Source organism: Streptomyces eurocidicus (assembly GCF_002891295.1).
In the GTDB taxonomy this organism is placed as follows: domain Bacteria; phylum Actinomycetota; class Actinomycetes; order Streptomycetales; family Streptomycetaceae; genus Streptomyces; species Streptomyces eurocidicus.
The window spans coordinates 794293-1024978 of the sequence record NZ_LGUI01000003.1; the positions used below are offsets into that span (position 1 = coordinate 794293).

The following is a 230686-nucleotide window of genomic DNA, read 5'->3' on the forward strand; positions in this document are numbered from 1 at the left end:
GGGGTGGCCGCCCTGGCGGCCAGGCCCGCCCGCCGGGCCAACCTCGACGCCCTTTCCCGGGCGCCTCGGCAGGCCCCGGTGGTCGTCCTGGACAACCCCCGCAACCTCGGCAACGTGGGCGCCGTGATCCGGCTCGCCGCCGGCTTCGGCGCCACGGGTGTGGTCACCACCGGCGACCTCGACCCCTGGCACCCGAACGCCGTACGGGCGGGCGCCGGCCTGCACTACGCCACGGCCGTCGAGCACCTGCCGCTGCCCGAACTTCCGCCCGGCCCGCTGTATGTGCTGGATCCGGAGGGCGACGACATCCGGTCCGTCACCCTCCCCGACGACGCCCTGATCGCCTTCGGCTCCGAGCGGCACGGGATCTCCCCCGAGCTGCGGGAGAGGGCGACCCGGCTGGTCGCCCTTCCCATGCGGCCCCAGGTGTCGAGCTACAACCTCGCCACGAGCGTCGCCATGGCGCTCTTCCACTGGGGCGGACCGGCCCCGGTCTAGCTACGCCTGGCGGCGCACCTCGACGGTGCGGAACCGGGTGGCCACGAACGCTCCGTCGCACAGCGCGGCATTGGCCGAGGGGTTGCCGCCCGAGCCGTGGAAGTCGGAGAAGGCGGCCGTCTGGTTCACATACACCCCACCGGTGAGGTTCAGGGAGAGCTGGGCGCACTCCTCCAGGCACGCCTCCTCGATCAACCGCTCGACCTCCGGCGACGTGGTGTACGCGCCGACGGTCATGGCGCCCTGCTCCCGCACCGTGCGGCGCAGCAGCTCCACGGCGTCGGCCGCCGAGTCGACGGCGACGGCGAAGGACACCGGCCCGAAGCACTCGGAGAGATAGGCCGCCTCGGAGTCGGGCTTGGCGCCGTCCAGCTTCACGATCACCGGCGTACGGACCGTGGCGCCGGGGAAGTCGGGGTTGGCGACCGTCCGGGAGGCCAGGGCGACCTCGCCGAGCTGGGCGGCGGCGTCGATCCGCTCCTTGACCTGGGGGTTGACGATGGCGCCCAGCAGGGCGTTGGCCCGGGCGTCGTCACCCAGCAGGCCCTCGACCGCGGCGGCCAGATCGGCCACCACCTCGTCGAAGGTCCTGGGGCCGGCGTCGGTGGCGATGCCCCCGCGCGGGATGAGGAAGTTCTGCGGGGTGGTGCACATCTGGCCGCTGTAGAGCGACAGGGAGAAGGCGAGGTTGCTCAGCAGGCCCTTGTAGTCGTCGGTCGATTCGATGACGACCGTGTTGACACCGGCCTTCTCGGTGAAGACCTGCGCCTGACGGGCATGGGCCTCCAGCCAGTCGCCGAAGGCGGTGGAGCCGGTGTAGTCGACGATGCGGATCTCCGGGCGCACGGCCAGCGACTTGGCGATGCCCTCGCCGTCCCGCTCGGCGGCCAGGGCCACCAGGTCGGGGGAGAATCCCGCCTCGCGCAGCACCTCGCGGGCGATCCGCACCGTGAGCGCGAGCGGCAGCACGGCGCGGGGGTGCGGCTTGACCAGGACGGCGTTGCCGGTGGCCAGGGAGGCGAACAGACCGGGGAAGCCGTTCCAGGTGGGGAAGGTGTTGCAGCCGATGAGGAGAGAGACGCCGCGCGGCACGGGCGTGAACTCCTTGCGGAGCTCCAGGGGATCCCGCTTGCCCTGCGGCTTGGACCACTCGGCCGCGGCCGGGGTGCGCACCTGCTCGGCGTAGGCGTAGGTGACGGCCTCGAGGCCGCGGTCCTGGGCGTGCGGACCACCGGCCTGGAAGGCCATCATGAACGCCTGGCCGCTGGTGTGCATGACGGCATGGGCGAACTCGTGCGTGCGGGCGTTGATCCGGGTCAGGATCTCCAGACAGACCGCGGCCCGCGCCTCCGGGCCCGCCTCGCGCCACTGCGGCATGGCCGCGCGCAGGGCCGGCAGCAGGACGTCGGCGTCGGCGTGCGGATACTCGATGCCCAGCTCCGGGCCGTAGGGCGAGACTTCGGAGCTCGCCCAGCCGTCCGCGCCGGGCTGGTCCAGCTCGAAGCGCCGGCCGCGCAGCGCCTCGAAGGCGGCCTGCCCCTCGGCCGCGCTCAGGCTCCCGGGCACGGCGCCCTCCGCCCCGTACGCCTTCGGGTGCTCGGGGAAGGGGGACCAGTAGGCGCGCGAACGGATCGCGTCCAGTGCCTGGTCGAGGGTAGGGCGGTGCTTCTCGATCAACTGGGCGGTGGTGAGTCCGGCGGTCACGGCTGACCAACTCCTTGTCGAGCTGGGCTCGGATGAGGCGGCAGGCTTCGGGAACAGGGGTCGGGCGACAGGCTTCGGAGGCCACGAGCACCCCCCGGTAGATACAGTAACCGAACGATCGGTCGGGACAAGGGGGCCCGGCGAACCTGTGGACAACTCATCGGGGAGGATCACCGGCATGACCGCAATCGAGCTGGGACGTACCGTCGCCGTCGTCGGCACCGGCACCATGGGCCAGGGGATCGCCCAGGTCGCCCTCGTGGCCGGACACCCCGTACGCCTGTACGACGCGGCGGAGGGCCGCGCCGCCGAGGCCGCGCGGGCCATCGGCGCACGCCTCGACCGCCTCGTGGAGAAGGGCAGGCTCGACGCCGCCGGCCGCGACGCGGCCCGCGCCCGCCTGCACCCGGCCACCAGTACGGCCGAACTCGCTGACTCCGCACTCGTCATCGAGGCGATTCTGGAGCAACTCGACGCCAAGCAGAAGCTGTTCGCCGAGCTGGAATCAGTCGTTCCGGACGACTGCCTGCTCGCCACCAACACATCCTCCCTGTCGGTCACCGCTGTCGCGGGAGCCCTGCGCCTGCCCGGCCGTTTCGTCGGCCTGCACTTCTTCAACCCCGCGCCGCTGCTGCCGCTCGTGGAGGTCGTCCAGGGCCACGCGACCGACCCGGCCGCCGCCGATCGCGCCCAGGCCACCGTGGCCGCCTGGGGCAAGACGCCGGTGCGGTCCGCGGACACCCCCGGGTTCATCGTCAACCGCGTCGCCCGGCCCTTCTACGCCGAGGCGTTCCGGCTCCTGGAGGAGCGCGTCGCCGACCCGGCCACTCTCGACGCCGTACTGCGCGAGTGCGGCGGCTTCGCCATGGGCCCGTTCGAACTGACCGACCTCATCGGCCAGGATGTGAACGAAGCCGTCACCCGTTCGGTCTACGACTCCTTCTTCCAGGACCCGAAGTTCAGGCCCTCGCTCGCCCAGCGGCGCCTGGTGGAGGCCGGTTTGCTCGGCCGCAAGTCGGGCCGCGGCTGGTACGACCACGCCGACGGCGCCGAGCGCCCCGCCCCGCACACCGCGGAGCCCGCGCCCGCGCCCGCGTCGGTGGTCGTCCACGGGACGCCGGCCGGCCCGGCCGCGGTCCTGCGCGAGATGATCGAGGAAGCGGGCGTCAAGGTCACCCACGACCGCGCGCCGGGGGCGTCCGGGTGGTCCGTCCGGCTGCCCGGCGGCGCCCGCCTCGTGCTGACCGGCGGCCACGTCGCCACGGGCGACACGGACGAACCGCTCATCCGCTTCGACCTCGCCCTCGACTACCGGGCGGCGACCCGCATCGCCCTCGCGCCCTCGCACCGCGCCACCCCCGAGCAGGTGCGGGAGGCGGTCGGCCTCTTCCAGGCGCTCGGCAAGAAGGTCAGCGTCGTCGACGACGTGCCCGGCCTGATCGTCGCGCGCACCGTGGCCATGATCGTCGACTTCGCGGTCGACGCCGCCGCCCGCGGGGTCGCGAGCCCCGAGGACGTCGACACCGCCATGCGGCTGGGCGTGAACTACCCGGGCGGCCCGTTCGAGTGGACCGAGCGGCTCGGCGCACACTGGCTGTGGGGCCTCCTGGACTCCATGCACCACCAGAGCCCCGGCGGGCGCTACGCGCCGTCCTGGGCGCTCAGGCGCCGTGCGGACATCGAACGACAGGTGCTCTAATCATGACCATGGCCAAGCGCGACACCTACACGCCCGAATCGCTGCTCGCGGTCGCCGTCCAGGTGTTCAACGAGCGGGGCTACGACGGCACGTCCATGGAGCACCTCTCCCGGGCGGCCGGCATCTCCAAGTCCTCCATCTACCACCATGTGAAGGGCAAGGAGGAGCTGCTGCGGCTCGCGATAAGCCGCGCGCTGGACGAGCTCTTCGCCGTCCTGGACGAGCCCCGCGCCGTCGAGGGACGGTCCGTCGACCGGCTGGAGCACGTCACCCGGCGCACCGTGGAGGTGCTGATGGCCGAGCTGCCCTATGTGACGCTGCTGCTGCGCGTCCGGGGCAACACGGATACCGAGCGCTGGGCCATGGAGCGCCGCCGCGAGTTCGACCACCGGGTCGCCGAACTGCTCAAGCAGGCGGCGGCCGACGGCGACCTCCGGGAGGACGTCGATGTGCGGCTGGCGACCCGGCTGCTCTTCGGCATGATCAATTCCGTGGTCGAGTGGTACCGGCCGGGCCGCGGCGGCTCCACGAGCGACGAGGTGGCCGACGCGGTGGTCCGTACGGCCTTCGCGGGGCTGCGTACGTACCGCTAGCCGCCGCTCCGGAAGGCGCCCGCCCGCATGCCGCGCCACGAGGCCCCTGGGACACCCGTCCCGGGGGCCTCAGCGGTCCCCGGGCCCGACCGGCGCCCCTGGGGCCGTGCCGCCCGGGCCGCCCTCCTGGAGGTCGGTCTCCTCGAAGACCAGCAGCGTGCGGGTGCTGAGCACCTCCTCCATGGCCTGGATACGCGTCAGCACCAGCTCGCGCAGGGCGCGGTTGTCCTTGGCGTGCACCAGCAGCAGCACGTCGAAGTCCCCGCTCACCAGGGCGATGTGCGCGGCGCCCGGCAGCGCGCGGAGCTTCTCGCGGACCGATCGCCAGGAGTTCTGCACGATCTTCAACGTGATGTACGCCGAGGCCGTCTGGCCCGCCCGCTCCTGGTCGATGCGGGTGCTGAAGCCCCGGATCACCCCGTCGTCGATCAAGCGGTTGATCCGCGCGTAGGCGTTGGCGCGCGAGACGTGCACCCGCTCGGCCACGGACCGTATCGACGCACGGCCGTCGGACCGGAGCATGCGCAGGATCGCGCGGTCGATCTCGTCCAGCGGCCGCGCGGGCGGCCTGTCGCCCGCGAAGGCCATCTGTTCGTCCGGCATGCCGCCCCGCCTCCCCCTCATGGACGCCCTGTCCATATCTCAGGCTGTGGAGAACCGTTTGTCCACAGGCTTGGGCCGCCTGTAGCCAAAAAGTGCTGACGACCGAACAATCGGTAGGGAGGGAGCGCGGCCGCCAAGTGCCGCGTGCCCGGTCAAGCCCGTCCCAAAAGGAGGTGCTCGTCATGACGGTTCTGGAGCAGCCCGGCTCGTACCGGCCCACCCCGCCCCCTGCCTGGCAGCCCCGCACGGATCCCGCGCCGCTGCTGCCCGACGCGGAGCCGTACCGCCTGCTGGGCACCGACGAGGCCGCCGGGCTCGACCCCGAGCTCCTGCGGCGGATGTACGGGCAGCTCGTCCGCGGCCGCCGGTACAACACCCAGGCCACGGCCCTCACCCGGCAGGGCCGCCTCGCCGTCTACCCCTCCTCCACCGGCCAGGAGGCGTGCGAGGTCGCCGCCGCCCTCGTACTTGAGGACCGCGACTGGCTCTTCCCCAGCTATCGCGACACGCTCGCGGCCGTCGCCCGGGGCCTGGACCCCGTGCAGGCCCTGACCCTGCTGCGGGGCGACTGGCACACGGGCTACGACCCCCACGAGCACCGCGTCGCGCCCCTGTGCACCCCGCTGGCCACCCAACTCCCGCACGCCGTGGGCCTGGCGCACGCCGCCCGGCTCAAGGGCGACGACGTGGTGGCGCTCGCCATGGTCGGCGACGGCGGCACCAGCGAGGGCGACTTCCACGAGGCGCTCAACTTCGCCGCCGTCTGGCAGGCGCCGGTCGTCTTCCTCGTGCAGAACAACGGCTTCGCCATCTCCGTACCGCTCGCCAAGCAGACCGCGGCCCCGTCCCTCGCCCACAAGGCCGTCGGCTACGGCATGCCGGGCCGGCTGGTCGACGGCAATGACGTGGCCGCCGTCCACCGGGTGCTCGGCGAAGCCGTGCGGCGGGCCCGCGCCGGCTCCGGCCCCACCCTCGTCGAGGCCGTCACCTACCGCATCGACGCCCATACGAACGCCGACGACGCCACCCGCTACCGCACCGACACCGAGGTCGAGGCGTGGCGCGCGCACGACCCTGTCGACCTCCTGGAGCGGGAGCTGACCGGGCGGAAGCTGCTGGACGAGGACGGCATACGGCGCGAGCGTGAGGCCGCCGAGGCGATGGCCGCCGACCTCCGCGAGCGGATGAACCAGGACCCCGCGCTCGACCCCATGGACCTCTTCGCCCATGTCCACGCCGAGCGGACCGACCAACTGCGCGAGCAGGCCGCCATGTTGCGCGCCGAGCTCGACGCCGCCGGGGACACCACCCCGGGCTCTCAGGAAGGGGTGGGGCGATGACCACCGCGGCTGTCACGACCGGCCGGAAGCCCGCCACGATGGCCCAGGCCCTGGGCCGGGCGCTGCGCGACGCCATGGCCGACGACCCGTCCGTCCACGTCCTCGGCGAGGACGTCGGCGCCCTGGGCGGCGTCTTCCGGGTCACGGACGGCCTGGCCAAGGAGTTCGGCGAGGACCGCTGCACGGACACGCCGCTGGCCGAGGCGGGCATCCTCGGCGCGGCCGTCGGCATGGCCATGTACGGGCTGCGACCCGTGGTCGAGATGCAGTTCGACGCCTTCGCCTACCCCGCCTTCGAGCAACTCGTCAGCCATGTCGCCCGGATGCGGAACCGCACCCGGGGCGCGATGCCCATGCCGATCACCGTGCGGGTGCCTTACGGCGGTGGGATCGGCGGCGTCGAACACCACAGCGACTCCTCCGAGATCTACTACATGGCCACCCCCGGCCTCCATGTGGTCGCCCCCGCGACCGTCGCCGACGCCTACGGGCTGCTGCGGGCCGCGATCGCCTCCGACGACCCGGTGGTCTTCCTGGAGCCCAAGCGGCTCTACTGGTCCAAGGCCGACTGGGACCCGGACCGGCCCGAGGAGGTGCCGGGCATCGGCCGGGCGGCCGTCCGCCGCCGGGGCACCTCCGCCACGCTGATCTCCTACGGCCCGTCCGTGCCGGTCTGCCTGGAGGCCGCGGAGGCCGCCCGGGCCGAAGGCTGGGACCTGGAAGTGGTCGACCTGCGTTCGCTGGTGCCGTTCGACGAGGAGACGGTCTGCGCGTCCGTAAGGCGCACCGGCCGGGCCGTCGTCGTCCATGAGGCCACCGGATTCGGCGGCCCCGGCGGGGAGATCGCGGCCCGGATCACGGAGCGCTGCTTCCACCACCTGGAGGCACCCGTGCTGCGCGTCACCGGCTTCGACATCCCCTATCCGCCGCCGATGCTGGAGCGGTACCACCTGCCCGGCGTCGACCGGGTACTGGACGCCGTCGCCCGCTTGCAGTGGGAGTCGGAGTGGACGGACCCGGCGGCGGGCCCCGGTGGTTCCACCGGTCCCAAGGGCCTCACGGGCCCGAACGGTTTCCAGGGCTTCGACGGCTTCGAGGGCGGGGTGCGCTGATGGCCGTGGTGCGCGAATTCACGCTGCCGGACCTCGGGGAAGGGCTCACCGAGGCGGAGATCGTCCGCTGGCTCGTCCAGGTCGGTGACGTCGTCGCCGTCGACCAGCCGGTGGTCGAGGTCGAGACGGCCAAGGCGATGGTCGAGGTCCCGTGCCCCTACGGGGGCGTGGTGACGGCCCGGTTCGGCGAGGAGGGCACGGAGCTCCCGGTGGGCGCGCCGCTGCTGACGGTGGCGGTCGGCGAGCCGGCGACCGGTTCCGACGGCGACAGCGGCCCGGAGGACACCGGGCGAGACTCCGGAACCCTCGCTCCCCCCGGGGGCGAGGGTTCCGGGAACGTCCTGGTCGGCTACGGCACGCAGGCCCCGGCCGCGCGGCGCCCCCGGGTGCGGGCACCCGGGGGGAGGGCCGCACGGACGCAGGGCGGCCCGGTCGCCACCGGTGAGGCGGGCAAGGCAAGTGAGGCGGGAGAGGCGGTGGGGGCCGGCAGGTCCGCCGGTGCCGTCGGTTCCGTAAGGGCCGCCGCGCCCGTCGAGGCGGGTACCCGGGCGGTGATATCGCCTCTCGTCCGGCGGCTGGCCAGGGAGCGCGGGCTCGACCTCGCGCACGTGTGCGGCAGTGGACCGGACGGGTTGATCACCCGGGCGGACGTCGAGCGCGCCACGGCCTCCCCGGCCCCGGTTCCCGGGCGGGCGGCGGTCGCGTCCGGCACGCCGTCGGCCGCCGGGCGGCCGGAGGACGGTGCCGAGCGGATTCCCCTGCGCGGGATGCGCGGCGCCGTCGCCGAGAAGCTCGGCAGGAGCCGCCGCGAGATCCCGGACGCGACCTGCTGGGTGGACGCCGACGCCACGGAGCTGCTGGCCGCCCGACGGGCGATGAACGCCGCCGGGGACCCCAAGATCTCGCTGCTCGCCGTACTGGCCCGGATCACGACGGCGGCCCTGGCCCGCTACCCCGAGCTCAACGCCACGGTGGACACCGAGGCCCGTGAGATCGTGCGGCTGCCCGGGGTGCACCTGGGGTTCGCCGCGCAGACCGACCGGGGCCTGGTCGTCCCCGTCGTCCGGAACGCCCACACGCTCAACGCCGTCCGGCTGTCCGAGGAGATCGCCCGGCTGACCGAGGCCGCGCGGGCGGGCGCCCTCACCCCGGCCGAGCTGACCGGCGGCACGTTCACCCTGAACAACTACGGGGTGTTCGGGGTCGACGGCTCCACGCCGATCATCAACCACCCGGAGGCGGCGATGCTCGGGGTCGGGCGCATAGTCCCGAAGCCATGGGTGTGGGAGGGGGAGTTGGCGGTACGGCAGGTCGTGCAGCTGTCCTTCACCTTCGACCACCGCGTCTGCGACGGCGGCACGGCGGGAGGCTTCCTGCGGTACGTGGCCGACTGCGTCGAGCGGCCCGCGGTGTTGTTGCGGTCCGTGTGACGGGCGGCTGCCGAGCGGCCGTGCAGGGTGGCGGTGACGGCGCCCCGGCAGGGCCGGTCGCCGCGGTCGGCGCGCCGTCGTCCGGAGGCTTCCGGGCGGCCGGTGCGCCGGGCGGTGGCGCGGCCATACTCGTCGGGTGACTGACTATGACGCCGTAGTGCTCGCCGGAGGCGCCGCCCGCAGGCTGGGCGGCGCCGACAAGCCCGGTCTGAGCGTGGGCGGCCGCACGCTGCTCGACCGGGTCCTCGGCGCGTGCGCGGACGCCGGTGACACCGTCGTGGTGGGCCCGCGCCGCCCCACCGCCCGGCCCGTGCGCTGGGCGCGCGAGCAGCCCCCCGGCGGCGGACCGCTCGCCGCGCTCGCCGCCGGCCTCAAGGGGACGGAGGCCGCCCTGACGCTCGTACTCTCCGCCGACCTGCCGTTCCTGCGGGCCGACACCGTACGAGCCCTTCTCGCGGCCCTCGCCGACGCCGGGGAGGGGACGGACGGGGTGCTGCTCGCCGACCCCGACGGACGGGACCAGCCGCTGGTCGCCGCCTACCGCGGCGAGGCCCTCCGCCGGGAACTCGCCCTGCTCGCCGCCGAGCACGGCTCCCTCGCCGGACTGCCGCTCCGCCTGCTCACGGCCGAGCTGGCGCTCGGCCGGCTCCCGCACCCCACGGCGTCGTTCGACTGCGACACCTGGGAGGACGTCGCCACGGCCCGCGCGCGCATCAGGGACGATGGGGGCGTGCTGGAAGAATGGATCAACGCCGCCAAGGCCGAACTCGGCATCGAGCTCGACGTCGACACCGCCGCCCTCCTCGACCTCGCACGGGACGCCGCGCACGGCGTGGCCCGGCCCGCCGCGCCCCTGACGACGTTCCTCGTCGGCTACGCCGCCGCGCTGCGGGGCGGCGGGGAGGAGGCCGTCGCGGCGGCGACCCGCGAGGCGGTCGCGCTCGCCCGGCGCTGGGCCGACGAGGCCGCGGACGGCGGCAAGGCCGCCGCCGAGGGCCCCCACGCGCCCGAAGAGTCGGAATGACCTCCAGGGAGGACGGCTCCGCGCTCGACCGCGCGGCGGACGAGGCACTGGCCCTCATCGCGGACGACCGCCGGGCGAGGAGCCGCTCGCGCGGCCAGGCGCACATGGCCGCCGACGGCGGGCGCCCGGCGGCCGGGGGCCGTCCCGTCGAGGACGGGGCTCCGGCCGATCGCCCACTGGGGGAGGGGCTCTTCGTCCCGTGGGCGGAGGACCACGGTCCGCGGGGAGCCTCCGGCCCCGGCGGGCCCGCGCCGGGAGAGGACGACTCCGCGCCGCGCGCCGACCGCTCGCATCACGCGCGGGGGAGCGGCGGGTGCCGGAACGGCGAGTACGGGCACGCCGATCGCCCGGCCGGGGGAGCCTCGGCGGGGGACACCTTGGCCGTCATCGACGCGTTGACGCTGCTCGCCGAGGATCGCTCGGCGCGCGGGCGGCGGGGCGGCGGCGACGTGCCGCGCCCGTCGTACGAGGGCGGCCGGTCCCGTCGCGAAGGCCCGTTCGGCGACTTCCCTTTCGACCTTGAGCCGGAGTCGGCTCTTGAGGCGGAGCCGGCCTTTGGGCCGGGGGCGACCCTTGAGGCGGAGCCGGCCTCTGGGGCAGGGTCGGTCATTGAGACGGAGTTGGCCTCTGGGCCGGAGTCGGCCCTTGAACCGGAGCCGGCCCCTGAGGCGAAACCGGCTCCTGAGCCGACGCCGGAGCCCACCCCCGGGTCGGTCATCGACGCCGGGCCCGTCTCTGACGCCGGGCCTGTCTCTGACGCCGGGCCTGTCTCTGACCCCGGGCCCGTCTCCACCCCCGATCCCGTCTCCACCCCCAAGCCCGCCTCTGAATCCGCGCCTGTTCCCGTCCCGAGGTCCGTCCCCGTCCCCGGACCCGGACCCGGACCCGGACCCGTCCCCGGAGCCGAACCCGTCCCCACCCCCACCGCCGACTCCATCCCCTCCCCCCGCGAGTACGAGTTCCTCTTCGCGGCCGACGACGTACGTGAGTCCGCCCCCATGACGACCGCTCCCTGGCCCGACGCCCGTGCCCTCGCCGCTCGTGCCGCCGAGCCCCTGCCGCCCGTCGAGCAGGAGCTCGGCGAGGCGCTCGGGCAGGTGCTCGCCTCGTCGCTCGTCGCGCTCACCGACCTGCCGTCCTTCGACACCTCCGCCATGGACGGCTGGGCGGTCGCCGGGCCGGGCCCGTGGCGGCTGCCCGCCGGCCGGGAGGGCCTCGGCGTCCTCGCCGGCTCCGACCACGGCGGGGCCGCGCCCCTGCGCGACGGACACGCCGTAAGGATCGCGACCGGCGCGCCCGTCCCGCCCGGCACCACCGCCGTGCTCCGCAGCGAGCACGGCGAGGTGACCGGCCGGGACGAGCCGCACCCCGAGCTCCACGCCACCCGTCGTCTCTCCCACGGCCAGGACATCCGCCCCCGTGGCCAGGAGTGCCGCCACGGCGACCAACTCCTGCCCCGGGGCACCGTCGTGACCCCCGCCGTGCTCGGCCTGGCCGCCGCCGCGGGCTACGACAGGCTCCACGTCACCCGCCGCCCCCGCGCCGAAGTGCTCGTCCTCGGCGACGAACTGCTCCGCGAGGGCCTCCCCCAGGGCGGCCGGATCCGGGACGCCCTCGGCCCCATGCTCGGCCCCTGGCTCACGGCCCTCGGCGCCGAGGTGACCTCGATCCGCCGCCTCGGCGACGACGCGAACGCCCTGCACGCGGCCCTCGCCGACTCCACCGCCGACGTCGTGCTCACCACCGGCGGTACGGCCGCCGGCCCCGTCGACCACGTCCACACCACCCTCCGGAGGCTCGGCGCCGAGCTCCTGGTCGACGGTGTCGCGGTCCGGCCCGGCCACCCGATGCTGCTCGCCCGGCTCGCACCCGGCCGGCACCTCGTCGGCCTCCCCGGCAACCCCCTGGCCGCCGTCGCCGGACTGCTGACGCTCGCCGAGCCCCTGCTCCGTACGCTCTCCGCGCGCCCCTCGCCCCCGCCCTACCGGGCCGTCCTCACCGATGCCGTCAAGGGCCACCCGGACGACACCCGGCTCGTCCCCGTCGTCAGCCGGCACAGCGACAGCGCGGAGCCGCTCAGTTTCCACGGGCCCGCGATGCTGCGGGGCCTCGCCGCCGCCGACGCGCTCGCGGTCATTCCGCCGGGTGGTGCGGTACGGGGTTCCCGGGCCGGGGTTCTCGAACTGCCGTGGGCGGTGGGTGGGGTGTGACGCGCCTCCGGGCCGGCAGGGCGGTGGCCGCACCGCCTGCCCTCACCCCTCCGCCGCCGGCGGCGCCGCCTGCTTGATCGTGATGACCCGGTCCGCGAGGTGCAGCGTCGCCGCCTCCGGGTCGGTGAAGTGCAGCAGCCGGTGGCCCCGTACGACCGCGACGACGAGGTCCGCGCAGTCGCGCGGTGAGTTGCCCGCCTCCCGCTTGGTGACGGGCCGCTCCACGACGTCCAGGCCGTTGCCGTACGTCAGCAGGTCCTCCAGCACCGTGCCGACGTTCGGGCTCATCATCGACATGCCGAGCAGCCGGCCCGCCGAGCTCGAACTCGTCACGACGGTGTTCGCGCCGCTCTGCCGCAGCAGCGGCACGTTCTCGTCCTCCCGCACGGCCACGACGATCGTGGCCGACTTGTTGAGCTGCCGCGCGGTCAGCGTGACCAGGGCGGCCGTGTCGTCCCGCTCCGTGCAGATCACCACCTGGGAGGCCCGCTGGAGCTCGGCGCGGAGCAGCGTCTCGGAGCGCGTGGCGTCGCCCAGGACGCCCACCAGGCCGTCGCTGGAGGCCGCGTCCACGACCTTCTTCTGCGGGTCCACCACGACGATCTTGTCCTTGGGCTTGCCCTGCCCGACCAGCGTCTCGATGGCGTGCCGGCCCTTGGTGCCGTAGCCGACGACGACGGTGTGCTCTCGCATGCGGGACCTCCAGCGGTGGATGCGCACCTGCTGGCGCGTCCGTTCGGTCAGCACTTCCAGGGTGGTGCCGACCAGAATGATCAGGAACAACACGCGCAATGGCGTGATCAAGAAGATATTCGTCAGCCGCGCCCCGTCGCTCACGGGCGTGATGTCGCCGTAGCCGGTCGTCGACAGGGTGACGGTCGCGTAGTACGCGGAGTCGAGGAAGTCGACGGCGCTGTCGGAGTTGTCGTGGTACCCCTCGCGGTCGACGTAGACGAGCAGGGTCGTCAGGCCGAGCACGGCCAGCGCCATGACGAGCCGGCGCAGCACCTGCCGCAGCGGCGCCGCGACGTTCTGGACCGGCATGACGATGGAGCGCCCCGCCTCCGCGTCCTCTTCGGCCTCTCTCCTGGTGCGCCGCCACAGCGACCGGAGGAGGGAGATTCTGGTCATCTTGCCCGTAGCCATGCGCTCCATGTTCCGTGATGTGCCGAGGGGCCCGGGAGTAGCCTCGCGGGCATGCATGCGATCACCATCAACGAACCCGGCGGACCGGAGGCCCTGGTCTGGGCCGAGGTGCCCGATCCCGTGCCCGGCGAGGGCGAGGTACTGGTCGAGGTCGTCGCCGGTGCCGTCAACCGCGCGGACGTGATGCAGCGTCAGGGCTTCTACGATCCGCCGCCCGGCGCGTCCTCCTACCCCGGACTGGAGTGCTCCGGCCGGATCGTCGCCCTGGGGCCCGGCGTGGCCGGCTGGGCCGTCGGCGACGAGGTGTGCGCGCTGCTGGCGGGCGGCGGCTACGCGGAGAAGGTCTGTGTGCCGGCCGGTCAGCTGCTGCCCGTCCCGGACGGCATGGACCTGGTCACGGCCGCCGCGCTGCCCGAGGTCACCGCCACCGTCTGGTCGAACGTCTTCATGGTCGCCCACCTGCGCCCCGGCGAGACCCTGCTCGTGCACGGCGGCGGCAGCGGCATCGGCACCATGGCCGTCCAGCTGGCCAAGGCGGTCGGCGCGCGCGTCGCGGTCACCGCGGGCAGCCAGGAGAAGCTGGAGCGCTGCCGCGAGCTCGGCGCGGACATCCTCATCGACTACCGGCGGCAGGACTTCGTCGAGGAGCTCGGCAAGGTGACGGGCGGTGTCGGCGCGGACGTCATCCTCGACATCCTCGGCGCGAAGTACCTCGCCCGGAACGTGTCCGCCCTCGCCGTCAACGGCCGGCTGGTCGTCATCGGCCTCCAGGGCGGCCGTAAGGCCGAACTGGACCTCGGCACGCTGCTCACCAAGCGGGCCGCCGTCCTGGCCACCTCGCTGCGGGCCCGGCCGCTCCAGGAGAAGGCGGCGATCGTCGCCGCCGTGCGCGAGCACGTCTGGCCGCTGATCGCCGGCGGGCGGGTACGGGCGGTGGTCGACCGCACGCTGCCGATGCGGGACGCGGCGGAGGCCCACCGGATCCTGGAGGAGAGCTCCCACGTCGGGAAGATCCTGCTCACGACGTGAGCGGGTACGGAAGCGGGTACGCGCGCGGGTACGGGAGCGAGTATGCGCGCGGGTAAGCGGGAGCGAGCGCGCGCGAGGGCGCGGGAACGAGTACGCGCGCGGGTAACGGGAGCGAGCGCGCGCGAGGGCACGGGGACGAGTACGCGCACGGGCACGGGAACGAGCGCGCGCGAAGGTAAGCGGAGACGAGTACACGCGCAGGCACGCGTAAGGGCGGCATGACCCCCCGCCCGCCGCGGGGCGCCCCCGTTCACCCGGTCGGCCGCGCGCGCGTGCCGTGCCGCACCGCGCGGGCGAGGCTGGGGTGCGTGGACCGTGGACCGCGTGCGATATCCCCGGCCCGGCGGGCGCTGTCCCTCGCCGGGCCGGCCCTGGCGGCGGCGGCCGTACTGGCCGCCCCCGCCTTCCACCAGGCGCAACGACCGGACGACCCGCTCGCCGCCCGTGCCTCGTCCGTCCCCTCGCCGGACCGGTCCCAGGAGCCGCCGGGCGACGACGACCGGCTCGCCGGGAGCCACGCGGGGGAGGGCCGCAGCCACCCCGGCCGGGCGGCGGAGAGCGGGTCCGGGAGCCCGTCGGCCCCCGGCCCCGGACCGGACCGGCCGTCCTCGCCGGGAGCCCCTCCCCCCGACGACCCGGAGGCCGGCCGGGCGCCCGGCCAGGCCCACCCGCCCACGGACCCGGGCGGCAACACGCCCGGCGGCGGCAGCGGCCCCGGAGGCACGGGCGGTACGGGCGGCCCCGGCGGCACCGACGGGGAGGCCACCGCCGCCCGCCACCGTGACGACGAGGCCCTGGACGACGGCGACCGCGTCATGCGGGTCCTGCCGCTGGGCACCGGAATGACCCTCACCGGCCTGGGACTCGGCTACTTCGCCCTCCGGCTACGGCGTGCGAGGTGAAAAGGGGGCGTGCGGTAAGGCGCGTTGCACGGTGGATCAGGCGTGTGCGGGGGCATCACCAGGGGGAAATCACCTGTGCGAGAGAATGGCGGCATGGATATGCCGAGGAATGAACGGTCGCAGGAGAGCCCGCACGTCCTGGTCGTAGGCCCGGACGGCATGGCTCTCGGCAGCACCAACCCCGGCAACGGGGAAGGTGACGACGAGTCGCGCGAGGTCCCCGTGACGGAGATGGTCGAACAGCCCGCGAAGGTCATGCGCATCGGCAGCATGATCAAGCAGCTGCTGGAGGAAGTCCGCGCCGCACCCCTGGACGAGGCGAGCCGGGTCCGGCTCAAGGAGATCCACCACAGCTCCGTGCGGGAGCTGGAGGACGGTCTCGCGCCCGAGCTCGTCGAGGAGCTGGAGCGCCTCTCCCTGCCCTTCACCGACGAGACGATCCCCACCGAAGCGGAACTGCGCATCGCGCAGGCGCAGTTGGTCGGCTGGCTGGAAGGGCTCTTCCACGGCATCCAGACGACGCTGTTCGCCCAGCAGATGGCCGCGCGGGCGCAGTTGGAGCAGATGCGCAGGGCCCTCCCGCCCGGCGTCCTGGGCGAGGACGACGGCGAGGGCCACCAGCACGGCGGGGCCCGCTCCGGCCCCTATCTGTAAGGGCGCGCCCGTTCCGTAAGGGCGCACCCGTAAGGCCGCGCACATATGTGTGCCCGGTACGTCCAGCGGACGTACCGGGCACACATATGACCGTCCTTACGGCTGACGCGACTCTTAAGAAGCGACTCCTAAGAGGCCGGGTCACCCGTCGACACCGTCAGCACGAACATGTCGCTCGGCGACTTCGGGTCGAACGCGTCGCCCCCCTTGGGCGTCTGGCTGAGCACGGTGCCCTTGCCCCAGGTGTTCTCGTTCTGCTGGTCGATGCGGTACTTCCAGCCGGCGGCCTGGAGGCACGCCTTGACCGAGTCGACGTAGAAGTAGCTGAAGTCGGGCGCCGACTTCTTCGACTTGTCGTTGTAGTACTCGTACGCCTTCGTGCACTTCTCCTTGTCGATGGCCTTCGACCGGTCGCCCTCGCGGTGCTTGCTCTGGGTGCCGCCTGTGCCACCGCCCGAGCCGCCCGTCGTGGCCCCGCCGGAGCCGTTGGCCGGGGCGCCCGTCACGGGCGCCTGCGAGCTCGTGGTGTCGTTCTTCGCCTCGTCGCCCTTCTTGCCGCCGCCGTTGAGCGCGATCGCGGCGATCACGCCGATGACCGCGAGGACGGCGACGACGCCCGAGCCGATGATGACCGGCTTGTTGCTCCTGCCGCCGCCCTGCGGCGCCGGGGCGGGCGACGGGTTGATCGAGTACGGCGGGGGCGTGCCCGGACCGCTCGGCCCGCCGTTCTGGAACGGCTGGCCGGGCGTCGGGTAGCCCGGGGCGCCCTGCGGCGGGGTGGACGGCCCGTAGGAGGCGTACGGGCCCGGAGCCGGCTGGTACGGCGTCCGGACGGCCTGCGGGCCCGGCCCGGGGGTCTGCGCGTCGACGGGCGGGAAGACGGCCGAGCCGACGCCCGCACCGCTGCGCGGCGGCGGGCCGCCCGCCACGATGACCGGCGCGGCCCCGGACTGCGCGGTGCCCGAGACCCGCGCGCACTCGTCCCGCATGGACTCGGCGCTCGGGAAGCGCTCGTTCGGGTTCTTCTTCAGCGCGCGGGCGACCAGGGCGTCCACAGCCGGCGGGATCGAACGATTGATCGAGGAGGGAGCGACCGGCTCCTCCTGGACATGGGCGTACGCGATCGCCAGCGGGGAGTCCGCGTCGAACGGCAGCCGCCCGGTCAGCAGCTCGAAGAGCATGATGCCGACCGAGTACAGGTCGGAGCGGGCGTCGACGCCACGCCCGAGCGCCTGCTCCGGCGAGAGGTACTGGGGGGTGCCGACGACCATGCCGGTCTGCGTCATCGAGGTGACGCCGGACTGCATGGCGCGGGCGATGCCGAAGTCCATGACCTTGACCACGCCACGCTTGGTCATCATCACGTTGCCGGGCTTGATGTCGCGGTGGACCAGCCCCATCTCATGGCTGACCTCCAGCGCGGCCAGCACATCGGCGGTGATCTTCAGCGCCTTCTCGGTCGGCATCGCGCCGAACTGCCGCACGTCGGCGTCGAGGACCGAGCGCAGCGGCCGGCCCTCGACGTACTCCATGACGATGTACGGCATGGTCGACCCGTCCAGGTCGTCCTCGCCGGTGTCGAAGACCGAGACGATGTTCGTGTGTGTGAGCTTGGCGACGGCCTGGGCCTCGCGCCGGAAGCGCTCGCGGAAGGACGCCTCGCGGCCCAGCTCCGTGTGCAGTGTCTTGATCGCGACCTGGCGGTCCAGAACGCTGTCGTACGCCAGGTGGACCGAGGCCATCCCGCCTTCGCCCAGCAGGTCGCGCAGCTGGTAGCGGCCGCCGCCGACAGACCGGCCCGTGTAGCGGCCCTGAGCGCCGTCCTGGCTCATCGTTCTACTTCCCCCTTGCGGCGAACTGCCGGCGTACGGTTCCGGCAGGTGCCGGCTGTGCCGATGGATCTCGGCCAAGTCTGCCCGAGGCGGCGGGCACGTCAAGCCGCGTGCCCGTTCCGTGACGGGATGCGCGACAACACGTCACGAGATTTGCCTTGCTCAGGGGCGTACGGGTTTGATAGCGCGTCCATCCCGGACCGGCGCGCGCCGTGGAGCCTGTAGCGTGCCTTAGCGGAAGACCGTTTTCCCCGCGCCGCGCCTCCCACGCGCAGCGGACAGACACGACGGCGAGGACTGATGGCACAGACGCAGAGCGCCCAGGGTCCGACAGACCCTGACGCCAACGGGGGCGGCATGCCCGATGTGCCTGAAATGTGGGGCAATGGCGGCCTGGTCGGAGACGGCCGCTACCGCCTCACCCACCGCCTCGGCCGCGGTGGCATGGCAGAGGTGTTCGCGGCCGAGGACGTGCGCCTCGGCCGTACGGTCGCGGTGAAGCTGCTCCGGGCCGACCTCGCGGAGGACCCGGTCTCGAAGGCGCGCTTCACCCGCGAGGCACAGTCGGTGGCCGGCCTGAACCACCACGCGGTGGTGGCGGTCTACGACTCCGGCGAGGACACCGTCGGCCGCAACGTCGTGCCGTACATCGTCATGGAGTTGGTTGAAGGTCGCACTATCCGTGACCTGTTGCTGGGTGCCGAGCCCCCGCCGCCCGACCAGGCACTGATCATCGTCTCGGGCGTATTGGAAGCGCTGGCCTACAGCCACCAGCACGGCATCGTGCACCGCGACATCAAGCCCGCCAACGTGATCATCACGAACAACGGCGCGGTCAAGGTCATGGACTTCGGCATCGCCCGCGCCCTGCACGGCGCGGCGTCCACCATGACCCAGACCGGCATGGTCATGGGCACGCCGCAGTACCTCTCGCCCGAGCAGGCGCTCGGCAAGACGGTCGACGCGCGCTCGGACCTCTACGCCACCGGCTGCCTGCTCTACGAACTGCTGGCGCTGCGCCCCCCGTTCACCGGCGAGACCCCGCTGTCGGTGGTCTACCAGCACGTCCAGGACACTCCCGTCCCGCCGTCGCAGGTCCTCGGCAGCCTGCCGCCGGAGCTCGACGGTCTGGTGATGCGTTCCCTCGCCAAGGACCCGGACGACCGGTTCCAGAGCGCCGAGGAGATGCGCGGGCTGGTCCAGTACGCGCTGCAGATGCTGCACGACGCCGGCGCCCACTCGGGCTCCTGGGACACCGGCCCGGTCGCGCACGCCACCGCCGCCACCCAGGCCCTGGGCATGGGCGGCATGGGCGGCATGGCCGGGACGACCGCCATGCCGCACCCGGTGCACGGCGACACCTCGCAGCAGCCGATCATCCCGCCGCGCGGCGGTGACGACGGCGGCTTCGACGGCTACGGCGGGCGGGGCCGCGGCGGCGGTGGCGGTGGCAAGGGCAAGATGGTGCTCGTCGCCGTCATCGCCCTGATCGCGGTCGTGGCGGGCGTGGCCTTCGCGGTGAAGACGATGAACAAGCCCGACGACAAGAGGACGACGGACAGGCCCAAGACGTCCGTCAGCTCCTCCTCGTCCCCCAACCCGTCCTCCAGCCCGGAGACCTCCGGCAAGCCCAGCCGTCCCGCCACCCAGCCCGGCGGCGGCACCACGGGCGAGCAGGAGTCCGACAGTTCCACCTCCGGCGGCGGCCAGGAGCCGGACGGCGACACGGGGTCGCACCACTCGTCCAAGCCGTCCAACAAGCCCTCGCCCGATCCGTCGACCCCGGTGACGCCGACGGGCGAGCCCTCGACGAAGCCGTCGGGCGACGACAAGCCCCCGACCGGCGGCACCAGCGCCGGTCAGGACGGCGGCAGCGCCAACGCGGGCACCTCGGCCGGCCAGGTCGGCGGCCCCGGCGCCACGATCAACGGCCAGGGCACCGGCACCACGCCGGGCGGCTGACGCACGCGGACACGAACGGCCTGGGGCCCGGCACCGAGAGGTGCCGGGCCCCAGGCCGTTCGTGCGCCGGTCGTTCCCGGCCTCAGTCCGTGAACGCCTCGCGCACCGCGCCGTACGAGCGCGTCCACCACACCGACAGCGCCGCCGACGCGGGGAAGCCGGGGTCGGCGCGGTGGTCGCCGAGCTGGTAGCGCCAGCGCAGCATCCAGAAGTCGTTGAGCCGCTCCCACCACACGCGGTGCACCGCGGCCGCCAGTTCGGCGGTGTCCGCCCCGCAGGCCCGGCGGTAGGCGCGCGCGTACGGCCGTATCTTCGCGAGGTCCAGGGTGCCGTCGGGGCGCAGGAAGAAGATCACCGCGGCCCGTACGGCCTCCTCGGCGCGGGGCTGCACGCCCAGCCGGTCCCAGTCGACGATCGCGGCCGGTTCGCCGCCCCGGTAGAGCAGGTTGAGCGGGTGGAAGTCGCCGTGCACCCAGCCCCGGGCGGGCGCGGCGGCCGGGCGGCGGTGCGCGTGCCGCTCCAGCAGGGCGCGGCGTTCGACGAGCCGGTGCTCGGCCAGCTCGTCGAAGGAGTCGCGGGGCCGGCGCCGGACGAGCTCCAGAAGCTCCTCGATGAGGGCGTACGTGTCCTGGGGGTCCGCGGCGGCGTCCTGGGCCTGCCAGGGGTCTCCCGGGCCTTCAGGGGGCTTCTCAGGGCCTTCCGGGGGCCTCTGGGCGTCAGGGCGGCCCGCCGGGGCCGCGGCGGCCGGGTGCTCCTCGCGGCAGACCTTCTCCAGGCACATGTGGACATGGCCCAGCAGCGCCCCGAGCCGCCGGGACTGCGCGCGGGTCAGCGCGCCGCCGTCGCGGTGGCGGCCCTCGACCCAGGGGTGCAGGGCGTAGCAGCGGCCGTCGACGACGGTGACGGTGGCGCCCCGGGCGTCCGCGACGGGCGGGGCGACGGGCAGGCCGAGGGCGGCCAGCCGCAGGGTGACGGCGTGCTGGCGGGCGATGGCGGCGTGGTCGCCGTCGAGGTGGTGCTTGAGGAAGAAGCGGCCCCGGGTGGTGGTGAGGCGGTAACCGCGGTTGAGGAGGCCCTCGGTCAGCGGTACGCACCCGAGCGGCTCGCCGGCCTGGCCGTAGAGCCGCAGGACGTTGTGCAGGGTGGTGCCGTCGAGCGGCTCCGTCTCCGGGTGCCCGGAGGGGCCGTCGGCGCCGGTGGTCACCCCGGCGCTCGCGCGGAGGCCGTCAGGTCTCGGGCGGCCGGGCCCGGGGCGGCCGGCGTCCCTCCGGACTCCGCCGACGGGAGGGACGGCGGGGGGCTGGACAAGTGAGCGCGGCACGCTCCAAATGTTAGATCACGCGGAATGCGCGACCTGTCGTGCCGGGACGCCTTCGAGGTGGTGCAAGGTGATGAACTGCGGTTCGATGCACAGGTATTCGGGATCGAAGGGGGCGGCGTCCGCCGTGCGCGGGGGCCGGCCGAAGCGGTCGAGTTCGGCGGGGCCGGGTGTGAAGAGCCGTGCGGTGCCGACGAATTGCACGGTCCAGACGTCCTCGTCGCCCTCGGGGCGGCCGCTGAGGTTGTCCGCGCCGTACGCGACCACGTTGCCGTCGCACGCCTGGGCGTAACCGAAGCCGCCGTGCAGGCGCAGCAGTACCTGCCGGCCGGACACGATGTGCCGGGCGACGGTGACGAAGGGCAGTGCGCGCATGCTCACCGAGACCCTGCCGTAAGGGGTGCGGTCGAGCAGTTCGAGCGCGCGGTACTGGTCGTGGTCCTGGTGACCGGTGGAGAGCCCGGTGGGCGCGGAGAGCATGGTCACCACTGTGCACGCCGGTCGTCAGGGCCTATAGGGGCACCCGCCCCTATGCGGCGGGCCATTGGTCCCGAATCCTGCTTTTCCACTCGATACAGTGAATTGTGGCAGTGGAATGGGTGGTGCGGCCGGACGCGGGGCGCCTACGGGAGGAGCTCGCCGTCCCGCCCCGCCTCAGCGCTTCTCGGCCTGGAGGCGGGCGACATAGGCCGCCGCCTGGGAACGCCGCTCCATGCCGAGCTTGGACAGCAGGCTGGAGACGTAGTTCTTGATGGTCTTCTCGGCGAGGTGCAGCCGCTCGCCGATGGCCCGGTTGGTCATGCCCTCGCCGATCAGGTCCAGGATCCGGCGCTCCTGGTCGGTCAGGTTGGCGAGCCGGTCGTCGCCCTTCGGGTCCTTGCCGTCGCGCAGCCGCTCCAGCACCCGGGCGGTCGCCACCGGGTCCAGCAGGGACTTCCCGGCCGCGACGTCCCGGACGGCCGAGAGGAGCTCATTGCCACGGATCGCTTTCAGAACGTAACCGGACGCGCCCGCCACGATCGCGTCGAAGAGCGCCTCGTCATCGGCGAAGGAGGTGAGCATCAAGCATTTGATGTTCTCGTCCTGGGATCGAATTTCCCTACATACTTCGACGCCGCTGCCATCCGGAAGCCGGACATCCAGAACCGCGACGTCGGGACGGGTCGCCGGAATGCGAACCAGCGCGTCGGCCGCCGTACCAGCCTCTCCGACGACCTCGATGTCCTCCTCCACGGAGAGCATCTCGTGCACGCCGCGCCGGACGACCTCGTGGTCGTCGAGCAGAAATACCGTGATTTTTCGCTGTTCGGGCACAGTGCCAGTCTCACACACCAACTCTTCCCCTGCTCTTGTTCTCCGGGATAACGTGCGGTCGTTCCGGCAGCCCGCAGGGGCTGTGCTCACAAGGACGTGACCAGGAGCGTTGCCCAGCTTTCTCGATTTACTTGGAAATCCAAGCAAAATTGCAGGTCAGGCGGGGTTTCGCAGGAATGCGGCCTTCTGGGTAACGTGCTTATTGCAGGCCATTGGCCGGGGCGCCTGTCACGCCCGGTTTCCGGCCTCGGCACACCCACCCCGTGTGCCGTCGGGGATCGAGCGAGCCTTCTCCTGCCTCACGGCGGGGGAACCCCCTCTGGCCGCCGGCGACCCCGGGGGCCGGACAGACGGAGGAGCACACGTGACTGTGGACAGCACTGCCGCGCGCAAGCCGCGCCGTGGCAGCAGCAAGCGCGCCGGGGCCAAGACCCGCGCCGCCGCGCCGGGCGAGCCCGAGCTCGTACAGCTGCTGACACCGGAGGGCGAGCGGGTCGAGCACCCCGACTACTCCATCGACCTGACCGCCGACGAACTGCGTGGCCTGTACCGCGACATGGTGCTGACCCGCCGCTTCGACGCGGAGGCGACCACTCTTCAGCGCCAGGGCGAACTGGGCCTGTGGGCCTCGCTGCTCGGCCAGGAGGCCGCGCAGATCGGCTCCGGCCGGGCGACCCGCGCCGACGACTACGTCTTCCCGACCTACCGCGAGCACGGCGTGGCCTGGTGCCGCGGGGTCGACCCCACCAACCTGCTGGGCATGTTCCGCGGCGTCAACCACGGCGGCTGGGACCCCAACGAGAACAACTTCCACCTCTACACGATCGTCATCGGCTCGCAGGCGCTGCACGCCACCGGCTACGCCATGGGCGTGGCCAAGGACGGCGCCGACTCCGCCGTGATCGCCTACTTCGGCGACGGCGCGTCCAGCCAGGGCGACGTGGCCGAGGCGTTCACGTTCTCGGCGGTCTACAACGCCCCGGTCGTGTTCTTCTGCCAGAACAACCAGTGGGCGATCTCCGAGCCCACCGAGCGCCAGACCCGCGTCCCGCTCTACCAGCGCGCGCAGGGCTACGGCTTCCCGGGCGTCCGCGTCGACGGCAACGACGTCCTCGCCGTCCTCGCCGTCACCAAGGCCGCCCTGGAGCGCGCCCGCACCGGCCAGGGCCCGATGCTCATCGAGGCGTTCACGTACCGCATGGGCGCCCACACCACCTCCGACGACCCGACGAAGTACCGCCGGGACGAGGAGCGCGAGCGGTGGGAGGCCAAGGACCCGATCCTGCGGCTGCGCACCTACCTGGACCGCGAGGGCCTCGCCGACGAGGAGTTCTTCGCCGCCCTGGAGACCGAGGCCGACGCGCTCGCCAAGCGGGTGCGCGACGCCGTCCGGACCATGCCGGACCCCGACAACATGGCGATCTTCGAGAACATCTACGCCGACGGCCACGCCCTCGTGGACGAAGAGCGCGCCCAGTTCGCCGCGTACCAGGCGTCCTTCGCAGAGGAGAGCAACTGAGATGGCTGCCGAGAAGCTCTCCGTCGTCAAGGCGATCAACGCCTCGCTGCGGACCGCCCTGGAGAACGACCCCAAGGTCCTGGTGATGGGGGAGGACGTCGGCAAGCTCGGCGGCGTCTTCCGCGTCACCGAAGGCCTCCAGAAGGACTTCGGCGAGGACCGGGTGATCGACACCCCGCTCGCCGAGTCCGGCATCGTCGGCACCGCGATCGGGCTGGCCCTGCGCGGCTACCGCCCGGTCGTGGAGATCCAGTTCGACGGTTTCGTCTTTCCCGCGTACGACCAGATCGTCACCCAGCTCGCCAAGATGCACGCCCGTGCGCTCGGCAAGATCAAGCTGCCGGTCGTCATCCGCATTCCTTACGGTGGCGCGATCGGCGCCGTCGAGCACCACAGCGAGTCGCCCGAGGCGCTGTTCGCGCACGTCGCGGGCCTGAAGGTGGTCTCCCCGTCGAACGCCTCGGACGCCTACTGGATGCTCCAGCAGGCCATCCAGAGCGACGACCCGGTGATCTACTTCGAGCCGAAGCGCCGCTACCACGACAAGTCCGAGCTCGACCGCTCGGCGATCCCCGCGCCCCTGCACGCCGCCCGCACGGTGCGCCGGGGCACGGACCTCACCCTCGTCGCCTACGGGCCGATGGTGAAGACCTGTCTGGAGGCCGCGGCGGCGGCCGAGGAGGAGGGCAAGTCCCTGGAGGTCCTGGACCTCCGCTCGATGTCGCCCGTCGACTTCGACGCGATCCAGGCGTCCGTGGAGCGCACCGGCCGGCTCGTCGTCGTCCACGAGGCCCCGGTGTTCCTGGGCACGGGCGCGGAGATCGCCGCCCGGATCACCGAGCGCTGCTTCTACCACCTGGAGGCACCGGTGCTGCGGGTCGGCGGCTATCACGCGCCGTACCCGCCGTCCCGGCTGGAGGACGAGTACCTTCCGGGTCTGGACCGGGTGCTCGACGCCGTCGACCGCGCGCTGGCGTACTAGGGGTACGAGGAGAGTCGTGACAATGACTGCAAGCACCGCCAACGACCAGCGCTTCCGCGAGTTCAAGATGCCCGACGTGGGCGAGGGACTCACCGAGGCCGAGATCCTCAAGTGGTACGTGGCCGTCGGGGACACGGTCTCCGACGGGCAGGTGGTCTGCGAGGTCGAGACCGCCAAGGCCGCCGTGGAGCTGCCCATCCCGTTCGACGGCGTGGTGCACGAGCTGCGCTTCGGCGAGGGCACGACCGTGGACGTGGGCACGGCGATCATCTCCGTGGACACGAACCCGGGCGCGGGCCCGGCCGGCGCCGCCCCGGCGGCCGCCCCGAGGCCGCCCCGGCCGCCGAGCCCGAGCCGGAGACCACCGGCCGCCAGGCCGTGCTGGTGGGCTACGGGGCCGCCCCGTCGTCGACCAAGCGCCGGGCGCGCAAGTCCCCGCAGGGGGCGCCCTCCTCGGTGGCGGCGGCCGTACAGGCCGAGCTGAACGGGCACACCGCGCCGGAGCCGGTGCTGCCGGCGCAGCCGGTGGTCGGCGGCCTCGCCGTGGCCGCCGTCTCCCACGCGTCGGGCGGCAGGCCGCTGGCCAAGCCGCCGGTCCGCAAGCTCGCCAAGGACCTGGGCGTCGACCTCGCCACGGTCGTCCCGACGGGCGCGGACGGCGTGGTGACCCGCGAGGACGTCCACGCGGCCGTCGCCGCTCCGGTCGCACCCTCCCAGGCGCCCACCACCTCCGGCGCCGTGGCGGAGGCGGCGCCGGGCGTGGAGCCGGCGCCCGCCGCGAGCGCGCTCGCGGCGCGGGAGACCCGGATCCCGGTCAAGGGCGTCCGTAAGGCGACCGCGCAGGCGATGGTCGCCAGCGCCTTCACCGCGCCGCACGTCACGGAGTTCGTCACCGTCGACGTCACCCGCACGATGAAGCTCGTCCAGAAGCTCAAGGCGGACCCGGACATGGCCGGGCTCCGGGTCAACCCGCTGCTGCTGGTCGCGAAGGCGCTGCTCGTCGCGATCAAGCGGAACCCGGACGTCAACGCCGCCTGGGACGAGGAGAACCAGGAGATCGTCCGCAAGGGCTACGTCAACCTGGGCATCGCGGCGGCGACCCCGCGCGGGCTGATCGTCCCGAACATCAAGGACGCGGGCGTCAAGACGCTGCCCGAGCTGTCGGCGGCCCTCGGCGAGCTGATCGCCACGGCCCGGGACGGGAGGACCAGCCCGGCGGACATGTCCGGCGGCACGGTCACGATCACCAATGTCGGTGTGTTCGGCATCGACACCGGTACGCCCATCCTCAACCCCGGCGAGTCCGCGATCCTGGCCTTCGGCGCGGTCAAGCTCCAGCCGTGGGTCCACAAGGGCAAGGTCAAGCCCCGGCAGGTGACCACCCTGGCGCTGTCGTTCGACCACCGCCTGGTCGACGGCGAGCTGGGCTCGAAGGTGCTGGCCGACGTGGCGGCGGTGCTGGAGAACCCGCAGCGGCTGATCACCTGGGGCTGACGGCCCGGCGGGCATTTACTAACTGGCCGACCGGTCAGTAAATGCCCGCCGGTCACCGGAGAGGTTGAAAAAGAAAAGACGAAGGGCCCGGACGCATCCCTCCTCACCCCCCTCCAGTGAGGAGAGAATCAGCGTCCGGGCCCTTCGTCCTGAAACGGAGCGGCCTCGGGATTCCACCTCTGGCAGGAGGTGGAATGGCCCGTGCTGGGCAATTTACTTAAGATTGACCAACACTTGCAGTGTCGGAATGGGAGGGCCGCGTTGGACGGCGACGACCGCGTGGACGGCGAATCCATAAGCCGCCTCCTGCGGGCGTGGCGCGCCCGCGTCGACGCCCGTACCGTGCCCGAGCTGCGCGGCACCGTCCCCCGCCCCGGCAGGCGGCTTTCGCAGGCCCAGGTGGCCCGGCTGACCGGGGTGAGCGAGGGCTGGTACCGCACCCTGGAGGCGGGCCGCCGCCAGGACTTCTCCGAAAGCTTTCTGCTGCGCGTCGCCCAGGCGCTCCGGCTGAGCGAGGCGGAAACCCTCACCCTCTTCCTCGCGGTCTGCGGCCGCCGCCCGCCCGGCGAACCCTCCCGGGAGCACAAGGACTTGCCGCACGGCGTAAAGGCCCTGCTGGAACAGCAGGTCTCCTATCCCGCATATCTCTCCGACGTGGCGTGGAATGTCGTCGCCGCCAATTCCCTCATGGGCGAATGGTTCCCCTGGGTCCGCCGCCCGGGCGCCAATCTCATGCGCTGGGCCCTCCTCGACCCCGAGGCCCGCGAGCAGATGCTCGACTGGGAGGACAGCTGCGCCCGCATCTACCTCGCCATGCTCCGCGTGGCGGCCAACGGCGACCCCGGCGACACCGAACTGCGCGCCCTCGTCCGCGACATCCTCGACGCCGACGCCGACTGCCGCCGCATCTGGGCCGAGGAGCACGACGTCGTCGAGCACCGCGACGGCCACGTCTTCCGGCTGTGCCTGCCGTACCACGGCAACGTCGAGACGCGGGTGACGACGCACGTCCTGCTGCCCATACAGCGCCCGGACCTGAGATTCGTCTTCATCACCCCCCTGGAGGGCTGGTCGGGCCGGCCGTAGCCGGATCCGTAGCCGGAGCTCCGGCCGGAGCCGTAGCCGGATCAGGCCGCCCCGCCCGGTCCCGGATGGTGGACGCCCTCTCCTCACGCATACGTGTTGTATCTAAGCTGTGCGCATGTCATCCGCTCCCCCCGCCGCGCCCGGTCTCCAGACCAAACAGCCCCCCGCCGCCGAACGCGTCTACGCGCACGTCAAGGAAGCCGTACTCCACCGTCATTACGAGGGCGGCACGCTGCTCACCGAGGGAGACCTGGCGGAGGCGGTCGGGGTGTCCCGGACGCCGGTGCGGGAGGCGCTCCTGAAGCTGGAGGCGGAGGGGCTGCTGAAGCTCTATCCGAAGAAGGGCGCGCTCGTCCTCGCGGTGTCCGCGCAGGAGATCGCCGACGTCGTCGAGACCCGGCTGCTGGTGGAGAAGTACGCCGCCACCAAGGCCGTGCCCGCCTCCGAGCGGCTGATCGCCCGGCTGGAGGAGCTCCTCGACGACATGCGCCGGCAGGCCGCCGCGGGCGACCTCGCCGCCGTGTCCGTGAGCGACCGGGCCTTCCACGCCGAGATCGTCCGCAGCATCGGCAACCAGATCCTCTCCCGCCTCTACGACCAGCTCCGCGACCGGCAGCTGCGGATGGGCGTGGCCGTCATGCACGCCCACCCCGACCGCATCGCCAAGAGCCACACCGAGCACGCCGAGATCCTGGAGGCCCTGCGCTCCGGCGACGCGGCCGCGGCCGTCGAGATCATCGACCAGCACGTCAGCTGGGTGCGCAACCTCGCCCAGGGCGAGACCCGATGAGCGCCCACGGAACGGCCGCCCTCCCCGGCGACCCGCCCGGCGGCCGCCGGGCCATGGCCGTCTGGGGCATCGGCGTCGCCGTCTACTTCGTCGCCATCATCTTCCGCACCAGCCTCGGAGTCGCCGGCCTCGACGCCGCCGAGCGCTTCCATATCAACGCCTCCGCGCTGTCCACCTTCTCCATACTCCAGCTGCTCGTCTACGCGGGCATGCAGATACCCGTCGGCCTGATGATCGACCGGCTGGGCACCAAGAAGGTCCTCGCGCTCGGCGTCGTCCTCTTCACCGCCGGGCAGTTCGCCTTCGGCCTCTCGCACTCCTACGGCACGGCCCTCGCCAGCCGCGCCCTCCTCGGCTGCGGCGACGCGATGACCTTCATCAGCGTCCTGCGGCTCGGCTCCCGCTGGTTCCCCGCCCGCCGCGGCCCGATGATCGCCCAGGTCGCGGCCCTCTTCGGGATGGCGGGCAACCTCGTCTCCACCGTCTTCCTCGCCCGGGTCCTGCACGGCGCGGGCTGGACCCGGACCTTCGCCGGCAGCGCCGGCGCCGGAGTCGTCGTCCTCGTCCTGATGCTCGTCTTCCTCAAGGACCACCCCGAGGGCCACGCGCCCGCCCCCGTCGCCCACTCCGGCCGCGGCTTCGTCCGCCGCCAGATCGCCCGCGCCTGGCGGGAGCCCGGCACCCGGCTCGGCATGTGGGTGCACTTCACCACCCAGTTCCCCATGCAGGTCTTCCTGCTGCTGTGGGGCATGCCCTTCCTCGTCGAGGCGCAGGGGCTGTCCCGGGACACCGCCGGACTGCTGCTCACCGTCGCCGTGCTCGCCAACATGGCCATCGGCCTCGTCTACGGGCAGGTCATCGGCCGCCACCACGCCGCCCGGCTGCCCCTCGCCCTCGGCACCGTCGCCGCCACCGCGCTGATGTGGGCCGTCACCGTCTTCTGGCCCGGACACGCGCCGATGTGGGTGCTCGTCCTCCTCTGCGTCGTCCTCGGCACCTGCGGCCCGGCCTCGATGATCGGCTTCGACTTCGCCCGCCCGGCGAACCCGCCCGAGCGCCAGGGCACCGCCTCCGGCATCGTCAACATGGGCGGCTTCGTCGCCGGCATCGTCACGCTGTTCGCCGTGGGCCTGCTGCTCGACGCCACGGGCGACGACTACCGGATCGCCTTCGCCTCGGTGTTCGTCATGGAGGCGCTGGGGCTGTCGCAGATCCTCCGGCTGCGCACCCGCGCGCAGCGCCGCGAGGAGGAGCGGATCGTCGCTTCGAGAGTGGAGACGGTGCACGTGCCGGTGTGACGGTCCCCGGGGGCGCCTAAGCGCTCCGCTGGAAGTCCGGCGAGTCATCCGCGGGTGCGTCGTGGCTGGTCGCGCCCACGCGGCGGAGCCGCACCATGTCACAGCCCCGCGCCCTTCGGGCGCTGCCGAACCGCACCGGACTTCGCCGAACCGGCTCAGGACGTCACGGAGAACTCGCGGAGGATCGCCTCCGCGAGCCCCGGCTCACCCTCCCGCCTGACCCGGTCCCCGGCGCGCTCCGCCCGCACCCGCCCGCAGGCCAGCCGTGCGTACGTCTCCCAGTCCAGCGCCAGCGTCACCGTCGGCCCCAGCGACACATGGCTGTCGATCCGGGCCTGCCCCCGCTCGCCGACCCGCACGGTCCGCAGGAACTCCAGCGGGCCGTGCACGTCGAAGACCACCGCCGAACCCGGCGGTGCCCCGGCGTCCCGCGCCACGACCTTCGGCAGCGCGTCCAGCAGGAAGTCACGGCTGATCACCGCGGCCGGCGAGTCCAGGTTCCCCGGCGCGCCCAGCGCGCGCCGCAGGTCCTGCTCGTGCGTCCATACGTCGAACACCCGGTAGCGCAACGTCCGTTCCAGTGTGGTCTCCGTGCTGGTGCCCAGCGGCCAGCGGATCAGCGTCTGCGGGCTGCGCGTCTCGTTCCGCAGCTGCCGGCACCGCCTGATGATCATCAGATCCAGTTCCGACCACATCTCCAGCGCCGTGTGACAGCGCCGCACATCGACCTGCACTTCCATATAGCGCGTGAACTCGTCGGTCACGTGGTAGAGATCGCGCGGCAGCGAGTGGATCGGCCGTGGCTCGCCCAGCATCTCGCTCTCCACGCCGATGATGTGCGAGACCACATCGCGCACCGACCAGCCGGGGCACTCGGTGGCCCGGTTCCAGTCGCTCTCGGCGAGTGGTCTCACCAACTCGAGGATCGCTTCGGCGGAGTGGGTCCAGGCGTCGATGGCGGGCTGCAGACTGGGGTGGACGGTCACGGGATCCCTCGGGCGTTGCGTGCGTGCGCGGATGGGCTGCTCGTATGTCACTTGTCGCTGCGGGGCATGAGCTGTCTGGGTGCTCAGCAGTTAAGTTACGCTGCGGCAGGGCAGCCATGCAGTCGTTTCGGACGCGGAAAGTGGTGGTACTGTGCGCGTTTCCTTGATCCAGCTGGCGGTCGACCCGGCCGAGCCGGTCGCCGCCCGCCGGGCCCGCGCCGCCCGCCTCGTCCGCGAACAGCGCGGGAGCGATCTGGTCGTCCTGCCCGAGCTGTGGCACATCGGCGCCTTCGCCTACGAGTCCTTCACCCGTGACGCCGAGACCGTCGAGGGGCCCACGGCCCGCGCCATGGCCGAGGCCGCGCGGGACGCCGGCGTCTGGCTGCACGCGGGCTCGATCGCCGAGCGCCCGGAGCCCGGCGGCCCGGTCTTCAACACCTCGCTCGTCCTCTCCCCGGCCGGTGAACTCGTCCGCACCTACCGCAAGATCCACCGCTTCGGCTTCGACCGGGGCGAGGCCGTCCTGATGTCCGCCGGCACCGAGATCGTCACCGTCGACCTGCCGGCGACCACGCTGGGCCTGGCCACCTGCTACGACCTCCGCTTCCCGGAGCTCTTCCGCGCCCTCGTCGACGAGGGCGCGACGACCCTGGTCGTCCCGGCCGGCTGGCCCGAGCGCCGCCGCGAGCACTGGAGCCTGCTCGCCCGCGCCCGCGCCGTCGAGAACCAGTCCTACGTCCTCGCGTGCGGCACCGCCGGCACCCACGCGGGCGTGCGGCAGGCCGGGCACAGCGTCGTCGTCGACCCCTGGGGCACGGTCCTCGCCGAGGCCGGCCCGGACGAGGAGGTCCTCACGGCGGAGCTCGACCCGGCCGAGGTGGCCAAGGTGCGCGAGGAGTTCCCGGCCCTGAAGGACCGAGTGCTGGGCCGATAGGTCCACGTTCTCGGCTTCTGGATTTCCTGAACCAATGTGCGCACTCCTCGCTAGCGTGGGGGCGTGCACCAACACGCCACCGCCGACCTGTACTTGCGCCTGTCCCTCAACAGGGAAGGCAAGACCGCGCTCGATCGCCAGGAAGCCGACTGCCGGGCGTGGGCGGAGCGCAACGGACTGGCCGTCCGCAAGGTCCACATCGACCGCGGGCGTTCCGGCTACAAGAACGTCAGCCGCAAGGGGTTCGACGCGGCGATCACAGCCGTCACGGCCGGAGTCGTGGGCGTTCTGGTCGTCTGGAAGCTCGACCGTCTGTCCCGCAAGGGCGTCGGCGAGGTCGGCAGAGCCCTGGACGACATAGGCCAGGTCGGCGGACGGCTGGTCTCCGTCATGGACGGCCTCGACACGAAGAACGACAGTGCCCGGGTCACCATCGCGATGCTGGCGGAACTCGCGCGCGACGAGTCGCGCAATCTCGGGATGCGCGTAGGCAGCGCAAAGCGATACCTGCGGCAGCGGGGGCAGTGGATCGGTGGACAGCCGCCCTACGGGCTCCTGACGGACCCGGAGACGAAGAAGCTCGTCCACGATCCCGAGACCGCCGTCTACGCCCGCCTGATCGCCGACGAAGCACTGTCCGGGAAGGCGCTCGTCCACATCGCCCGGCTGCTGAACGAGCACGGGGTGGAGTCGGCCCGTGGAGGCGAATGGAACTCGTCGAGCGTCATGCAACTCCTTCGCTCACCGGCCTTCGCCGGTCTCATGCCGCAGACCGAGTACGAGGAGCGGCCGGACGGGACACGCAAGTACATGAACCGGGTCTCTCCCTACCGGGACCCGGCGACCCTCGAAACCGTGAGCGTCGGCGAGGGGATCATCACAGGAGGGGAGCGCGAGCTCATCCTCCGCCAGCTCGAAGCGCGCACATTCCCTCTGGCGGGGAAGCGGCACGGGCACAAGCAGGGGAAGTCCCTGCTCACCGGGATAGCGCGTTGTGGGCTCTGCGGGGCCAGGATGAGCAAGGCCGGCACGTCTTACCAGTGCTCCAGCCACCGGATGGGGCGAGGATGCTCCGGAGTCTCGGCTCGGGTGGAGAGCATCGACGACTACGTGACCCGGGCGTTCCTCTCCCGCCTGCCATCCCTGGAGCCCCAGGACCCGCTGCTCGCCGTGATCGCCGGTCGCCGGGCGCGGAGGGAGGACCCGGAGGTTTTCGCGAAGCGGGACGCGATCGAGGCGGAGATCGCGGACGAGGGGGCTCGTCTGTCGGACCTGGAGGAGGCCGGGTACGTCCGTGGCGAGTTCACCGGCGCAGATGCGATCGACCGGTACAACCGGCTCGCCGGACGACTTCGTAGCCGGATCGAGGGGCTACGCGCGGACCTCCTGCGGATGCCGACCCCTTCCGCGGACATCTCTCCGCTCCTGGACGCGGGCCTGCTGCGCGAAGCTTGGGCAGCCGACGACGCGGCCGGAAGGCGTGATCGCCTCGGCCTCGCGATCGATCGGGTGGAAGTCCGGCGAGGGCGGGTAGGCGTGCGGTTCGACGGCGACGAGCGCTGCCGGATCGTCTGGGCGGATCCCATGGCCGGGCGTGCCGACGGCGTCGTACGGCCGTGATGTGATGTTCATGGGTCAATGGCAAGCTTGAAACATGAACGATGCCGCCCCGGAGCCCACTCCCGCGCCCCGCCGTGCCCGTGTCCGTGCCCCCGAGCTGATCGGCAAGGGGGGCTGGATCAACACCGGTGGCAAGGATCTGAAGCTCGCCGACTTCCGAGGTCGCGTATTGATCTTGGATTTTTGGACGTTCTGCTGTGTGAACTGTCTGCATGTCCTGGACGAGCTGCGGGAGCTGGAGGAGAAGCACCGCGACACCGTTGTGATCATCGGTGTGCACTCCCCGAAGTTCGTCCACGAGGCCGAGCACCAGGCCGTCGTCGACGCCGTCGAGCGCTACGGCGTCCACCACCCGGTGCTCGACGACCCCGAGCTCGCGACCTGGAAGCAGTACGCCGTACGCGCCTGGCCCACGCTCGTCGTCATCGACCCCGAGGGCTATGTCGTCGCCCAGCACGCCGGCGAGGGCCACGCCCACGCCCTGGCCGCGCTGGTCGCGGAGCTGGAGGCCGCGCACGAGGCCAAGGGCACCCTCCGGCGCGGCGACGGCCCCTATGTGGCCCCCGAGCCCGAGGCCACCGACCTGCGCTTCCCCGGCAAGGCGCTGGCCCTGCCCGGCGGCGGTTTCCTCGTCTCCGACTCCACCCGCCACCAGCTCGTGGAGCTCGCCGCCGACGGCGAGACCGTCGTCCGCCGGATCGGCAGCGGTGAGCGCGGCCTCGGCCCCGACGCCTTCAGCGAGCCCCAGGGCCTCGCGGCGCTCCCCGACGGCACGGTCGCCGTCGCCGACACCGTCAACCACGCCCTGCGCGCCTACGACCCGGCCACCGGCGCCGTCACCACCCTCGCCGGCACCGGCCGCCAGTGGATGCAGGGCCGTCCCACCGAGGGGCCCGCCCTCGACGTCGACCTCTCCTCCCCCTGGGACGTGGCCTGGTTCGCCGGCCGCCTCTGGATCGCCATGGCCGGTGTCCACCAGCTGTGGACGTACGACCCGGAGACCGGCACCGTCGAGGTCGCGGCCGGCACCACCAACGAGGGCCTGGTCGACGGCCCGGCCGCCGAGGCATGGTTCGCCCAGCCGTCCGGACTGGCCGCGACCGAGGACCGGCTGTGGGTCGCCGACTCCGAGACCAGCGCGCTGCGCTACGTCGAGCGCGCCCCGGACGAGGACGGGGGCGGCTTCGTCGTCCGGACCGCCGTCGGCACCGGCCTCTTCGACTTCGGGCACCGGGACGGCGCCGCGGACCAGGCGCTCTTCCAGCACCCGCTCGGCGTCACCGCCCTCCCCGACGGCTCGGTGGCCGTCTCCGACACCTACAACCACGCCCTGCGCCGCTACGACCCGGCCACCGGCGAGGTGACCACCCTCGCGACCGACCTGCGGGAGCCCTCGGACGCCGTGCTGGACGGCGACGACATCGTCGTCGTCGAGTCCGCCCGGCACCGGCTCACCCGGCTGCGCCTGCCGGAGGAGGCCGTCCGCGTCGAGTCCGTCGCCCACCGCACGCAGCGCGCCGCGACCGACATCGCGCCCGGCCGGCTCCGCCTCGACGTCGTCTTCCAGGCCCCGGCGGGCCAGAAGCTCGACACCCGCTACGGGCCGTCGACGCGCCTCCTGGTCAGCTCCACCCCGCCGGAGCTCCTCGTGGAGGGCGCGGGGCCGGGCACGGACCTCGGGCGGGACCTGGTCCTCGCGGACGGGGTGACGTCGGGCGTGCTGCACGTGTCGGCGATGGCGGCGTCCTGCGACGACGACCCGGCGAACGAGTACCCCGCGTGCCATATGCACCAGCAGGACTGGGGGGTGCCGGTCCGGGTGACCGAGGGCGGCGCCGAGCGGCTGCCGCTGGTCCTGGCGGGGCTGGACGCGTAGCCGGGGCGGCGGGTGCGGCGGCGTGCGGGTGCCGCTGCGCGGGGCCTTTTCCCCTACCCGCCCCTTCCCGAATGTCCTCAAGCTCCCCCGGCTACCGCTGGGAGGTGCCCCCGGACGGGCTGAAAATCAGCCCGTCCGGCGCTTGAGCCCCGGGTCGGCCGGTCAGCGGGCCCGCGTCACCACTTGAGCGCGGGCGCCTGAGCGTCCTGCCAGTACGTGACGCGCGCGGAGTCGTCGACGGCGAGCGTCCCGCCGGGCAGGGCGACCGGGATCTGCCCGCCGACGCTGCCGCCGCCGTCGGCGCCCTGGAAGGAGACGGCGAGCTTCCGGGCCTTGCGGACGTTGCCGCCCGAGCCGTCGGCCGAGGAGGCCAGCACGCCCGCGTAGGCCGACGCGCCCGGCGCCAGTGTGACGACGGCCTGCGGCCTGCTCTCCTCGACGACGCCGGCCGTGGCCTGGTCCGCGTCGAAGCGGAGGAAGGGGAAGCCGTGTGCGACGCAGGGGGCTTTGGAGGTGTTGGTGGCCACCACGAGCAGGTGGTTCACCGGCGACGGGACGGACTTGGCCACCACCTTGACGGTGTCGGAGGTGCAGGCGGCCTTCCCGTCCTTGCCCGTCTTCGCCGCCTCGTTCTGCCCGTACTGCCCCTCCGCGCCGTTCTTCCCGGCTCCTCCGGCCTTGCCGTCCTGGGCGCCGTCCTGGTCCGTGACGGCGGAGTCCTCGGCCGCGGAGGAGTCGGCCTTCCCGCTGGTCCTGGCGCCCGAACCGTCGCCGCCGGCACAGCCGGTCAGGGTCAGGGCCGCCGCGGCGGTGAGCGCTGCTGCGGCGAGTCGCAGGCTGCGGGTACGAGTCATGCTGGTTCCCCCGATGGGACGTCACTGGCGGTACCGGGCGGTACCCGTGGCACGGGCAGTGCGGAATACGGCAGGGATCATTCCGCACCTTGCCGCCGTACGGCTAACGTTCCGGTGACGTTAGTCCTTCGGTTCGGTCCGAGGGGGCCGGCCCGCCCGAACAGGCCCGAACAGGCCGGAACGGGCCCGGGCCGGAACAGGCCAGGGCGGGACCGGGTCAGCCCTCCAGGAACGCCGTGAGCGCCGCCGCCAGCAGGAACGGGTCGTCCGCGCCGCACAGCTCCCGGGCGGAGTGCATGGAGAGGCAGGCGAGGCCGATGTCGATGGTGGCGATGCCGTGGCGCGCGGCGGTGATGGGCCCGATGGTGGTGCCGCAGGGCATCGCGTTGTGGGAGACGAAGTGCTGCCACGGCACGCCCGCGCGCTCGCACGCGGCGGCGAAGACCGCGCGCCCGCTGCCGTCCGTCGCGTACCGCTGATTGACGTTGACCTTCAGGATGGGACCGCCGTTGGGCAGCGGGTGGTGCCCCGGCTCGTGGTGCTCCGCGTAGTTGGGGTGCACCGCGTGACCCATGTCGGAGGAGAGGCAGATCGTGCCGGCGAGGGCGCGGGCCTTGTCCTCGTACGTACCGCCCCGGGCGAAGACGGACCGCTCCAGCACATTGCCCAGGAGCGGGCCCTCCGCACCGGTGTCCGACTGGCTGCCGTTCTCCTCGTGGTCGAACGCGGCCAGCACCGGGATGTACGGGAGCTCGCCGGCGGTCGCGGCCGTCAGCGCGGCCGTACCGGCGTGCACGGACAGCAGGTTGTCCAGGCGCGGCGCGGCGAGGAGCTCGCGGTCGCGGCCGAGGTAGGCGGGCGCCTCGACGCTGTGCACCATCAGGTCCCAGCCCGTGACGTCGTCGGCGGCCACGCCGGCCTCCTCCGCGACGAAGCGGATCAGGTCGCCCTCGCGCGGCTGCCCCAGGCCCCAGATGGGGGTCATGTGCCGCTGCTTGTCGAGCTTCAGGCCCTCGTTGACGCCCCGGTCGAGGTGGATGGCCAGCTGCGGCACGCGCAGCAGCGGGCGGTCGACGTTCACCAGGTGGTCGCTGCCGTCCCGCAGGGTGAGGCGGCCGGACAGGCCCAGGTCGCGGTCGAGCCAGGTGTTGAGCAGCGTGCCGCCGTAGAGCTCCACGGCGACCTGGCGCCAGCCGTGCGCGCCGGTGTCGGGCAGCGGCTTGACGCGCAGGTTCGGCGAGTCGGTGTGTGCGCCGATGATGCGGAACGGGGTGGCGGCGGTGGCGCCCTCGGGGACGTACCAGGCGATGATCGCGCCGCCGCGGGTCAGGTACTTGCCGCCCGCCGACGCGTCCCACGCGTCGGTCTCGGCGATCCGGCGGAAGCCCGCCTTCTCCAGCCGGGCGGCCGTGTTGGCCACCGCGTGGTACGGCGAGGGGCTGGCGGCGAGGAAGGACATCAGGTCGTCGGTGTGGCCGCGGTCGAAGCGGTGCGCAGGGCTCATGGCCTCAGGATAAGGACAGGGGTCCTGCTCTTCCGGGTGGAAGAGCAGGACCCCTGCCTGGTGCGGTGCTTTTGGAACACCGGGGGAACGCCGGTGGAACGCCGACGGAAACGCCGACTGGAACGCCGGCTAGAACACCGACTCGTCAAGCTCCATCAGGGAGTTGTCGACGGCCTCGGCGAGACCGCGCTCGACGGAGACGGCCGGCAGGATGTTCGCGGCGAAGAACTTCGCGGCGGCGATCTTGCCCTCGTAGAAGGACTTGTCCTTGGCGGAGGTGCCGGCGGCGAGCTTCTCGGCGGCGACGGCCGCGCCGCGCAGCAGCAGGTAGCCGACGACGACGTCGCCGGAGACCATCAGCAGGCGGGTGGTGTTCAGGCCGACCTTGTAGATGTTCTTGACGTCCTCGCCGGTGGCGGTGAGGTCCGCGATCATCTTGCCGACGATCGCCTCCAGGTCCACGGCGGCCTTGGCGAGCGAGCCGCGCGCGGCGGCCAGGTCCTCGCCGCCGGCCTCGGACGCGAGGAACTTCTTGATCTCCTCGGCCAGGGTGTTCAGGGACGCGCCCTGGTCGCGGACGATCTTCCGGAAGAAGAAGTCCTGGCCCTGGATCGCGGTCGTGCCCTCGTAGAGGGTGTCGATCTTCGCGTCACGGATGTACTGCTCGATCGGGTACTCCTGGAGGTACCCGGAGCCGCCGAAGGTCTGCAGCGACTGGGCGAGCTGCGCGTAGGAGGTCTCGGAGCCGTAGCCCTTGACGATCGGCAGCAGCAGGTCGTTGAGGCCGTGCAGCGCCTTGGTGTCCTCGCCCGCGTGCTCCTTGACCAGGATGTCGTCCTGGACGGCGGCGGTGTGCAGGACGAGGGCGCGCATGCCTTCCGCGTACGCCTTCTGCGTCATCAGCGAGCGGCGGACGTCGGGGTGGTGGGTGATGGTGACCTTGGGCGCGGTCTTGTCCATGAAGTTCGCCAGGTCCGGGCCCTGCACGCGCTCCTTGGCGTACTCCAGCGCGTTGAGGTAGCCGGTGGAGAGGGTGGCGATGGCCTTCGTGCCGACCATCATCCGCGCGAACTCGATGATCATGAACATCTGGCGGATGCCGTCGTGCTTCTCGCCGATGAGCCAGCCCTTGGCGGGGTGCTTGTCGCCGAAGGTCATCTCGCAGGTGTTGGACGCCTTGAGGCCCATCTTGTGCTCGACGTTGGTGGCGTAGGCGCCGTTGCGGTCGCCCAGCTCGCCGGTCTCGAAGTCGAACTCGAACTTCGGGACGAGGAAGAGCGACAGGCCCTTGGTGCCCGGGCCGTGGCCCTCGGGGCGGGCGAGGACGTAGTGGAGGATGTTCTCCGCCATGTCGTGCTCACCGGAGGTGATGAAGCGCTTCACGCCCTCGATGTGCCAGGAGCCGTCCTCCTGCTTGACGGCCTTGGCGCGGCCGGCGCCGACGTCCGAACCGGCGTCCGGCTCGGTCAGGACCATGGTGGAGCCCCACTGCTTCTCCACCGCGATCTTGGCGATGTGCTTCTGCTGCTCGGTGCCCTCGGCGTGGAGCACACCCGCGAACGCCGGACCGGAGGAGTACATCCAGACGGCCGGGTTGGCGCCCAGGATCGTCTCGGCGAAGCCCCAGAGGAGGGAGCGCGGGGCGGTCGTGCCGCCGATCTCCTCCGGGATGCCGAGGCGCCACCACTCGGCGTCCATGTACGCCTGGTAGCTCTTCTTGAAGGTGTCCGGGATCGGGGCGGTGTTGGTCTCCGGGTCGAAGACCGGCGGGTTGCGGTCGGTGTCCGCGTAGGACTCCGCGAGCTCGTTCTCCGAGAGGCGGGTGATCTCCGACAGGATGTCCTTGGCGGTGTCGACGTCCATCTCCGCGAACGGGCCGGAGCCGTACAGCTTGTCGCGGCCGAGCACCTCGAAGAGGTTGAACTCGATGTCGCGGAGATTCGACTTGTAGTGGCCCATGACAACGGCTCCGTAAGGCTGGGAGGTAGACCTCAAAATACGTACCGGGCAGTAATTTCCATGATGCTACCCGCCGGTAATAAGACGCAACCCCTGATCGCCCAACTGTGACTGAGTACGCTTTGGCTCATGTACGGCTACGACCAGAACGCGGGCGCTCAGGGTTACGCGCCGCCGCAGCAGCCCGGTGGCTACGGCGAGCAGCCGCTCTATCCGGAGCCGTCTCCGCCGTCGCTCGCCGACGCGGTACGGGCCTTCACGACGGGCTCGATGTCCGCCGAGGACTTCCAGGTGATCCTCTCGACCTCGAAGGTCTACTGCCCGCGCGGCGACAACCCCGGCTTCCTCGCGCTGCACAACACCCAGCACCCGGTGATCCCGATGTTCACGTCGCTCAAGGAGCTGCGGCGGTACGCGGGCAAGGAGTCCAAGTACTTCGTCATCACCGGCGCCGAGGTCATCGACCTCCTGCCGACGGGCTACGGCTTCGTCCTGGACATGGAGGGCGACCACCGCATGGTCTTCGACGCCAAGGCCGTCGAGCAGATGGTCGACTTCGCCATGCGGCGGATGTACGGCTGACGGCCCCCGCCGGGCGGGCGCGGCCGTCGTCAGCCGCGGGTGCCCGCCGCCCGGGCGTAGAGCCCGGCGATGTGCTCGCCGAAGTACGCGCTGTACGAGTTCCGCTCGTCGCCGCCCTCGTCGTGGCCGCCCAGCACGCCGGTGAGCGTGCCCAGGCCCGTCGCCGGGTCGACGTCCGTGAGGAACGGGCCGCCGCTCGTGCCGTTGGGCAGGCCCTGGCAGGGGAAGCGGAGCTGGGTCCGGCCGAAGCGCTCGGTGCTGTTCTGGCAGGCGAGCGGGCGCTCGTCGCCCACGGCGTAGCCGATCACCCGGGTGGGCCGGTCCGGCGCGGGTGAGAAGCGGATCCGCTCCGCGCCCGTGACCCGCTCCACGGGGGTGTCGTCGCCGACCCGGCGCACCCGCAGGAACGCCACGTCGTGGTCCGGGTTCCGGTTCTCCGCCCATTCCGGAGAGATGTCCACGGAAGTGGGCACCCACACTCCGTAGGGCGCCTCGCCGTCCCGGTAGCCCGGTACGAAGGCCAGGTCCGTGCGGAAGCCGCCCTGGTGGACGCAGTGCGCGGCGGTGACCACCAGATCGCCCCGGGGGCTGTGCACGACGCTCGCGGTGCAGCCGTGGCCGGGCTCGCCCTGCCCGGTGTAGAACAGCGGGCCCACGGCCGGGGACGGGTCGGCGGCGGCCGCCTCCAGCGGGTCCGAGGGCGGCAGCGGCTCGGTGCGCGCCGCGCGGTCCACGGTCGGCGCGGCCGCCCGGGCGGTGCCCTCGCGCACCACCGTCCGCATCGCCTCGGCGGCCTCCTCGCCCCGCTCCCGGGGTGCCTCGTAGTGGCCCTTGGGGGTGCCGTCCGCGACGGGCGTGTCCGTCGCCGCGCCCCGGTCGGCCGCCACGAAGGCGACGGCGGCCAGCGCCAGGAGCACCGCGACGAGGGCGGCGAGGGCTATCGGGCCCGCCGAGGGGCGGCTGCCGGCTGTCACGCGCATTGATCCAGTGTCCATGGTCGGCCGCGGGCCCGGCGCGGCGGGAAGGTCGCCGGGGGCGGGGCGGGGGAGCCGCGGGAATGCGGTGGGCCTTGCAGGTTGTTCACTCTTCAACTAACTTGAGCGTATAACGAACCCAGGAGGTTGTCATGCCGGCCGTGACCGTCGAGAACCCGCTGACCCTGCCGCGCGTCACCGCTCCGGCGGACGGCAGGCAGCGCCCCGTGCTGCACGTGGGCACCGCCCCGTCGGGCTTCGAGGGCGAGGGATTCCCCGTCCGCAGGGCGTTCGCGGGGATCAACTACAAGTACCTCGACCCGTTCATCATGATGGATCAGATGGGTGAGGTGGAGTACGCCCCGGGCGAGCCCAAGGGCACCCCGTGGCACCCGCACCGGGGCTTCGAGACCGTCACGTACATCATCGACGGGATCATGAACCACCGGGACTCGCACGGCGGTGGCGGCACCATCACCGACGGCGACACCCAGTGGATGACCGCCGGCTCCGGCCTCCTGCACATCGAGGCCCCGCCGGAGGAGCTGGTCATGACCGGCGGCCTCTTCCACGGCCTCCAGCTGTGGGTGAACCTGCCCAAGCGGGACAAGATGATGGCCCCGCGCTACCAGGACATCGGCAGCGGCCAGGTCAGGCTGCTGACCTCCGGCGACGGCGGCGCGCTGCTGCGGCTGATCGCGGGTGACCTGGACGGGCACGAGGGCCCGGGGATCACCCACACGCCCATCACCATGCTGCACATCTCCCTGAACCCGGGTGCCGAGCTGACGCTCCCCTGGCGGCCGGAGTTCAACGCCCTGGCCTACGGGCTCGCCGGGCGCGGCTTCGCGGGCACCGAGAAGCGGCCCTTCCGGATGGGGCAGACGGTGGTCTTCGGCAACGGCGACTCGCTCACCCTCCGGGCCGACGGGACGCAGGAGTCGCGGAGCCCGAACTTCGAGGTCGTGCTCCTCGGCGGGCAGCCGATCCGGGAGCCGATGACGCACTACGGCCCGTTCGTGATGAACACCCAGGCCGAGCTCGCGCAGGCGTTCGAGGACTTCCAGGCCGGGCGGCTCGGGACGATCCCGGCGGACCCGGCCTGATCCACGGCGGTACGGCGCCCTCGGGCGCCGGGCGGACCTAGCCGGTCCGTTCGGCGGCCGGGGGCGTCCCGTCGTCCAGGGGCACCTGCGGGCTGCCGTCCGATTCGTACAGCTCGAACCAGATGTTCTTGCCCTCGCCCCGTGGGTCCACCCCCCACGCCCCGGCCAGCAGCTCCATCAGCACCAGGCCCCGGCCCGACGAGGCCATCTCGCCCGGGTGCCGCCGGTGCGGCAGCTCGTCGCTCGCGTCGGCCACGTCGACGCGCACCCGGCGCTCGCCGGGCGCGCCGGATATCTCCGCGACCAGCAGCGCGTCGCCGTCCGTGTGCACCAGGACGTTGGTGACCATCTCGGAGACCATCAGGACCGCCGAGTCGGCCTGGTCCTCGTCCGGCCAGTCGTACATCAGATGGCGTATCTGCTGCCGGGCCTCGGCGATCCGCTCGGGCTCGGCCTGGGCGATGGTCAGGGCCGTGCGGCGGACCGGGCGGGCCGGGGCCTCCGGGGCGCCCACCGCCGCCTGCTCGGCCGCCTGGCGGCCGAGCAGCAGGAGGGCGATGTCGTCCTCGCGGCGGTCGACGAGCGGGCCGGTGGTGTAGTGCGAGGGCGGGCCGTGGACGGCCTGGACGAGGGCGTCGGCCAGCTTCTCCAGGTTTCCGGCGTCGACCTCCAGGGGGAAGCCCTCGACGACCTCCCGGAGCCGGGTCCAGCCGGTCTCCAGGTCGTGGCCGCCGGTCTCGATCAGGCCGTCCGTGCAGACCAGCATCGTCTCGCCGGGCTCCAGGACCAGCCGGGTGGTCGGGTAGTCCGTGTCCGGGTCGATGCCCAGGGGCAGGCCGCCGGCGGTCGCCCGGACCAGCAGGGTGCCGTCGCTCAGCCGGATCGCCGGGTCGGGGTGGCCCGCGCGGGCGATCACCAGGACCCCGCTGGACGGGCAGACCTCGATGTACAGACAGGTCGCGAAGCGCGGGTCCAGGTCCTCCGGCCCGGTGCCGTTGACGCCGTCCAGGAAGCGGGAGGCCCGGGAGAGGACCGCGTCCGGGTGGTGGCCCTCGGAGGCGTACGCGCGCAGGGCGATCCGCAGCTGGCCCATCAGCCCGGCCGCCCGTACGTCGTGGCCCTGCACGTCCCCGATGACCAGGGCGATCTTCCCGGAGGGCAGCGGGATCATGTCGTACCAGTCGCCGCCGACCTGGAGGCCGCCACCGGTCGGCACATAGCGCGCGGCCACCGACATCCCGCTGATGTCCGGCTGCACCGTGGGCATCATCGAGCGCTGGAGCCCCACGGAGAGCTCGCGCTCCGACTCATGCGCGCTCGCCCGGCTCAGCGCCTGGGCGAGCATCCGGGCGACGGTGGTCAGCACCGAGCGCTCGTCGGGCGTGAAGGCGACGGGCAGGCTGAAGCCCGCCATCCAGGCGCCGATGGTCTGTCCCGCGTTGATCAGCGGCAGGAAGGCCCAGGAGCGCCGGCCGAAGCGCTCGACCAGCGGCCACAGCAGGGGGAAGCGGCGCTCGTACTCCTCGGGCGAGGGGATGTAGACCGCGCGGCCGGTGCGGATGACCTCGGCGGCCGGGTAGGCGGTCTCCAGCGGCACGTCCAGGAAGGGCTCCATGTCGCCGGGGCCGTAGCCGTGGTGCCCGATGAGGATCACCCGGTTGGCCTCGGTGCCGAAGACGGCCAGCGCGGAGGGCTCGAAGCCCGGCATCGAGAGGCCGGCGGCGACCCGGAGCACCTCGGAGGTCGAGTGGGCCTCCGCGAGCGCCCGGCCCGCGTCCAGCAGAAACGCTTCTCTGTTCCGGCGCCAGTCACCCGTGACGGGGGTCCGGACGGCGGAGGTGCCCGGCTGTGCGGAGGGCACCTCCTCGACGGTGCCCACCAGCAGATAGCCGGCGCCGCCCCGGACCGGCCGGGAGCGGCTGCGCACGGTCCGCAGCACCCGGCCCTCGTCGTCGACGACCCGCAGCCGGGCCTCGGCCAGGGTGCCCTCGGTCACGGCCAGATTGATGATGCCCATGATCTCGACCCAGTCCACGGCGTGGAACCGGGCGCGGGCGGCCGACTCGGTCAGCTCCACGCGCTCCGCCGGAAGGCCCAGGAGCCGTGCGGCCTCGGCGTCGAAGACGGCGATGCGCGAGGCGTTGTCCCACTGCCACAGTCCCGTAGCTACGGCGGCAAGTACGTCCTCGGTGCGCATTGCCCCACTTTATGCGGGTATGCCGGGTAGATACCACCGATGCCGTCCGTGGCAGTAGGTAGGCTTGCACACGCGCCGCTGCGACGCTAACCCGGCGCGCCTCCAGCGCGAGACGCCTCGATCAGCGAGTTCGGCCCACGACCTCGAACACCCCTCGACCACGACTTGGATGAACGATGCATCGGTACCGGTCCCACACCTGCGGCGAGCTCCGTGCGGCTGACGTCGACACCGACGTGCGACTGAGTGGCTGGCTGCACAATCGGCGCGACCTGGGCGGCATCCTCTTCATCGATCTCCGCGACCACCACGGCCTGGTCCAGCTGGTCGCCCGCCCCGGCACCCCCGCCAACGAGGCCCTGAGCCACCTCACCAAGGAGACCGTCGTCCGCGTGGACGGCAAGGTCATGAGCCGCGGCGCGGACAACGTCAACCCCGACCTCTCCACCGGTGAGATCGAGGTCGAGGTCACCGAGGTGGAGGTGCTGGGCACCGCCGAGCAGATCCCCTTCACCATCAACGCCGACGACGGCGTCAACGAGGAGCGGCGCCTGGAGTACCGCTTCCTCGACCTGCGCCGTGAGCGCATGCACCGCAACATCATGCTGCGCTCCGCCGTCATCGCGTCGATGCGGCAGAAGATGACGGCCCTGGGCTTCAACGAGATGGCCACCCCGATCCTGTCCGCCACCTCCCCCGAGGGCGCGCGCGACTTCCTGGTGCCGTCCCGGCTGCACGCCGGCAAGTTCTACGCCCTGCCGCAGGCCCCGCAGCAGTTCAAGCAGCTGCTGATGATCGCGGGCTTCGACCGCTACTTCCAGATCGCGCCCTGCTTCCGCGACGAGGACGCCCGCGCGGACCGCTCGCCGGGCGAGTTCTACCAGCTCGACGTCGAGATGTCCTTCGTCGAGCAGGAGGACGTCTTCCAGGTCATCGAGAAGGTCATGACCGACCTCTTCGAGGAGTTCGGCAACGGCCGCCACGTCACCTCGCCGTTCCCGCGGATCCCGTTCCGCGAGGCCATGCTGAAGTACGGCTCCGACAAGCCGGACCTGCGCGCCAAGCTGGAGCTCGTCGACGTCTCCGACGTCTTCGCCGGCTCGGAGTTCAAGGCGTTCGCGGGCAAGCACGTCCGCGCGCTGGCCGTCCCGGCCACCGGTGACCAGCCGCGCAAGTTCTTCGACGGCCTCGGCGACTACGCCGTCGAGCAGGGCGCGAAGGGCCTGGCCTGGGTCCGCGTGGGCGAGGAGCTGGCGCTGACCGGCCCGATCGCCAAGTTCCTCACCGAGGAGAACGTCAAGGCCCTCGCCGAGCGCCTCGGCCTGGAGCCCGGCCACGCGATCTTCTTCGGCGCGGGCGAGTTCGACGAGGTCTCCAAGATCATGGGCGCCGTGCGCGTCGAGGCCGCCAAGCGCGCCGGCCAGTTCGAGGAGAACGTCTTCCGCTTCTGCTGGATCGTCGACTTCCCGATGTTCGAGAAGAACGAGGACACCGGCCAGGTCGAGTTCTCGCACAACCCGTTCTCCATGCCGCAGGGCGGCCTGGAGGCGCTGAACACGATGGACCCGCTGGACATCCTCGCCTGGCAGTACGACATCGTCTGCAACGGCACCGAGCTGTCCTCCGGCGCCATCCGTAACCACGAGCCCGAGGTGATGTACCGCGCCTTCGAGATCGCCGGTTACAGCAACGAGGAGGTCGAGAAGGAGTTCGGCGGCATGCTGCGCGCCTTCAAGTTCGGCGCCCCGCCGCACGGCGGCATCGCCCCGGGCGTCGACCGCATCGTGATGCTGCTGGCCGACGAGCCGAACATCCGCGAGACCATCGCCTTCCCGCTCAACGGCAACGCCCAGGACCTGCTGATGGGCGCCCCGAGCGAGGTCGACGAGGCCCGCCTGAAGGAGCTCCACCTGTCGCTGCGCAAGGCGCCGCAGGTCAAGCCCGTCCAGTAAGGCCGGCGCGCCTCTGGCGCACGTACGCGCGAGGGCCCGGAACCGCCGATGTGGTTCCGGGCCCTCGCGCGTACGCGGCCCTGCCCGCGGTCCCTCGCCGGTGCGGCGCCCTCCGCGGCCGTCACATCAGCGCCGTCACCAGCGGCAGCCGGGGGCAGCAGCCCGCCGCGGCGTGCACGGCGCGCGCCAGCCGCCCCTGGGTGAGCCGGCGGTTCCAGAGCACGGAACGCACCCCGTACTCCGCCACGGCCATCAGCTCCGTCTCGCCCAGCTCGTCCGCGACCAGCACCACCGGTGCCCCGCCGTCCCGGGCCCGCCGGCGCAGCTCGGCCGCGGCGGCGGTGTCGTCCACCCCCATCAGCACGACCTCGACGTCCCCCGGCCCGCGCACCACACGCAGCTCGGGCAGCTCCCGGAGCCTGCGTACGAAGCGGGCCCGGCTGAGCTCGTCGGTGGCGTGGACGCTCACCGTGATGCGTTTTACGAACACTGCGCTTCCTCGTCTTCCCCGTTTTCCCCCGTGATTCGACGTGCTCCAGCCTGCCGGGACGGCTTCAACGAACGATTGCCGATCGATCAACGCGCATAAACGAGGGCCCGGAACCGAAAGGTCCCGGGCCCTCGCTCATACCGGGCCGCAGCCCGGCGGGTGTGTCACGCCGCCTCGTCGCCGCCGCCGAAGCGCTCGCGGTAGGACTCCAGGTCCTCCTCGGTGATCTTCGCGAAGAGCACCGGGGGGACCGAGAAGGCCGTGCCCGCGGGGACGGACGACAGCGACCGCGCCTCGTCCGCCGTCACCCAGGTCGCGGTGTCGTCGGCGAGCGCGAACGCCTTGCGCATGGCCGCGGCCGAGGAGGGGATGAACGGCTCCGAGACCACCGAGTAGAGGTGGATGAGGTTCATCGCCGTGCGCAGCGTCAGGGCCGCGGCCTCCGGGTCGGTCTTGATCTCCAGCCAGGGGGCCTTGGCCTCCAGGTAGGAGTTGCCCGCGCTCCACAGGGCGCGCAGTGCCTGCGCCGCCTTGCGGAACTGCATGGCCTCCATGTGCTCCTCGTACTCCCGGAGCAGCTGGGCGATCTCCCGGCCCAGGGCGGCCTCGGCCTCGCCCGCCTCGGCGCCGGCCGGGACCTCCTCGCCGAAGCGCTTCTTCGAGAAGGACAGGACGCGGTTGACGAAGTTGCCCAGGACGTCGGCGAGGTCCTTGTTCACGGTGGCCGAGAACAGCTCCCAGGTGAACGACGTGTCGTCCGACTCGGGGGCGTTGGCCATCATGAAGTAGCGCCAGTAGTCGGCGGGCAGCAGCTCCAGGGCGTCGTGGGTGAAGACGCCGCGCTTCTGGGACGTGGAGAACTTGCCGCCGTAGTAGTTCAGCCAGTTGAACGCCTTGACGTAGTCGACCTTCTTCCACGGCTCGCGGGTGCCGAGCTGGGTGGCCGGGAACATCACCGTGTGGAACGGGACGTTGTCCTTGCCCATGAACTGGGTGTAGCGGACGTCCGTCGCCTCGTACCACCAGGACTTCCAGTCGCGGTTCGCCGGGTCCTGGTCCGCCCACTCCTTCGTCGCGCCGATGTACTCGATCGGGGCGTCGAACCAGACGTAGAAGACCTTGCCCTCGGCGGCCAGCTCCGGCCAGGTGTCGGCCGGGACCGGGACGCCCCAGTCCAGGTCACGGGTGATCGCGCGGTCGTTGAGGCCCTCGGTCAGCCACTTGCGGGCGATCGAGGAGGCCAGGATCGGCCAGTCCTTGCCGTGCTCGTCGATCCACGCCTCGACCTCGCCCTGCAGCTTGGACTGCAGGAGGAAGAGGTGCTTGGTCTCGCGGACCTCCAGCTCGCTGCTGCCGCTGATCGCCGAGCGGGCGTCGATCAGGTCCGTGGGGTCGAGGACGCGGGTGCAGTTCTCGCACTGGTCGCCACGGGCCTTGTCGTAGCCGCAGTGCGGGCAGGTGCCGACGATATAGCGGTCGGGCAGGAAGCGGCCGTCGGCCAGGGAGTAGACCTGGCGGATCGAGCGCTCCTCGATGAACCCGTTCTCCTGCAGGCGGCGCGCGAAGTGCTGGGTGATCTCCCGGTTCTCCGGGGAGGAGCTGCGGCCGAAGTAGTCGAAGGACAGCCCGAAGCCGTCGTAGATCGCCTTCTGGGCGTCGTGCTGCTTGGCGCAGAACTCGGCCACGGGCAGGCCGAGCTCCTTGGCGCCCAGCTCGGCCGGGGTGCCGTGCTCGTCGGTGGCACAGATGTAGAGCGTCTCGCGGCCGGTCTGGCGGAGGTACCTGGCGTACACATCGGCCGGGAGCATGGACCCCACCATGTTGCCCAGGTGCTTGATCCCGTTGATGTACGGAAGGGCGCTGGTGATGAGGTGTCGAGCCATTTCCGGCTGCTCCCTGGTCGCGGTGTGCAGAAGTCCTTAGCGTATCCGAGCGCCGGCCCTGCGCCGCGCTGTATTAACGGGCGGCGGGGGCGCCGGCACCCGGTGGTCCGCGGCCGGGCGGGGCGCGGGTCATGTACGGCTCGCGGTGGGCGGCGGTTCGGCCATCCACGCGCGCCAGGGCCTGGTGATCACCTCCCGGTAGGTGTGGTGCGAGGGGTTCCGGCCCGCGTGCCGGAAGGTCCAGCCCTGTGCGTGCGTCAGGTCCTCCACGACGCCCGAACTCTCCTCGCAGACCGCGCACTGCATGGCGTACGTGATCGGCTCCGCGTCCGGCTCCCGGTCCGGCTGGAGGGTCCAGGTGCCGAACAGGAACACCGCGCGCGCGGTCAAAGCCCCCACCTGCTCTCGGCGTTCAGCCGGGCCACGCGGGCGCGCAGGGTCTCGGCCTCGGACGCGGGGCGGGCGTACTCGGGAGGGCAGTCCCACTCGACGCCGCCCTGGGGAGGGCGGAGCTGAAGCCGGCCGGCGTGCCGGTCCATGACCTGTCCGAGCCGGTCGGTGCGGGTGTCGACGGCGTAGCTGACCGGGCCGGCCGGGGGGACCGGGCCGAGCGGGCCCGCCCGGCCGGCCGGGCCGGGCCGGGGAGAGGGGGTGGGGAGCGCGGGGGGGTTTTCTTTGCTCACCTTCTTAAGATGCCCACTGAGACGGGGCCTGATCGGTGACCGTGCGGGTACGCAGGGTGACGTTGTTCAGTGGGTGGTCGCGGGATGCCGCAGGGACCGGTGTGCCCACCCGAGGAGTGCCAGTACGCCCAGGGTGATCGCGGTGTTGGTCGCGAATTTGGCCGCCGCCGAGGGGTGGCCGAGCGGCTCGACCGCGAAGGACAACAGCGCGTTCACCATCAGGGCGGCGCCGCCCGCGGCCAGTACGTGCTTTCGGCCCCAGCCCGCGCGTTTGGACCAGCGCGGGAGCAGCGCGCCGAGCGCGGTGAGCAGTGCGGCGTCGGCGGCGGCGCCCGGCCAGGTCGGCGGCACGTTCTGATGGACGGCCAGGGCCACGGCGGCGCAGCACGCGACGGCCCAGGGGGCGGGCGCGCGGGTGCCGGCGGTGCCCGGGGCGGCGGCCGGACGGCGGCGGGGCAGGGCGAAGGCGGTCGCGCAGAGGGCGAGCACGGCGGCGGCGGTGCCGGCGATCTGCGCCGGGGCGGCGTTGAAGTGCTCGGTCCGCAGGTGGTCCTGGTGGATGAGGGCGGCGGCCGCCAGGTACAGCAGGGGCAGGACGATCAGGCCGGTGCGGCCGAGCCAGGGGCGGTCGGCCAGCCGGGGCGTACACGCCTCGATGACGGCGATGGGCGCGCAGAAGCTCCAGACCATGTGGCCCACGAGGAAGTTGAGTGCCATGGAGACGCCGATGCCGAGGCCCGGGACGAAGGTGGGCCGCAGGGTCTCCTGCCAGTCCGGTACGTCGCGGTAGTCGTCGTTGAACAGCGACTGGTCGATGAGCCCGGCCTGGACCAGCCCGAAGGCGAGGCCGAGCAGCAGCATCGACGGCCAGCCGCGCCCGGTGCGGCGGACGGCCTCCCGGATCAGCACGGCGACCGTGCCGTAGAGCGGCCCCAGGATCAGCAGCCCCGCCAGGAGCTCCTTCGGGCGGCCGATGGTGTCGCCGTAGCCGATCAGGTACTCGGCCGCGACCGGGGACAGGAACATCAGGCCGAGGACCGGTATCCAGCGGCGGCGGGCCCGTGCGGGCGTCGGAGGCGTCTGCATCGCATTATTAGAGCACGCACTCTAGAGTGCGTGCTCTAATATTTCGCCATGCGTACCGTCGACCCCGAACAGCACGCCCGGAAGCGGGCCCTGATCCTCCGAGCCGCGGCACAGGAGTTCGCCCTCCACGGCGTGGACGGCACCTCCACCGCGAGCGTCTGCCGGCGCGCGGGGATCGGCTCGGGCACCCTCTTCCACTACTTCCCCACCAAGCGCGCCCTGTTCCACGCGCTGTTCGCCGACGACCTGCCGCGGGCCGCCGCGGCCCGGGAGCGGGCGCTGGCCGCCGGGCGGCCCGGCGACGGCCTCGGCCTGCTGGTGGACCACCTGCTCGCCGACCTCGCGGACCCGCTCGTCCCGGGGCTGCTGGCGGCGGCCGTCTTCGAGGCCAACCGGGACGAGGAGTTCGCCGTGCTGGTCGCGACGGACGAGGCCCTGACCCGTGCCGCGCTGACCACGCTGCTGGAGCGGATGGCGGCCGACGGGCACCGGCTGGAGTTCGCGCCCGAGCGCGTCGCCGGATGGATCCTGCGGCTGTCCGACGCCTGCTATCTGGCCGCCGGGGAGGAGGGCTTCGACCCCGTGTCGCAGACCGCCGAGCTGCACCGGATCGTCGACGGGCTGGTGGGCCGGGCGACGGGCTGAGCCGGGTCAATCCTCCATGGTCGGAAACGGCCTGATCCGGTCCCGTTCTGGCCGAGTCGGCACGGTCGACCCATGGCGGGGCGGCTCCTAGGGTGAAACGGCCCCGCCGGAACAGCCGGTGTTCCGCCGGCCGCTTCCAGGAGGGTCCATGAGCGTCGACACCCGGTCCGCGTACCTGCTCAGGAACGAGCGGACCGGGCTGTATCTGACGGTGAGGGACGCCGGCGAGGGCGCTCCGGCGGACATCGTCCAGGAGGCGCTCCAGGACTGGCCGCTGCGGGCGGGGCAGGCGTGGCGGCTGGAGCCCGGCGAGGGCGGCGAGGACACCTACGGGATCAGGAACCAGCGCAGCGGGCGGTGTCTGCGGGCCCGCCGGCGCGTCGGCGAGCCCGGGGCGGCCGTGGTCCGGGCGCGCCCGGAGGAGAGCGGTCCGGCGTACCGGAGCTGGCTGCTCGCCAATATGGACCTGCACCGGTTCTCGCATGTCCACGGCGGGCTGTGGCCGGGCGCCGGGGGTGCGGGCGAGGCCCCGGCCGGGGGCGTCGTGATCGACCAGTGCCGTGAGCGCGCGGGCGGGGACGGGGCGGCCCAGCGGTGGCACTTCGAGCCGGCCGGGCCGCGTGTCGCGCGCAAGACCTTCGACGCGCTGGCCGGGCTGGTCGTGCGACCGGGCCCGAGCCGCCTGGTCACCGCCGCGACCCGGGGCCGGGGGAGGGCCCCGGAGGCCGGTGCCGGGGTGTTCGGCGCCGCGTCGAAGTGGGCGGCGGTGCCGGACCGGACGCCGTATATGCGCTTCGACGGCTTCCGGGGCGACGAGGTCGTCCGCTTCTCGCAGCGGAACCGGATCGAGGACGGGCCACGGAAGATCGCCGAGCGGTTCCCGCACCTGCCGGAGGAGTTCCACGGCGGCTTCGACTTCGTCACCACCACGCCGTGCGGCTCGGCCCACCCGTATCTGGGCGTCAAGGACGGTCTCGCGGTCGAGTTCTCCGAGCGGGGCTCCCGGGACCTGCCGCCCGGCCGTCTCCTCCCCGGCGGGGGACCGGTGACCGGCCGGCCGCTGAAGGCGGTGGCCGCGGCGCCGGACGGCTCGCGCTATCTGGTGTTCGGGGAGTGCGGCACGGCGGTCGTCGGCCTCTCCGGCGGGCGGTACGGGCGCGAGGTCCGGGAGGCGGCCCTGGGGCATGTGCCCGAGGACTTCCGGGCGCCGGACACGATCGCCTCCGCCGCCGTGGGCGACGAGATGCACTACTTCGCCACGAAGGGCGACCGGTACCTCGTCTTCACCTTCCGCGAGGTGATCCAGGGGCCCGCGAAGATCCTCGGTGCCTACCCCTTCCTGCTGGACCTCTGGGCGTAGTGCCCGCCGGGCCGCGTGCGAAACGCCGTCCGTGAGCGCCTCCGCCGAAGCGCTCCGATGTGTACCCAGGTGGCGGGAGGTGCCCTCCCGCCACTCCCGCCACCCGGGTTCCCCTCCCCCTCCGTGGTCTCGCGCCCCGGTGCCCGGAAGTCACTCCAGAATCCGAAGCGTGATCCTACGGCTACCTAGCGTAGTCATGTGAGCGGGTCTCCGTCACGGTCCGGAAGGGGCGCGCTGAGGTGTTCCCGGGCGCGGATGGCGTGCGGGCGGGCACCGGCGCCCCGCCCTCCGCGGAGCCCGCCCGCACATAAGGAGACATTTGCGAAACATCTCCTCCTGTACACCCTCATCCTGGAAGGGGGCGCACCGAAGGAGAGGCACGACGACATGCGGATACTGGTCGCCGAGGACGAGGAGACGCTGGCCGAGATCGTGGCCACCGGGCTGCGCCGGGCCGGCTTCGCCGTGGACACCGTCTACAGCGGGGACGCCGCGATCGCCTACCTCTCCCTCCACGACTACGACGTCGTCGTCCTCGACCGCGACCTGCCCCGGGTGCACGGCGACGACGTCGCCCGGCACCTCGTCGGCACCGGCTCCCGCACCCGGATCCTGATGCTCACCGCCGCCGGCAGCATGGAGGACCGGGTGGCGGGCCTCGACCTCGGGGCGGACGACTATCTGCCCAAGCCCTTCGAGTTCCCCGAACTGGTCTCGCGGGTACGGGCGCTCCGGCGGCGCAGCGCACGGCCCGCGCCGCCGCTCCTGGAGCGGGACGGCCTCCGGCTGGACACCGTGCGGCGGACGGCGGAGCGGGACGGCCGGGTGCTGGAGCTCTCGCCCAAGGAGTTCTCGCTGCTCCAGATCCTGCTGGAGGCCGAGGGCGCGGTCGTCAGCGCCGAGGAGCTCCTGGAGCGGGCCTGGGACGCGCACGCCGACCCCTTCACGGGCGCGGTGCGCGTCGCCATGAGCAAGCTGCGCGGCAAGCTCGGCGACCCACCGCTGATCCGTACCGTGCAGGGCGTCGGGTACGCCCTGTGAGCCCGGCGCGGCTGCTCGCCCCCACCGCCCGCACCCGGATCGCCGTCGCCTTCGGCGCCGTCTTCGTCGTCCTGGGCGGGCTGCTGCTGCTCACCGTCAACCTCCTCTCGCGGGCCGGTACGCGCGAACGGGCGGGGACCATCGCACGGCTGGCGGTGCCGGTGCGGGGGGCGGAGTCCGGGACCTCGCTGCCGTCGGAGGCCCGGGACGCGACCGTCTCCACGGTCTACCGCGTCTCCGGCGACGTCAGCGCGGCCGCCTCCAGCGAGCTGATCCTCTGGTCCGGGGTGGCCCTGCTGCTCACCGCCCTGCTCGCGGTGGGCGTCGGCTGGTGGATCGCGGGCCGGGCGCTGCGCCCGGTGCACGCGGCCTTCGACAGCCAGCGCCGGTTCGTCTCCAACGCCTCGCACGAGCTGCGGACCCCGCTGGCCACCCAGCGGGCGGCCATCCAGGTGGGCCTGGACGGCGACCCCTCACCGGCCGAGCTGGCCCGGACGAAGGAGGTCCTGCTCGCCGCGAACCGCCGCTCCGAGCGGCTCATCGACGGACTGCTGGTGCTGGCCCGCAGCGAGCGCGGGCTGGAGCGGCGCGAACCGTGCGACCTGGCCGAGGTGGTCGAGGAGGAGGTCGCGGCCGTCGCGGGCCGGGCCGGGCGGCTGGAGGTCCGGATCGGTGTCGAGGCCGGACCGGCGCCGCTGTCCGGCAACCGCGTGCTGCTCGCCCAGCTGACCGGCAACCTGCTGCGCAACGCCGTCGAGTACAACCACCGGGGCGGCACCGTCGAGGTCAGGGTCGAACCGGGCCGGCTCTCCGTGCGCAACACGGGTCCGCTCGTCGCGGCGACGGACGTGGCGGGCCTCTTCGAACCGTTCCGGCGGGGGCGCGGGCGGGAGCGGACGGGTGGGGCGGGGGCGGGGCTGGGGCTGTCGATCGTACGGTCGATCGCGCGGGCTCATGGGGGGGTGGTGCGGGCTGTTCCGGCGGTGGGGGGTGGGTTGCGGGTGACGGTGGAGCTGCCGGCTCCGTGAGCGGGGGTGGGTGCGCCTGCGGCGGGCTTTTCCCTACCCGCCCCTTCCCGCTGTATCCGATATGCGGCTCCGCCGCGTGCGGGGCTTCGCCCCAGGCCCCCTTTCCGCGCTGACGCGCGGTGTCCTCAAGCTCCCCCAGCTACCGCTGGGAGGTGCCCCCGGACGGGCTGATTTGCAGCCCGTCCGGCCCCGCCTCGCATCAGTCCCGCACGATCCCCGCCGCCCGGGCCTCCGCCAGCCAGTCCGGGAACTCCACCATCAGTTCCTTGTACAGACCCGCGTCCCCCAGCCCCCGCGGATCCCGCCCCGCGTGGAAGAAGCCCGCGTTGTCCACGACCCTCTTCTCCGGCACCGGAAGGTCGTCCAGCTTCCGCAGGAAGTCGAAGCCCTTGCCCTCCGGGTCGCCGAAGCCGACGAACTGCCAGAAGATCGGCAGCTCCGCCGCCCGGCACAGCGCGCGCTCCGCGGCGGCCTTGCTGTACGGGCCGCCGTCGGTCTGGAAGATCACGAACGCGGGGTCGGTGGCACCCGACTCGCGGTAGTGCTCGATCACCTTCTCCATCGCCCAGTGGTAGTTGGTGCGGCCCATGTGCCCCATGCCGGCGTGCAGTTCCTCGATGCGGCCCGCGTACTCGGTGAGGCTCAGCTCGGCGACGCCGTCGACGTCCGTGGAGAAGAAGACGACGGGCACGACGCCGTCGTCGTCGAGGTTGGCGGACAGCCCCAGGGCCTGCTCGGCGAGGTGCTGCACGCTGCCGTTCCGGTAGTACTCGCGCATCGAACCCGAGCGGTCGAGGACCAGGTAGACCGCCGCCCGCTGTCCGGTGAGGCCCTGCTTCTCCAGCGAGACCCCGGCTTCCTTGTAGAGGCTGACCAGCCCGGGGGCGGTCTTCGTCAGCTTCTCCAGGCTCACCGCGGGGGCCTGCTCGCGCGGCGGCATCGCGGGCGACGGCTCCGGGACGGGGCCGGGCTCGGGGCGGGGCCGCGCGGGGCGCGGGGTGGGCTCGGGCTCCGGCAGCGGCTCGGGGCTCGGTGCGGGCACCGGGTCCGGCTCCGGTACGGGCTTGGGGGCCGGCATCGGGGTGGGCGAGGGCTCCGGCTGCGGGAGCGGGTCCGGCACCGGGCCCGGGGTGGGGCCGAGCGGGCCGGGGTCGGGGATGGTGTCCGCGGCGGGCTGCTGGGGCTGCGCGGGCACCGGGGCCCGGAAGAACCCGGCGGGCTCACCGGCGGGCTCGTCGGCGGGCTCCGGCACGGGCCCCTCGGCGGAGGCCCGCGGCCGGGCGATGGCCGGCTGACCGGCGGCCTCCCCGTCCCGTACGCCCGCGGGCGCCGGCTCCGTGGCCGGCGCGGGTACGGCCGCCACGCCGCCCGCGGGCTCCTTCCCGGCACCGGCACCGGCCGGCTCCCCGCCGTCGGCGCCGGCCGGACCCGCGTTCTGCTGGGGCAGGCCGGGTTCGTCGCGCCCGGCAGCCGCTGTCCTGGACCGGCCGAACGCGTTCCGCAGCAGACTCCGAATGCCCATGGGGAGAAGTCCTTCACATGTCTCGGGAGCTATGAAATGTCCGTAGTGCGGGGAAAAGTCCCGTGTCCGGACGGCTAGGTAAGGCTAGCTGTCGCACCCGCCCCAGCGTGCTCAGGACCCTCATAAGCCTTCCTCCGCAAACACCGTTGGGGGAAAGTACCCGCCTCCACTCGTACCCGTGTGCCCCTGCGAAGGGATTTCTCCCTCTTCCCGCGCGCGATTTCGTGGTGCGCCCCCCTCTTCCCGCCTCCCTCGTCCCGGCCGCCTTCCGCCTTCCGCCACCCGCCCTCTCACTCGCCGTCAGGGATCCAGTTGCCGTGGAAGCCCAGCGGCACCCGCACCGGCAGGTGCACCTTCGCGACCGGCCCGGCCGCGAAGTCCTGGGCGGCCAGCACCAGCAGGTCCGACGCCGCGCGCTCGGGGTCGTAGGCGTAGGCCAGCACCCAGCCGTCGTCCTCGGCCGCCTCCGGGGCGGCGGGGACGAACGCGCCCTCGCCGACGTCGCCCGCCGGGTGGACCAGGAAGGTCTCGCTCGTGCCGCGCTCCAGGTCGTGCTTGACCAGCCCCGCCCCCAGCCGGTCCACGCCGGCGCCGCCCGGCGCGGGATCCTCCAGCATCGTGTAGCCGAAGCGGTTCCGGCCGGTCAGCGCGCGTGGATCCGCGCGCGGGAACTCCACCGGGCGGTCGTCGACCGGCTGCCGCCGCACCGAGCCCGCCGCCGGGTCGACCGTCCAGCGCTCCAGCCGGGAGGGGGTGGCCGGGGTCTTCGCGCGGGTGTCGAAGAGGCGCTCGTAGGCGACGAGATGGATGGTGATCACGCCGTTCCGCTCATGGGCGTTCATGGGGTGGAAGACGAAGCACGGATCGACCTCCAGCCAGCGCACGTCCCCCGCGCCCCCGTCGCGCGGGAGCACGCCCAGGCGCGCGGGGCGCGCGTCGTCCCAGTGCACGCGGAACTCGCCGCCGGGCGTGGGCGCGGCGTAGACGACCGGCAGGTCGTACAGCAGGACGTGCCGCTCGGTCAGCGAGAAGTCGTGCATGAGCGGGTGTCCCTCGACGGGGACGTCCACCCGGTGCCGCACCCGGCCGTCCGTGCCCGCGACCAGGTACTGCACATACGGCCGGGCCACGCAGTACGCGACGGTGTGCAGCTCGCCGCTCGCCGGGTCGATCACGGTGTGCGCGGCCAGCCCGCCGGGCAGCGTGCCGTGGAAGTCGAACGGCCCGATCGTGTGCAGCTCGTCGTCCAGTTCGTACGGCAGCGAGCCGCCCTCGACCAGTGCGAGGAGGTGCCCGGCGAACCGCTGGACGTGGGTGTTGGGCGCGAAGTCCAGGCCCAGGTGGCGCGGCCCGTGCAGCAGCTTCTCGCCGAGCCGCCCGGCCACCGAGTCGGAGCGGATCCAGCGGTTGCGGTACCACTCGGCGTGGCCGTCGCGCAGCCGCACGCCGTGCACCATGCCCTCGCCGCCGAACCAGCCGTACGTGGCCGGATCCGGGTCGCCCAGGGGGTTGGGGCCGTTGCGCAGATAGCGGCCGCGCAGCGACTCGGGCAGCCGTCCGGTCACCGGCAGGTCGATCGCGGTGATCTCCTCGCGCACGGGCGCGTAGAGACCGCTGAGATACCGGTTGGCGGCCGGCCGGGCCGTGCCGACGTCCTCGGTCATGTGCGCTCCCCTCCCGCCGCCCCACCGCCGCCCCGGCCGCGGGGCCGCTTCCCTTCCCCCACCATCCAGCGGAAGAACCTGTTCGGCCAGAGGGCGGAGGGAGGCGAAGGAGGCTTGCGGGAGGCGCCCCGGCGGGCCCGTCGGCCCGGCCGTCATCTGCGCAGCGGCCGGGTGAACACCTCCGGCGCCGGACCGCCCGGGACGGCGGGCCGCAGCGTGCCGGCCGCCGACCAGCCCCAGGCGCGGCGGGCCGCGCGGACCGCCTGGCTCCGGGCGTCCATCGGCGCGAGGACCACCGCCGCCAGCGCCGCGCCGCTGCCCGACAGCAGCCGGTCGTGCAGCCGCCTGCCGAGGCCCTGGCGGCGGTGCCGGGGCAGCACCATCAGCTCGGCGAGGACGAAGACCCGGCCCGCGGCCGTCAGCTCCTCCAGCTGCTCGGGGACGGGTCCGGAGAAGTCGCGCCACAGGCCGCCGTCCCGTGCCGCCGGGTATCCGTACGCGCAGCCCACCGGCCCCCCGCCGTCGGCGAGCATCAGGTCGAAGCCGGGCCGCGCGGAGGCTCCGGCGAGCTGTTCCAGGAAGGGAGCGCGGCCGCCGAGGGTCTCGGCCGGCGGCCGTCCGTACGCCGCTCCGTGCAGGTCCGCGAGCTGTTCGCGGTACTGCTCGGCCTGCCATCGGCTCAACCTGCGCAAGAAGACTTCGCCCATGCAGCCCTTTCTGCCCAGCGTGGCTCGCACCCACCCCCGGACGGGGCCGGTAACCGGCCATGCCGGGGTTCGTTGTCGCTTTCGGCGCCCCGGGTACCCGGTTTCGCGCCCGCCAACGGAGGTGGGCGCCCAGGCCAAGGGCAGGACAAGAACCGGGTAAGAAATGGGTCGAGAGCAACCCTGTCCACCCATTACGGCCTCTTCATCGGTGAACATGACCGGACCGAACACGAGTACCCATCACAAGGGCGGGGAGTTGAGAGCCGTATGGGCCTGACCAGCAGGTCGCTTCTGTACACGGTGGTCTTCGTCGCCGTGCTCTGCGTGGGGCTCACCGTCTGGCTGTGGCCCCGGCTCTCCGGGCGCGGCGTGCTGCCGGTGCTGGGCCGGCTCGGCGCGATCCTCACCACCCAGCTGACGATCATGTCGGCGGTACTGCTCGCGGTGAACTCCGCCCAGAGCTTCTACGGCACCTGGGGTCAGCTGATCGGCCGGTACGACCGCTCGCCCGGCCAGGTCACCACCGCGACCGACCTCGCGGGCACCGGGGCCCGGGTGGACACCGGCAAGGGCGGGCTGGTGCAGCCCGGCGCGCCGGAGGGGCTGGAGAAGGCCGGGCTGCCCAAGGGCCCGCCGGAGCAGGTCGGCAAGATGGAGTCGATCAAGATCATCGGCCGTCGGTCGCAGGCGGCCGCCCCGGCGTTCGTCTATCTGCCCCCGCAGTACTTCCAGAAGCAGTACGAGCGCCAGCGCTTCCCCGTGATCGTGGCCATCACCGGCTACCCGGGCGGCACCGAGAGCCTCGCCCAGCACCTCCAGGTGCCGAAGACCGCGAGCAAGCTGATCTCCGAGAACAAGATGCAGCCGACCGTCGTCGTGATGCTCTCGCCGAACATCGCGATGCCCCGCGACACCGAGTGCGTGGACGTCCCCGGCGGCCCGCAGTCCGAGACCTTCCTGACCAAGGACCTGCCCGACGCGCTCCGCAGCGGCTACCGGGTCGGCCACAAGGCGAGCGCCTGGGGCGCCCTCGGCTACTCCTCGGGCGGCACCTGTTCGCTGCTGCTCGCCATGCGTCAGCCCGACGTCTACCCGGCGGCCGCGGCGCTCTCCGGCGACTACAAGGTCGGCACCGACCTCACCACGGGCGACCTCTTCGGCAAGGGGGCGGACGAGCGGAAGCGGCGCCAGGAGCACGACCTGATCTGGCGGCTGCGGAACATGCCCGCGCCCCGCGCCACGGTGCTGGTCACCAGCAGCCTGCACGGCGAGAAGAACCTCAAGGAGACGAAGCGCTTCCTGGACGCGGTGCGGCCGCCGATGAAGGCGGACAAGATGATCCTCCCCGAGGGCAGCCACAACTTCGCCACCTGGCGGCGCGAGATCTCCCCGGCCATGGAGTGGATGGGCAAGCAGCTGGTCTTCCCGCAGGACGTCAACGGCTGACCCCCGGGCGGCACGGCGGGGCCGGGGCGGTGATCCACCCCCCCGGCCCCGCCGTGTCCGTACGGGCGGTCCCGGCCGTCAGCCCTTGCCGGAGCCGACGGCCTCGGTGGCCGCCGCCCCGGGCGCGTCGGCGGCCGAGTCCAGCGTCTCCAGGGCCACGGTGAGCAGCGCCTGCCGCTTCTGCTCCTCCGTCCCGCCCACCTCGTCCAGGGTGAACGCCCCGAAGTGGACGGTCAGCAGCGCGCTGGCGACCCGGACGTGGGTGTCGAACGGGACGCCGCCCGCGTGCATCAGGCGGGCGATGGACTCCACCCGCTCGCGCAGCGTCTGGCCGACGGCGAGGTCCCGCAGGGTCGCCTGGTTCTCCTGGAGGATGTGGTAGATCGGGATGGCCGACTTCAGGGCCGCGCTGTAGCGGGCCAGCAGCTCGCGCCGGGTGGCCGGGCCGGGTGGCTGTTCCTTGGCCCAGGCGATGAGTTCGTCGACCGGGCGGCCCAGCTCCGCGGAGATCGCGCTGAGGATGTCTTCCTTCGTCTTGAAGTGGTAGTACAGCGCCGCCTTGGTGACGCCGAGCTCCTCGGCGATCTCCCGTAGCGACGTCTTCTCGTAACCACGCGAGACGAAGAGGTCCAGGGCCGTTTTCTGGATGCGCTCACGGGTGTCGCTCCTGCGCGCCTGGGGGGTGCTGCTGCCCATGGGTCTCTCCTGCTGTCGTTGTGAACCTTCCGTCCCCCGCCGGGACTTGTGCCCGCCGCGCGATCGGTCCGGTCCCGCCGGCCTCCCTCGGACCGCCGCCGCGCGTGAGGTGGGGAGTGGAGATCATGCCGCAGGAAGCGGGCGCGGCGGAGGGCGCACGGGGGACCGCGACACCACCGGCACGTAATACGTACATTTTCGTGATCGCCACCGGCTCCGGTTCGAACACGGGTCGGGGCACCGCCCGTGACCTGCCCGGCGACCCCGGGCCGGGGTCCGTGCCGGCCCGTGCCCGAGCCGGTGCCGACCCCGCCGAGTGGCCCGTCCGGCCCGGTCCGGGGGAACTCATGGAAAAGCGCCGGTCATAAGAGATCCCGTCATATCAATTTCTCCGGGTGGTGGATCCAATGGCTCAAATGAGTGAAAGCCCGGAACCTCTGCATAAGACAGGAGTTATTCAGAACGCTTTCCCAGTGGGGGCGCTACACGATCGAAAGGCATAGACGTGCTCAAGAAGGTAATCGCCACGGCCGCCCTGACGGCATCCGCGGTCGGCACCCTCGCCGGTCCCGCCCTGGCGATCGGCAACGACGATGACGTCGCCAACGGCAACGCCGCCAAGACCGGTTACGGCAACACCAAGACCGGTGGCAAGGAAAGCCCGCAGATGAGCCTTATCCAGGGCACGCTGAACAAGCCGTGCCTGGGTATCGGCAAGCTCGAGATCCAGTCCGTCCTGGCGCTGCTCAACATCGGCCTCCAGGACATCCCGATCCTGTCCTCCCAGCAGCAGCAGCAGTGCACCGACAACTCCACGATCAAGGACGGCGACGACCCGCTGTCGCACCTCCTCGACGAGATCCCGATCATTTCGGGCAACGGCTCCGGCAACCACTCGAACGGTGGCCACGGTGGTCACGGCGGGCACGAGGGCTTCGGCGGGCACGGCGGCTTCGGGGACCACGGCTTCGGTGGTCATGGCTTCGGCGACCACGGCATGAAGTAGCCACAGGTCCGGAATTCCCTCGGCCGCGGGTGTGCGGGCCCCGCGGCCGGGGGGTTTCCCGCGTCCCGGTGCGTGGGCGTACTTATTCTGATCAGGTCGCACCGGTGGGCCGATGGAGTGAATGCCGATAACCTCCATGGATTTCCCGAGTTAGCCAGAGCGCTCCCGTATATCGACCAGAGCGAAGGAATAGCGTGATCAAGAAAGTACTGGCCACAACGGCGCTCGTGGCTTCCGCGGCCGGCGTCTCGACCGCCCCGGCGATGGCGGTGGGCAACAGCGACGACGTGGCGAACGCGAACGGCGCGCACCAGGAGTACGGCAACACCTACACGGGCGGCTACATGAGCCCCCAGATGGGTCTGATCAACGGCTCCCTCAACAAGCCGTGCATCGGCATCGGAAAGCTCGGCGCGCAATCGCTCCTCGCCCTGCTCAACGTCGGCCTCCAGGACATCCCGATCCTGTCCTCCCAGCAGCAGCAGACCTGCACCGAGAACTCCACGATCCACGACGGCGACGACCCGCTGTCGCACATCCTGGACGAGGTGCCCCTCATCTCGGGCAACGGTTCGTTCAACCGTGAGCACGGGCGCGGCCACCACGGGCACCACGGCCACGACGGCTACCGCGGTGACCACGACGACTACGACGACCACGAGGGTCACTACGGTCACCACGACGGCCACCACGACGGCCACTGACACCGGGCCGTACGCGCCGAAGCCGCCCCCGGTACCTTCCGGGGGCGGTTCCTCGGCGTTCCCGTGCGCGGCGGGTCAGCGCACGCCGGCGTGCAGCCAGTCGACCTTGTCGTAGAGGTCCTCGGCCGTGAGCGAGGACAGCATCTCGTTGCGGGCGCGGGCGGCGTCGCCGGTCGGGTGGTACAGCCGCCTGCCCATCTCACGGGCCACCAGCTGGGTGCGGCAGGTGCGTTCGCGGCGCCCGGCGTTGTACTTCTCCAGCCGCCGTCCGAAGGCCGGCTCGTCCCCGGCGGCGCCCGCGAGGACCTCGCCGAGCAGCACCGCGTCCTCCAGGGCCATGCACGCGCCCTGCGCCGCGTACTGGAGCATCGGGTGCGCCGCGTCGCCGAGCAGGGCCACCCGGCCGTCCGTCCAGCCGGCGATCGGGTCGCGGTCGCACAGCACCCACGCCCGCCAGTTCTCGCCGAGGGCCAGCAGCCGGCGGGCCGCGTCGCCGAGGTCGGGGAACTCGGCGGTCACCCGGGCCGCGTCGACCAGCACCCCCGTCATCGCCTCCGTGGCCGCGTCGTCCCTGGTGGCGGCCAGGTTCAGGGACTTGCCGCGCGCGATGGGGTAGTGCACGAAGTGCCACTTGGGCCCGGCCCAGAGGGTGACGCTGTTCCAGCGCAGCTCCTCCGGCACCCGCTCCATCGGGATGACCGAGCGGTAGATGGTGTGGCCGGAGACCCGCGGGGCGCCGTCGCCGACGAGCTGCCGGCGCACGGCCGAGCGGATGCCGTCGGCGCCGATCAGGGCGTGCCCGTGGAACTCCCGCCCGGTGCAGGTCACCGCCGTCACCCCGGCGCCGTCCTGCGCGTACCGCACCACGTAGTTGCCGCCGAGCAGGACGACGGACGGGTGGGCGCGGCAGGCGTCGAGCAGCGCCTGGTAGAGGTCGCCGCGGTGGACGACCGCGTACGGGTTCCCGAAGCGCTCACGGTAGGCGCCGGTCAGCGGCATGGCGGCGACGCGCTCGCCGGTGAGGCCGTCCATGAACCGCAACTCGTCGATGAGCACCGCGCGTTCGCGGACCGCCGGGCCGACGCCCAGCCGGTCGAGGGCGAGGAAGGCGTTGGGCCCCAGCTGGATGCCCGCCCCGACCTCCTCGAAGACCTCGCTGCGCTCCAGGACGGTCACCGTATGGCCCTGCCGGGCGATGGAGACCGCCGCGGCGAGGCCGCCGATGCCGCCTCCGGCGATGAGGATGTTGACCACGTCTCTCGCTGTCCTCTCTCGGTACGCGCCGGTCCGCCGCCCGCGAGGGGCCGGGGCCGGACCCCGGGCGGACCGGGGCCCGGCGGACGGGCCGGGGAAAGGGAAGGAAAGGGGGGAAGGAAGAGGGGAAGGGCGGAGGAGGGGAAGGGCAGAGGGGAAAAAGGGGCCGGGGGAAAGGCCGGGCGGGGAATTCAGACGGCGGTCTTGCGGTCCAGTACGAGATCGTGGCCGACCACGTACGACGCTTCGTCCGACGCCAGCCACAGCACCGTCTCCGCGATCTCCTCGACCTTCGCCCCGCGCCCCAGCGGGCAAGGGCTGATCGCGTTGATACGGACGCCCTTGTCGATGTACTCGCGCGCCGCGGTCTGAGTGAGCGTGCTGACCGCCGCCTTGGAGGCGGCATACGCGCCCAGGCCCGGCAGCATGCCCTGTGAACCGATATTGCTGGCGGTATTCACGATCACCCCGCCGCCGTTCTTCTCCATGTGCGCGATCTCGTGCTTCATCGACAGCCAGACACCGGTCAGATTCGCCGCCAGGGTCTCTCCCCAGACGTTCTCGCCGATCTCCGCGACCGGCTGCTCGGGGCCGAGTTCGGTGACGTTGTTGAAGGCGATGTCCAGCTGTCCGTGCCGGGCCACCACGGCCTCGACCACGGCCTTCGCGTCGCCCCTTTCGGCGTCCGAGACATCTGCTGTACCGCAACTGGCCTTTCCGCCCAGCGCTTTGATCTCCTCGACCGTCTCGTGCAGCATCTCGGGGTGCCGTCCGGCGACCACGACCTCGGCCCCCTCACGTGCGAAGGCGAAGGCGGCGGCGCGGCCGATGCCCTCGCCGCCACCCGTGACCAGGACGACCTTGCCAGCGAATCGTTTGGACATCGTGTCTCTCCTGTTTCTGCTCTCACCATTCCCGGGGAAGGCATTCGCGGTCCGCCGAGGCGTTCTCACGCGATCCATCCTCGAACGGGGACCACTGCCCCGCGCCGGTCGTCCGGCGCAGTACGTCAGGTGTCCGCGCCGACCTGACACGCCCCCGGTCACCTGACGAACTCGCCCGGGGCGCCTTGAAGTTGACGTCCGCGAAATCGAAGAATTCTCGCGCCAGCACCGATGAGGAGTTCGACCGGCGCTCGATCAGGAGAACGAATGATTACGCTTTCGTGGACCCGTCAGGTCAACACCGCAGGAGAGGCCGGAAAGCCGGCCACCACCCGGGGCCAGCTGTGGCGGGCGCTGCTCCACAAGGCGGAGCACCCGGTCGGCTACGTCCCGGCCATCACCTCGTGCCGGATCCTGGAGCGCTACGGCGACGGCTTCCTGCGCGAGGCCACGCGCGGCGACCGCACGCTCGTCCAGCGTGTGACCCCCGACGAGACCTCGGGGCGGATCACCTTCCGGCACACGGACGCGTCCGATCTGCACACCATCACCAACCAGATCGGTGAGGACGCCCACGGCAACCTCACCCTGACGCTCAGCATCACCCTCACCGACGCGCCGTCGGAGGCCGTGCTCGGCCAGAACTCCTATCTGCGGGAACTCGACACCGACTTCGCCGTGACGCTCGACGCGATGACCGCCGTGCTGCGGCGCAACGCGGTCAGCGCGTCGGACGCGCTGCGGCACTGAAGCCCTGAGGTGAGAACGGAATGCGCGACTACCCACGTGACGCCGGGTACCCCCGGCGTCGCTTTCTCGCCGGTACCGCCGCCGCCGGAGCGACGGCGGCGGTACTCGGCACGGTGGGCACCCTCCCCGGTGCCCCGCCGGCCACGGCCACCGGCGCGGCGGAGGGCGTCGGCGAGGCAGTGGTACCGGCGTTCGGCCCCGTCACCGTCAAGCCCTCGGACCGGCGCTATCCCGACCTCGTCTGGGGTGCCAACCGGCGCTGGGTGGGCACCCCGGACAGCGTGCGCCTGGTGACCACCGCCGACCATGTGGTGGCGGCCGTCCAGGAGGCCGTCGACGGCGGCGGGCAGCTCGCCGTGCGCAGCGGCGGCCACTGCTACGAGGACTTCGTGACCGGCGACGGCGTCCGGCTCGTCGTCGACATGTCCTGCATGGACGAGGTGGGCTACGACCCCGGCCGGCGGGCCTTCTTCATCGAGCCCGGTGCCCGCCTCGGCGACGCCTACCGCGCGCTCTACAAGGGCTGGGGCGTGACGATACCCGGCGGCACCTGCCCCACCGTGGGGGCGGGCGGCCATATCGTGGGCGGCGGCTACGGCGCGCTGGCCCGGCTGCACGGACTGGTGGTCGACCACCTGTACGGCGTCGAGGCCGTGGTGGTCGACCGCGACGGGAAGGCCCGTAAGGTCGTCGCCACCCGCGAGGAGACCGACCCCAACCGCGACCTGCTGTGGGCGCACACGGGGGCGGGCGGCGGCACCCTCGCGGTCGTCACCAAGTACTTGATGCGCTCGCGGGGCGCGGCCGGCGCGGACCCCGCGAAGCTGCTTCCCCAGCCGCCCTCCGAGCTGCACGTCTCCACGGTCACCTGGTCGTGGGAGCGGATGCCCGAGGCGGCCTTCACCACGATCCTCCGCAACTTCGGCCTGTGGTGCGAGCGGAACAGCGCGCCCGGCTCGCCCTACGCGAGCCTGTTCAGCCAGCTCAAGCCCACCCACAGGTCGGCCGGCTCGTTCTCCATGACCACCCAGATCGACGCCGCCGCCCCGAACTCGGCGAAGCTCCTCGACGACTTCCTCGCCGCCGTCAACAAGGGCTCCGGCGTCGACTACCGCGTCGACGACCGGCGCACGATGTCCTGGCTGCACGCCACCACCTACTGGCCGGGCTTCACGGCCCCCGACTCCACCACCCGCTTCAAGGCCAAGTCCGCCTACATGCGCAAGGGTTTTCCCGACGCCCAGCTCAAGGCGTTCTACAAGCACCTGTCCCGCACGGACTTCCATGGCCCCATGTCCGTCGTGATGATCAGCACCTACGGCGGGCAGGTCAACACCGTGGCGCCCGCCGACACCGTCGTGCCGCAGCGCGACTCCGTCCTGAAGCTGCACTACATCACCTTCTGGCAGAACGCCGCCGACGACGCCCGGCACCTGTCCTGGATCCGGGAGTTCTACCAGGACGTCTACGCCGCGACCGGCGGCGTGCCCAAGCCGGGCGACGTCACCGACGGCTGCTTCGTCAACTACGCGGACGTCGACCTGAATTCGCCGCAGTGGAACGGCTCCGGAGTCCCCTGGCACGAGCTGTACTTCAAGGGGAACTACCGCAGGCTCCAGACGGTCAAGGCGCGGTGGGACCCGAGGAACGTCTTCCGGCACGGCCAGTCGATACCGCTCCCGTCCTGACGCCCGGGCCGGTGCGGCGGGGCGCGTGAACCGGCGCCCCGCCGTACGGCCGGAGGCGTCGTCCGAACAGCGCGACCCGCCGCCTGAGCGCGGTGACTTGAGCGGCGCGGCCTGATCACCGTCGTCCGATCGCCGGTACCTGATCACCAACACCCGATCACCATCACCTGAGACCGGAAAAGAGAGGCCCCCATGTCCTCCGGTACCGCACCGGCCCCGGGCGCCGCACGCGCCGGACGCGGCTTCGCCCTGCTGGGCGCCGTGCAGGTCGTGCTGATCCTGGCCATCACCATGCTGTCGCCGGCGCTGCCGGCCATCCAGCGCGACCTCGGCCTGTCCGGCGCCCAGCTGACGCTCGTCAGCGCCGCGTACGGGCTGTCCTTCAGCGGCCTGCTGATGCTCGGCGGCCGGCTCGCGGACCTCCTGGGCCGCCGCCGCTCGCTGATCGCCGGGGCCGCCGTCTTCGGGCTCGCCTCGGCCGCCGCCGGGCTGGCGCCCGGCTTCGCCGCGCTGCTCGGCGGCCGCTTCCTCCAGGGCGTCGGCGCGGCCCTCGCCGCCCCGGCGGCGATGTCCCTGGTCCGCTCGCTCTACCCGGAGGAGGGCCGGCACGCGCGGGCGCTCGCCGTGTGGGGCGGACTGGCCGGCTTCGGCGCGACGTCGGGCATGCTGCTGTCCGGCACGGTCTCGACGTGGGTGTCGTGGCGCTGGTCCTTCGTGGTGCCGGTCGCCGTGTCGCTCGTCGCCGTGCTCGCCGCCCGCCGGCTGCTGCCCACCGGGCCCGCCCCGGCGCGGGTACGGCTGGACGTTCCCGGCGCCGTCCTGGTGACCGCGGGCCTGACCGTCATGAGCTACGGGCTGGTCGAGGCGGGCGAACGGTCCTGGGGCGCCACGGTGGTGTGGCTGCCGGTGCTGGCCGGGCTGGTGCTGCTCGCGGCGTTCGTCGCCGTCGAGCTGCGGGTGTCCGACCCGCTGGTGCCGATGGGCTTCCTGCTGCGGCGGCGCCGGGCCACCGCGCTGTGGGCGACGTTCATCGGCGCGGCCGGGATGTCCACGATCTTCTTCCTGCTGTCCCTCTACTTCCAGGAGGTCCGGGGCGTCTCGCCCCTGCTGACCTCGGCGGCGTTCCTGCCCTTCAGCGCCGCTCAGCTGGCCACCGGGCTGTTCGCCGGGCGGCTCATCGCCCGCTTCGGCGGCCGGGCCGTCACCTCGGGCGGGCTGCTGCTCGCCGCGGCCGGCCTGCTGCTGATCGGGATGCTCGACTCCGGCACCCCCTACCTGGGCACGCTGCTCATCGGCCTGCTCCTCTTCCCCGTCGGCATCGCCTGTGTCTTCTCCGGCTCGACCGTCGTCGCCCTGGACGGCGTCGAGGACCACCGGGCCGGACTGGCCGGCGGCGTCGTCAACACCGCTATGGAGATCGGCCCGACGGTCGGCCTGGCCGTCCTCGTCTCCCTGGCCACCAACCGCACGACCGGCCTGCGGGACGGCGGTACGGGCCCGGCCGCGGCGACGAGCGGCGGGTACGCGTTCGCGCTGACGGTCGCGGCGGCGGCGTTCGCGGTGAGCGCGGTAGTGGCGGCCCTGGTGCTGCGCCGGGGGCGGCCGGAGCGGGCTCGTACGGAGGCTCGTACGGAGGCTCGTACGGAGGGCGCGGACCGTACGGACGGGGCGGCCGGTACGGGGCGGCCGGACCCCGGCGCGGGCACGGAACCGGCCGGGCCGCCTACCGCACCGCCCACGTCACCGCCCACCGCACCGCTCACCTCCGCGGGCACGTAGCCGGAACCCACCTGTCCTTTCCCGCACGACTCGACTCGTACTGAGGAGAAACCCGACATGACTGCTCGCTTCACCGGGAAGGTCGCCCTGGTCACGGGCGGCGGATCCAACATCGGCCGGCAGACCGCGCTGACCTTCGCCCGGGGCGGGGCCACGGTCGTCGTCGCCGGCCCCGTCCTGGCGGACCTGGAAGGGACCGTCAAGCTCATCGAGGAGGAGGGCGGCACCGCCTCGGCCGTCGTCGCCGACGTCACCCGCGCGGCCGACGTAGCGCGGATGGTGGAGACGACCGTGGAGCGCCACGGCGGCCTGCACATCGCCTTCAACAACGCGGGCATCGTCGGCCGCCCCGGCCCCAGCTCCGAGCTGGACGACGACGTCTGGGCCGCCGTCTTCGCCGTCAACACCACCGGTGTGTGGCTGTCGATGAAGCACGAGGTCGAGTACATGCGGGCGCACGGCGGCGGCGTCATCGTGAACTCCGCCTCGAACATCGGCTTCCACGGCCGCAAGCCGGGCATGGGCGCCTACGCGGCCTCCAAGGGCGCGGTGTCCATCCTCACGCGCACGGCCGCCCGGGAGTACATCGCCGAGGGCGTCCGCATCAACGCCGTGTCCCCCGGCGGCACCAACACCCCCATGTCCTTCCGGCCGGGCGAGACGGTGGAGGACCGGGACGCCCGGGTACGGGCCGCCGTGCCGATCGGGCGGGTCGGCGAGACCCGCGAGATCGCGGACGCGGTCTGCTGGCTGGCCTCGGACGAGGCGAGCTTCGTGGTGGGCCACGACCTGGTGGTGGACGGCGGGGCGACGGCCTGAGCCTGGGGGCGGGGCTTTTTCCCCTACCCGCCCCTTCCCGAATGTCCTCAATCGCCGGACGGGCTGAACTTCAGCCCGTCCGGCGCTTGAGGACACCGCGCGGAGCGCGAAAAGGGGGTCTGGGGGCGCAGCCCCCAGTTACGGGAAGGGGCGGGTAGGGGAACAGGCCCGCCGCAGGCGCCCCCCGTGGCCCCGGCCCCGTACGCCCCGGTCGCCGGGTGGGACCGACCCACCCGGCGACCGGGGCACTCGACACGCGCCGCTCAGACCCCCAGAGCCGCACCCCCGTCCACCGTCAGGTCATGCATCGTGATGTGCGACGCATGGTCGGAGAGCAGGAAGACCACGGCCTGCGCGACATTCTCCGGCCGGGCCAGCTTCCGCAGGGGGATGCCCACGCGGTACGAACTGGCGACGCCCTCGATCGACGCCTTGCGGGCGCTCTCCCCGTCCTGCCACATATTGCTGAGCATCGGCGTCTCCGTGGAACCGGGTGCCACCAGATTGCAGCGGATCCCGTGCTTGGCGACCTCCAGGCCCATGCACTTGGTGAACATCGTCGCCGCCGCCTTCGAGGCCGCGTACGCCGCCATCTCCACGCGGGCGGTGCCGGCGGCGTTCGAGGCGACGGTCACGACGGCGCCCCGGCCGCGCGGCACCATGCGGTTGACGACGGCGCGCGAGACGAAGAAGACGCCGCTGGTGTTCACCGCGAAGGTGAACGACCAGTCGGCGTCGGTCAGCTTCCGGGCCTCCGAGAGGCGGAGCACACCGGCCGCGTTGACCAGGTAGTCCACCGGCCCGAGCCGTTGCTCGACCGCGTCGACGAACGCCTCCACGTCGGGGCTGGACGTGACGTCCCCGGGGAACGCCTCCACCTGGAAGCCGTCCGCCGTGAGCTTCTCGACCGTGGCCCGCAGCCGGGCCTCGTCCTTGTCGACCGCCGCGACGGTGACGCCCCGCTCGCCCAGGGTCCGGACGACCGCTTCTCCTATTCCACCCGCCGCTCCGGTGACGAGAGCGACTTTTCCTTCCATCTCACAAACCTCCATACCCGGCGTGCACGGCCGAATAGCGACGGGACTTCAGACACGTCCACAAATCAGTTTCGGGATAGCCGGACGGCGTGTGAAGCGAGGAATTCTCACTCCGTCAGGTGGTCTGTGCCCGAAGGCCGACGGGCAGGCGCCTCCGGCGGGTCGCCGTAGCCATTCGACGGCCACAGCCTGCCGTTTCACCCCGATATGCCCCTGTTCGGGACCCCTGCGCATAGATGAAACGCCTTATCGTGCAGCGGGAAACAGCCATCTCCGGCTGAAATTCCGGGCCTTGACCGGACACGATGTGGGGGCGCCGCGCAATTTCAATTGTCCCGACCCTTGTCAGGAGACCGGATCGTGTCCAACGGTTCCCCAGGACGTTCCCCTTCCACGGCGCGCGGCGAAGCGCGGAAGATTCTTGTGATCGTGGCGGTCGTGCAGTTCGTGATCGGCGGCTGGTTCTCGTGGACGGCCTCCCGGGCCGCACCGCGCGAGCTGCCGGTGGTCGTCGCGGCGGACGTCCGCGACGTCGCCGAGCGGCTACGGGCCGAGGCCCCCGGCGCGTACCGCGTGACGGAGGTGGCCGACGCCGCGGCGGCCGACGCGGCGCTGCGCGACCGCGAGGCGTACGGCGCCTTCGTGCCCGGCGAGCGGCGGGGCACGACGGAGCTGCGGCTCGCGTCCGCCGCCTCGCCCGCCGCGGCCGACGCACTGGCCCGGCAGGCCCGGGAGCTGCCCGGGGCGGGGGTGACACGCGTCGTGGACGTCGTCCCGGCCGCCGCGGACGATCCGCACGGCGCGGGTGCCGTGATGGGCTTCCTGCCGTTGCTGATCACTGCGGTGATCGCGGGCTTGCTGCTGGTCCTCAAGGTGCGGGACATGGGCGCGCGGCTGCTCGGGGTGGTGGGCTTCGCGGTGCTCTCGGGGCTGTTGAGCTCGCTGATGCTCACTCAGGTGAGCGGTGTGCTGCCGGGGGGCTGGGTGGCGACGGCGGGCGTCGTGGCGCTGCTGGAACTGGCGATGGTCAGCGTCATCACGGGCCTCGGGTCGCTCGCGGGGCCGCCCGGGGTGGCCGTGGGGGCGGTGCTGATGTTCGTGGTGGGGAATCCGTTGTCGGGGATGGGGTCGGCGCCGGAGATGCTGCCGGGGGTTCTGGGGACGGTGGGTCAGTATCTGCCGCCGGGGGCGGGGGCGTCGTTGTTGCGGGCTTCGGCGTTCGGCGGGGCGGGGGTTTGGGGGCCGGTGTTGGTGCTGGTCGGGTGGTCGGTGGTGGGGGTGGGGGTGCTGGCGGGGCTGGGGAAAAGCCCGCGCGGCGGCACCCCAACCGCCCCCTCAGGCCCGCCCATCCCCCAACATCCCACTCATCGCGATCAAATACCCCAACTGCGCCCGACTCCCGCTCCCCAACTCCGCCGACAACCGCGCCACCCGCCCCGCCACCGTCCGCCGGCTGATCCCCAGCCGCCGCGCGATCGCCTCGTCCGTGTGGCCCGCCACCAGCAGGCGGGCCGTCGCCCGGCGCAGGTCGTCGGCCACGTCGGCCACGTCCGCCCGGGGCGCGTCCGGGAGCACCGGGGCCGCCCGTTCCCACGCGTCGTCGAAGACCTGGGCGAGGAAGGCGACCAGATCGGGGTGGCGGATCTCCAGGGCGGAGGTCCGCCCGTCGTCGCCCGCGGCGCCCGGGATGTACGCCACCGCCCGGTCGACGACCACGAGGCGGTCGATGACATGGCCCAGCGTGCGGACCTCGCCGCCCGCCGAGACCAGTTCCCCGAGGTGCCGCAGCGTCGCCGAGTGGGAGCGCGCCGCGTGCTGGAACAGCGCCCGGTGGTGGACCCCGGCCCGGAGGTGGCCGAGGTCGTCGAGGTCGTACGCCAGGCGCCGCCCGCCCGGCTGCACGGTCATCAGCTCGTCCCGGCAGGAGCGGACGGCGTGCGCGAGGGTCGAGCCGATGACCCGTTCGCCGTGGATCTCCGTGGCCCAGCCCTGGTGTTCGCGCTTCGCGACCGTGTAGATCGCGTGCACGGGCGAGAAGCTGTCCGTGAGCGCCCGTACGTCCCCGCGCTGCCGTTCCAGCCGCTCCTCGATGGGCCGGACGAGCTCGGCCAGCGCGACGTCGGGGGCGACGGGGACCAGGACGTCCGGGTCGTCCGGCGGCGTCACCAGCAGCCCCAGGCGCAGCAGGCAGTCGGGTACGTCCTCCTTGGGCGTACAGCCCTTGACCACGGCCCGCCGATAGCGCGTCAGGCCCTCGGCGCAGAGGCCGCCTGCTGTGCCGGGGTCCGCCCCATGCCCCGCGTGATCGTGCATGGCGCCATTATGCGTCTTGGAATGAAAGCTCCTAAGTGGGCGTATGGGGCCGGTTGTCAGGCGTGAGCCGTATTGCGCCTTGGAACCGCGAGACCGTCCGGCTTCGGTGTTACGGTCACCGTCGCGATTCGACACGATCGCCACGAGCGAGCGGCAAGGACGGGGGTCCGCGTGGCACGCGCACGCGAACTGGGGCGCAAGAAGGAGCGGGGCGGCGGGCCGCAGGGCGAGATATTCCTCGCCAAGTCGGCCGCCGCCCTCATAGGACTCTGCGTCAGCTGGCATGTGGCCGTCTGGGCGACCGCGGACGGACTCGCGTTCTCCGACGTGCGCGCGACCGCCACCGCCGTCGCCCTGCACCACCCGCTCGGCCGGCTCGGCGACGGCGTCGAGGCCGCCTCCACGGGCAGCACGGTCGCGGTCTGGCTCGCGATCTTCCTCGCGCCGGTGCTGGCCGCCGTCCTCGGCGTACGCGCGCGCAGGCGCCGGGCCGACGGCGCCGGCGGCGAGGGCCTGGCCTCCGCCGTCGAGGCCCGCGAGGCCCTCGGCGAGCACCGGGCGCGCCGCGCCGCCGCCCAGACCCGCGCCACGACCTTCCAGGACGCCGACGGCCGTTACGACCCCAGGGCCGCCGCCCGCGCCGAGCTGAGCGAGGTCGGCTGGCTGCTGGGCAGGCAGCTCGGCAGCGGTCAGCCGCTGGTCGCCACGCCGGAGGACTCGGTCGCGGTCATCGCCCCGTCCGGCGGCGGCAAGTCCCGGAACGTCGTCATCCCCGCCTGCCTGGACGCACCCGGTCCGCTGGTCGTCACCTCCACCCGCGCCGATGTGCTCGACGTCATTGCGGAACCGCGCTCCCGGCTCGGCCGGGTGTGGGTCTTCGACCCGCTGGACACCGTGGGCTGGCCCGAGCGCATGGTGTGGGACCCGGTCGCCGGCTGCCAGGAGGGCGAGACGGCGACCGCCCGCGCGCTGTCCTTCTCCGTCGGCATGGGCGCGGACGACAGCTCGTCCAGTAATGGGGGCTTCTTCCAGCAGACCGCGTCGTCCGCGCTCACCCGGCTGCTGCACGCGGCCGCGCTCGAAGGCAAGACCATCGAGCACGTGATGCGCTGGGCCACCAACCTGGAGAAGGCGAGCGAGCCGCGCGCCATCCTCACCGACCACCCCAACGCCGAACCCGGCTGGGACGTCCTGCTGCGTTCGGTGTCCACCGGCGCCGACGAGACGGTGGCCTCCACCCGGCAGACCCTCGCCGCCCAGATCGAGCCGCTCGCCCTGCGCAAGGTGCTGCGCTGCGTCACCCCGCAGGAAGGCGTGGCCACCTTCGACCCGGACCGCTTCGTCGCCTCCCGCGACACGCTCGTCCTCATCAGCGACTCCAACGCCTCGACCAATGTGTCGCCGCTGACGACGATGCTGCTGGGCGAGGTCGTCGACGCCGCCAAGCGGCGGGCGCCGAGGCTCCCCTCGGGCCGGCTGGACCCCTTCCTGCGGCTCGTCCTCGACGAGGTCGCGAACGTCGCCCCGCTGCCCAAGCTGCCCTCGCTGGCCTCCGACGCCCGTGGCTACGGCATCCACATCGTCTACGCGCTCCAGTCGCTGGCCCAGGCCGTCCTGCGGTGGGGGCAGCACGAGGCCGACACCCTCCTCGACAACGCCGCGGCCACCCTGGTGATGGGCGGCCTCAAGGACGTCGAGGCGCTGCGCCGCTTCTCGGAGCTGGTCGGCGAGGCCGAGCTCACCGAGCTCTCCACCTCCCGGGACACCGGCCGGCTCTTCGGGCACGGCACCTCCGAGGTCGAGCGCGAGCGCCGGATCCTGCGGCCCGAGGAGATCCGCCAACTGCCGCACGGGCAGGCCCTGCTGCTGTTCCGCGGCGCGCCCGGGGTCATCGCCGAGCTGCTGCCCTGGGACCAGCGGCGGGACGGCCGGGCGCTGCGGGCGGGCGAGCACGCGACGCGGGCCGCGCGCATCGGGCCGCCGCCCCTGGAGACGGTGTGAACGGGTACGAGGAAGGGCCTACGGGGATGACGGCGGACGGCTACGCACCGGACGGCTACGGACAAGAGGGTCACGCGCAGGACGGCGAGCTCGCGCGGATGCGCGCGGAGCTCACGGCCCTGCGCGCCTGGCGCACCGAACTGGAGGAGCTCGTCCAGCGCTTCGCCCAGGGCGTCAGGCGCGAGCAGGGCGAGACCGAGGAGATCCTCTCCGAGGTGCTGGGCCGGCTGGACGCCGTGGAGAACGCCTCGGGGCGGGGTGCCACGGCGCCGGGCGCCGGGGGCTCCGGAGCCCCCGTTCATCTGCCCTGGTCCCAGCGCGCCTCCGAGGCCGAGTGGCGGGAGCTGGCCGACTGGCTGGACTGGCTCGGCCGGCACTACGCGCCCCAGCTGCACCTGCGCATCTGGCCCTGCTGGCCCGCGCACGGCGGCGTCGTCGAGGAACTGGCCGCGCTGCACGCCGCCTGGCGGGCCGCCACCGAGGCGGACGCCGACCCGGCGCGGGCGGGCAGCGAGCTCGCGTACTGGCACCAGATGTGGCTGTGGCCGACGGTCGAGCGGATCCGTCAGTACTACATGTTCAGCGAGTGCGAGACCGACCACGCCGCCGACCGCCCGGGCCGCCCCACGGACCCGGCCGCCCTGGAGACGCGCGTCGCCGAGGCCGCGGCCGAGCGGCGCCGGCGGGAGAACGAGCGCTACGCGTTCTTCGCCGAGGTGCCGGAGGGCTTCACGGCCGAACGCCCCGACGGGCTGTGGCGCAGGGCGGGCGACGACTGGGAGTACCTCTCGCTGCTGGACTGGGAGTGGCACGCCGCGGACGCGGAGCTGCCCCCGCCGCCGGAGGAGACCCTGCGCGAGGTCCCCGCCGACCGGGCCGACGCCCTGGCCGCGGACCGGCAGGGCTGGGTGACGTACTGGGCGCGCTACGCCGACGAGAACGACTGGCGGGCGGGCGAGGGCCCCGTCACCGTCGTCCGGCGCCGCCGCAGCCCGGAGCGGCTGTACGACGAGGCGTACGGCGTACGCGACGGCTGGGCGCCCACCGCGTCCGTCTACGCGTTCCTCGACGCACGGCCGTCGAACCCGCCGCACCTCGTCGGGATCGATGTCCAGGAGGCCGAGCGACTGCTGCGGAGCCTGCGCGGAGTGACGGGAGCGACCGAGCTGTGAGCGCGAGCGAGACCACCCCGGAGCACACCGGTTCCGCCGGGTGGCGGGACGACACCGAACCGCGCCTCGCGCTGACGGCCGAGGAGAACCACGTCGTCACCGCCCGCTGGGAGGCGGCCCGCGCGGCGCAGAAGCAGCTCGACGCCCTGGTGCGGTCCCTTCTGGACGCGCTCGCCGGGTCGCACGGCGCCGTCTGGGAGGGAAAGCAGTACCGGCTGAAGGGCCTCCGGGCATTCCGCCGCGAGGCCGCCGCGGAACTCCATGAGGGTGTTCCGCTGGAAAAGGTCGTGGCGAAGGTCAACGACCTCAACCGGTACACCCTGACCTTCGATCCGGCGCACTACACGGAAGGCGTGCGGCAGACGTACGCGCTGCTGCACGCCCGGGGACAGGTCATCGTCGTCGGATCCGAGCGCAACAGCTGGGAGGACCCGGTGTACAAGGGCTTCCACGCGACCTGGCAACAGCCCGACGGCCAGGTGCGGTTCGAGATCCAGTTCCATACGCCGGAGAGTTTCCGGGCCAAGTCGGAGAATCACCTGCTTTACGATCTGTACCGCTCGCGGCACACCCGGCGTTCGCTCGCCGGGGAACGGAATGCGACGAAGGCGCACGAGCAGGCGGCACAGGCGGTGCAGAGCGGTCGTTACGGCCGCACTCCGGCAAAGGAGAGTTACTGATGAGTGACCCGTACGAGTACTTCGTGAAGGCCGCCCCGCCCTATACCGAAGAGCGTCCCTCCGGCCTTTGGCGGCGCCTGGCCGGGCGCTGGGAGTACCTCTCGCTGCTCGACTGGGAATGGCATGCCGTTTCCGCCGAGGGCGTCACCGCCCCGCCCGCCGCCGAGGTCCTGTACCCGGTGCCGGCCGAGCGCGCGGCCGCCCTGGAGGCCGACCGGCAGGGCTGGGTGCGCTACTGGGCGTACTACTTCGACGAGGCCGAATGGCGGGACGGCGAGGAGCCGACCACCGTGGTGCGCCGCCGCCGCAGCCCCGAGCGCATCTACGACGAAACGTTCATGCGGACGAACGAGTGGCAGCCCGACAGCGTGGTCTACGAGTTCTTCCACCCGCGCGGCTCGAACCCGCCGCACCTGGTCGAGATCGGCGTGGACGAGGCCGAGCGGCTGCTCCAGGAGATCCGCGGCGTGACGGGGGCGACCGAGCTGTGAGCGGGGACACGGGGGGCTGGCAGGGCGACGCGGCCAAGTCGGAGGACCACCTCAGACTGACGGCCGACGAGAACCGCCTGGTCACGCAGCGCTGGGAGGCCGCGCGCGAGGCGCGCGGCCGGCTCGACGGGATCATGGGCGACGTCCAGGAGCGCTCGGCCGCCTCGCACGGCGGCAAGCTGGAGGGGCTCGACTACTCCCTGAAGGGGCTCGACTCCTTCCGGCGGAAGGTCGCCGTCGCCGTCGGCCGAGGCAAGGACGCCGAGAAGGTCGTCGACAAGGTCGACGACCTCAACCGCTACACCCTGACCTTCGAGGCCGAGGGCTACACCGAGGGCGTCCAGCGGACGTACGCCCAGCTCCGTGAGCGCGGCTATGAGCCGGCGTCCGAGACCAACACCTGGGAAGACCCGGTCTACAAGGGCGTCAACACCTCCTGGCGGCACCCGGAGACCCGGGAGAAGTTCGAGCTCCAGTTCCACACGCCGGAGAGCTTCCAGGCGAAGTCGGACAATCACGAGCTGTACGAACTGGCCCGGTCCGGGTCGTTCGAGAAATTCAATACGAAACAGCGGCCGACGCAGAGCGAGGCATATCAGGAGGCGTCGGATCTCCTGCAGAACGAGCGGTACGCGGGTGTGCGTATCCCGCCGCGGGTGGCGGAACTGCGCGAGCGCAAGGTACGGGCCACGCTCAATCCCGCGGTCGATCCCGAAATCGTGGAGAACGTCCGGCGAATGGAGGCGGACCTCCGGGCCGAGCACGCCGCCGTGGCGGCCGGGCACACACCGGAGCGCACCCCCGGACCGGCACCGGACGCGAATCGGGAGCAGGTGCGGGCGAGCAGTCTCGGGGCGGGGCTGGGGGATTCCCTCCGGAGCGAAGGGCCGGGGCTGCGGGAGCGTTTGGCGGCGAAGGCCGCGGAGGCTCCGGGACCCCTGCGGAAGGCGCCCGAATCGACCGTTCCCGATCCACTGCCGAACCAATCCCGCGGCCGTGGTCCTTCGCTGAAGTAAGCGGCGAACCGCCCGCATTGTCGTGAATTCATAAGCGATCCCGGTTGTCGCTTCTCGATCGTGCGGGAACAGTTCCGCTACAAAACAAGGCGTTTGACGATCAGTAATGATCGAAGTACTGTCCTGGCCATTCGGCCTTGTACGGGGGAAGGGTCACCAGGGTTGAGCACGTTCAAGACGGTCATGCGGCGGATTCTCAATCTGCCGGAGCCGCGGAGCGACAAGGGCGCGACGACGCCGCTCCCCGACGCACCGCAGACCGCCCCGGCCCCCGCACCGGCCCCGCCGCCCGCCGCCTCGCCGCCCGCCGCCCTCCAGCAGTGGACGGACGCGGCCGCGCGGCTCCAGGCGCACACCCCGGAAGCGGCCCGCCCCACGGCGGAGCCCGCCCGGCGGCCGGTGCCGCCGCGGGCGGCGCGCCGGGCCGCGGCACGGCCGAGCGGCCGCCCCCGTGGCAGATCGAGGACGAGAAGAGCGGCGCCAAGTTCGCGGTCAAGGCGGGCCGCGGCGTGCTCTGGGGCGTCGTGGCGCTCGCCGCCATCACCGGCGTCCGCTCCTGGATCTGGACGCCCGAACCGGCCAAGCCCTCCACCGTCACCGTCGACAGCGCCCCCGACTACCCGGTCCAGGAGGCCCAGGCCGTGGCGGCCCGCTTCGCCCGCGCCTACCTCGCCTGGGACGAGGCCGACCCGCAGACGCGCTCCCTGGCCCTGGCCCGGGACATGCCGAAGGGCACCGACACGACGACGGGCTGGAACACCAAGGGCCGCCAGGAGGTCCTCGCGACCGAACCCGGCACGGTGTCCCTGCTCGAGGACAAGCGCGCCCGGGTCCGGGTCGACGTCCTGGTGAAGTCCGACGCCCTCACGGGGGACGCCCGGAAGGACGACGCCAAGAAGGACGACCAGAAGAAGGACGAGCCCAAGAAGGACGACAAGGCCAAGGACGACAAGGCGAAGAAGGACGACAAGGACAAGAAGGAGACCAAGTCCGTCCCCGTGTGGGTGGGCCTGGAGGTCCCCGTCGTCCAGGCCGCCGGCCGCGTCGTCGTCACCGGCCAGCCCGGCCTCGTCGGCGTGCCCACCGAGGGCCCGGCCGCGCCGCAGCCGTCCGCGAAGAGCACCGACCTGGAGTTCGCCGACAAGACCCGGGCCACGGCCGAGGAGTTCTTCACCAAGTACGCGGCCGGCGAGCCCGGCGCGGTCGCCGCGCCGGGCGTCTCCATCCCGGCCCTGCCGCAGGGCATGACCCTGGGCGGGCTGCGCACCTGGACGGTCGAGGACGGCTCCGGCACGGACCGCACCGGCACGGCCGTGGTCACCTGGCAGCTCGGCGGCGCCGAACTGGAGCAGACCTACCGGGTCAAGCTGACCCGGGTTTCCTCGGCCAAGGCCGAGCGCTGGCAGGTCGCGGAGGTCCACGGGGGGCTGACGCCCTGAGGCGTCGGACCGGCACGCCCGGACCCGTCCACCGCACCGCGGGCCCGCCCGCACGTATTCACAACTAGGGGAAACTGATGGAAATCGCCCTGAGCAGCGGCGCCGAACTCAAGTCATGGGTGTTCCTGATCGCCGGGAACATCTTTCTCATCATCCTGGCGGTCAGGGCCATCGGGCACTACGCGAAGCGCGAATGGGGCGAGCTGCTCGGCCACTTCCTCGCGGGCGTCGTCGTCGCGGGCTTCGTCTTCGCGCCCGACGAGTCCAAGGACATGCTCATAGCCGTGTGGAAAAAAGTGGCGGGGGAATGAGGGTCGGCCACACCTTCACCCGCCACTTCGACCTGGAGACCCGGCAGCACGAGCTGTTCGGCATGGACCTGGGCGAAGGCCCCTCCCGGCGGGTCCTGGTGACCGGCGCGGCGCTCTACACGGTGTGGGTGGGCGGGCTGCTGCTGATCCTCGGCGTCCCGACCCAGCTGCTCTTCACCTTCTACTTCGCGCCGCCCGCGCTGATCACCTACTACGGCGCCCAGCGCTCGCGGCGTAACGAACGGCGCTGGAACCTCACCCGCTGGGCCCTGGTGATCCGCTATCTGACCGTCGGTCACCGGCCGATCGTCAACGGCGGCCGACGCGCCGCCGACCGCACCGAGTGGCTGCCCCTGCGGGCCCGCCTGGGCGAGCGGTCGGAGACCTTCCTGGACCTCCCCGGCATGGGCGTCTTCGAGAACGCCCTCGGCGGCGAGGAGCCGAAGCCCACCGCCGGACGCCCGGCGAAGCTGGACTCCCGCCCCCGGCTCTACGGGCCCGACCACGTCTACCGCGCCCGGATGCGCACCCGGTCCGGCCGCCGGGCCGAGGCACCCCCGGCCGCCGGCGCCAAGAAAGGCACGCGATGAAGATCGCCAAGGGCATCGCCAAATTCCTCGGCGTCAGCGGGGACCGTTCCGCGCCGCCGCCGCGCTACGTCGCCCTCGCCGACGGCCTGATCATCACGGAGACGCACGCCGAGGCGTGGTTCGTCCTGGCCGGCTCCAACACCGACCTGATGTCGGAGAGCGCCCGGGACTCCGAGCACGACCAGGCGAGCAGCGCCCTGGCCCGTACCCTTGCCGGCTACGACTGCCACCTCAAGGTGCTCTGGTCGCCGCTGAACGCGGAGGAGTACCGCACCGAGGCGGAGACCCTCTTCTCGGCGGGCGACTACGCCTCCTGGGCGGCACTGCGCGTGAACCGGCTCGACGAGCTGGAGCTGCCCAGCCGGCTGCTGCTGCTCGGCGTGCGGATCTCGGAGCGCTCGGGCCAGGCCCAGGCCCGGGGCCGCCGTGGCGTGCAGGACGCCCTCGGCATCGGCTCGACCTCGGTCTCGCAGAAGGAGCTCGCCCGCCTCGACGCCCTCACCCGGCGGCTCGGCCGGCAGCTGGAGACCACCCCGTGGAAGGCTCAGCCGGCCGCCGTGGAGATGCTGGCCTGGATGATCGCCCGGGAGCAGCGGCGCGGCGCCGCGTTGCCCGCCCCGAACGGCGAGGGCATGATCACCGGGGCCCGGCTGGCCCACCTCACCCGTGGCCGGGTGCTGCCCTACCCCGACCACGTCCGCGTGCTCGACCAGCGCGGCGAGACCACCGGCTGGACCGCGGTCCTCACCATGGACGGCTTCCCCGAGGAGATGGAGTCGCCCGGCGCCGGCGAATGGCTGCGCGCGGTCGCCGAGATCACGTACGTACCCGACTACGTGGACGACGAGAACGACTCCGACATCCAGATCAAGCCGGTCAACCCCGAGCCCTCCGTCCGCTTCAAGGTCCTCCACAAGCGCGACGCGCTCAAGCAGATCGACGAGGTCCGCCGGCTGGCGAAGGAGCAGCGGCAGAGCGCCGCCAAGCACTCCGCCGGGGAGACCGCGCAGGAGATCGAGGAGACCGAGGAGACGATGACGTCCCTCTCGCGCGACATGAAGCGCGAGGACGTCACGCTCATGGAGGACCACCCGCGCCTGATCGTCAGCAGCGATGTCTCGCTGGACGACCTGCGCAGCCGCTGCGACGCCGTCATCGGCTACTACGGCGGCCTCGGCATCGAGGTCAGCGTCGCGGCCGAGGAGCAGCGCGAGCTGTGGCTGGAGTCCCAGCCGGGCGACATGCTGCGCGTCCCGGACCTGGTGCACACCCGCACGGTCGGCGCGTTCGCCGGCTCCTGGTTCTGGGGCGGCGCGGCCGTCGGCGACGACACGGGCCCGGTCATCGGCTATCTCACCGGCTCCACGCCCGGCGTGGTGCGCAACGACCTGACGGGCGGCTCGGAGCGCGGCGACGCGACGACGACCGCCTTCATCGGCCGCAGCGGCCGCGGCAAGACGACGGCGATGATGCTGTCCCTGCTGGACTCCGCCTTCCGCGGCTCCTTCGTGCTCGCCCTGGACTTCAAGGGCGACATGGGCGGTCTGGTCTCGGCGGGTCGGCGGTACGGGCTGAACGCCCATCTGATCGAGACGGGCGCCCAGTTCGCGGGCGTCGCCGACCTCTTCGCCCTGCTCAGCGGGGAGAGCGCGGAGCGCGCGCAGACGGAGGTGCCGGCCCAGCTGGGCATCGCCCTGCCGCAGCACCTGCGGATGCGCGGCGCGGAGACGCCCATCCAGAGCGCGGTCAACGAGGTCATCGCGGAGGGCGACCCGGCCACCTGGAAGGTCATCGAGCGGCTCCGGCGGTCGGCGGACGACCTCACCCGCGAGGCCGGCGACGCGCTGTACGAGCTGTCGCTGACGGGCCTCGGCGCGCCCTTCATGGGCCGGCCGCAGGGCGGTGCGCTGCTGACGCCGTCGCCGGGCATATGGGTCGTACAGGTGCCGGGCATCACCCTGCCGGCGCCGGACGACGACCGCGACGACTGGTCGGTGCACCAGCGGCTGTCGGTCGCGCTCGTCCACTCGCTGCTCGCGTACGGCATCAGCATGGCCGGCCGTAAGGACCTGCGGGGCTTGCGGAAGGTCGTCGCGGTGCCCGAGGTGCACGTCCTCACGGCCACCCGCGAGGGCAGCTCGTTCCTCCAGTACATCGCGCGCGTCGGCCGCGCCCTGCACACGGCCCTGGTCGTCGACACCCAGGACCCGGAGTCGCTGGCGAGCCTCACCGGCCTGGTGGAGCAGATGACGACCGTCTTCGGCTTCCAGCTGACGACGGCCGAGCAGCAGGACGCGATGGCGGCCCTGCTCGACCTGCCCCGGGGCCCGCACACCCGGCAGCTGATCCAGGCGATCGGCGTCGATGTGACGCAGGAGATCCGGCACGGTCACTGCATCATGCGCGACCGGCGGTTCAGCAGCGCGACCGTGCAGTTCGACGTGCCGTCGGTGGAACTGCTGGACCTGCTGAGCACGACGCCGAAGACCGCGGCCACCGCGGCGGGCGAACCGGTCTCCCCGGCCGGGGCCGAGGTCCCGGCATGAGGCTTCCCCGGTTCCGGAACCTGGCGATCCCGGTCGTCGGCGCGCTGACCACCGTGATGGTGACGGCGTCCGCCGCCGCGGCCAAGGACAAGGACGCGTTCAGCCCCGCGGGCATCGGCAACATGCTGCCCGTCCCCGAGTCCACCTACTCCGGGACGGGCACGCTCTACGAGCAGTACGGCGATCCGAACCTCTGGCGGCTGGACAGCGAGCTGGGCTGGAAGGACATCGCCGACAGCATGCTCAACGGCATCGCCGTCATCTTCATGGGCCTGACCGTCGTGCTCGGCCTGGCCGCGATCGTCGTCGTCCAGTGGTCCTTCAAGTTCACCAAGATCGACAAACTCGGCGAGTCCATAGCGGGCGCCGTCTCCGGGGCCGCGGAGACGGTGGTGGCCACCCTGCTGCCCACGGCGCTGGCCGTGGGCGTGCTGGTGGCCTGGATCAATCACCGTAAGGCCAACGGCTCGGCCTTGAACCAGATCGGCTGGGTCCTCGCGTCGGGGGTCCTGGCCGCGTCGTTGCTGACGACGCCCAAGGCATGGGTCGACGGCATCGAGTCGACCCGCACCATCGGCAGCACGGTGGCCATGGAGGCGACGAGCGGGGGCCTGGGCGAGGGCGGCAAGGAGCCGATCGACGTCGGGCAGCCGAGCTACAAGGGCAACAGCACCCAGGACTCGGTGCTGCGCAAGTCCGCCGACGCGATCTGGCGCTCGTACGTCGCCACGCCCTGGTGCATCGCCGAGTTCGGCAGCCTGGACGCCTGCAAGGAGTTCGGCCAGGACCTGCTGAAGGAGGGCTCCAGCGCCAAGAAGCGCAAGGAGTGGCTGAGCCACAACGTCGACGGCAAGCCCGAGAACGGCGGCGAGGCCACGCTGCGGTGGCGCCAGGGGCACACGCCCGAGGGCCGCATCATGGTCGCGATCCCCGCGTTCATCTGTGTGGCCCTGTTCGCCGCCCTGGCGGTCGCCCTGGCCTTCGCCTCCCTGGCCTCGCTGATCGGCGCGTTCATGCTGCTGATCGCGGGAGTCGTCTTCGCCTGTCTGTGGGTGATCCCCGGCAGGCCCCGGCAGTGGGGCGTGCGCTGGTTCGACACCCTCCTGGGCTTCACCCTCCAGTCGCTGGTCAGCACGATGGTGCTGGGCTGTGTGCTGATCATGAACACGGTGAGCGTCCGGCTGCTCGACGACTTCGGGTGGTTCGCGGCCGCCGGCCTGAGCATCACCAGCGCCCTGGTGGCCTTCAAGTTCCGCACCATCATGGAGAGCATCGTCGGCGTGACCGGCGCCGTGGGCGGCGGGGCCGGCGCGGCCGGGCTGCTCGCCGCGCGCTCCGCGGGCCGGCTCGCCGCGTTCGGCGCGCGGACCCTGGGCAAGGGCTCCGCCACCAAGGAGCGCGAGAAGCCCCGCTGGGACCCGAACCGCACCAACGGCGGCACCTCCAAGTCCGAGGAGGGCGCCGGGGCGACGCTGTCCCGGCTGCCCAAGCGCCCGCTGCCGCTGCCCACCCGGCAGGGCGGGGGAGCGGTGGGCGAGATCGCCACGGCGGCCGTCAAGGCCGAGCTGGAGGCGGGCGCCAAGCGGCCCGACATCCCGTCGACGGCCGGCCTCGGCCGGGTGCGCCCGGAAGGCCCGGCGGGCGCCCTGCCCGCCCGTCGCACCGCCGAGCTCGGCAGCCTGCGGCCGCGTCCGGCGCTGTCCGCCGGGAGCACCGGAGGCGCCCGGACCACCCGGCCCGCCGCCGGGGCCAAGGCGGCCGAGAAGTCCGTCGAGAAGTCCGCGGTCAAGGCGGTCAAGGCGGTCAAGGAGGCCGCGAAGCAGGCGGCCGAGCAGCCCGCGGGCCGCCCTTCGGCCGCCCTGCGCCCCGAGAACGGCTCCGGTGCGAACTACGCGTTCCGCCAGGGCCCGCGGCCGGGCGCGGCGGCGCCGCGCGTCATCCGGGGCGAGGTCGTCGTCAGGCACACGGGCCCGGCGGGCGGCAGCGGTCCGAAGCCCGCGCGGACCGGTCGGCAGAAACGTTCGGCCGAAGGCCGGGCGCCCGTACCCGGACGCCGGCGCAAGGGGTAATCGGTGACGAGAGAAGAACAGCCGGAGAAGCAGCCGGGCACCCCCGCCGAATGGCGGGAACTCCTCCGGAACGGCTACGAGTACCCGGAGGAGATCGAGGCGCTGAGCAAGCGCCGGGTGCGCCGCCGCGTCCGTAAGGCGTACCGGCAGGAGCAGCGCGACGAGGCGCGGCGGCAGCTCGCGGAGGAGCGCCGCCGCGAGCCGGTCACGCCCGGCGGCGCCCTCGTGGTGATCGTCGGCATCCTGGCGATCGGCGCGGCGGTCCACCACTGGTGGCCCGACCACGGCGGCGCCCCGGCGACCGTGGTCCGGGCGGGCTCCGGCGACCGTACGGAGGAGGAGCCCGGCACCCCGTCCGCGCTCCCCTCGCCCTCGGCACCGGCCTCGCCGGCGCCGGTGGCCGACCTCAGCACGCCCGAGCGGACGGCCGAGGGGTGGGCCCGCGCGTACCTCGAACGCAACCCGCCCGTCGACAAGAAGCACTCCGCCTCGGTCCGGCGCGCCGCCCCCTGGATGACGGAGGCGCTGACCGACAACCTGACGCAGTTCGAGGACAAGGCGTGGGGGCGGCTGGTGTCCAACGGCGGCGTCTCCAAGGTGAAGCGCGTGTCCGTCGCCGCCTCCGACGACGAGCGGACGCGGCTCCAGGCCGACACCCCGAGCAGGGTGTGGCGCAAGGTCAGCGTGGACGTCGACGTCGCCGGCTACACGAAGTACGGCGAGACCACGGTGTTCCAGACCGAGATCGTGCGCAGCGGCGGCTCCTGGCGCGTGAGCAAGGTCCTGGGGGTCTGAGCCGGTGGATTCACGTCAGGTCATGGCCCTGGCGGCGGGTGCCGCGCGCCGGGGTCTGGCCGTCAAGGTCGGCCTGCCCCTCATAGCGGCGCTCATGGCCTTCCTGATTCTGGTGGGCATGATGGCCGGCTTCGGCGGCGGCAGCGCCTCCGCGGCGGGCTGCGAGCAGCCCGGGCTGCCCGCGGACGACGGGCCGAACGGCGACGGCCGCCAGAGCGGCGACGCCATGGGTGGTGCGGACAAGGACCTGCGGGCGACCCAGGTCGCTCACGCCAAGATTATCGACGAGGTGGCCAAGGAGGGGAAGCTGCCCGGCCGGGCCACGCTCATCGCGCTGATGACCGGCCTCGCGGAGTCGGAGCTGCGGAACCTCAAGGGCGGCGACCGGGACTCGGTCGGCATCTTCCAGCAGCGCCCGTCGACGGGCTGGGGCACCCCGGAGCAGATCAACGACATCAAGTACGCGACCCACATGTTCTTCTTCGGCGGCGACAGCGGCGACCCGCCGGGGCTGACCGACGTCCCCTGGGAGAGCCTGTCGCTGAACGACGCCGCTCAGAAGGTGCAGCGGTCGGCCTTCCAGGACGGCTACCGCTCGAAGGAGACCCAGGCCCGCAGCATCGCCCAGGAGGCCGGGATCGACCTGGACCGGCCCGGCGAGAACCACCCCGCGCAGCCGGGCAAGAACGGCACCAACGGCGGTGGCGGCGACCGTAAGGACGACGGCAAGGACGACAAGGACCCCGACGAGCCGCGGGACTGCGAGCAGCAGGGCTCCGGGAAGCCGGGCAAGCCCGGGGAGCCCTTCCACGACGGCGGCGCGGGCTGGCCGAACGGGGTCAAGAACCCGCTCTCGACGGCCGACGCGATCCGTAAGGCGCGCGAGGAGGCCGACAGCCACCGGTCGCAGTGGTACCAGCGGTGCCTCGCCTTCACCTCGATCATGTACGGCTGGAACTCCTCCGGCACCAACTTCGCCATCGACCACTACCAGGTGGTGATGCCGAAGGAGATGCGGCACGACGGGGACCGCAATCCGCCCCCCGGCGCGCTGATGTTCTGGGACACCGGGCACCGGGCCGGGCACGTCGCCATCTACCTCGGTGACGGCAAGATCGCGTCCAACGACATCGTGACGCCGGGCGAGATCTCGGTGGTCCCGGCCACCGACATCGAGACCAAGTGGTCGGCGAAGTACCTGGGCTGGTCACCCCCCTATTACCCCAATGGCGGCTGATCCGGGTCATCATTGCCGGGGGCCCGCGGCACGCGCCGCCGTGGGTCCCGGCCGGCCGCCGGGAGACGGCGGCGGGTGCGGTGAGCAGCGGTAAGCGGCGGTAAGTGGCGGTAAGTAAGGATTGACCATGCCTGTGGTGACGGACCCCGACTCGGTTCCCCTGACACCCGTGTACACCATCGTGATCAGCGCAGCGGGTGAAGCGACCATCGAGGGGGAGCCGGTCGACCCGCTGCCCGGCCAGGACGCCAGGACGTCGGCGCTGGCGGACATCCGGGTGCGGGCGGCGCGGCGCGGTCATCCGATACGCATCAACGCCAAGGAGCCGGACGGCTCGGTGTGGCCGCTGATAGTCGACCACGACGGGGCGGTGACGCCGCTGGGAGCGCCGCACCCGGCCCCGGCGGTGGCGGAGCCGGTACGACGCGCGGAGGAGTCCGTACGGGCGGGGGAATCCGTACGCGCGGAGTCCGTACGGACGGGGGAGCCGGGCCGGGCCGAGCCGGTCGTACGGGCGGAGGAGCCCGGGTACGCGGCGGCCGCGCCGCAGGCTCCGGAGCCTGCCTTCGCGCCCGTACCCGTGCCCGTACCCGCGCCCGCCCCGGTGGCGCCTCCCACAGCCCCGCCCGTCCGTACCCCCGCCCCACCCGCCGTCCCGCGCAAGCCGCCCGTCGACTGGCGGGAGCCCGTCCCCGTCCACCACGCCCCCGCCTTCGCGCGCATCGTCGCGGCGGAGCTGCGCGGGGACCTGGCCGCCGCCGCGGTCGCGGCGAAGGAGCTGGAGGCGGCGGCCGACCGTGAGTACGGGCCGCTGCACCCGCACACCATCGGCGCGCTCGCCACGCGCGCGTGGCTCGCGCTGCTCCTCCAGGAGGACTGGGCCTCGGCCACCCGGCTCCACCTGCGCACGGCCGAGCGCCGCGACACCGCCCGCGCCCCGCTGCCCGAGACCCTCCGGACGCTGCGCAACGCCCGCGCCGCCTGGCAGCGGCTCGCCGCCACCGACAAGGCGGAGGCGGAGGACATCCGTCCGGAGTTGCTGCGCGTATCCGAACTGATCGAGGGCGAGCGTCCGCAATAATCGCGATCATGCTGCCCGACCCGCCCCCGCCCGCCCCGGAGGGCCCGCCCCCGCGGCCGCCGGTCCTCGTCCTGGAGGTCCTCGCCGCCGGTGCGCCGTACTCCCTGCTCCTCTCCGGCGGATACGCGGTGCGGGCGCACGGTCTGCTGCCGCCCGGCGGCCCGGCCCGCGACCTGGAGTTCGTCACCGGCACGGACGCGCCCATGACGGAGGTCGCGGCGGCCCTCGGCGCCGGGCTGACCGGGCGCGGGCTGCGGGTGGGCACACCCGAGGCCGGGCCGCTCGCGGCGCGGCTCGTCGTGACCGACCCGGAGAGCGGCGTGGAGCGCGCCGTCGACGTCCGTAAGGAGACGCTGTGGCGTCCGGCGGTGGACAGCGCGTACGGGCCCGTACCGGCGGTCGAGGACGTCGTCGGCCTGGAGGTGCGCGCCCTCGCGGACCTGGGGCTCGCGCGGAGCCTCGTCGACGTGCGGGCCGCTTCGGCGCGCTGGTCCCACCCGGAGCTGGAGGAGCTGGCCCGCCGGCACACGGTCGGCGCGCCCTTCGACCTCACCGACCTCCAGGCCCGGCTGGCCAGGGCGGAGTGGCTGGACGACGGCGAGTTCGCCGCGTACGGCCTGGACGAGGCCGGGATCCGGGAACTCCGGCGCTGGGCACAGGAATGGGTCGACGACATCGCCGAACGGCTCATCGAGGAAGCGCCCTTCGAGGACCCGGAGACGCTCGCCGAGGAAACGCCCGCCGCGGACGAGTGAGCACCTGCCGGACACCGCACCTCCCCGCCTCTTCCGCCCCGGTGCGTGCGGCCCGGCACTCCGTGGGCGCGTCCCGTGCCGACCGTGGCCGGAAAGGACCACCCGGCGCACGGGGCGACCTTGTGGCGCGCGCCGGTGATCTCGCAGTCTGTGGGCACCGCGTAGATCCGTACGGATAGGAGCGCACATGCCGCAGGAGTCCGCCCAGGAGCTCAAGGTCACCGCTGAGGAAGTGGGCGACTGGTACGACCAGTTCGGCGACATCTACCACCAGACCCTGGGCGAGAGCGTGCACTGCGGGCTGTGGTTCCCGCCGGACGAGCCCCACCCCACGAGCATGGACCTGGTCGACCTGTCGTCCCGGGCCCAGGACCGCTACACCGACTACCTCATCAGGACCCTGGACCCCCGGCCGGGCGACCACGTCCTCGACATCGGCTGCGGAACGGGCCGTTCGGCCCTCAAGTTGGTCCAGCAGCGCGACGCCAGGGTCACCGGCGTCGCCATCAGCAAGGAGCAGATAGCCCGCGCCAACCGCCTGGCGAACGAACACGGCCTGACCGACCGCCTCACCTTCGAGCACGCGGACGCCATGGCGCTGCCGTACGAGGACGGGACGTTCGACCGCGCCTGGGCGGTGGAGAGCATCTGTCACATGGACCGTGCCAAGGCCCTCCAGGAGGCGTGGCGCGTGCTGCGCCCCGGCGGGGACCTCATGGTCCTGGAGTCGGTCGTCACCGGCGAGCTGACCGAGGAGGACGTGGCCGTCTTCCAGGGCATGCTGGCGGCCAACCTCCCGCCGACCCTGCCGGAGTTCTTCGGCCTGGCCGGCGACGCGGGCTTCGAGACCCTGGAGCTGAAGGACCTGTCGGCCAACCTGGCGATGACCATGAACGTGATGGCCCTGGTCTGCCACGACCGCAAGGAGGAGTTCACGGAGCGGTTCGGCGCGGAATTCATGGAGGGCGTGATCCAGGGGCTGCCGAGGGCCCGTGAGGTGGTGGCGCGGAAGACCCGCTTCTTCCTGGTGCTGCTGCGGAAGCCGCTGGCCTGAGGCACCCGGGGGCCGGGCGACGGCCCCCGTCCTCACGCCAGCAGGCGGAGGATCCGCCGCAGTTGGTACGGCTCCGTGGCGACGCACAGCCGCTCGGAGCCGCCGTCCAGCGGCTCCAGCTCGGCCACCTGCCAGCGCCGCCGGTCCGTCCGCTTGCCGTCGTCGTCGACGGTCGGGTGCAGGCGCCGGAGCCCGGTGAGGCGGTACTCCTCCAGGGGAACGCGCTTCGCCAGCTTGCCCATGTGGCCGGAGGGGGCGGCGTAGAGGGAGCCGTTCTCCAGGCCGAGGATCGTCACCGGGGAGTGCCGGGCGGAGTAGCGGGTGTCGCCCGGGAGCGCGCCGGGGAACTCGACGCGGTGCCCCTCGGCGATCCTGGCCTCCTCCGAGACCGTGTCGTGCCGCTTCCAGGGCAGCAGGGCGCCGTGCTCCCCGAAGAGCCGGTCGAGGCGGGGCGAGTGGCGCGCGGGGTCCTCGCCGAGGCGGGTGGCCTGCCGGTGGCGGTAGACGGCGTTGCCGGCGGCCCGCAGGGTGAAGACGGCGCCGAGCGGCCAGAGCACGGCGGTCGTGTACATCGGCAGGCCGAGCACGTCGGTCACCGGCCAGGGCAGGAGGATCCAGCAGCCCGCGGTGACGGCGACGGGCCGCAGCACGTCGTTGCCGCTGCCGGGGGTGCAGCCGTCGCGCTTCCGCACGGCCAGCCCGAAGCCCCCGTAGAGCAGGCAGATGACGCCGCCGGCCAGTCCGGCCGGCGCGGCGGTGCCGTAGGCGAGGCCGTCGATCCTTACGGTGCCGACCCTCAGCCGTTCGTCCCCGACGGCCATGGTGACGACGTCGCCGCGCCATACGGAGACGGTGGCGTGGTCGCCGGGCCGCCATCTCTTGGCGGCGGCGTCGTCCTCGCCGCGGTAGAACACCTTGCCGTCCGGCAGGGCGAAGTCGGAGAACCGGACCCAGCTCGAATCGTTCTTCCGCGCACTGGGATGCACTTCGGCGACGGTGGCGGGATACGCCCGTACGCACTCCTCGCCGGACCGGTGCCCCGTGCCCTCGGCGCACGCCGGAGCGGCACGGAATTCCTCCGTCCGGTCGATGGCCGCGGGCAGCCGGGCGAGGAACCACGCGCCGACGCCCAGCAGCACGCACCCGGCGACCAGGAGGAACGCGGAGAACGCGCGCTGCAACCCCCCGTGGGCGTGCCACGCCGTACGACCCTTGAGCTCCGGGTACACCGCCTCACCGGGGCAGAAACTCTTCATGATCAAGAGCCTAGGCGGCACGCCCGGTTCCGGGAATGCTCATCGGGTCACATCCGGCCGGGCGGGCCCCGGAGGGGCGCGGAGGACCGCCTGGACCGCCTAGACCGCCTGGACCTCCTAGACCGACAGTGGGACGGGGTGGATCTCCTCGACCGGGTGGCCCGCCCTCTCGTGCACCTTCCTGACCGCCTCCGCCGAGGGCGCCTCGGACAGGCAGTAGACGGTCCCGGACCGGGGGTCCGCCCACGCCCGCTCGAAATGCACCTTCTCCGTGGCCTCGATCGCCAGGTCGGCGCGGTGCGCCGCCGACAACTGCTCGGCCGTGATGCCCTGCATCCCATGGTGGACGTCCATGAACTTGGCCATCGCCCGACACCTCCGGTGGATCGCCGCCGAGCCCCGCGTACGGGGCCTCACGTCCATCCTCCGCCCGCGCGTCCCCGGACGCGACCGCGTCGGCAGGAGGGAAGGGCGGAGCCGACGCCAAGAGGCCCAGGTCGGCGACCTGGGCCTCGTCACGGAGCGGGGACGGCGGGAACACCGCCGGACCCGGCCGTCACCACACCAGGGCGTCGGCGGCGTCCGCCTGCCAGTAGGTGACGGCGGCGCTGTCGTCGATCCAGGTGTTCTTCGGGAGGGCCAGCGTGTCGGGACCGCCTTCGGAGCCCTCGCCGCGGTCGAGGAAGACGTGCAGGGTACGGACGTGACGCCCGTTCTCCCCGGAGCCGTCGGCGGACGACAGCACGATGCCCGCGTAGGCGGACTCGCCCGGCTTGAGCGTCACGACCGCCTGCGGCTTGGAGTCCTCGATCGCACGGGCGCCGACGTACGTGTCGTCGTCGAAGGCCAGGAGCGGGGTCTTGAGGAGGTTGCAGGACTTGGCGCCGGTGTTGGTGACGGTCAGCAGCTGGTGGTTGATCGGGCGGCTCACGTTCCGCACGGTGAAGTCGGCGGCGGAGGTGGAGCAGAGCGCCGTGACCCGGCCGTGGTCCGCCTGCGGGGCGGCCTGGGCGGGAACGGCCGCGGTCGCCAGAACGGCGGCGCCGGACAGGGCGGCGGAGGCGATGAGACGGGCGAAGCGCATGGGGCTCTCCTGATGAGACGTCAGCGAGTGGTGGTGGCCCCGGTGTTCCCCGAGGCATGACCAGAGCCTGCGGCGCCGCCCGTCCCGGCTTCAAGCCCTGCCCGGCCTTTTGGGACACCGGAACGGTTGCACATGGTCTGACCTGCGAAAACGTCAGCCCCTGGAACGTCCCGGTGGGACGCTCCAGGGGCCGCGGAAGGTCAGATCCGAGGCGTCGGCGACCAGCGGGTGTCCCCCGGCGGCTGCTGGTACGAGGGCCTGTCCGCGGAACCGCTGGTGCGGAAGGGCCTGCCCTGGTCGTCGATCCGGAGGATCCCGCGCCGGCCGCCGCTGGACCACTGCAATTCCAGGTGCCACCGCACGTCGTGCTGCCGGGCGGCGGCCTTGACGTAGAAGACCTCGGGGTCGGTGCGGCTCACCTTGTACGGGAAGGCGCGCTGACCGGCCACCGGGGTGAGCGCCGGCGACCCGGCGTCGAGGTCGACGCCGAAGGACCGCGTCGCCACGTCGCCGCCGCAGCCGACACCCGTGGAGTACGCGTTCCAGGCGAGCGGCGCGTCCGTGCCGTCCACCCGGACGTGCAGGTCTTCGAGCACGACCGTGTCCTTGCCCGCACCCTGCAAGGTGATCTTGATGAACTGGTCGTCGGCGCTGACGGCGCCGAGCTCGGACACCCAGGCGGGCGCGTCCTGCTCGATGGGGGGTTTCGGCATCTCGCCGGGGTCCCGGTTGACCAGGAAGCGCTGGGAGCAGAGGGTCTCGTAGGCGTACGGGCGGGTGTGGGCGGTCAGGGGGGCGTCGGTGCCGTCGGCGTCGGCCTTGTCGTCACGCTTGCCGTTGCTGTTGCTGTTGCCGTTGCCGTTGCCGTTGCCGCTCCCGCTCCCGTTCTCCTCGCCCCGCTCGCCGGAGGGGGAGGGCGACGCGGCGCCGTCCGGACCCGTGGGCGCGGAGGGCTTGCCGCTCTCCTTCTTCTTCCCGTTCTCAGGGGAGGTGGACGGCGTACCGGACGGGGCCGGTCCGGGCTGTCCGGGGTATCCGGGCTGTCCGGGCTTCCCGGGCCCGACGGCCTTTCCGGAAGAGGAGGCTTCGGCGGACCGCTTGCGTCCGTCGTTGTCGCCGCCGCCTCCGGTGAGGCCGACGGCGAGCGCGGCGGAGCCCATCCCCATGACGCAGGCGGCGGCCACGGCGGCGAGGACGAACTTCCGGGGCCGGCGTTCCCGCTGCGGGCGGCCGTCCGGCGAGGCGGCCGTTCCCGCCGGGGGACTCACGGGTGCCGGGCGAGGAGAATCGGCGTTCTCCTCGGGCGGGCCTTCCGTCTTCCCTTCCGCCTTCGCTTCGGGCTTCGCTTCCGTCGGGGCTATGGATTCCTGCCGGGCGGCACCGGTCGGCGCGCTGTCGGGTGACGCCACGTCGGCGGAGTCGTGGCCGGCCGCTGCCCCGTCGACCACCGGCCCGTCGACCACCGGAGCCCCGTCGACGGGACGCGCCCCCTCGACGGCCCCCTCGGCCGCCCCCTTACGGCCGCGCGTCGCGTCCGCGACGATCCACTGCCGGTGCACCTGTATGAGCTCTTCCGGAGTGGCCTTGCACAGTCGGGCCAGCCGCTCCACCGGAGCGAACTCCGTCGGCACGGTGGACCCGTTGCAATACCGGTGCAGGGTCGACGTGCTGACGTGCAGTCGCTTGGCCAGCACCCCGTAACTCAGGCCCGAGCGCTCCTTCAGCGCACGCAGCAGATCCGCGAGACCGCTTGCCTCCACGTCACCCCTCCGTCCCATGTCCTCGTTCCAGAGAACATCCATTCCCCCAGGCCAGAGCCGGTACGAGCGTTCCGGCATCCCGAACTCGCCAGTTGTGCTGGCGCCCGGGACGAGGCGTCGCACAAGCTTTCGTCATCCAAGCACGCCGCTCCCGGATCCGGTTGAGCGGCGCTCCGCTGCCCACCCGTGAAGAAAGAGATCCGCCATGCGCGCCTCCGTCCGCCGCCCCCGTCTGCTCGCCGCTGTCTCCGTCGCGATCGCCGCACTCGCCCTGACGGCGTGCGAGAACGGTGAGGGGACCCGTGAGGAGGGTGCCGCTTCCCAGCAGTCCGTACAGCCCGCCCGGTCCGGACAGGCGGCGCAGCCCTCGCAGTCGGCGGCGGCCCGGGGTGAGCAGGCCCCGAAGCCCGGTCATACGGCCGGTTCCGCGGCCGCCGGGGAGAAGGGGGCGGGCGGCGCGGGCACCGGCCGGAGCGGCAAGGCCGGTGGCTCCGCCGCGCCGGCCTCGGACGACGACGCGAACGCCCCGGAGAACCGGGTGGCCTGTACCGCCGACAACACCGAGATCATCGCCACGCCGGTCTCCCGCCCGCTGAACCACATGCTGCTCACGATCACCAACACGGGCTCCAGGGCATGTGACCTGAAGGGCTACCCGATCGTGAAGTTCGAGGGCGCCCAGTCCGTCCCGCCGGTCATGGAGTCGACCAAGCCCCAGGCGGTCACCACGCTCCTCCCGGGGAAGAAGGGCTATGCGGGCGTGATCCTCTCCGCGGGCGACGGCAGCGGCGGCGAGGGCCGCACGGCCCAGAGCCTGGAGATCGGTTTCGAGGGCGGCGACAAGATGGCCGAGGCGGCCCTCCAGGCGAAGGGCGTCCACATCGACGACTCGCTGCGCGTCACGTACTGGGTGACCACGTCGGCGGACGCACTCTCCTGAGCTCCGGGCGCCCGCACCACCCCGGAGAGCAAACTCGCACCACCCCGGAGAACGAAAAAGCCCCGGGCCGTCGGCCTGGGGCTTCATGGAGCGGGTGACGAGAATCGAACTCGCGCTCTGAGCTTGGGAAGCTCATGTTCTACCATTAAACTACACCCGCGAGGACGCCCGTCCGGGCATCGCATCGTCGCACACTGTACCCCATCGAAGGCTCCCGGCGCACTGGTCGCGGGGGTCTTCTTGGCGTGGCTGGGATCCGTGGGGCGGGTGGGGATGCGGCCGTGGGCGGCGGGAGTTGGGGCGTACCGTGGGGTGGGGCGAGCCGCCGGGGGCTTCCGGGAGTGCCGCCTTCAAGCCCATCCCGTACATCCCCTAATGTGGCTTTTGTCTTTCACGTACATGGGGAAAGGGAGCTCGATGGAGCGCACCGTCGTTCGTTGTGCCGAAGGGCACGTGTTCAGCACCGCTTCGTTCCCGATGCAGCATCTCGGCCCCGGCCGGCTCGGTCCCGGGCGGCTGCTCCGCTGCCCGCGCTGCGCCCGGCTGCGGCACTCCGTCCCGGTGACCGGCGGCGAGAAGCGATAGCGGCCGGCAGGGCCATGAGCAGGGAGTGATGGGCGGCGCGGGCCCGGTCCGATCGGACCGGGCCCGCGTTGTCCGGCTTCTCCGCGTATCCTCGACCCGTGCTTCTCTCAGACAAGGACATCCGGACCGAGATCGACGCCGGCCGGGTGCGTATCGACCCGTTCGACGAATCCATGGTGCAGCCGTCGAGCATCGATGTGCGCCTCGACCGCTACTTCCGGGTGTTCGAGAACCACCGGTACCCGCACATCGACCCCGCGGTCGAGCAGGCGGACCTCACGCGTGAGGTGGTGCCGGAGGGCGACGAGGCTTTCATCCTGCACCCCGGTGAGTTCGTGCTCGCCTCGACGTACGAGGTCATCACGCTCCCCGACGACGTGGCCTCCCGCCTGGAGGGCAAGTCCAGCCTCGGCCGGCTCGGCCTGCTGACGCACTCCACGGCCGGCTTCATCGACCCGGGCTTCTCCGGGCACGTGACGCTGGAGCTGTCGAACATGGCCACGCTGCCGATCAAGCTGTGGCCGGGGATGAAGATCGGGCAGCTGTGCATGTTCCGGCTGACCTCACCCGTCGAGCATCCTTACGGGTCCGCGAAGCACGGTTCCCGCTACCAGGGCCAGCGCGGGCCGACGCCCTCGCGGTCCTTCCAGAACTTCCACCGCACGCAGGTCTGAGCGACCAGGGAACAAGGCGAAGAGCAACAGTGAGTGAGATCCGCGAGAACCTGACCTACCCGATCTTCGGGCAGGCCATCCGTGAGCTGGCGCAGACCATCGCGGACGACGGCTACGAGCCGGACATCATCCTCTCCATCGCGCGCGGCGGCGTCTTCGTCGCGGGCGGCCTGGCGTACGCGCTGGACTGCAAGAACATCCACCTCGTGAACGTGGAGTTCTACACCGGCGTCGGCACCACGCTGGAGATGCCGGTCATGCTCTCCCCCGTCCCGAACGCGATCGACTTCTCCAACAAGAAGGTCCTGATCGCCGACGACGTCGCCGACACGGGCAAGACGCTCAAGCTCGTCCACGACTTCTGCCTGGAGCACGTCGCCGAGGTGCGCAGCGCCGTGATCTACGAGAAGAGCCACTCGCTCGTGAAGTGCGAGTACGTGTGGAAGAAGACCGACGAGTGGATCAACTTCCCGTGGAGCGTCGAGCCGCCGGTCGTCCGCCGCGAGGGCCAGGTCCTGGACGCCTGAGCGTCCGCTGACGTACGAGAGGGCCCCGGCCGCGTTCTTCGCGGCCGGGGCCCTCTCGTGTGCGGAACGGGTCCTACAGCGTGCCCAGCTTGATGATCGAGAGCAGCGCGATCAGCTGGATGGACGAGGCGGCCAGCGCCCGCGGCCACGGCAGGTCGTGCGACTTGCTCACCATCGAGGTGAACAGCACGCCCGCCAGCAGCCAGGTGGCCCAGCCCAGCACCTGTACGAAGGGGCTGTCGCCGCCCATGAACATCGCGAACAGCAGGCGCGGCGCGTCCGTGATCGACATGATCAGCATCGACAGGCCGACCGTCGGCTGCCACAGCCCGTCGCCGCCGAGCTGCCGGGCCAGGGTGTGGGTGACGGCGCCGAGGATCAGCCCGGAGACGACCACGACGACACCGGTGATCAGCACCGACGGCAGGCTGTTGGAGAGCGAGGCGTTCAGCACGTCCTCGCGGGCCTTGTCGAAGCCGAAGACGGCGAGCAGGCCGTAGACGAACGTGACGACGAGGGCGGGCACCCAGACCGCGTGGTCGCGCATCTGCCAGAAGGTGGCCGAGGGGCGCAGCACGATCCCCGTCAGCAGCTCCTTCCACGGCAGGCGAGGGCCGGGCGGCGGCGCGGGCGCGGCGGGGTAGGGGTCCTGCCCGCCGCCGTACGGGTCCTGCCCGCCGTACGCGTCGGGGCCGTCGCCGAGGCTGAACTGCCGGGTGTGGCCGGGGTCGTCACCGGGCCCGGGGGCGTAGTACGGGTCCTGCGGGACGGGCCCGGGTCCGGGCTGCGGCTGCCGGCCGTAGGGCTGGGCGTAGCCGTGCCGGCCGTGCTGGCCCGGCTGACCCTGCTGGCCCGGCTGACCCTGCTGGCCGTAGCTCTGCTGACCCGGCTGGCCCTGCCGGCCGTAGCCCTGCTGGCCCTGGCCGTGTCCCTGCGGGGCGCCCCCGCCGAAGTACTCGGGCTCGTCGTACGCCGACGGCTGCTGCCACTGCTGCCCGCCGCCGTGGCCACCGGCGTGCCCACCGGGGCCGGCGTGCCCACCGGGGCCGGCGTGCCCACCGGGGCCGGCGTGCCCACCGGGGCCGCCGTGCCCACCGGGGCCGGGGTGCCCGCCCTGGCCGCCTTGGCCGCCGTACGGAGCCTGGTACTGCCCCGGGCGCTGTCCTTGCCGCGCGGGGTCGTGAGAGTCCCGTCCGCGTCCCATCCTGAATCCAGCCACACCTCGAACGTACCCGTTCCACGAGGTCGTGGCGCTTGGGCCCCGGGAACGGGCCCGCCTTTGCGGCCGAGCTGTGACATCCCCTAAGGGAAACGTGGGGGGTTGGGAAACCCTCACTCCACACTGGGCATCAGTGACATCACTCGTCCCCCCGTGCGGAACTACGTCGCAGGGAGGACGAACGGCGCGGAGCCTGCTGGGAGCGCGAGATCCACCGGGCGGCCCGGCGGGCCCTCAACGCAGCGTCGTCTTCACCGCCGGGCCCCCGCGAGGCCCCGTCCCGTCGATGCCGCCCACGTTGACGATCATCCGCTGGAGGACGGTGAGCGTGGCCGCGTACTCCTCGTCCGTGATCCCCTCGTGGATCTCCGACCGCAGCCGGGTGACGAGGTCCTTCGTCCGGCTCTTGGCCTCCCGGCCGGCCTCGGTGAGCCGCAGCCGGCCGTCGGCCCCGGAGACCAGCCAGCCGCGCGCGAGCAGGTGGTCGACAGCGTTGTCGGTCAGCTCGCGCCCCAGCTCGATGAAGGGCCGCAGCCGGTCCCCGACCTCCTCGCGGGTGAGGCCGTCCGGGGCCCCGGCGACGTGGTTGAGGGTCCACCACTGGGGCTGGGTGACGTCCGTACGAGCCATGGCGCTCTGGATGTGCCGGATGACCGCCTTGTTGGCGACCCAGGTCCAGTAGCCGACGGGCTGCGCGGCGAGGGCGGCTCGGTCCGTGCTGCCGGTGAGGCCGTCGAGGGCGGGGGCGGGAGTGGTGCCGGGGAGCTCACGAGGTGTCGTCGTCATGTGGACGACGCTATGACCTCAACCATTGTTGAGGTCAAGGGGTGGCGGGGCGACGGTGCCGGATCCGTCAGGGAGATGAGAGTGCGTCAGTTCCGGTAGAGGGGGAACTCCGAGCTGTCGACGGTCCACGGGCCGACGGCCACGGTGTCGCCGAACGCGTAGTCGTGCCGGGCGCGGTAGCGGGGCTGTCCGTCGGCACCGGGGCCGGGGTCGGACATCACCGCCACGGTGCCCTTCCGCGGGTCTACCAGGAGATACAGGGGGATTCCCATGGTCGGGTAGTCATGCATCTTCTGCGCATAGTCGTTGGCGTGGTTGGACGGGGAGACGATCTCGACAGTCAGGGCCAGATCCCGAGGGTGGAAGGGGCCGGGAGTGTCCATCGCGGCCACCGGGATGACGATCAGATCCGGCCGTCGCAGAACGCCGATGGAGGGGTCTTCCACGTCTCCGCCTGTGTGAGCCGCCAGAGTATCCGGAATCTGGCGGTCGAGCTGGCGGCGCAACTTCCAGGCGACGAGCTCGTGAGTCCCTGACGGGCTCATCATCATGATGATTCCGACGGGTGTGATCTCGACACCGATGATCGGGTCGGGAGCGTGTTCCATCAGGTCATCGGCGATCGCGCGCATGCGGGCGTAGTCCATGGCGTGGCTCCTGCTGGAGTGCGGACGCGTACGCGTTCATCGTGTCACGCCCGTACGACAACGGCCGGTCCCCCGAAGCCTTCGGGGGACCGGCCGACACGGCGTGCTATTACCGGCTACTTCACCGGCTCCGGCTCCGGCGCGTCCGCCTTCTCGCCGTCGCCTTCCGGCTCCACCGGGGTCTTCACCGACTCCAGCAGCAGCTGGGAGACGTCGACGACCTGGATGGACTCCTTGGCCTTGCCGTCGTTCTTCTTGCCGTTGACCGAGTCGGTCAGCATGACGAGGCAGAAGGGGCAGGCGGTGGAGACGATGTCCGGGTTGAGGGACAGCGCCTCGTCCACGCGCTCGTTGTTGATGCGCTTGCCGATGCGCTCCTCCATCCACATGCGCGCGCCGCCCGCGCCACAGCAGAAGCCGCGCTCCTTGTGGCGGTGCATCTCCTCGTTCCGCAGGCCCGGCACCTTCGCGATGATCTCGCGCGGCGGTGTGTAGACCTTGTTGTGGCGGCCCAGGTAGCACGGGTCGTGGTACGTGATCAGGCCCTCGACCGGCGTGACGGGGATCAGCCTGCCCTCGTCGATGAGGTGCTGGAGCAGCTGCGTGTGGTGGATGACCTCGTACTCGCCGCCGAGCTGCGGGTACTCGTTGGCGATGGTGTTGAAGCAGTGCGGGCAGGTCGCGACGATCTTCTTCTTCGACTTCTCGACCTTGACGGCCGCTTCGCCGTCCTCGCCGTCGCTCTCGCCGAACGCCATGTTCAGCATCTCGACGTTCTGCTGGCCGAGCTGCTGGAAGAGGAACTCGTTGCCCAGGCGGCGGGCGGAGTCGCCCGTGCAGTTCTCCTCGCCGCCCATGATCGCGAACTTCACGCCCGCGATGTGCAGCAGCTCCGCGAACGCCTTCGTGGTCTTCTTGGCGCGGTCCTCCAGGGCGCCGGCGCAGCCGACCCAGTAGAGGTAGTCGACCTCGCTGAGGTCCTCGATGTCCTTACCGACGACCGGGACCTCGAAGTCGACCTCCTTGGTCCACTGGAGGCGCTGCTTCTTCGCCAGGCCCCAGGGGTTGCCCTTCTTCTCCAGGTTCTTGAGCATCGTGCCCGCCTCGGACGGGAAGGAGCTCTCGATCATCACCTGGTAGCGGCGCATGTCGACGATGTGGTCGACGTGCTCGATGTCCACCGGGCACTGCTCGACGCACGCGCCGCAGGTCGTGCAGGACCACAGCACGTCCGGGTCGATGACGCCGTTCTCCTCCAGCGTCCCGATCAGCGGGCGCTCGGCCTCGGCCAGGGCCGCCGCCGGGACGTCCTTCAGCTGCTCCTCGGAGCCCTTCTCGTTGCCCTCGGCGTCCTTGCCGCCGCCCGCGAGCAGGTACGGCGCCTTGGCGTGCGCGTGGTCGCGCAGCGCCATGATCAGGAGCTTCGGCGACAGCGGCTTACCGGTGTTCCAGGCCGGGCACTGCGACTGGCAGCGGCCGCACTCGGTGCAGGTGGAGAAGTCGAGGATGCCCTTCCAGGAGAACTCCTCGATCTTCGAGACGCCGAAGACGTCGTCCTCGCCCGGGTCCTCGAAGTCGATCGGCTTGCCGCCGCTCGCCATCGGCTGGAGCGCGCCCAGGGCGACGCCGCCGTCGGCCTCGCGCTTGAACCAGATGTTGGGGAAGCCCAGGAAGCGGTGCCAGGCGACGCCCATGTCGGTCTTCAGCGAGACCGTGATCATCCAGATGAACGACGTCGCGATCTTGATCCCCGCGACGAGGTAGGTGATGTTCTGGACGGTGTCGAGGCTCAGGCTGTTGAAGGCCGCGACCAGCGGGTACGAGGCGAAGTAGCCGATCTCGTAGTGGTCGACGCCGTGCTGGGTGCCCTCCAGGGCGTGCAGCGTCATGATGCAGAGGCCGACGATGAGGATGACGGTCTCGACGAAGTACGCCTGGCCGACGTTCGAGCCCGTGAAGCGGGACTTCCGGCCCGCCCTGGTGGGCTTGCTCAGCTGGCGGATGACGATCAGGGTCGCGATGCCGACCGTCGTCATCAGGCCGAGGAACTCGACGAAGATCTCGTACGGCAGCCAGTCGCCGATGACCGGGATCAGCCAGTCGGCCTGGAAGAGCTGGCCGATGGCGTTGACGATCGTCAGCAGCAGCGAGAAGAAGCCCACCGCCACGAACCAGTGGGCGACACCGACGATGCCCCACTTGTTCATGCGGGTGTGGCCGAGGAATTCCTTGACGACCGTGATCGTGCGCTGCACCGGCTCGTCGGTACGGGTGCCCGCCGGTACGGGCTGCCCGATCCGCATGAGGCGGTAGAGGTGCAGGATGGCACGGCCGAACAGCGCGAATCCGACCGCGATGAGTACCAGCGACACGATGATCGCGGCGAGTTGCATGGGTGGCTCCTCGGCCTCCGGGAGTGAACTACTACTAACGGGTAACTTATCCAGTCCGTACGAGACTACTCACTCGCGCGCCCCCGATATAGCCGCATCGCCGGTGATCTGTGTCGCTCAGGTAAGCCTCAGGCGCGTGTCAGACAGAGGTCAGAAATCCGGGCCCCGCACGGCCTCCCGCGACCCCGGCCGCACCCCTCTGACCTGCTGCCTTGCGCATAAGACCCGCATAAGAGTTGAGCGGCTCCGACTCAGGTCCGTTGACAGGTGGGAATCCGTGTTGCACCCTTGAGCCTGTTCCACTCAAGTCAGCTGGAGGAATCGACATGGCACGTGCGGTCGGCATCGACCTGGGTACGACGAACTCCGTCGTCAGTGTTCTCGAGGGCGGTGAGCCCACCGTCATCACCAACGCCGAGGGCGCCAGGACCACGCCGTCCGTCGTCGCCTTCGCGAAGAACGGCGAGGTGCTGGTCGGCGAGGTCGCCAAGCGCCAGGCTGTCACCAACGTCGATCGGACGATCCGCTCCGTCAAGCGCCACATGGGCACTGACTGGAAGATCAACATCGATGGCAAGGACTTCAACCCGCAGCAGATGAGCGCCTTCATCCTGCAGAAGCTGAAGCGTGACGCCGAGGCTTACCTGGGTGAGAAGGTCGTCGACGCGGTCATCACCGTCCCGGCGTACTTCAACGACTCGGAGCGCCAGGCCACCAAGGAGGCCGGTGAGATCGCGGGTCTGAACGTCCTGCGCATCGTCAACGAGCCGACGGCGGCCGCCCTGGCCTACGGCCTGGACAAGGACGACCAGACCATCCTGGTCTTCGACCTCGGTGGCGGCACCTTCGACGTCTCGCTGCTGGAGATCGGCGACGGCGTCGTCGAGGTCAAGGCGACCAACGGCGACAACCACCTCGGTGGTGACGACTGGGACCAGCGCGTCGTCGACTACCTGGTCAAGCAGTTCCAGAACGGCCACGGCGTCGACCTGTCCAAGGACAAGATGGCCCTCCAGCGCCTCCGCGAGGCCGCTGAGAAGGCGAAGATCGAGCTGTCCTCGTCCACCGAGACCTCGATCAACCTGCCCTACATCACGGCGTCCGCCGAGGGCCCGCTGCACCTGGACGAGAAGCTCACCCGCGCCCAGTTCCAGCAGCTGACGGAGGACCTCCTCCAGCGCTGCAAGACCCCGTTCCACAACGTCATCAAGGACGCCGGCATCGCGCTGTCCGAGATCGACCACGTGGTCCTGGTCGGCGGTTCCACCCGTATGCCCGCCGTCGCCGAGCTCGTCAAGGAGCTGACCGGCGGCAAGGAGGCCAACAAGGGTGTGAACCCGGACGAGGTCGTCGCCATCGGCGCCTCGCTCCAGGCCGGTGTCCTCAAGGGTGAGGTCAAGGACGTCCTGCTGCTCGACGTCACCCCGCTGTCTCTCGGCATCGAGACCAAGGGCGGCATCATGACCAAGCTGATCGAGCGCAACACCACGATCCCGACCAAGCGCTCCGAGATCTTCACGACGGCCGAGGACAACCAGCCGTCCGTCCAGATCCAGGTCTACCAGGGCGAGCGCGAGATCGCGGCGTACAACAAGAAGCTCGGCATGTTCGAGCTGACCGGCCTGCCGCCGGCCCCGCGTGGGGTCCCGCAGATCGAGGTCTCCTTCGACATCGACGCCAACGGCATCATGCACGTGACCGCGAAGGACCTGGGCACGGGCAAGGAGCAGAAGATGACCGTCACCGGCGGCTCCTCGCTCGCCAAGGACGAGGTCGACCGCATGCGCCAGGAGGCCGAGCAGTACGCGGAGGAGGACCACCGCCGCCGCGAGGCCGCCGAGAGCCGCAACCAGGGCGAGCAGCTCGTCTACCAGACGGAGAAGTTCCTCAAGGACAACGAGGACAAGGTTCCGGCCGAGGTGAAGACCGAGGTCGAGACCGCCGTCGCCGAGCTGAAGGAGAAGCTCAAGGGCGAGGACACGGCCGAGATCCGCACCGCGACCGAGAAGGTCGCCGCGGTCAGCCAGAAGCTCGGCCAGGCGATGTACGCCGACGCGCAGGCCGCCCAGGGTGCCGCCGGCGCCGAGGGTGCCGAGGGTGCCGCGGGCGCCGGTGCCGGCCAGCCCAAGGCCGAGGACGACGTCGTCGACGCCGAGATCGTGGACGACGAGAAGCCGAAGGGCGGTGCGTCGGCGTGACGGAGGAGACCCCGGGTTTCGACGAGAAGCCTGAAGTCCCTTCCGACGCCACGCCCGAAGACGCGGCGCAGGGCGCCGGGTCCGCCGACCAGGCGGGCCCGGCCCCGGCCGGGGAAGAGCTGGTCGAGGTGGGGCTGCAGGCGCAGCTGGACCAGGCCCAGTCGGCGCTCAGCGAGCGCACGGGGGACCTCCAGCGGCTCCAGGCCGAGTACCAGAACTACCGCCGCCGGGTGGAGCGGGACCGGGCCACGGTCAAGGAGATCGCCATCGCGAACCTCCTGTCCGAGCTCCTTCCGACCCTCGACGACGTCGGCCGCGCCCGCGACCACGGTGAGCTCGTCGGCGGCTTCAAGTCCGTCGCCGAGTCGCTGGAGACGGTCGTGGCCAAGATGGGCCTCCAGCAGTTCGGCAAGGAGGGCGAGCCCTTCGACCCGCTGGTCCACGAGGCCCTGATGCACTCCTACGCGCCGGACGTCACCGAGACCACGTGCGTGCAGATTCTGCAGCCGGGGTATCGGATCGGCGAGCGGACGATCCGCCCCGCGCGGGTCGCCGTGGCCGAGCCCCAGCCGGGCGCCCAGAAGGGCGAGGGCGAGGGCGACGAGCCGGACGAGGAGAGCGGTGGCCCGGACAAGGGCTGACGCGATGAACGACCGCAGGGACCGGAAGGAGGGACACCGGGGATGAGTACCAAGGACTTCGTCGAGAAGGACTATTACAAGGTCCTCGGTGTGCCCAAGGACGCCACCGAGGCGGAGATCAAGAAGGCGTACCGGAAGCTCGCCCGCGAGTACCACCCGGACGCCAACAAGGGCGACGCCTCGGCCGAGGAGCGCTTCAAGGAGATCTCCGAGGCGAACGACGTCCTCGCCGACCCCAAGCGGCGCAAGGAGTACGACGAGGCCCGCGCCCTGTTCGGGAACGGTGCCCTCTTCAATCAGGGGGGGCGTGCCGGGCCGGGCGGCGCCGGCGGTTCCTTCAACTTCGACCTGGGCGACCTCTTCGGGGGCGCCCAGGGCGGGGGCGGCGGCGCCGGTGGCTTCGGCGGCGGCCTGGGCGACGTCTTCGGCGGCCTCTTCAACCGCGGTGCGGGCGCCCGCACCCAGCCGCGGCGCGGCCAGGACATCGAGTCCGAGGTCTCGCTCAATTTCTCCGAGGCGGTGGAGGGGGCCACGGTCCCGCTCCGGATGTCCTCCTCGGCGGCGTGCAAGGCGTGCTCCGGCACCGGTGACAAAAACGGTACGCCGCGGGTCTGCCCGACCTGCGTCGGCACCGGCCAGGTCTCGCACGGCTCCGGCGGCGGCTTCTCGCTGACGGACCCCTGCCCCGACTGCAAGGGCCGCGGGCTCATCCCCGAGAACCCCTGCGACACCTGCAAGGGCAGCGGCCGGGCCACGTCCTCCCGCACCATGCAGGTCCGTATCCCGCCGGGCGTCTCCGACGGCCAGCGGATCCGGCTGCGCGGCAAGGGCGCCCCGGGCGAGCGCGGCGGCCCCAGCGGCGATCTCTATGTCGTGGTGCACGTCGGCGGCCACCCGGTCTTCGGCCGCAAGGACGACAACCTCACCATCACCGTGCCGGTCTCCTTCGTGGAGGCGGCGCTCGGCGGCGAGGTGCGGGTCCCGACCCTCGGCGGCCCGCCGGTCACCCTCAAACTGCCCGCAGGCACGCCCAACGGCCGCACGATGCGCGCCCGGGGCAAGGGCGCGGTCCGTAAGGACGGCACCCGCGGCGATCTGCTGGTGACGGTGGAGGTGGCCGTTCCCACGGAGCTCGACGACAAGGCGCGGCAGGCCCTTGAGGCGTACCGCGAGGCGACGGCGGGCGCCGACCCGAGGGCCGAGCTGTTCCAGGCCGCGAAGGGAGCATGAGATGGACGGCCGACGACGGCGTTTCGAACCCACCCAGCCTTACCAGCTGACCGACGAGTCGCCGGTCTACGTCATCTCCGTCGCCGCCCAGCTGTCGGGCCTGCACCCGCAGACCCTCCGGCAGTACGACCGTCTCGGTCTGGTCTCCCCGGACCGGACGGCCGGGCGCGGCCGCCGTTACTCGGCGCGGGACATCGAGCTCCTGCGCCAGGTGCAGCAGCTCAGCCAGGACGAGGGCATCAACCTCGCCGGCATCAAGCGCATCATCGAGCTGGAGAACCAGGTGGCCGCCCTCAAGACGCGGATCGCCGAGCTCCAGGGCGTGGTCGAGGGCGCGGCCACCGCCATGCAGCAGGCGGAGGCCGCGGTCCACGCGTCGTACCGCCGCGACCTGGTCCCGTACCAGGACGTGCAGCAGACGAGCGCGCTGGTCGTCTGGCGGCCCAGGCGCGATCAGGACCGCTGAGCTCCGGAGTGTTCGACGGAGGGGCCGGGTGAGCTTCGTGCTCGCCCGGCCCATCCGCGTTTCCGCCCGGTGGCCCCAAGGGAGTTGACGGGCTGTCACCCGAGTGGGTGGAGTGCGGGGCGCTGACCTTGGGCAGGTCGTACCGTGGGTACCAGGGTCATGATCGTGCGGTTCACTTGCACGGAAGTGGTCCTGATCGCCGTGGGGAAGGTGACGCGGGTGCTCCTGAGCTTCCGAGTGGCGAACCACCGGTCCATCCGAGAGGAACAGCAGCTGCTCCTCTCGCCCGTCCCGGATCCGGCGGCGGGCCCTTCGGCGGACCTGTCGGCCGGTCTGCCGGCCGGTCCTTCGGCCTGCCCGGCGGCCGGGGCCCCGGCCGCCGCCCCCGCCGCCGTGACCGTCGCGGCGCTCTTCGGCGCCAACGCGGCCGGGAAGTCCAACGTCGTCGACGCCCTCCACTTCATGGCGGACCTGGTGCGCAGCTCCCACCGGGACGCCGAGCCCGGCGGCGGCCTCGTCCGCTCGCCGTTCCTGCTGGACGAGCGGAGCGCCGCCGACCCGTCCTGGTACGTGGTCGACCTCGTCCTCGACGGTGTGCGCCACACCTACGGCTTCGGCCTGGACGACGAGCGCGTCCTCGACGAATGGCTGTACCGCTACCCCGACGGCACCAGGCACACGGTCTTCCAGCGGTCCGGCGACGAGATCGACTTCGGCGAGGGCGCGCCCAAGGCCGTGCTGGAGCTCGTCCGCAGCATCACCGAGCCGAACGTCCTCTTCCTGACGGTCGCGGCCCGCTCGCGGCAGGCCGCGATCCAGCCGGTGTACGCGTGGTTCCACGCCGTGCGGTTCCGGGCGGGCGGAGCGCACGGTTCCCCCGACCCCGGCAGCCTGCGCCGCCTCCAGGACCCGGCGCGCGCCGCGTCCGTCGTCGCCCTGCTGCAGGCCGCCGACCTCGGTATCCAGGACATGGGCGTCGAGGACTTCGAGGCCGACGGCGCCGACCGGATCTCGGCCCTCACCTTCCGCGACCGGCTGCTGCGGGAGCTCAGGCGCACCGAGCTGTCCACGTTCCCCTTCACCACGACGACCGCCCGCGTATGGGTGCAACAGAGGGCGCGCGACGGCAGCGGCGCGCGCCTGGGTCTGGAGGACCAGTCGCAGGGCACCCGCATGCTCTTCGACTACGCGGGACCCGTGCTCGACGCCCTGGAACAGGGCGGCATGCTGATCGTCGACGAGGTCGACGCCAGCCTCCACCCCCGGCTGACGGCCCAGGTCATCAGGCTCTTCCAGAGCCCCACCAGCAACCCCCACGGAGCCCAGCTCCTGCTCACCACCCACGATGTGAGCCTCCTCGGCCGCAGTGCCGGCGAGGAGATCCTCGGGCGGGACCAGATCTGGTTCGTCGAGAAGGACCGCCAGGGCGAGACCGCGCTCTTCCCGCTCTCCGACTTCACCCCACGGCAAGCGGAGAACCGCGAGCGGCGGTACCTCGGCGGGAGCTATGGTGCGGTCCCGGTCCTCAGTGACGAGCGGTTCGAGGCGGCGCTGGCCGCCAGGGGGAGAACAGTGGATGGCGAGGACGCCGAAACTTAGCGGCCGTCGCGACGGCCGGCGCGGTGCCCGCTGCGGTCCGGTCTTCGAGTCCGGTGTCCTGCGGGCCCCGCCCACCCGGCCGGGCCGCGACCGGCTGCTGGTCGTCTGCGGTGCCAAGGCCACCGAGAAGCACTACCTCCAGGGCCTCGTCGAACACCTCGCCAATCCGGCGGTCACCGTCCGCATCAGGACGAAGCCCTGCTCCCCGGACCAGCTCATCACCTACGCGGCGGGTGAACGGGACCGTACGGGCGACGACTTCGACCAGATCTGGTGCGTCTTCGACGTCGACGAGTACAAGAAGATCGCGTGCGCCGTGTCCCGCGCCCGCCGGGAGGGCATCGAGGTCGCCGTCTCCAACCCCTGCTTCGAGCTGTGGCTGGTGCTCCACTTCTGCGACCACAAGGCCCATGTGGGCACGTACCGCGAGCTGTTGCCGTATCTGAAGCGGCACGTCCCGGACTATGACAAGGCTCGCCTGGACTTCCGCGACTACGAACACGGGTGGTCTTCGGCGGGGGGCCGGGCGGCGGATCTGGCGAAGCCGGGCCAGGAGCATGCGAAGAATCCGTCCACGGGGGTCTGGGCGTTGGTGGAGCGGATCGCGGGGCGGTGAGGGTGGGGACGGCGGCGGGGTGGTGCCCTGCCGGGGGCTTTCCCCTACCCGCCCCTTCCCGAATGTCCTCAATCGCCGGACGGGCTGAACTTCAGCCCGTCCGGGGGCACCCCCGGCGGACTCAGACCCCCAGATGCCCCAGAACCTTCCGCACCGCCAGGTCCACCCCCCGCCGTGCCTCGTCCCCATGATCCGCCGTCTCGAACCCGTGTCCCGCCGACGGCAGATCGATGACCTCGACTCCCGCCCCGCAGGACTCCGCCGCCACGAGGAACTCCTCCACCGTCGCCGCGATCTCCTTGCGCTCCTGGCCCACCCGGGTGAGGACGACCGGCAGCCGCCCGGCGGAACGTACGGCCGTGGCGGGCCGGAAGCGGGAATCCGCGGGGAAGCCCCAGTTCGGCATCGGGGCGAGGATCGGATAGGTCGCGGCCACGCAGCGCAGCCAGGACGGGGGCGCGGCGAGCCAGTCCGCCGAGAGCAGGCCGCCGGCCGAGAAGAACCACACCGCCACCCGGTCGCCGTCGACGCGCGGGTCGGCCCGTACGAGTTCGACGGCGGCGGCGATGTCGGCCGCCGCGGCGGGGTAGTCGGCGAGGTCGTGGAGACCGTGGTCCAGCATGACGCCGACCGCGCCGAGTCCGGCGATGTGGCGGGCGTAGCCGACGAAGCCGGGCCAGTCGCGGGGGGTCGGCCGGGCGCCGCGGGGGACGGGCCCGCCGTGGACGAGCACGACGGCCGGCCGGGGCCCGTCGGCGTCGGGGAGGTACAGGTCGACGTTCCCCACCCGCTCGTGGGCGCGCTCCGGTACGTCCAGGAGGAAGGGGCGCAGGTGCTCGGGCGTCCCGGACGCCACCAGGCGGTGGCCCCCTCCGGCGGCGGCGCTCAGCAGGACGTCGGCGAGCGCGTCCGGGGCGGAGAGCATCGGCCAGTGGCCCGTGTCGAGTTCGAAGAAGGTGATCCGGGGGTCGGCGAGGGCCTGGAAGCGGGGGTCGCCGAGGCCGAGGAGGCCCTCGACCATGGCGATGCTGGAGCCATTGCCGGTGCAGAGGACACCGGTGGTGGGGACGGTGCCGAGCGCCTCGGTGAGGCGGAGGGGCTGGGTGAGGGTGCGCGGGGGCTGGGGAACGGCGCGGCGCGTGAGCTCGGCGAGGGCCTCCGCCGGGACGCCGGCGGTGCTGCCGAGGCCGTCCCAGCCGTCGGCGGCGGGCGGCGGCACGGGCTGTCCGTCCTGCCGGGCGAGGTGGGCGTGGACGGCCGGGTCGCGCACGAGCGCGGCGGCGGGGTCGCCGTCCTGGGGCATGGCGGTGTCGAGACAGACGACGCGGGCGATCCGGTCGGGGCGGAGGGCCGCCGCGCCGAGGGCGGGGTGGACGCCGTAGCAGTGGCCGACGAGGACGATCTCGGGGTCGTCCAGGCCGTCGACGACCTCGACCACGTCCCGGACATGGGTGTCGAGACCGGTGCCGGCGGGGGCGGGGCCGTCGCCCGTGCCGGTGAGGGTGACGGGGTGGACGCCGGCGCCCGATCCGGTCAGCCGGTCGGCGACCGCCCGCCAGACCCAGCCGCCGGTGTGGAGCCCGGACACCAGGATGAACGCCGTCATGAAATGCCTCCTCGTACGCTGCGGTCGCCGGGCGGCCGGCCGTGGGGGCCGCCCGCGCTCGTCGTTACGGTAGGAACTCCTGCTGGGGGAGGTTCAAGCCATGTCGGCGGAGAACGTGTGGAGCATCGGGGAACTGGCCGAGCGGGCCGGGGCCACGGTCAAGACCGTCCGGTTCTACTCGGACGCCGGTCTGCTGCCGGAGGGCGCCCGGAGTGCGGGCGGCCATCGGCGGTACGGGCCGGAGGCGCTGGAGCGGCTGCGGCTGATCCGGTCGTTGCGGGCGCTGGACCTGCCGGTGCCGGAGGTGGGGCGGGTGCTGGACCGGGAGGACGCGCTGGAGGCCGCCCTTGAGGGGCGGCTGCGCGAGGTCGGCTCGCGGCTGGCGGAGCTGCGGTGGCGGGAGGCGGCCCTGCGGCTGGTCAGGGACTGCGACCCGGAGGAGCGGGCGGAGCGGCTGCGGCTGGTGGGGGCGGTGGCGTCGCCGCCGAGTACGGATTCGCTGGTGCGCTTCTGGCGGCTCTGGCTGCCGCCGAGGCTTCCGGCGGCGGTGCTGGCCCGGTTCCTGGAGCAGGCGGTTCCGGAGCTGCCGGAGTCGCCGACACCGGAGCAGGTGCTGGCCTTCGCCCGGCTGCACGCGATGGTGACGGCCGTGTGCGAGGGCATGGAGGACTGTCAGCCCGTCGTGCACCGCCCGGGCACGGGCTACCGGCCCGCGGTGCTGTACGACGGGCTCGGCGAGGCGTTCGCGCTGGCGGCGCCGGAACTGACGCGGGGGCGGCCGCCGCGTGCGGGGGAGGCGCTGGACTGCTTCGTCACGGCGTACGCGGGTGCGCGCGGGACGCGTGACACGGCCGGCTTCCGGCACGTGCTCAGCCGGGAGCTCGCCGCGGATCCCCGGCTCGACCGCTACTGGCGGCTCGTCGCCGAACTGACGGGCCCGGCGGCCCCGACCCCGGGCGCGGCACACGACTGGCTCCGCGCGGCGCTGGACGAGCAGCTGGGCCCGCAAGCGGCCTGAGGGGGCCGGGAGACGGGAACGGCCGCTGGGCCGGAAAAGGGCGGCCGGCCCGTCCCGGGTGGGGACGGGCCGGCCGGTGCCGGCGGGGGCCGCTCGCCTCGCGGCGTGGCCCCGCCAGGGGTTCCTACTGCTCGACCACGCCGGACTTGGCGATGGTGATCTTGGCGCGGGTGGCGCCGGAGCCGGAGCCGAGGCCCTCGATCTTGGTGACCAGGTCCTGGCCCTCGACGACCTCGCCGAAGACGACGTGCTTGCCGTCCAGCCAGCCCGTGACGACGGTGGTGATGAAGAACTGCGAGCCGTTGGTGTTCTTGCCGGCGTTCGCCATCGAGAGCAGGAACGGGCGGTCGTGCTTGAGCTTGAAGTTCTCGTCCGCGAACTTCTCGCCGTAGATGCTCTTGCCACCGGTGCCGTTGCCGGCGGTGAAGTCGCCGCCCTGGAGCATGAAGTCCGGGATGACGCGGTGGAAGCTGGAGCCCTCGTAGCCGAAGCCGTGCTGGCCGGTGGCGAGCTCGCGGAAGTTCTTGGCCGTGTCGGGCACGACGTCGTCGAAGAGCTTGAAGGTGATGCGGCCGGCGGCCTGGCCGTCGATCGTGATGTCGAAGAAGACGTTGCTGTTACTCATGGGGCCCATCCTGACATTAGGGAGGGCGTGGTGCGTGCGGGGTGGGGGTCGGGTGTCGCGGGACGCTCCCCGGCCCGCTCTTCCCATGGCCGCCGCGGCTACGTCAGCCGGAGCCGGACCTCCAGCTCGTGCTCGCCCGGCACCGTCCCCCGGTCCTCCACGGAGAACGCCGCCGCCAGCTCCTGCCGCACCTTCCGCACGGGGTCGGCCGCGCCGAAGAGGTCGACGGAGACGCCGCCGGACAGCGGGACGGCCGTCGCCGTCGACGGGACGTGCCCGGTGCGGGTGTCGACGACCATGCACCAGACCATGGGGTGCTCCTCCCCGGCGGCCGCGGCCCGGACCTCGCTGCGGGCCTCCTCCGTCACATCCGGAAAGGCCGACTCCAGGGCGCGGAACACCGCGCCCGCGTCCTGGTGACCGCAGTCGGTCACATGGATGCTGACGTGGTCCGCACTCTCGGCACCGCTCATGACGTGGCTGCTCCCTCTGCCGTCGGGGACCGTCTGTCACCTCCGACGGTACGAGCCGGGGGCCGCCCCGGCACCAGTACGGGGGCCAACCGGGCCTCAGGTCACCAGGTCGAGCCCGGCCTCCAGGAGCATGCCCGGCGCCGAGCGCGCGCCCGTGCCGAACGCGGCGGCGAGGGCGTAGCCGAGGGCGGCGTCCACGGGCATGACCTTGGCGCGCCTCCGCCAGCGGGCGGGCTCCACGATCCCGCTGTGCCGAGCCGTGAGCCCGCCGAGCCGTGAGCCGTTCCGGGACAGCCGGCTATCCGCGTCGGACGACGGCACGAGGCGGTACCTGCCGTCGGCGGCCCGCACCGTGACCGCGTAGGACCGGCGGGTGATCCGGCCCCTGCCGAGGGCCAGCGGGACCTCGGCGCCGTCGACGGTCAGGGTGAGGGCGGCGGCGTCGCGGCTGCCGATGGGGACGTGCTCATGGGTGCGGCGGCCGGGGGCGCGGCGGAGCGTGACGTGCGGGATCGCGGGTCCCGAGACGTCCAGGAGCCCGCCGCCGGAGTCGAGCGAGACGGTGATCCGGCCGAAGACGGGGTCGTGGGCCAGGGAGGTGACGGGATCCACGGGGAGGTCGCTGCCCCAGCCGAGCGTCATGGAACGAGGCCCAGGGCCTTCGCCACGATGATCTCGACCAGTACGCGGTCGGGGTTGGGGGCGGGCATCCGGCCGTACCGCTCGGCGTAGCGGTTCACGGCGTCCGCGATGGCGTCCGCCTCGGTCCGCACGACGGCCACGCCCTCCAGGGTGGCCCACTTCCGCTCACCGACCTGGCAGACCGCGACCCGCGCGCCCTCCGGCCCTGCGGCCAGGATGTTGGCGACCTTACGGCTGGTCTTGTTGGTGATGACGCGGGCGATCCCGGTCTCGTGGTCGAACGTGACCCCGACGGGCACGAGGTGCGGGCTGCCGTCGGGACGGGTGGTGGTGAGCGTGCAGATGTGCCGCTCGCGCCAGAAGTCGACGTAGGCGGGGGAGAGTGCGCGCAGGTCGTGGGCCATGTGGGGAAGCGTAGCCGGGGTGGCTCAGAGGAAGTCGGCCGTCTCCAGATCGAAGGCGAAGGGCTCGGGGAGGGGCAGCGCCTTGCCGTAGGGGGTGGTGTGGATCTCTGTGTAATCCTGGCCCGAGGGCTCGCTGAAGAGCGTGACCGCCTCCTCCTCCCGATCCACGAGGAGGTAGAGCGGGATACCCGCGCGGGCGTAGCAGTGGCGCTTGGCGACGCGGTCACGGTTGGCCTTGCCACTGGTCACCTCGGCCACCAGGGCGACGCCCTCGCAGGGCATCCAGGAGGGTGCGCCGCGGAAGAGACGTAGCTCGCGCGGGGCGAAGGTGGCGTCCGGAACGCTGTAGCTCTTGGGGCAGAGACCGCCTTGGGGGAGCTTGAGGCCCTTGTTCCCGGAGCCGTCCATATCCGTCTTCGAATGGCGCAGCACCTGGCGGAAAACCGTGCTCAGGTAGTCCTCATGTTCTCCGTCGGGCGCCGGTGACACGAAAATCTCCCCCTCGATGAGCTCGGCCCGGCATCCCTCGGGGGGTTCCAGGGCGAGGAAGTACTCCAGGAGGGTCTCGTCCTGCGAAGGCGAAGACGAGGTCTTCGGCTCACATGTCATGACGGCCATGCTGCCCCCCTTGTGGTCGGAGAGCCAGCTTGGCCCCCGCCCGCCGCGGCGGGCGGGGGAACAGGAGGCGTTCACTCGTAGGAGTGTGCGGCGAACGGGAGCGCGGCCCCTTGGGGGCGCGTATCCCTTCGGCATCGGATTATGAAGATGCGCCCGGGCCGTCTGGCCATCCGAAGGTTGAGTGGAATAGGCTCAACTTATCGCACGTTGCTCACAGCAGGACACGCGCGTTGGACAGGACGCCGACACAGAGGAGGAGCGCACCGTGGTGGATGCCGAGCTGACGAACAAGAGCCGGGAGGCGCTGAGCGGGGCCGGTGAGCGGGCCGTGTCGGCGGGGCACGCCGACATGACGCCCGCGCATCTGCTGCTCGCCCTCCTCGGCGGCCAGGACAACGAGAACGTGATGGACCTGCTGGCCGCCGTGGAGGCCGATGCCGCCGTGCTGCGGTCGGGGGCCGAGCGGCTGCTCGCGGGGCTGCCCAGCGTGCAGGGCTCGACCGTCGCGCCGCCGCAGCCCAGCCGTGAGCTGCTGGCCGTCATCGCCGACGCCTCCCAGCGCGCCCGTGAGCTGGGCGACACCTACATTTCCACCGAGCACCTGCTCATCGGGCTCGCCGCCAAGGGCGGCCGGACCGGTGAGCTGCTGGATCAGCAGGGCGCGTCCGCCAAGAGGCTGCTCGACGCTTTCGAGACCGCGAGGGGCGGACAGCGAGTGACGACTCCGGATCCGGAGGGTACGTACAAGGCACTGGAGAAGTTCGGTACGGACTTCACTGCGGCCGCCCGCGAGGGCAAGCTCGACCCGGTCATCGGGCGGGACGCGGAGATCCGGCGCGTGGTGCAGGTCCTCTCGCGCCGCACCAAGAACAACCCGGTGCTCATCGGCGAGCCCGGCGTCGGCAAGACGGCCGTCGTCGAGGGCCTCGCGCAGCGGATAGTGAAGGGCGACGTCCCCGAGTCGCTGCGCAACAAGCGGCTCGTCTCGCTGGACCTCGGCGCGATGGTCGCGGGCGCGAAGTACCGCGGCGAGTTCGAGGAGCGGCTGAAGACCGTCCTGGCCGAGATCAAGGCCAGCGACGGCCAGATCATCACCTTCATCGACGAGCTGCACACGGTCGTCGGCGCCGGGGCGGGCGGTGACTCCGCCATGGACGCGGGCAACATGCTCAAGCCCATGCTGGCCCGCGGCGAGCTGCGGATGGTCGGCGCCACCACGCTGGACGAGTACCGCGAGCGGATCGAGAAGGACCCCGCGCTGGAGCGCCGCTTCCAGCAGGTGCTGGTCGCCGAGCCCTCCGTCGAGGACTCCATCGCGATCCTGCGCGGCCTCAAGGGGCGCTACGAGGCGCACCACAAGGTGCAGATCGCGGACTCCGCGCTGGTCGCCGCGGCCACCCTCTCCGACCGGTACATCACCTCCCGCTTCCTGCCCGACAAGGCCATCGACCTCGTGGACGAGGCCGCGTCCCGGCTGCGGATGGAGATCGACTCCAGCCCGGTGGAGATCGACGAGCTCCAGCGCGCCGTCGACCGCCTGAAGATGGAGGAGCTGGCGCTCTCCAAGGAGGTGGACGAGGCCAGCAAGCAGCGCCTGGAGAAGCTCCGCCGCGACCTCGCCGACAAGGAGGAGGAGCTGCGCGGCCTGACCGCCCGCTGGGAGAAGGAGAAGCAGTCCCTCAACCGGGTGGGCGAGCTCAAGGAGCGCCTGGACGAGCTGCGCGGCCAGGCCGAGCGCGCCCAGCGCGACGGCGACTTCGACACCGCCTCCAAGCTGCTCTACGGGGAGATCCCCGGCCTGGAGCGGGAGCTGGAGGAGGCCGCCAGGGCCGAGGCCGCGCAGGAGGCCGTGGCCGCCAAGGACCTCATGGTCAAGGAGGAGGTCGGCCCGGACGACATCGCCGACGTCGTCGCCGCCTGGACCGGCATCCCCGCCGGCCGCCTGCTGGAGGGCGAGACCCAGAAGCTGCTGCGCATGGAGGACGAGCTCGGCAAGCGGCTGATCGGCCAGGAGGAGGCCGTCCGCGCCGTCTCCGACGCCGTGCGCCGCTCCCGCGCGGGCATCGCCGACCCCGACCGGCCGACGGGGTCGTTCCTCTTCCTCGGCCCGACCGGCGTCGGCAAGACCGAGCTGGCCAAGGCCCTCGCGGACTTCCTCTTCGACGACGAGCGGGCCATGGTCCGCATCGACATGAGCGAGTACAGCGAGAAGCACTCCGTCGCCCGCCTGGTCGGCGCCCCGCCCGGCTACGTCGGCTATGAGGAGGGCGGCCAGCTCACCGAGGCCGTGCGCCGCCGCCCGTACACCGTCGTCCTGCTGGACGAGGTGGAGAAGGCCCACCACGAGGTCTTCGACATCCTGCTCCAGGTCCTCGACGACGGCCGGCTCACCGACGGCCAGGGCCGCACCGTCGACTTCCGCAACACCATCCTCATCCTCACCTCCAACCTCGGCTCCACCTATCTCGTGGACCCGCTGCTCAAGGAGGACGAGAAGAGGGCGAAGGTGCTGGAGACGGTCCGGGCCTCCTTCCGGCCCGAGTTCCTCAACCGCCTCGACGACGTGGTCGTCTTCCACCCGCTCGGCACCGGGCAGCTCCAGCGGATCGCCCGGATCCAGCTCGACCACCTCCAGCGCCGCCTGGCCGACCGCCGCCTCACCCTCGACGTCTCGGAGGCCGCGCTGGAGTGGCTGGCCACCCTCGGCCACGACCCGGAGACCGAGGGCGGCACCGCACCCGACCTCACCTACGGCGCCCGGCCGCTGCGCCGGCTCGTCCAGACCGCGATCGGCGACCGGCTGGCCCGGGCGATCCTGGCGGGCGAGGTCCGCGACGGCGACACGGTCCGCGTGGACCGGGCGCCGGAGCGGGGCGAGGGGCTGACGGTGACGCCCGTGACGGCCGGATAGCGGGCCGCTCCGCGACCGGACGCCAGGGGTGGGACGGGCCGGGGAAGGGCCCGTCCCGCCCCTGATGTCCGCGTGCTCCCGTTGCCGGAAGTTGATCTGGTTACGCCAGGGGTTGCGGGGCAGGGGCGGGTGTGGGGGAGGATGGCGGCAACCGTACGAAGGGAAATTCACGGTGAGCATCGACCCGTCCTCGATTCCGAACTTCGGGGGCCAGCCCGAACCGCAGGAGACGGGCCCGGCCGGCCCCGTCATCCCCGACCAGGACCTGGTCAAGCAGCTCCTTGAGCAGATGGAGCTGAAGTACGTCGTGGACGACGAGGGAGACCTCGCCGCACCGTGGGAGCAGTTCCGTACGTACTTCATGTTCCGCGGTGAGGAGGAGCAGCAGGTCTTCTCCGTGCGCACGTTCTACGACCGCCCGCACGGCATCGACGAGAAGCTGCGCCTCCTGGAGGTCATCGACGACTGGAACCGCCGCACCCTGTGGCCGAAGGTCTACACCCACACCAACGACGACGGCACCGTCCGCCTGATCGGCGAGGCGCAGATGCTGATCGGCGTCGGGGTCTCCCTGGAGCACTTCGTCTCCAGCACGGTCAGCTGGGTGCGCGCCTCGATCGAGTTCGACAAGTGGCTGATCGAGCAGCTCGGCCTGGAGGCCGACGCCGAGTCCGGCGACGACGAGAAGCCGGGCGACGACCAGGCGTAAGGCCGCACCGCGGGGCCGCTCCGCCGGGAGACCGGGGGCCGGTCTCACATCGGCATGCGGGCGACCGTCAGCAGGTACGTCCCGTAGAAGAACGAGAGCCCGGCCAGCGCGCCGACCGTCACGACGACGGTGCGCGGCCGGGCTCTGGCCATGGCCACGGCGGCCGGGAGCAGCAGCGGGAAGGCCGGCAGCAGGAAGCGCGGTTTGGACGCGAAGTAGCTGGAGCCGCCGACGGCGATCACGACGAGCACCAGCGCGTAGACGAACAGGACCGCGGGCGGCCGGTCGAGCAGCAGCAGGACGAGGCAGACCACGGCGACGGCGATGACGGCCATGGTCATGTAGTACGCCATGGAGTCCCGGCCGGTGATCAGGTGCCGGATGAAGCCCAGGGCGTTCACGCCGAAGTCGAAGCGCGAGCCCCACAGCCGCTGCACCTCGAAGTAGCCGAGGGGCCCGCCGCCGGAGCGGTACCCGGCCCAGACGACGTAGCCGGCCCAGCCCACCGGGGCGAGTGCCGCGCTCGCCCACACCCGCCAGTCGGTGCGCGAGCGCCGGTCCTGGCACAGGGTGAGGGCGGCCGCGCAGATCACCGCGGCGGCCACCGCGACCGCGTTGGGGCGGGAGAGCCCGGCGAGCAGCGCGAGCGCCCCGGCCCACACCGGGCGGCCGGTGACCACGGCGTAGAGCGCCCAGACGGCGAGGGCCGTCATCAGCGGTTCGGTGTACGCCATCGATTCCACGATCGCGTGCGGCAGCAGCCCCCACAACACCACGAGCAGCGTGCCCACCCGGCGGCAGTGCAGCAGCTCGCCGACCGCGTAGATGCCCCAGGCCGCCGCTCCGGCCGAGAGCCAGGCGACGAGCAGCCCGGCGGAGACGACGGTGAGCGGCAGGACGACCGTGACGGCGTGGACCAGTCCGGGGAAGAGCGGGAAGAACGCCAGGTCGTTGAAGACCACTCCACGGGTGGTGAGCGAGGGCAGGATCAGCCCGTAGCCGTGCCGGGCGATGCCCGCGTACCAGATGCCGTCCCAGGAGTGGCCGAGCAGCGTGCGCGGGTGGCGGCCGATCCACCACGCCCAGCCGGCCATCATCGCCATGCCGGTCAGCCGGGCGCCCGCGTAGAGCGCGAGCGCCGGCGCGGCCCGGCGCAGCGCGTCGCGCACCCGGTCGAGGCGGCGCTCATGGGCACCGCCCGCCGTGGGGCGCGGTTCCGGTGCCTCGCGGACGGGCACGGCGGTGTCGGCTGACACGGGGGCACCTCCGGTGCGGGCCCGGCCCGGCGCCGCGGGGCGGCGGGCCGGTCGTGGCCCGGGTACGGGCGGGGGCAGGGGCGGGTACGGACCGGGCGCCGGTCCCGGCACCCCGTGCGCGCGGATGACGGCGCCGATCTCGGCATACCGACCATGCGGCGCGCATCTCGCGCGCGCGACCCGGAACGCCCGTGCGCGGTGCGCTTTCCACCCGCTCGGCGGGCATCGCGGAGTGTCGGCGCCACCCGGCGCCCGGGGTGTGCTGCGCGCGTGGGTGTCCTGGTCCGCGCCCCCGGGGCCCGCCTATCGTGAGGCGATCCATGGGCTGAAACGAACATAGGCCGGACGGACATCGACTTACCGACTTGATTCACGAACGTGGAAAGCGGGATCGCATGAATTCGGAATGGAGCCCGGCGGCACGGGTACGGGGCATGGGCGCGTCGGTCTTCACGGAGATGACGGAGCTCGCCCGGGAGACCGGCGCCGTCAACCTCGGCCAGGGCGTGCCGGAGCTGGCCGCGCCGGAGAGCCTGCTGAAGGACGTCGCGGCGGCGGTCCTCGGGGGCGCCAACCAGTACCCGCCCGCCGTGGGCTTCCCGGCGCTGCGCGAGGCGGTCGCGGCCCACCAGGCCCGGCGGTACGGGCTGGAGTACGACCCGCGGGACGAGGTGCTGGTGACCACGGGCGCCACGGAGGCGATCGCGGCGGCGCTGCTGGCGCTGTGCGACCCCGGTGACGAAGTGCTCGCCTTCGACCCCTGCTACGACGCCTATCCGGCGGTCGCCAGGTTCGCGGGCGCCACCCTGGTGCCCGTGCCGCTGGCCCTGGACGGCGACGCGTTCGCCCTGGACGTGGCGGCGCTGCGGGCCGCGATCACCCCGCGCACCCGGGTGCTGGTGCTCAACACCCCGCACAACCCGACGGGGAAGGTCTTCACCGCGGCGGAGCTGGCGGCCGTCGCCGAGGTGTGCCGGGAGCACGGGCTGACGGTGGTGACGGACGAGGTGTACGAACACCTCGTCTACGACGGCCGGCACCGGTCGATCGCCGCGCTGCCGGGGATGCGGGAGCGGACGCTCACCCTCTCGTCCGCGGGCAAGACGTTCAACGTCACGGGCTGGAAGGTCGGCTGGGTGTGCGGCCCGGCAGAGCTGGTCGCGGCGGTCGGCGCGGCGAAGCAGTTCCTGACGTACGCCTCCGGCACGCCCTATCAGGAGGCGCTCGCGCGGATGCTGGGGGGAGTGGAGGCGTGGGCGGAGGAGCTCAGGAGCACCCTGCGGCGCAACCGCGACATCCTGAGCGAGGGGCTCACGCGTGCGGGGCTGCGCCCCTTCCGCGCGGAGGCGGGCTATTTCGTCCAGGCCGACGTCCGCGCGTGGGGTTACCCGGACGGCGTGCGATTCTGCCGTGAACTCCCGCTGCGCGCCGGGGTGGTGGCCATTCCCACGTCCGCCTTCTATCTGCGCCCCGACGCGCCCTCCTCTCTCGTGCGTTTCTCGTTCTGCAAGCGTGAAGAATCCGTGCGCACGGCGGTGGAGAAGCTGATTCAGGCTATTTGATCAGGAGATTTGCAGCTGGCCCATGCTTGATCGCATATGCGTCCGGCGGGTTGTGGACCGCCCGCCGGTCACATTGATTCTGAACAGTTGAACTGTTCGGCCCTCGCGTGGATGGAAAGCACGATGAGATGGGTAAAAACGCTGTGGGCGCCGGTCAATTCATGATTCCCTCTCATTCAGAGACACGTTTCAGAGACGACTCCTCTCGGAATCCTCGGAATCACTGTCCTCGGATCCCACGGAACCCCCCTCTGTGGGCATGAGCCGGCGCACTCGAAGACCCTGGTCCTCCTCGGCGGGCCGGCCCACCCTCCCCTGCGTGCTTGCGGAGCCGACCCATGCTCACCACCCTCAAGACCACCTACACCGATACCCGTGCCGCCGATCTCGCCTGGTGTCTGGGGAAGGACCCCCTCCCAGCGCTGGCCGTCCTCGATCTGCGGCTCGCCGACTCCCTCGTCCAGCTGCGCCTGCTCGGCGCCTCCCACCAGGTCCTCCTCGAAGAGGGCGACGGCGTCTGCTCGGAGACCGTGGCCTGTCTGCCCGGCAGCGCCACCCCGCTGCCGCTGGGCGTGGCCAAACGCGTCGGGGCCTGGGAGTACGAGTTCGCCGCACGGATAGAAACGCTCTCGCGCGGCTCCTTCGCGGGCCGGGCGCAGGAGTTGCTCGCCCTTGTCGCCGAACACCCGTACGGCCTGGCGGGAACCTTCCCGGGCAGCCCGCACGCCTTCACCGCGCTGCTCGCCCAGCGCTGCGAGGGCCAGGTCAGCTGGCGCACCTGGCACGCCTATCCGCAGGAGGGGCGCCTGGTCGCCACCCGCACGCGGGTGGGCGCACGCGCGGCTGCTCCCCTCTAGGGCTCGCTCCGTGCTCCCGGACGGTCATGGAACACCTGTAATAAACCCTTGTGGGTGACAAAAGGTTGTCGGATCGTGACGTAGCGTTCCCGGCATGATCTACCGCCCGGTACCGGCGCGGCTGCCCGTACCGGCCGGGCTCGGCCGCCTCGTGGTCCTGACCACCGTCTTCGTCTGCGCCGCCTGCGGGTTGGTGTACGAGCTGGAGCTGGTCGCCCTGGCCTCGTACCTCATCGGCGACTCCGTCACCCAGGCGTCCGTCGTGCTCTCGGTGATGGTCTTCGCGATGGGCATCGGCTCGCTGCTCGCCAAGCGCTTACGGAGCCGCGCCGCCCTGGGGTTCGCCGCGGTCGAGGCCGCGCTCGCGCTGGTCGGCGGCCTCTCGGCGATGGCGCTCTACGCCTGCTTCGCCTGGTTCGGCCAGGCGCGCCTGGCCCTGGTGGGCTTCTCGCTGGCCATCGGGGTGCTGATCGGCGCCGAGGTGCCCCTGCTGATGACGCTCATCCAGCGCATCCGGCGGCAGGACGCGGGCGGCGCCGTCGCCGACCTCTTCGCCGCGGACTACGTCGGCGCCCTCGTCGGCGGGCTCGCCTTCCCGTTCCTCCTGCTGCCCGTGCTGGGGCAGTTGACGGGCGCGCTGCTCACCGGCGGGGTCAACGCCGTCGCGGGCGGCGCCCTGGTGCTCTGGCTCTTCCGCGGCGATCTGAGCGTCCGGGCCCGCTGGGCGCTCCTCGTGGCCAACGGCCTGGTGCTGGCCGTCCTGGCCGTCGGCTCGGCCCTCACCGTCCCCTTCGAACGGGCCGCGCGCCACGCCGTCTACGGCGGGGACGTGCGGGTGGCCGTGCAGTCGGGCGTGCAGGAGGTCGTGCTCACGGGCGGCGGCCGCACCGGCCGTCCCCTCTCCCTCTTCCTGGACGGCAGGCTGAAGGTCTGCGGGGAGGACGAATTCCGTTACCACGAGGCCCTGGTGCACCCCGCGATGTCCGGCCCGCACCGCCGGGTGCTGGTCCTCGGCGGCGGCGACGGCCTCGCCGTCCGCGAACTCCTGCGCTACGGCGACGTAGAGCGGGTCACGGTCGTCGAAGTCGACCCCGCCGTCCTGCGGTTGGCGCGCACCGACCCCGACCTCGTCGCGCTCAACCGCGCCGCCTACCGCGATCCCCGCGTGCGCGTCGTGACCGCCGACGCCTTCGAGTGGCTGCGCGCCCTGCCCGCCGGCGCGCCCCCGTACGACGTGGTGGTCTCCGACCTCCCCGACCCCGGCATCACACCCAGCACCAAGCTGTACTCCCAGGAGTTCTACGGCCTGGTGGAGCGCCGGCTGGCCCCCGGCGGTCGGCTCGCCATCCACGCCGGCACGGTCGACGTCCGCCCGCAGGTCTTCTGGACGGTCGACGCCACGGTCCGCTCCCTGGGCCTGACCAGCCGGCCGTACCGGGTGAGCGGCAGGGGCTTCAGCACGGGCCCGGACCGCACGTCCCGGCGGTCCGGGGCGCACGGCGGTGGCGCGGGCTGGAGCTTTCTGCTGGTGTCCCGCGAGTCGCTGTGGCTGCGGCTGCCGCCGGTGCGGCCGTACCTCCAGTCGCTGTCGCCGAGGGGGCTGACCGAGGCGTGGCGGGCGGCCGAGCGGGGCCGGGAGCCGGGCATGCTGCCGTCGACGCTGATGCACCCGCGGTACGCGGACTGAGCGGGTGGGCGGAGCAGGTGGGTGGAGCAGGTGGGCGGGGCGGGCCGGGTCGCGCGGGCGGCTCACCCGGGCCGGGCGGGCCGGGGCACGGGAGCCGGTTCACCCGGGCCCGGGCGCGTCCTTAGGGCCCGGCCCGTCGCCCTGCCGCAGGGCCGTGCGGAAGGCGCCCGGGGAGCGGCCCTCGCGGTGGTGGAAGAACTTGGAGAAGTTCGCCGGGTCGTCGAAGCCCACCCGGCCGGCGATCCGGGCCGCCGGCAGATCGCTGTGCGCGAGCAGCCGCTTGGCCTCCAGCATCACCCGCCGGTCGATGAACTCCTTGGCGCCGACCCCGGCCGCGCACAGCGTGGCGCGCGCGAGGGTGCGGGTGGAGTAGCCGAGGGCACGGGCGTAGTCGGCGACCCGGTGCCGCGTGGCGAAGTCGCGCTCGACGGCCGCCCGGAAGCGTACGAAGGTGTCGCCCGGGGCGGGGACGCTGCTGCCGGCGTGGGCCGAGAGGTGGGCCAGCCGCAGCACCAGTGCGGACAGCAGGTGCCGCAGGACCTCGGTGTGCACATCGGCGGGCAGCCCGCCGCCGGTGCGGAAGTCCGACTCCAGATGGCCCACCGCGCAGAAGACCGCCTCGCGGTCCGGGCCGACCGGCTGCCACAGCACGGGCCGGAAGGGGTCGTCCGCGACCGCCGCCACGGCCGTGCCGGACGGCAGGAAGCCGGGCTGCACGAGGACGACGACGCCCTCCGGCTCCGACCCCGGCCGCCCCTCGCCGAACTGCTGCACCTGCCCGGGGCGGACCCACAGCACCGAGCCCGCCTCCAGCCAGTGGCCGGTGAAGTCCACGGTGTGCCCCGCGGCGCCCGACCGGACGGCGATGATCTGGTGGAAGTCCAGCCGCTGCGGTCTGGCCAGCAGCCCCTCCGGGGCGCGGCGGCGCAGCTCGGCGAGCGTCATCACCTCGACCCCCGCGGGGGTGCCGGGCGGTGCCTTGTAGGCGAGCTCGACGATCTCTTCATGTCGCTCGTGTCGCTTTTTCACCATGAGAAGACCCGAGCTTACCTGGCTGGGGCCAGAAACCGCGCTTAGCTTGGTCATAACGCACAACAAAGAGTGAACGCGCAACAAAGAGTGTGCGGGGCCCGCGAGGGCCCACCCCCCCCCAGTCGGACGGAACCCAGGGAAAGACATGGCACAGCACCGGCTCACCTACGCATTCGACGCCTACTGCGGCTGGTGCTACGGCTTCGGACCCGCGATCCGGGAGTTCGCCGCCGCGAACGCCGACCGCATCGAGCTCACCGTCCTCAGCGGCGGGCTCTTCACCGGCCCGCGGGCACAGCCCGTCGGCGCGTACCCCTTCATCCCACAGGCGGACGCCCGGATCGGCGAGCTGACCGGCGCGGTCTTCGGCGAGGGCTACGCGAAGGCGTTCGCCGACGGCACGGCCGTGCTCGACTCGGCCGACGCCGCGACGGCCCTCGTCGCCCTGCGGGCGCAGGCACCCGAGCGGACACTGGAGTTCGCGGGCGCGCTGCAGCGTGCCTGGTACGTCGACGGGCGCCCGCTCTCCGACCCGGCCACGCTCTACGCGGTCGCCGGAGCGGCGGGCGGTGTGGACGCCGACGCGGTGGTCGCCGCCTACGCCGACCCCGCCACCCGCCGGACGGCGGAGGCGGAGTTCCGCGAGGCCCGCCGGCTCGGCGTCGACAGCTTCCCCACCTTGCTGCTGCACACGCCCGGCGGGGTCCGGCGGCTCGGCGGGCCGATGTCCGACGCGCGGACGCTGACCCGCGCCCTCGACCAGCACTGACCTTCCCTCACCCCCAGCCTTTCCCCCCCCACACCCCCTTCTCTCCCTAAGGAGCCCCCCATGGCGAAGATCGCTCTCTTCGGTGCCAACGGCACGATCGGCAGCCGCGTGCTGCGCGAGGCGCTGGACCGCGGCCACCAGGTCACGGCCGTCGTCCGCGACCCCGCCAAGGTCACCGAGACCCACCCCGATCTGACCGTCACCAAGGGCGACGTCCTCGACCCGGCGTCGGTGACCGCGGCCGCCCAGGGCCAGGACGTCGTCATCAGCGCCGTCGGCGGCGGCGACGGCCCCGGTCACCTCGCGACCATCGAGCCGGCCGCGAAGTCCCTGGTCGCCGGTGTGCGCGCGGTCGGCGCCGACGCCCCCCGGCTGATCGCGGTCGGTGGCGCGGGCTCGCTCCGCACCCCCGACGGCAAGCAGGTCTGGGACGCCGAGGGCCTCCCCGAGTTCCTCCTCCAGATCATGCACGCGCACGGTGACGCGCTGGACTTCTACCGCACCGTCACCGATGTCCGCTGGACCAACGTCAGCCCCGCCGGGCTGATCGAGCCGGGCGAGCGCACGGGCGCGTACCGCACCGGTCTGGAGGACCTGGTGACCGACGAGAACGGCAAGAGCTGCATCTCCACCGAGGACTACGCCGTGGCCCTGATCGACGAGGTCGAGAAGGCGCAGCACGTCGGCGAGCGCTTCACCGTCGCGTACTGATCCCCGTACGCCCCGGGAGCGGCGCCGGTGGCACCCTCCCGGGGCCGCTCCTCCCGGTACCGACACGCTCGGGTTCCATACGCCCACCCGACCCCGACCGGCCGAAGGCCGGCGGAAAGTTCGACCGGAGAGGCAAGGGTCCGGGGCCTGATGGGTAGGCTCGTTTGTCATGGAGCATGAGGTGTTCGTTCCGTTTCCCGTCGACTCCGTCCGGCGGGTTCTCGCCGACCCCGCGCGCGTCGTGCGCTGCGTCCCCGGCCTCCAACAGGACGTCGCGGACGCCTCCGGCGCGCTCGTGGCCGGGCGGCTACGGCTGCGCATAGGCGGCTCGACCATCACCTACCGCGGTTCGCTGCACCTGACCGAGCGCGACGGCGGGTACGACCTGTCGGGCGAGGGCACCGAGGTGCGCGGCTCCGGCACGGTGACGCTCACGCTCCGGGGTCTGCTGGAGCACGTCGAGGGCGGCACCCGGCTGGTCTGCGCGGCCACGGTCGGCAGCGGCGGCCGGCTCGCCGAGTTCGACGGGAAGACCGCGGAGGCCACGGCCCGCCGGCTGCTGGACCGCTTCGCCGCCGCGCTGGCGGAGGAGTTGCGCGAGGACGCCGAGGAGGAGGCGGGCGACGGCCCGCGCCTGGAGGGCGGCAGCGTCTTCGACACGGAGGTCCCGGCGCCGTCCCTCGACCCGTCGGCCGATGACGACCTCGACGCCGACGACGACCTCGACGACGAGGACGACGACACGGCCGACGGTGCCGAGGACGACGACGAGGACGACGAGACGCCCGCCGCGGAGGCGGCCCACGCCCGCCGCACGATGATCGGCCGTAGCGCCGAGGAGGTCGACCACGCCCCGCCGAGGGGCCGTTACGCCCCGGTGCCGGCCCCCGAGGCGGCCTCCGCCACGGCGGCGGCCCTGCGCTGGGCGGCGCCCGCCGCGGCGGTGGCCCTGGCCTCCGCGGTCGTGGTGGGCCGCGTGCTGCGCCGCAGGCGTTAGCGGTTCGGGGTCCGGGCCGCCCGGGTCCGCCTCAGCCCGTAATGTCGGACCCGTGACCAACGACGTACGCACAGACGACAGCACCGTGCAGCTGACCGCAGGCGGTGCCGAGCTGACGCTCGATCCGCGCAACGGCTGCCGGATCACAAGTCTCCGGATCGACGGTACGGAACTCCTCCGGCAGGGTGCCAAATACGGCGCCTTCCCCATGGTCCCCTGGTGCGGGCGGATCGAGCTCGGACAGTTCCGCAACGGCGGCGAGCGTCATCAGATGCCCGTCAACTCCGGCCCGCACGCGATCCACGGCACCGGCAGGGACACCGCCTGGCACACCGCCCGGGTGGCGGAGTCCTCGGCCGCCTTCTTCTACGACCTGGCCGCCCCCTGGCCGTACCCCGGCCGCGTCACCCAGCTGGCGGAGCTGACGCCGGACTCCCTCACGCTCACCATGGGCGTCGAGACCTATGCCGACTCCTTCCCGGCGCAGGCCGGCTGGCACCCCTGGTTCCTGCGCAACCTCGGCACCGGCAAGGACGTCGAGCTCGGCTTCGAGGCCGGGTGGCAGGAGGAGCGCGGCGACGACCACCTGCCGACGGGCCGCCGCATCGACCCCCGCCCCGGCCCCTGGGACGACTGCTTCGGGATGCCCGACGGCGTGGACGTCACGCTCACCTGGCCCGGTGCCCTGGAGCTGAAGGTCGCCGGCCGCAGCGAGTGGGTCGTGATCTACGACGAGCAGGCCGAGGCCGTCTGCGTCGAGCCGCAGTCCGGGCCGCCGAACGGGCTCAACACCCTGCCGCGCCTGGTGACGCCCATCGATCCGCTGGAGATCTCCACGACGTGGACCTGGCGGAGCCTGGCCTAAGCTCATGCCCATGAGCGATGCGCGTGACGCCCTGCTGCAGCAGATCAAGGACAAGGCCGTGGTGCACGGCAAGGTGACCCTCTCCTCCGGCAAGGAGGCCGACTACTACATCGACCTGCGCCGGATCACCCTGGACGCCGAGGCGGCGCCGCTGGTCGGCCAGGTGATGCTGGACGCCACCGCCGACCTGGAGTACGACGCGGTGGGCGGGCTCACCCTGGGCGCCGACCCGGTCGCCACCTCGATGCTGCACGCCGCCGCCGCGCGCGGCCGCAAGCTGGACGCCTTCGTCGTGCGCAAGGCGCAGAAGGCGCACGGCATGCAGCGCCGTATCGAGGGCCCGGACGTCAAGGGCCGCCGCGTCCTGGTGGTCGAGGACACCTCGACCACCGGTGGCTCCCCGCTGACGGCCGTCGAGGCCGCCCGCGAGGCCGGTGCCGAGGTCGTGGCCGTGGCGACGATCGTCGACCGCGGTGCCGCCTCCGCCATCGAAGAGGCCGGTCTGCGCTATGTGACGGGCTACTCCCTCGGTGACCTCGACCTGGGCTGACCTGCGGTTTCAGTAAAAGCGACGCCGGAGGGCGCGTGGTTTCACGTGAAACCACGCGCCCTCCGGCGTATCCGGCGGTAGCACCATGTGGAGCAATTCGGGGAGTCTGGGAAGATGGGGGCGACGATGAACGTCGCCCCCTAGGTCAGGGCCCCCTCGCCCACCCGCACATCACAAGGAGCGGACAGATGCCCATCGCAACCCCCGAGGTCTACAACGAGATGCTCGACCGGGCGAAGGCAGGCAAGTTCGCCTACCCGGCCATCAATGTGACCTCGACGCAGACTCTGCACGCCGCGCTGCGCGGCTTCGCCGAGGCGGAGAGCGACGGCATCATCCAGATCTCCACCGGTGGCGCGGAGTTCCTCGGTGGCCAGTACAGCAAGGACATGGTCTCCGGCGCCGTCGCGCTGGCCGAGTTCGCGCACATCGTCGCCAAGAAGTACCCGGTGAACATCGCGCTGCACACCGACCACTGCCCGAAGGACAAGCTCGACAGCTACGTCCGTCCGCTGCTGGCCATCTCGCAGGAGCGCGTCGCCGCCGGTCAGAACCCGCTCTTCCAGTCCCACATGTGGGACGGCTCCGCCGAGAAGCTCGACGAGAACCTCGCCATCGCGAAGGAGCTCCTCGCCGAGGCCGTGAAGGCGAAGATCATCCTTGAGGTCGAGATCACCCCGACCGGTGGCGAGGAGGACGGCGTCACCCACGAGATCAACGACAGCCTCTACACCACCGTCGCCGACGTGGAGCGCACCGCCGAGGCCCTGGGCCTGGGCGAGAAGGGCCGCTACCTGCTGGCCGCCTCCTTCGGCAACGTCCACGGCGTCTACAAGCCGGGCAACGTCGTCCTCCGCCCCGAGCTGCTCCGTGACCTCCAGGACGGCATCGCCGCCAAGCACGGCAAGGCCGACCCGTTCGACTTCGTCTTCCACGGCGGCTCCGGCTCCACGGAGGAGGAGATCCGCACCGCGCTGGAGAACGGCGTCGTGAAGATGAACCTCGACACCGACACCCAGTACGCCTTCACGCGTCCGGTCGCGGCCCACATGTTCAAGAACTACGACGGCGTCCTGAAGGTCGACGGCGAGGTCGGCGACAAGAAGACCTACGACCCGCGCACCTGGGGCAAGCTGGCCGAGGGCAGCATGGCCGCGCGCGTCACCAAGGCGTGCGCCGACCTGCGCTCCACGGGCACCAAGATGAAGTAGCCCTCCTGGACGGCCGCCCGGCGGCTGTCCATGGGCTTTGACGAGGGGCCCGGCCACGGCGGCCGGGCCCTTTCGTATAAACGCGCGGGGTGGACGCCCAGCCCCCGCGCGGGGCCGGACGCGCACCGTCTCCACGGACCTTCCGCAGGGCGTTCCGGCGCACCGTCTCCACGGACCTTCCGCAGGGCGTCCCGGCGTACCCTCTCCACGGACCCTCCGCGAGGCGTCCCGGCGCGCACCCTCTTCGCGGGCGTTCCCTCGCCTGGCCGCGCGCCGTCCGCCGGGGGATGATCGCCGCATGAGCGACTCCGCACCGGACCCCGGGCGCGGCCCCGAGCCGGCTCCGCAGCCGGGGGTGCCGCCCAGGGTGCCGCCCGGAGCGCCGCCGGGCGGGGCCGCCCCGGACCCCGGGGCGCCCGAGGTGCGCCTGGGCACCGCCGAGGGGCGCTGGGTCCTGCTGACGGCCGTGCTCGGCTCCGGCATGGCCATGCTGGACAGCACCGTCGTCAACGTCGCCCTGCCGCACATCGGCCGGGACCTCGACGCGAACCTGGCCGCCCTCCAGTGGACCGTCAACGCGTACATGCTCACCCTCGCCGGCCTGATCCTGCTGGGCGGCTCCCTGGGCGACCGGTACGGGCGGCGGCGGGTCTTCGTCATCGGCGTGGTCTGGTTCGCGCTGGCCTCGCTGCTGTGCGGGGTGGCGCCGGACGCCGGGGTGCTGATCGCGGCACGGGCCCTCCAGGGCATCGGGGGCGCGCTGCTCACGCCCGGTTCGCTCGCGCTGATCCAGGCGGTCTTCCACCCCGACGACCGGGCGGGCGCGGTCGGCGCCTGGTCCGGGCTGGGCGGTGTGGCGTCGGCCGTCGGCCCGTTCGTGGGCGGCTGGCTGGTCGACGGGCCGGGCTGGCGCTGGGTGTTCCTGATCAACCTGCCGCTGGCCGCCGTGTGCGTGGTGGTCGCCCTGCGGTACGTGCCGGAGACCCGCGATCCGGCGGCCCACGGCCGGTTCGACGCGCTCGGCGCCGCCCTGGGCGCGCTGGCGCTCGGCGCCGTGACGTACGCGCTGATCGCCGCGCCGGACAAGGGCGCCTCGCCCTGGGTGATCGTCCCGGCGGTCGCCGGTGTGCTGCTGGGCGCCGCCTTCGTGGCCGTGGAGCGGCGGCGGGCGAACCCGATGCTGCCGCCGGGGATCTTCGCCGTCCGGCAGTTCACCGCGATCAACGCCGTCACGGTCTTCGTCTACGCGGCCTTCAGCGGCTTCTTCTTCCTCGCGGTGCTCCAGCTCCAGGTCGTCGTGGGCTGGTCGGCCCTGGAGGCGGGTACGGCCCTGCTGCCGACGACCGTGCTGATGCTGCTGCTCTCCGCCCGGTCCGGGAAGGTCGCGCAGCGCGTCGGGGCCCGGCTCCCGCTGACCGTCGGACCGCTGCTGTGCGCGGTCGGGCTGCTGCTGATGACCCGGGTCGGGGCGGGGGCGGACTACTGGCGGGACGTGCTGCCCGCGCTCGTCGTGCTGGGCATGGGCATGGTGGTGCTGGTCGCGCCGCTCACCGCCACGGTCCTCGCCTCCGTCGACGTCTCCCGCGCGGGACTGGCCAGCGGCATCAACAACGCGGCGGCCCGCGCGGCCGGCCTGATCGCGGTCGCCGCGCTGCCGCTGCTGGCGGGCATGGGCCCGGACGCCTACCGGGACCCGGCGGCGTTCTCGAAGACCTTCGACCGGGCGATGCTGATGTGCGCGGGGGCGCTGGTGGTGGGCTCGGCCCTGGCGTGGGCGACGGTACGGGGACCCGACCGGGGCGCGGACGCCGGCCGGGCGGAGTGCGAGTACCACTGCGGGCTGTCGTCACCGCCGCTGGACCCGGGGGACGGGTAGCGGGCCGCTGCGCGGTGTCCTCAAGCTCCCCCGGCTACCCCCCCCAGCTACCGCTGGGGTGCCCCCAGGAGGTGCCCCCGGACGGGCTGAAATTCAGCCCGTCCGGCGTTTGAGGACACCCCGCGTCAGCGCGGAACGGGGGTCCGGGGGCCTCCCCGGTTTCGGGAAGGGGCGGGGCCGGGGAAAGGCCCCGCGCAGCGGCAACCCCGCCGCACCCTACGGCCCGCACCGGACACTGCGGCAGACTGGACCGCATGTCCATTCACGAGAACCTCCTCGGGGGACCGCCCCCGACCCACCTCCCCGACGACCCCGAGCCGCGCGAGCTCCTGGCCTCGGGCGCCGCTCCCGCCGAGGTCGCCGCGAAGTACCCCGCGTCCTCCCTCGCGTGGGCGCAGCTCGCCGACGAGGCGTTCGACGGCGGCCGGGTCGTCGAGTCCTATGCGTACGCCCGCACGGGCTACCACCGCGGCCTCGACGCTCTGCGCCGCAGCGGCTGGAAGGGCCACGGCCCGGTGCCCTTCGAGCACGAGCCGAACCGCGGCTTCCTGCGCGCGCTGCACGCCCTCGCCCGCGCCGCGCAGTCGATCGGCGAGCAGGAGGAGTACGAGCGCTGCTCGACCTTCCTGCGGGAGAGCTCCCCGACGGCCGCCAACACCCTGGGCTGAGCCACGGCCGCCGTCACGGTCGCCCGCCGTGACGGCCGCCGGGCTCTCCCCGGTGCCGGAAGGCCCGCCGGGCCCCGCCGAAGGCCGTTCACGGGCCTTGCAGCGAACGGCGTCCGGCACGGATGATCCCCGCAGTGACCCGGCGACCCCGGGAGCGACGGCAGGGGAGACACCATGACTTCCGAACCACGTTCCACCGTTCAGGACACCGCGCCCGACACCGCGCCCAACGTCCAGTTCACCGGCAGCACGCCCTACGAGGACTACGTACGGGCCTCCGTCCTCGGCGATCTCCAGGAACCGCTCTCCGACGACCCCGGCGAGATGTCCTTCCTCGTCACCACCCAGGTGATGGAGCTCTGGTTCACCCTCCTCGTGCACGAGTGGCGGACCGCCGCACGCGCGCTGCGCGAGGACGACCTGGCGACCGCGATGGCCGCGCTCAGACGCTCCACGTACGAGCTCGAATCGCTCAACGCGTCCTGGAAACCGCTCGCCCACCTGACACCCACCCAGTTCAACGGCTTCCGCTCCGCGCTCGGCGAGGCGTCCGGCTTCCAGTCGGCGACCTACCGCCGCCTGGAGTTCCTGCTCGGCGAGAAGTCCCCGGCGATGCTCGTCCCCTACCGGGGCGCGCCCGCCGTCCACGCGGAGCTGGAGAAGGCGCTGCGCGAACCGGGCCTGTACGACGAGGTGCTGCGCCACCTCGCCCGCCGCGGCCACGCGATACCCCGGGCCGTCCTCGACCGCGACGTCGCCGAGCGCTACGCCCCGGACCCCGCCGTCGAGGAGGTCTGGCAGCGCGTCTACGAGGGTGACCAGAACGCCGAGGCGTGCCGGCTGGGCGAGGCCCTGACCGAGGTCGCCGAGCTGGTCTGGCGGTGGCGCAACGACCATCTCGTCGCCACCCGCCGGGCGATGGGCGCCAAGGTGGGCACCGGGGGCTCGGCCGGCGTCGCCTGGCTGGAGAAGCGCGCCGCCAAACACGTCTTCCCCGAGCTGTGGACGGCGCGCAGCCGTGTCTGACGGACCGGCCATGCCACGCGGCCTCGCCGCCGAGGCGACGGCGCTCGACGACGGCGACGTACTCCGCGCCGTGCGGAAGGAGTTCGCCCTCGACGACGGGACCGTCTACCTCGACGGGAACTCCCTGGGGGCGCTGCCCCGCACCGTCGCCGGGCGGCTCGCCGAGGTCGTCGGGGACGAGTGGGGGCGGCTGCGCATCCGCTCGTGGACCGAATCCGGGTGGTGGGAGGCGCCCGAGCGGGTCGGCGACCGCGTGGGGCGGCTCGTCGGGGCCGCACCCGGGCAGATCGTCGTCGGCGACTCCACGAGCGTCAACGTCTTCAAGGCGGTCGTCGCCGCCGTCCGGCTGGCGGGCCCGGGCCGGGACGAGGTGCTGGTCGACGCGGCGACGTTCCCCACCGACGGCTATGTCGCCGCCTCCGCCGCCCGGATGACGGGCTGCCGGATCAGGGAGGCCGACGCCCGGGACATACCCGGGGAGGCCGGTCCGCGCACCGCCGTCGCGCTCGTCAACCACGTCGACTACCGCTCCGGCCGCCTCCACGACCTGGCCGGGACGACGGCGGCCGTGCACGCCGCCGGGGCCCGGGTGGTGTGGGACCTGTGCCACAGCGCGGGCGCCCTGCCCGTGGCGCTCGACGCGCACGGCGTGGACCTCGCGGTCGGCTGCACGTACAAGTACCTCAACGGCGGGCCCGGCGCCCCCGCCTACCTCTATGTGCGCCGCGACCTCCAGCCCCGCTTCGACTCCCCGCTCCCGGGCTGGAACTCCCACACCGACCCCTTCGCGATGGACTCCGCCTACGCGCCCGCCGACGGCGCGGCCCGCGGGCGGGTCGGCACCCCGGAGATCCTCTCCCTGCTCGCCCTGGACGCCGCCCTCGACGTCTGGGACGACGTCGCCCTTACGGCGGTACGGACGAAGAGCCTCGCCCTTACGGACTTCTTCCTGCGCTGCGTCGAGGCGTACGCCCCCGAGGGCCGCGTCGAGAGCATCACCCCCGCCGCGCACGCGGAGCGCGGCAGCCAGGTGTCCCTGCGGTGCGCCGACGGCGCGGCCGGCGTCATGGCGGAGCTGATCCGCCGGGGCGTCGTCGGCGACTTCCGCCGGCCGGACGTCCTGCGCTTCGGCTTCACCCCGCTCTACACCGGCTTCGCCGAGGCGCTGCGGGCGGCGCGGGTGCTGGGGGAGGTGCTGGCGGGATGACGGCGCCCGGGTCCGGGGCGGAGGCCGAGGAGCGGGCGCTGATGGCGCTGCCGTACGAGGCGCCGTCCGGCACGGTGGCCTACGGGGAGCACCCGAGCCAGGTCGTGGACCTCTACCGGCCGGCGGGGGCGGCCGGGCCCTGCGAGGTCCGGGTGACGCTCCTGCACGGCGGGTTCTGGCGGGAGGTGTACGACCGGCGCCACCTCGCGCCGCTGGCGGCGGCGCTCGCGGGGCCGGGCGTCGAGGTCGTCCTGGCCGAGTACCGCCGGGTGGGCGGAGGCGGCGGGCTGCCGGCCACGTTCGAGGACGTGGCGAGGGTCACCGCGCTGCCGGGCGCCCCGGCCCGGCACATCCTGGTGGGACACTCCGCGGGCGGTCACCTCGCCCTGTGGGCGGCGAGCGCCGCCCCCGGCTCGGTGACCGAGGTCGTGGCCGTGGCGCCCGTCGCGGACCTCGGACGGGCCCGCGCCCTGGGCCTGGGCGCCGGCGCCGTCACGGCGCTCCTGGGCCCCGCCGACCACCCGGAAGCCGACCCCGCCCGCCTCACCCCGCCCCGCGTACCGGTCACGCTCCTGCACGGCACGGCCGACCCGGACGTACCGCTGTCGCTGTCGGGGGCGTACGTCTCGGCGGTACGGGGGGCCGGGGGCGGGGTGGTGCTGAGGGCGCTGCGGGGGGTGGGGCACTTCGCGGCGGTGACGCCGGGGACGGGGGCGTGCGGGGAGCTCCGGCGGGTGCTGGGGGTGTGAGGTGCGGGGTGCGCCTGCGGCGGGCCTTTCCCCACCCCGCCCCTTCCCGAACCGGGGCTCCGCCCCGTACCCCGGTCCTCAAACGCCGGACGGGCTGAATTTCAGCCCGTCCGGCGCTTGAGGACATTCGGGAAGGGGCGGGCAGGGGAAAGCCCCCGGCAGGGCACCCCGCCCCCACCGCACCCGCACCCCCACCCGCGTAGTACTTGAGACGGACCCCCACAGATCCCCACCATTGAGGACGCCACCCCCACCCCCCGTTGCCTACCTTTGATGACGTGACCCAGACCTACGACAACGGCCCCCGCACCGAACTGCGCATGGCGAAGACCGCCCTCCAAGGCATCCGCGAGGACCTCTTCCACGACGCGTTCGCCTTCCGGCCGCTGCCGCCCCTGCCCGCCGACCACAAGCTGGTCCGCAGGCTGCCGGGGCGCGCCCGGCACTACGGCAGGTGGCTCCCGCACGCCGCCCTGACCGGGTTCACCCTCGTGGTCATGCTCGCGACGGTCGATCATCAGGGCGGGCTGACCGGGCTCGTGACCGCGCTGGTCGTCGGGGTGCCGATGGCGATGACGCTGTTCCGGCCGGTCGGCGCGTGGTGGCTGTCGGTCGGGAGCACCCTGTTCACCGGCGTCTTCCTCACCGGCTACGGCGTGGGCCCGGTGTCACCGGTCGGCTTCTTCTCGCACCTCTTCGTGCTGCTGGTCGTGGCGCTGCGGACCCGCCCCCGGGTGGCGGCCGAGATGCTGGCCCTGACCGGCGCCATGGGTCTCTTCCTGGCGTTCTTCCTCCGGGCCTTCCGTCCTTACGGCGGCGACTATTTCGTCTCCGACCTGTTCCAGATGCTGACGGTCTACGGCGTGGTCCTCTTCGTCGTCCTCGCCGTACGAGGGCTGCGCGAGACCAAGCAGCAGGTCGTCGCCCAGGTCGCCGTCACCGAGGTCGAGCGCTCCCGCCGGACCGTGCTGGAGGAGCGCACCACCATCGCCCGCGAGCTGCACGACGTGGTCGCGCACCACATGTCCGTCGTCGCCATCCAGGCGGAGGCCGCGCCCTACCGGGTCCAGGACACCCCGCCGGAGCTCGCCGCCGCGTTCCAGACCATCCGGGAGAACGCCGTCGCCGCCCTGACCGAGCTGCGCCGGGTGCTCGGCGTCGTCCGGTCGGAGAACCCCGACGCCTTCGCCGACCCCGAGGCCCCGCAGCCCACCCTCGCCGCCCTCGACACGCTGTTCGACAACGTCCGCTCCGCCGGGCTGTCCGTCGAGCACGTCACCACGGGCGCCGTAAGGCCGCTGCCGCAGGGTGTGGAGCTGTCGGCCTACCGCATCGTCCAGGAGGCGCTCAGCAACGTCCTGCGCCACGCCCCGGGTGCCCAGGCCCGTGTCGAGCTCGGCTACGTCCTCGGCGGCCTCGGGCTGCGGATCGTCAACGGCCCGGCCAACCGCTTGGCCAAGCCCTCGCCGGGGGCCGGGCACGGTGTGCTCGGCATGCGCGAGCGCGTCGCCATGCTCGGCGGCGGGATGACGGCCGAGGCGACGGCGGAGGGCGGGTACGAGGTCACGGCCTTCATTCCGGTCCCGGTGGACGAGGCGGCCGCCGCATGACCATCCGGGTGCTGATCGTCGACGACCAGATGATGGTCCGCGAGGGCTTCTCCGTCCTGCTCAACGCCATGCCGGACATCGAGGTCGTCGGTGAGGCCGTGGACGGCCGGCAGGCCGTCGAGCAGGTGGCGGCGCTCCGGCCCGACGTCGTCCTCATGGACATCCGGATGCCGGTGCTCAACGGCCTGGAGGCGACCCGCGAGATCGTCGCCGCCGACGCCGAGGCGAAGGTCCTGGTCCTGACCACCTTCGACCTGGACGAGTACGTCTACCAGGCCCTGCGCGCCGGGGCGAGCGGCTTCCTGCTCAAGGACGCCTCGGCCCAGCAGCTCGCCGACGGGGTGCGCGTCGTGGCCTCGGGCGAGGCCCTGCTGGCCCCCACGGTCACCAAGCGGCTGATCCTGGAGTTCTCCCGGCTGGGCGCGCCCAAGCCGCCCACACAGGAGCGCGTCGGCGACCTCACCGAGCGGGAGACGGAGGTACTGGTCCTCGTCGCCCAGGGCCGCTCCAACTCGGAGATCGCGACGCACCTGGTGGTGGCGGAGTCCACGGTCAAGACCCACGTCAGCCGGATCCTGGTGAAGCTGGGCCTGCGCGACCGCACCCAGGCGGCGGTCTTCGCGTACGAGGCGGGTCTGATCACACCGGGCGGGTAGAACAAGCCCGTCCGGCGTTTGAGGACACCGCGCGTCAGCGCGGAACGGGGCCCGGGGCGGAGCCCCGGTTACGGGAAGGGGCGGGGTGGGGGAAAGGCCCCGCGCAGCGGAACCGCCCGCCCCGCCCCCGCACCACCCTGCCGCACCCACCCCGCTCAAACCCTCGGCACCACCAACCGCCAAGCCCCCTCCACCACCGTCCACGTCCGCGTACGGAACGGCCCGGCCGCCACGTTGTCCGCCCGGTAGCGGAACCCCGGCCCCGACACCGTGACCCGGCGCGCCCGCGTCCGCAGCGGCCGTTCCCCGGCGTGGGTGTGGATCACGACCTCCGCGAAGCCGTCCACGGTGGAGACGGCGACCCTGGCGACCGGCCGGTCGAGGTCCGCGAGCAGGACGCCGTCGGCCTCCACCCGCAGCCGGGTGCACGACGGCAGTGAGTGGCCGCGCGCGGCGGGGCCGGTCAGCAGGGTCAGCGCGGAGCGGGCCGTACGGGCGGCGGGGGACCACCACGGCCGGTCCGCGCCTGTGACTCCCGTCACGTCCGCCGTCACATCCGCCGTCACGTCCGCGCCGGCGCCGAGCCCGGTGGGTTCCGGGAGCCCGGCGACCCGCGGGGCCCCGGCGGGACCGCCGGGCCCGCCCTCGCCCAGGGTGCCGCCCCGGGCGTCCGCCGCCGCCTTCCCGTCCGGTCCCCGGGCCGGCTCCGGCACGCCGGGCCCGCGCCCCGCACCCACCGCCTCCGACCCGTTCGGCCCAACCGCCTCGTTCGTTTCGAGGCCCGTTCCGACGTTCGTCTCGAAGGGGGGCGTCGTCCGGTCCAGGCCGCCCGTGCCGGGAATCCACAGACCGCCCAGCACCACGCCGTCGCCGTCGTCCACCAAGGCGTCCAGGCGCCGCTCAGTGCCGTCCAGGACGGCGCGCGCCGCCGCGACCGACCCCAGGGGCACCCCGAGCGTGCGGGCCAGCGAGACGGCCGGCAGGGCGCCGATGGGCACCAGCGACACCGGCACCTCCGGCAGCTCACGGCGGCGGTGCAGCACCTTCACGGCGTGCAGGAGGGCCCGGTCGTCCCCGATGACCACGGGGCGCCGCCGGCCGCGCCGGGCCAGGGCGCGCTCGACGTCCTCGGGGCCTTCCGGGAGGCATATCTTCGCCACCGCGCCGCCGCAGAGGACGTCCTTCGCGATCCGCACGGACTCGCCGTCCACGCGTCGGGCGACCGGGTCGATGACCACGAGCAGAGCCTGCTCTGTGGAGTCTGGAGCCGACACCTCGGTCCTTCCTCAGGTGCTGTTTTTCCCGGGGGACGGCCCCGGGCTCCCCGGCCGTGCCGAGGGGCCCTGGGTCTTTCTGTTCGTCCCCCGAGCGAAATATTCGGTAATCTCTCGGTGCAAGAGCCCCTGTCGCTGTTGCGCCAGGGGCTTCGTCTATCCGGGGCACGGGTTCGACGGCTCTAGCGGTGGTGTACGCCGTGAGCACGCGAGGTGATACCACCACGCACGTTGGACATGCCCCGCCCGGAAGGGGTGTACGCCTGTGCCCGCACTTGTGCTGCTCGGTGCTCAGTGGGGTGACGAGGGCAAGGGAAAGGCCACCGACCTCCTCGGTGGATCCGTGGACTATGTGGTGCGCTACCAAGGTGGCAACAACGCCGGCCACACGGTGGTCGTCGGCGACCAGAAATACGCGCTGCATCTCCTCCCTTCCGGAATCCTCTCGCCGGGGTGCACCCCGGTGATCGGCAACGGAGTCGTCGTCGACCCGGCGGTCCTGCTCTCCGAGCTGAGCGGACTCAACGAGCGCGGCGTCGACACGTCCAAGCTGCTGCTCAGCGGTAACGCGCACCTGATCACGCCGTACCACACCACGGTCGACAAGGTGACGGAACGCTTCCTCGGCAAGCGGAAGATCGGCACCACCGGCCGCGGCATCGGCCCGACCTACGCCGACAAGATCAACCGCGTCGGCATCCGCGTTCAGGACCTCTACGACGAGTCGATCCTGGAGCAGAAGGTCGAGGCCGCTCTCGACTTCAAGAACCAGATCCTGGCGAAGCTCTACAACCGCCGCGCCATCGAGTCCGGCAAGATCGTCGAGGAGCTGCTCACCTACGCGGAGCAGATCAAGCCGTACGTGGCCGACACGACGCTGATCCTCAACAACGCCATCGACGAGGGCAAGGTCGTCCTCTTCGAGGGCGGCCAGGGCACGCTGCTCGACGTCGACCACGGCACGTACCCCTTCGTCACCTCGTCCAACCCGACCGCGGGCGGCGCCTGCACGGGTGCCGGCGTCGGCCCGACGAAGATCAACCGGGTCATCGGCATCCTCAAGGCGTACACGACCCGCGTCGGCGCCGGTCCGTTCCCGACCGAGCTGTTCGACAAGGACGGCGAGGCGCTGCGGACCATCGGTGGCGAGCGCGGTGTGACCACCGGCCGTGACCGCCGCTGCGGCTGGTTCGACGCCGTCATCGCCCGCTACGCGACCCGCGTCAACGGCCTGACGGACTTCTTCCTCACCAAGCTCGACGTGCTCACCGGCTGGGAGCAGATCCCGGTCTGCGTCGCCTACGAGATCGACGGCAAGCGCGTCGAGGAGCTGCCCTACAGCCAGAGCGACTTCCACCACGCGAAGCCGATCTACGAGATGCTGCCGGGCTGGTCCGAGGACATCACCAAGGCCAAGACCTTCGCCGACCTGCCGAAGAACGCGCAGGCGTACGTGAAGGCGCTGGAGGAGATGTCCGGCGCGCCGATCTCCGCGATCGGCGTCGGCCCGGGTCGTACCGAGACGATCGAGATCAACTCCTTCCTCTCGTAAGGCCCGCGGTACCGCCGCCCCTGTCGGGGGCGGCGCGCACCCGACACGCCCCGGTGGCTCCGGCCACCGGGGCGTCGTGCGTTTACGACCCGGAACGCACCCTCCTCGGAAGGGCTCCGTCAGCCGGTCCTGCTGTAGACCAGCGACGCGTCCTTCGTGCCCGAGTCGGCGAAGTCGCGCCGCATCCGGCCGTCCGGGAGCAGCACCAGGTCGGAGGCGGAACCGGGCTGGCAGGCGGAGGTGGGCCGGGCCTGGGTGACGCTGGACGGCCCCAGGCTCAGGGACGTCGTGCCGCTGCCGTCGCCGGACGCGGTCGTGTGCCACTGGCAGGTGTAGGAGGTGCCGTCGTCGAGGGTGCCGTTCCCCTGGATGGTGACGTCGGTGACCGGGCCGCGCGAGATGGTGATGATCCGGTTGTTGGCCCCGGAGCCGCTGTTGAAGCTGGTCTGCCAGGTGCCGGCGAATCCCTGGGGCACGGGCCCGGCGGCCGGGGTGCTCGGCCCGCCCGTACCGGCCGGCGGGGTGGCGGAGTGCGGCGTGGACCGGCCCGGCCCGGCCGGGTCCTGCGGCGCGGAGGCGGCCGGCGAGGCGCTGTTCCGCGCCTCGTTCTTCTCGGCGCCCTGTTTGAGCAGGAAGACCGTCGCGCCGCCCGCGATCAGCCCGCCGGCCACCACCGCGGCCAGCACGACCGGCCCCCGGGAGCGGCCGCGGGGCGCGGGCACGTACGGGCCGACGACCTGGGTGCCGGTGCCGTAGGGGTTGTCGCCGTACGGGCCCGCGTGCGGGTAGCCGTAGGGCGGCGGCGTGGGCCGGGGGACGGCCTGCGGCAGCGGCTGGGGGCCGACGGCGCGGCCCGCGGTGACGGTCGGCGGGTCCTGGCGGCCGATGAGCGTCGGCTCCGGCAGCGGCTCGGCGACCGGCGGCGCCACGGGCGGTGCCGCGGGCGCCGCGCCGGCTATCGCGGTCGGCGGGTGCTCCGGCGGCAGCGGGGCGGGCCGGGCGGCGGGCTCCTCGACGTCCAGCAGCTGCACGGCCTGCCGGCCGAGGCTCGCCACCAGGCCGCCGGGCAGCCAGGGTTCGGCGGACCGCGCGTCCGCCGGCCCCCCCTTGCCGCCGGCCCCGCCCGTGCGCTCCAGGATCTCCTCCGGGGACGGGCGCTCCTCCGGGGCCTTGGCCAGGCACGCCTCGATCAGCGGCAGCAGCGGGGCGGGGACCCCGGTGAGGTCCGGCTGCTCCTCCGCGATGCGGTACATCAGCGCGTGGACGCCGCTGTCGGCCGTGCCGAAGGGCATCCGGCCGGTGGCCGCGTAGGCCAGCACCGAGCCGAGGCAGAAGACGTCGCTCGCCGGTGTCACCCGGGCGCCGCGCACCTGCTCGGGCGACATGAAGCCGGGCGAGCCGACGGCCGCGCCGGTGCGGGTGAGGCCGCCGTCGGTGACGGTCTCCAGGGCGCGGGCGATGCCGAAGTCGATGACACGCGGGCCGTCCAGGGTGATCAGGACGTTGGACGGCTTGAGGTCGCGGTGCACGACGCCCGCGGCGTGGATGGCCTGGAGGGCGCGCGCGAGGCCCGCGGCGAGGATGCGCACGGACCGCTCGGGCAGCGGCCCGAAGTCCTGGTCCACGACCTGCCGCAGGGCCGGCCCTGCGATGTAGCCGGTGGCGACCCAGGGGACGGCGGCCTCGGTGTCCGCGTCGAGCACCGGGGCGGTCCACTCGCCGCCCACCTGCCGGGCGGCGCGCACCTCCGCGCGAAAGCGCCGCCTGAACTCCTCCTGCCCGGCCAGCTCCTGGTGGACGAGTTTGACCGCCACCGTGCGGCCCCGGTCCGAGCGGGCCAGGTAGACGCGGCCCATGCCGCCCGCGCCGAGCCGCCCCAGCAGCCGGTACGCGCCCAGTACGCGCGGATCGTCGGCCTGTAGGTCCTCGAGATGGTCCATGGCGCAGGTCTCCTCCCCCGTCTCCCCCGTGTGTTCTCCGCCGGAGAATAGCGGGGCGGCAAACGGCCGGGACCCCGCACCTTGAAAGTACGGGGCCCCGGCTCGCTGTTGAACCCTTCGGGGAAGGGTCAGGCGGGAATGATGTTCTCCGCCTGGGGGCCCTTCTGGCCCTGGGTCACGTCGAAGGAGACCTTCTGGCCCTCCTGGAGCTCACGGAAGCCCTGCGTCGCGATGTTCGAGTAGTGGGCGAAGACGTCGGCGCCGCCACCGTCCTGCTCGATGAATCCGAATCCCTTTTCGGAGTTGAACCACTTCACGGTGCCGGTAGCCAAGACGATCTCCTATGAGAGCTGTGCACAATCCGCGCGGCGCGGAATAATGCAACGGCGCCCGAGGTCACAGACCGTCAGGGCGCCGAGATGAAATAGGTTCAGAACTGCAACGCGAAAATGACCGTAGCACGCGGGTCAGGGCATCCGTGGATTTCGCGACCGGGGAATTCGCGGGCGTGCCGCCGCCGAACCCGGCTGCCCGCCGGGGCCCGTTGCCCGGTTCGGCGGTCCGCCGGGCGCGGTCCGCCGCCCCCGCCCGCCCGGCACTGTGTCCGTGGGCGGGGCGAGTGCCAGACACAGTGCCTGTTCCGGTGCCCGGGGGCGCTCCCTACGCTGGCCGTGTCCGCGCTTCCTCCCGCCACGCGATCCGAGGTCACGCCGTTGAGCACGCAGCCAGACCCCCGTACCAAGGCCGCCGTCAAGGCCGCCGACCGGGCGCACGTCTTCCACTCCTGGTCCGCGCAGGGCCTCATCGACCCGCTGGCCGTCGCCGGGGCCGAGGGCTCGTACTTCTGGGACTACGACGGCAACCGCTACCTCGATTTCTCCTCCCAGCTCGTCAACACCAACATCGGTCACCAGCACCCCAAAGTGGTGGCCGCGGTGCGGGAGCAGGCGGCGAAGCTGTGCACGATCGCGCCGGGCTTCGCGGTCGACGTGCGGTCCGAGGCGGCCCGGCTGATCGCCGGGCGCACCCCGGGCGACCTCGACAAGATCTTCTTCACCAACGGCGGCGCCGAGGCGGTCGAGAACGCCGTGCGCATGGCGCGGCTGCACACCGGCCGCGCCAAGGTGCTCAGCGCCTACCGCTCGTACCACGGGGCGACGGCGGCGGCGATCAACCTCACGGGTGACCCGCGCCGTTGGCCCTCCGACACCGCCTCGGCGGGCGTCGTGCACTTCTGGGCGCCGTTCCTCTACCGCTCGCCCTTCCACGCGGAGACGGAGGAGCAGGAGTGCGCGCGCGCCCTGCGCCACCTCGAGGACACCATCGCCTTCGAGGGTCCGCAGACGATCGCCGCGATCATCCTGGAGACCGTCCCGGGCACCGCCGGGATCATGGTCCCGCCGGCCGGGTACCTCGCCGGCGTCCGGGAGATCTGCGACCGCCACGGCATCGTGTTCGTCCTGGACGAGGTCATGGCCGGTTTCGGGCGCACGGGCCGCTGGTTCGCCGCCGACCACTGGAACGTCACACCCGATCTGCTGACCTTCGCCAAGGGCGTCAACTCCGGTTATGTGCCGCTCGGGGGCGTCGCGATCTCCGCGGAGATCGCCGCCACCTTCGACGAGCGGCCGTACCCCGGCGGCCTCACCTATTCGGGTCACCCGCTCGCCTGCGCCTCCGCCGTGGCGACGATCGAGGCGATGGCCGAGGAGGGCATCGTGGAGAACGCCGCGCGGATCGGCGCGGACGTCCTCGGCCCCGGCCTGCGCGAACTGGCCGAGCGCCACCCGAGCGTCGGCGAGGTGCGCGGTCTCGGCGTCTTCTGGGCGGTCGAGCTGGTCAGGGACCGCGCCACCCGGGAGCCGCTGGTCCCGTACAACGCGTCGGGCGAGGCCAACGCCCCGATGGCAGCCTTCACCGCCGCCTGCAAGAAGTCCGGTCTGTGGCCTTTCGTCAATATGAACCGGATGCATGTCGTGCCCCCGTGCACCGTCTCCGAGGACGAGGCGCGGCAGGGTCTGGCCCTGCTGGACGAGGCGCTCACGGCGGCCGACGCGCACACCGTCTGACGCGCTCGGGGTACCGTACGTCCTTCCCGCGCGCACGCCCGTACGCTCCGCGACGGCCCTCGCCTATCTTGTTGCGAGGGCCGTTCGCATGCGGGCGCCCGGTCACGGAAGGGGAGACGGACACGATGCCCGGCAGCGAGGCGGTCAGACGGACGACGCTGCGTTCGCAGATCGCCGACGCCCTGCGCGACGAGGTGATCGCGGGACGGCTCCCGGCGGGGCGCCAGTTCACGGTCAAGGAGATCGCCGAGCAGTACGGCGTCTCCGCGACGCCGGTGCGCGAGGCGCTGCTCGACCTCTGCTCCCAGGGGCTGCTCGACGTGGAGCTGCACAAGAGCTACCGCGTGCGCGCCTTCTCCTACGCCGACTTCCGCGACATGGTCGAGGCCCGCGCCCTGATCGTCGAGGGCATCTTCCGGCTGCCCCGCAGCCTCAAGGGCGCGCCGGGCACCCGGCTCGCCGAGCACACCCTCGACGCCGTGCCGCCCGCCGCGCTGGCGTCCGTGCGGCGGCGGGCCGAGGAGGCCGCGCGGGCCGCGGTGGCGGGGGACCTGGACATCCTGATCGGCTACGACCTGCGGTTCTGGCGCGAACTGGCGGGCCTGGTGGGCAATCCGTACATATCGGATTTCCTGGATCGGGTCCGGGTGCAGAGCTGGATCTTCACCGTGCCGCTGCTGCGCCGGCTGCCGACGCTGCGCGGGCGGCTGTGGCACGGCCACGGCGAGCTGGTCGAGGCCGTGGCGACGCGCGACGCGATTGCCGCCGAACGGATCATTGCCGCATACAACGAACATTCTCTGGCATTGATCGCGAGCGTGACCGAATAGGGTCGAGCTTCATATGTTCATCGGTTGGTGTGATGAATTCCGGAAAGCGGTGACCGCACGCAACCAGTAGTTTGATTGAGAGCGTCCACTGCTTGTGACGTCACCTTCCAGCCAGTCCTCGCTCCCGTCCGCCCCGCCGCCGGAATCCGGCGATCCGGCGCCGGACGACCTGACGCGGATCGATCTGACGGTCGTCATCCCGGCCTATGACGAACAGGACCGGCTCGCGCCGACGCTGGCCGCGGTCCGGTCCCACCTCACCACCCTGCGGACCCCCACGGGCGCCCCCGTCGCCTGGGAGCTGATCGTCGTCGACGACGGCTCCACGGACGCCACCGCCGACATCGCCGGGGCCGCCGCCGAGGCCGATCCCCGCGTCCGGCTGCTGCGCACCCCCGCCAACCGGGGCAAGGGCCACGCCGTGCGCACCGGGGTGCTCGCCTCGCGCGGCGCGCGCGTCCTGGTCACCGACGCCGACCTGGCCACCCCCGTCGAGGAGCTGGACCGCCTCGGCAGGCGGCTCGACGAGGGCGCCGCCGCGGCCGTCGGCTCCCGCGCGCTGCCCGGCTCGCGGATAGCCGTCCGCCAGCACGCCCTGCGCGAGCTCCTGGGCCGGCTGGGCGCCCGGCTGATACGCGCCGCCGCGGTGCCCGGCATACGGGACACCCAGTGCGGCTTCAAGCTCTTCGACGGCGACAAGGTCCGTACGGCCTTCGGGCGCTCCCGGCTGGACGGCTGGAGCTTCGACGCCGAGATCCTGCGCTTCTTCCACCAGGAGGGCTGGGAGATCGCCGAAGTACCCGTCCGCTGGGCCCACCAGCCCGGCTCCAAGGTCCGCCCGCGCGCCTACCTGGACACCCTGGCCGACCTCGTCCGCATCCGCTGGGGCGCCGTGGAGCCCGTCCGGCTCGCGATCCCCGCGCTCTTCCTGCTCGTCGCCACCGTGCTCTACGCCGGTCTGTGGGCCTCGCCCGGCGGCCGCTACCTCGCCGACTCCGGCTCCGACCAGACGCAGTGGGAGTGGTTCCTCGCGGTCGCCGCGGACAACGTCGCCCATCTGCGCAACCCGCTCTTCACCGGACTGCAGAACGCCCCGAGCGGTGTGAACCTCATGGCCAACACCTCCATGCTCGGGCTGTCCGTCCCGCTCGCCCCCGTCACCCTCGCCCTGGGCGCCCACGTCACCTGGGCACTGGTGCTCACCGGCGGTCTGGCCGCGACCGCCTGCGCCTGGTACTGGCTGCTCGCCAAGCGCTTCGTGCGCTCCCGCTGGGCCGCCGCGCTCGGCGGCGGGTTCTGCGCCTTCGCGCCGCCGATGATCTCGCACGGCAACGCCCACCCCAACTTCCTCGTGCTCTTCATGATCCCGGTGATCATCGACCGGCTGCTGCGGCTGTGCGAGGGCCGCCGCACCCGGCGCGACGGGGTGCTCCTCGGCCTCTTCCTCGCCTACCAGGTCTTCCTCGGCGAGGAGGCGCTGCTGCTGGCCGTCACCGGCCTCGCGCTCTACGCCCTCGCCCACGCCGTCGCCGACCCCGACCTGGCGCGCGCCGTCGCCCCCCGGCTGCTGCGCGGCCTGGGCATCGCCGCGCTCGTCGCCGTGCCCCTCACGGCCGTCCCGCTCGCCTGGCAGTTCCTCGGCCCCCAGAGCTACGGCAGCGTCCTGCACGGCCAGGTCGGCAACCACCCGATGGCCTTCCTGGAGTTCGCCACCCGGTCGCTGGCGGGCGACCCGGGCGTCGCCGCGTCCCTGTCCCTCAACCGGACCGAGGAGAACGCCTTCTTCGGCTGGCCCCTCGTCGTCCTTACGGTCGCGATCGCCGTCCGCCTGCGCGCCGAACCGAGGGTCCGCGCCCTCGCCTTCACCGCCGCCGCGGCGGCCCTCCTCTCGCTCGGGCAGAACATCCCGCTGCCCGGCACGGACCGGACGCTGCCCGGCCCCTGGCGGCTCGTCGCCGAGCTGCCGGTCTTCGAGTCCGTCATCGAGTCGCGCGCGGCCATGATCTGCGCGCCCGCCGTCGGCGTCCTCCTCGCCCTCGCCTGCGACCGGCTCGCCCTGCGGCGGCTGCGCGGCGAGCGCGAGCGCTCCCACCGGCTGCTGGGCTGCGCGGCCCTCGCCGTCGCCCTCCTGCCCGTCCTCCCCACGCCGTACCGGACGGTCGAGCGGGAGCCGGTGCCCGAGTTCATCGCGGACGGCACCTGGCGCGCGCACGTGCGCCCCGGCCGCACGCTGGTGCCCGTCCCGCTGCCCAGCCCCTCCGACACCGCCGCCCTCCACTGGCAGGTCCGGGCCGGCCTCGGGTTCGCCTTCCCCGGCGGCTATTTCAACGGGCCCTGGGGGCCGGACCGCATCGGCATATACGGACCGGAGCCGCGCCCCACCTCCGACCTCCTCCAAGGCGTCCACGACACCGGCAAGGTCCCCGCCGTCGGTCCGCAGCAGCGTCGCGAGTTCCTTACGGACCTCCGGTACTGGCGCGCGGACAGCCTGGTCCTGGACCCCCGGCAGAACGCCGCGCAGCTGCGCGAGACCGTCACCCGGCTGACCGGACGGGAGCCCGAGCGCCTCGGCGGGCTGTGGGTGTGGGACGTCGCGGGTGGCTGACGCCCGCCCGGTATGACAACAGGGCCGACAGCACTACTCTGGCCCGACCATCGCACTCAACGCGACCGAGAGTGAGTTCACGTGGCCTGTGACCTCTGGCTGGTGCCCCTCGTCGATGTGCTGTGCCACAGCCCGGACAACCCCTTCGCCGAAGAGATCGCCGCGTACGACAAGGCGCTCGGCGAGGCCGGGCTGCCCCCCGTCCCCGTCTTCGGCTACATGCCGGGGCTCTCCGGGGACGTCGCCCCGGTCGCGGGCTTCGACTACGACGCCCTGCACTTCCTGCGCCGCGCCCACCTGCTCAACCTGTGCGGCCTCGCGGTCACGCCCGTGGACGAACTCGGCGGGGACTACGAGCAGTTGCTGGAGATGTTCGAGACCACGGCCCAGCAGTCGCACCTGGTCTGGCACTACGACCACGCGGGCGCGTACGTACCGGTGGACTTCGCGCACCCGCTGTCGAGCGAGGAGCTCCTCGAAGGCGGCGGACCCCTGGGCTCCAGCCAGGGGCTGCTGCGCGAACTCCACCACGTGGCACCGGTCCTGGGCATCGACCCCGGCAACCCGCCCGCGCCGCCGGCCGCGCCGGACCGCCCCACGGGCCTGGAGGAGCCCGCGGCGCCCGGCCCGTACGACGACAGCCCGTTCGCCCGGGAGCGGCACGTGTGGCTCGGGCTGCACGCCGCCGCGACGCGCAGCCTCGGCCAGGGATCGATGATCGTCTTCAGCTGAACGACGAGCGCCCGGCCGGCGGACGGTCCGGGGCCGCCCCGCCCGAGCACTCAGCGGGGCGGCTCCGGGGGGCGCTGCCGGGGCATGTTGGGCCGGGTGCCCGGCGGCAGCGGGAAGCGCGGCAGCGGGCCGCCGTCCTTGCCGTGCGGCCCCCACGACACCAGGGACTGGGTGACCAACGGCGTCGGCCCCGCCCGGAATTCGATCATCCAGTCCGCCGTCTCCGCCCGCACGAGCTCCGAGACGTCCTCGGAGAAGCGCCGCAGCACGCTCAGACAGCGCTCCGCGGCCTCGCTCGCCGTGCCCTCGGTGGGGCCCAGCACCTCGCGCACGCACTCCGACGCCCAGTCGAACTGGAGCGCCTCCAGCCGCCGCTGCACGGCCTGGGCCGTCGCCACGGCCCGCATCCATCCCGACGTCAGCCCGAAGAAGCGGTCGCAGGCGACGCACGCCACCGCCCCGAGCAGCACCAGGAACCCCCACGCCGAACCGGTGCGGACGATGCCCGTCAGCTGCAACAGCGGCAGCGCGGCGCCCGCGACGGCGCAGAGCGCGGCGCCGATGCGCAGCGCGCGCGCCCAGCGGCGTTTCCAGGCGCGGTCCGCGAGATACCAGTCGACCAGATACAGCGCGCCGTTCTCCACCCATCGGTACAGCTCATCGAGACGCTCCGCGGGCTCCCCCCAGTCACCGAGCGGGAAGGTCCGGCCGCGCAGGTCGCCACGGTGCCTCCCACTCTGCTCGCGGGGGAGCCCTTCGGGCTGCATCTCCGGCTGGCTCACCCGTGCACTCCCTCTGCCGCTGCGGATCGCGAGCCACCTTCCTACCGCCGAACGGTCGGTCTTGGGGACAAGATCCATGGTTTTCCGCCCGTAAGCGCTGAGGAATCCGGTATAGGGCCGCCCGGCACTCACCCGAAAGAGTGGGGCACGTGGGTGACGGCGGGAACGGAGCGTGACCGGGAGCGCGGGGGCGGGCCGGGCCGGGTCAGGCGCGGGGCGGCGGACGAACGGGCCCGCTCCGCCCCGCGGGACCGCAGCAGTGACGTTTCCGTGCCCGCCGCGCCGCCCCTGGGAATCGATCAGTCGACGAGGCAATAGGGTGACCGGTGTGAAGGTCCTCGTCATCGGCGGCGGCGCCCGCGAACACGCCCTGTGCCGCTCACTCTCCCTCGATCCCGACGTCACCGCGCTGCACTGCGCCCCCGGAAACGCGGGGATCGCGGAGGTCGCCGAGGTGCATCCGGTGGACGCCCTCGACGGTGCGGCCGTCGTGGCGCTCGCCGAAGCGCTGGGCGCGGAGCTCGTCGTCGTCGGCCCGGAGGCCCCGCTCGTCGCGGGCGTCGCCGACGCCGTCCGCGAGCGCGGCATCCCCGTCTTCGGGCCCTCGGCCGAGGCGGCGGTGCTGGAAGGCTCCAAGGCGTTCGCCAAGGACGTCATGGCCGCCGCGAACGTGCCCACCGCCCGCGCCTACGTGTGCACCACCCCGGAGGAGATCGACCGGGCGCTCGACGCCTTCGGCGCTCCTTACGTCGTGAAGGACGACGGGCTGGCCGCCGGCAAGGGCGTCGTCGTGACCGACGACCTCGCCGCCGCCCGTGAGCACGCGCTCGCCTGCGGCCGGGTCGTCGTCGAGGAGTTCCTCGACGGCCCCGAGGTCTCCCTCTTCGCGGTCACCGACGGTGAGACGGTCGTCCCGCTCCAGCCCGCCCAGGACTTCAAGCGCGCCCTCGACGGCGACGAGGGCCCGAACACCGGCGGCATGGGCGCGTACTCCCCGCTCCCGTGGGCCGACCCCAAGCTGGTCGAGGAGGTCCTGCAGAGCGTCCTGCAGCCCACCGTCGACGAGCTGCGCCGCCGGGGCACGCCCTTCTCCGGGCTGCTCTACGCCGGGCTCGCGATCACCTCGCGCGGCGTGCGGGTGATCGAGTTCAACGCGCGCTTCGGCGACCCCGAGACGCAGGTCGTGCTCGCCCGCCTGAAGACGCCGCTGGCCGGGCTGCTGCACGCCGCCGCGACCGGCGCCCTCGCCACGTTCCCGCCGCTGCGGTGGAGCGACGGCGCCGCCGTCACCGTCGTGGTCGCCTCGCACAACTACCCCGGTACCCCGCGCACCGGCGATGTGATCGAGGGCCTGCCGGCGGTGGACGCCCTGGACGACGCCTATGTCCTGCACGCCGGGACCGCCCACGACGCCGAGGGCCGGGTCGTCAGCGCAGGCGGCCGGGTGCTGTCCGTCACGGCGGAGGGGCCCGACCTCGCCACGGCCCGCGAGCGCGCCTACGAGGGCGTCGAGCTCGTCCGGCTGGCCGGTTCCCACCACCGCACCGACATCGCCGAGCGGGCCGCGGCCGCCGCCGCACGCCCCTGACCTCCGGACACGTCCACAGCCCGGCCCACCGGCCCGTACCGCCTCGGTACGGGCCGGTTGTCGGATCCGCTGGAAGCGTGCCGAGGGGCCCGGCCGGGCGGGGAGCCGCGGAGGCCCACTTGCCAGTCGGCTGACTGGTGGAGCAGTCTGTCCGGCGGTTTCCGGGTGGCTTTGCCCAAAGCCATTCCATCGGGTGACCGGTTGCCCAACTGGCTGACGCGCGCCCCACCCCCAACTAGGGTGCGGCGCAAGCCAGGTGCCGCGCGTCCGGCAACTGGCCCACCGGCATTGCGATGTCAGAGGCCGGTGCCACAGTGGGGGAAGGGCAACGCAGCGGGCGTTGCGCCCGCTGTCGCACTCCTCGGCGGAGCACCAACTGGCAAGGGGGTGATCGGTCCCGTGGCAGGTCCAGAGACAGGCGTGCTGGTCGCGCGTGCCCAAGCCCTCGCGGTGCTGCGCATCCGCAGCGCCGCGCTGGCCGTCGCCCTGCTGCCGGCGGCCGTCGCCGTCGTGCTGCTGGCCGGCGTCTCCATGGGCCGTATCCCGGACGGCGGCGGCTGGAGCACGGCCCGCTGGGCCGTCACCGGCGCCGCCCTGCTGGCCCTGGCGCTGGCCGCGGCGGTCACCGCCGTGGTCGTCCGGGCCCGTCCCGCGCAGAGCCCCACGGTCCCGATCCCCGAGGAGACGGCCCCCGACCTCTACCGCCTCGTCCGTGAGCTGGCCGAGCGGCTGGGCGTCCCCGCGCCCTCCGCCATGGCCCTGACGCCCGACTGCGACAGCTGGCTGGAGGACCGTACGCACCCGGCGCACGGCCCGCCGCGCCGTCCCCGGGCCGGCCTGGCCGGACTGCCCCGGCCGCAGCGCCGCAGCGGCGCCGCCCCGGTGCTGGTGATCGGCTCCCCGTTCCTGTGGTGGATGCGGGTGGCCGAGCTCCGGGCGCTGCTGGCGCCCGTCGTCGCGGGCACCGGCCCGTCCGCCAACCCCGACATAGCGGCCGCCCGCCGCTTCGTCCGGGGCCTGGACGCCGCCGTGGCCGTCGCCGCGGGGCGGCCGGCCCTCGCGTTCGTCGGGGGCGTCGCCCGGCTGCTGCTGCACTCCTGCCGGGACCACGCCGCCCGGATGGAGCGCGGGGTGGCCGCCGCCGCGTCCGAGCGCGCCCAGGGCGTCGACTACGGCCTGCGGATCGTCGCCCAGGAGCAGGTCGGCCTCGCCTACGCCGGCTGGGACCGGCTGCTGAACCGGGTCGCGCTGCCCGCCTGGCGGATGGGCCGCTGGCCCTCCCGGCTGGACGCCGGGGTCGTCTCGGCGCTCACCGAGCTGTCCCGGCGCGACCGCCTCGCCGAGGGCTTCACCTCCCGGCTGGGCGAGCGGCCCGCCTGCGATCTGCTGGAGGAGCCGGGCGCGATCGACGAGGCGGCTTCCCTGCTGGCCGCCAGGCTGTTCCACGGCGGCCCGGCCGAGTCCGGCCCCGGCTGGTCCCCCGTCGCCTGGAGTCAGTACCCCGAGGAGGTCGTGGACCGTAAATGGCGGCTGGAGGCGGCCCGTCTGCACCGCGTCCTGGACGACATCCCGGCGTCCCCGCTCGCTCCCGCCCCCGCCCTCGCGGAAGCCGTCCCCGAGGGCGTCCCGGACGGCGGCGTCCCCGCCGGGCCGCCCGGGGGAGCGGCACCCGCCGTGGTGCCCACCGCGCCCGGCGCGGCACCCACCGTGGCCCGGGTCCTGGAGCGCCTCACCGGGCCCGCGGCCCCCGGAGTGGCGGAGGAGCTGGAGGCCCGGCTCACCGCCGAGGTGGCCCGGGAGGCCGTCCGGGAGCGGCCCGAGGCGGACCGGAGCGCGTTCGGCGCCGCCGCCGACGCCTGGGTCGACGGGCTCGCTCCGCTGTTCCCGCTGCAACCCCCGCGCAGCGGCAGGGAGCTGCTCACCGACCACGTGACGGCCATGGTGTGCTGCGCCGCCGTCGACACCGCCGGCGCCGCCCCCGGCCTGGACTGGCTCGACGGCCCCGCCCTGCTGGTCGGCGGCGCCCGCCGCGCCGACCTGGCCCGTACGGTCCTCAGCCTGATCGAGGACGGCGACGGTGAGCCGCTGCGCGCCTGGCTGGGCGAGATCGGGGTCCGCCCCGAGAAGCCGGTCCGCCTGGCGTGAGGCCGGTGCGGCGCGGACCACCCGGCCCGCGCCGTCCTCGCGGCGGCCCGGCGGCGCGCCGTCACCGGGCGAGGACCGATCCGCCGACGAGCCGCCCGAAGCCGCCACCAGGCACCACCCGGACCCGGGCCACGGTGGGTGCCGCGCCGGGCACGACGAGCACCGAGCAGGACGAGCACCGAGCACGAAGAGCACGGCGAGCACCGGACCGGGCGTCAGGACGAACAGCCACGGAGACGAGTACGCGTCGGGGGCGCAGGGGAGGGAGCGCGATGGGGATGGACCAGATCCGCCGCTGGGAGTCGGGGGCGCTCGCGCACGCGGTCTCGGACCCGTTCGGCCAGGGCCCCCTGCCCTGGCTGCGCGGCACCGAGAGCTACTTCGACGGCACGGGCCGGATCATCCCCTGGTACGTGGAGCCCGCCCCGGAGCAGCTCCCGGAGCGTGCCGGAGCCCGCGTCCCGGCCCCGCGCGGCCGCCGCCCCCGCACCGCCGACGACGTCCACCGGCAGATCAAGGGCTTCGCGTCCGACAGCGCCGTGGCCCCCGGCGAGGCCATCGACTTCCGGATCACGGTCGACCCGCCGCAGCAGTTCGGCGTGGACGTCTACCGCATCGGGCACTACGCGGGCGACGGCGCCGCGAAGATGACCACCAGCCCCCGGCTGTCCGGCATCGTCCAGCCCGCCCCGCTCACCGTCGACCGCACGGTCTCCTGCCACCACTGGTGGCTCTCCTGGCGGCTCCAGATCCCCGGCTACTGGAGTCTGGGCGCCTATGTGGCCGTCCTGACCACCGCCGACGGCTACCGCAGCCACATCCCCTTCCTCGTCCGCGACACCCACCCGGCCGATCTGCTGCTCGTCCTCCCCGACATCACCTGGCAGGCGTACAACCTCTACCCCGAGGACGGCCGCACGGGCGCGAGCCTCTACCACGCCTGGGACGAGGACGGCCGGCTGCTGGGCGAGGAGGACGCGGCCACCACGGTCTCCTTCGACCGCCCCTTCGCGGGCGCCGGCCTGCCGCTGCACGTCGGCCACGCCTACGACTTCATCCGCTGGGCCGAGCGGTACGGCTACGACCTCGCCTACGCCGACACCCGTGACCTGCACGCCGGCCGCGTGGACCCGTCCCGCTACCGTGGCCTGATCTTCCCCGGCCACGACGAGTACTGGTCGCCGGCCATGCGCCGCTCCGCCGAGCTGGCCCGCGACTCCGGCACGTCGCTGGTCTTCCTGTCCGCGAACACCATGTACTGGCAGGCCGACCTGTCCCCCTCGCCGGCCGGCCCGGACCGCCTGCTGACCTGCCGAAAACATCGTGGCCCCGGCCGCTCCGCGCTGTGGCGCGACGTCACGCCCGCCGAACAGCAGCTGCTCGGCATCCAGTACGCGGGCCGGGTGCCCGAGCCCGCCCCCATGGTCGTCCGCAACGCCGGGCACTGGCTCTGGGACGCCACCGGTGCCGCCGAGGGCGACGAGCTGCCCGGCCTGGTCGCGGGCGAGGCCGACCGCTACTACCCCCGGACGGCCCTGCCCGAGCACACCCGGCGCATCCTGCTGGCCCACTCCCCGTACGAGGACGGCGAGGGCGTCAGACGCCACCAGGAGACCTCGCTCTACCGCGCCCCCAGCGGCGCCCTCGTCTTCGCCTCGGGCACCTTCGCCTGGTCGCCCGCCCTGGACCGGCCCGGCCACGCGGACGCCCGGATCCAGCGGGCCACGGCCAATCTCCTGGACCGCATCTGTAAGCGCTGCTGACCCTCGTCCGCCCCGGTCGCGGACGTACGGCAGAATCGTGGTGCTTGGACAAACCACCAGGAGGACGCGTGTCCGGATTCGTAGAGAAGCCCGAACCGGTCGAGGTGCCCGGCCTTGAGCACCTGCACACGGGCAAGGTCCGCGACCTCTACCGCGACGGGGCGGGCCGGCTGGTGATGGTCGCCTCCGACCGCATCTCGGCCTACGACTGGGTGCTGCCCACCGAGATCCCCGACAAGGGCCGGGTCCTCACCCAGCTCTCGCTGTGGTGGTTCGAGCGGCTCACCGACCTGGCCCCGAACCACGTGCTCTCCACCGAGCTGCCGCCGGGCGCCCCCGCCGACTGGGCGGGCCGCACGCTGATCTGCCGCTCCCTGGACATGGTCCCGGTCGAGTGCGTGGCCCGCGGCTATCTCACGGGCTCGGGCCTCGCGGAGTACGAGCAGACCCGCACCGTCTGCGGGCTCGCCCTCCCGGAGGGCCTGACCGACGGCTCCGAGCTGCCCTCCCCGATCTTCACCCCGGCCGCCAAGGCCGAGGTCGGCGAGCACGACGAGAACGTCTCCTACGAGGAGGTGGCCCGGCAGGTGGGCGCCGAGACGGCCGCCCAGCTCCGCCAGGCCACCCTCGCCGTCTACGGCCGGGCCCGGGACATCGCCCGCGACCGGGGCATCGTCCTCGCCGACACGAAGTTCGAGTTCGGCTTCGCGGACGGGGAGCTGGTCCTGGCCGACGAGGTGCTGACGCCGGACTCCTCCCGCTTCTGGCCCGCCGACACCTGGCAGCCGGGCCGCCCCCAGCCGTCCTTCGACAAGCAGTTCGTCCGCGACTGGCTCTCCTCCCCGGCCTCGGGCTGGGACCGCAAGGGCGAACTGCCCCCGCCGGAGCTCCCGCAGGACATCGTGGACCGGACGAGGGCGAAGTACGTGGAGGCGTACGAACGCCTGACGGGGATGGCCTGGCAGTAGCGGCACGGGCCGGACGGGGGGCGTCGCGCCACCACCCCGTCCGGGCGCACCCGCCGGGGGCGTCACACCACGTAGCGGTCGGCCGCGAACAGCCCCAGGTTGTCCCGGACCCAGTCCGACGTCCGGGCCAGCCCCTCCTCCAGGCCCACGAGCGGCCGCCACCCGGCCCACTCCCGGGCCCGGGAGTTGTCCGACAGCAGCCGCTCCACCTCGCTCCCCGAGGGCCGCAGCCGGGCCGGGTCCACGACGACCTTCGCGTCCCGCCCGGACGCCCGGATCAGCGACTCGGCGAGGTCCCCGACGGAGATCTCGCGGCCCGTGCCGAGGTTGACCGCGTGGCCGACCGCCCGGTCGCAGTCGGCGAGCGCGAGGAACCCCTCGGCCGTGTCGGTGACATAGGTGAAGTCGCGGGTCGGCGTCGTCGAGCCGAGCTTGATCTCGGACGCCCCCGAGTGCAGCTGCGCGAGGATCGTGGGGATCACGGCCCGGGCGGACTGGCGCGGACCGTAGGTGTTGAAGGGCCGCACGACCGTGACGGGCAGCTCGAAGGAGTGCGCGTAGGACAGCGCCAGCATGTCCGCGCCGATCTTCGAGGCGGAGTAGGGCGACTGCGGCTGGAGCGGGTGGTCCTCCCGGATCGGTACGGTGCGTGCCGTCCCGTACACCTCGCTGGTCGAGGTGTGCACCATCCGCCGCACGCCATGGCGACGGCAGGCCGCCGCGACGTGCTCCGTACCGGCCATATTGGTCTGCACGTACGCCTCGGGCGAGGCGTAGCTGTACGGGATGCCGATCAGCGCGGCGAGGTGGAAGACCGTGTCGCAGCCCGCGACGGCGTCCATCACCCGCCCCGCGTCCCGGACGTCGCCGGCGAGCGTCTCCACGGGGGAGTCCGGCCCGAGGTACCGGGCGAGGTGGCCGCGCTCGGCGTACGGCTTGTAGTGGACGAGCACCCGTACCCGGGCCCCGCGCTCGACGAGCAGGTCGACGAGTGTCGACCCGATGAACCCTTCGGCGCCGGTGACCAGGACGGTGCGCCCGGCCCAGCTTTGGGGAGCCGGGACCGGGGTGGTGAGCGTGCTCATGCGAGATCCTTTCGAAGGGGGGCGTGCCCGCCGTGGCGGGAACGAGAGGTCGTACGCGCCGGAGGTCCGGCCTCCGGGGCTGGGGGAGGCGGGGAAACGGGAAGGGGCCCTCCGCGGGGCCGGATCGTCCGGGCGGCGTCGCGAGGCCGCCCGTCCGTCACCCCGCGAGCCCGTGGACCGGCGCCGGGGTTCCCCGGTCCGCTCCGGCCCACCCGGCCAGCCGCAGCACCCACCGCGCCATCAGGTCCGCGGCGACCGCGTGCGTACCGGGATCCGCCGCGGTCCCCATCGCGGCCAGCCGCGCCGGGTCCGTGAGGAGCGGTTCGAGCAGTCCGGCCAGCCGGTCGCCCGTGGTCTCGCCGTCGGGGAGCAGCAGGCCCGCCCCGGCGTCCGAGAGGACCCGCGCGTTGTGGGTCTGGTGGTCGTGCGGCGCGTGCGGGTAGGGCACCAGCACCGCCGGTACGCCGACGGTCGCCAGCTCGGCCACCGTCGCCGAACCCGCCCGGCACACCACCACGTCCGCGGCCGCGTAGGCGAGGTCCATCCGGTCGAGGTAGCCGACCGCCGTGGCGGTCCCGTCGCAGCCGTCGGCGGCCAGCCGGGCCCGTACCGCCGCCAGCGCGGCCGGCCCGGTCTTGATCAGGAGGTGGACGCCGGGGGCGCCGCGCCACCGCCGGGCCAGTTCCACCGCGGCCTCGGTCAGCCGTGCCGCGCCCAGGCTGCCGCCGTTGAACAGCACCAGCCGCGCGTCCGCGGGCACCCCGAAGGACTCCCGCGCCGTGGCCCGCAGCGCGGCCCGCGCCGCCCGGTCCAGCCCGGCCACCGCGCCCACCAGCGGCATGCCCACCGTCTCGGCGCGGGCCCCGGCCCGCGCCGACAGATGCGCACGGCTGCGGTCGAAGGCGAGCGCCACATGCGGGGTCAGTGTGGTGGCGAACCGGTTCGCCCGGCCGGGCACCGCGTTGGACTCGTGGACGAGCGCGGGCCGGCCTGCCAGCCGGGCGCCGAGGACCGCGGGCGCGCTGGGATAGCCGCCCATGCCCACGACGACCTGCGCTCGCTGTTCCTCGATCACCCGCCGCGCCTGCATCCCCGACCGCAGCAGATCGGCCGGGAGCAGGAAGCGGCGCGAGCCGAGCGACGGATCGAAGGGGATCATGTCGACCGTGTGCAGCCGGTAACCGGCCGCGGGGATCAGCCGGGTCTCCAGCCCGCGCTCGGTCCCGATGAAGCTGATGACCGCGTCCGGCACGGCCCGGCGGACCGCGTCGGCGACCGCGAGCCCGGGATAGATGTGACCGCCGGTACCGCCCGCTCCGACGACCACCGAAAGGGTGTCGTGTGCTGTAGCCATGGCCGCAGCGTGGCGAGGCGGTCTAAGAGCCTTCTAAGACACGTTCTGCCAAGGTGGGCGGGGGAACCGGACGGTTCCCCACCGCGTCCGTGTGCCCCCGGACGCGGGCGCCCGCACCCGCGCGAGAGGCCATGCCCCGTATGCCCGCTGCCGAGCCGCCGACCGTCCTCGTCGTCGACGACGACCCCGAGGTGCGGGCCGCCGTCGTCGACGGCCTCTGCGTCGAGGGCTATGTGGTGCGGTCCGCCGCCGACGGCCTGGAGGCGCTGTCCGCCGTCGCCGCCGAGCCGCCCGCCGCGATCGTCCTCGACCTCGCCATGCCCGTGCTCGACGGCCTCGCCGTCTGCCGGCGGCTGCGGGGACTCGGCGACCGTACGCCCGTACTCGTCCTGACCGCCCGCGACGCCGTCTCCGACCGGGTCGCGGGCCTGGACGCGGGCGCCGACGACTACCTCGTCAAACCCTTCGCCCTGGACGAGCTCTTCGCCCGGCTCCGGGCCCTGCTGCGCCGCGCGACCCCCGCCGAACCGGCCGCCGAGAACGAGACGCTGGCCTTCGCCGACCTCACCGTCGACCCGGCCACCCGCACCGGGGCGCGCGGCGGGGTCCCCATCGAGCTCACCCGCACCGAGTTCGCCCTCCTCGACGTGCTGATGCGGCACCCGGGGCAGGTGCTGCCGCGCGAGGTGATCCAGGAGCGGGTCTGGGGCACCGACTTCGGCACGGACTCCAACTCCCTCGCCGTCTACATCGGTTACCTCCGCCGCAAACTGGAGGCGGGCGGCGCGCCCCGGCTCGTCCACACCGTGCACGGCGTCGGCTACCGGCTGGCCGAGCAGTGAGGGCCCTGCGGCGGCGCCTGCTCGGCCGCAGACCGCTGCGGGCCCGGCTGGCCCTCGTCACCTCCGCCGCCGTCGCCGTCGTCGCCCTGGGCGTCCTCGCGGCGGCATACGTCGTCATCCGCTACGAACTGGTCCGCCAGCTCGACCTCCAGCTCAAGCAGCAGGCCAGCCTGATCGCCGCCCAGCAGAGCCGGGAGAGCCCCACGACCGGGACGCTGTACGGGGAGTGCGCCTGGCTCGCCGCGCCCGCCTGCGCCCAGATCGTGCGGGCCGACCCCGCCACGCGCCCGGCCGGCCTGGTGCTGCCCGTCACCGGCGCCACCCGGCGCGTCGCCGCCGGCTCCCTCGGCGAGTACTACAGCGACATCACCCTGGGCGGCCGCGCGATGCGGATGTTCACCACCCCGGTCAAGGACGGCCGCGCCCTCCAGGTCGCGGTCCGCTCCGACACCGTCGACAAGGGCGTGCGCCAGGCCGGCCTGCTGCTGGGCGCGGTCGGCGGCGCCGGGGTCCTCCTCGCGGCGGGGCTCGGCTATTTCGCCTCCCGCACCTCCCTGCGGCCCGTCACCCGGCTCACCGCGACGGCCGAGCGGATCGCCGCCACCCGCGACCCCGCCCACCGCATCGAGCTGCCCCCGTACGAGGCGCGCCGCCAGGACGAGATCACCAGCCTCGCCACCAGCTTCAACACCATGCTGGGCGAACTGGAGGAAGCCGTCGCCGCCCAGCGCCGCCTGGTCGCCGACGCCTCCCACGAGCTGCGCACCCCGCTCACCGCGCTGCGCACCAACGCCGAGCTCCTGGCCCGCTCCGAACGGCTCACCCCCGCCCAGCGCGAACGGGCCTCCGGGGCCCTCGGCCGGCAGCTCCGCGAGGTGACGGGGCTGGTCAACGACCTCATCGAGCTCGCCCGGGACGAGGAGCCGCAGCAGCTCGTCGAGCGGGTCCGCCTCGACCTGCTGGCCGAACGCTGCGTCGGCGAGGCCCGTGGCCACTGGCCGGACACCCCCTTCGTCGCCGAGCTCGCCGAGGCCACCGTCTCCGGTGTGCCGGCCCGCCTCGCCCGCCTGCTGTCCAACCTGCTCGACAACGCCGCCAAGTTCAGCCCGCCCGGCGCCATGGTCGAGATCCGGCTGGAGCACACCGCCGACGGGCTCGACCTCACCGTCCGCGACCACGGCCCCGGGATCTCCACCGAGGACCTGCCGTACGTCTTCGACCGCTTCTACCGCTCCCGCCAGGCCCGCGCCCTGCCCGGCTCCGGCCTCGGCCTCGCCATGGGCCGCCAGATCGCCCGCGCCCACGGCGCCGAGCTGACCGCCGAACAGGCGGCGGGCGGCGGCGCCCGCTTCCGTCTCCGCTTCCCGCCGGAGTGACGGCCCGGAGCGGCACGCGGGGCGACGCTCCGAAACCGTCCCCCCGAAAACCGCCCCCTGAAAACCGCCCCCCGGAAACGCCGAAGGCCCCGATCGTCATGATCGGGGCCTTCGTTCTCTGAGCGGACGACGAGACTCGAACTCGCGACATCCACCTTGGCAAGGTGGTGCTCTACCAACTGAGCTACGTCCGCATCGCACCGCGCTCTCGTGCGGTGCGGGAACCACTATAGCCAACCCTGAGCACGTGCGATGCGCGCCGCCGCATGACGGTTCTCCACACCCAGCTTCGCGACCGCCGCCGAGAGGTAGTTCCGGACCGTCCCCGGCGTCAGCGAGGCGCGCTCCGCGATCTCCGCGACGGGCGCCCCGTCCTCGGCCAGCTCCAGCAGCTCCGCCTCCCGGGCCGTCAGCGGGGAGTCCCCGGCGCTTATCGCGTCGGCCGCCAACTCCGGGTCCACATAGCGGCTTCCCGCGTGCACCGAGCGGATGATCTCGGCCAGCCGCTGCGCCGAGACGGTCTTCGGCACGAACCCCCGCACCCCCGCCTCCAGGGCCCGCTTCAGATGCCCCGGACGCCCGTGACCAGTCACGATCATGGTCCGGCAGCCGGGCAACTCCGCCCGTAGGGTTGTGGCCACCATCACACCGTCGGCCCCCGGCATCTGAAGATCGAGCACCGCGACGTCCGGCCGGAACGTCCGGGCCATCGCCACCGCCTCCGGCCCCGACGCGGCCTCCGCGACCACCTGAAGATCATCCTCCAGCCCCAGCAGCGCCGCCAGCGCCCCCCGGATCAGATGCTCGTCGTCCGCGAGCATGACCCGCACCGGCCCGGCGGCCACCCACCCGGCCGCGGGTGAAGCCGATGACACCTCTGATGACGCCGCCGATGCCGATGACACCGATGACGCCGCCGATGCCGATGGCACCGCCGCTCCCGGTGTCGACGCCGATGCCGAAGCCGCTCCGGCCCCGGCTTCGGCTTCGGCCCCGGCTTCGGCCCCGGTCCTGGCTCCGGTGCCGGCTTCGGCCCCGGTCCTGGCTCCGGTCCCGGCTTCGGCCCCGGTCCCGGCTCCGGTCGCCACCGTCCCCGCTCCGGAGCGCGACGCTCCCTCGTACCGGTCGTCCGTCATGCCGCCCCTCCGTCTGCTCCGGTCGCCTCGTCCGGGGTGCCCGACACCCGGCCCGCCCCCACGGCCACGGGCTGCCCGTCGCCTCTCCTGTCCGACGCTCCCCGGCCAAGGGCCGGTTTCCCACGGCCGGCACCCGGCCGCCCCGGCTCCCCGTCCGCCGTCGCCGTGCCTGTCGCCACTCCCGCTCCTCCTGAGGTGGCCGCCGACGGAGCCTTCGCCGACAAGGTCCCTCCGGCCCCCGTCCCGGCCGCTGGTACCTCGGCTGACAGATTCCCGGCCTGACCTCCGGCCGACGGCACCCCGGCGAATGGAGCCCCGGCCGATGGCGCCTCCGCCGCCGAGCCCCGCGCCAGCGGGACCCTCGCCGTGAGGCGGAACACCGCGGGCGGGCGGCGCTCCGCCGTCACCGTGCCGTCCAGGACCGCGAGCCGCTCGCCCAGCCCCGCCAGCCCCGAACCGCCCGACGACGAACCGCCCGACGACGAACCGCCCGACGGCGAAGCACCCGGCAGAGAACCGTCGGGCCCCGAACCGCCCGTGGGCGCCCCCGGGACCGGCGCCCCGTCGTTCTCCATGACGAGCACCGCCACCTCTTCCACGATCCTCAGCCGCACCGCGCACCGCCCGGCGTCCGCGTGCCGCAGCACATTGGTCGTGGCCTCCCGGACCACCCAGGCCAGCGCCGACTGCACCGGCGCCGGCAACTGCCCGCGCGCCGAGTCGTCGATCCGGCACTCGATCCCCGCCGCGGAGAGCACCGACCGGGCCCCCGCCAGCTCGGTGGGCAGATCCGCCTCGCGGTAGCCGCGCACCACCTCACGGACCTCGCGCTGGGAGTCCCGGGCGATGCCCTGCACCTCGGCCATCAGCTCCAGGGCCTGGGGCGCCCCCCGCCGCCCCAGCTGCACCGCCAGCTCGCTCTTGAGCGCGATCACCGCGAGGTTGCGCCCCAGGACGTCATGGAGATCCCGGCCGAACCGCAGCCGCTCCTCCGCCACCGCCAGCCGCGCCTTCGCGTCCCGCGCCGTCTCCAGCTCCCACATCACCCGCAGCATCCAGCCCGACGCCCGCCCGACGGACGCGCACCACAGGGACATAAAGAGCACCCCCGCGACCAGGACGCCCGCCGTCGACCAGCCGCCACCGGGCAACAGGACCAGCAGCCCCAGGCCCAGCGCGACCGCGACGCACCCCATCACATACCGGCGGAGCCGGACCATCAGGGAGAGCGCACCGAAGGTCGACAGGGCGCTGTTCATCAGGAACACCCCGACCGTGGAGGAGCTCTGCGGGCTCTCCACGCTGAAGGAGACCACCATGCAGGCGAGCCCCACGAGGAACAGCACCGTCTGCCCGGCCATCCCCCACCAAGGGGCGGGCTTGTCCCACAGATAGTGGTCGAGGCAGCGCCGGAAGACCGGGATGCCCACCAGCCCCTGGAGGAGGCAGACGCCGCCCTGCGCCAGCAGCCACGGCCGGTCGAGGCCATGGACCAGCATCGGGCTCTCGGCGAGGACGGGAAGGAGACAGGGCAGCAGATACAGCGTCCACCGCGTATAGCTGTCGACCTTGGCGACCCTGCTCCGCCCGCGCCAGCCCCTCACCCGCGTCCATATCCCCATGGGCCGCACTCCCCCCCCGTCACCACACCAACCATCGTCAGGCCGGCTCATCGGCCTATCGCCGCGGCTCCCACCGGAACCACCGACGTACAGCAAACACGGCCAGAACCGTCCAGGCCACCGCGGTGGCCACGTGCCCCACCGCCTTGTAAGCGCTCAGGCCACCCAGCCAGCCGCCGCGCACCAGCTCGACCACCGGCGACAGCGGCAGCAGCCCGCAGACATCGCCCAGCACGTCCGGCATGGTCTCCAGGGGAACGATCAGCCCCGAGCCCATCAGCGAGATCAGCAGCAGGGGAGTGGTCACCAGCTGCGCGCTCTCCACCGTCTTCGCCCAGGCCGTGGTCAGCGCGGCCAGCGCGATGGACAGCACCAACCCGAACACCAACCCGATCAGCATCAGATCGATACGGGCGGGGGCCCGGAGATCCAGCCAGCAGACCCCCGCCACCAGCAGCACCACCATCTGGGCCACCGCGATCGCCACCGCCGGCAGCGCCGTGCCGCCCAATATCTCGATGTCGCTCGCCTCGCCCGTGCGGAGCCGCTTGAGGACCAGCTCCTCCCGACGGGCCACATAGGCGCTGACCAGGTTCTGATAGACGACGAAGAGCAGGATGAACCCGAAGGCGCCGGTCAGCGATGCCTCGTTGAGCGACATCCCGGAATCGCCGAAGTCCATCTCACCGATCGTGCGGCGCATCATCCACACCATGAGCACCGGCAGCAGCAGCGCCACATACAGGGCCATCTTGTTCCGCCCGAGCAGGATCAGCTCCGCCCGGCCCATCGCCAGCACACGCGTCCCAGTCGTACTCGGGGCCGCCGTCGATATCGCCATCACTCGCCCTTCCCCGCGCCCGCAGCCGCGCCCACGCTCACTCCGGAGCCGGCATCCGCACCCGGCCCGCCCCCACCGGCTATGGCCAGGAACGCCTCTTCCAGCGAGGCGGTCCGGGCGTCCAGCCCCTCCAGCTCCACGTCCTTCTCCCGCGCCCAGACCAGCAGCCCGGTGAGCGTCCGCTGCAGCGTCCGCGTCCGCAGCTCTATCCGGCCGCCGGACTCCTCATGGCCCTCCACCCCCAGCTCGGCCAGCGGCGGGAGATCCCCCACGAACCAGCCCACGGGCATCGCGAACCGGATCCGGGACGGATAGGCCCCGATCACCTCGTCGGGCGCCCCGGAGGCCACGACCTCGCCCTGACGCATGATCGCCAGCCGGTCGGCCAGAGCCTCGGCCTCTTCCAGATAGTGCGTGGTCAGGAGCACCGTGGTGCCGTCCTCACGCAGGCGGCGCACCAACTCCCAGGTGTTGTGCCGCGCCTCGGGGTCCAGGCCCGTCGTCGGCTCGTCGAGGAAGAGGACCTCGGGGCGGCCGAGCAGCGCGAGCGCCAGGTCGAGCCGTCGGCGCTCGCCGCCGGAGAGCTGCTTGATCCGCACCGACCGGCGGTCCGTGAGCCCCACCATCCCGAGCGCTTCCTCGGTGGGCCGGGCCCCCGTGGTGCAGCCGGCCCACATGCGGACGGTCTCCGCGACCGTCAGATCCGAGGGGAAGCCGCCCTCCTGGAGCATCACCCCGATCCTCGGCCGCACGGCGGCGCGCTCCACGAAAGGATCGTGGCCCAGGATCCGGACCTCGCCCCCGCTCGGCCGCTCCAGCCCCTCCAGCAGCTCGACCGTGGAGGTCTTGCCCGCGCCGTTCGTCCCCAGCAGCGCGAACACCTCGCCGCGCCCCACGGTGAAGGACACGCCCCGCACCGCTTCGAACCCCCCGTCGCCCTCCGGGCCGTAGCGTCGCCGCAGCCCGGACACGGCGATCACACTGTCTCCGATGTCCATGACTCAAGACTCCCGGCCGCGCCGCCCCGAAATCAGTGCGAGCTGTCATGACCTCGGATGACGAATGTCATCAGCCCCTGGAGCTCAGCCCCCGAAGCTCAGCCTCCGGAGCCCAGCCGCCGCACCCCACCCCGGAAACGCCGAAGGCCCCGATCGTCATGATCGGGGCCTTCGTTCTCTGAGCGGACGACGAGACTCGAACTCGCGACATCCACCTTGGCAAGGTGGTGCTCTACCAACTGAGCTACGTCCGCGTGCTTCCGACCGGCTTTCACCGGGCGGCGCGTGCATCACTCTACCTGATCCACTGAGGTGGTCGGTAACGCGATGAGAGCGGGTGACAGGGATCGCACACTGCGCCTCCCCCTTGGAAAGGGGGCGCTCTACTACTGAGCTACACCCGCATGGATCGCCTGGCCCGGTCCACGGCCGTGGACCGGTAAGCGATCAGAGCGGGTGACAGGGATCGCACACTGCGCCTCCCTCTTGGAAAGAGGGCGCTCTACTACTGAGCTACACCCGCATGATCCGTCGCTTCGGGCCACAGACGTGGACCGGAGGACGTTCAGAGCGGGTGACAGGAATCGCACACTGCGCCTCCCCCTTGGAAAGGGGGCGCTCTACTACTGAGCTACACCCGCGCTACCTGGGAGTTCGTCCGGTTTCCCGGCCTCGCCCCTCGGCGTGATCCAGACTCTAGCTGATCATCCGGGGTGCTTGGCAAGTCGGCTCCGGCAGTGGTTCCGGCAGCGGCTCCGGCGGGCTCAGTCCGCGGCGTTGAAGGCTTCGTAGACCCGCTTGGGGATGCGTCCGCGCGGGGGCACGTCCATGCCGTGGGAGCGGGCCCAGGCGCGGACCGCCGAGGGGTCGGGCGCCACGGAGGTGCGCCGGTAGACCTTCCCGGAGCGGGACTGCTTGCGGCCGGCCTCCAGGTAGGGCTCGAGGGCGATCCGCAGTTTCTTCGCATTGGCAGTGTTGAGGTCGATCTCGTACGACTTGCCGTCGAGGCCGAAGGAAACCGTCTCCGCGGCTTCCCCGCCGTCGATGTCGTCGGAGAGTGTGACCACTACGCGCTGTGCCACGAATATCGGTCCTTTCGGGGGCGCATCGCCGAGGTGAACTGCGGTGATGCCCGGGTTCCGGTTGTTCCGGTGCAATGGTTATTCATTTGTACAACAAAGGGCATTGCAAAGTGAAGCCCAGTTAATTCTGTCCGCGTGGTGCTTGGCAATCAGGACCGTACGTTTTTCCCGGGATTTTCCCTCCGTTCTTCGGCGTCGATGCGTAAACGTGACAGGACGCCCACCATATCTATGCGCGTAGATTTTTTGGGACTGTACTCTGGCGCTACCGCTTCAGCTCACGCACCACACCACCGGGAGTGCCAGTGGCACGCGTCGTAGTCGACGTCATGCTCAAGCCGGAGATCCTCGACCCGCAGGGCCAGGCGGTGCAGCGCGCACTGCCACGCCTGGGTTTCGAGGGGATCGCCGACGTCCGTCAGGGCAAGCGCTTTGAACTCGAGGTGGAGGGTCCGGTCGACGAGGCCGCCCTCGCCCGCATCCACGAGATGGCGGAAACGTTTCTCGCCAACACCGTGATCGAGGACTTCACCGTGCGAGTCGAATCGTGACCGCACGCGTAGGAGTCGTCACGTTCCCCGGCACCCTGGACGACCGCGACACCCAGCGCGCCGTCCGCATCGCCGGGCTCGATCCCGTACCGCTGTGGCACCGCGACAAGGACCTCAAGCAGGTCGACGCCGTGGTCCTGCCCGGCGGTTTCTCCTACGGCGACTATCTGCGGGCGGGCGCCATCTCCCGCTTCTCGCCGGTGATGGAGAGCGTCATCGAGCAGGCCAGGGGCGGTATGCCGGTCCTCGGCATCTGCAACGGCTTCCAGGTGCTCACCGAGACCCACCTGCTGCCCGGCGCGATGCTGCGCAACAACCACCTGCACTTCATCTGCCGCGAGCAGCGGCTGCGGGTGGAGAACGCGGCCACCGCCTGGACGTCCGACTACGAGGCGGGCCAGGAGATCTCCATCCCGCTGAAGAACATCGACGGCCGTTACGTGGCCGACGAGCGCACCCTGGACAAGCTCGAGGCCGAGGGCCGCGTCGTCTTCCGGTACCTCGACGGCAACCCGAACGGTTCGCTCCGCGACATCGCCGGCATCACCAACGCCGCCGGCAACGTCGTCGGCCTGATGCCGCACCCCGAGCACGCCGTCGAGCCGCTGATCGGCACCGGCCGGACCGACGGGCTCGGATTCTTCACCTCGATCCTGAAGAAGCTGGTCAACGCATGAGCCTCGACACGGTCAAGCACGCCAACGAAACGCCCGACATCGACCAGCCTTGGGCCGAACTCGGTCTCAAGCAGGACGAGTACGAGCGCATCCGCGCCATCCTGGGCCGCCGCCCCACCGGCGCCGAGCTCGCGATGTACTCGGTCATGTGGTCCGAGCACTGCTCGTACAAGTCGAGCAAGGTCCACCTGCGCCAGTTCGGCGAGAAGGCGCCCGAGAACGACGCCCTGCTCGTGGGCATCGGCGAGAACGCCGGCGTCGTCGACGTCGGCCAGGGCTACGCGGTCACCTTCAAGGTCGAGTCGCACAACCACCCCTCGTACATCGAGCCCTACCAGGGCGCGGCCACCGGCATCGGCGGCATCGTGCGCGACATCCTCGCCATGGGCGCCCGCCCGGTCGCGGTGATGGACCCGCTGCGCTTCGGCGCCGCCGACCACCCCGACACCAAGCGCGTCCTGCCCGGCGTCGTCGCGGGCATCGGTGGCTACGGCAACTGCCTGGGCCTGCCCAACATCGGCGGCGAGGTCGTCTTCGACTCCTGCTACCAGGGCAACCCGCTGGTCAACGCCCTGTGCATCGGTGTGATGAAGCACGAGGACATCCACCTCGCGAAGGCGTCCGGCGCCGGCAACAAGGTCATCCTCTACGGCGCCCGCACCGGCGGCGACGGCATCGGCGGCGTGTCCGTGCTCGCCTCCGAGACCTTCGACTCCACCGGCCCGGCCAAGCGCCCGGCGGTCCAGGTCGGCGACCCCTTCCAGGAGAAGCTCCTCATCGAGTGCACCCTGGAGATCTTCCGCGAGGACCTCGTCGACGGCATCCAGGACCTCGGCGGCGCCGGCCTCTCCTGCGCCACCAGCGAGCTGGCCAGCGCCGGTTCCGGCGGTATGCGCGTCGAGCTGGACACCGTGCCGCTGCGCGACTCCTCCCTCTCGCCCGAGGAGATCCTCATGAGCGAGTCGCAGGAGCGCATGTGCGCGGTGGTCGAGCCCGGCAAGGTCGACCGCTTCATGGAGATCTGCGAGAAGTGGGACGTCATCGCCACCGTGATCGGCGAGGTGACGGACGGCGAGCGGCTGGAGATCTTCTGGCACGGCGAGCAGATCGTGGACGTGCCCCCGCGCACGGTGGCGCACGAGGGTCCGGTCTACGAGCGCCCGTACGCCCGTCCCGACTGGCAGGACGCCCTCCAGGCCGACGACGCGGCCAAGCTGGCCCGCCCGGCGACCGCCGAGGAGCTGCGCGCGCAGGTCCTCAAGGTGATCGCCTCGCCGAACCAGGCGTCCAAGTCCTGGATCACCGACCAGTACGACCGGTTCGTGCAGGGCAACACGGTCCTGGCGCAGCCGGAGGACTCCGGCATGGTCCGGATCGACGAGGACACCAACCTCGGTGTCGCCGTCGCCACGGACGGCAACGGCCGTTACGCCAAGCTCGACCCGTACGCGGGCGCCCAGCTGGCGCTCGCCGAGTCGTACCGCAACGTGGCCGCCTCCGGCGCCCGCCCGCTGGCCATCTCCAACTGCCTGAACTTCGGCTCGCCCGAGGACCCGGCGGTCATGTGGCAGTTCGCCGAGGCCACCCGCGGTCTGGCGGACGGCTGCCTGGAACTGGGCACTCCGGTCACCGGCGGCAATGTCTCGCTCTACAACCAGACGGGCGAGACCGCCATCCACCCGACGCCCGTCGTCGCCGTGCTGGGCGTCATCGACGACGTCGACCGGCGTACGCCGATCGCCTTCTCCGAGCCCGGTCACCTGCTCTACCTGCTGGGTGACACCAAGGAGGAGCTGGGTGGTTCGGCCTGGTCGCAGGTGATCCACGAGCACCTGGGCGGGCTGCCGCCGGCCGTCGACCTGGGCCGCGAGAAGCTGCTCGCCGAGATCCTGATCGCCGCCTCGCGCGACGGCATGGTCGACGCGGCGCACGACCTCTCCGACGGTGGCCTGATCCAGGCCCTCGCGGAGTCGTGCCTGCGCGGTGGCAACGGCGCCCGGATCGTCGTCCCGGACGGCATGGACGCCTTCGTCCTGCTGTTCTCGGAGTCCGCGGGCCGCGCGGTCGTCGCCGTGCCGCGCAGCGAGGAGCTGCGCTTCGGCGACATGTGCGGCGCGCGCGGCCTGCCCGCGATCCGGATCGGCGTCGTGGACGGCGAAGAGATCGATGTCCAGGGGCAGTTCACGCTCCCGCTGGCCGAGCTGCGCGAGGCCCACGAGGCCACGATCCCGGCGCTGCTCGCCTGAGCCCGGCGGTCCCCGCGGCTCCCGCGTGTCGACCGGAGGCGGCCCACCCCACCCGGGGCGGGCCGCCTCCGGCGTTCCCCGGGCGCGCCGGGTGATCATCGGCACACCGGGCCGGGTACGGGCCGGAGTCCCTTGTGACGGAGAGCACTTCGTGGCGTACGGGCCGGTGGCCGCCGCGGCGGAATAGGGTCGGGCCATGGCCGCCGCACCGCGCACACCACGCGCCCGCCGCTACGACTCCGCCAAGACCCGCGCCGCCGTCCTCGCGCAGTTCCAGCACGTCCGCGAGGTGACGGCCGGACTGACCGCCGAGCAGCTGAGGCTGCCGACCCGGCTCGGTGACTGGACCGTCCGCGAGCTCGTCTCCCACATCGCCATCATCCTCGACCACGTGAGCGACACGCTGGAGAAGCCCGCGCCCCCGAAGCTGGAAGTCCCCGTCCAGGAATGGCCGTTCGCGACCCGGGCCATCGCCGGCCGGGTCGACGAGCTCGCCCATGAGCTGGCGGACCGGGGCGCCGAGCCGACGGAGATCTTCGACCGGATCGCCGAGCGGTTCGACCGGATCGTCGGGCCCGCCCCGGACGACCGGCTGCTCGCCTCCCGGGTCGGCGCGATGCGCCTGGACGACTTCCTGGTCACCCGCTGCGTCGAGCTCGTCGTCCACTCCGACGACCTGGCCGCCGCGCTGGGCGTGCACGTCCCGTTCGACCGGCAGGCCCTCGCCAACTGCACCCGCATGCTGGCCGACGCGCTCGCCCTCAAGGCGCCCGGCGGCTCGGTGGAGGTCCGCGTTCCGCCGTTCGCGGTCGTCCAGTGCGTCGAAGGGCCCAGGCACACCCGCGGCACCCCGCCCAATGTGGTCGAGACCGACCCCGTCACCTGGCTGCGGCTCGCCACCGGCCGTACGGAGTGGGCCGCCGCGCTCGACGAGGCGGCCGTCTCCGCGAGCGGGGAGCGCGCGGACCTCGCCGCGCTGCTGCCGGTCATGGGCTGACCGGGCCCGCCGGCCTCCCGGGCCGCCCTTCCGGGGGCGGCCCACGGCGGAAATGAAGGGGAAATCAGGAAAACGCCAGAGGTCCGTGGATCGGGAATCTGCGGAGAAAATCCGAAATAGTCGGAGGGTTCGCTCGGAAAGCCGCACCGGATGCGGTGGCGGCGGTCCCCGGCATTGCGAACGGAGCCGTCCCGGCGGTGTCACGGGAAGAACTGCGGACAGGTCTTGGGCAGCGATCCTGAAGGTGATTGCCTGTACCCGTCAAGTGGCTGTCCGTGGTGTGAGCAATTCCTGGTCGTCCCCGGTTCGGATGAACCTCGGACCTGCAATAGACTCGGACACGTGCCTCGTGGTGACGGACGACTCAACCACGACCTGCTCCCCGGTGAGAAGGGCCCCCAGGACGCTTGTGGCGTCTTCGGTGTCTGGGCTCCGGGTGAAGAGGTCGCCAAACTCACCTATTTCGGGCTGTATGCGCTGCAGCACCGTGGACAGGAGTCCGCGGGCATCGCGGTGAGCAACGGCTCCCAGATCCTCGTCTTCAAGGACATGGGACTGGTCTCCCAAGTCTTCGACGAAACCTCCCTGGGCTCGCTCCAGGGACATATCGCGGTCGGACACGCCCGCTACTCCACCACCGGAGCCTCGGTGTGGGAGAACGCCCAGCCGACCTTCAGGGCGACGGCCAACGGCTCGATCGCGCTGGGTCACAACGGCAACCTGGTCAACACGGCCCAGCTCGCGGAGATGGTCGCGGCCCTCCCCCGGGAGAACGGGCGTGCCACCCAGGTCGCGGCGACCAATGACACCGACCTGGTCACGGCCCTGCTCGCGGGCCAGACCGACGACGACGGCAAGCCCCTGACGATCGAGGAAGCGGCCACCAAGGTCCTCCCGGACGTCCAGGGCGCCTTCTCCCTCGTCTTCATGGACGAACACACCCTGTACGCCGCCCGGGACCCGCAGGGCATCCGCCCGCTGGTCCTCGGGCGTCTGGAGCGCGGCTGGGTGGTGGCCTCCGAGACCGCCGCCCTGGACATCTGCGGCGCCTCCTTCGTCCGTGAGGTCGAGCCCGGCGAGCTCGTCGCCATCGACGAGAACGGCCTGCGGACCTCCCGCTTCGCCGAGGCCCGGCCCAAGGGCTGTGTCTTCGAGTACGTCTACCTCGCGCGCCCCGACACCGATATCGCGGGCCGCAACGTCTACCTCTCCCGGGTGGAGATGGGCCGCCGGCTCGCCGCCGAGGCCCCGGTCGACGCCGACCTGGTGATACCGACCCCGGAGTCCGGCACCCCCGCCGCCGTGGGCTACGCGGAGGCCAGCGGCATCCCGTACGGCACCGGCCTGGTCAAGAACTCCTACGTCGGCCGCACCTTCATCCAGCCGAGCCAGACCATCCGCCAGCTGGGCATCCGCCTCAAGCTCAACCCGCTGCGCGATGTCATCCAGGGCAAGCGCCTGGTCGTCGTGGACGACTCCATCGTCCGCGGCAACACCCAGCGGGCCCTGGTGCGGATGCTGCGCGAGGCCGGCGCGGCCGAGGTGCACGTCCGGATCTCGTCCCCGCCGGTGAAGTGGCCGTGCTTCTTCGGCATCGACTTCGCCACCCGGGCCGAGCTGATCGCCAACGGCATGACGGTCGACGAGATCGGCAAGTCGCTGGGCGCGGACTCCCTGGCGTACATCTCCCTCGACGGCATGATCGAGGCGACCACGATCGCCAAGCCCGATCTGTGCCGCGCGTGCTTCGACGGTGAGTACCCCATGCCGCTCCCCGACCCCGAGCTCCTCGGCAAGCAGCTTCTGGAGACCGAGCTGGCCGGTGGCACGGACGCCGCCGACGCCCTCCGTCGCCCGTAACGCCCCGTAGTACCGAACGACACGAAAGCTCTGAAACACATGTCTGCAGAGTCTTCTGAGCATGCTCCGCACGCGGGCACTGGTGCCAGCTACGCAAGCGCGGGCGTCGACATCGAGGCGGGCGACCGCGCCGTGGACCTGATGAAGGAGTGGGTGAAGAAGGCCACCCGACCCGAGGTCGTCGGCGGGCTCGGCGGCTTCGCCGGCCTCTTCGACGCCGGCGCGCTCAAGCGTTACGAGCGGCCGCTGCTCGCCTCCGCCACGGACGGCGTCGGCACGAAGGTCGACATCGCGCGCCGTATGGGTGTCTACGACACCATCGGTCACGACCTGGTCGGCATGGTCGTCGACGACCTGGTCGTGTGCGGTGCCGAGCCGCTCTTCATGACCGACTACATCTGCGTGGGCAAGGTCTACCCGGAGCGGGTCGCGGCCATCGTCAAGGGCATCGCCGAGGGCTGTGTCCTCGCGGGCTGCGCGCTGGTCGGCGGTGAGACCGCCGAGCACCCCGGGCTGCTCGCCGCCGATGACTTCGACGTGGCCGGCGCCGGTACGGGCGTGGTCGAGGCCGACCGGGTGCTGGGCGCAGAGCGTATCCGCGAGGGTGACGCGGTCATCGCGATGGCCTCGTCCGGACTTCACTCGAACGGGTACTCACTGGTCCGCCATGTGCTCTTCGACCGGGCCGGCTGGGAGCTGGACCGCGAGGTCCCGGAGTTCGGCCGGACCCTCGGCGAGGAGCTGCTGGAGCCCACCAAGATCTACTCGCTGGACTGCCTGGCGCTCACCCGGACGGCCGATGTGCACGCCTTCTCGCACATCACCGGCGGTGGCCTGGCCAACAACCTGGCCCGGGTGATGCCGGCGGGTCTGCACGCGACGGTCGACCGCTCGACCTGGACGCCGGGACCGGTCTTCGAGCTGGTCGGCAAGCTGGGCGGGGTGGCGCGCGCGGAGCTGGAGAAGACGCTCAACATGGGCGTCGGAATGATCGCGGTCGTTCCGCGGGAGTCCGTGGACGTGGCGCTGGCGACCTTCGCGGACCGGGGCGTGGAGTCCTGGGTCGCGGGCGAGATCACCGCGCGCGGGGACCGCGCCGAGGCCGTGACGCTGACCGGTGACCACCACGCCGGCTGATCGTCTCCGGGCAGCACAGAACCCGGTCCGAGGCGGGGCCTCGGACCGGGCCGGTGAGAGTTACAGCGTCAAGCGCGGCGACGATATGTCGAGGAGTGGTCGGGCGCTTGCTCGTCCTCGTCCTCATCGTTGTAACGATCCGCGTACTGAGCGTACGGATCGTCCTCCAGCTCATCGTCCTTTTCGAGCGGCTCGCTGTTCGGCGGCTGCTTCGTCGGCGATGCGCCCAGCTCATTGGCCAGACGTGAGAGGTCGGTCCCGCCGCTGTTGTACTTCAGCTGGCGGGCGACCTTTGTCTGCTTGGCCTTGGCCCGGCCGCGCCCCATGGCTCGACCCCCTCAGTGACGGGGCTCGACGGCCCCAGAGTCTTGACACGCGTTCACGTTCATGAGTCAGAGCGGACCCTCGGGGAGGATCCGGCCTGTAGGGCTTCAACGGTACCTGCTTCCGCGGCCATACGGTACGTCGCCCGCATGACGTGCCACGCAGCACAACCCGAGGGGAGCCCCGTCCCCGCTGGTCAGCAGCGATTTTAACGTGTCTCGGGCGCCGACCCGCCGATGAGGTGGTGAGGGATCTCTCGCTTCCCGCCCCCGGTGGGCCGTCTGTAGGGAACGCTGTGCGGGTACCGAGTGTGCGACCGGGCCACCCTTACGCGTGCGGGCGCCGGCCACCGCTCGGGTGACCGGCGCCCGTCCGGTGGAACGTGCCGGGTCAGCCGGTCAGCGCACCGGTCCGCGCCTCGGCCATGCGCTGTTCGGCGAGCCGGTCCGCGGCGGCGGCCGGAGGAATGCCGTCCGCTTTCGCTCGATCAAATATGGCCAAGGTCGTGTCGTAGATCCCGGTCGCCTTGGCCTTGGCGCGATCGAAGTCGAAACCGTGCAGCTCGTCGGCGACCTGGATGACTCCGCCGGCGTTCACCACGTAGTCCGGCGCGTAGAGGATCCCGCGGTCGGCGAGGTCCTTCTCGACACCCGGATGGGCGAGCTGGTTGTTGGCCGCGCCGCAGACCACGGTGGCGGTGAGCGCGGCCACGGTCCCGTCGTCCAGCGCGCCGCCGAGGGCGCACGGGGCGTAGACGTCGAGGGGGGTGCGGACGAGCACGTCGGCGTCGGTCACGGCGGTCACCCGGGGGTGCCGGGCGATGATCCGCTCGACGGCCTCCGCGCGCACATCGGTGATCACGACCTCCGCGCCGTCCTCGATCAGGTGCTCGACGAGGTGGTGGCCGACCTTCCCGACCCCCGCGACGCCGACCCGGCGCCCGCGCAGCGTCGGCTCGCCCCACTGGGTGCGCGCGGCGGCGCGCATGCCCTGGAACACCCCGAAGGCCGTGAGGACGGAGGAGTCGCCCGCGCCGCCGTTCTCGGGGGAGCGGCCGGTGGTCCAGGGGTTCTCCCGGGCGACCACGTCCATGTCCCGCACGTACGTGCCGACGTCGCACGCGGTGACGTAGCGGCCGCCGAGGGAGGCGACGAACCGTCCGTAGGCGAGCAGAAGTTGTTCGGTCTTGATCTCGTCGGGGTTGCCGATGATCACGGCCTTACCGCCGCCGTGGTCCAGACCCGCCAGGGCGTTCTTGTACGACATGCCGCGGGAGAGGTTGAGCGCGTCCAGGACCGCGGCCTCGTCCGAGGCGTAGGGGTGGAAGCGGGTGCCGCCGAGGGCGGGGCCCAGGGCGGTGGAATGGAGGGCGATCACGGCCCTGAGGCCGCTCTCGCGGTCCTGGCAGAGCATGACCTGCTCATGGCCGCCCTGGTCGGACCGGAACAAAGTGTGCAGCACGCCGTCAACTTCATCGGTGGGACGTACGTCAGTCACTGTGGTGACTCCATATGTCGCGGAGGTCGCCCTCCGGGGGTGGTGGAGGGCCGGTTGGCACGAGGGTAAGACCTGCCGGCCCGGGGGGCCGGTCCCGTGCCGAGGATCACTCTCCCGAGGTGCCGCGCCATGGGACGATTTGGACAGTACGGGGAGGCTCGGCAACTCCCTGGAGTGTCCTCCGGTTTGAGGGAGCGAGTGTGGGATCGGCGTCATCGGTGACTGTCCCGTACGCGGCATATCTGCGGGTCTACGAACCTCTGGGCGCATTCCCGGAACCGGAACGCGGCCACTGGGAGCGGTACGCCCGGCGCGAGAACCTCCCCGGTGTGCAGGACGAGCTCCGCCGCTCGCTCGCGGACCTGCTGCCCACCCCGCCGGTGCCGGTTCCGGTGCACGAGAGCGGCGACGCCTTCGTGGCCCTCCTCGACGGCGTGCTGTGCGTCTGTCCCTGGCGGACCCGGCTGCGGGGCTGGCTCGCGCTGGAGGAGCTCGCCGAGAGCCTGCCCACGCCGGTGCTGGACGCCGCGCTGCCGCCGGTGGTCCGCCGCCAGGCCGAGGCGGACTACGAGCACTGGCTGGAGCGCAACCCCGACGCCCGGCCGTGGATCCGCACGGCGACCTGGCAGGTGCCGCTGCGCTGGTTCGTCCTCTTCGCGGACGAGGAGCGGGAGTACGGCAAGGGGGACGGCCCCCGCGGGGAGCTGGTGCTGCGCTACCGCACGCCCATGGTCGAGGCCCGCCGCCGGGTGGCGCGCGGCCTGCGCACGCTCAAGGACGCGATCGACGAGGGGCCGTTGATCGACGGGCTGGTGGACGTGGGCCGCTGGCTGGAGGAGTTCCATCCGCGCTCCCTGGTCGAGCTGGACTACGGCGGGCTGGTGCATATGGTGCCCGAGGCGGACCTCGCTGAGGACCGCTCCGCGGGTGACACGGCCGAGGGGCTGGCGGCGTTGCGCGCGGGGGACGGCGCGCGGGCGGGCGAGGCGTACGAGCGGCTGACGGAACGTTGGACCGCCGTGCGGAACCGCCAGTACGCGAACTGAAGTCCCATAACGGTGTTCGGAGAGGTTCCCGGAAGCTCCTGTGGCGCCGGTGACGGGACCTAGGTCCCGATCCGGGCCAATGAGGCAACCGTGACCTAACGCACTTACGTTAGGTCTTGCGCCCATCGCCCAGCCTCGTGGCAAAATAGGACAAGGAGTCCGGGAAGGGCTCCTTCCGTCCAACTTCGGGTGGATAGATCGGTATTGCACTCCTTGACGGGTCTGGTGACCCCTGATCCCACTGTGACTGATCGTCACGGTGGCGTGACTGTCCGCTATGGCATGGTCCATCGGGTTCCGTCGAGGTTGAACACCTGAGAGGGCAATTCCATCGGTTTGGCCGACGTGGCTGGACGGATGGTGTAGTTGTAGTGCCGAGGACAAGCCGTTCGTCCTATAACCGACTCGGCCCGCGTCCGCCATTTCGGGCAACGTGGGTCAAGGTGCAGAATTTAGAGGAAAGAACCGACTCCATGTCTGGTTCTCCCGAGGAGGCCGCTCATGACCGCTCGCACCCCTGATGCCGAGCCGCTGCTGACCCCGGCTGAGGTTGCCACGATGTTCCGCGTGGACCCGAAGACGGTCACCCGCTGGGCCAAGGCAGGCAAGCTCACGTCCATCCGCACGCTCGGAGGACACCGCCGTTACCGCGAAGCGGAGGTCCGCGCCCTGCTGGCGGGCATTCCGCAGCAGCGCAGCGAGGCCTGAACAACAGCCTGACGCACTGCCGGGCACTCTCCGGGGCCCCCAACCCGGACGGCCGCCCGAACTAAGCACCACCTGCTTCACCTGCTTCAAAGCGACCGGGGGCCTGCCCCAACAGGTTCCCTGCCCACCGACTTGGGCCAGTCGTCGATCGCGCTGGACTCCGCCGGGTCCAGCGCGATCTTTTTTATGCCCGGCCGGCCTCCGCCGGATCCCCGCCGAGCGCTCCCCCGGCGCCCCGGCGGGCCGGCGCCGGAGCCCCGCCGAACCCTTTCGGGTGGAGTGCAATTGCACATATTAAATTGACCCATTGTAGGGAGGGGGTAAGTTCCATCACTCTGGAAACTCTTTCGGTGACTCCCATCACAGCGCAACCCGCTTGTCACTCACCGTATCGGTGCGGTAATGAAGCGCGCGGCATCCGGATCGCGGGACTCCGGCCACCAGCCTGCCGGCCGACTGCCCTCGGGGCGCCCGCCGTTGGTCACCCCGTGCGGGGACTTTCGTCCCGGGCCGGCCCGTTCGCGGCGGGGGCCCCGGGGTCGTCCGCACGGGTCCCGTCGGAGGGCTTCGCCGGATGGCTCCCCGCCGCCTCCTGGGCGAGCCGCAGCAGCCGGTGGCACACCGCGCAGTGTCGGGTCAGATGGCGGTAGCCCGAGGCGGCCGAGAGGTGGGCGCGCAGGAGCGCCCTCGTCTCGTGCCGGATGCTCTCGGTCCGCTTCGGCTCGGTCGTGCGGGTGGTCGTCGTCATGGAGCGCAGCACCTCCACTGTCTGGGTACCCCTGGCACGTGTCCCAGTCAAGGTCGGATGCAAGAAGGCCCGGATCCCTCGAAAGGGATCCGGGCCTTCAAATGATGCGGTCCTGACGGGATTTGAACCCGCGGCCTCCACCTTGACAGGGTGGCGAGCACTCCAAACTGCTCCACAGGACCTTGCTGTGCTTTCCCGCTCTCGCGGTGCTGCGAAACAGACTCTACAGCAGGTCAGGGGGTGCAGTCGAACCCGATCCGGACCCGGACCGGAACGGGCCCGGACGAGCTCCGTGACTACGGGGCCAGCTGGTCGATCGCCTTCACGATCCGCTTGTCCGACACCGGGTGCGCCGTGCCGAGGGCATGGGCGAAGTAGCTGACCCGCAGCTCCTCGATCATCCAGCGGATGTCCAGGGCCTCCTGGGGCACCGGACGCCCCTTGGGGAACTGCTCCAGCAGCCAGGCGTGCTCGTCCCGCATCTCCTTGACCTTCGCCATCCGGGCCCGGTCCCGGTCCACATTGGTCGGCAGCTGCGTCAGCCGCCGGTCGACGGCCACCAGATAGCGCAGCACGTCCGGCAGCCGGCGGACGCCGTGCGCGGTGACGAACCCCGGCCCGACGAGCTCGGTCAGCTGCTCCCGGACGTCCGCCACGGACGGCACCAGCGGCAGCGACGTGGACAGCGGCGGACTCTTCAGCCGGCGCTCGCACGACTGCCAGGCGGCCAGCACCTCCTGCACCTTGCGGACGGTGTCCAGCGTCGCGTCGACGATGTCCGCCCGCACGGCGTCGAACAGCTTGCGGAAGGACTCCTCGTCCCACGCCGGACCGCCGCGCGCCGCGATCAGCTTGTCGGCCGCGGCCGAGACGCAGTCGTCGAAGAGCGCCGGGATGGACCCGTGCGGATTCGCCGACAGGGCGAGCTTCTGCTGATTGCTGAGCTTGCCCTGAGCGAACTTCGCGGGGTTGGAGGGAAGGTTGAGCAGGATGAGCCGGCGGGTGCCCCGCCACATCGCCTGCCGCTGCTCCGCCTCGGTGTCGAAGAGCCGCACAGCCACCGAGGCGCCCTCGTCCACCAGCGCCGGGTACGCCTTGACCGGCTGCCCCGCCCGCCGGGTCTCGAAGGTGCGCGGCAGCGCCCCGATGGTCCACTGGGTGAGCCCGGAGCGCTGCTCCGGACCGCGCGGCCCGCCGCCGTCGGCCGCGGCCTCCGACGCCTGCTCGAAGGCTTTGGTGATCGCGGCCTGCGTCTTCGGCTTGAGCCTGAGCCGCAGCGCCTCCAGGTCCTTGTCCTCGGCGATCTTCCGCTTCCGCTCGTCGACGATCCGGAACGTGATCTTGAGGTGCTCCGGGACCTTGGCGAAGTCGAAGTCCTCCGGCTCCATCCGGACGCCCACCATCCGCTGGAGCTCACGGGTCAGCGTGGTGGCGAGCGGCTCCTGGAGCGGCACGGCCCGGTCCAGGAACGCCTTGGCGTAGTTCGGCGCCGGGACGTAGTTCCGGCGGATCGGCTTGGGCAGCGAACGGATCAGCTCCGTCACCAGATCCTCGCGCAGCCCCGGGATCTGCCAGTCGAAGCCCTCGGCCGAGACCTGGTTGAGCACCTGGAGCGGGATATGGACGGTCACACCGTCCGCGTCCGCGCCCGGCTCGAACTGATACGTCACCCGGAACTTCAGCCGGCCCTGCCGCCAGGAATCCGGATAGTCGTCCTTGGTGACCGCCTCGGCGTTCTCGTTGATGAGCATGGAGTGCTCGAAATTGAGCAGCTCCGGCTCTTCCCGCCGTTTGTGCTTCCACCATGAGTCGAAGTGCGCACCCGACACCACATGGTCCGGCAGCCGCTGGTCGTAGAAGTCGAAGAGCGTCTCGTCGTCGACCAGGATGTCGCGGCGGCGGGCCCGGTGCTCCAGCTCCTCCACCTCGCCGAGCAGCTTGCGGTTGTCGTGGAAGAACTGGTGGTGCGTCCGCCAGTCGCCCTCGACCAGAGCATTGCGGATGAACAGCTCACGGCTGGTCTCCGGGTCGATCCGCCCGTAATTGACCTTCCGCTGGGCCACGATCGGCACGCCGTAGAGCGTCACCCGCTCGTACGCCATCACGGCCGCCTGCTTCTGCTCCCAGTGCGGCTCGCTGTAATTGCGCTTCACCAGATGCCCGGCGAGCGGCTCGATCCACTCCGGCTCGACCTTGGCGTTGACCCGCGCCCACAGCCGCGACGTCTCCACCAGCTCCGCCGACATCACCCAGCGCGGCTGCTTGCGGAACAGCGCGGAACCCGGGAACACCGCGAACTTCGCGCTGCGGGCACCGAGGTACTCGTTCTTCTCGGTGTCCTTCAGGCCGATGTGCGAGAGCAGGCCGGACAGCAGCGACTGGTGCACCCGGTCCTCCGGGGCGTCCTCCTCCGACAGATGGACGCCCATCTGCTTGGCGACCGTACGCAGCTGGGAGTAGATGTCCTGCCACTCGCGTATCCGCAGATAGTTCAGGAACTCCGACTTGCACATGCGCCGGAAGGCCGACGACGACAGCGCCTTCTGCTGCTCCCGCACATAGCGCCAGAGATTGAGGAAGGCGAGGAAATCGCTGGTCTCGTCCTTGAACCGGGCGTGGTGCTGATCGGCCTGCGCCTGCTTCTCCGAGGGCCGCTCGCGCGGGTCCTGGATGGAGAGCGCGGAGGCGATCACCATCACCTCGCGGACACAGCCGTTCCGGTCGGCCTCCAGGACCATGCGCGCCAGCCGGGGGTCCACCGGGAGCTGGGCGAGCTTGCGGCCCAGTTGGGTGAGCCGCTTTTTCGGGTCCTTCTGCTGGGGGTCGAGCGCGCCCAGCTCGACCAGCAGATCGACGCCGTCCTTGATGTTGCGGCGGTCCGGCGGGTCGATGAAGGGGAACTTCTCGATGTCGCCGAGGCCGGCCGCGGTCATCTGGAGGATGACGGACGCCAGATTCGTCCGGAGGATCTCCGCGTCGGTGAATTCCGGCCGGGCGAGGAAATCGTCCTCGGAGTACAGCCGGATGCAGATGCCGTCGCTCGTACGGCCGCAGCGGCCCTTGCGCTGATTGGCGCTGGCCTGCGAGACCGCCTCGATCGGCAGCCGCTGGACCTTGGTGCGGTGGCTGTAGCGGGAGATCCGGGCGAAGCCGGGGTCGATCACATAGCGGATGCCCGGCACGGTCAGGGACGTCTCCGCGACGTTCGTCGCGAGGACGACACGGCGGCCCGTGTGCCGCTGGAAGACGCGGTGCTGCTCGGCGTGGGACAGCCGGGCGTACAGCGGCAGGATCTCGGTGGTCTGCGCCACCGCGCCGCCGACGCGGCCGAACTTCTTCTCCAGGGCGTCCGCGGTGTCCCGGATCTCCCGCTCGCCGGAGAGGAAGACGAGTATGTCGCCGTCGCCCTCGCGCTGGAGCTCGTCCACGGCGTCGCAGATCGCGGTGATCTGATCGCGGTCGGAGTCCTCGGAATCCTCTTCCAACAGCGGCCGGTAGCGCACCTCGACCGGATACGTACGCCCGCTGACCTCGATGATCGGGGCGTCGCCGAAGTGCCGGGAGAAGCGCTCCGGGTCGATCGTCGCCGAGGTGATCACGACCTTGAGGTCGGGGCGGCGGGGGAGCAACTGGGCGAGGTAGCCCAGGATGAAGTCGATGTTGAGGCTGCGCTCGTGGGCCTCGTCGATGATGATCGTGTCGTACTGGCGCAGCTCGCGGTCGGTCTGCAGCTCGGCCAGCAGGATGCCGTCCGTCATCAGCTTGACGAGCGTGTCGCCGCCCACCTGGTCCGTGAAGCGGACCTTCCAGCCGACCGCGCCGCCCAGCGGCGTCCGCATCTCCTCGGCGACCCGCTCCGCGACCGTGCGGGCCGCGATCCGGCGCGGCTGGGTGTGGCCGATCAGGCCCCGCACGCCCCGGCCGAGCTCCAGACAGATCTTGGGGATCTGGGTGGTCTTGCCGGAGCCGGTCTCACCCGCGACGATCACGACCTGGTGGTCGCGGATCGCTTCGAGGATCTCGTCCTTCTTCTGGCTGACCGGCAGCTGTTCGGGGTAGGAGATCGGGGGCACGGCGGCGCGGCGGGCCGCGATGCGCAGCTCGGCGGAGTCGACGTCGGCCGCGATCTCGGCCAGCACGGCCGTACGGGCCTCTGGCTTGCGGATGCGGCGCGCACCGTCGAGCCGGCGGCCCAGCCGCTGCGCGTCGTGCGGCGTCAGCTCGGGCAGGCGGGCGGCGAGGCCGGCGAAGGTGGCGGAGGCAGGCTGCGTAGACATACGGGGTCCAGGATCGCACCAGCCGCCGGGAAGCGGCGAACGCATTTAGCGGGGTAAACCACTGAGCCCCCCGTCTGACGACGAGGGGCTCACGCTGTGGCTGGGGCCGGGGTCGAACCGGCGACCTTCCGCTTTTCAGGCGGACGCTCGTACCAACTGAGCTACCCAGCCACGCGATCCACGAGGAATCGCAGCGGTCCTGACGGGATTTGAACCCGCGGCCTCCACCTTGACAGGGTGGCGAGCACTCCAAACTGCTCCACAGGACCTTGCTATGTGCGAGCACTAGTCTCGCACACGGTAAAGCGTGCCCCCAACGGGATTCGAACCCGTGCTACCGCCTTGAAAGGGCGGCGTCCTGGGCCACTAGACGATGAGGGCTGATGGCCCACCTGGGCGCTTCGCAGCGCCTCGGGGACGTGAGAAGCATATGGGATGCAGGGAGAAACGCCAAAACGGTTTGCCGGCGGCCGGGCGCGGCGCGGGGTGGCGGGCCGGGCGAAGGGGTGACGGGGGACCGGGTGAGGGGGTGCCGAGGGTGTGACGAGTGGGTGCCGAGTGGGTGGCGGCGGCCCGCGACGGCGGGGCCGGGGGCCGTCGGCGGCCGTTCCGGGGTACGGCGCGGAGCGCGCCCGTGCCGGACAATGGCGAGCGTGCTGGAGATGACGCGCGAGGAGTTCGAGGAACTGGTCGCCGAGGCCCTGGACCGGATCCCGCCGGAGCTGACGCGGCTGATGGACAACGTCGCGGTGTTCGTGGAGGACGAGCCCCCGGCGGACGACCCGGAGCTGCTCGGCCTCTACGAGGGGACGCCGCTGACCGAGCGCGGCGAGTGGTACGCCGGGGTGCTGCCGGACCGGATCACGATCTACCGGGGCCCGACGCTCCGGATGTGCGAGGACCGGGAAGAGGTCGTCCACGAGACGGAGGTGACGGTCGTTCACGAGGTCGCGCACCACTTCGGCATCGACGACGAGCGGCTGCACGCGCTCGGGTACGGGTGATCGGGTACGGGTGAGCGGCCGGGGTCGGAGCCGGAGCCGGGATCGGAGCCCGGGGCGGATCCGGATCGGAGCCGGGGCCGAGGCGCGGCTGAGGGCGGACGGAGCGCGGGCGGCCGGTGGGCGGCCCGCGGCCGGGCGGCGCCGCGCGGGTTCGCGCCCGTCGGGGCGAGGCGCGGCTCAGCCGCGGCCGGGGCGCGGCCGCGGGCGAGACCGGGGTGCGGCCGGGGTGTGGCCGAGGCGCGGTCGGGGTGCGCCCGAGGCGCGGCCGGGCCGCGGTCGGCAGTCGGCCGGTGCCACGCAGCGCACCGCCCGGCACACCGCCCGGCCGAGGGCCCGCCGCGTGACCCGGTGGCGGCAGGGGCCCGGGTGAAGCCCTGTGCGGGACCGAGGGCGCGGGGCCGGAGGGGCCTTCGGGTCCCCGGTGACGGGTGAGGCGTGTGACAGGGCCCCACGCGTGTCCTGCGCGGGGCGGGGCCAGTTGGGCAGGGGGCCTGTCCCACGCGATCCGAAGGCGGTCCCCTTCATGCGCTCCACCTCAGCCCACACAGCCGTCACCCGGATCGCGGCCGTGGCCGTCGCGGCCCTGGCGCTCGGGGGGTGCATGAGTGTGAGCGACCCGGAGCGGCCCGCTCCGTCCGGCTCCGGCGCGGACAAGCGCCGCGAGGCCGCTCCGGAGCCGGACGGCGGGGTGCACATGCCGGGCGCCCGGCCGGGCCGCCCGGACGCGCGGGCCGTGAAGGGCGCGAGCGGCAGTCCGGCGGCCAAGGGCGCGTCCGCCGCGTCCTCCGCCTCGCCCTCCGGCGACCCCGAGGCTTCGCCGGAGGCGGCGAAGCCGGGTAAGCCGGGAGGCAAGCCCAAGCCGCCCGGCTCGGGTCCCGGTACCGTCCCGGTACCGGGCAAGCCGCCCGCGCCCTCCCAGGCGCCGCCGCCCCCGCCGAGCAGCCCGGCACCGCCGCCGCCCGCCACCCCGGCGCCCCCGTCCACCACCCCTCCGGCGCCCCAGCCGGGCCCTCAGGCGGGTCCTGTGGCGTAGGCCATTCGGGGGGCGGCTTGCGCTCGGGGGTGGGGAGTGCGTATGGTGGTAGATCGTTTGATCCCATTTGCCCGGCGCCTGACAGAAGCGCGCCGTGTGGCGCGTTCCTTACCTTGCCGTGGCTGACCGCATCGAGGCGGTCATTTGTGAAGCCGACACGGAGCTTGGGCGCGTGCCGAAACTCCGGAAGGTTTCGCATTTCGCATGTCTATTTCCACTGAGAACACCGTCATGCCCGAGGGCGACGAGATCGTCGTCACCGAGGCCGTCGACACCGTCGAGGTCGTCGACGCTCCCGAGGCCGCCGAGGCCGTCGCCGACGAGGCCACCGAGCCCGCCGAGCCGACGATCACCTTCGGTGACCTCGGTCTGGACGACGCGATCGTCCGCAAGCTCGCGCAGAACGGTGTCACCACCCCGTTCCCGATCCAGGCCGCGACCATCCCGGACGCCCTGGCCGGCAAGGACATCCTCGGCCGTGGCCGTACGGGCTCCGGCAAGACGCTCTCCTTCGGTCTCCCGCTGCTGTCCACGCTGGCCGGCGGCCACACCGAGAAGAAGCGCCCCCGCGGCCTGATCCTCACCCCGACCCGCGAGCTGGCGATGCAGGTCGCCGACGCCCTCCAGCCTTACGGCGACGTCCTCGGCCTGAAGATGAAGGTCGTCTGCGGCGGTACGTCCATGGGCAACCAGATCTACGCCCTGGAGCGCGGCGTCGACATCCTCGTCGCCACCCCGGGCCGTCTGCGCGACATCCTCAACCGCGGTGCCGCCCAGCTCGACAAGGTCGAGGTCGCCGTCCTCGACGAGGCCGACCAGATGGCCGACATGGGCTTCCTGCCCGAGGTCACCGAGATCCTCGACCAGGTGCCGGCCGGCGGCCAGCGCCTGCTGTTCTCCGCCACCCTGGAGAACGAGATCGACACCCTGGTCAAGCGCTACCTGGTCAACCCGATCACGCACGAGGTCGACCCCTCCGCCGGTGCCGTCACCACCATGACCCACCACGTCCTCGTCGTGAAGCCGAAGGACAAGGCGCCGGTCACCGCCGCCATCGCCGCCCGTAAGGGCCGCACCATCATCTTCGTCCGCACCCAGCTGGGCGCCGACCGCGTCGCCGAGCAGCTGCTCGACGCCGGTGTGAAGGCCGACGCCCTGCACGGCGGCATGACCCAGGGCGCCCGCAGCCGCGTCCTGGAGGACTTCAAGGCCGGCTACGTGAACTGCCTGGTCGCCACCGACGTCGCCGCCCGCGGTATCCACGTCGACGGCATCGACCTGGTCCTGAACGTCGACCCCGCCGGTGACCACAAGGACTACCTGCACCGCTCCGGCCGTACGGCCCGCGCCGGCCAGTCCGGCACGGTCGTCTCCCTGGCCCTGCCGCACCAGCGCAAGCAGATCTTCCGCCTGATGGAGGACGCGGGCGTCGACGCCTCGCGCCACATCGTCGGCGGCTCCGGCGCCTTCGACGAGGAGGTCGCCAAGATCACCGGCGCCCGTTCCCTCACCGAGGTCCAGGCCGACTCCGCCGCCAACGCCGCCAAGCAGGCCGAGCGCGACCTCCAGGAGCTCACCCGTCAGCTCGAGCGCGCCCAGCGCCGTGCGACCGAGCTCCGCGAGGAGGCCGACCGCCTGACCGCGCGCGCCGCCCGTGAGCGTGGCGAGGACCCGGAGGCCGCCGTGGCCGCCGCGGCCGAGGCCGCCGCCAACGAGGCCCAGGCCGAGGAAGCCGCCGCCGCTGCCGTGCCCGCGCAGACCGCCCCGGCCTACGAGCGCCGTGACGAGCGTGGCAACTTCGACCGCCGCGACGACCGCTCCGGTGGCTTCCGTCGTGACGACCGTCGCGACGACCGCTCCTCGGGTGGTTTCCGCCGCGATGACCGCCCGTCCGGTGGCTTCCGTCGTGACGACCGCCGCGACGACCGCCCCTCCGGTGGCTTCCGCCGCGATGACCGTCGTGACGACCGCTCCTCGGGTGGTTTCCGTCGTGACGACCGTCCGTCCGGTGGTTTCCGTCGCGACGAGCGTCGTGACGACCGTCCGGCCGGTGGCGGCTTCCGCCGCGATGACCGTCCGTCCGGTGGTTTCCGCCGTGACGAGCGTCGTGACGACCGTCCGGCCGGTGGTGGCTTCCGTCGTGACGACCGTCCGTCCGGTGGTTTCCGCCGTGACGAGCGTCGTGACGACCGTCCGGCCGGTGGCGGCTTCCGCCGCGACGACCGTCCCTCCGGTGGCTTCCGCCGTGACGACCGCCCGTCCGGTGGCTTCCGCTCCGGTGGCAGCGACCGTCCGTTCAACCGCGACCGTCGCGACGACCGCCCCGCCGGCGGCCACCGCTCCGGTGGCGGCGACCGCCCGTACGGCCGTCGTGACGACCACCGCGGCGGCACCGGCACCGGCTCCTTCGGTCGCCGTGACGACAAGCCGCGCTGGAAGCGCAACGGCTGATAACCGCAGGTGACTTGGGGCCCGTACGGCACATCGGTGTCGTACGGGCCCCGCTGCGTCGCCATCCCCGGCCGTTGTGTGGGCCATAACGACTCGGGATAACGCGGTCGCGCGGGCTATGCTGCGGGGTGCGGGCCGTTAGCTCAATTGGCAGAGCAGTGGACTTTTAATCCATTGGTTGTGGGTTCGAGTCCCACACGGCCTACCGCGGCAGGCGCCGGAATCCCGGCTGACCTGCGATGGAGCGCCCCGTCCGGGCTTACCGGGCGGGGCGTTCCGGCGTTGTGGGAGGTGCTTCGCGGACCGGTCGCCATCCCCTTGGAGATCAGTTGCGGAGACATCTCTTCCGTATGCACCGTTCGGTGGCTTCCCCCGGCTTCCTTACGCCGATGTCGTACCAAAGGGCTATCGCACGGCACGTACACCGCTTGTCGCGCGTGTCGTGTCCCACGCCTCGCCGTCCCCGCACCCTGTGTCCACGCGGAGTTTCCGCGCGTCGGCTTTCGAGGGGGCCCAGCGGGCCGGCTGCGGGAGTCCGCGCCGGCCTGACGGGGGAGTGCCCGGGGCGGCGAAGAGGTCGCCGTGCGGAGCTGGTGGGAGGCCGGGTGGCGGGCCTACGCCGGGTGCGGAGCCGCCGTGTGACGCTCCCTCCGGTCGCCCCGGCCGCGAATTCCCCGGCGCCCGGCGGGACATGCGCTGCGGGCCCGCCCCGGTGGGGGAGCCGGGGAGAAGGCCGCTGAACCACCGCTTCCGCTGACTCGGGCCCTCATCCGACGAGTTCGCCGGAATCCCGCCCCTCTGCCGTGTTCGCGCCGCTACGGTAAGTGCGCGGGGTGGGTGTGGCGAAGGTCGGGAGGTCGAGGGCCGTGGAGAACTCGCGAGCGGGTGAGGGTGAGAGCGGGAGCGGGCGCACGGAGCGCGAGCGGTGTCAGGGGCGCACCGAGCCCGTGGCGCGCCCGGCGCACGGCCGGCCCGCCGGGGAGCGCGGCGACGGCACCACCCCGGCCGAGCACGTGAGCGAGCTGCTGGACCGCGCGCAGAACGGCTTCGAGATCGCCGAACCGGTGCTCACCCGGCTGCGGACCGCCCTGATGCACCAGGCCGAACTCCGCTCGTACCGCCAGCGCAACGACGAGGCCCGCCCCCTGCGCTGCAACACCTACCGGCATGTCTTCCTGCTCGCCGACGGCAGCAGCCTGCAGCTGTACGAGCTGGAGCACGACACCGGCCCCGAGGAAGACTTCCTCTACGAGCTCTACGCCCTGGAGGACGCCCTCGACCGGGCCGAGCGCAGGGTGCACGAGCGGATCGGCGGCGGCATCGGCCCCGGCGGCGAGGCCGAGGAGCTGCCCGCCTGGCTGGCCGAGGAACTGCTGCTCGCCATGGGCCCGACCCGGCCCCGCCGGGAGTACGCCTGCGAGGCGTCGCCCGACCACGCCCGCCGCCTGCTGCGCCGCGCGGAGAACGAGGACGGGCCGGGCGAGGTGGTGCGGGAGCTGCTCCAGGGGGCGCTCGGCCACCACATCGCGCTGATCACCAAGCCCAGGCGCCGGGGCGCGGGCCGGGACGCGACCTGGTGCCGCTTCTACGAGCACGCGTTCCTGCTGGAGGGCGGGGGCGAGGTCAGCCTCTGGGAGCTGGAGCACAACATGAACACGGACGGCAGGCTCGTCTGCGAGGTCTATCTCGACGAGGCGGAGGCCGAGGTGGCGGCGGACCGGCACGCCCGCGCCCAGGGCGTGGAGCTGTAGTAGGCCGGGAGCGGGAGCGGGAGCGGGAGCGGGAGGGGGCCGGGAAGGGCCCGGACCGGCCCTGTCCGGGCTTGTCCGCCCCTGTCCCGGCCCGCCCGGCCCCGTCCCGACGCCTGGGCTTGGTGATCGTCGACGGAAGGGGGGTTACGGGGGGCCACCGGCGTGTGTTATGGTCGTTCGAGTTGCAGTTGTGGTACCCATGAACTCGTGTGCGCCTGACGGTTATGTAGCCGAAGGCGCATTTTTGTTTTTAGCCGGTCTATTCCGGTGTGGGGCCCATCCCATTCACAAGGAGATAGACATGGCTACTGGCACCGTGAAGTGGTTCAACTCGGAAAAGGGCTTCGGCTTCATCGAGCAGGACGGCGGCGGCCCGGACGTCTTCGCCCACTACTCGAACATCGCCTCCTCCGGCTTCCGTGAGCTCCTCGAGGGCCAGAAGGTTTCCTTCGACGTCACGCAGGGCCAGAAGGGCCTGCAGGCCGAGAACATCGTCCCCGCCTGACGATGATCGCCCGCCCGGCAGTCGGCTGACCGGCCTCACGGCCGTTCCGGCCCAGGTCGTACGACCCTGCCGGGCAACGCATCACGCTTGACGCAATGGGGCCCGCACCACTGGGTGCGGGCCCCATTGTCGCCCCCGCACCAGCGCGCCCAGGCTTTTCCGCCGCCCGTCCCGTCCCGGCCGGGTCTCGCGATGCGAAGTCCTCATCTCGGGCGTGCCACCCCATTGAGGGAAGGTCCCCGTATGACTCGCTCCGCCCGCCCCGCCCGCTCCTCCGACGGCGGCGGCTCCCCGCGCTCGCGCTCGGGCCAGCCGTCCCGTGGCGGCCAGTCCGGCCGCGGTGGTCAGTCCGCACGCCGCCGCCCGGCCGCCGCCCCGCTCCAGGGCGAATTCGAGACCCCGGTCTCCACCACCCCCGCGCTGCCGCCCGTGGCCGCCTTCGCCGACCTGGACATGCCGAACGGCCTGCTCGCCACGCTGACCCGCGAGGGCGTCACCGAGCCGTTCCCTATCCAGGCCGCGACGCTGCCGAACTCGCTCAGTGGCCGTGACGTCCTCGGCCGCGGCCGTACGGGCTCCGGCAAGACCCTCGCCTTCGGCCTGGCGCTGCTGGCCCGTACGGCCGGCCGCCGCGCCGAGTCCGGGCGTCCGCTCGCCCTGGTGCTCGTCCCCACCCGTGAGCTGGCGCAGCAGGTCACCGACTCGCTCAGCGTCTACGCGACCGCCGTCAACCTGCGGATCGCCACGGTCGTCGGCGGTATGTCCATCGGCCGCCAGGCCCAGACGCTGGCGCGCGGCGCCGAGGTGCTGGTCGCCACCCCCGGCCGGCTCGCGGATCTGATCCAGCGCGGCGACTGCAAGCTCGGCGACGTGGCGATCACGGTCCTGGACGAGGCCGACCAGATGGCCGACATGGGCTTCCTGCCGCAGGTCACCAAGCTGCTCGACCAGGTCGACCCGGACGGTCAGCGGATGCTGTTCTCCGCGACCCTGGACCGCAACGTCGACCGGCTCGTCCGCCGCTTCCTGTCCGACCCGGTGACCCACTCCGTCGACGCGTCCGTGGGCGCGGTCTCCACGATGGACCACCACCTGTTCCACCTCACGGACCAGGACAAGAAGGACGCCGTCACGCGCATCGCCGCCCGCGAGGGCCGCGTGATCATGTTCGTGGACACCAAGCGCGGCGCCGACCGGCTGGTGAAGAAGCTGCTCTCCGAGGGCGTACGGGCGGCGGCGCTGCACGGCGGCAAGAGCCAGCCGCAGCGCAACCGCACCCTGGAGCTGTTCCGCACCGACCAGGTCACCGCCCTGGTCGCGACGAACGTGGCCGCGCGCGGCATCCACATCGACGGTCTCGACCTGGTCGTGAACATCGACCCGCCGACGGACCACAAGGACTACCTGCACCGCGGCGGCCGCACGGCGCGCGCGGGCGAGTCCGGCACGGTCGTCACGCTGGTGCTGCCCGAGCAGCGCCGCGAGATGAGCCGCATGATGGTCACGGCGAAGATCACCCCGAACGTCATCAACACCCACCCGCGCGACCCGGAGCTCGCCCGTATCACCGGTGCCCGTGAGCCCAGTGGTGTCGCGGTGGTCATCGCGCCGCCGGTCCCGGCCCAGCCGCAGGGCTCCGGCAAGTCGTCGTCCCGTTCGCGTTCGCGCGGCTCGGGCGCGGCGGGCGGTTCCGCCGCCGGTTCCGCTTCGCGCGGCAGCCGGGGCGGTCGCGGCCGTACGCGTACGGAGTCGGGCGCTTCCGGTGCCACCGGCGGGTCCGGTGGCGGCGGCTTCCGCGGCCTCGCGGCCGGTGGCAACGGCAACGGCTCCCGCCGGTCCGCCGACAGCCGCCCCGGCAACGCGGCCGGCCGCCCCGCCGCAGCGGCGGCGGCGCGGGCGGCGGCGCCGCCGTCCTGCGTAGCGCGCAGCGCGCGGGCGCCCCTTCCCTGGGCTGACGCCCGGGCCCCCTTTCCGCGCTGACGCGCGGTGTCCTCAAACGCCGGACGGGCCGATTTTCAGCCCGTCCGGCGTTTGAGGACCGGGGTCCGGGGCGGAGCCCCGGGTTCGGGAAGGGGCGGGTAGGGGAAAAGCCCCGCACGTACCCCCGCCGTACCCACCGAGGCCCGCCCGATCCCCGCCGCGCCGCAGGCCCCCCGCTTGGCCCACCACCGTTCGCCCCCACGCCCCCCACCCGGAAGGGTAGGCCGCGTGACGTGCGGGACGTCCGGTCAGGAGAGAGCGCGGTGGGGAACCGATACGGGCACCGGAACCCCATGGCCAGGCGGGTCGCCCGCAGGCTTCCGGCGGCCCTGATCGCCGCCGGCGTCTTCTTCGACCTGGCCACCCCCTCCCACTACACCAGCGCCCCGCTGCTCTCCGCCGCGCCTCTCGTCGCGGCCCCCCTCTCCTCCTGGCGTGCGACCGCCGGCGCCGCCGCCGCGGCCACGGCGGCCGCGATCGCGCTCGCCTTCTACGATCGCGCGGACGACTTCGGCGCGTCCCTGAGCGAGGTCCTCGCCATCGCGGTGGTCTCCCTGCTCGCTCTCGGCATCAACCGCCTCGCCCGCCGCAGCTCCCAGCAGCTGGCCTCGGCCCGGGGCATCGCCGAGACCGCCCAGCGCGCCGTACTGCCGGCGCCTCCCGCCCGTATCGACAGCCTCCGCATCGCGGCGCGGTACGTAGCGGCGCAGGCGGACGCCCGCATCGGCGGCGACCTCTACGCGGTCCAGGACACCCCGCACGGGGTGCGCGTCATCGTCGGCGACGTACGGGGCAAAGGGCTGGAAGCGGTGGAGGCCGTCGCCGTGGTGATCGGCGCGTTCCGGGAGGCGGCCGAGCAGGAGCGCACGCTGGAGGGGCTCGCGGAACGCCTGGAGCGCGCGTTGCAGAGAGAAGGCTCCCGGCGCGCGAACCTGGATCAGTTCGAGGGCTTCACCACGGCCGTGCTGGGGGAGATGCCGCCAGGTGAGCCCGTCCTGCGCCTGGTGAACCGGGGCCACCCGGCGCCCCTGCTGCTCTACACGGACGGCCGCGTCGGAGAGGCGGAGCCCGCCGTTCCCGCCCTGCCCCTCGGGATGGGCGACCTGGGGGTGTGGCCGGACCGGGTGGAGGAGTGGGAGTTCCCCACGGGAGCGATGCTGCTGCTGTTTACGGACGGGGTCACGGAGGCCCGGGATGCGAACGGTGTCTTCTACGACCCGAGGACGCGGCTGTCGGGCCGCCCCTTCAGGAGCCCGGAGTCGCTCCTCGACGTCCTCGTCATGGACGTCACCCACCACTCGGGCGGGCACACGGAGGACGACATGGCGCTGCTCGCCATTCGGCGCGGGGACGGCCGATATCACCGTGCGGTGACCGGGGCGGCGGCCGGCGCGGCCGCGGTGCAAAAGGCGGCCGGCACCGTACGTAGTGGATCTTGATCCGTTTGTGCGAACGGATACCTGCTCAGGTAAGCGCCCGGGTGTGCGAACTGACGAATGATCATCTGTCGACGCATCGTAAAGTCTGGCCAAGGAGTCGGCGGATTCACGCTTTCGGCTTGGATTCCGGCTGGCAAGTCTATTAACGTTCGATAACGCAGCGCGGTCCTCACAACCGCCGTAAGAGGCGGCGCCGTGCGCCTTCGCCGAATCCCTCGGGCACAGCTCCACCTGCTCCACCAGCGGTATCTGGGAACCGGGGAACCACCAACCCTGGGGTGAATCGGGCCGTACCCCGGCCCGTAGGAGACCTTCCTGCTCCGAACCCGTCAGCTAACCCGGTAGGCGAGAAGGAAGGAAAGGAGAACGCCCCCGTGGCGTCCAACGAGCCTGCCCTCGGCGACAGTCCGCTGCCGCACGTCCCCTCTCCGTCCGGGTACGGGATGCCGTACCCGACGGATTACGCCGCCGGGCACACCCTCGGTCGCATACCCGAATACGTGCCCGAGTACGTGCCTGATTACGACACCGGGTACGAGGTCGAGTCCGCGTCGTACTCGCCCGGTGCGTACGCGCCCGGTTACGAAGCCGCCCATGTGCCCGAGTACGCGGCCGAGTACGGGTCCGAGCCGTTGCCCGGCCCCGTTCCAGGACTCGTTCCCGGATATATGCCTGCGTACGTCGAGCGGGACGCGTACGCCGAGCCGGACGAGGGCCACGCGGCCCCCGGCACCCCGCGCGCCGCGCCCGTACCCGGCGCTCCCGCCTCCACTTCCGCTTCCGGTTCCGCTTCCGCCCGGGGCCGGCACCGGGTGGCCAAGCAGCGCGGCGGCACGATGGCCCGCAGCGGCGCGGTGCTCGGCGTCGGCGTGATGGCGGCCGTCGGCGCGGGCGGCATGGCGAGCGCCCAGGACCGTCCGCCGGCCCCGATCTCCGTACCGGACCTGACGCGGATACCCGTCGTCGGGGCGTTCATGGACATGGGCGACGACGGCGGCGAGGACGTGAAGACCGCTGCCGCCGCCGCTGCCGGAAGAGCCGCTTCCGAGGCGGTCGCCGCCGCGCCCGGCGCCGATCAGCCGCTGACCCGGGCGGGCCTGTCCGCCGAGGACGCGGCCCGTGGCGCGGCGACGGCGGGCGAGGCGCTGCGCGCCCGCATCCTCCAGCAGGCGGAGTACCAGCAGAACGCCGCCGAGGACGAGGCGCGCGCCACCAAGGCGCGGGAGGCCGTGGAGGCGCAGCGGGAGGCCGCCCGGGAGCGGGCGGCGGAGGTGAAGGCCGCGGAGACGGCGGCGCGGGAGGCGGCCGAGGCTTCGGCGGCGGCGGAGGCCGAGGCCAAGGAGTCGGCGGCGAAGCAGGAGCGTTCGCCGTCCTCGTCCGGGTCTTCGTCTTCGTCGTCGTCCAAGGGGTCCTCCGGCAAGGCGTCCTCCGGATCGGGAACGGGCGCGCGCTCGGGCTCGTACAGCCTGCCCGTCGGCTCGTACACCCTGACCGCGGGCTTCGGCCAGGCCGGCGGCATGTGGTCCGCGAACCACACCGGTGAGGACTTCGCGGCTCCGACGGGCACGCCCGTCAAGGCGGTGGGCGGCGGCACGATCACCCAGGCCGGCTGGGCGGGCGCGTACGGCTACCGCATCGTGCTGCGCCTGGACGACGGTACGGAGCTGTGGTTCTGCCACCTGTCGTCGATGGTCGTGACGTCGGGGAAGGTCGCCGCCGGGGACGTCATCGGCCGGGTCGGTGCGACGGGCAACGTCACCGGTCCGCATCTGCATCTGGAGGTCAGGCCGGGTGGCGGCGGCCCGGTGGCCCCGTTGTCGTGGCTGCGCGCGAGGGGGCTCCAGCCCTGAGGCGGGCCCGGCGGGGGCCGGGCCGCATACGGCTCCGCCGGGCTGCATACGGCCCCCGCCGCGCTGCATACCCGGCGCGCGAGTGGATACCCGGCGTGCGTGACGGCTCACGCGACGCCCGACGCGACCTCCGACGCGACGATCACCACCTCGGTGCCCGCCCGGCTCGACCGGCTGCCGTGGTCGAGGTGGCACTGGACGGTGGTGATCGGCCTCGGCACGGTCTGGATCCTCGACGGCCTGGAGGTCACGGTCGTCGGCAACATCGCCGGCCGGCTGTCGGAGTCCGGCAGCGGTCTGCCCGTGACATCCGGGCAGGTCACGGGCCTGGCGGCGGCGCTCTACGTGGCGGGGGCCTGCACGGGGGCGCTGTACTTCGGCCGGCTGACCGACCGGTTCGGCCGTAAGAAGCTCTTCATCGTGACGCTCGGGGTCTACCTGGCCGCGACCGCGCTCACCGCGCTGTCCTTCTCCTCCTGGTGGTTCTTCACGTTTCGCTTCCTGACCGGCTTCGGCATCGGCGGGGAGTACGCGGCCATCAACTCCGCCATCGACGAGCTGATACCCGCCGCCTTCCGGGGCCGCGTCGACCTGATCATCAACGGCAGCTTCTGGCTGGGCGCGGTCGGCGGCTCCCTGCTGTCCCTCGTCATGCTGGACACCGGCATCTTCCCGATGGACGTGGGCTGGCGGCTCACCTTCGCCCTGGGCGTCGTCCTGGGGCTCGTCATCCTGCTCGTGCGCCGCCATGTGCCGGAGAGCCCGCGCTGGCTCTTCATCCACGGCCGGGGCAAGGAGGCCGAGGACCTCGTCGCGTCGATCGAGCGGCGGGTGGAAGCGGAGAAGGGGCACGGGCTGCCGCCGCCCGAGGGTGAGATCACCATTCACCAGCGAGGGCCCGTCACCTTCGCGGAAATAGCCCGTACGGTCTTCTCCGACTACCGGCGGCGGGCGATTCTGGGCCTGTCGCTCTTCATCGGGCAGGCGTTTCTCTACAACGCCATCACCTTCGGCTTCGGTGCGATCCTCACGACGTTCTTCGGCGTCTCCACCTCGCGCACCGGCTACTTCTTCGCGGTCATCGCGGCGGGGAACTTCATCGGCCCGCTGGTGCTCGGAAAGCTCTTCGACACGGTCGGCCGGCGCGTGATGATCTCGTCGACCTATCTGCTCCCCGGCGTCCTGCTCTTCGGCACGGCCTGGCTCTTCGGGGCCGGCCGGCTGACCGCCACGACCCTCACCGCCTGCTGGGCGGTCGTCCTCTTCTTCGCCTCCGCGGGCGCGAGCAGCGCCTATCTCACCGTTTCCGAGATCTTCCCGATGGAGACGAGGGCCATGGCGATCGCGTTCTTCTACGCGCTGGGCACGGCGGCCGGCGGCATCAGCGGCCCGCTGCTCTTCTCCGACCTGACCAGCAGCGGCGTCGTCGGTGACACGGTCCTGGCCTTCCAGATCGGCGCGTCGCTGATGTGCCTGGCGGGCCTGGTCGCGGCGTTCCTCGCGGTACGGGCGGAGGGGCGCTCGCTGGAATCGATCGCGGCGCCCCTGTCGACGAAGCACCCGGGCCCCGTACCGGCGACCGCGGAATAACCACACCCCACAAGGGAGTTAAACCGGAACATGGCTCACAACCACGCTCACAACCACCAGAAGATCGGCAACCTTTCCGTCCATCCGCTGGCCCTCGGCGGCAATGTGTTCGGCTGGACGGCGGACGAGACCGAGTCTTTCGCGGTCCTCGACGCGTACGCGGCGGCGGGCGGCAATTTCATCGACACCGCCGACGCCTATTCCGCGTGGGTCCCGGGAAACAGCGGCGGCGAGTCCGAGACGGTGATCGGCAAATGGTTCGCCTCCCGTGGCAACCGCGCCGACATCGTCCTGGCCACCAAGGTCGGCGCGGGCTATCCCGACCGGCGGGGGCTGTCGTCGACCGCGATCAAGACGGGTGTGGAGGATTCCCTCCGCCGGCTGGGCACGGATTACATCGACCTCTACTACACGCATTACGACGACCTGTCGGTGCCGGTCGAGGAGTTCCTCTCGACGCTGGACGCGCTGGTGAAGGAGGGCAAGGTCCGCGAGATCGCCGCCTCCAACATCACCCCGGAGCGCCTGGCGGAGGCCCTGGAGTTCTCCGACGCCGAGGGCCTGGCGAAGTACGCCGCGATCCAGCCGCACTACAACCTGGTCTCGCGCGAGACGTACGAGGGCGAACTGGCGGCCGTGGCGGCGAGGCACGGCCTGGCGGCGGTCCCGTACTACGCCCTGGCGTCCGGCTTCCTCACGGGCAAGTACCGCCCCGGCACCACCGTCGACAGCCCCCGGGCGGAAGGCGCCGGCAAGTACTTGTCGTCCGAGCGCGGCCCGCGCGTCCTCGCGGCCCTCGACGAGGTGGCCGCGGCGCACGGGGCCGAGGTCGCCACGGTCGCCCTGGCCTGGCTCGCGGCCCAGCCGACGGTCGCCTCGCCACTGGCGAGCGCCCGCACGGTGGAGCAGCTGCCGGCGCTGCTGGCGGTGGCGGACCTGAAGCTCGCGGAGGCGGAGCTGGCGCGGCTGACGGAGGCGTCGGCGTAAGGGAGGGCGGGGTGGGCGCTCAAGACGGCGCCCACCCAGTACATACGTCTCAGCCCCGGCTCTCCACGACCCAGGAGGCCAGCGCGACCCCACCGGCCACGGCGAACACGGAAGGCCAGGCTCCGACCTTCTTGGCCAGCGGGTGCGACCCGCCGAACGCGGCGACGTAGAGCCCGGTCAGCGCGGCGGCCTTGGGCGCGCCGACCGTGCCGTTCCACTGCCGGGCGGCCACGGCCCCCGCGGCGGCCAGGGCCACCCCGCCGAGCGGCCGCTTCTTGGTCCACCGGGCGATGCCGTACCCACCGACGAGCCCACCAGCGGCAACAACAGACGTCGGAATCCGAACCATCCCGCAACCTCCGCATCAAAGACGAACGATCTGCCCCAAGCTAACTTCATGGGCTACGCGCCACGGAGAGCGGGGGAGCCGGCCGTTACCCGAGCCGGCCGCTACCCGAGCCGGCCGCTACCTGAGCCGGCTGTCACCCCAGCCGACCGCTACCCGAGCCGGCCGAGGTTGCCCTCGACGCGGCTCAGCAGCTCGGCGAGGCCGGCCCGTTCCGAGTCGTCGAGCCCGCGCAGGGTGAGCTCCTCCAGCTCCCGCCACGCCTGGACGACCTGCTCCTGAAGCGCCTGCGCGGCGGCGGTGGCCTCGACGAGGACCGCGCGCCGATCGGTGTCACTGCGCCGCCGCCGGACGAAGCCGGCCTGCTCCAGCCGCTGGACCATCCGCGTCACGGTGGACGCGTCCAGACCGAGCCGCTCGATCAACTGAGCCTGCGGCTGCGGCCCGTGATCCCACAGCTGCATCATCAGCAACTCCTGCCCGGGGTGGAGGCCCAGGCTGCGGAGCAACTGCCCGGCGGCGGCGCGGTGGACGCGGGCGACGCGGGCGAGGGCGTGGCTGACGGTGTCGTGGGTGGCGGACATGGAGGTGATTGTACAAGCAAGGATATGGATCGTCGTCGCGGCTGATCCCAACTACTGCTTGCGAAACCCTCCATGGAGGCATTTAATTGGCCGCGCAAGCAATTGGTGATCAAGGAGGATGTCATGCGAACCATCACCGCGACCGTGCCGGTCAACGAGCCCGGGCGGACGGACCAGGTGCGTCTGGACCGCGACGAGGTGTGGGAGGGGCTCCTGGACAAGGCGCGGAACGCGGTGCCGTACGTGGCCGGGATGCAGGAGTGCACCGTCCTGGAGCACGGGCCCGACGGCCTGGTGCGCGAAGTGGTCATCGCCGGCGAGCGGGTACGGGAGGAGGTGGCCTTCCACCCGAAGCGCCGGGTCACCTTCTCCCGCCGGGACGACCGCGCGACGTGGCTGATCCACAACGACATAGGCGAGGACGAGAGGGGCCTCACCCTCACCTTCAGCGCCACGATGGAAATCCCGGAGGGCGAGGAGGGCGACGGACAGGCGGAACGCGTACGGGAGGGCTACGTCGCGGCACTACGGTCGACGTTGGCCCGCACCCGGGAGAACGTTGCCGCTGGGCGCGCGCTTTCCACGCGCTGAGGCCACCGGCAAGCGGCCGTCTCGTCACCCGGGTGCTCGGGCGGACACCACGAGGGTTCCGATGTCACCTTCCTGGGGCGCAGGAAGAATGTCGGCGTCGATGTCGGTGAAGCCGTGGCGTTTGAGCGTGTCGGCCCAGACCGCCGGGGGGTACTGCCAGCGCAGTACGGTCAGCTCGCCTTCCCGGCCTTCGAGCCACTTGCCGCGCATCGGCTGGGGTCCGTACGAATCGGTGACCGGCTCGGCCTGGGAGAACGCGAATGTACCGCCAGGGTTGAGGCGCTGGGCGATGAGTGGGAACAGGTCCTCGGGCTCGGTGAACCAGACGACGCCCCATACCGAGTAGATCGCGTCGAAGGCCGTTGTGGCCGAAGCGAGGAAGTCACGTGCTTCCGCGTGGACGAAGGACAGCCCGGGGGTGTTCTCCCACAAGGTGCGGGCGCGGGCGATCTGGACGGGGGCGTGCTCGGCTGCCTAACGGTTGGTCCGGGCAAGCACGCGCAATTGCGAGACGCGAGTGTGGACAGCGTCCCATTCTGAGTCGGACAGTTCCAGGCTCTGCGCGTCGCCGCGACAGCCGCGGCACAGGCCACCGGGGAGCGCTTCGGGACGGCCAGGGGCGCCGCAGCCGGTGCATTCCATCACCCGGTGAGGCGACGGTGCGTAGGCGGTCTCCGGACGCTCGGGAGGCAGCCTGTCGATGAGCCTCTTGCGGGTGAAAGCGCCCGGGCAGTGGATGACGTCGGGGAGGCCGGCTGTGAGGATCCGCGCGAACTCCAGCGGCGTGATCCCCCGCGCGAACCACTCGACGGCGAGTTCCTCAAGGGCGGCGCACTCGGCGGCGGAGAGCGTCAGCCGAGGATCGGAGCAGCCAAGGCTGGCCAGGGCGATGTACGCGGGCGAGCGCTCGTTCCGCGCTCTTTCCCGGGACGTCTCCTGGGCCGGGGGCGCGGCCGGCGAAGGCGCGGACCGCCGGGAGTTGCGCGCCAGGAAGGTCTCCCACCAGGCATCGTCACGTGCGGTGCGGGAGAAGTATGAGCGGGACACCCACTGCGTACAGCCTTCGACGGGCTCCCTGAAACGCCGCAGGTGACCGGCCGCGGACAGGGCCTTGAGGGCGGAGGCGACGGCCTGCTGACCGTAGGCCGGAAGCTCCTTGGCGAGGGTCTTGATGTCGACGGCGGCGCCGTCGGGAAGCCGGTCGAGGTGAGCGGCGATGGACGCCTCGCGGGCGGGGAGGTGGGCGAAGTCGCCGCGGGCGCGCGGGGCTTGGTCGGGGGCGGAACGCTTCCCGTACCCGGAGGCGGCCATGGGCGGAGAGGTAGGGTTGGCGGAAGCCAATGAGATCACTGTTCCTGATCTTGGAGGTCAGACCCCGGCATGGTGTTGGTAGCACCGGCCGGGGTCGTTTGTTGCGCCGCACGCTACACGCTGACCACGGCGCGTGCTTGCGGAGTTGCGCAAAGTCATGTGGGCGTGCTTACGCGCGAGGCTGGGTGGGAGGGGGGGAGAAGCCCTCCACCCATTCCTTGCATGGATCGCTCGAATCCCGACCCCCGAGTCTCAGGTGCTCAAATCCCCTGGTGGCATGGCCCGACGATGCCGATACCGCTACCGAACCCCGAGCTTCGGGCGCCCGGGCGTCAGGCGATCGCGCCGCGTCGTACGCCTTCCACGAACTCCGCCCACGCCGTGCACGAGAAGGTGAGAACGGGGCGGCCCGCGCCCTTGGAGTCGCGAACGGCGGTCATGCGGTCCGTGGTACGTGCCATCTCGACGCACTCGGTTCCGGCGCCGCCGCTGTACGAGGACTTCACCCACTGAAGGGTGCGCACCCCGAGGCGTATATCGCCGTCCATCAGAGCTCCTTGCAGGCCCGTTCGATGGCTGCCGCAGACGAATCGACGTCCAGCGCCCGCTTGCACAAATATTCGAAGGCCAGCTTATAGCGCTCCAGTTCCTGCGTCTTCTCCATGAACAGGCCACCGTCGAGGATGTCGAGGTACACGACATCGAGCAAGGGTTCCGGGCCGCCGAGGATGAGGAAGCTGGTTGCGGCGGACGCGTGGGCGCCTGCGGAGAACGGGAGGATCTGCAGTGTGATGTGTGGTGAATCTGTGCAGTCCAGAAGGTGTCGAAGCTGCGTGCGCATGGTGTCGCGGTTTCCTGTGACCCGCCGGACCACGGCCTCGTCGAGTACTACATGCAGGCGAGGCGGCTCGTCCCGCCACAACAGCGCCTGTCGCTTCGTGCGAATGTCGACCCAGTGGGCGACTTCCTGCTCTGTGTAGCTCACTTCCGAAGCCCTATGAATTGCTTCGGTGTACGCACGAGTCTGGAGCAGGCCGGGCACGTACATGCTGGCGTAGTGATCCTCCCGTACCACTTCGTCCTCGAGGGTCAGCATGAGGTTCATGGACTCGGGGACGGGATCTGCCAGGGAACGCCACCACCCTTGAATCCTGGCGCTCTTGGCCAACTCGACAAGGGCCTGACGCTCGGCGTCGGGCGCCCCGTACTCACGGCACAGAGCGTCGACAGCGGGCCACTTGACCGGCCCTTCCTTGGTCTCGTACCTGCTCAACGTGGCCTTTGAGATACCCACGAGCGCGCCTGCCTCTTCCAGCGTGATGCCTTTGCGCTCACGCAGCCGGCGTAGGTGGGCGCCCAGCTGACGCCTGCGGGTGGTTGGTCCAACTGCCATGCTCGCGGCCCTCCGTGTGAATCATGCCGAGCCTGCACGGGGCTCTATGTCGGGCGCAAGGGAGTGCGCGCCGGGGCGCGCAGGCTGTTGAGTGCTTCCTGTCTCTCGATATGAGAGTTCCATTTCAAGACACCCCATGCCACGCTCGGGTCCGACCTCCCCCACCCAACTCGCCGCAACAGAAGGTGAGATCAACATGAACAAGAACCCGGGCTCCGTGTCACGCACGAGCTGCGAGATCCCCTTCCTCGCTGTCCCTGAACGGCTCGGTCACCTCCGAAGGGCCTTGGCCTCGAACCTGAGACTCTGGGGAGTACCTGGCCTCCTGGGCCCGGTCCAGGAGTGCGTGACCGAGCTCATCACCGACGTTGTCACCCATGTGGGAGCCGAGACGCCGACGTGGGTGACGGTCTCGCTGGACGGCGCGCATCTACGGGTCGAGGTCCGAGATCCCGATCCGCGGCGATTCCCAGCGCAGGAACAGGGCCCCGACCGGTGCCAGGCTGTCCGTCGAGGTGTGACCATTCACGACTACGGCAAGACGTCCTGGTGCGAGCTCGCCACGGGCCTTCCTGCGACGGAACGCCCCGCGGCGGACCCTCGGGTAGCCGGCGCCGAGGCAGTACTCACCCTCTACGGCCGAGGCCCCGCAGCCGGCCGAACTGGCTCTCCGCTCGCCCGCGCGGCGTCAGAGGAGGCGGCGACAGAACTCATCGCCGACCTCCTCCACTGGCTCCAAGCCCACGGCACTGACCCGGACACGGCCCTGGACCGCGCCCAGATCCGCTTCGAATCGGGCTTTGTGCGGACTTGACCTGAGTGTGTCGTACGGGCGGGCGTCTCTCCGCCCGTACTGCGTTCCGTAGGTGCGGCTCGCGGCCGACACCTTCGGCGATCGTGTGAACTTCTATCCGATTAGAGAACAATTTCACGAAGTTGCTTCGGTGCCGTGCCTCATTCGGACGTTCTTGATATTAGGAAAGTAAATTTGATGGCCTGTAATTAACCGCGCTAGTGTGCGGGAAGGGAGTCAAGGGGCGGGGAGGGTGTGGCGTGCCGCAGGATTTTTCGACGTGGCTCAAGGGGATGCTGCGGCAACGAGGGATGTCCCAGAAGGAGTTGGCGGCGGCTATCGACGTGACACCGGCAGCGGTGACCGCGTGGGTGGTCGGCCGTTCCGTGCCCCGCTACGAGAAGATCGCTGCCATTGCCCAGGCGTTGGGCGTCGCCGCCGAGGATGCGGTCAGCAGGCGCCCACCCGCAGTGTCGTCGTCCGAACTCTCTTGGATCTTCCGGAAGGCACCCGCCGACGGAGGTCGCGAGGGTGGCAACGCGGCGGCCTTCGCCTTTGCGGCCAATCTGGAGGTCCTCGCGCGCGAGGCGACGCAGAACAGTCTCGACGAACGCCTGCCCGGCGGGGGGCCGGTCCTGTCGCGCTTCGTGCTGCACGAGGTCACGGGGCAGCACCTCGAAGCCTTCTTGGAAGCGCTCCGATGGAGTGAGATCGAAAAGCACCTCCGGGCCGCCGCCGACCCCGGACAGAAGGTTGGTCGGGTACTGCTCGACGGTCTCCAGGAGCTGGACCGTACGAAGCGCCTCGTGCTGCTGAGGGTGGACGACTTCAACGCCACTGGTCTGACCGGCCCGGACTACTCCGACGGCCGTTTCGCCCGGGTGGTGCGCAGAACGTTGGACAGCGGGAAGGCAGGAACCCAAGGAGGGTCCTACGGGTTGGGCAAGGCCGCGCTGTGGGCGGCGAGCCGCTTCGGCCTGGTTTTGGTGAACAGCACGCTCTCCGAGAGCCAGGACGGTCGGTACGAGCGCCGTATGGCCGGCAGGCTCGAACTGCCTTGGCACGCCTTGGGCGCGGACGAGTTCGCGGGCCCGGCATGGTTCGGGGTGAAGGATCCGGACCGGGCAGACTCGGCTCGGTCGTGGTGGGGGGACCGGGCGACGGCGCGGAGCTTGTACCTGGAACGGGAAGACACGGCGCCTGGGACGTCCTTCCTTGTGGTCGGGGCCTACGACGGTTCCGGGGACACCGAGCAGCTGGAGGAGATGCACGAGCGCCTGGTGGCGGGAGTCGCCCGCAACTTCTGGGCCTCCATGGTGGGAGGCGAGAACGCGGATCCGCTTCTGCGGGCCTCCGTGACGTCGTGGCGTAACGGGCAGATCGTCAGGGCCGAGGAGCGCATCGATCCCCATCGCCACGAACCGGCCCGGTCCAGGGCTGTCAAGGCGTACCTTGACGGCGACACGGTCTCCGAACTGACAGCACGTGAGGATGTCCTCCAGGTGACGGTGCCGCTCAAGCTGCCGCGCGCGAAGGACGCGGCGGGTGCGGGACCGAACACGTCCGGGACGCACGACGCGGTGCTGCTCATCACGCCCGCCGGCGACGACGAGCCCCGACCCGATCACATCTCGTACATGAGGGCCACGCGAATGGTGGTGAAGAGTAAAAAGGTCGGCGACCTCCCGATGGGGCACCGGAGCTTCCAGGCCGTCCTGCTCGCGGGTGCTGCCACACGGAGGGAGACCCCCGACGTGGCGTCGGCCGAGCAGCTCCTCCGGGCCTCCGAACCACCGGACCACAACGACTGGACCGGAACCGAGGACCTCACCGCGATGTACGTGCGGGGTGCGCGGCAATGCGTCGTGAACTTCAAACGGGATGCGGAGCAGTCGGTCCGTGAGGCGCTCCGGGCCGACGACGCAGAGCAGAGCGAGGAGGAGGGGCCGGAGGTTCTCCGGGAGCTGCTCCGGCTCGACCCGCCCAAGGCGTCCCGGACACAGGGCTTCCCGACGATCCACGCGGTCGAGGGACACGTCGACGAGCAGTCGGCGTGGCGCGTGACCGTGACGGTGAAGTACCCCGAGCGGGAGGAACCGTGGGTACTCGCCCCCGTGGTCAGGTTCATGGGACGTGACGGCGGCGGTATCCCCGTGCGGTGGGCCGGCAGTCTGGTTCCGGTGAAGAACTGTGAGCTGACCGAGGCCGGGAATCTAGCGTTCCGTGGTCGGAGAGGCGTCTTCAGCGGGGTGACGGACGCCGCCAGTCATCCGGTGCCGGCGGTCATGTCGCGCATCGAGGTGGATGTGCCCCGAGCGAAGGAGGCGAAGGCGTGAAGGCAATATTCCCTTACCCCGTTCTGACCGGTGAGATCACTCTGGTCGCGGACGAGGTCATGGTTGACAACACGCCTCGACCGCTGGGTCTGATCTCCGACCGGGAGCACGTGATCGCTCTGCACGAGGTGAAGGGGCGGTGGAACGAGATAAGGATCAAGGTGACCGTCACCGCGGACGCCGGTGAGCTGGCGGCCGGCCCGTGGACCGCGCCGATGTGCGTCGCCGTCGTACGCAACAGAACCACCAAGATCCGCCACACGTTCGAGCTCCGCCCCGAAGGTGCCGGGACCTGGCGAGGGGCGGTCGAACTGCGGAAGGGTGAGCAGCTGGACGCCTGCGAGATCGATGCCTGGGTCGTGGCGGAGGTCGGAGGCGAAGCCGGCCGTCTCATCGGGACCGCGAGGGACCGCTGGCGGGCGGACTTCGAGGCCGCATCGCCCACACAGCGGCGCTCCATCAAGATGATCTGGAAGGATTTCACCGAAGAGGCCAACCAGGAGTTCGCCGAGTTCCGGGACGACCCGTGGCTCCTGGACGCACAGGCCGACGAGCCCGTTCTCTACCTGAATTCCGGCGTGGAAGGACTGCGCGGAGTCCTGGAGCACGCGACCACCACCGAGCAGAAGATCACCCGTGAGGTGATGGCCGCGCAGATAGCCTCCGAGTCGTGGGCCGCCATGTTCAACGCCGCCCTCTATGCGAGCGGGACGGAGGACGGGCAGGTGCAATGGCCCGGCGGGTGGCACGAGGACGTCCTGAGACGCATGCTGCCGGATCTCTTCACTGACCGGGCCCCGGGCGACGCACTTACGGAACTCGTCGAGAAGCGGGCCGAAGGGCAGAGCGGAGGGGACCTGCAGAGGCGGGTGATGCATGCCGCTACCCTCCAGTCACGCAAACCGAAGGCTGTGGCGAGCGCGCTCAAGTCGCTCGGCCGGATGGCCAATGCGAAGGAGTCGGTGTGAACGCGGCAGAGGAGGCGACGACTCGCGGCGACATCGGCCGACTCCCGTCGTCGGTCGCTCTCAGGACACTGACCTCGGGGGTCCTGGCCGGATTCGAGCCGATGCCGGACCGGCGTCTCCGCCGGGCCGCCGAATTTTCCGGGACCGGGGCGTCGCGCCGGGCCGTGGAGCCCGTACGCCTGCTGTGCGACGAGGCCATGAGACGTTTCCGTGACCAGCCACCCACGGCCTCCGACGCCTGGCTCGCACCCAGGCTGCACTACGCGCTGCGGATCACCAGGGCCGAGGCCGCGGACTCGGGGCTGTGGAACTTCCTGGCCCTGTGTGCGGCGCCGGACTTCGTGCGGTGGCGTTGGGGCCGTCCACAGGACGGCGAGCGTCGGGTCGTGGGCCAGGTGGCCCGGTACTGCGGGCCCTGGCACTCCCAGTGCTTCTCCCGGCTGTGGTGGGCGGCGGAGCTCTTCCGGGACGGCAAGGACTACAAACCGGTCGAGGTCGCGTGCCGGAACCAGGATGTTCTGAACACGGTCCTCCGACAGGAAATGGCCCTGCACCGCCCCGCCGCGCAGGCGATCGTCCGTGTGGCCACGACGGGCCGGCAGGTCAACGGCTTGGCGAAACTCGCCTACGCGGCGTCCGCCACCATGATCTACGAGGTGCTCGCCCCTGACGAGCCACAGGACGCCGACGCCTTGCAGGACTGGATCGACGCGATCGAGGAAGCGTCGCCGGCACCTGACGACCGCCTGCCCGTGGGGCCGGATGACGGGCGGGTGGACGAAGCGTCCACAGCGGCGCTGGTGGAATGGTTCGAGCGGCTCGCGGAGGTGGCTCCGGTGCGGGGCCGGAGGCTCCTGGAGGAAGGGGCGGAATCGCCCCGGCCTCAGGGGGTCAGTCTGGACAAGCCCGGGCTTCGTCTCTGAGCGTCTTGTACACGACCGAGGCCAGTGCCTTGGCGAGGCCGATCGGTACGGCATTGCCGATCTGACGGGCGATCTCGATCTTGGTCCCGTGCCATTTGAAATCTTCCGGGAACCCCTGGATCAGGGCCATCTCGTACTGAGTGATCGGGCGGTGCTCCGTGGGGTGGAGATACCGCCCCTTCTCCGGCTTGTACGCCTCGGTGCGGATGGTCACGGAAGGTCGGTCCGCGTGCATGCGCCCCATGACGTCGCCGGAGCCGTTGTTGTGAGCGTCCCAGCTCGGCGTGGAGAGGTAGATGCACCGGTCCTCGAGCTCCACCCATTTCCCGCGCAAGTCGTGTCGATTTCCGCCGGGCGGGATAGCACGGTAGCGGGCGAGGGAGAGCATTTCCGGCGTGCGTCGAATGTGGAGCTCGTGGGTGAAGAACGGCCCCGGTTGCTTGAGGCCCAGTGGGGAGTCGTCACCGCCCGGCCGTTCAGGCATGTCCCGCAATTCCACGAACCGTGTTCGGTCGAACACCGCGGGCCCCACCGCCACCCAGGGCTGAGGAGGTTCGGAGTCGCCCGGGTCCGCCAACGCCGGCTGCCACGCGTCCGCCTTCCGATCATGCGTCGGACGAGGGTGCTTCGTGACCGGCAGGTCCTTGTGGGTGCCGATGACGATGGCGCGCTTGCGGGCCTGCGGTACCCCGTAGTCCGCCGAGTTCAGAATCTCTACACGCAGCTCGTATTCCTCGAGCTGCTCGCCGGGCGCCGTGATTTTCTTGAGTTCTTCGAATTGACCCGAGCGGAGAAAGCGGTCCACGTTCTCCATGATGAAGATCTTGGGGGAGACCTTCTTGACCACTCGAATGTATTCCTGCCAGAGCTGGTTTCGCGGGTCGTCGGCCTTTTCCTTACCGAGGCCCGAGAACCCCTGACACGGCGGCCCGCCCAGAATCACCTCGGAGCCGATGAAGTCACCGGGATCCCATTCGCCGATGTCACCGGCGTGCACTTCGGCTTCCGGGAAGTTCGCTGCATACGTGGACGCCGCCGCCTCGTCGAACTCCACCGCTGCCACGGAGACGAACGGTGACGCGGTGTGCCCCTCGGGCACGTACGCGTGGAAACCGGTCGAGAAGCCTCCGGCGCCCGCGAACAGGTCGATGACCTTGATCGGTTCGACGCGGGGGGAGTCGGAGGCGGCACTGGTCATGGTGGGAAAGTCTAGTCTGCGGAGACGCCTGAGCCGATAGAGCGTGGAGGGCGCGTGGGGCACGCTCGGCTCTCATTCACGCCCCGGACCCCCTTCATCGCCGAGCGCGGCGGCTATCGCCCGCCCCATGGCCGCGGCGACGGGCGGTGGTGAGGCGTGACCGATCTGACAGTACCGGGACGTCTTGTTCCCCCTCAGTTCCCAGCGCGGGGGAAAAGACTGGAGGGTGGCGACCTGCGGGATAGTGAGCTTGGGGAGGAGCTTCCGGTCCTCGGTTTCCGGCGGCCAGGGGAAGTCCTGGGCAGGCACCGCGTCCCCGAGAGAGTTGCCGTTGACCCCCAGCTTCTCCCACGCGGCTTTGCTGCCGCTCTGGCCGAGGTCGGGTCCGCCCCGGTTCTTTGATCCACCGACGATCGTCGGCGCAGGTCGGGCCGCCCACGCGGCCCAGTCCGACGCGTGCGGCCAGCCCCGTTCCGCCATGGAGAACTCGAGTACGTCCCCCACGGTGGGCGTTTGATTCACCACGGGCTCGGGCCACTGGAACCGGCCCGTGTAACCCTTTCGCAGCGCCACGAAGAAGCCCTGCCTCCGCTCCTGGGGGACGCCGAAGTCCGCCGCGTCGAGGACCGTGCGATGCAGCTCGTAGCCCAGGTGTTCCAGCTCATCACGGACAAAGGCGCGAAGATCGGTGAGGTGCGCGGACTCGACCAGATCCGCGATGTTCTCTATCAGGAGGGCTCGGGGCCGCACCGCGTGCACCAGATAGATCGTCGCCTTCAGGAGCCGACGCGCTTCGAGGTCCTGCGGAAGCTGTTTCCCACCGTTCAGCGACCTGACCCGAGGTGGACCGGCTGCCATGAGGTCCACGTCGTAGAGGTACGGATGCTCCGCGGGATCGAAGGTGAGCAGGTCGGCCTCCAGGACGTTCCACTCCTCCCTGTTGGCGCGGAGGGTTTCACATGAATCCCGGTCGTTGTCGATCAGAGCCAAGGGCGCGAATCCTGCCTGTTCCAGCCCGAGGGCCTGTCCTCCGGCGCCGGCACAGATCTCGAGAGACGTGAAGCGGGGCGTCGGCACGGCGGATCTCCTGGAAGGCTCGGGTGGAACAGGCGAGGAAGGCGCTCGGGTCACTGCGAGATGATCGCTTCGTTCTCTCGGGACGAGTCGATCGTGGTGAACCGGACCACCTGATTGCTCCGGCCGCGCGCCGCCGAAGGGGCGACGAAGGCGAAGGCCATCACTACCTTGCCGGGGTCGATGCGCCCGTCCGGAGTGATCGCATCCGCGTTCCGCTTCTCCACGATCGGATACAGCGCGATCACTCCTCGCCGTTCCCTCACGTACTGCTCGGTGGCGGCATCCCCGCAGGAGGGCAGCGCACCGGCGATCCGGAGCAGCGCAGCGCGGTGTCGCGGATTGCTGATCGCGCCGAACAAGGGGTCGCGTCGCCGCTCCACGCCGAACCACGAGAAGGGCCGGGCGGAGTCGCCGAGGACGATCTGCTGTCGCCGGGCGGTGTGCTGTGGAGCCACCACGAGCCAGTCGTCGATCTGCCCGGAGTGTTTGGTGATCTCTTCCAGGTAAGCCAGGTGGGGGGCGAACTGCTCACCGGAGTGCCATTTCAGGGAGGACAGAACGCTGAGCACCGTATCCGCGGGCACGGCGCCGACGAGGGCGTCCACACGGTGGCGCCTCGCAACGTCGTCGAACTCGTAGGTGAAGGTCGTCGGGGCAGTGGGCAACTGTTCCAGGATCGGAGTCCAGAGCCCGACGTTGTGCCGGAGTGCTGCCGGCTGTGTCGGGTAGGCCGTCGGCTCCTGCCATTCACCCGGGGACCGGACCTCTACCAGCCGGGCGTTGTACATCTTGTTCGGACTGGTCGGCTTGAGCCAGGGAAGGTGCTGGGAGACCAGCGGCGGCACCTGGGCGGGGGTGACCTGAGGACGGCCGTCGACCAGGACCGAGTACTGGGCGAGCTGGGCTCGGAAGGACTCCTCGTCCCGGCAGATGGCCCCGAACCCCTCGTAGAGGTCGAGCTCCTTGCTGCCTGCCGTCTCGTTCCGGCCGATCCAGAGACGCACCAGGTCGCGATAGCCCTCGCGGAAGCCGAACCAGCGGCCCATCTGCATCATGGTGGAGGCGTTGCCCGCACGGCGGCGGTAGTACGAGACGGTCAGACCTTCCACGGTGAAGCCGCGGGACAGCTTCTGTCCGCCCAGCAGGATCTTCCAGATGGAGCGGCGCTCGAAGTCGGCCTCGCCGCTCTCGATGTCCTTGTCGCCGTTGACGACGATGACCGGGTTGAGATCGCCGCCGATGCGGGCCGTCGCGGCACCTACGTAAGGGGCGAGCTTCTCGAACGATTCCGGAACGGCGTAGCCGTCGGCCCGCTCACGGGAAACGGGGAGCAGGTCGGACTCGAAGAGCTCACGCAGGCGGGCGTGACCGGCCGCGCTTGTGTAGCCGGACTCGTCCCACAGCTTGAGGATGCGACCCTTGAGCTCTCGGTGGTCGGCGGTCAGCCGGGACTCGTGCACCAACATGGTGTGGTGCCGATACGTCTCCGGCGGGACCAGCGGATCTTCGGTCTCCCGGAAGATTTTGATCGCGGCGGTGAGGACGAACATGTCTATGGCCCGCCGGAGCGAGAGGTCGTCGTCCTCCTCTTCGGAGGCGTCGATGGACCGTACGTAGGCCAGCTCGTTGGAGTTGGCGAAGGTACGTTCGTCCTCCGGCACCAGCAGCGGGTCGAGGTCGTGGAAGTCCTGGACACCCATGTACCCCTTCGGGCGTGACAGGGAGATCAGGAAGTCCTTGGGGAAGATGTCAGCGGTGTCACTGGGGTCGATGAACACATTGGCGAACGGGGTCGCGGTGTAACCGACGTACTGGGCACGGGGGAGCAGGCTGAGCAGCTCCGAGAGCTTCTCATTGATCGCGGTGCGCTCCGCGTTGCCGTTGCGCCGGGGGTTGACGGTGTTGACCGATGCTTCGTCGGACTCGTCATCGATGATCAGGGTGGGGATCTCACCGAGGAGCCCGCTGATCTTTTTCAGGTCCTTGACGAGCTTGGCCAGCACCGTCTTGTTCTTCTTGACCACCATCAGCCGGGCTGCGGCGTGGTCCAGGTTCCGAGGGTCGTGCAGCGGGAGCGACTTTTCGCGCTTCTCGATCTCCAGGGCCCGGATCCCCTGGGCCAGGGACTTGTAGTCGTTCTCCCGCGTGGTGAGGCGCTCGATATCGAAGGCACCCAGTTCGGAGGGCAGCCCGGAGTGCTTGATGAAGCGGTCACGCAGCCAGTCGCGATCATCCGCGTAGTCCGACTCGGTCTCTACCGTCCCGCGCAGGATGTTCTCCCGGCCGACGAGCTCCATGTCGAGCCGCCGCTGGGTCTGGCCGCGCAGCAGGTTCAGAGTTCCGCCGAGCACGATGACGAGGCGGTAACCCGCGTCGACAGCCTTGGCGATAACGCCGGTGAAATTCGCGGTCTTGCCCGACTGGACGTATCCGACGACAAGGCCCTTCGACTGGTACGCCTCGACGGACGTGGGGTCCGCCAGCCGTTCCACAACGCGCTCGGCGGCATCGCTCACATCCGCGACTGTCTCGTCCGGCCAACCCTTGACTTCGCGCAGGTAGCGCTCGTACGCGGGCCAGTACCAGTCGACGCCCCGGGGAGTCCCGATGCCGCGCCACGGCGTGTACTCCTGGCTTATGACCACCGGACCCGTCTCTGTCGTGACGGGGATCGCGTCGTCGAGGAGCTTGCGTGTCGCGGCTTCCAAGCCGAGCCGGTCGAACACGGCTGACCGCCGTCCCTCGGTCCGGCTCTCGCTGCCCGAGCACCAGGAACCGGCGGAAGTATCCGTTGCGCGGTCCCAGTGGGTGAGATGCCTGCGCCACAGCTTCAGCAGGGCGAGCGACTCCTCGGTGTCACGGGTGACAGCGTCCCGGAACGCGGCTTCGGACGAGTCCACGGTGATGCCGTGCACATCGGCGTGGAAGGCGACGATCGTGGACAGGGGCATGGGTTTGCCGGCCGGCATGCCCTCCAGGGCACTCCGGTGCACTTCCAGGAGAGCCTTGTCGTTCTCTGTGGACGTCATGTGGTCGTTCCTCGGCTTGCTGCGGGCGGGTAAGGATGCTGGTCGATCACTGGGGCAGCCGGAATGGGCCGCGCAGGGCCTCCGGGGGCTCGGGCGACGGGTCCAGCCCGGTGAGGTCGATGCGGTAGTCGATGTCCTTGATCCGCTCGGCGGTCTCCTTCGGGAGACTGCTCAGGACGGAGCGGCTCAGGGAAGGGAAGTGATCAGCAGCCTCCAGCACGAGCGGGGCAGCGCGTATCCTCCACCGCTCGTCGTCCTGGCCGCACGGGAGGCCGAGTCTGTCGAGGAGCAGATCGAGGCGGTCCAGAGCGGCGGGTGCCTCTTCGGCGACCTTGCTCTGGACGGACTCGACGCACTGCGTCAGCGTTCGCCCGCCCGCGCCTCCGCGGGTGACCTGTACGGAGACGAACCACAGAGGTCGGCCGGGCGAAGGCGTCAACTGGCCGAATCCGTGGACCGAGTGCTCACGCTCCTCTGTGGAGGTGGTCTTCACCTCCACGTCGTACACCTCGGTGCTGAAGTCGTGCTCCTCGTCGAGCGGGCCCTTCCATGAATCGACAGCGCTGCTCCAGCCATGGGTCTCAGCCAGGTTCTCCAGGACCGCCAGTTCACCCATCAGACCTATTCGCTTCTCTGCGGACAGCCCGCGCGGCCTTTCGAGCAAGGCTCGCCAGGCGCGCACCGTCTCAGCGAATGCCTGCTCAGGGGTTCGGTGTCCCACGGTCACCCGGTCGGCGACAGAGCAGAGGAGGTCGTGGAAGTCGCGCATCAGGGTGCGCTGCGTCGTGCGCAGCCGCGCCATACGGAGGCCCTGGTAGGCGATCTCCTCCACACGTATGAGGGGGTGCGGTGAGCGGGGAAGTCGTTGTCGTGGGCTCAGCTGGAGGTGGAGCGCTATATCGCGGTCGTCCGAGACGACGTAGTCCACACGGGGGGAGCCGGAGGACGCCAACGGGAAGGAGACACTGAGACCCGACTCGAGATACTCCTCGACCTCGGACCAAGAGGCTCGGCTGTCAGCTGTCATGGTCGGCTACCCGGTCGAGCTCACTGCGGGCGGCCGATACCAGGATCGACTGCCACATCTGCAGATTGTCCTTCTCCCGGGAGCCGCTGTACTCCTTCTCGAAGACACGGTGCAGCATCAAGTACATCAGCGACTTCAGCAGCGGGGCATCGTTGAGACTGCCGTCCCGACCACCCAGGATCGCTCGGCGGTAATGCTGATTGAGGGCGACCAGACGCTTCTCACGGTCCAGTTCGAAGAAGAGATCTGTGTCGAGCTTTTGCCACACCATCGAGATGGGTTCCTCGAGGGGGAGCAGGGGAAGCTCTTCCTCGATAGTGGCCCGCACCTCGGGGGCGAGCCCACGACCTGGTCCGATCACGGGCTTCCGTTCCGTGCCGGAGCGCTTGCGGGCCTCTCGATAGGCGGCGTCCGCGTCCGCGAGGTACTGCGTGAACGGACGTCCCCGTACATCGGTGGCCTTTTCCAGCCCTTCGATGAACTCGGGGGACGTGTCGACGCCGGACTTCTTCACCGTAAGTCGGAAGATGTCGTTCGGCACTGCCGGCAGGTCGACGGCGACCCTGGCGAGCGCGAGGTGTTGTTCGGGCTGGCGGAAGTTGTTCCAGCCGCCGGCCTGCACAAGACGGTCGTTGCGGTAGAAGTAGAAGCCCTGACGGTCGGCGACCGGGCCCACTGCCCGGTACTCGTCGAGGTTCGACTTGGGCGTCCAGACGTGGGCTTCGAGAGAGAGATCGATCGCCGCCCCCGGAACGGTCGTGGTGAATCGACGCGGATAGTCCGCGCTTCCCGACACCGGGTATCCGAACGGGTCGAGGGGTTCGACGCCGAAGTCCAGGTACACGGTACGCGTACGGACGTCCTCGACAGCGATCGTGATGTTGAAGTCGTTCCGTGCCAGGAAGCGGTGCAGGTACAGGCCGAGGTGGAGCCCGAGCTTATTGATCGTCCGCTGGAGGTAGCGATCGGTCTGACCACCACCGCCGTGCTTCGGGAAGTCTTTGACCCCGTCCCACCGGACAACGGTGCCCTGCCATTGAATGGGACGGTTGTTGTCGTATCGGTCGATCAAACTCTGCGCGTAGGCGGGGTCGACGATGTCGCACTGGAAGTCCGCTCGCGCATGCTGCATCCGCCACCGCCGGCCGACCGTTCGGGTCCGCTTGGTGGTGCTCACGACGGTGACGGCGCCGGCGTGCGACAGCGAGGCGGATTTGAGCCCGGTGCCGAACATGCCCAGGGCGCCCGACGCGTAGCCCCGGCGGCCGCCGACGGTCATGGCGACGTCCAGCGCCTCTTCGTCCATGCCGTGGCCGTCGTCGACCACGAGAAGTGAGACCAACCGGTCGTCGTCCCGGAGGAAGTGGATCACCACGTCCTTGGCGCCCGCGTCGATGGAGTTGTCGACGAGGTCGGCTATGGCGACCTCGAACCCGTATCCCTGGCTGCTCAGAGCCTCGACGTAACGGGGGTCAGGCGGCAGGTGCTTGCTCCCTGTGGTGGGAACGTCGAACTTCCAGTCGGTCATGTTCAGCCTTGGCATCCAAGTGGGCGGCTCAGGTTACGTGCGGTGACAGAATCTGTACGACCGATAACGACCGTAGTCCACATATCTGACAGTGAGGCCCGATCCGTGTAATTGGATCGGTCACAGCGGGTGCGAGAACGGAGCTCAGCGTCGGGACGCCCGTGCCGCGGCGACGGCAGCGGCCACGTCGGCGGCCACGGTGGTGGGGGCCTCGTGTTCCCAGAAGCGCAGCACTGTCCAGCCTGCCTCGATCAGCTGCTCGGTGGTCTCCTGATCGCGGGCGACGTTGCGATCCAGCTTCTGCCGCCACCAGTCGGCGTTGGCCTTTGGGCTCGTGGCGTGCTGCGGGCACCCGTGCCAAAAGCAGCCGTCGAGGAAGACGGCGACTTTGATGCCGGGAAATGCGATGTCGATGCTGCGCCGCGGCATGCCCGGCACCTTGCGCTGGAGTCGGTAGCGATGCCCTGCCTTGTAGAGGAGGCGCCGCACCGCCATTTCAGGGGTCGTGTCGCGACTCGCCTGCCGACTCATCTCGGCCGACTTGCGAGGCGAGGAAGGGATGACCGGCACGCGTCCATTCTGCCGGCGAGCGGGTCTGTTGGAGGCTGTTCCGAGCTCGGCACAGTAGCTTATTTTCAAACGCTAGTTCGATATGTCACTCCCGGGTGTGAGACTGGGGTATCTGCTCACGTCGCAATGAGGGGGGACTGTGAACTCCAGCGAAACATCGCTGACGTCGATCGAAATCTGTGCCGGTGCCGGGGGGCAGGCGCTCGGTCTGCATGCCGCCGGGTTCCGGCACCTTGCTCTCCTGGAGATCGACGGGCACGCCTGCGAGACCTTGCGTGTCAATGTGCTGCAGCACCCTGACTGGGCCGGCTGTGAGGTCGTCGAGGATGACGTGAACGCCGTCGACCCGTTCGTGCATCCGCAGCTCGTGAAGTTCGGACTCCAGCCCGGCGAGCTGGACCTGCTTGCCGGGGGTGTGCCCTGTCCGCCGTTCTCGATCGCCGGAAAGCAGCTCGGCGAGGAGGACGAACGGGACCTTTTCCCGCGGATGCTCGAGCTGGTGGAGCAGCTCCTGCCCAAGGCCGTCATGATCGAGAATGTCCGCGGGATCCTCGACGCGAAGTTCGCGCCATACCGCGCCCGCATCGTGGCGGAGCTCCGGGGCTACGGGTACGAGTTCTGTGGCTGGCAGCTTGTCGAGGCCCGGCGTTACGGAGTCCCTCAGCTGCGCCCGCGCGCCATCCTTGTAATGATCCACAATGCGTACCTGAAGGACGCCGGGTTCGAGTGGCCGACCGGTGACGACGGAATCGTTTCCGTTGCCGAGGCGCTCGAGGAAACGATGCGAGAGCGGTACGAACCGTACGGTGACAGAGGTCTGGCCACTTTCCGGGAGTGGCAGGGGAAGGCGACCCTGCGAGGGTCCGAGGCGCCCACCCTTGTCGGAGGGTCCAAGAAGCACGGCGGCGCCGACCTTGGGCCCAGCCGTGCCAAGGCCACGTGGGAGTCACTCGGGGTCGACGGATGGGGCGTTGCGAACGACCCTGAGGAGTGCGCTCCGGAACGGGACCTCTTCCGGGAGAAAGGCCCCATGCTCACCGTCGAGCAGGCAGCGATCATCCAGGGCTTCCCACGCCACTGGAAGTTCCAGGGCAGGAAGACGGCCCGTTACCGCCAGGTAGGCAACGCCTTCCCGCCTCCGGTCGCGGAGGCCGTGGGCAGGGCGATCGCGGCGGTTCTCCGCCCTGATGGGCAGCCGAGCTCGTCAGCGGACGATATCCGCACGGTGATTCCGGCCGTTCGTCGGGATACCGCGGTCGGTACCCCGAGTCATAGCCCCGTCGTGTCGGAGCTCGCGGAGTTGGGGCAGCTCACGTTCCCGGAAGCAGAACCTGAGCGCGTAGGCCCGGCCTCCTGATTAGGAGCATCGGGCTCCGTCCCTCGAAGTGACGGCCGCTAACGGGCCGGTCCCGGGCTCTACCAAGGCCCGGGGCCTCGTACGCCTTGCCACCCCTGTGAGGGCGCGGACCATCCCGGTGCCGTAGCCACAAACGCCCGCGGCACCGCCGTCGACGCATGCGCCAGCGCCGGCTGTGCCAAGTGCTTGCGTTGCCACAGATGGTGCAGGAGTTCCTGTTCGCGGGACGTGAAGTCCGGGCCCGCTGTGCCGTTGTGGGCGCGTTGGCGGAGGAAGGCCAGGGACGTCGCGAAGGAGATGTACTCGGCCACCGCGCGGGCGGCCGTCGGGCCGCCGGTGCGGCGGGCCAGGTCGCGGGCCATGCCGCGGGCGCGCATCGACGACAGGGCGATCGGCTCGGGCGGAGTGAGCCAGCCGGCCGCCTGGTAGGCGGGCAGGTGGGCGCGTACGGTGCGCAGCTCGTTCTGGCGGGACCAGATCGTCAGCCAGGTCAGGGCGCCGAAGACCGGGACCATGAACAGGCTGTAGACCGCCAGGAAGCCCACGGCGGGCAGGCTCGCCGAGCCGTTCCAGACGCCGTGCAGGACCATCGCCGTCAGCAGGGCCGCCAGCGGTATCAGGAAGCGGCGCACGCGTCGGTGCGGGGCCAGGGTCGCGGCTATGCCGAAGCCCAGGCCCGTCATCGACGTGAAGAGCGGGTGCGCGAACGGGGACAGCAGGACGCGGATGAAGAACGTCGCCGCCGTCGTCGAGCGCAGCCCCGTGTAGCCGAAGCTCTGGTCGTTGGCGAAGGCGTTGCCCAGATAGAGGATGTTCTCCGTGAAGGCGAAGCCGGTGGCGGTGATGCCGGCGATCACCACGCCGTCCACGATCCCGTTGAAGTCCCGGCGCCGGTAGAGGAACAGCAGCAGCACCGCCGCTGCCTTGGTGCTCTCCTCGACCACCGGCGCGACGAACGTCGCGCCCCACGCGTTCGCGTCCGCCCGCTGGGCCGCGTCGACCGTGTTCAGCAGCCACTTCGTGGCGTAGCCGTTCGCCAGGATCGCCAGCAGGGTCGCCGCGCACGCCCCCCAGGCGAACGCGAAGATCAGGTTCCGCCAGGGCTTGGGCTCGACCCGGTCCATCCAGCGGAACGCCGCCACCAGCAGCGGTACGGGCAGCACCGCGAGCCCCAGGCCCACCAGGAAGCCCTCGGTGCCCGTCTGTTCCCGCACCAGCGCGAGGATGACCAGGCCGCAGAGCGCGAGCAGCAGGATCAGTCCGCCCGCGCGCACCGCCTTGTTGTCCCACAGGGCCCGGCGCGGCTTGTAGCGCCAGCCCGCCGGCGCGGGCAGTGCGGGGAAGCTCGGCTGCTGTCCGTGGGCGGGCGCCGGCCCGGCGATCGGCTGGTGGTGGGGCGGGGACTCATGCACCCGATGACCCTAACGAAGGGCCCCCGCGGGACGGGGGCCGTTTTCCGCCCATGAGACGGACATCCCAGTCCCACGTACCCCCACGTACCCCACGCACCCCGGGCGGCCCGGGGTGCTCCCCGGGGAGTACCGGGCTCTCAGGAGCCCGGCTCCGTCCTCAGCGCTCCTTGCGCGTGAACATCACGTCGTGCACCACGTGCCCCTTGTCCAGCCCCTGCCCCTCGAACCGCGTCAGCGGGCGGAAGTCCGGGCGCGGCGCGAAACCGCCGTCGGCCTGGGTGTTCTCGAAGTCCGGTGCCTCCGAGAGCACCTCCAGCATCTGCTCCGCGTACGGCTCCCAGTCCGTCGCGCAGTGCAGCAGCCCGCCCGGCGCCAGGCGCGTGGCGGCCAGCGCCAGGAACTCCGGCTGGATCAGACGGCGCTTGTGGTGCCGCTTCTTCGGCCACGGGTCCGGGAAGTAGACGCGCAGGCCCGCGAGCGAGTCCGGGGCGAGCATCTCGCGGAGCAGGATGATCGCGTCGCCGTTGGCGACGCGGACGTTCGTCAGGCCGTTCCGCTCGGCGAGGCCGAGCAGATTGCCCTGGCCCGGGGTGTGCACATCGCAGGCCAGGATGCCCGTGCCCGGATCGGCGGCGGCCATCTGCGCCGTCGCCTCGCCCATGCCGAAGCCGATCTCCAGCACGACGGGCAGCTTCGGGTCGCCGAACAGCTCCCCGAGGTCGAGGCGGCTCAGGCCGTCGATGTCCAGGCCCCACTTCGGCCACAGGCGGCGCAGGGCCTCGCCCTGGCCGGTGGTCACGCGGCTGCGGCGCGGCTGGAACGAACGGATGCGGCGTTCGTGATGCGAGCCCGCCGGATCCGGAGCCGGTCCGTCGGGGAACATCGGCTCACGCCTGCGGGCGCTGGACGCCGGGCCGCTGCTGTCTGGGGTGGGGGCATTGTTCTCGGGCACAGTGCTCCAATTCTACGGGCGTGCCGGCGCGCGGGGCCGGGCCCGCGCGTGACCGCGCTCACTGCCCAGGTCCGCCTCCGAGCCTGCCGGGCAGCTCCCCGCCACCAGGGGCCACGCGCCCTCACCCGAGCCCAGCTCCCCGCCACCCGGGACCACGAGCCCCCTCACCCGAGCCCTGCCAGCGCCCGCCGCGCGACCTCCCGCCCGATCGGCAGCGAAGCCGTCGCCGCCGGGGACGGCGCGTTCAGCACATGCACCATCCGCGGCGACTCGGCGAACAGGAAGTCGTCCACCAAGGTGCCGTCCCTCAGCACCGCCTGCGCCCGCACCCCCGCGGGCGCCGGTATCAGGTCCTCCGCCGACACCTCCGGCAGCAGCCGCCGCACCGCCTCCGTGAAGGCCGCCTTGGACAGCGACCGCCGTATCTCGCCCGCGCCGTACCGCCAGTGCCGCCCGGCCATCCGCCACGCACCCGGCCAGCCCACTGCCCCCGCCAGCTCGCCAGGGCGCACGGCCCCCCGGGTGTATCCCTCCCGCGCGAGCGCCGGCACCGCGTTCGGCCCCAGGTGGACCGAGCCGTCGACACCCCGGGTGAGATGGACGCCCAGGAAGGGGAACGCCGGGTCCGGCACCGGATAGACCAGGCCGCGCACCAGCTCGGCGCGGGCCGGATCCAGCGTGAAGTACTCCCCCCGGAACGGAATGATCCGCATGCCGGGGTCGTCCCCCGCCAGCCGTGCCACGGTGTCGCTGTACAGCCCCGCGCAATTGACCAGGACCCGGCCGCGCAACACCTCGCCCGCGGCCGTGCGCACCGCGACCCCCGACTCCCGCCGGCTGATCACCCGCACCTCCGCGCCGTACCGCACCGACGCCCCCGCGTCCTCCGCGAGGCGGGCCAGCGTGCGGGCCACCGCGCCGAAGTCGCACACCCCCGTCGTGCCCACGTGGATCGCGCCCAGCCCGCGGACGTGCGGCTCGCGCTCCGCGATCTGGGCGGGCCCCAGCTCCCGCACCGGAATGCCGTTCTCCCTGCCGCGCTGGACCAGGGCGTGCAGCCGGGGCAGCTCCGCGCGCTCCGTGGCGACGATCAGCTTGCCCGTGACCGCGTGCGGCAGGTCGTGCTCGGCGCAGAACTTCACCATCTCCGCCGCGCCCCGCACCGCGAATCGCGCCTTGAACGATCCCGGGCGGTAGTAGATCCCGCTGTGGATCACTCCGCTGTTCCGCCCGGTCTGATGCCGCGCGGGGCCGGCCTCCTTCTCCAGGACGACGACGCGCGTACCCGGAGCGGCGCGCGTGATCGCGTACGCCGTCGAGAGGCCCACGATTCCGCCCCCGACCACCAGTACGTCGCCGTCGTACGCCCTCACACCGTCACCTCCCCGCACCGGCCGGACATCCGCGACCGGCACCCGGCGCCCTCGGCGCCTCACCCACCGTCCCCATCATGACCTGCGCCACTGACAACTGCTCGAAACCCAGGTCAGGCCCAGGATCCCGCCGAAAGGATCACACAGGAAGGCGGAAGGGGAAGGAAGCTGACCTCGGGAGCTGGCCTCAGGAGGGGAGGAAGGGATGCAGGAGGAGGGAGGAGGGAGGGGAGACACGTAAGGAAAGAAAAGGAGAGGACGGCGCGCGGGCTCTCACCCCGACGTCACCAGCAGCGGCCTCGCCCGCTCCCTCAGCTCCACCACCCGCGGCTCGTCCCCGTACGGCTCCAGCCGGTGCAGCAGATCCCGGACGTACTCGGTCGTGCGCGCCGACGAGATCCGCCCCGCGACCTCCACGGCCCGCGTCCCGGCCGCGCACGCCGCGTCCAGATTGCCCGATTCCAGCTCGGCGACCGCCGACACCACCAGCCGCAGCCCGTGCGAGCGGACGAACTCCTCCGTCGGCCGGGCCAGCGCCTGCTCGGTGAAGCGCTGCACCTGCCTCGGCATGCGCAGGTCGCGGTAGCACTCGGCGGCGTCGGCCGCGAACCGCTCCTGGCTGTAGAAGTCCAGCCAGGACGGGTCCGGGTCGCCCGCCCGCGCGCGCTCCAGCCACCCCTCGGCCGCCTTCAGCGCCGTACCGCAGGCCGGCGCGTCCCCCGCCTTGGCCTGGGCCCGCGCCTCGACCAGCCGGAAGAAGCTCATCGTGCGGGCCGTCGCCAGGCCGCGGTTACGCTCCAGGGCGGCCTGCGCCAGGTCGACGCCCTCGTCGGCGAAGCCGCGGTAGGTGGCCTGGAGGCTCATCGAGGCCAGCACATAGCCGCCCAGCGGCACGTCGGCCGCCGCGCGGGCGAGCCGCAGCGCCTGGATGTAGTACCGCTGTGCGGCCTCCTGCTGGCCGGTGTCGAAGGCCATCCAGCCGGCCAGCCGGGTCAGCTCGGCGGTGGCGCCGAACAGCGCCCGGCCCACCTCGTCGCTGTACGAACCGAGGAGCAGCGGCGCCGCGTCGACGCGCAGGCACTCGGGGACCATCGACGAACGCCAGTCGCCGCCACCGTACTTGGAGTCCCACCGCCGGGCGTCCTCCGCCGCCTCGCGCAGCTTCGTCACGTCGCTGTGGCCCACCCGCTGCGGGGCCCCGCCTTCCGAACCGCCGCCGACCTCGGCCTCCTTGGCCGCCTGATGGGCCTCCCGGGCGACCGAGCTGTCGGCCGGGGTTATCAGCCAGCGGGAGGCGGGCGTCGCGTAGGCGCTGACGGAGAAGGATCCGGCCAGGCTCTGCCAGATGCCCCCGCCGCCCCGGCGACCGGCGAGATCCAGCCTGTACAGCTCCGTCGCGGACCGCACCGCCTGGCCGACATCGCGCGGGAAGGCGAGCCCCACCTCGGGCGCCGGATCCGCGTCCGCGAGACCGATCTCGTGCAGCGGCACCGGCCGGCCGAGCTTGCCGGCGATGGCGGCGGCGATCAGATGGGGGGCCGCGCCCTGGGGCACCATGCCCTTGGAGACCCAGCGGGCCACCGACGTCTTGTCGTAGCGAAGTGTCAATCCCCGCTGCGCACCGAGGTCGTTGACCCTGCGCGCGAGACCGGCGTTGCTGATCCCGGCGAGGACGAGGACGGTGCCGAGCTTCTCGTTCGGCCCGCGTGGCTCCCTGGACATGCGCACCCCTCGACAACGGCGACGCCCGCCCGGCATAGGCGCGGGGCATTCGTAAACCCAGCGTAGTTCCCCGGATCCCGACCGTTAAGAGGTGTTGTCCCGGATGGCGAGATTCTGGTCCGTGCGGACGTGCACGGAGGGGCACGTGCTCCGGTTGTGTGGGGCTGTGCGCCCATCGTGCGCTCTGTCCACGCCATAGGAAGCGCGGTTCCATAGAAGGTGCGTGGGTTGGCCCGCTGTACTGGATCCAGTGGGCTGGGGGAGCCGCCGCCTCATTCCCCGCGGGCGGCGGAGTGGTCCGGGAGGCGGTCGTCCGCCTCCCGGACCGTCGCGTGCCGGGCTCGTACCACCACACTTCGGGCGAGGCGGAAAGAAGCGTCCCGTGAGTGCGCCCCCGGCCATCGTTCTTCCTTGAGTTTGGCCTGAACTCGCCGTAAGGCAAGCCCGGAAGCGGTCGCACCGGCCGACTGTCCACCCTGTGCGCAGCCCCGCACCACCCCCGCGCACAGCCCTCGACCGGCGGCCTCGCCGCGACCGCTCGCCCAGCTCGCCCCGTCGTCCGTGGCACGACGCGCCCGCAGCCTCAGGCCCCCGCGGCCCCGCTCGTGACAGCATGTCCCCTGCAGTGGGCGCGGCCGTCCCGGCGGCACGCGGTGGGCCTTCAACAGCCTTACGGAACACCCTCGTTCGACCCGGGCCTCGCCGGACGGCAGTAATGCGGCGACATCCGGGAAGTGTCACCTCGACACGAGACCAAGCGAGTTGAGGGGAAAATGAAACAGAAGTGTCGCCGCTTTCGCCACCGCAAACACCGGTCCACTGTGCATGATGACTGCACCTGTTGTTTGTCCACAGCCTGTGGAGGCGGCGATGCGCTGGTTGGTGGGGTGGAGCAGCACCGCCTCAGGGACCGGACCCCGAGCCGCGCCCCCTTACGGTGACGGTCCCGGGCACCCCGGCACCTCGGCCGGCCTCGACGGCCCCACCGTCCACCCCGTCGGCGCCCAGCTCCTCTGGGGCGACCCGGCGCCCCTGTGGGCCGTCGGCGACTGGCGCCCCGACGAGGTGCGCGTCGTCCAGGCCGACCCCTTCACCCGCCTCGCGGTCCTCGGCCGCTGCGGCGTCAGCGACGAGGAGCTGCGGGTCGGGCTGATCGCGGCGCGCGGCGGCGCGCTCCGCCACCTCACCGCCTGGCCCGGTGGCTACACCGCCGTCGCCCAGGTGGGGCGCCGCATCACCGTCGCGGGCGACCTCGCCGGCGCCCGCCCCGTCTTCCACACCGCCTGGGCCGGCGGCACCGCCTACGCCACCGCCGCCCTGCCCCTCGCCGACCTCATCGAGGCCCAGCTCGACGTCGGCCACCTCGCCGCCCTGCTCGCCTGCCCCGACTCCCCGGAAGCCCTGAGCGACGGCACGCCCTACCTGGGCGTACGGCGCGTACCGCCCGGCCACGCGCTGGTGTTGCGCGACGGCGCCCGCGACATCACCGGGTACGAGCCGACGGCCTCCCTCGCCGTCGCGGGCCCCCAGCTCGCCCCCGAACAGGCCGTCGCGGGCATACGGGACGCCCTCGTCGAAGCCGTACGGACCCGCCTCGCCGCCCCCCGCCACGCCCCGGAGGCCACGGGCGCAGGCGGCCGCGACCCCGGCCCCGTCCCCGGCATGGGCCCCGCGCAGCGGCGCGCGGCGCGCGGCGGCGCACCCGCGCCCGGCATCGGCGCCGACCTCTCCGGAGGCAGTGCCTCCGCCACCCTGGCGCTGCTCGCGGCCGGCCTCCCGGGCCTGCCCGGCACCCCGCTCGGCCACGGCACCGGCGCCGGCGAGCGCCTCCTCGCCGTCACCTTCAACGACCTGGTGGCCGACGGCGGCCGCGCGCGGGAGGCCGAGCTCGAACGGGCCCGCGCCATGGCCGCCAACCCCCGCCTGCACCACGTCGTCGTCGCGGCCGGTGAGGAGGCCCTCCCGTACGCCGACCTGTCGAGCGGGCCGCTGACCGACGAACCGGGCCCCTCCCTCGTCACCGCCGAACGCCACCGCAGACGCCTGGCCGCGGGCAGCGCCGACCACCTCGTGGGGCACGGGGCCCGCCAGGTGCTGGACGCCCACCCGGCGCGCCTCGCCGACCTGCTGCTGGACCGCCGCAGACGCCATATGCTGCGGCCCGTCTCGGCCCTGGCCCGCGCCGAAGGGCCCTCGGCGCAGTCCCTCTTCGTGCCGTTCACCGTCTACCGCGCGGCGCGCCGACTGGCCCGTACGTCCTTCCGGGAGGGGCTGGAGGCGGTGGCGGGCCAGCTGCTGGCGCCGGGCTTCCCGGCCGTCGCGGACGAGATGCCGGGCCCGGACGGGCCCGCCGTACGGGGAGCAGGGACCGGCTCCGGACCGCCCTCGGGAGCGGTGCGGCCGGGCGGTGCCGTGGACGCCTCGCTCGCGGCCCTGGCCTGGTGCCGGCCGGGCCCCGCGGCCCGCTGGCTCACCGGTGAGGCACTGGCCGAAGTATCGGTTCGCCTCCATGCCGCCGCCGTCCGGCCGTCGGGACTCCTCCAGCGCCCCGGGGAGCGCCGCGCCGCCGCCGCGCTCGCCCGGCACGCGGCCGACCACCGGGTCTTCGAACAGGCCGCCGAGGTGCGCAGCCAGCGCCTGCACGCCCCCTTCCTCGACAACCAGGTCGTACGGGCCTGCCGCGCTCTTCCCGAGGCGCTCCGGGTGCAGCCGGGGGCGCGCGCGTCGGTTCTACGCGCGGTCCTCGCGGGGGCCGGGGTACCTGAACTGCCGCCCGGCTGGGGCGCCACGTCGCACGCCGCCCACGCCGCCGCCGTGCGCGCGGGCATCAGGGCCTCCGTGAAGCCGCTGCTGGAGCTCTTCGACGCCCCGCTGCTGGCCGACGCGGGACTCGTCGACGCCAGAGTCGTACGGGCCGCCCTGAACGCGGCGGCGGACGGCCGGGCCCTGCCGTTGGACGGCCTGGCGGAGCTGGTCTCCACGGAGGTGTGGCTACGGCGGCTGCTCGCCCGGCGCGGCACCTGCTGGACGGGCGCGGCGGCGCCACGGCAGCGGGCGGTGGCGGGCGGGGTGGGGCCGCGGTACGGTCCGTGACCTCGGCGGCCCGGCCGGGGGTCCGGCCCGGTGGCCCGGCCTGGGGTCTGACCTGATGGCCCGGCCTGGGGTACGGCCCGGTGGTCCGGCCCGCGGGGTCCGGCTCGGGGCCCGCGCCGTCCGGTCGGCCGGGCCCAGCGTGCGCCCGGGCGCACGCTCCGGCTTGCGTGCCCGGCCCGTGCCCCCGGCGTACGCTCCGGCCTACACCCCCGGCTCGCGCCCCGGTTCGGGACGCCAGAGGGCCTCGCGCCATGACCAGTCGTCCGGGGACGGAGAGGCGAACAGGTCCACGTCGCGCACCGGCCCTCGCGGATCCGGGCCCATGCGTGGCGCTCGCGGGACGGGAGAGACCGCGGGGAAGACGGGCCTCGACAGGCCCGTCCTTCCGCCGCAGCTGATCCGTGCCGCCGCCCAGTCGGCGACCGTCACCGTCTCCCAGGCGGAGCCGGGCTCGACGACCAGCCGGATCGTCCGGCGCCCCGACAGCGGCACGTGCACGGGAACCGCCCCCTCGCCACCCCGTACGACCTCCGAGCGCCACAGGCGCGTGCCGTCGCCGTAGACGGAGAACCGGGCCGAGCCGAAGCCGAACGTCATGTCGTCGACGCCCGCCAAGGCGTCGTAGGACGTGCAGGAGCGGTTGAGTTCGATGGTCACGGACGACATGGCGCTCACGCTCACGCCGTCGCGGTACGTCACACCGCCGATCCGCAGCCCGTACCGCTGCCAGAGCCAGCTGCTCACGCCCGGCCGGATCTCGGGGCCGGTGCCGCCGCCGGGGCCCGCGTAGTCCAGTTCGTTGAGCGGGTAGACGGTGGCGGGCGGCGGGGCGGGCTTCGGAGGCGGCTTGGGCGTCGGCGGCCGGGGCGGCGTGGGTTTCGGACCCGCCGGAGGCCGGGGCGCGGCCGGCGAGGGCCGGGGCGTCGGCGCGGCCGCGTGACGCGGCTCCGGTGGTTTGCTGCTCACGGACGGCGTCGGGCTCGGCTTCGGGCTCTGGGCCGGGCTCGGGGTGCGCGAGGGAGCGGGCGAAGGGGGCGGCGTCGGTGACGGCTTCCTCGACGGCGTGGGCACGACCGGCGCGGCGGGCGCCTTGGCCCGCGGTTTCTCGGGCGGCGCGGGGGAGTTCCCCATCAGGGCGTACGCGGCCACGGCACCGGCCGCGACGACCGCCCCCGCCGCGATGCCGATCTTCGCGGGCGCCCCCAGGCCCTCGCCCGCCGCCGCACCCCCCGAACCACCGCTCGCACCCGCCCCTCCGGCGCTTCCGGCCCCGGCGGCCCCGCTCGCGGCCGCCGCCGCACCCGCCCCGAAAGCCGCCGTACCGGCCCCCGCCGCGCCGGTGGCCAGCCCCGCCACCGCCTTGACGGAGAAACCGGCGGCGAACCAGCCGATGACCGCGACCGGCAGCAGCGCGCGCAGCCGCTCATTGACGTCCGCGACCTCCAGCGCCGCCGTACGACAGCGCGCGCAGTCCTCCAGGTGCTTGCGCAGACCGCGCTCGGCCCGCACCCGCAGGCCGCCCCGGGCGAAGGCGCCCAGCCGGTCCGCGTAGCGCGCGCAGCTGCCGCCCGCGGTCAGCGAGGTGCTCACATGCGCCTGGAGATACGCCTGCTTCAGCCCCTCGCGCGCGCGGTGCGCCAGCACCGCCGTGGCATTGGCCGTCAGCCCCAGCAGCGGCGCCACCTCGCTGGGGGACCCCTCCTCGACGGTGGTGTGCCACAGCACCGTCTGCCAGCGCTCGGGCAGGCTGCGGAACGCCCGCACGGCCAGCGACTGCTCGGCCTCCCGCATGGCCAGCACATCGGCGGCCAGGTCGAGGGTGTCGTCGTCCGGCCCGGCGGACGTGCGGGCCGCCGACGCCGCGAAGACCGCGAAGTCCTCGACCAGCTGCTCCCGCTTGGCGGTCTTCCCCCAGGCCGCCGCGACCCGTCGCACCGTGGTCAGCAGATACGCGCGCACCGACGAATCGGGCCCCGCGCCGCTCCGCACCGCCTGCAGGGTCCGAGCGAAGACCTCGTTGGTCAGGTCCTCGGCGGTGTGGTCGTCACGGCAGCAGCTACGGGCGTACCGGCGGACGGCGGCGGCATGCCGGCGGTACAGCTCCTCGTACGCCAGGCTCTCGCCGCCCCGCATCCGCGAGACGAGTTCGAGGTCGGACGGCGGTACGTCGGCGTCGGCACCCGCGCCTACGCCGGAGGACGCACCGGAAGCCCCACTGGAATCCGCTGCCGCTGCCGCCTCGGAGAAGACACTGCCGGAAAAGCCGCCGGAGGAGCCGACTGAAGAGTCGCCGGACGGACCGTCGCCGGCCGTATCGTCCGCTCCGACCCCCGGGCCCGCTGCCGCGCCCTCCCCGGCCGCCGTACCCGTGGTGCCGCGGTGTCTGCCCTGGCGCTGCCGGGGCACGCTCGCGTCGATGCCACGGGTCAGATCGGGCAGGAAGGGGGCGGGAAGGGACAGGTCGTCGTGCACGGGCAGGTGACGGGGGAGCGGTGACTCGCCTTCCTCATCACTCCCGCGCGGTTCTTCCGGCCCGTCAACACCCATAGCGGAGGCCCCTGTACACACCAGCACATTTGGACATGCGGAAGCGTGGCACAGCGACGACCGCCACGAGGGCAGCACGAGCCGCAACCACTCATCCGTGGTGTCTTGACGCACCAGGAGTACGAGAGTTCACCCGAAAGGGGAAGAGTTGCTCGAACGCGCCCTGCGGCCCGCCCTTGCGGATCATCTGACGGATCGTGAGCAGTACGGACACTCGCGAACGGCGGGCGCACCACCGGTCCCGGCCGACCACGGCCGACGCCGGACCGGGGCGCCGAGCGAGGTGCCGAGCGAGGTGCCCGTGGTGCGGACCGCTCGCACGGCCCGCACCACGGCTCACTCACGGCTCGCCCGCGTCCCTACTCCACCGGCCGCGACCGAAGACCCTCCAGCAGGATGTCCAGCAGTCGCGAGGACGCCGCCGCCTGCTGCACCGCGTCCGGCAGCGACGGCGCGGCCGTCGCTATCACCAGCAGGACATCGGCGACCGTGACGTCCGCGCGCAGCTGACCCGCCGCCCGCGCCCTGTCCACCAGCCGGCCGACGACCTCCAGCAGAGCCGCCGCGCCCGAGTCCTCCCGCTCGTCGACCGGGGCCGGGCGCTGCTCGACGAGCCGCAGCTCGTGCAGCTGACCACCGGTGGCGCCCGGCTGCCGCTGCTGCGGCACCCGCGGCTCCACCCGCTCCTCGGTCTCCACGTCGACGCCGACCCGCAGCACCTGCGGCGGCAGCAGCCGCCCCGCGCCCGAGGCCACCGACGTGCGGAGGAACCGGGAGAGCGCCGACCACGGCTCGTCCTCCTGGCCCAGCGCCGTACGCGCCTGCTCGGTCAGCCGTGCGGTCTCCTCCTCGGCTATCCGCCGCACCAGCACGTCCTTGCTGGGGAAGCGGCGATAGACCGTCCCCACCCCGACGCGGGCCCGGCGCGCCACGTCCTCCATCGGCGCCCCGTACCCCAGCTCGCCGAAGACCTCGCGAGCCGCCCGCAGCACATGCTCGAGATTCCGCTGCGCGTCCACGCGCAGCGGCGTGCTCCGGCCACCGCCTGCGTCAGCGGACGCGACAGCGGTCGACCAATGAGAGCCCTGAATATGCATATGTGTTCCCCCGGTTATGACGTCTCCCCCCGGAGACTCCCCGCCCTGACTGCCGGGGCACGTCTCTGACACCCCGACGGAGTACGAACATAGTTGAGCCCAGGTCAAGAAAGAAGAGGTAGTTCCGCACAGGCCATCCCCGATTGGAGTACGCACCCCTTCCGACCTGATTCTGCACCACCTCACAACCCCACCACAGCCACCCTGACCTGCGTGCCTGTCTCCCACCTCAGGACCCCGGCCGCGGAGGGATCACCTCCATGACCGGTCATACATTTCGCCGGGCCTGTGGACAAACCATCGCCGGGGGTGCGTCATGGGAGGGAGCTGTGCTCGCCGGGGCGACCCGGCACCCCGGCCGGACGACCCCTCGGGCCGGGTGACATCGCGAGGAGGGCCTTGGTGAAGGAACCGGCGCGCATTCTGATCGTCGGCGGCGGCTACGTCGGGATGTACACCGCCCTCCGCCTCCAGCGGAAGGTCAGGCGAGGCGAAGCACACATCATCGTGATCGACCCCGAGCCGTACATGACCTACCAGCCCTTCCTCCCCGAAGCCGCGGCCGGCTCCATCTCCCCCCGCCACGTCGTGGTCCCCCTGCGCCGCACCCTGCCCAAGTGCCAGGTCGTCATCGGCGAGGTCACCTCGATCGAGCACGCCAAGCGCACCGCCACCATCAGCACCCTGGCCACCCGCGAGGACAGCACGGGCGCCATCGAGGTCCACTACGACGAGCTGATCCTCGCCCCGGGATCCATCTCGCGCACCCTCCCGGTCCCCGGCCTCGCCGAGCACGGCATCGGCTTCAAGACCGTCGAGGAGGCCATCGGGCTCCGTAACCACGTCCTCGAACAGATGGACATCGCCTCCTCCACCCGGGACCCCGACGTCCGTGACGCGGCGCTCACCTTCGTCTTCGTAGGCGGCGGTTACGCCGGCGTCGAAGCCCTCGCCGAGCTCGAGGACATGGCCCGCTACGCGGCCCGGTACTACCACAACCTCGAACCCGACGACCTGCGGTTCATCCTCGTCGAGGCATCCGGCCGCATCCTCCCCGAGGTCGGCGAGGAGATGGGCCGCTACGCCCTGCGGGAGCTGCGCGGGCGCAACATCGACGTCCGCCTCGACACCCGTCTGGACTCCTGCGCCGACCGGGTGGCCGTGCTCAGCGACGGGGCGCGTTTCCCCACCCGCACGCTCGTCTGGACCGCCGGCGTCAAGGCGCACCCGATCCTCTCCGCGACCGACCTGCCGCTCAACGGACACGGCCGGCTCAAGTGCACGGCCGCCCTCACCGTCGAGGGCGTCGAACACGCCTGGGCGGCCGGCGACGCGTCGGCGGTGCCCGACCTCACCGCGGAGGAGGAGGGCAAGCTCTGCGCCCCCAACGCCCAGCACGCGGTGCGCCAGGCCAAGGTCCTCGCGGAGAACGTCCTCGCCTCCCTGCGCGACCGGCCGCTCAAGGACTACCGGCACAAGTACGTCGGCTCCGTCGCCTCGCTCGGCCTCCACAAGGGCGTCGCGCACGTCTACGGCAAGAAGCTCAAGGGCTACCCCGCCTGGTTCATGCACCGTGCCTACCACCTCAGCCGGATCCCCACCTTCAACCGTAAGGCGCGCGTTCTCGCGGAGTGGACCCTCACCGGGCTGTTCAAACGCGAGATCGTCTCCCTCGGCTCGCTGGAGAACCCGCGCGCCGAATTCGAACTCGCCGCGGACACCGGACGTCATCCGGAAGCGAGTTGACGCAGGTCGTGGGCCCGGAGAGCGAGCCGGGAACTCCCCTGCGGGGGTCGACGTCTGACGGATGTCAGTCCGGTCGGCCACACTGGTCGTGTGACCATGGGTGGGCTCGTCCCTGCGAAGAGTGACAATTACGAGGATTCGGACGTTTGCTGCATTCCCCCGGGGGCCGGCCCCCGCACCGTCAACCGCGGCCCCGTGCCGGGCGCGCGGCTCAGCCATCACACGTCGCCGAGCTGGTCCGGAACGACTCCGCGAGGTAATCCTCTGTGAACTTCACCCGCTGGAGCGCCCGGTTCCCCGGAACACAGCGCCGAGCCGCAGCACGCACCGACCGCAACGACCACGCCGACAGGACCGACCGGACCGACCACGACGACCGGACCGGCCGTAAGGACCGCGCCGACCGTAAGGACCGCAAGGACCGGACCGGCCGTAAGGGCCGGACCGACGGCGGCACCCCCGCCCCACAGCCTTCGCCCCCGGCAGGCGGTTCCGTGCCCGCCGCCCGCGCGGAGACCGCCACACCGCCCCCTTCCGGCCTCGCAGGCGCCGTCCCCACCCTCGACGGGCTGTCCGTCCACGACCTCCTCGGCCAGGTCCCCGCCCTCGTCGCCGTCGTCTACGGCCCGGACCACCGCCTCGCCTATGTCAATGACGCCTACGCCGCCCTCTTCGGCCCCCGTGCCCCCGGCGCCCCCGCCCGCGAAGCCCTCCCCGAGCTGACGGAACTCGGCCTGCTCCCCCTCATGGACCAGGTCCTGCGCAGCGGTCGGCCCCGTACGGTCAAGTCCCGCCGCGTCACCGCGGACGCCCGCGCCGCGGAACTCCGCACCCCGGACACCGGGCCCACGGACGGCCGGGGGACGGACACCCGGCTCGCGCCGCACCCCGCCGACACCCCGGCGACGGCCGAGCCCGCAGGCGCCGGCCGCCACGGCTACTACACCTTCACCTGCTCCCCGATCACCGTGGGCACCCCGGACGCCGACCGCCCCGGCGTCCTCCTCTTCGCCGCCGACGTCACCGACCAGGTCGAGGCCGCCGAGCGGCTGCGCGCCAGCGAGCGCCGCCAGCGCGAGGCCGCCGTCACCCTCCAGCGCAGCCTGCTCCCCCAGGAGCTCGAACAGCCCGACGACCTCCGCGTCGCCGCGACCTACCAACCGGGCGGCAAGGACACCGCGGTCGGCGGCGACTGGTACGACGTCATCACCCTCGGCGCCGGCCGCACCGCCCTCGTCATCGGCGACGTGATGGGCCGCGGGGTCCGCGCGGCCGCCGTCATGGGCCAGCTCCGCACCGCCGTAAGGGCGTACGCCCGCCTCGACCTGCCACCCCACGAGGTCCTCCAGCTTCTCGACGGCCTCGCCTCCGAGATCGACGCCACCCAGATCGCCACCTGCGTCTACGCCGTCCACGACCCCAACGAGGGCCGCCTGGTCTACGCCTCGGCCGGCCACCTCCCGATCCTCGTCCGCGACCCCGACGGCACGGTCCGCCGCGCCGCCGAACCCACCGGCCCCCCGCTCGGCACCGGCGGCTGGCTCCACACCTCCGGCACCGTGCCCCTCGGACCGGGCTCCAGCGCCGTGCTCTACACCGACGGCCTGGTCGAGCGGCGCAACGAGGACATCTACGAAGGCGTCGAAGCCCTGGAGCGCGCCTTCGCCGGCGCCACCGGCTCACCCCAGGTCATGTGCGACCGGCTCATCCGCGCCCTCGGCGTCACCGCCGACCACGACGACGACGTCGC

192 protein-coding genes, 11 tRNA genes, 1 pseudogene and 1 riboswitch (2 of these 205 running past the window's edge) are annotated in these 230686 nt (G+C 72.2%); of the genes and pseudogenes, 118 read left to right on the forward strand and 86 right to left on the reverse strand.

Annotation, left to right across the window (positions count from 1 at the left end):
• Window positions 1-498: the 3' portion of a TrmH family RNA methyltransferase gene (locus AF335_RS13420; protein ID WP_102918536.1), read on the forward strand. 261 nt of this gene lie to the left of the window's left edge; 498 of the gene's 759 nt are visible here — the last part of the coding sequence; the start codon falls outside the window, past its left edge; its stop codon occupies window positions 496-498.
• On the opposite strand, the gene paaN is transcribed toward AF335_RS13420, so the two are convergent.
• Window positions 499-2202, reverse strand: coding sequence for a phenylacetic acid degradation protein PaaN (gene paaN / locus AF335_RS13425; protein WP_102918537.1), 1704 nt, complete (start codon window positions 2200-2202; stop codon window positions 499-501).
• A 178-nt stretch (window positions 2203-2380) separates the two neighbouring features.
• Here paaN and AF335_RS13430 point away from each other — a divergent pair, with 178 nt between their 5' ends.
• Together AF335_RS13430 and AF335_RS13435 are read left to right on the forward strand one after the other, a co-directional pair.
• Entirely contained in the window at window positions 2381-3901 is a 1521-nt protein-coding gene (locus AF335_RS13430; RefSeq protein ID WP_102918538.1) for a 3-hydroxyacyl-CoA dehydrogenase, read from the forward strand.
• A gap of 2 nt (window positions 3902-3903) precedes the next feature.
• Window positions 3904-4494, forward strand: a complete 591-nt coding sequence (locus AF335_RS13435) for a TetR/AcrR family transcriptional regulator (RefSeq protein WP_087927293.1) — start codon at window positions 3904-3906, stop codon at window positions 4492-4494.
• Window positions 4495-4563: 69 nt separating this feature from the next.
• Here the strand turns inward: AF335_RS13435 and AF335_RS13440 are convergent, their stop codons facing one another.
• Window positions 4564-5097: an Lrp/AsnC family transcriptional regulator gene (locus AF335_RS13440; RefSeq protein WP_102918539.1), complete on the reverse strand. Its 534-nt coding sequence runs from the start codon at window positions 5095-5097 to the stop codon at window positions 4564-4566.
• Window positions 5098-5279: 182 nt separating this feature from the next.
• Between AF335_RS13440 and pdhA (AF335_RS13445) the strand changes: the two genes are divergently transcribed.
• The 5 genes from pdhA (AF335_RS13445) to AF335_RS13470 all read left to right on the forward strand — a co-directional run bounded on the left by pdhA (AF335_RS13445) (window position 5280) and on the right by AF335_RS13470 (window position 12213).
• The gene (gene pdhA / locus AF335_RS13445; RefSeq protein ID WP_102918540.1) at window positions 5280-6437 is read left to right on the forward strand and encodes a pyruvate dehydrogenase (acetyl-transferring) E1 component subunit alpha; all 1158 of its coding nucleotides are present in this window, start codon (window positions 5280-5282) and stop codon (window positions 6435-6437) included.
• Window positions 6434-7549, forward strand: coding sequence for an alpha-ketoacid dehydrogenase subunit beta (locus AF335_RS13450; protein ID WP_228772917.1), 1116 nt, complete (start codon window positions 6434-6436; stop codon window positions 7547-7549). Before pdhA (AF335_RS13445) ends, AF335_RS13450 begins: the two co-directional genes overlap by 4 nt.
• Window positions 7549-8979: a dihydrolipoamide acetyltransferase family protein gene (locus AF335_RS13455; protein WP_102918541.1), complete on the forward strand. Its 1431-nt coding sequence runs from the start codon at window positions 7549-7551 to the stop codon at window positions 8977-8979. The genes AF335_RS13450 and AF335_RS13455 overlap by 1 nt, the downstream gene beginning before the upstream one ends.
• A gap of 136 nt (window positions 8980-9115) precedes the next feature.
• On the forward strand, window positions 9116-10003 hold the full coding sequence (locus AF335_RS13460; protein ID WP_102918542.1) for an NTP transferase domain-containing protein: 888 nt from the start codon (window positions 9116-9118) through the stop codon (window positions 10001-10003).
• A 716-nt stretch (window positions 10004-10719) separates the two neighbouring features.
• Complete coding sequence (locus tag AF335_RS13470) at window positions 10720-12213, forward strand: molybdopterin molybdotransferase MoeA (RefSeq protein WP_376697815.1); 1494 nt, start codon at window positions 10720-10722, stop codon at window positions 12211-12213.
• A gap of 42 nt (window positions 12214-12255) precedes the next feature.
• Here AF335_RS13470 and AF335_RS13475 read toward each other — a convergent pair whose 3' ends face one another.
• Entirely contained in the window at window positions 12256-13359 is a 1104-nt protein-coding gene (locus AF335_RS13475; RefSeq protein WP_228772918.1) for a potassium channel family protein, read from the reverse strand.
• Window positions 13360-13410: 51 nt separating this feature from the next.
• Between AF335_RS13475 and AF335_RS13480 the strand changes: the two genes are divergently transcribed.
• The 3 genes from AF335_RS13480 to AF335_RS13490 all read left to right on the forward strand — a co-directional run bounded on the left by AF335_RS13480 (window position 13411) and on the right by AF335_RS13490 (window position 15944).
• Window positions 13411-14388: an NAD(P)H-quinone oxidoreductase gene (locus tag AF335_RS13480; RefSeq protein WP_102918544.1), complete on the forward strand. Its 978-nt coding sequence runs from the start codon at window positions 13411-13413 to the stop codon at window positions 14386-14388.
• Between the two features lie 308 nt (window positions 14389-14696).
• The gene (locus tag AF335_RS13485) at window positions 14697-15290 is read left to right on the forward strand and encodes a hypothetical protein (protein WP_146045511.1); all 594 of its coding nucleotides are present in this window, start codon (window positions 14697-14699) and stop codon (window positions 15288-15290) included.
• Between the two features lie 93 nt (window positions 15291-15383).
• Window positions 15384-15944 (forward strand): bacterial proteasome activator family protein, encoded by a 561-nt coding sequence (locus tag AF335_RS13490; protein WP_087927302.1) that lies wholly within the window; start codon window positions 15384-15386, stop codon window positions 15942-15944.
• 128 nt (window positions 15945-16072) lie between these two features.
• Here AF335_RS13490 and AF335_RS13495 read toward each other — a convergent pair whose 3' ends face one another.
• Window positions 16073-17776, reverse strand: a complete 1704-nt coding sequence (locus tag AF335_RS13495; protein WP_102918546.1) for a protein kinase domain-containing protein — start codon at window positions 17774-17776, stop codon at window positions 16073-16075.
• 300 nt (window positions 17777-18076) lie between these two features.
• On the opposite strand from AF335_RS13495, the gene AF335_RS13500 reads away from it, so the two are divergent.
• Entirely contained in the window at window positions 18077-19738 is a 1662-nt protein-coding gene (locus AF335_RS13500; protein ID WP_102918547.1) for a protein kinase domain-containing protein, read from the forward strand.
• Between the two features lie 82 nt (window positions 19739-19820).
• On the opposite strand, the gene AF335_RS13505 is transcribed toward AF335_RS13500, so the two are convergent.
• From AF335_RS13505 to AF335_RS13515, 3 genes are all read right to left on the reverse strand, one after another.
• Entirely contained in the window at window positions 19821-20942 is a 1122-nt protein-coding gene (locus AF335_RS13505; protein ID WP_102918548.1) for a phosphotransferase, read from the reverse strand.
• Between the two features lie 132 nt (window positions 20943-21074).
• A complete protein-coding gene (locus AF335_RS13510) occupies window positions 21075-21536 on the reverse strand; it encodes a pyridoxamine 5'-phosphate oxidase family protein (protein ID WP_102918775.1) in 462 nt (153 codons plus the stop codon).
• 174 nt (window positions 21537-21710) lie between these two features.
• Entirely contained in the window at window positions 21711-22370 is a 660-nt protein-coding gene (locus tag AF335_RS13515) for a response regulator (RefSeq protein ID WP_102918549.1), read from the reverse strand.
• A 364-nt stretch (window positions 22371-22734) separates the two neighbouring features.
• On the opposite strand from AF335_RS13515, the gene pdhA (AF335_RS13520) reads away from it, so the two are divergent.
• The 6 genes and pseudogenes from pdhA (AF335_RS13520) (at window position 22735) to AF335_RS13545 (ending at window position 29539) form a co-directional block, all read left to right on the forward strand.
• The gene (gene pdhA / locus AF335_RS13520; RefSeq protein ID WP_102918550.1) at window positions 22735-23889 is read left to right on the forward strand and encodes a pyruvate dehydrogenase (acetyl-transferring) E1 component subunit alpha; all 1155 of its coding nucleotides are present in this window, start codon (window positions 22735-22737) and stop codon (window positions 23887-23889) included.
• 1 nt (window position 23890) lies between these two features.
• Entirely contained in the window at window positions 23891-24871 is a 981-nt protein-coding gene (locus tag AF335_RS13525; protein WP_102918551.1) for an alpha-ketoacid dehydrogenase subunit beta, read from the forward strand.
• A gap of 22 nt (window positions 24872-24893) precedes the next feature.
• A pseudogene (locus AF335_RS13530) lies at window positions 24894-26365 on the forward strand (dihydrolipoamide acetyltransferase family protein).
• Window positions 26366-26626: 261 nt separating this feature from the next.
• Window positions 26627-27451, forward strand: coding sequence for a helix-turn-helix transcriptional regulator (locus AF335_RS13535; protein ID WP_170127680.1), 825 nt, complete (start codon window positions 26627-26629; stop codon window positions 27449-27451).
• Window positions 27452-27566: 115 nt separating this feature from the next.
• Window positions 27567-28241: a GntR family transcriptional regulator gene (locus AF335_RS13540; RefSeq protein WP_102918553.1), complete on the forward strand. Its 675-nt coding sequence runs from the start codon at window positions 27567-27569 to the stop codon at window positions 28239-28241.
• Window positions 28238-29539 (forward strand): MFS transporter, encoded by a 1302-nt coding sequence (locus AF335_RS13545; protein WP_102918554.1) that lies wholly within the window; start codon window positions 28238-28240, stop codon window positions 29537-29539. Before AF335_RS13540 ends, AF335_RS13545 begins: the two co-directional genes overlap by 4 nt.
• Window positions 29540-29694: 155 nt before the next feature.
• Here the strand turns inward: AF335_RS13545 and AF335_RS13550 are convergent, their stop codons facing one another.
• Window positions 29695-30525, reverse strand: coding sequence for a maleylpyruvate isomerase family mycothiol-dependent enzyme (locus AF335_RS13550; protein WP_102918555.1), 831 nt, complete (start codon window positions 30523-30525; stop codon window positions 29695-29697).
• Between the two features lie 151 nt (window positions 30526-30676).
• Here AF335_RS13550 and AF335_RS13555 point away from each other — a divergent pair, with 151 nt between their 5' ends.
• The 3 genes from AF335_RS13555 (at window position 30677) to AF335_RS13565 (ending at window position 34955) form a co-directional block, all read left to right on the forward strand.
• Entirely contained in the window at window positions 30677-31459 is a 783-nt protein-coding gene (locus AF335_RS13555; protein ID WP_102918556.1) for a carbon-nitrogen family hydrolase, read from the forward strand.
• 63 nt (window positions 31460-31522) lie between these two features.
• Complete coding sequence (locus AF335_RS13560; protein WP_102918557.1) at window positions 31523-33079, forward strand: recombinase family protein; 1557 nt, start codon at window positions 31523-31525, stop codon at window positions 33077-33079.
• A 34-nt stretch (window positions 33080-33113) separates the two neighbouring features.
• Complete coding sequence (locus AF335_RS13565) at window positions 33114-34955, forward strand: NHL domain-containing thioredoxin family protein (RefSeq protein ID WP_102918558.1); 1842 nt, start codon at window positions 33114-33116, stop codon at window positions 34953-34955.
• Between the two features lie 176 nt (window positions 34956-35131).
• Here the strand turns inward: AF335_RS13565 and AF335_RS13570 are convergent, their stop codons facing one another.
• The 3 genes from AF335_RS13570 to AF335_RS13580 all read right to left on the reverse strand — a co-directional run bounded on the left by AF335_RS13570 (window position 35132) and on the right by AF335_RS13580 (window position 39272).
• Window positions 35132-35809 (reverse strand): DUF4232 domain-containing protein, encoded by a 678-nt coding sequence (locus AF335_RS13570; protein ID WP_102918559.1) that lies wholly within the window; start codon window positions 35807-35809, stop codon window positions 35132-35134.
• A gap of 217 nt (window positions 35810-36026) precedes the next feature.
• Window positions 36027-37313, reverse strand: a complete 1287-nt coding sequence (locus AF335_RS13575; protein WP_102918560.1) for a M18 family aminopeptidase — start codon at window positions 37311-37313, stop codon at window positions 36027-36029.
• 129 nt (window positions 37314-37442) lie between these two features.
• Window positions 37443-39272 (reverse strand): acyl-CoA dehydrogenase, encoded by a 1830-nt coding sequence (locus AF335_RS13580; protein WP_102918561.1) that lies wholly within the window; start codon window positions 39270-39272, stop codon window positions 37443-37445.
• A 129-nt stretch (window positions 39273-39401) separates the two neighbouring features.
• Here AF335_RS13580 and AF335_RS13585 point away from each other — a divergent pair, with 129 nt between their 5' ends.
• Window positions 39402-39854 (forward strand): SseB family protein, encoded by a 453-nt coding sequence (locus AF335_RS13585; RefSeq protein WP_102918562.1) that lies wholly within the window; start codon window positions 39402-39404, stop codon window positions 39852-39854.
• Window positions 39855-39883: 29 nt separating this feature from the next.
• Here the strand turns inward: AF335_RS13585 and AF335_RS13590 are convergent, their stop codons facing one another.
• Complete coding sequence (locus AF335_RS13590; protein ID WP_102918563.1) at window positions 39884-40834, reverse strand: trypsin-like serine peptidase; 951 nt, start codon at window positions 40832-40834, stop codon at window positions 39884-39886.
• Window positions 40835-40980: 146 nt separating this feature from the next.
• Here AF335_RS13590 and AF335_RS13595 point away from each other — a divergent pair, with 146 nt between their 5' ends.
• Entirely contained in the window at window positions 40981-41934 is a 954-nt protein-coding gene (locus AF335_RS13595; protein ID WP_102918564.1) for a pirin family protein, read from the forward strand.
• A gap of 37 nt (window positions 41935-41971) precedes the next feature.
• Here the strand turns inward: AF335_RS13595 and AF335_RS13600 are convergent, their stop codons facing one another.
• The gene (locus tag AF335_RS13600) at window positions 41972-44131 is read right to left on the reverse strand and encodes an ATP-binding SpoIIE family protein phosphatase (RefSeq protein WP_102918565.1); all 2160 of its coding nucleotides are present in this window, start codon (window positions 44129-44131) and stop codon (window positions 41972-41974) included.
• Between the two features lie 176 nt (window positions 44132-44307).
• On the opposite strand from AF335_RS13600, the gene aspS reads away from it, so the two are divergent.
• The gene (gene aspS, locus AF335_RS13605) at window positions 44308-46083 is read left to right on the forward strand and encodes an aspartate--tRNA ligase (protein ID WP_102918566.1); all 1776 of its coding nucleotides are present in this window, start codon (window positions 44308-44310) and stop codon (window positions 46081-46083) included.
• Window positions 46084-46204: 121 nt separating this feature from the next.
• On the opposite strand, the gene AF335_RS34605 is transcribed toward aspS, so the two are convergent.
• From AF335_RS34605 to AF335_RS13630, 5 genes are all read right to left on the reverse strand, one after another.
• Complete coding sequence (locus AF335_RS34605; RefSeq protein WP_102918567.1) at window positions 46205-46573, reverse strand: response regulator; 369 nt, start codon at window positions 46571-46573, stop codon at window positions 46205-46207.
• Between the two features lie 164 nt (window positions 46574-46737).
• Window positions 46738-48456 (reverse strand): methionine--tRNA ligase, encoded by a 1719-nt coding sequence (gene metG / locus AF335_RS13615; RefSeq protein WP_102918568.1) that lies wholly within the window; start codon window positions 48454-48456, stop codon window positions 46738-46740.
• 129 nt (window positions 48457-48585) lie between these two features.
• Window positions 48586-48855 carry a DUF7848 domain-containing protein gene (locus AF335_RS13620; protein ID WP_102918569.1) on the reverse strand — a complete coding sequence of 90 codons (270 nt, stop codon included), beginning with the start codon at window positions 48853-48855 and terminating at the stop codon, window positions 48586-48588.
• Window positions 48843-49139: a hypothetical protein gene (locus AF335_RS13625; protein WP_102918570.1), complete on the reverse strand. Its 297-nt coding sequence runs from the start codon at window positions 49137-49139 to the stop codon at window positions 48843-48845. Before AF335_RS13625 ends, AF335_RS13620 begins: the two co-directional genes overlap by 13 nt.
• A 66-nt stretch (window positions 49140-49205) precedes the next feature.
• Window positions 49206-50225, reverse strand: coding sequence for a hypothetical protein (locus tag AF335_RS13630; protein ID WP_146045512.1), 1020 nt, complete (start codon window positions 50223-50225; stop codon window positions 49206-49208).
• 48 nt (window positions 50226-50273) lie between these two features.
• Between AF335_RS13630 and AF335_RS13635 the strand changes: the two genes are divergently transcribed.
• The 4 genes from AF335_RS13635 (at window position 50274) to AF335_RS13650 (ending at window position 54299) form a co-directional block, all read left to right on the forward strand.
• A complete protein-coding gene (locus AF335_RS13635) occupies window positions 50274-50870 on the forward strand; it encodes a TetR/AcrR family transcriptional regulator (RefSeq protein ID WP_102918572.1) in 597 nt (198 codons plus the stop codon).
• Window positions 50871-51018: 148 nt separating this feature from the next.
• Complete coding sequence (locus tag AF335_RS13640) at window positions 51019-52230, forward strand: RICIN domain-containing protein (RefSeq protein ID WP_102918573.1); 1212 nt, start codon at window positions 51019-51021, stop codon at window positions 52228-52230.
• Window positions 52231-52617: 387 nt separating this feature from the next.
• Entirely contained in the window at window positions 52618-53271 is a 654-nt protein-coding gene (locus tag AF335_RS13645; protein WP_102918574.1) for a response regulator transcription factor, read from the forward strand.
• Entirely contained in the window at window positions 53268-54299 is a 1032-nt protein-coding gene (locus tag AF335_RS13650; RefSeq protein WP_102918575.1) for a sensor histidine kinase, read from the forward strand. The genes AF335_RS13645 and AF335_RS13650 overlap by 4 nt, the downstream gene beginning before the upstream one ends.
• A gap of 199 nt (window positions 54300-54498) precedes the next feature.
• On the opposite strand, the gene AF335_RS36185 is transcribed toward AF335_RS13650, so the two are convergent.
• The 3 genes from AF335_RS36185 to AF335_RS13665 form a co-directional block, all read right to left on the reverse strand.
• Window positions 54499-55821 carry a VWA domain-containing protein gene (locus tag AF335_RS36185; protein WP_102918576.1) on the reverse strand — a complete coding sequence of 441 codons (1323 nt, stop codon included), beginning with the start codon at window positions 55819-55821 and terminating at the stop codon, window positions 54499-54501.
• 290 nt (window positions 55822-56111) lie between these two features.
• Window positions 56112-57485, reverse strand: a complete 1374-nt coding sequence (locus tag AF335_RS13660; protein ID WP_102918577.1) for a carotenoid oxygenase family protein — start codon at window positions 57483-57485, stop codon at window positions 56112-56114.
• 152 nt (window positions 57486-57637) lie between these two features.
• The gene (locus tag AF335_RS13665; protein WP_102918578.1) at window positions 57638-58192 is read right to left on the reverse strand and encodes a GNAT family N-acetyltransferase; all 555 of its coding nucleotides are present in this window, start codon (window positions 58190-58192) and stop codon (window positions 57638-57640) included.
• A gap of 267 nt (window positions 58193-58459) precedes the next feature.
• Here AF335_RS13665 and AF335_RS13670 point away from each other — a divergent pair, with 267 nt between their 5' ends.
• Entirely contained in the window at window positions 58460-59638 is a 1179-nt protein-coding gene (locus AF335_RS13670) for an alpha/beta hydrolase (RefSeq protein WP_102918579.1), read from the forward strand.
• A 78-nt stretch (window positions 59639-59716) separates the two neighbouring features.
• Here AF335_RS13670 and AF335_RS13675 read toward each other — a convergent pair whose 3' ends face one another.
• A complete protein-coding gene (locus AF335_RS13675) occupies window positions 59717-60334 on the reverse strand; it encodes a TetR/AcrR family transcriptional regulator (RefSeq protein WP_102918580.1) in 618 nt (205 codons plus the stop codon).
• Window positions 60335-60839: 505 nt separating this feature from the next.
• On the opposite strand from AF335_RS13675, the gene AF335_RS13680 reads away from it, so the two are divergent.
• Window positions 60840-61340: a rodlin gene (locus tag AF335_RS13680; protein ID WP_311775591.1), complete on the forward strand. Its 501-nt coding sequence runs from the start codon at window positions 60840-60842 to the stop codon at window positions 61338-61340.
• 194 nt (window positions 61341-61534) lie between these two features.
• Window positions 61535-62044, forward strand: coding sequence for a rodlin (locus AF335_RS13685; protein ID WP_311775592.1), 510 nt, complete (start codon window positions 61535-61537; stop codon window positions 62042-62044).
• Between the two features lie 75 nt (window positions 62045-62119).
• Here the strand turns inward: AF335_RS13685 and AF335_RS13690 are convergent, their stop codons facing one another.
• Together AF335_RS13690 and AF335_RS13695 are read right to left on the reverse strand one after the other, a co-directional pair.
• Window positions 62120-63298 carry a 3-hydroxybenzoate 6-monooxygenase gene (locus AF335_RS13690; RefSeq protein WP_102918581.1) on the reverse strand — a complete coding sequence of 393 codons (1179 nt, stop codon included), beginning with the start codon at window positions 63296-63298 and terminating at the stop codon, window positions 62120-62122.
• Window positions 63299-63489: 191 nt separating this feature from the next.
• The gene (locus AF335_RS13695; RefSeq protein ID WP_102918582.1) at window positions 63490-64182 is read right to left on the reverse strand and encodes an SDR family NAD(P)-dependent oxidoreductase; all 693 of its coding nucleotides are present in this window, start codon (window positions 64180-64182) and stop codon (window positions 63490-63492) included.
• 267 nt (window positions 64183-64449) lie between these two features.
• Here AF335_RS13695 and AF335_RS13700 point away from each other — a divergent pair, with 267 nt between their 5' ends.
• The 4 genes from AF335_RS13700 (at window position 64450) to AF335_RS13715 (ending at window position 69218) form a co-directional block, all read left to right on the forward strand.
• Window positions 64450-64932 carry an SRPBCC family protein gene (locus AF335_RS13700; RefSeq protein WP_170127681.1) on the forward strand — a complete coding sequence of 161 codons (483 nt, stop codon included), beginning with the start codon at window positions 64450-64452 and terminating at the stop codon, window positions 64930-64932.
• Between the two features lie 20 nt (window positions 64933-64952).
• Window positions 64953-66620 carry an FAD-binding oxidoreductase gene (locus AF335_RS13705; protein WP_102918584.1) on the forward strand — a complete coding sequence of 556 codons (1668 nt, stop codon included), beginning with the start codon at window positions 64953-64955 and terminating at the stop codon, window positions 66618-66620.
• 192 nt (window positions 66621-66812) lie between these two features.
• Window positions 66813-68399 carry an MFS transporter gene (locus AF335_RS13710; RefSeq protein WP_102918585.1) on the forward strand — a complete coding sequence of 529 codons (1587 nt, stop codon included), beginning with the start codon at window positions 66813-66815 and terminating at the stop codon, window positions 68397-68399.
• Window positions 68400-68456: 57 nt separating this feature from the next.
• Window positions 68457-69218, forward strand: coding sequence for an SDR family NAD(P)-dependent oxidoreductase (locus AF335_RS13715; protein WP_102918586.1), 762 nt, complete (start codon window positions 68457-68459; stop codon window positions 69216-69218).
• 263 nt (window positions 69219-69481) lie between these two features.
• Here AF335_RS13715 and AF335_RS13720 read toward each other — a convergent pair whose 3' ends face one another.
• The 3 genes from AF335_RS13720 to AF335_RS13730 form a co-directional block, all read right to left on the reverse strand.
• A complete protein-coding gene (locus tag AF335_RS13720; RefSeq protein ID WP_102918587.1) occupies window positions 69482-70255 on the reverse strand; it encodes a 2,3-dihydro-2,3-dihydroxybenzoate dehydrogenase in 774 nt (257 codons plus the stop codon).
• 326 nt (window positions 70256-70581) lie between these two features.
• A complete protein-coding gene (locus AF335_RS34080) occupies window positions 70582-71208 on the reverse strand; it encodes a hypothetical protein (protein ID WP_146045514.1) in 627 nt (208 codons plus the stop codon).
• A gap of 382 nt (window positions 71209-71590) precedes the next feature.
• The gene (locus AF335_RS13730) at window positions 71591-72568 is read right to left on the reverse strand and encodes a helix-turn-helix domain-containing protein (RefSeq protein ID WP_102918589.1); all 978 of its coding nucleotides are present in this window, start codon (window positions 72566-72568) and stop codon (window positions 71591-71593) included.
• 171 nt (window positions 72569-72739) lie between these two features.
• Here AF335_RS13730 and AF335_RS13735 point away from each other — a divergent pair, with 171 nt between their 5' ends.
• From AF335_RS13735 to AF335_RS13805, 15 genes are all read left to right on the forward strand, one after another.
• Window positions 72740-74569, forward strand: a complete 1830-nt coding sequence (locus tag AF335_RS13735; RefSeq protein ID WP_102918590.1) for a type IV secretory system conjugative DNA transfer family protein — start codon at window positions 72740-72742, stop codon at window positions 74567-74569.
• A 26-nt stretch (window positions 74570-74595) separates the two neighbouring features.
• Entirely contained in the window at window positions 74596-75741 is a 1146-nt protein-coding gene (locus AF335_RS13740) for a type 1 glutamine amidotransferase family protein (protein WP_102918591.1), read from the forward strand.
• On the forward strand, window positions 75738-76421 hold the full coding sequence (locus AF335_RS13745; RefSeq protein WP_102918592.1) for a hypothetical protein: 684 nt from the start codon (window positions 75738-75740) through the stop codon (window positions 76419-76421). The genes AF335_RS13740 and AF335_RS13745 overlap by 4 nt, the downstream gene beginning before the upstream one ends.
• Entirely contained in the window at window positions 76421-76912 is a 492-nt protein-coding gene (locus AF335_RS13750; protein WP_102918593.1) for a hypothetical protein, read from the forward strand. The genes AF335_RS13745 and AF335_RS13750 overlap by 1 nt, the downstream gene beginning before the upstream one ends.
• Complete coding sequence (locus AF335_RS13755) at window positions 76909-77928, forward strand: hypothetical protein (protein ID WP_102918594.1); 1020 nt, start codon at window positions 76909-76911, stop codon at window positions 77926-77928. The genes AF335_RS13750 and AF335_RS13755 overlap by 4 nt, the downstream gene beginning before the upstream one ends.
• Window positions 77929-78248: 320 nt before the next feature.
• Window positions 78249-79367, forward strand: a complete 1119-nt coding sequence (locus tag AF335_RS13760; protein ID WP_102918595.1) for a conjugal transfer protein — start codon at window positions 78249-78251, stop codon at window positions 79365-79367.
• A 77-nt stretch (window positions 79368-79444) separates the two neighbouring features.
• Window positions 79445-79678, forward strand: a complete 234-nt coding sequence (locus AF335_RS13765; protein WP_087927350.1) for a hypothetical protein — start codon at window positions 79445-79447, stop codon at window positions 79676-79678.
• Window positions 79675-80268 (forward strand): hypothetical protein, encoded by a 594-nt coding sequence (locus tag AF335_RS13770; RefSeq protein ID WP_102918596.1) that lies wholly within the window; start codon window positions 79675-79677, stop codon window positions 80266-80268. Before AF335_RS13765 ends, AF335_RS13770 begins: the two co-directional genes overlap by 4 nt.
• The gene (locus AF335_RS13775; RefSeq protein ID WP_102918597.1) at window positions 80265-82814 is read left to right on the forward strand and encodes an ATP-binding protein; all 2550 of its coding nucleotides are present in this window, start codon (window positions 80265-80267) and stop codon (window positions 82812-82814) included. The genes AF335_RS13770 and AF335_RS13775 overlap by 4 nt, the downstream gene beginning before the upstream one ends.
• On the forward strand, window positions 82811-84883 hold the full coding sequence (locus tag AF335_RS13780) for a hypothetical protein (protein ID WP_102918598.1): 2073 nt from the start codon (window positions 82811-82813) through the stop codon (window positions 84881-84883). The genes AF335_RS13775 and AF335_RS13780 overlap by 4 nt, the downstream gene beginning before the upstream one ends.
• Before the next feature lie 3 nt (window positions 84884-84886).
• Window positions 84887-85678 (forward strand): hypothetical protein, encoded by a 792-nt coding sequence (locus tag AF335_RS13785; protein WP_102918599.1) that lies wholly within the window; start codon window positions 84887-84889, stop codon window positions 85676-85678.
• Window positions 85679-85682: 4 nt separating this feature from the next.
• Window positions 85683-86915, forward strand: a complete 1233-nt coding sequence (locus tag AF335_RS35075) for a C40 family peptidase (RefSeq protein ID WP_146045515.1) — start codon at window positions 85683-85685, stop codon at window positions 86913-86915.
• A gap of 127 nt (window positions 86916-87042) precedes the next feature.
• A complete protein-coding gene (locus AF335_RS13795; RefSeq protein WP_146045516.1) occupies window positions 87043-87996 on the forward strand; it encodes a hypothetical protein in 954 nt (317 codons plus the stop codon).
• A gap of 8 nt (window positions 87997-88004) precedes the next feature.
• A complete protein-coding gene (locus tag AF335_RS13800; protein ID WP_102918602.1) occupies window positions 88005-88751 on the forward strand; it encodes a hypothetical protein in 747 nt (248 codons plus the stop codon).
• A gap of 187 nt (window positions 88752-88938) precedes the next feature.
• Window positions 88939-89805, forward strand: a complete 867-nt coding sequence (locus tag AF335_RS13805) for an SAM-dependent methyltransferase (protein WP_102918603.1) — start codon at window positions 88939-88941, stop codon at window positions 89803-89805.
• A gap of 32 nt (window positions 89806-89837) precedes the next feature.
• Here AF335_RS13805 and AF335_RS13810 read toward each other — a convergent pair whose 3' ends face one another.
• From AF335_RS13810 to AF335_RS13825, 4 genes are all read right to left on the reverse strand, one after another.
• Window positions 89838-91061: a hypothetical protein gene (locus AF335_RS13810; RefSeq protein ID WP_102918604.1), complete on the reverse strand. Its 1224-nt coding sequence runs from the start codon at window positions 91059-91061 to the stop codon at window positions 89838-89840.
• A gap of 117 nt (window positions 91062-91178) precedes the next feature.
• On the reverse strand, window positions 91179-91427 hold the full coding sequence (locus AF335_RS13815) for an SCO4226 family nickel-binding protein (protein WP_102918605.1): 249 nt from the start codon (window positions 91425-91427) through the stop codon (window positions 91179-91181).
• Window positions 91428-91617: 190 nt separating this feature from the next.
• Window positions 91618-92145, reverse strand: coding sequence for a DUF4232 domain-containing protein (locus tag AF335_RS13820; RefSeq protein ID WP_102918606.1), 528 nt, complete (start codon window positions 92143-92145; stop codon window positions 91618-91620).
• 200 nt (window positions 92146-92345) lie between these two features.
• Window positions 92346-93905 carry a transcriptional regulator gene (locus AF335_RS13825; protein ID WP_102918607.1) on the reverse strand — a complete coding sequence of 520 codons (1560 nt, stop codon included), beginning with the start codon at window positions 93903-93905 and terminating at the stop codon, window positions 92346-92348.
• A gap of 205 nt (window positions 93906-94110) precedes the next feature.
• Between AF335_RS13825 and AF335_RS13830 the strand changes: the two genes are divergently transcribed.
• A complete protein-coding gene (locus AF335_RS13830; protein WP_102918608.1) occupies window positions 94111-94845 on the forward strand; it encodes a DUF4232 domain-containing protein in 735 nt (244 codons plus the stop codon).
• Between the two features lie 86 nt (window positions 94846-94931).
• Here AF335_RS13830 and AF335_RS13835 read toward each other — a convergent pair.
• A tRNA-Gly gene (locus AF335_RS13835) sits at window positions 94932-95005 on the reverse strand.
• A gap of 257 nt (window positions 95006-95262) precedes the next feature.
• Between AF335_RS13835 and AF335_RS13840 the strand changes: the two genes are divergently transcribed.
• From AF335_RS13840 to AF335_RS13850, 3 genes are all read left to right on the forward strand, one after another.
• A complete protein-coding gene (locus tag AF335_RS13840; RefSeq protein WP_184743762.1) occupies window positions 95263-95430 on the forward strand; it encodes a hypothetical protein in 168 nt (55 codons plus the stop codon).
• Window positions 95431-95528: 98 nt separating this feature from the next.
• Complete coding sequence (gene dcd, locus AF335_RS13845) at window positions 95529-96104, forward strand: dCTP deaminase (RefSeq protein ID WP_030366976.1); 576 nt, start codon at window positions 95529-95531, stop codon at window positions 96102-96104.
• 29 nt (window positions 96105-96133) lie between these two features.
• A complete protein-coding gene (locus AF335_RS13850) occupies window positions 96134-96631 on the forward strand; it encodes a phosphoribosyltransferase (RefSeq protein ID WP_087927366.1) in 498 nt (165 codons plus the stop codon).
• Window positions 96632-96704: 73 nt separating this feature from the next.
• Here AF335_RS13850 and AF335_RS13855 read toward each other — a convergent pair whose 3' ends face one another.
• The 4 genes from AF335_RS13855 to AF335_RS13870 all read right to left on the reverse strand — a co-directional run bounded on the left by AF335_RS13855 (window position 96705) and on the right by AF335_RS13870 (window position 101676).
• Window positions 96705-97835: a Yip1 family protein gene (locus AF335_RS13855; protein ID WP_221505607.1), complete on the reverse strand. Its 1131-nt coding sequence runs from the start codon at window positions 97833-97835 to the stop codon at window positions 96705-96707.
• A 249-nt stretch (window positions 97836-98084) separates the two neighbouring features.
• The gene (locus tag AF335_RS13860; protein WP_184743765.1) at window positions 98085-98636 is read right to left on the reverse strand and encodes a MarR family winged helix-turn-helix transcriptional regulator; all 552 of its coding nucleotides are present in this window, start codon (window positions 98634-98636) and stop codon (window positions 98085-98087) included.
• An 86-nt stretch (window positions 98637-98722) separates the two neighbouring features.
• Entirely contained in the window at window positions 98723-99283 is a 561-nt protein-coding gene (locus AF335_RS13865) for a Uma2 family endonuclease (RefSeq protein WP_102918610.1), read from the reverse strand.
• A gap of 116 nt (window positions 99284-99399) precedes the next feature.
• Window positions 99400-101676 carry a (Fe-S)-binding protein gene (locus AF335_RS13870; RefSeq protein WP_102918611.1) on the reverse strand — a complete coding sequence of 759 codons (2277 nt, stop codon included), beginning with the start codon at window positions 101674-101676 and terminating at the stop codon, window positions 99400-99402.
• 326 nt (window positions 101677-102002) lie between these two features.
• On the opposite strand from AF335_RS13870, the gene dnaK reads away from it, so the two are divergent.
• From dnaK to AF335_RS13900, 6 genes are all read left to right on the forward strand, one after another.
• Window positions 102003-103874, forward strand: a complete 1872-nt coding sequence (gene dnaK / locus AF335_RS13875; protein ID WP_102918612.1) for a molecular chaperone DnaK — start codon at window positions 102003-102005, stop codon at window positions 103872-103874.
• The gene (grpE, locus tag AF335_RS13880) at window positions 103871-104515 is read left to right on the forward strand and encodes a nucleotide exchange factor GrpE (protein WP_102918613.1); all 645 of its coding nucleotides are present in this window, start codon (window positions 103871-103873) and stop codon (window positions 104513-104515) included. The genes dnaK and grpE overlap by 4 nt, the downstream gene beginning before the upstream one ends.
• Before the next feature lie 42 nt (window positions 104516-104557).
• A complete protein-coding gene (dnaJ, locus tag AF335_RS13885; protein ID WP_102918614.1) occupies window positions 104558-105745 on the forward strand; it encodes a molecular chaperone DnaJ in 1188 nt (395 codons plus the stop codon).
• Between the two features lies 1 nt (window position 105746).
• Window positions 105747-106211 (forward strand): heat shock protein transcriptional repressor HspR, encoded by a 465-nt coding sequence (locus tag AF335_RS13890; RefSeq protein ID WP_102918615.1) that lies wholly within the window; start codon window positions 105747-105749, stop codon window positions 106209-106211.
• A 144-nt stretch (window positions 106212-106355) separates the two neighbouring features.
• Window positions 106356-107810 (forward strand): AAA family ATPase, encoded by a 1455-nt coding sequence (locus AF335_RS13895; RefSeq protein WP_244927010.1) that lies wholly within the window; start codon window positions 106356-106358, stop codon window positions 107808-107810.
• Window positions 107788-108426, forward strand: coding sequence for an RloB family protein (locus AF335_RS13900; RefSeq protein ID WP_102918616.1), 639 nt, complete (start codon window positions 107788-107790; stop codon window positions 108424-108426). Before AF335_RS13895 ends, AF335_RS13900 begins: the two co-directional genes overlap by 23 nt.
• A 121-nt stretch (window positions 108427-108547) precedes the next feature.
• Here the strand turns inward: AF335_RS13900 and AF335_RS13905 are convergent, their stop codons facing one another.
• Entirely contained in the window at window positions 108548-110032 is a 1485-nt protein-coding gene (locus tag AF335_RS13905) for an alpha/beta hydrolase (RefSeq protein WP_102918617.1), read from the reverse strand.
• Between the two features lie 100 nt (window positions 110033-110132).
• On the opposite strand from AF335_RS13905, the gene AF335_RS13910 reads away from it, so the two are divergent.
• Complete coding sequence (locus tag AF335_RS13910) at window positions 110133-111050, forward strand: helix-turn-helix domain-containing protein (protein ID WP_102918618.1); 918 nt, start codon at window positions 110133-110135, stop codon at window positions 111048-111050.
• Between the two features lie 124 nt (window positions 111051-111174).
• Here the strand turns inward: AF335_RS13910 and AF335_RS13915 are convergent, their stop codons facing one another.
• From AF335_RS13915 to AF335_RS13935, 5 genes are all read right to left on the reverse strand, one after another.
• Complete coding sequence (locus AF335_RS13915) at window positions 111175-111675, reverse strand: peptidylprolyl isomerase (RefSeq protein ID WP_102918619.1); 501 nt, start codon at window positions 111673-111675, stop codon at window positions 111175-111177.
• A 98-nt stretch (window positions 111676-111773) separates the two neighbouring features.
• Window positions 111774-112148, reverse strand: a complete 375-nt coding sequence (locus AF335_RS13920; RefSeq protein ID WP_102918620.1) for a hypothetical protein — start codon at window positions 112146-112148, stop codon at window positions 111774-111776.
• A gap of 96 nt (window positions 112149-112244) precedes the next feature.
• The gene (locus tag AF335_RS13925; protein WP_228772920.1) at window positions 112245-112790 is read right to left on the reverse strand and encodes a hypothetical protein; all 546 of its coding nucleotides are present in this window, start codon (window positions 112788-112790) and stop codon (window positions 112245-112247) included.
• Window positions 112787-113194 carry a pyridoxamine 5'-phosphate oxidase family protein gene (locus tag AF335_RS13930; RefSeq protein WP_102918621.1) on the reverse strand — a complete coding sequence of 136 codons (408 nt, stop codon included), beginning with the start codon at window positions 113192-113194 and terminating at the stop codon, window positions 112787-112789. Before AF335_RS13930 ends, AF335_RS13925 begins: the two co-directional genes overlap by 4 nt.
• A gap of 24 nt (window positions 113195-113218) precedes the next feature.
• A complete protein-coding gene (locus tag AF335_RS13935) occupies window positions 113219-113812 on the reverse strand; it encodes a Uma2 family endonuclease (RefSeq protein ID WP_228772921.1) in 594 nt (197 codons plus the stop codon).
• A 268-nt stretch (window positions 113813-114080) separates the two neighbouring features.
• On the opposite strand from AF335_RS13935, the gene clpB reads away from it, so the two are divergent.
• Both clpB and AF335_RS13945 read left to right on the forward strand, forming a co-directional pair.
• Window positions 114081-116723, forward strand: a complete 2643-nt coding sequence (clpB, locus tag AF335_RS13940; RefSeq protein ID WP_102918622.1) for an ATP-dependent chaperone ClpB — start codon at window positions 114081-114083, stop codon at window positions 116721-116723.
• 172 nt (window positions 116724-116895) lie between these two features.
• A complete protein-coding gene (locus tag AF335_RS13945; protein WP_102918623.1) occupies window positions 116896-117432 on the forward strand; it encodes a type III secretion system chaperone family protein in 537 nt (178 codons plus the stop codon).
• Between the two features lie 44 nt (window positions 117433-117476).
• On the opposite strand, the gene AF335_RS13950 is transcribed toward AF335_RS13945, so the two are convergent.
• A complete protein-coding gene (locus tag AF335_RS13950; protein WP_184743768.1) occupies window positions 117477-118688 on the reverse strand; it encodes a hypothetical protein in 1212 nt (403 codons plus the stop codon).
• 395 nt (window positions 118689-119083) lie between these two features.
• On the opposite strand from AF335_RS13950, the gene AF335_RS13960 reads away from it, so the two are divergent.
• From AF335_RS13960 to AF335_RS13970, 3 genes are all read left to right on the forward strand, one after another.
• A complete protein-coding gene (locus tag AF335_RS13960) occupies window positions 119084-120250 on the forward strand; it encodes an aminotransferase class I/II-fold pyridoxal phosphate-dependent enzyme (protein WP_102918625.1) in 1167 nt (388 codons plus the stop codon).
• 338 nt (window positions 120251-120588) lie between these two features.
• The gene (locus AF335_RS13965; RefSeq protein ID WP_102918626.1) at window positions 120589-121107 is read left to right on the forward strand and encodes a DUF2617 family protein; all 519 of its coding nucleotides are present in this window, start codon (window positions 120589-120591) and stop codon (window positions 121105-121107) included.
• 94 nt (window positions 121108-121201) lie between these two features.
• Window positions 121202-122794 (forward strand): polyamine aminopropyltransferase, encoded by a 1593-nt coding sequence (locus AF335_RS13970; protein WP_102918627.1) that lies wholly within the window; start codon window positions 121202-121204, stop codon window positions 122792-122794.
• Between the two features lie 99 nt (window positions 122795-122893).
• Here the strand turns inward: AF335_RS13970 and AF335_RS13975 are convergent, their stop codons facing one another.
• Window positions 122894-123826 carry a helix-turn-helix domain-containing protein gene (locus AF335_RS13975; RefSeq protein ID WP_102918628.1) on the reverse strand — a complete coding sequence of 311 codons (933 nt, stop codon included), beginning with the start codon at window positions 123824-123826 and terminating at the stop codon, window positions 122894-122896.
• A gap of 145 nt (window positions 123827-123971) precedes the next feature.
• Between AF335_RS13975 and AF335_RS13980 the strand changes: the two genes are divergently transcribed.
• The 13 genes from AF335_RS13980 to AF335_RS14040 all read left to right on the forward strand — a co-directional run bounded on the left by AF335_RS13980 (window position 123972) and on the right by AF335_RS14040 (window position 136721).
• Window positions 123972-124595: a DsbA family protein gene (locus AF335_RS13980; RefSeq protein WP_102918629.1), complete on the forward strand. Its 624-nt coding sequence runs from the start codon at window positions 123972-123974 to the stop codon at window positions 124593-124595.
• Between the two features lie 60 nt (window positions 124596-124655).
• Window positions 124656-125306 (forward strand): NAD(P)-dependent oxidoreductase, encoded by a 651-nt coding sequence (locus tag AF335_RS13985; protein WP_102918630.1) that lies wholly within the window; start codon window positions 124656-124658, stop codon window positions 125304-125306.
• A 169-nt stretch (window positions 125307-125475) separates the two neighbouring features.
• Window positions 125476-126303, forward strand: coding sequence for an SRPBCC domain-containing protein (locus tag AF335_RS13990; protein WP_102918631.1), 828 nt, complete (start codon window positions 125476-125478; stop codon window positions 126301-126303).
• A 52-nt stretch (window positions 126304-126355) separates the two neighbouring features.
• Window positions 126356-127168 carry an aldose epimerase family protein gene (locus tag AF335_RS13995; protein ID WP_170127683.1) on the forward strand — a complete coding sequence of 271 codons (813 nt, stop codon included), beginning with the start codon at window positions 126356-126358 and terminating at the stop codon, window positions 127166-127168.
• A gap of 4 nt (window positions 127169-127172) precedes the next feature.
• Window positions 127173-127718, forward strand: coding sequence for an orotate phosphoribosyltransferase (gene pyrE / locus AF335_RS14000; protein WP_184743771.1), 546 nt, complete (start codon window positions 127173-127175; stop codon window positions 127716-127718).
• A 188-nt stretch (window positions 127719-127906) separates the two neighbouring features.
• Window positions 127907-128929 (forward strand): class II fructose-bisphosphate aldolase, encoded by a 1023-nt coding sequence (gene fbaA, locus AF335_RS14005; RefSeq protein WP_102918632.1) that lies wholly within the window; start codon window positions 127907-127909, stop codon window positions 128927-128929.
• 298 nt (window positions 128930-129227) lie between these two features.
• Window positions 129228-130805, forward strand: a complete 1578-nt coding sequence (locus AF335_RS14010) for an MFS transporter (protein WP_102918633.1) — start codon at window positions 129228-129230, stop codon at window positions 130803-130805.
• A gap of 254 nt (window positions 130806-131059) precedes the next feature.
• The gene (locus AF335_RS14015) at window positions 131060-131473 is read left to right on the forward strand and encodes a DUF3151 domain-containing protein (protein ID WP_095582414.1); all 414 of its coding nucleotides are present in this window, start codon (window positions 131060-131062) and stop codon (window positions 131471-131473) included.
• Window positions 131474-131647: 174 nt separating this feature from the next.
• Window positions 131648-132499: a tryptophan 2,3-dioxygenase gene (locus AF335_RS14020; protein WP_102918634.1), complete on the forward strand. Its 852-nt coding sequence runs from the start codon at window positions 131648-131650 to the stop codon at window positions 132497-132499.
• A gap of 10 nt (window positions 132500-132509) precedes the next feature.
• Complete coding sequence (kynU, locus tag AF335_RS14025) at window positions 132510-133706, forward strand: kynureninase (protein ID WP_102918635.1); 1197 nt, start codon at window positions 132510-132512, stop codon at window positions 133704-133706.
• Complete coding sequence (locus AF335_RS14030; RefSeq protein WP_102918636.1) at window positions 133703-134455, forward strand: alpha/beta hydrolase; 753 nt, start codon at window positions 133703-133705, stop codon at window positions 134453-134455. Before kynU ends, AF335_RS14030 begins: the two co-directional genes overlap by 4 nt.
• Before the next feature lie 278 nt (window positions 134456-134733).
• Window positions 134734-136065 carry a sensor histidine kinase gene (locus AF335_RS14035; protein WP_376697851.1) on the forward strand — a complete coding sequence of 444 codons (1332 nt, stop codon included), beginning with the start codon at window positions 134734-134736 and terminating at the stop codon, window positions 136063-136065.
• Entirely contained in the window at window positions 136062-136721 is a 660-nt protein-coding gene (locus AF335_RS14040) for a response regulator (protein ID WP_102918637.1), read from the forward strand. The genes AF335_RS14035 and AF335_RS14040 overlap by 4 nt, the downstream gene beginning before the upstream one ends.
• Window positions 136722-136876: 155 nt before the next feature.
• Here AF335_RS14040 and AF335_RS14045 read toward each other — a convergent pair whose 3' ends face one another.
• Window positions 136877-137995, reverse strand: coding sequence for a hypothetical protein (locus tag AF335_RS14045; protein ID WP_244927011.1), 1119 nt, complete (start codon window positions 137993-137995; stop codon window positions 136877-136879).
• 265 nt (window positions 137996-138260) lie between these two features.
• On the opposite strand from AF335_RS14045, the gene AF335_RS14050 reads away from it, so the two are divergent.
• On the forward strand, window positions 138261-139547 hold the full coding sequence (locus AF335_RS14050; protein ID WP_087927399.1) for an adenylosuccinate synthase: 1287 nt from the start codon (window positions 138261-138263) through the stop codon (window positions 139545-139547).
• 119 nt (window positions 139548-139666) lie between these two features.
• Here the strand turns inward: AF335_RS14050 and AF335_RS14055 are convergent, their stop codons facing one another.
• A complete protein-coding gene (locus tag AF335_RS14055; RefSeq protein ID WP_324187910.1) occupies window positions 139667-141619 on the reverse strand; it encodes a serine/threonine-protein kinase in 1953 nt (650 codons plus the stop codon).
• On the reverse strand, window positions 141616-141819 hold the full coding sequence (locus AF335_RS14060; RefSeq protein WP_102918640.1) for a cold-shock protein: 204 nt from the start codon (window positions 141817-141819) through the stop codon (window positions 141616-141618). Before AF335_RS14060 ends, AF335_RS14055 begins: the two co-directional genes overlap by 4 nt.
• 381 nt (window positions 141820-142200) lie before the next feature.
• Between AF335_RS14060 and AF335_RS14065 the strand changes: the two genes are divergently transcribed.
• The 4 genes from AF335_RS14065 to AF335_RS14080 all read left to right on the forward strand — a co-directional run bounded on the left by AF335_RS14065 (window position 142201) and on the right by AF335_RS14080 (window position 147723).
• Window positions 142201-143556 (forward strand): aspartate aminotransferase family protein, encoded by a 1356-nt coding sequence (locus AF335_RS14065; protein ID WP_102918641.1) that lies wholly within the window; start codon window positions 142201-142203, stop codon window positions 143554-143556.
• Window positions 143557-143681: 125 nt separating this feature from the next.
• The gene (locus AF335_RS14070) at window positions 143682-144386 is read left to right on the forward strand and encodes a GntR family transcriptional regulator (protein WP_102918642.1); all 705 of its coding nucleotides are present in this window, start codon (window positions 143682-143684) and stop codon (window positions 144384-144386) included.
• Window positions 144387-144480: 94 nt separating this feature from the next.
• Complete coding sequence (locus AF335_RS14075) at window positions 144481-146991, forward strand: glycosyltransferase (protein ID WP_376697852.1); 2511 nt, start codon at window positions 144481-144483, stop codon at window positions 146989-146991.
• 81 nt (window positions 146992-147072) lie between these two features.
• Entirely contained in the window at window positions 147073-147723 is a 651-nt protein-coding gene (locus AF335_RS14080) for a hypothetical protein (protein WP_102918643.1), read from the forward strand.
• Between the two features lie 50 nt (window positions 147724-147773).
• Here the strand turns inward: AF335_RS14080 and AF335_RS14085 are convergent, their stop codons facing one another.
• Window positions 147774-148505 carry an SLATT domain-containing protein gene (locus AF335_RS14085; RefSeq protein ID WP_184743774.1) on the reverse strand — a complete coding sequence of 244 codons (732 nt, stop codon included), beginning with the start codon at window positions 148503-148505 and terminating at the stop codon, window positions 147774-147776.
• A gap of 328 nt (window positions 148506-148833) precedes the next feature.
• Here AF335_RS14085 and purD point away from each other — a divergent pair, with 328 nt between their 5' ends.
• From purD to AF335_RS14105, 4 genes are all read left to right on the forward strand, one after another.
• A complete protein-coding gene (gene purD, locus AF335_RS14090) occupies window positions 148834-150093 on the forward strand; it encodes a phosphoribosylamine--glycine ligase (RefSeq protein ID WP_102918786.1) in 1260 nt (419 codons plus the stop codon).
• Window positions 150094-150480: 387 nt separating this feature from the next.
• Window positions 150481-152238 carry a hypothetical protein gene (locus tag AF335_RS14095; protein WP_102918644.1) on the forward strand — a complete coding sequence of 586 codons (1758 nt, stop codon included), beginning with the start codon at window positions 150481-150483 and terminating at the stop codon, window positions 152236-152238.
• A gap of 272 nt (window positions 152239-152510) precedes the next feature.
• Complete coding sequence (locus AF335_RS14100) at window positions 152511-154001, forward strand: N,N-dimethylformamidase beta subunit family domain-containing protein (RefSeq protein WP_102918645.1); 1491 nt, start codon at window positions 152511-152513, stop codon at window positions 153999-154001.
• Between the two features lie 68 nt (window positions 154002-154069).
• Window positions 154070-154969, forward strand: coding sequence for a phosphoribosylaminoimidazolesuccinocarboxamide synthase (locus AF335_RS14105; RefSeq protein ID WP_102918646.1), 900 nt, complete (start codon window positions 154070-154072; stop codon window positions 154967-154969).
• 62 nt (window positions 154970-155031) lie between these two features.
• Here AF335_RS14105 and AF335_RS14110 read toward each other — a convergent pair whose 3' ends face one another.
• Together AF335_RS14110 and AF335_RS14115 are read right to left on the reverse strand one after the other, a co-directional pair.
• Window positions 155032-156054 carry an SDR family NAD(P)-dependent oxidoreductase gene (locus AF335_RS14110; protein WP_102918647.1) on the reverse strand — a complete coding sequence of 341 codons (1023 nt, stop codon included), beginning with the start codon at window positions 156052-156054 and terminating at the stop codon, window positions 155032-155034.
• A 157-nt stretch (window positions 156055-156211) separates the two neighbouring features.
• Window positions 156212-157408: a UDP-N-acetylglucosamine--N-acetylmuramyl-(pentapeptide) pyrophosphoryl-undecaprenol N-acetylglucosamine transferase gene (locus AF335_RS14115; RefSeq protein ID WP_102918648.1), complete on the reverse strand. Its 1197-nt coding sequence runs from the start codon at window positions 157406-157408 to the stop codon at window positions 156212-156214.
• 140 nt (window positions 157409-157548) lie between these two features.
• Here AF335_RS14115 and AF335_RS14120 point away from each other — a divergent pair, with 140 nt between their 5' ends.
• Together AF335_RS14120 and AF335_RS14125 are read left to right on the forward strand one after the other, a co-directional pair.
• Window positions 157549-158250, forward strand: a complete 702-nt coding sequence (locus tag AF335_RS14120; protein WP_102918649.1) for a response regulator transcription factor — start codon at window positions 157549-157551, stop codon at window positions 158248-158250.
• Window positions 158247-159626: a HAMP domain-containing sensor histidine kinase gene (locus AF335_RS14125; protein ID WP_170127684.1), complete on the forward strand. Its 1380-nt coding sequence runs from the start codon at window positions 158247-158249 to the stop codon at window positions 159624-159626. The genes AF335_RS14120 and AF335_RS14125 overlap by 4 nt, the downstream gene beginning before the upstream one ends.
• Before the next feature lie 121 nt (window positions 159627-159747).
• On the opposite strand, the gene AF335_RS14130 is transcribed toward AF335_RS14125, so the two are convergent.
• The 10 genes from AF335_RS14130 to AF335_RS14180 form a co-directional block, all read right to left on the reverse strand.
• Window positions 159748-159820 (reverse strand) — tRNA-Gly (locus AF335_RS14130).
• 33 nt (window positions 159821-159853) lie between these two features.
• The gene (locus tag AF335_RS14135; RefSeq protein ID WP_102918788.1) at window positions 159854-160447 is read right to left on the reverse strand and encodes a response regulator transcription factor; all 594 of its coding nucleotides are present in this window, start codon (window positions 160445-160447) and stop codon (window positions 159854-159856) included.
• Between the two features lie 311 nt (window positions 160448-160758).
• Window positions 160759-162384 carry a sensor histidine kinase gene (locus AF335_RS14145; RefSeq protein WP_184743777.1) on the reverse strand — a complete coding sequence of 542 codons (1626 nt, stop codon included), beginning with the start codon at window positions 162382-162384 and terminating at the stop codon, window positions 160759-160761.
• A 55-nt stretch (window positions 162385-162439) separates the two neighbouring features.
• Window positions 162440-163225 carry an ABC transporter permease gene (locus tag AF335_RS14150; RefSeq protein WP_102918789.1) on the reverse strand — a complete coding sequence of 262 codons (786 nt, stop codon included), beginning with the start codon at window positions 163223-163225 and terminating at the stop codon, window positions 162440-162442.
• Entirely contained in the window at window positions 163225-164223 is a 999-nt protein-coding gene (locus AF335_RS14155) for an ABC transporter ATP-binding protein (protein ID WP_102918650.1), read from the reverse strand. Before AF335_RS14155 ends, AF335_RS14150 begins: the two co-directional genes overlap by 1 nt.
• A 181-nt stretch (window positions 164224-164404) precedes the next feature.
• Window positions 164405-164477: transfer RNA gene (locus tag AF335_RS14160), tRNA-Gly, on the reverse strand.
• Between the two features lie 78 nt (window positions 164478-164555).
• Window positions 164556-164627, reverse strand: a tRNA-Gly gene (locus AF335_RS14165).
• A gap of 47 nt (window positions 164628-164674) precedes the next feature.
• Window positions 164675-164746 (reverse strand) — tRNA-Gly (locus AF335_RS14170).
• A 46-nt stretch (window positions 164747-164792) separates the two neighbouring features.
• Window positions 164793-164864, reverse strand: a tRNA-Gly gene (locus tag AF335_RS14175).
• A 123-nt stretch (window positions 164865-164987) separates the two neighbouring features.
• Entirely contained in the window at window positions 164988-165305 is a 318-nt protein-coding gene (locus tag AF335_RS14180; RefSeq protein ID WP_102918651.1) for a histone-like nucleoid-structuring protein Lsr2, read from the reverse strand.
• A 305-nt stretch (window positions 165306-165610) separates the two neighbouring features.
• Between AF335_RS14180 and purS the strand changes: the two genes are divergently transcribed.
• From purS to purM, 6 genes are all read left to right on the forward strand, one after another.
• Complete coding sequence (purS, locus tag AF335_RS14185) at window positions 165611-165856, forward strand: phosphoribosylformylglycinamidine synthase subunit PurS (protein WP_102918652.1); 246 nt, start codon at window positions 165611-165613, stop codon at window positions 165854-165856.
• Window positions 165853-166533, forward strand: a complete 681-nt coding sequence (gene purQ / locus AF335_RS14190) for a phosphoribosylformylglycinamidine synthase subunit PurQ (RefSeq protein WP_102918653.1) — start codon at window positions 165853-165855, stop codon at window positions 166531-166533. The genes purS and purQ overlap by 4 nt, the downstream gene beginning before the upstream one ends.
• Window positions 166530-168779 (forward strand): phosphoribosylformylglycinamidine synthase subunit PurL, encoded by a 2250-nt coding sequence (gene purL, locus AF335_RS14195; RefSeq protein ID WP_102918654.1) that lies wholly within the window; start codon window positions 166530-166532, stop codon window positions 168777-168779. The genes purQ and purL overlap by 4 nt, the downstream gene beginning before the upstream one ends.
• A 196-nt stretch (window positions 168780-168975) precedes the next feature.
• The gene (locus AF335_RS14200; RefSeq protein ID WP_102918655.1) at window positions 168976-169776 is read left to right on the forward strand and encodes a maleylpyruvate isomerase family mycothiol-dependent enzyme; all 801 of its coding nucleotides are present in this window, start codon (window positions 168976-168978) and stop codon (window positions 169774-169776) included.
• Window positions 169777-170118: 342 nt separating this feature from the next.
• Window positions 170119-171636: an amidophosphoribosyltransferase gene (purF, locus tag AF335_RS14205; protein ID WP_102918656.1), complete on the forward strand. Its 1518-nt coding sequence runs from the start codon at window positions 170119-170121 to the stop codon at window positions 171634-171636.
• 39 nt (window positions 171637-171675) lie between these two features.
• Window positions 171676-172773: a phosphoribosylformylglycinamidine cyclo-ligase gene (gene purM, locus AF335_RS14210; protein WP_102918657.1), complete on the forward strand. Its 1098-nt coding sequence runs from the start codon at window positions 171676-171678 to the stop codon at window positions 172771-172773.
• Window positions 172774-172841: 68 nt separating this feature from the next.
• Here purM and AF335_RS14215 read toward each other — a convergent pair whose 3' ends face one another.
• Both AF335_RS14215 and AF335_RS14220 read right to left on the reverse strand, forming a co-directional pair.
• Window positions 172842-173099, reverse strand: coding sequence for a DUF3073 domain-containing protein (locus AF335_RS14215; RefSeq protein ID WP_087927421.1), 258 nt, complete (start codon window positions 173097-173099; stop codon window positions 172842-172844).
• A 388-nt stretch (window positions 173100-173487) separates the two neighbouring features.
• Window positions 173488-174594, reverse strand: coding sequence for a Leu/Phe/Val dehydrogenase (locus AF335_RS14220; RefSeq protein WP_280524626.1), 1107 nt, complete (start codon window positions 174592-174594; stop codon window positions 173488-173490).
• Window positions 174595-174794: 200 nt separating this feature from the next.
• Between AF335_RS14220 and AF335_RS14225 the strand changes: the two genes are divergently transcribed.
• Window positions 174795-175640, forward strand: coding sequence for a DUF8083 family protein (locus tag AF335_RS14225; protein WP_102918658.1), 846 nt, complete (start codon window positions 174795-174797; stop codon window positions 175638-175640).
• Between the two features lie 501 nt (window positions 175641-176141).
• A complete protein-coding gene (bldC, locus tag AF335_RS14230; protein WP_003949541.1) occupies window positions 176142-176348 on the forward strand; it encodes a developmental transcriptional regulator BldC in 207 nt (68 codons plus the stop codon).
• 481 nt (window positions 176349-176829) lie between these two features.
• On the opposite strand, the gene AF335_RS14235 is transcribed toward bldC, so the two are convergent.
• From AF335_RS14235 to AF335_RS14260, 6 genes are all read right to left on the reverse strand, one after another.
• Window positions 176830-177096 carry a DUF6274 family protein gene (locus AF335_RS14235; protein WP_102918791.1) on the reverse strand — a complete coding sequence of 89 codons (267 nt, stop codon included), beginning with the start codon at window positions 177094-177096 and terminating at the stop codon, window positions 176830-176832.
• Between the two features lie 107 nt (window positions 177097-177203).
• A tRNA-Asp gene (locus tag AF335_RS14240) sits at window positions 177204-177278 on the reverse strand.
• Between the two features lie 114 nt (window positions 177279-177392).
• Window positions 177393-181373 (reverse strand): ATP-dependent RNA helicase HrpA, encoded by a 3981-nt coding sequence (hrpA, locus tag AF335_RS14245; RefSeq protein WP_102918659.1) that lies wholly within the window; start codon window positions 181371-181373, stop codon window positions 177393-177395.
• Between the two features lie 97 nt (window positions 181374-181470).
• A tRNA-Phe gene (locus AF335_RS14250) sits at window positions 181471-181544 on the reverse strand.
• A gap of 23 nt (window positions 181545-181567) precedes the next feature.
• A tRNA-Asp gene (locus AF335_RS14255) sits at window positions 181568-181642 on the reverse strand.
• Between the two features lie 39 nt (window positions 181643-181681).
• Window positions 181682-181754, reverse strand: a tRNA-Glu gene (locus AF335_RS14260).
• Window positions 181755-182026: 272 nt separating this feature from the next.
• On the opposite strand from AF335_RS14260, the gene AF335_RS14265 reads away from it, so the two are divergent.
• From AF335_RS14265 to AF335_RS14315, 11 genes are all read left to right on the forward strand, one after another.
• Window positions 182027-182377: a metallopeptidase family protein gene (locus AF335_RS14265; protein ID WP_087930580.1), complete on the forward strand. Its 351-nt coding sequence runs from the start codon at window positions 182027-182029 to the stop codon at window positions 182375-182377.
• 523 nt (window positions 182378-182900) lie between these two features.
• On the forward strand, window positions 182901-183410 hold the full coding sequence (locus tag AF335_RS14270) for a hypothetical protein (RefSeq protein ID WP_102918660.1): 510 nt from the start codon (window positions 182901-182903) through the stop codon (window positions 183408-183410).
• Between the two features lie 204 nt (window positions 183411-183614).
• A complete protein-coding gene (locus tag AF335_RS14275) occupies window positions 183615-185861 on the forward strand; it encodes a DEAD/DEAH box helicase (RefSeq protein WP_102918661.1) in 2247 nt (748 codons plus the stop codon).
• Window positions 185862-185993: 132 nt separating this feature from the next.
• Window positions 185994-186066 (forward strand) — tRNA-Lys (locus AF335_RS14280).
• A 661-nt stretch (window positions 186067-186727) separates the two neighbouring features.
• Window positions 186728-187612 (forward strand): DUF6227 family protein, encoded by an 885-nt coding sequence (locus AF335_RS14285; RefSeq protein WP_311775607.1) that lies wholly within the window; start codon window positions 186728-186730, stop codon window positions 187610-187612.
• Between the two features lie 301 nt (window positions 187613-187913).
• Window positions 187914-188117 carry a cold-shock protein gene (locus AF335_RS14290; RefSeq protein ID WP_037661310.1) on the forward strand — a complete coding sequence of 68 codons (204 nt, stop codon included), beginning with the start codon at window positions 187914-187916 and terminating at the stop codon, window positions 188115-188117.
• Between the two features lie 243 nt (window positions 188118-188360).
• A complete protein-coding gene (locus tag AF335_RS14295) occupies window positions 188361-190097 on the forward strand; it encodes a DEAD/DEAH box helicase (RefSeq protein WP_102918663.1) in 1737 nt (578 codons plus the stop codon).
• Window positions 190098-190390: 293 nt separating this feature from the next.
• Window positions 190391-191536: a PP2C family protein-serine/threonine phosphatase gene (locus tag AF335_RS14300; protein ID WP_102918664.1), complete on the forward strand. Its 1146-nt coding sequence runs from the start codon at window positions 190391-190393 to the stop codon at window positions 191534-191536.
• Window positions 191537-191754: 218 nt separating this feature from the next.
• A riboswitch (cyclic di-AMP (ydaO/yuaA leader) is annotated at window positions 191755-191899 on the forward strand.
• Window positions 191900-191910: 11 nt separating this feature from the next.
• Window positions 191911-193386, forward strand: a complete 1476-nt coding sequence (locus AF335_RS14305; protein ID WP_244927012.1) for a M23 family metallopeptidase — start codon at window positions 191911-191913, stop codon at window positions 193384-193386.
• A gap of 99 nt (window positions 193387-193485) precedes the next feature.
• The gene (locus tag AF335_RS14310) at window positions 193486-194976 is read left to right on the forward strand and encodes an MFS transporter (RefSeq protein ID WP_102918665.1); all 1491 of its coding nucleotides are present in this window, start codon (window positions 193486-193488) and stop codon (window positions 194974-194976) included.
• 30 nt (window positions 194977-195006) lie between these two features.
• On the forward strand, window positions 195007-195963 hold the full coding sequence (locus AF335_RS14315; protein ID WP_102918666.1) for an aldo/keto reductase: 957 nt from the start codon (window positions 195007-195009) through the stop codon (window positions 195961-195963).
• A gap of 49 nt (window positions 195964-196012) precedes the next feature.
• On the opposite strand, the gene AF335_RS14320 is transcribed toward AF335_RS14315, so the two are convergent.
• The gene (locus tag AF335_RS14320) at window positions 196013-196312 is read right to left on the reverse strand and encodes a hypothetical protein (RefSeq protein ID WP_102918667.1); all 300 of its coding nucleotides are present in this window, start codon (window positions 196310-196312) and stop codon (window positions 196013-196015) included.
• A gap of 149 nt (window positions 196313-196461) precedes the next feature.
• Window positions 196462-196893, reverse strand: coding sequence for a MarR family winged helix-turn-helix transcriptional regulator (locus AF335_RS14325; RefSeq protein WP_102918668.1), 432 nt, complete (start codon window positions 196891-196893; stop codon window positions 196462-196464).
• 123 nt (window positions 196894-197016) lie between these two features.
• Here AF335_RS14325 and AF335_RS14330 point away from each other — a divergent pair, with 123 nt between their 5' ends.
• Window positions 197017-197484 carry an SRPBCC family protein gene (locus tag AF335_RS14330; RefSeq protein ID WP_170127685.1) on the forward strand — a complete coding sequence of 156 codons (468 nt, stop codon included), beginning with the start codon at window positions 197017-197019 and terminating at the stop codon, window positions 197482-197484.
• A 24-nt stretch (window positions 197485-197508) separates the two neighbouring features.
• Here the strand turns inward: AF335_RS14330 and AF335_RS14335 are convergent, their stop codons facing one another.
• The 4 genes from AF335_RS14335 to AF335_RS14350 form a co-directional block, all read right to left on the reverse strand.
• On the reverse strand, window positions 197509-197934 hold the full coding sequence (locus AF335_RS14335) for a class I SAM-dependent methyltransferase (RefSeq protein WP_107503480.1): 426 nt from the start codon (window positions 197932-197934) through the stop codon (window positions 197509-197511).
• A gap of 24 nt (window positions 197935-197958) precedes the next feature.
• Window positions 197959-198795, reverse strand: a complete 837-nt coding sequence (locus AF335_RS14340; RefSeq protein ID WP_228772922.1) for a hypothetical protein — start codon at window positions 198793-198795, stop codon at window positions 197959-197961.
• A gap of 332 nt (window positions 198796-199127) precedes the next feature.
• Entirely contained in the window at window positions 199128-199343 is a 216-nt protein-coding gene (locus tag AF335_RS14345) for a DUF397 domain-containing protein (protein WP_102918671.1), read from the reverse strand.
• Complete coding sequence (locus tag AF335_RS14350) at window positions 199343-200188, reverse strand: helix-turn-helix domain-containing protein (protein ID WP_102918672.1); 846 nt, start codon at window positions 200186-200188, stop codon at window positions 199343-199345. Before AF335_RS14350 ends, AF335_RS14345 begins: the two co-directional genes overlap by 1 nt.
• A gap of 196 nt (window positions 200189-200384) precedes the next feature.
• Between AF335_RS14350 and AF335_RS14355 the strand changes: the two genes are divergently transcribed.
• The 4 genes from AF335_RS14355 (at window position 200385) to AF335_RS14370 (ending at window position 205208) form a co-directional block, all read left to right on the forward strand.
• On the forward strand, window positions 200385-201002 hold the full coding sequence (locus AF335_RS14355) for an ATP-binding protein (RefSeq protein ID WP_221505612.1): 618 nt from the start codon (window positions 200385-200387) through the stop codon (window positions 201000-201002).
• Between the two features lie 272 nt (window positions 201003-201274).
• Complete coding sequence (locus AF335_RS14360; RefSeq protein WP_107503481.1) at window positions 201275-203317, forward strand: helix-turn-helix domain-containing protein; 2043 nt, start codon at window positions 201275-201277, stop codon at window positions 203315-203317.
• The gene (locus tag AF335_RS14365; protein ID WP_102918674.1) at window positions 203314-204285 is read left to right on the forward strand and encodes a hypothetical protein; all 972 of its coding nucleotides are present in this window, start codon (window positions 203314-203316) and stop codon (window positions 204283-204285) included. The genes AF335_RS14360 and AF335_RS14365 overlap by 4 nt, the downstream gene beginning before the upstream one ends.
• The gene (locus AF335_RS14370; protein WP_244927013.1) at window positions 204282-205208 is read left to right on the forward strand and encodes a DUF6339 family protein; all 927 of its coding nucleotides are present in this window, start codon (window positions 204282-204284) and stop codon (window positions 205206-205208) included. The genes AF335_RS14365 and AF335_RS14370 overlap by 4 nt, the downstream gene beginning before the upstream one ends.
• Here the strand turns inward: AF335_RS14370 and AF335_RS14375 are convergent.
• The 6 genes from AF335_RS14375 to AF335_RS14400 form a co-directional block, all read right to left on the reverse strand.
• The gene (locus AF335_RS14375) at window positions 205177-206406 is read right to left on the reverse strand and encodes a DNA cytosine methyltransferase (protein WP_102918675.1); all 1230 of its coding nucleotides are present in this window, start codon (window positions 206404-206406) and stop codon (window positions 205177-205179) included. The two genes, AF335_RS14370 and AF335_RS14375, sit on opposite strands and share 32 nt — an antisense overlap.
• Before the next feature lie 72 nt (window positions 206407-206478).
• Entirely contained in the window at window positions 206479-207537 is a 1059-nt protein-coding gene (locus AF335_RS14380; protein WP_376697853.1) for a DNA cytosine methyltransferase, read from the reverse strand.
• Complete coding sequence (locus AF335_RS14385; RefSeq protein ID WP_102918677.1) at window positions 207534-210512, reverse strand: Z1 domain-containing protein; 2979 nt, start codon at window positions 210510-210512, stop codon at window positions 207534-207536. The genes AF335_RS14380 and AF335_RS14385 overlap by 4 nt, the downstream gene beginning before the upstream one ends.
• A 46-nt stretch (window positions 210513-210558) precedes the next feature.
• Window positions 210559-211539: a PD-(D/E)XK motif protein gene (locus tag AF335_RS14390; RefSeq protein ID WP_102918678.1), complete on the reverse strand. Its 981-nt coding sequence runs from the start codon at window positions 211537-211539 to the stop codon at window positions 210559-210561.
• Entirely contained in the window at window positions 211529-213067 is a 1539-nt protein-coding gene (locus AF335_RS14395) for an ATP-binding protein (RefSeq protein WP_102918679.1), read from the reverse strand. The genes AF335_RS14390 and AF335_RS14395 overlap by 11 nt, the downstream gene beginning before the upstream one ends.
• Before the next feature lie 144 nt (window positions 213068-213211).
• Window positions 213212-213637 carry a very short patch repair endonuclease gene (locus tag AF335_RS14400; protein ID WP_280524627.1) on the reverse strand — a complete coding sequence of 142 codons (426 nt, stop codon included), beginning with the start codon at window positions 213635-213637 and terminating at the stop codon, window positions 213212-213214.
• Between the two features lie 139 nt (window positions 213638-213776).
• Between AF335_RS14400 and AF335_RS14405 the strand changes: the two genes are divergently transcribed.
• Entirely contained in the window at window positions 213777-214994 is a 1218-nt protein-coding gene (locus AF335_RS14405) for a DNA cytosine methyltransferase (RefSeq protein WP_102918680.1), read from the forward strand.
• A gap of 59 nt (window positions 214995-215053) precedes the next feature.
• Here AF335_RS14405 and AF335_RS14410 read toward each other — a convergent pair whose 3' ends face one another.
• The 4 genes from AF335_RS14410 to AF335_RS14425 form a co-directional block, all read right to left on the reverse strand.
• The gene (locus AF335_RS14410; protein WP_102918681.1) at window positions 215054-216406 is read right to left on the reverse strand and encodes a PrsW family intramembrane metalloprotease; all 1353 of its coding nucleotides are present in this window, start codon (window positions 216404-216406) and stop codon (window positions 215054-215056) included.
• Between the two features lie 157 nt (window positions 216407-216563).
• A complete protein-coding gene (trmB, locus tag AF335_RS14415) occupies window positions 216564-217289 on the reverse strand; it encodes a tRNA (guanosine(46)-N7)-methyltransferase TrmB (protein ID WP_102918682.1) in 726 nt (241 codons plus the stop codon).
• Window positions 217290-217522: 233 nt separating this feature from the next.
• Entirely contained in the window at window positions 217523-218731 is a 1209-nt protein-coding gene (gene lhgO, locus AF335_RS14420) for an L-2-hydroxyglutarate oxidase (RefSeq protein WP_102918796.1), read from the reverse strand.
• A gap of 273 nt (window positions 218732-219004) precedes the next feature.
• Window positions 219005-220453, reverse strand: coding sequence for an NsdA family TPR-like regulatory protein (locus AF335_RS14425; protein ID WP_102918683.1), 1449 nt, complete (start codon window positions 220451-220453; stop codon window positions 219005-219007).
• An 870-nt stretch (window positions 220454-221323) separates the two neighbouring features.
• Here AF335_RS14425 and AF335_RS14430 point away from each other — a divergent pair.
• Window positions 221324-223546, forward strand: coding sequence for an asparagine synthase-related protein (locus AF335_RS14430; RefSeq protein WP_102918684.1), 2223 nt, complete (start codon window positions 221324-221326; stop codon window positions 223544-223546).
• 201 nt (window positions 223547-223747) lie between these two features.
• Here AF335_RS14430 and AF335_RS14435 read toward each other — a convergent pair whose 3' ends face one another.
• Together AF335_RS14435 and AF335_RS14440 are read right to left on the reverse strand one after the other, a co-directional pair.
• A complete protein-coding gene (locus AF335_RS14435; RefSeq protein WP_102918685.1) occupies window positions 223748-226093 on the reverse strand; it encodes a sigma-70 family RNA polymerase sigma factor in 2346 nt (781 codons plus the stop codon).
• Window positions 226094-226452: 359 nt separating this feature from the next.
• The gene (locus AF335_RS14440) at window positions 226453-227190 is read right to left on the reverse strand and encodes a TetR/AcrR family transcriptional regulator (protein WP_102918686.1); all 738 of its coding nucleotides are present in this window, start codon (window positions 227188-227190) and stop codon (window positions 226453-226455) included.
• Window positions 227191-227592: 402 nt separating this feature from the next.
• Here AF335_RS14440 and AF335_RS14445 point away from each other — a divergent pair, with 402 nt between their 5' ends.
• Window positions 227593-228936, forward strand: coding sequence for an NAD(P)/FAD-dependent oxidoreductase (locus tag AF335_RS14445; protein ID WP_102918687.1), 1344 nt, complete (start codon window positions 227593-227595; stop codon window positions 228934-228936).
• A gap of 266 nt (window positions 228937-229202) precedes the next feature.
• Window positions 229203-230686, forward strand: partial view of an ATP-binding SpoIIE family protein phosphatase gene (locus AF335_RS14450; protein ID WP_184743783.1) — the 5' portion only. 439 nt of this gene lie beyond the right edge of the window; 1484 of the gene's 1923 nt are visible here — the first part of the coding sequence; the start codon lies at window positions 229203-229205; its stop codon lies beyond the right edge, outside the window.

What these genes read in the sequence shown, in the direction of transcription:
- AF335_RS13430 (WP_102918538.1), top strand. Translation starts at nt 2,381, where the DNA reads ATGACCGCAATCGAGCTGGGACGTACCGTCGCCGTCGTCGGCACCGGC.
- AF335_RS13435 (WP_087927293.1), top strand. Translation starts at nt 3,904, where the DNA reads ATGACCATGGCCAAGCGCGACACCTACACGCCCGAATCGCTGCTCGCG.
- AF335_RS13440 (WP_102918539.1), bottom strand. Translation starts at nt 5,097, where the DNA reads ATGCCGGACGAACAGATGGCCTTCGCGGGCGACAGGCCGCCCGCGCGG.
- pdhA (WP_102918540.1), top strand. Translation starts at nt 5,280, where the DNA reads ATGACGGTTCTGGAGCAGCCCGGCTCGTACCGGCCCACCCCGCCCCCT.
- AF335_RS13450 (WP_228772917.1), top strand. Translation starts at nt 6,434, where the DNA reads ATGACCACCGCGGCTGTCACGACCGGCCGGAAGCCCGCCACGATGGCC.
- AF335_RS13455 (WP_102918541.1), top strand. Translation starts at nt 7,549, where the DNA reads ATGGCCGTGGTGCGCGAATTCACGCTGCCGGACCTCGGGGAAGGGCTC.
- AF335_RS13475 (WP_228772918.1), bottom strand. Translation starts at nt 13,359, where the DNA reads ATGGCTACGGGCAAGATGACCAGAATCTCCCTCCTCCGGTCGCTGTGG.
- AF335_RS13480 (WP_102918544.1), top strand. Translation starts at nt 13,411, where the DNA reads ATGCATGCGATCACCATCAACGAACCCGGCGGACCGGAGGCCCTGGTC.
- AF335_RS13490 (WP_087927302.1), top strand. Translation starts at nt 15,384, where the DNA reads ATGGATATGCCGAGGAATGAACGGTCGCAGGAGAGCCCGCACGTCCTG.
- AF335_RS13495 (WP_102918546.1), bottom strand. Translation starts at nt 17,776, where the DNA reads ATGAGCCAGGACGGCGCTCAGGGCCGCTACACGGGCCGGTCTGTCGGC.
- AF335_RS13500 (WP_102918547.1), top strand. Translation starts at nt 18,077, where the DNA reads ATGGCACAGACGCAGAGCGCCCAGGGTCCGACAGACCCTGACGCCAAC.
- AF335_RS13510 (WP_102918775.1), bottom strand. Translation starts at nt 21,536, where the DNA reads ATGCTCTCCGCGCCCACCGGGCTCTCCACCGGTCACCAGGACCACGAC.
- AF335_RS13525 (WP_102918551.1), top strand. Translation starts at nt 23,891, where the DNA reads ATGGCTGCCGAGAAGCTCTCCGTCGTCAAGGCGATCAACGCCTCGCTG.
- AF335_RS13540 (WP_102918553.1), top strand. Translation starts at nt 27,567, where the DNA reads ATGTCATCCGCTCCCCCCGCCGCGCCCGGTCTCCAGACCAAACAGCCC.
- AF335_RS13545 (WP_102918554.1), top strand. Translation starts at nt 28,238, where the DNA reads ATGAGCGCCCACGGAACGGCCGCCCTCCCCGGCGACCCGCCCGGCGGC.
- AF335_RS13565 (WP_102918558.1), top strand. Translation starts at nt 33,114, where the DNA reads ATGAACGATGCCGCCCCGGAGCCCACTCCCGCGCCCCGCCGTGCCCGT.
- AF335_RS13570 (WP_102918559.1), bottom strand. Translation starts at nt 35,809, where the DNA reads ATGACTCGTACCCGCAGCCTGCGACTCGCCGCAGCAGCGCTCACCGCC.
- AF335_RS13575 (WP_102918560.1), bottom strand. Translation starts at nt 37,313, where the DNA reads ATGAGCCCTGCGCACCGCTTCGACCGCGGCCACACCGACGACCTGATG.
- AF335_RS13580 (WP_102918561.1), bottom strand. Translation starts at nt 39,272, where the DNA reads ATGGGCCACTACAAGTCGAATCTCCGCGACATCGAGTTCAACCTCTTC.
- AF335_RS13585 (WP_102918562.1), top strand. Translation starts at nt 39,402, where the DNA reads ATGTACGGCTACGACCAGAACGCGGGCGCTCAGGGTTACGCGCCGCCG.
- AF335_RS13590 (WP_102918563.1), bottom strand. Translation starts at nt 40,834, where the DNA reads ATGCGCGTGACAGCCGGCAGCCGCCCCTCGGCGGGCCCGATAGCCCTC.
- AF335_RS13595 (WP_102918564.1), top strand. Translation starts at nt 40,981, where the DNA reads ATGCCGGCCGTGACCGTCGAGAACCCGCTGACCCTGCCGCGCGTCACC.
- AF335_RS13600 (WP_102918565.1), bottom strand. Translation starts at nt 44,131, where the DNA reads ATGCGCACCGAGGACGTACTTGCCGCCGTAGCTACGGGACTGTGGCAG.
- aspS (WP_102918566.1), top strand. Translation starts at nt 44,308, where the DNA reads ATGCATCGGTACCGGTCCCACACCTGCGGCGAGCTCCGTGCGGCTGAC.
- metG (WP_102918568.1), bottom strand. Translation starts at nt 48,456, where the DNA reads ATGGCTCGACACCTCATCACCAGCGCCCTTCCGTACATCAACGGGATC.
- AF335_RS13630 (WP_146045512.1), bottom strand. Translation starts at nt 50,225, where the DNA reads ATGCAGACGCCTCCGACGCCCGCACGGGCCCGCCGCCGCTGGATACCG.
- AF335_RS13635 (WP_102918572.1), top strand. Translation starts at nt 50,274, where the DNA reads ATGCGTACCGTCGACCCCGAACAGCACGCCCGGAAGCGGGCCCTGATC.
- AF335_RS13640 (WP_102918573.1), top strand. Translation starts at nt 51,019, where the DNA reads ATGAGCGTCGACACCCGGTCCGCGTACCTGCTCAGGAACGAGCGGACC.
- AF335_RS13645 (WP_102918574.1), top strand. Translation starts at nt 52,618, where the DNA reads ATGCGGATACTGGTCGCCGAGGACGAGGAGACGCTGGCCGAGATCGTG.
- AF335_RS36185 (WP_102918576.1), bottom strand. Translation starts at nt 55,821, where the DNA reads ATGGGCATTCGGAGTCTGCTGCGGAACGCGTTCGGCCGGTCCAGGACA.
- AF335_RS13660 (WP_102918577.1), bottom strand. Translation starts at nt 57,485, where the DNA reads ATGACCGAGGACGTCGGCACGGCCCGGCCGGCCGCCAACCGGTATCTC.
- AF335_RS13665 (WP_102918578.1), bottom strand. Translation starts at nt 58,192, where the DNA reads ATGGGCGAAGTCTTCTTGCGCAGGTTGAGCCGATGGCAGGCCGAGCAG.
- AF335_RS13670 (WP_102918579.1), top strand. Translation starts at nt 58,460, where the DNA reads ATGGGCCTGACCAGCAGGTCGCTTCTGTACACGGTGGTCTTCGTCGCC.
- AF335_RS13675 (WP_102918580.1), bottom strand. Translation starts at nt 60,334, where the DNA reads ATGGGCAGCAGCACCCCCCAGGCGCGCAGGAGCGACACCCGTGAGCGC.
- AF335_RS13695 (WP_102918582.1), bottom strand. Translation starts at nt 64,182, where the DNA reads ATGTCCAAACGATTCGCTGGCAAGGTCGTCCTGGTCACGGGTGGCGGC.
- AF335_RS13700 (WP_170127681.1), top strand. Translation starts at nt 64,450, where the DNA reads ATGATTACGCTTTCGTGGACCCGTCAGGTCAACACCGCAGGAGAGGCC.
- AF335_RS13705 (WP_102918584.1), top strand. Translation starts at nt 64,953, where the DNA reads ATGCGCGACTACCCACGTGACGCCGGGTACCCCCGGCGTCGCTTTCTC.
- AF335_RS13710 (WP_102918585.1), top strand. Translation starts at nt 66,813, where the DNA reads ATGTCCTCCGGTACCGCACCGGCCCCGGGCGCCGCACGCGCCGGACGC.
- AF335_RS13715 (WP_102918586.1), top strand. Translation starts at nt 68,457, where the DNA reads ATGACTGCTCGCTTCACCGGGAAGGTCGCCCTGGTCACGGGCGGCGGA.
- AF335_RS13720 (WP_102918587.1), bottom strand. Translation starts at nt 70,255, where the DNA reads ATGGAAGGAAAAGTCGCTCTCGTCACCGGAGCGGCGGGTGGAATAGGA.
- AF335_RS13730 (WP_102918589.1), bottom strand. Translation starts at nt 72,568, where the DNA reads ATGCACGATCACGCGGGGCATGGGGCGGACCCCGGCACAGCAGGCGGC.
- AF335_RS13740 (WP_102918591.1), top strand. Translation starts at nt 74,596, where the DNA reads ATGACGGCGGACGGCTACGCACCGGACGGCTACGGACAAGAGGGTCAC.
- AF335_RS13750 (WP_102918593.1), top strand. Translation starts at nt 76,421, where the DNA reads ATGAGTGACCCGTACGAGTACTTCGTGAAGGCCGCCCCGCCCTATACC.
- AF335_RS13765 (WP_087927350.1), top strand. Translation starts at nt 79,445, where the DNA reads ATGGAAATCGCCCTGAGCAGCGGCGCCGAACTCAAGTCATGGGTGTTC.
- AF335_RS13770 (WP_102918596.1), top strand. Translation starts at nt 79,675, where the DNA reads ATGAGGGTCGGCCACACCTTCACCCGCCACTTCGACCTGGAGACCCGG.
- AF335_RS13775 (WP_102918597.1), top strand. Translation starts at nt 80,265, where the DNA reads ATGAAGATCGCCAAGGGCATCGCCAAATTCCTCGGCGTCAGCGGGGAC.
- AF335_RS13780 (WP_102918598.1), top strand. Translation starts at nt 82,811, where the DNA reads ATGAGGCTTCCCCGGTTCCGGAACCTGGCGATCCCGGTCGTCGGCGCG.
- AF335_RS13795 (WP_146045516.1), top strand. Translation starts at nt 87,043, where the DNA reads ATGCCTGTGGTGACGGACCCCGACTCGGTTCCCCTGACACCCGTGTAC.
- AF335_RS13800 (WP_102918602.1), top strand. Translation starts at nt 88,005, where the DNA reads ATGCTGCCCGACCCGCCCCCGCCCGCCCCGGAGGGCCCGCCCCCGCGG.
- AF335_RS13805 (WP_102918603.1), top strand. Translation starts at nt 88,939, where the DNA reads ATGCCGCAGGAGTCCGCCCAGGAGCTCAAGGTCACCGCTGAGGAAGTG.
- AF335_RS13810 (WP_102918604.1), bottom strand. Translation starts at nt 91,061, where the DNA reads ATGAAGAGTTTCTGCCCCGGTGAGGCGGTGTACCCGGAGCTCAAGGGT.
- AF335_RS13815 (WP_102918605.1), bottom strand. Translation starts at nt 91,427, where the DNA reads ATGGCCAAGTTCATGGACGTCCACCATGGGATGCAGGGCATCACGGCC.
- AF335_RS13820 (WP_102918606.1), bottom strand. Translation starts at nt 92,145, where the DNA reads ATGCGCTTCGCCCGTCTCATCGCCTCCGCCGCCCTGTCCGGCGCCGCC.
- AF335_RS13830 (WP_102918608.1), top strand. Translation starts at nt 94,111, where the DNA reads ATGCGCGCCTCCGTCCGCCGCCCCCGTCTGCTCGCCGCTGTCTCCGTC.
- AF335_RS13840 (WP_184743762.1), top strand. Translation starts at nt 95,263, where the DNA reads ATGGAGCGCACCGTCGTTCGTTGTGCCGAAGGGCACGTGTTCAGCACC.
- AF335_RS13855 (WP_221505607.1), bottom strand. Translation starts at nt 97,835, where the DNA reads ATGGGACGCGGACGGGACTCTCACGACCCCGCGCGGCAAGGACAGCGC.
- AF335_RS13860 (WP_184743765.1), bottom strand. Translation starts at nt 98,636, where the DNA reads ATGACGACGACACCTCGTGAGCTCCCCGGCACCACTCCCGCCCCCGCC.
- AF335_RS13865 (WP_102918610.1), bottom strand. Translation starts at nt 99,283, where the DNA reads ATGGACTACGCCCGCATGCGCGCGATCGCCGATGACCTGATGGAACAC.
- AF335_RS13870 (WP_102918611.1), bottom strand. Translation starts at nt 101,676, where the DNA reads ATGCAACTCGCCGCGATCATCGTGTCGCTGGTACTCATCGCGGTCGGA.
- dnaK (WP_102918612.1), top strand. Translation starts at nt 102,003, where the DNA reads ATGGCACGTGCGGTCGGCATCGACCTGGGTACGACGAACTCCGTCGTC.
- dnaJ (WP_102918614.1), top strand. Translation starts at nt 104,558, where the DNA reads ATGAGTACCAAGGACTTCGTCGAGAAGGACTATTACAAGGTCCTCGGT.
- AF335_RS13890 (WP_102918615.1), top strand. Translation starts at nt 105,747, where the DNA reads ATGGACGGCCGACGACGGCGTTTCGAACCCACCCAGCCTTACCAGCTG.
- AF335_RS13900 (WP_102918616.1), top strand. Translation starts at nt 107,788, where the DNA reads ATGGCGAGGACGCCGAAACTTAGCGGCCGTCGCGACGGCCGGCGCGGT.
- AF335_RS13905 (WP_102918617.1), bottom strand. Translation starts at nt 110,032, where the DNA reads ATGACGGCGTTCATCCTGGTGTCCGGGCTCCACACCGGCGGCTGGGTC.
- AF335_RS13910 (WP_102918618.1), top strand. Translation starts at nt 110,133, where the DNA reads ATGTCGGCGGAGAACGTGTGGAGCATCGGGGAACTGGCCGAGCGGGCC.
- AF335_RS13915 (WP_102918619.1), bottom strand. Translation starts at nt 111,675, where the DNA reads ATGAGTAACAGCAACGTCTTCTTCGACATCACGATCGACGGCCAGGCC.
- AF335_RS13920 (WP_102918620.1), bottom strand. Translation starts at nt 112,148, where the DNA reads ATGAGCGGTGCCGAGAGTGCGGACCACGTCAGCATCCATGTGACCGAC.
- AF335_RS13925 (WP_228772920.1), bottom strand. Translation starts at nt 112,790, where the DNA reads ATGACGCTCGGCTGGGGCAGCGACCTCCCCGTGGATCCCGTCACCTCC.
- AF335_RS13930 (WP_102918621.1), bottom strand. Translation starts at nt 113,194, where the DNA reads ATGGCCCACGACCTGCGCGCACTCTCCCCCGCCTACGTCGACTTCTGG.
- AF335_RS13935 (WP_228772921.1), bottom strand. Translation starts at nt 113,812, where the DNA reads ATGGCCGTCATGACATGTGAGCCGAAGACCTCGTCTTCGCCTTCGCAG.
- AF335_RS13960 (WP_102918625.1), top strand. Translation starts at nt 119,084, where the DNA reads ATGAATTCGGAATGGAGCCCGGCGGCACGGGTACGGGGCATGGGCGCG.
- AF335_RS13965 (WP_102918626.1), top strand. Translation starts at nt 120,589, where the DNA reads ATGCTCACCACCCTCAAGACCACCTACACCGATACCCGTGCCGCCGAT.
- AF335_RS13970 (WP_102918627.1), top strand. Translation starts at nt 121,202, where the DNA reads ATGATCTACCGCCCGGTACCGGCGCGGCTGCCCGTACCGGCCGGGCTC.
- AF335_RS13975 (WP_102918628.1), bottom strand. Translation starts at nt 123,826, where the DNA reads ATGGTGAAAAAGCGACACGAGCGACATGAAGAGATCGTCGAGCTCGCC.
- AF335_RS13980 (WP_102918629.1), top strand. Translation starts at nt 123,972, where the DNA reads ATGGCACAGCACCGGCTCACCTACGCATTCGACGCCTACTGCGGCTGG.
- AF335_RS13985 (WP_102918630.1), top strand. Translation starts at nt 124,656, where the DNA reads ATGGCGAAGATCGCTCTCTTCGGTGCCAACGGCACGATCGGCAGCCGC.
- AF335_RS13990 (WP_102918631.1), top strand. Translation starts at nt 125,476, where the DNA reads ATGGAGCATGAGGTGTTCGTTCCGTTTCCCGTCGACTCCGTCCGGCGG.
- pyrE (WP_184743771.1), top strand. Translation starts at nt 127,173, where the DNA reads ATGCCCATGAGCGATGCGCGTGACGCCCTGCTGCAGCAGATCAAGGAC.
- fbaA (WP_102918632.1), top strand. Translation starts at nt 127,907, where the DNA reads ATGCCCATCGCAACCCCCGAGGTCTACAACGAGATGCTCGACCGGGCG.
- AF335_RS14010 (WP_102918633.1), top strand. Translation starts at nt 129,228, where the DNA reads ATGAGCGACTCCGCACCGGACCCCGGGCGCGGCCCCGAGCCGGCTCCG.
- AF335_RS14015 (WP_095582414.1), top strand. Translation starts at nt 131,060, where the DNA reads ATGTCCATTCACGAGAACCTCCTCGGGGGACCGCCCCCGACCCACCTC.
- AF335_RS14020 (WP_102918634.1), top strand. Translation starts at nt 131,648, where the DNA reads ATGACTTCCGAACCACGTTCCACCGTTCAGGACACCGCGCCCGACACC.
- kynU (WP_102918635.1), top strand. Translation starts at nt 132,510, where the DNA reads ATGCCACGCGGCCTCGCCGCCGAGGCGACGGCGCTCGACGACGGCGAC.
- AF335_RS14030 (WP_102918636.1), top strand. Translation starts at nt 133,703, where the DNA reads ATGACGGCGCCCGGGTCCGGGGCGGAGGCCGAGGAGCGGGCGCTGATG.
- AF335_RS14040 (WP_102918637.1), top strand. Translation starts at nt 136,062, where the DNA reads ATGACCATCCGGGTGCTGATCGTCGACGACCAGATGATGGTCCGCGAG.
- AF335_RS14070 (WP_102918642.1), top strand. Translation starts at nt 143,682, where the DNA reads ATGCCCGGCAGCGAGGCGGTCAGACGGACGACGCTGCGTTCGCAGATC.
- AF335_RS14100 (WP_102918645.1), top strand. Translation starts at nt 152,511, where the DNA reads ATGGGGATGGACCAGATCCGCCGCTGGGAGTCGGGGGCGCTCGCGCAC.
- AF335_RS14110 (WP_102918647.1), bottom strand. Translation starts at nt 156,054, where the DNA reads ATGAGCACGCTCACCACCCCGGTCCCGGCTCCCCAAAGCTGGGCCGGG.
- AF335_RS14115 (WP_102918648.1), bottom strand. Translation starts at nt 157,408, where the DNA reads ATGGCTACAGCACACGACACCCTTTCGGTGGTCGTCGGAGCGGGCGGT.
- AF335_RS14120 (WP_102918649.1), top strand. Translation starts at nt 157,549, where the DNA reads ATGCCCGCTGCCGAGCCGCCGACCGTCCTCGTCGTCGACGACGACCCC.
- AF335_RS14135 (WP_102918788.1), bottom strand. Translation starts at nt 160,447, where the DNA reads ATGCTCGCGGACGACGAGCATCTGATCCGGGGGGCGCTGGCGGCGCTG.
- AF335_RS14145 (WP_184743777.1), bottom strand. Translation starts at nt 162,384, where the DNA reads ATGGGGATATGGACGCGGGTGAGGGGCTGGCGCGGGCGGAGCAGGGTC.
- AF335_RS14150 (WP_102918789.1), bottom strand. Translation starts at nt 163,225, where the DNA reads ATGGCGATATCGACGGCGGCCCCGAGTACGACTGGGACGCGTGTGCTG.
- AF335_RS14155 (WP_102918650.1), bottom strand. Translation starts at nt 164,223, where the DNA reads ATGGACATCGGAGACAGTGTGATCGCCGTGTCCGGGCTGCGGCGACGC.
- purL (WP_102918654.1), top strand. Translation starts at nt 166,530, where the DNA reads ATGAGCCTCGACACGGTCAAGCACGCCAACGAAACGCCCGACATCGAC.
- AF335_RS14200 (WP_102918655.1), top strand. Translation starts at nt 168,976, where the DNA reads ATGGCCGCCGCACCGCGCACACCACGCGCCCGCCGCTACGACTCCGCC.
- purM (WP_102918657.1), top strand. Translation starts at nt 171,676, where the DNA reads ATGTCTGCAGAGTCTTCTGAGCATGCTCCGCACGCGGGCACTGGTGCC.
- AF335_RS14215 (WP_087927421.1), bottom strand. Translation starts at nt 173,099, where the DNA reads ATGGGGCGCGGCCGGGCCAAGGCCAAGCAGACAAAGGTCGCCCGCCAG.
- bldC (WP_003949541.1), top strand. Translation starts at nt 176,142, where the DNA reads ATGACCGCTCGCACCCCTGATGCCGAGCCGCTGCTGACCCCGGCTGAG.
- AF335_RS14235 (WP_102918791.1), bottom strand. Translation starts at nt 177,096, where the DNA reads ATGACGACGACCACCCGCACGACCGAGCCGAAGCGGACCGAGAGCATC.
- hrpA (WP_102918659.1), bottom strand. Translation starts at nt 181,373, where the DNA reads ATGTCTACGCAGCCTGCCTCCGCCACCTTCGCCGGCCTCGCCGCCCGC.
- AF335_RS14270 (WP_102918660.1), top strand. Translation starts at nt 182,901, where the DNA reads ATGCGCTCCACCTCAGCCCACACAGCCGTCACCCGGATCGCGGCCGTG.
- AF335_RS14275 (WP_102918661.1), top strand. Translation starts at nt 183,615, where the DNA reads ATGTCTATTTCCACTGAGAACACCGTCATGCCCGAGGGCGACGAGATC.
- AF335_RS14290 (WP_037661310.1), top strand. Translation starts at nt 187,914, where the DNA reads ATGGCTACTGGCACCGTGAAGTGGTTCAACTCGGAAAAGGGCTTCGGC.
- AF335_RS14295 (WP_102918663.1), top strand. Translation starts at nt 188,361, where the DNA reads ATGACTCGCTCCGCCCGCCCCGCCCGCTCCTCCGACGGCGGCGGCTCC.
- AF335_RS14300 (WP_102918664.1), top strand. Translation starts at nt 190,391, where the DNA reads ATGGCCAGGCGGGTCGCCCGCAGGCTTCCGGCGGCCCTGATCGCCGCC.
- AF335_RS14315 (WP_102918666.1), top strand. Translation starts at nt 195,007, where the DNA reads ATGGCTCACAACCACGCTCACAACCACCAGAAGATCGGCAACCTTTCC.
- AF335_RS14320 (WP_102918667.1), bottom strand. Translation starts at nt 196,312, where the DNA reads ATGGTTCGGATTCCGACGTCTGTTGTTGCCGCTGGTGGGCTCGTCGGT.
- AF335_RS14325 (WP_102918668.1), bottom strand. Translation starts at nt 196,893, where the DNA reads ATGTCCGCCACCCACGACACCGTCAGCCACGCCCTCGCCCGCGTCGCC.
- AF335_RS14330 (WP_170127685.1), top strand. Translation starts at nt 197,017, where the DNA reads ATGCGAACCATCACCGCGACCGTGCCGGTCAACGAGCCCGGGCGGACG.
- AF335_RS14340 (WP_228772922.1), bottom strand. Translation starts at nt 198,795, where the DNA reads ATGGCCGCCTCCGGGTACGGGAAGCGTTCCGCCCCCGACCAAGCCCCG.
- AF335_RS14345 (WP_102918671.1), bottom strand. Translation starts at nt 199,343, where the DNA reads ATGGACGGCGATATACGCCTCGGGGTGCGCACCCTTCAGTGGGTGAAG.
- AF335_RS14350 (WP_102918672.1), bottom strand. Translation starts at nt 200,188, where the DNA reads ATGGCAGTTGGACCAACCACCCGCAGGCGTCAGCTGGGCGCCCACCTA.
- AF335_RS14355 (WP_221505612.1), top strand. Translation starts at nt 200,385, where the DNA reads ATGAACAAGAACCCGGGCTCCGTGTCACGCACGAGCTGCGAGATCCCC.
- AF335_RS14360 (WP_107503481.1), top strand. Translation starts at nt 201,275, where the DNA reads ATGCTGCGGCAACGAGGGATGTCCCAGAAGGAGTTGGCGGCGGCTATC.
- AF335_RS14375 (WP_102918675.1), bottom strand. Translation starts at nt 206,406, where the DNA reads ATGACCAGTGCCGCCTCCGACTCCCCCCGCGTCGAACCGATCAAGGTC.
- AF335_RS14385 (WP_102918677.1), bottom strand. Translation starts at nt 210,512, where the DNA reads ATGACGTCCACAGAGAACGACAAGGCTCTCCTGGAAGTGCACCGGAGT.
- AF335_RS14390 (WP_102918678.1), bottom strand. Translation starts at nt 211,539, where the DNA reads ATGACAGCTGACAGCCGAGCCTCTTGGTCCGAGGTCGAGGAGTATCTC.
- AF335_RS14395 (WP_102918679.1), bottom strand. Translation starts at nt 213,067, where the DNA reads ATGACCGACTGGAAGTTCGACGTTCCCACCACAGGGAGCAAGCACCTG.
- trmB (WP_102918682.1), bottom strand. Translation starts at nt 217,289, where the DNA reads ATGTTCCCCGACGGACCGGCTCCGGATCCGGCGGGCTCGCATCACGAA.
- AF335_RS14425 (WP_102918683.1), bottom strand. Translation starts at nt 220,453, where the DNA reads ATGTCCAGGGAGCCACGCGGGCCGAACGAGAAGCTCGGCACCGTCCTC.
- AF335_RS14430 (WP_102918684.1), top strand. Translation starts at nt 221,324, where the DNA reads ATGCGCTGGTTGGTGGGGTGGAGCAGCACCGCCTCAGGGACCGGACCC.
- AF335_RS14435 (WP_102918685.1), bottom strand. Translation starts at nt 226,093, where the DNA reads ATGGGTGTTGACGGGCCGGAAGAACCGCGCGGGAGTGATGAGGAAGGC.
- AF335_RS14440 (WP_102918686.1), bottom strand. Translation starts at nt 227,190, where the DNA reads ATGCATATTCAGGGCTCTCATTGGTCGACCGCTGTCGCGTCCGCTGAC.